This window comes from Vibrio sp. SNU_ST1 (genome assembly GCF_030563405.1).
Lineage (GTDB): Bacteria > Pseudomonadota > Gammaproteobacteria > Enterobacterales > Vibrionaceae > Vibrio.
Genome location: NZ_CP130749.1, coordinates 173,015 through 403,700 on the forward strand (window position 1 = coordinate 173,015; position 230,686 = coordinate 403,700).

196 protein-coding genes (2 of these 196 cut by a window edge) are annotated in these 230,686 nt (G+C 43.7%); 97 read left to right on the forward strand and 99 right to left on the reverse strand.

The features are described 5' to 3' along the window. The 6 genes from rsgA to malT all read right to left on the reverse strand — a co-directional run. On the reverse strand, window positions 1-699 hold the 5' portion of the coding sequence (rsgA, locus tag Q5H80_RS15125; RefSeq protein ID WP_304570252.1) for a ribosome small subunit-dependent GTPase A. It extends 366 nt beyond the left edge of the window; 699 of the gene's 1,065 nt are visible here — the first part of the coding sequence; the start codon lies at window positions 697-699; its stop codon lies beyond the left edge, outside the window. A gap of 483 nt (window positions 700-1,182) precedes the next feature. Beyond that, complete coding sequence (locus tag Q5H80_RS15130) at window positions 1,183-1,641, reverse strand: copper chaperone PCu(A)C (protein ID WP_304570253.1); 459 nt, start codon at window positions 1,639-1,641, stop codon at window positions 1,183-1,185. A gap of 113 nt (window positions 1,642-1,754) precedes the next feature. Next, on the reverse strand, window positions 1,755-2,351 hold the full coding sequence (locus Q5H80_RS15135; protein ID WP_304570254.1) for an SCO family protein: 597 nt from the start codon (window positions 2,349-2,351) through the stop codon (window positions 1,755-1,757). Next, entirely contained in the window at window positions 2,348-2,788 is a 441-nt protein-coding gene (locus tag Q5H80_RS15140; protein WP_304570255.1) for a hypothetical protein, read from the reverse strand. The genes Q5H80_RS15135 and Q5H80_RS15140 overlap by 4 nt, the downstream gene beginning before the upstream one ends. A 199-nt stretch (window positions 2,789-2,987) precedes the next feature. After that, the gene (locus Q5H80_RS15145; protein ID WP_304570256.1) at window positions 2,988-3,908 is read right to left on the reverse strand and encodes a DUF368 domain-containing protein; all 921 of its coding nucleotides are present in this window, start codon (window positions 3,906-3,908) and stop codon (window positions 2,988-2,990) included. 564 nt (window positions 3,909-4,472) lie between these two features. Beyond that, window positions 4,473-7,181 (reverse strand): HTH-type transcriptional regulator MalT, encoded by a 2,709-nt coding sequence (malT, locus tag Q5H80_RS15150; protein WP_304570754.1) that lies wholly within the window; start codon window positions 7,179-7,181, stop codon window positions 4,473-4,475. 566 nt (window positions 7,182-7,747) lie between these two features. On the opposite strand from malT, the gene Q5H80_RS15155 reads away from it, so the two are divergent. The 3 genes from Q5H80_RS15155 (at window position 7,748) to glgB (ending at window position 14,917) form a co-directional block, all read left to right on the forward strand. Beyond that, the gene (locus Q5H80_RS15155; RefSeq protein WP_009845842.1) at window positions 7,748-10,201 is read left to right on the forward strand and encodes a glycogen/starch/alpha-glucan phosphorylase; all 2,454 of its coding nucleotides are present in this window, start codon (window positions 7,748-7,750) and stop codon (window positions 10,199-10,201) included. A gap of 176 nt (window positions 10,202-10,377) precedes the next feature. After that, window positions 10,378-12,558 (forward strand): 4-alpha-glucanotransferase, encoded by a 2,181-nt coding sequence (gene malQ, locus Q5H80_RS15160; RefSeq protein WP_304570257.1) that lies wholly within the window; start codon window positions 10,378-10,380, stop codon window positions 12,556-12,558. A 175-nt stretch (window positions 12,559-12,733) separates the two neighbouring features. Then, window positions 12,734-14,917, forward strand: a complete 2,184-nt coding sequence (gene glgB / locus Q5H80_RS15165; RefSeq protein ID WP_304570258.1) for a 1,4-alpha-glucan branching protein GlgB — start codon at window positions 12,734-12,736, stop codon at window positions 14,915-14,917. 147 nt (window positions 14,918-15,064) lie between these two features. On the opposite strand, the gene Q5H80_RS15170 is transcribed toward glgB, so the two are convergent. From Q5H80_RS15170 to Q5H80_RS15190, 5 genes are all read right to left on the reverse strand, one after another. Beyond that, the gene (locus Q5H80_RS15170) at window positions 15,065-15,904 is read right to left on the reverse strand and encodes an energy-coupling factor transporter transmembrane protein EcfT (protein ID WP_304570259.1); all 840 of its coding nucleotides are present in this window, start codon (window positions 15,902-15,904) and stop codon (window positions 15,065-15,067) included. Further along, complete coding sequence (locus tag Q5H80_RS15175) at window positions 15,901-17,595, reverse strand: ABC transporter ATP-binding protein (RefSeq protein ID WP_304570260.1); 1,695 nt, start codon at window positions 17,593-17,595, stop codon at window positions 15,901-15,903. The genes Q5H80_RS15170 and Q5H80_RS15175 overlap by 4 nt, the downstream gene beginning before the upstream one ends. A 6-nt stretch (window positions 17,596-17,601) precedes the next feature. Further along, window positions 17,602-18,150: an ECF-type riboflavin transporter substrate-binding protein gene (locus tag Q5H80_RS15180; protein WP_304570261.1), complete on the reverse strand. Its 549-nt coding sequence runs from the start codon at window positions 18,148-18,150 to the stop codon at window positions 17,602-17,604. Between the two features lie 308 nt (window positions 18,151-18,458). After that, the gene (locus Q5H80_RS15185) at window positions 18,459-19,589 is read right to left on the reverse strand and encodes an HlyD family secretion protein (RefSeq protein WP_304570262.1); all 1,131 of its coding nucleotides are present in this window, start codon (window positions 19,587-19,589) and stop codon (window positions 18,459-18,461) included. Continuing rightward, entirely contained in the window at window positions 19,589-19,984 is a 396-nt protein-coding gene (locus Q5H80_RS15190; RefSeq protein ID WP_304570263.1) for a DUF3302 domain-containing protein, read from the reverse strand. Before Q5H80_RS15190 ends, Q5H80_RS15185 begins: the two co-directional genes overlap by 1 nt. Window positions 19,985-20,246: 262 nt before the next feature. Between Q5H80_RS15190 and Q5H80_RS15195 the strand changes: the two genes are divergently transcribed. After that, window positions 20,247-21,155, forward strand: coding sequence for a DMT family transporter (locus Q5H80_RS15195; protein WP_304570264.1), 909 nt, complete (start codon window positions 20,247-20,249; stop codon window positions 21,153-21,155). Between the two features lie 96 nt (window positions 21,156-21,251). Here the strand turns inward: Q5H80_RS15195 and Q5H80_RS15200 are convergent, their stop codons facing one another. The 4 genes from Q5H80_RS15200 to deoD form a co-directional block, all read right to left on the reverse strand. Beyond that, on the reverse strand, window positions 21,252-22,832 hold the full coding sequence (locus Q5H80_RS15200) for a GGDEF domain-containing protein (RefSeq protein ID WP_304570755.1): 1,581 nt from the start codon (window positions 22,830-22,832) through the stop codon (window positions 21,252-21,254). After that, a complete protein-coding gene (locus tag Q5H80_RS15205; RefSeq protein ID WP_304570265.1) occupies window positions 22,832-24,301 on the reverse strand; it encodes a hypothetical protein in 1,470 nt (489 codons plus the stop codon). The genes Q5H80_RS15200 and Q5H80_RS15205 overlap by 1 nt, the downstream gene beginning before the upstream one ends. Before the next feature lie 186 nt (window positions 24,302-24,487). After that, window positions 24,488-25,957: a transposase gene (locus tag Q5H80_RS15210; RefSeq protein ID WP_009845831.1), complete on the reverse strand. Its 1,470-nt coding sequence runs from the start codon at window positions 25,955-25,957 to the stop codon at window positions 24,488-24,490. Window positions 25,958-26,037: 80 nt separating this feature from the next. Beyond that, window positions 26,038-26,748: a purine-nucleoside phosphorylase gene (deoD, locus tag Q5H80_RS15215; RefSeq protein ID WP_004732072.1), complete on the reverse strand. Its 711-nt coding sequence runs from the start codon at window positions 26,746-26,748 to the stop codon at window positions 26,038-26,040. 346 nt (window positions 26,749-27,094) lie between these two features. Between deoD and Q5H80_RS15220 the strand changes: the two genes are divergently transcribed. Then, window positions 27,095-28,069 (forward strand): L,D-transpeptidase family protein, encoded by a 975-nt coding sequence (locus Q5H80_RS15220; RefSeq protein WP_304570266.1) that lies wholly within the window; start codon window positions 27,095-27,097, stop codon window positions 28,067-28,069. Window positions 28,070-28,243: 174 nt separating this feature from the next. Here Q5H80_RS15220 and Q5H80_RS15225 read toward each other — a convergent pair whose 3' ends face one another. Next, window positions 28,244-28,510: an Lpp/OprI family alanine-zipper lipoprotein gene (locus tag Q5H80_RS15225; protein ID WP_009845829.1), complete on the reverse strand. Its 267-nt coding sequence runs from the start codon at window positions 28,508-28,510 to the stop codon at window positions 28,244-28,246. A 360-nt stretch (window positions 28,511-28,870) separates the two neighbouring features. Between Q5H80_RS15225 and Q5H80_RS15230 the strand changes: the two genes are divergently transcribed. Further along, window positions 28,871-30,202, forward strand: a complete 1,332-nt coding sequence (locus Q5H80_RS15230; protein WP_304570267.1) for a DEAD/DEAH box helicase — start codon at window positions 28,871-28,873, stop codon at window positions 30,200-30,202. Window positions 30,203-30,354: 152 nt separating this feature from the next. Here Q5H80_RS15230 and Q5H80_RS15235 read toward each other — a convergent pair whose 3' ends face one another. After that, window positions 30,355-31,602: an SGNH/GDSL hydrolase family protein gene (locus Q5H80_RS15235; RefSeq protein WP_304570756.1), complete on the reverse strand. Its 1,248-nt coding sequence runs from the start codon at window positions 31,600-31,602 to the stop codon at window positions 30,355-30,357. Window positions 31,603-32,154: 552 nt separating this feature from the next. Between Q5H80_RS15235 and Q5H80_RS15240 the strand changes: the two genes are divergently transcribed. Continuing rightward, window positions 32,155-33,096, forward strand: a complete 942-nt coding sequence (locus tag Q5H80_RS15240; protein ID WP_304570268.1) for a triacylglycerol lipase — start codon at window positions 32,155-32,157, stop codon at window positions 33,094-33,096. 38 nt (window positions 33,097-33,134) lie between these two features. Further along, window positions 33,135-34,040 carry a lipase secretion chaperone gene (locus Q5H80_RS15245; protein WP_304570269.1) on the forward strand — a complete coding sequence of 302 codons (906 nt, stop codon included), beginning with the start codon at window positions 33,135-33,137 and terminating at the stop codon, window positions 34,038-34,040. Window positions 34,041-34,221: 181 nt separating this feature from the next. Here Q5H80_RS15245 and Q5H80_RS15250 read toward each other — a convergent pair whose 3' ends face one another. Then, window positions 34,222-35,865: a methyl-accepting chemotaxis protein gene (locus Q5H80_RS15250; RefSeq protein WP_304570270.1), complete on the reverse strand. Its 1,644-nt coding sequence runs from the start codon at window positions 35,863-35,865 to the stop codon at window positions 34,222-34,224. 464 nt (window positions 35,866-36,329) lie between these two features. Here Q5H80_RS15250 and Q5H80_RS15255 point away from each other — a divergent pair, with 464 nt between their 5' ends. The 5 genes from Q5H80_RS15255 (at window position 36,330) to Q5H80_RS15275 (ending at window position 42,422) form a co-directional block, all read left to right on the forward strand. Continuing rightward, window positions 36,330-37,151, forward strand: coding sequence for a phosphate ABC transporter substrate-binding protein (locus Q5H80_RS15255; RefSeq protein WP_139686021.1), 822 nt, complete (start codon window positions 36,330-36,332; stop codon window positions 37,149-37,151). A gap of 124 nt (window positions 37,152-37,275) precedes the next feature. Further along, entirely contained in the window at window positions 37,276-38,205 is a 930-nt protein-coding gene (gene pstC / locus Q5H80_RS15260; RefSeq protein ID WP_009845821.1) for a phosphate ABC transporter permease subunit PstC, read from the forward strand. Window positions 38,206-38,269: 64 nt separating this feature from the next. Next, the gene (gene pstA / locus Q5H80_RS15265; RefSeq protein WP_012600195.1) at window positions 38,270-39,133 is read left to right on the forward strand and encodes a phosphate ABC transporter permease PstA; all 864 of its coding nucleotides are present in this window, start codon (window positions 38,270-38,272) and stop codon (window positions 39,131-39,133) included. Between the two features lie 75 nt (window positions 39,134-39,208). Continuing rightward, window positions 39,209-39,958 carry a phosphate ABC transporter ATP-binding protein PstB gene (gene pstB, locus Q5H80_RS15270; RefSeq protein ID WP_304570271.1) on the forward strand — a complete coding sequence of 250 codons (750 nt, stop codon included), beginning with the start codon at window positions 39,209-39,211 and terminating at the stop codon, window positions 39,956-39,958. 319 nt (window positions 39,959-40,277) lie between these two features. Beyond that, window positions 40,278-42,422 (forward strand): diguanylate cyclase, encoded by a 2,145-nt coding sequence (locus Q5H80_RS15275; RefSeq protein WP_304570272.1) that lies wholly within the window; start codon window positions 40,278-40,280, stop codon window positions 42,420-42,422. A gap of 103 nt (window positions 42,423-42,525) precedes the next feature. On the opposite strand, the gene Q5H80_RS15280 is transcribed toward Q5H80_RS15275, so the two are convergent. Genes Q5H80_RS15280 through Q5H80_RS15305 form a run of 6 tightly spaced genes read right to left on the reverse strand, consistent with a single transcriptional unit; the run spans window position 42,526 to window position 49,492 of the window. Then, window positions 42,526-44,208 carry a BatD family protein gene (locus Q5H80_RS15280; protein WP_304570273.1) on the reverse strand — a complete coding sequence of 561 codons (1,683 nt, stop codon included), beginning with the start codon at window positions 44,206-44,208 and terminating at the stop codon, window positions 42,526-42,528. Window positions 44,209-44,210: 2 nt separating this feature from the next. After that, on the reverse strand, window positions 44,211-46,124 hold the full coding sequence (locus tag Q5H80_RS15285; RefSeq protein ID WP_304570274.1) for a VWA domain-containing protein: 1,914 nt from the start codon (window positions 46,122-46,124) through the stop codon (window positions 44,211-44,213). Continuing rightward, a complete protein-coding gene (locus tag Q5H80_RS15290) occupies window positions 46,117-47,124 on the reverse strand; it encodes a VWA domain-containing protein (protein ID WP_304570275.1) in 1,008 nt (335 codons plus the stop codon). Before Q5H80_RS15290 ends, Q5H80_RS15285 begins: the two co-directional genes overlap by 8 nt. Then, window positions 47,117-47,602 (reverse strand): DUF4381 domain-containing protein, encoded by a 486-nt coding sequence (locus Q5H80_RS15295; protein WP_304570276.1) that lies wholly within the window; start codon window positions 47,600-47,602, stop codon window positions 47,117-47,119. Before Q5H80_RS15295 ends, Q5H80_RS15290 begins: the two co-directional genes overlap by 8 nt. Next, window positions 47,599-48,525, reverse strand: a complete 927-nt coding sequence (locus Q5H80_RS15300) for a DUF58 domain-containing protein (RefSeq protein WP_304570277.1) — start codon at window positions 48,523-48,525, stop codon at window positions 47,599-47,601. Before Q5H80_RS15300 ends, Q5H80_RS15295 begins: the two co-directional genes overlap by 4 nt. Window positions 48,526-48,535: 10 nt before the next feature. After that, window positions 48,536-49,492, reverse strand: a complete 957-nt coding sequence (locus Q5H80_RS15305) for a MoxR family ATPase (protein WP_304570278.1) — start codon at window positions 49,490-49,492, stop codon at window positions 48,536-48,538. A gap of 461 nt (window positions 49,493-49,953) precedes the next feature. On the opposite strand from Q5H80_RS15305, the gene Q5H80_RS15310 reads away from it, so the two are divergent. Next, window positions 49,954-51,870 (forward strand): methyl-accepting chemotaxis protein, encoded by a 1,917-nt coding sequence (locus Q5H80_RS15310; protein ID WP_304570279.1) that lies wholly within the window; start codon window positions 49,954-49,956, stop codon window positions 51,868-51,870. A gap of 247 nt (window positions 51,871-52,117) precedes the next feature. Beyond that, entirely contained in the window at window positions 52,118-52,318 is a 201-nt protein-coding gene (locus tag Q5H80_RS15315) for a chromosome segregation ATPase (RefSeq protein ID WP_009845810.1), read from the forward strand. 242 nt (window positions 52,319-52,560) lie between these two features. Here Q5H80_RS15315 and malK read toward each other — a convergent pair whose 3' ends face one another. Beyond that, entirely contained in the window at window positions 52,561-53,673 is a 1,113-nt protein-coding gene (gene malK, locus Q5H80_RS15320) for a maltose/maltodextrin ABC transporter ATP-binding protein MalK (protein WP_304570280.1), read from the reverse strand. Between the two features lie 661 nt (window positions 53,674-54,334). Here malK and malE point away from each other — a divergent pair. From malE to malG, 3 genes are all read left to right on the forward strand, one after another. Further along, window positions 54,335-55,519: a maltose/maltodextrin ABC transporter substrate-binding protein MalE gene (gene malE / locus Q5H80_RS15325; protein WP_304570281.1), complete on the forward strand. Its 1,185-nt coding sequence runs from the start codon at window positions 54,335-54,337 to the stop codon at window positions 55,517-55,519. 78 nt (window positions 55,520-55,597) lie between these two features. After that, window positions 55,598-57,169, forward strand: a complete 1,572-nt coding sequence (malF, locus tag Q5H80_RS15330) for a maltose ABC transporter permease MalF (RefSeq protein ID WP_304570282.1) — start codon at window positions 55,598-55,600, stop codon at window positions 57,167-57,169. A gap of 11 nt (window positions 57,170-57,180) precedes the next feature. Then, the gene (gene malG / locus Q5H80_RS15335) at window positions 57,181-58,071 is read left to right on the forward strand and encodes a maltose ABC transporter permease MalG (protein ID WP_009845806.1); all 891 of its coding nucleotides are present in this window, start codon (window positions 57,181-57,183) and stop codon (window positions 58,069-58,071) included. A gap of 611 nt (window positions 58,072-58,682) precedes the next feature. Here the strand turns inward: malG and Q5H80_RS15340 are convergent. The 3 genes from Q5H80_RS15340 to Q5H80_RS15350 all read right to left on the reverse strand — a co-directional run bounded on the left by Q5H80_RS15340 (window position 58,683) and on the right by Q5H80_RS15350 (window position 61,460). Next, the gene (locus Q5H80_RS15340; RefSeq protein WP_304570283.1) at window positions 58,683-58,955 is read right to left on the reverse strand and encodes a hypothetical protein; all 273 of its coding nucleotides are present in this window, start codon (window positions 58,953-58,955) and stop codon (window positions 58,683-58,685) included. Between the two features lie 230 nt (window positions 58,956-59,185). Next, complete coding sequence (locus Q5H80_RS15345) at window positions 59,186-59,689, reverse strand: acyl-CoA thioesterase (RefSeq protein ID WP_012600206.1); 504 nt, start codon at window positions 59,687-59,689, stop codon at window positions 59,186-59,188. 877 nt (window positions 59,690-60,566) lie between these two features. Continuing rightward, window positions 60,567-61,460, reverse strand: a complete 894-nt coding sequence (locus Q5H80_RS15350) for a DMT family transporter (protein ID WP_304570284.1) — start codon at window positions 61,458-61,460, stop codon at window positions 60,567-60,569. Window positions 61,461-61,558: 98 nt separating this feature from the next. Between Q5H80_RS15350 and Q5H80_RS15355 the strand changes: the two genes are divergently transcribed. Next, a complete protein-coding gene (locus Q5H80_RS15355) occupies window positions 61,559-62,347 on the forward strand; it encodes a helix-turn-helix domain-containing protein (RefSeq protein ID WP_304570285.1) in 789 nt (262 codons plus the stop codon). A gap of 210 nt (window positions 62,348-62,557) precedes the next feature. Then, entirely contained in the window at window positions 62,558-63,805 is a 1,248-nt protein-coding gene (locus Q5H80_RS15360; RefSeq protein ID WP_304570286.1) for a hypothetical protein, read from the forward strand. Window positions 63,806-64,521: 716 nt separating this feature from the next. Here the strand turns inward: Q5H80_RS15360 and Q5H80_RS15365 are convergent. From Q5H80_RS15365 to Q5H80_RS15380, 4 genes are all read right to left on the reverse strand, one after another. Next, the gene (locus tag Q5H80_RS15365) at window positions 64,522-65,070 is read right to left on the reverse strand and encodes a hypothetical protein (RefSeq protein ID WP_304570287.1); all 549 of its coding nucleotides are present in this window, start codon (window positions 65,068-65,070) and stop codon (window positions 64,522-64,524) included. Between the two features lie 286 nt (window positions 65,071-65,356). Beyond that, entirely contained in the window at window positions 65,357-66,514 is a 1,158-nt protein-coding gene (locus Q5H80_RS15370) for a lipocalin-like domain-containing protein (protein WP_304570288.1), read from the reverse strand. Then, window positions 66,514-69,048, reverse strand: a complete 2,535-nt coding sequence (locus Q5H80_RS15375) for an ABC transporter permease (RefSeq protein ID WP_304570289.1) — start codon at window positions 69,046-69,048, stop codon at window positions 66,514-66,516. Before Q5H80_RS15375 ends, Q5H80_RS15370 begins: the two co-directional genes overlap by 1 nt. Window positions 69,049-69,056: 8 nt before the next feature. Next, on the reverse strand, window positions 69,057-69,755 hold the full coding sequence (locus Q5H80_RS15380; protein WP_304570290.1) for an ABC transporter ATP-binding protein: 699 nt from the start codon (window positions 69,753-69,755) through the stop codon (window positions 69,057-69,059). A gap of 548 nt (window positions 69,756-70,303) precedes the next feature. Here Q5H80_RS15380 and Q5H80_RS15385 point away from each other — a divergent pair. Both Q5H80_RS15385 and Q5H80_RS15390 read left to right on the forward strand, forming a co-directional pair. Continuing rightward, complete coding sequence (locus Q5H80_RS15385; protein ID WP_304570291.1) at window positions 70,304-71,164, forward strand: phosphate/phosphite/phosphonate ABC transporter substrate-binding protein; 861 nt, start codon at window positions 70,304-70,306, stop codon at window positions 71,162-71,164. Window positions 71,165-71,182: 18 nt separating this feature from the next. After that, window positions 71,183-73,363: a bifunctional diguanylate cyclase/phosphodiesterase gene (locus tag Q5H80_RS15390; protein WP_304570292.1), complete on the forward strand. Its 2,181-nt coding sequence runs from the start codon at window positions 71,183-71,185 to the stop codon at window positions 73,361-73,363. 144 nt (window positions 73,364-73,507) lie between these two features. Here the strand turns inward: Q5H80_RS15390 and Q5H80_RS15395 are convergent, their stop codons facing one another. The 6 genes from Q5H80_RS15395 to Q5H80_RS15420 form a co-directional block, all read right to left on the reverse strand. Further along, the gene (locus Q5H80_RS15395) at window positions 73,508-74,494 is read right to left on the reverse strand and encodes a zinc-dependent alcohol dehydrogenase family protein (RefSeq protein ID WP_304570293.1); all 987 of its coding nucleotides are present in this window, start codon (window positions 74,492-74,494) and stop codon (window positions 73,508-73,510) included. 18 nt (window positions 74,495-74,512) lie between these two features. After that, window positions 74,513-75,301, reverse strand: a complete 789-nt coding sequence (locus Q5H80_RS15400) for a phytanoyl-CoA dioxygenase family protein (protein WP_304570294.1) — start codon at window positions 75,299-75,301, stop codon at window positions 74,513-74,515. Between the two features lie 185 nt (window positions 75,302-75,486). Further along, complete coding sequence (locus Q5H80_RS15405) at window positions 75,487-76,368, reverse strand: DMT family transporter (RefSeq protein ID WP_304570295.1); 882 nt, start codon at window positions 76,366-76,368, stop codon at window positions 75,487-75,489. Window positions 76,369-76,549: 181 nt separating this feature from the next. Next, window positions 76,550-77,881 carry an MFS transporter gene (locus tag Q5H80_RS15410; RefSeq protein ID WP_304570296.1) on the reverse strand — a complete coding sequence of 444 codons (1,332 nt, stop codon included), beginning with the start codon at window positions 77,879-77,881 and terminating at the stop codon, window positions 76,550-76,552. 410 nt (window positions 77,882-78,291) lie between these two features. Continuing rightward, window positions 78,292-80,940 (reverse strand): response regulator, encoded by a 2,649-nt coding sequence (locus Q5H80_RS15415; RefSeq protein ID WP_304570758.1) that lies wholly within the window; start codon window positions 80,938-80,940, stop codon window positions 78,292-78,294. 2 nt (window positions 80,941-80,942) lie between these two features. Beyond that, the gene (locus Q5H80_RS15420; RefSeq protein ID WP_304570297.1) at window positions 80,943-82,130 is read right to left on the reverse strand and encodes an acyl-homoserine-lactone synthase; all 1,188 of its coding nucleotides are present in this window, start codon (window positions 82,128-82,130) and stop codon (window positions 80,943-80,945) included. 418 nt (window positions 82,131-82,548) lie between these two features. On the opposite strand from Q5H80_RS15420, the gene Q5H80_RS15425 reads away from it, so the two are divergent. Next, complete coding sequence (locus Q5H80_RS15425; protein ID WP_304570298.1) at window positions 82,549-82,956, forward strand: cystatin domain-containing protein; 408 nt, start codon at window positions 82,549-82,551, stop codon at window positions 82,954-82,956. Between the two features lie 101 nt (window positions 82,957-83,057). On the opposite strand, the gene Q5H80_RS15430 is transcribed toward Q5H80_RS15425, so the two are convergent. Then, window positions 83,058-83,636, reverse strand: coding sequence for a hypothetical protein (locus Q5H80_RS15430; protein WP_304570300.1), 579 nt, complete (start codon window positions 83,634-83,636; stop codon window positions 83,058-83,060). A gap of 221 nt (window positions 83,637-83,857) precedes the next feature. Further along, window positions 83,858-85,456: an isocitrate lyase gene (locus Q5H80_RS15435; RefSeq protein WP_192853511.1), complete on the reverse strand. Its 1,599-nt coding sequence runs from the start codon at window positions 85,454-85,456 to the stop codon at window positions 83,858-83,860. Window positions 85,457-85,597: 141 nt separating this feature from the next. Here Q5H80_RS15435 and Q5H80_RS15440 point away from each other — a divergent pair, with 141 nt between their 5' ends. Further along, entirely contained in the window at window positions 85,598-86,551 is a 954-nt protein-coding gene (locus Q5H80_RS15440) for a LysR family transcriptional regulator (protein ID WP_304570301.1), read from the forward strand. A gap of 117 nt (window positions 86,552-86,668) precedes the next feature. After that, complete coding sequence (locus Q5H80_RS15445) at window positions 86,669-88,855, forward strand: malate synthase G (RefSeq protein WP_304570302.1); 2,187 nt, start codon at window positions 86,669-86,671, stop codon at window positions 88,853-88,855. A 194-nt stretch (window positions 88,856-89,049) separates the two neighbouring features. Here Q5H80_RS15445 and Q5H80_RS15450 read toward each other — a convergent pair whose 3' ends face one another. After that, a complete protein-coding gene (locus Q5H80_RS15450; RefSeq protein ID WP_304570303.1) occupies window positions 89,050-90,477 on the reverse strand; it encodes an NAD-dependent succinate-semialdehyde dehydrogenase in 1,428 nt (475 codons plus the stop codon). A 148-nt stretch (window positions 90,478-90,625) separates the two neighbouring features. Beyond that, complete coding sequence (locus Q5H80_RS15455; RefSeq protein WP_304570304.1) at window positions 90,626-91,408, reverse strand: IclR family transcriptional regulator; 783 nt, start codon at window positions 91,406-91,408, stop codon at window positions 90,626-90,628. Between the two features lie 154 nt (window positions 91,409-91,562). On the opposite strand from Q5H80_RS15455, the gene pta reads away from it, so the two are divergent. Continuing rightward, window positions 91,563-92,642 (forward strand): phosphate acetyltransferase, encoded by a 1,080-nt coding sequence (gene pta / locus Q5H80_RS15460; protein ID WP_304570305.1) that lies wholly within the window; start codon window positions 91,563-91,565, stop codon window positions 92,640-92,642. A gap of 66 nt (window positions 92,643-92,708) precedes the next feature. Continuing rightward, on the forward strand, window positions 92,709-93,476 hold the full coding sequence (locus Q5H80_RS15465) for a sulfite exporter TauE/SafE family protein (RefSeq protein WP_304570306.1): 768 nt from the start codon (window positions 92,709-92,711) through the stop codon (window positions 93,474-93,476). A 50-nt stretch (window positions 93,477-93,526) separates the two neighbouring features. Here Q5H80_RS15465 and Q5H80_RS15470 read toward each other — a convergent pair whose 3' ends face one another. Both Q5H80_RS15470 and Q5H80_RS15475 read right to left on the reverse strand, forming a co-directional pair. Next, window positions 93,527-95,248, reverse strand: a complete 1,722-nt coding sequence (locus tag Q5H80_RS15470) for a cobalamin biosynthesis protein CobT (RefSeq protein ID WP_304570307.1) — start codon at window positions 95,246-95,248, stop codon at window positions 93,527-93,529. Window positions 95,249-95,251: 3 nt separating this feature from the next. Beyond that, window positions 95,252-96,235 (reverse strand): MoxR family ATPase, encoded by a 984-nt coding sequence (locus Q5H80_RS15475; protein ID WP_304570308.1) that lies wholly within the window; start codon window positions 96,233-96,235, stop codon window positions 95,252-95,254. Between the two features lie 262 nt (window positions 96,236-96,497). On the opposite strand from Q5H80_RS15475, the gene xsc reads away from it, so the two are divergent. From xsc to Q5H80_RS15525, 10 genes are all read left to right on the forward strand, one after another. Then, on the forward strand, window positions 96,498-98,309 hold the full coding sequence (xsc, locus tag Q5H80_RS15480) for a sulfoacetaldehyde acetyltransferase (protein WP_017057935.1): 1,812 nt from the start codon (window positions 96,498-96,500) through the stop codon (window positions 98,307-98,309). A 364-nt stretch (window positions 98,310-98,673) separates the two neighbouring features. Continuing rightward, window positions 98,674-99,489, forward strand: coding sequence for an FRG domain-containing protein (locus Q5H80_RS15485; RefSeq protein WP_304570310.1), 816 nt, complete (start codon window positions 98,674-98,676; stop codon window positions 99,487-99,489). 264 nt (window positions 99,490-99,753) lie between these two features. Continuing rightward, window positions 99,754-100,206: a nuclear transport factor 2 family protein gene (locus Q5H80_RS15490; protein ID WP_192891267.1), complete on the forward strand. Its 453-nt coding sequence runs from the start codon at window positions 99,754-99,756 to the stop codon at window positions 100,204-100,206. 48 nt (window positions 100,207-100,254) lie between these two features. Continuing rightward, window positions 100,255-101,721 (forward strand): FAD-binding oxidoreductase, encoded by a 1,467-nt coding sequence (locus tag Q5H80_RS15495; RefSeq protein ID WP_304570311.1) that lies wholly within the window; start codon window positions 100,255-100,257, stop codon window positions 101,719-101,721. Between the two features lie 117 nt (window positions 101,722-101,838). Next, window positions 101,839-102,840 carry a TRAP transporter substrate-binding protein gene (locus tag Q5H80_RS15500; protein ID WP_102321315.1) on the forward strand — a complete coding sequence of 334 codons (1,002 nt, stop codon included), beginning with the start codon at window positions 101,839-101,841 and terminating at the stop codon, window positions 102,838-102,840. A gap of 164 nt (window positions 102,841-103,004) precedes the next feature. Next, a complete protein-coding gene (locus tag Q5H80_RS15505) occupies window positions 103,005-103,547 on the forward strand; it encodes a TRAP transporter small permease (RefSeq protein WP_304570312.1) in 543 nt (180 codons plus the stop codon). A 37-nt stretch (window positions 103,548-103,584) separates the two neighbouring features. Beyond that, window positions 103,585-104,925, forward strand: coding sequence for a TRAP transporter large permease (locus Q5H80_RS15510; protein WP_304570313.1), 1,341 nt, complete (start codon window positions 103,585-103,587; stop codon window positions 104,923-104,925). Between the two features lie 11 nt (window positions 104,926-104,936). Next, the gene (locus Q5H80_RS15515; RefSeq protein ID WP_304570314.1) at window positions 104,937-105,857 is read left to right on the forward strand and encodes a cache domain-containing protein; all 921 of its coding nucleotides are present in this window, start codon (window positions 104,937-104,939) and stop codon (window positions 105,855-105,857) included. Window positions 105,858-106,093: 236 nt separating this feature from the next. Beyond that, window positions 106,094-106,666: a hypothetical protein gene (locus Q5H80_RS15520; RefSeq protein WP_304570315.1), complete on the forward strand. Its 573-nt coding sequence runs from the start codon at window positions 106,094-106,096 to the stop codon at window positions 106,664-106,666. A 483-nt stretch (window positions 106,667-107,149) separates the two neighbouring features. Continuing rightward, on the forward strand, window positions 107,150-108,757 hold the full coding sequence (locus Q5H80_RS15525; RefSeq protein ID WP_304570316.1) for a BCCT family transporter: 1,608 nt from the start codon (window positions 107,150-107,152) through the stop codon (window positions 108,755-108,757). 225 nt (window positions 108,758-108,982) lie between these two features. Here Q5H80_RS15525 and Q5H80_RS15530 read toward each other — a convergent pair whose 3' ends face one another. After that, window positions 108,983-109,909 (reverse strand): M14 family metallocarboxypeptidase, encoded by a 927-nt coding sequence (locus Q5H80_RS15530; RefSeq protein WP_304570317.1) that lies wholly within the window; start codon window positions 109,907-109,909, stop codon window positions 108,983-108,985. A 175-nt stretch (window positions 109,910-110,084) separates the two neighbouring features. Here Q5H80_RS15530 and Q5H80_RS15535 point away from each other — a divergent pair, with 175 nt between their 5' ends. After that, entirely contained in the window at window positions 110,085-110,990 is a 906-nt protein-coding gene (locus Q5H80_RS15535; RefSeq protein WP_304570318.1) for a DUF808 domain-containing protein, read from the forward strand. Window positions 110,991-111,144: 154 nt separating this feature from the next. Here Q5H80_RS15535 and pyrC read toward each other — a convergent pair whose 3' ends face one another. Then, window positions 111,145-112,173 (reverse strand): dihydroorotase, encoded by a 1,029-nt coding sequence (gene pyrC / locus Q5H80_RS15540; RefSeq protein WP_304570319.1) that lies wholly within the window; start codon window positions 112,171-112,173, stop codon window positions 111,145-111,147. Window positions 112,174-112,365: 192 nt separating this feature from the next. Further along, window positions 112,366-112,524 carry a YqaE/Pmp3 family membrane protein gene (locus Q5H80_RS15545; RefSeq protein WP_004731890.1) on the reverse strand — a complete coding sequence of 53 codons (159 nt, stop codon included), beginning with the start codon at window positions 112,522-112,524 and terminating at the stop codon, window positions 112,366-112,368. A gap of 211 nt (window positions 112,525-112,735) precedes the next feature. Here Q5H80_RS15545 and Q5H80_RS15550 point away from each other — a divergent pair, with 211 nt between their 5' ends. Next, window positions 112,736-114,598 carry a hybrid-cluster NAD(P)-dependent oxidoreductase gene (locus tag Q5H80_RS15550; RefSeq protein ID WP_304570320.1) on the forward strand — a complete coding sequence of 621 codons (1,863 nt, stop codon included), beginning with the start codon at window positions 112,736-112,738 and terminating at the stop codon, window positions 114,596-114,598. 140 nt (window positions 114,599-114,738) lie between these two features. Here the strand turns inward: Q5H80_RS15550 and nadE are convergent, their stop codons facing one another. Continuing rightward, complete coding sequence (gene nadE / locus Q5H80_RS15555; RefSeq protein WP_304570321.1) at window positions 114,739-115,569, reverse strand: ammonia-dependent NAD(+) synthetase; 831 nt, start codon at window positions 115,567-115,569, stop codon at window positions 114,739-114,741. Between the two features lie 109 nt (window positions 115,570-115,678). On the opposite strand from nadE, the gene Q5H80_RS15560 reads away from it, so the two are divergent. Together Q5H80_RS15560 and Q5H80_RS15565 are read left to right on the forward strand one after the other, a co-directional pair. After that, complete coding sequence (locus Q5H80_RS15560) at window positions 115,679-116,200, forward strand: nicotinate-nicotinamide nucleotide adenylyltransferase (RefSeq protein ID WP_304570322.1); 522 nt, start codon at window positions 115,679-115,681, stop codon at window positions 116,198-116,200. Between the two features lie 22 nt (window positions 116,201-116,222). Then, window positions 116,223-116,714 (forward strand): hypothetical protein, encoded by a 492-nt coding sequence (locus Q5H80_RS15565; protein ID WP_304570323.1) that lies wholly within the window; start codon window positions 116,223-116,225, stop codon window positions 116,712-116,714. 121 nt (window positions 116,715-116,835) lie between these two features. On the opposite strand, the gene Q5H80_RS15570 is transcribed toward Q5H80_RS15565, so the two are convergent. After that, the gene (locus Q5H80_RS15570) at window positions 116,836-117,462 is read right to left on the reverse strand and encodes an AraC family transcriptional regulator (protein WP_304570324.1); all 627 of its coding nucleotides are present in this window, start codon (window positions 117,460-117,462) and stop codon (window positions 116,836-116,838) included. Window positions 117,463-117,637: 175 nt separating this feature from the next. Between Q5H80_RS15570 and Q5H80_RS15575 the strand changes: the two genes are divergently transcribed. Continuing rightward, entirely contained in the window at window positions 117,638-118,744 is a 1,107-nt protein-coding gene (locus Q5H80_RS15575; protein WP_029223825.1) for a 1-acyl-sn-glycerol-3-phosphate acyltransferase, read from the forward strand. 115 nt (window positions 118,745-118,859) lie between these two features. On the opposite strand, the gene Q5H80_RS15580 is transcribed toward Q5H80_RS15575, so the two are convergent. Further along, window positions 118,860-119,459, reverse strand: coding sequence for a hypothetical protein (locus tag Q5H80_RS15580; protein WP_304570325.1), 600 nt, complete (start codon window positions 119,457-119,459; stop codon window positions 118,860-118,862). 101 nt (window positions 119,460-119,560) lie between these two features. Between Q5H80_RS15580 and Q5H80_RS15585 the strand changes: the two genes are divergently transcribed. Continuing rightward, complete coding sequence (locus Q5H80_RS15585) at window positions 119,561-119,860, forward strand: DUF1496 domain-containing protein (protein WP_304570326.1); 300 nt, start codon at window positions 119,561-119,563, stop codon at window positions 119,858-119,860. Window positions 119,861-119,896: 36 nt separating this feature from the next. Here Q5H80_RS15585 and Q5H80_RS15590 read toward each other — a convergent pair whose 3' ends face one another. After that, window positions 119,897-120,196, reverse strand: a complete 300-nt coding sequence (locus Q5H80_RS15590) for a YfcZ/YiiS family protein (RefSeq protein ID WP_009845739.1) — start codon at window positions 120,194-120,196, stop codon at window positions 119,897-119,899. Window positions 120,197-120,726: 530 nt separating this feature from the next. Here Q5H80_RS15590 and Q5H80_RS15595 point away from each other — a divergent pair. Next, the gene (locus Q5H80_RS15595) at window positions 120,727-121,188 is read left to right on the forward strand and encodes a TetR/AcrR family transcriptional regulator (RefSeq protein WP_086050649.1); all 462 of its coding nucleotides are present in this window, start codon (window positions 120,727-120,729) and stop codon (window positions 121,186-121,188) included. 390 nt (window positions 121,189-121,578) lie between these two features. Here Q5H80_RS15595 and Q5H80_RS15600 read toward each other — a convergent pair whose 3' ends face one another. The 6 genes from Q5H80_RS15600 to Q5H80_RS15625 form a co-directional block, all read right to left on the reverse strand. Further along, window positions 121,579-122,361, reverse strand: coding sequence for a heme ABC transporter ATP-binding protein (locus tag Q5H80_RS15600; RefSeq protein WP_304570329.1), 783 nt, complete (start codon window positions 122,359-122,361; stop codon window positions 121,579-121,581). Further along, window positions 122,361-123,398: an iron ABC transporter permease gene (locus Q5H80_RS15605; RefSeq protein WP_029222281.1), complete on the reverse strand. Its 1,038-nt coding sequence runs from the start codon at window positions 123,396-123,398 to the stop codon at window positions 122,361-122,363. Before Q5H80_RS15605 ends, Q5H80_RS15600 begins: the two co-directional genes overlap by 1 nt. Before the next feature lie 106 nt (window positions 123,399-123,504). Next, the gene (locus Q5H80_RS15610) at window positions 123,505-124,395 is read right to left on the reverse strand and encodes a hemin ABC transporter substrate-binding protein (RefSeq protein ID WP_304570330.1); all 891 of its coding nucleotides are present in this window, start codon (window positions 124,393-124,395) and stop codon (window positions 123,505-123,507) included. 175 nt (window positions 124,396-124,570) lie between these two features. Next, entirely contained in the window at window positions 124,571-124,984 is a 414-nt protein-coding gene (locus tag Q5H80_RS15615; RefSeq protein ID WP_304570331.1) for a biopolymer transporter ExbD, read from the reverse strand. After that, on the reverse strand, window positions 124,981-125,682 hold the full coding sequence (locus Q5H80_RS15620) for a MotA/TolQ/ExbB proton channel family protein (protein WP_304570332.1): 702 nt from the start codon (window positions 125,680-125,682) through the stop codon (window positions 124,981-124,983). Before Q5H80_RS15620 ends, Q5H80_RS15615 begins: the two co-directional genes overlap by 4 nt. Window positions 125,683-125,684: 2 nt before the next feature. Next, window positions 125,685-126,446 carry an energy transducer TonB gene (locus tag Q5H80_RS15625; protein WP_304570333.1) on the reverse strand — a complete coding sequence of 254 codons (762 nt, stop codon included), beginning with the start codon at window positions 126,444-126,446 and terminating at the stop codon, window positions 125,685-125,687. A gap of 160 nt (window positions 126,447-126,606) precedes the next feature. On the opposite strand from Q5H80_RS15625, the gene hutW reads away from it, so the two are divergent. The 3 genes from hutW to hutZ all read left to right on the forward strand — a co-directional run bounded on the left by hutW (window position 126,607) and on the right by hutZ (window position 129,267). Beyond that, entirely contained in the window at window positions 126,607-128,016 is a 1,410-nt protein-coding gene (gene hutW / locus Q5H80_RS15630) for a heme anaerobic degradation radical SAM methyltransferase ChuW/HutW (protein ID WP_304570334.1), read from the forward strand. A gap of 58 nt (window positions 128,017-128,074) precedes the next feature. Beyond that, on the forward strand, window positions 128,075-128,596 hold the full coding sequence (hutX, locus tag Q5H80_RS15635) for a heme utilization cystosolic carrier protein HutX (RefSeq protein WP_304570335.1): 522 nt from the start codon (window positions 128,075-128,077) through the stop codon (window positions 128,594-128,596). Between the two features lie 140 nt (window positions 128,597-128,736). Beyond that, window positions 128,737-129,267 (forward strand): heme utilization protein HutZ, encoded by a 531-nt coding sequence (gene hutZ, locus Q5H80_RS15640; RefSeq protein ID WP_304570336.1) that lies wholly within the window; start codon window positions 128,737-128,739, stop codon window positions 129,265-129,267. A 53-nt stretch (window positions 129,268-129,320) separates the two neighbouring features. On the opposite strand, the gene Q5H80_RS15645 is transcribed toward hutZ, so the two are convergent. Then, window positions 129,321-130,235 carry a chemotaxis protein gene (locus tag Q5H80_RS15645; RefSeq protein ID WP_304570337.1) on the reverse strand — a complete coding sequence of 305 codons (915 nt, stop codon included), beginning with the start codon at window positions 130,233-130,235 and terminating at the stop codon, window positions 129,321-129,323. A gap of 283 nt (window positions 130,236-130,518) precedes the next feature. Between Q5H80_RS15645 and ppiC the strand changes: the two genes are divergently transcribed. Further along, window positions 130,519-130,797 carry a peptidylprolyl isomerase PpiC gene (ppiC, locus tag Q5H80_RS15650; RefSeq protein WP_304570338.1) on the forward strand — a complete coding sequence of 93 codons (279 nt, stop codon included), beginning with the start codon at window positions 130,519-130,521 and terminating at the stop codon, window positions 130,795-130,797. Window positions 130,798-131,080: 283 nt separating this feature from the next. After that, window positions 131,081-132,466, forward strand: coding sequence for an alpha-amylase family glycosyl hydrolase (locus tag Q5H80_RS15655; RefSeq protein WP_304570339.1), 1,386 nt, complete (start codon window positions 131,081-131,083; stop codon window positions 132,464-132,466). 309 nt (window positions 132,467-132,775) lie between these two features. On the opposite strand, the gene Q5H80_RS15660 is transcribed toward Q5H80_RS15655, so the two are convergent. From Q5H80_RS15660 to Q5H80_RS15675, 4 genes are all read right to left on the reverse strand, one after another. After that, window positions 132,776-134,647: a methyl-accepting chemotaxis protein gene (locus tag Q5H80_RS15660; protein WP_304570340.1), complete on the reverse strand. Its 1,872-nt coding sequence runs from the start codon at window positions 134,645-134,647 to the stop codon at window positions 132,776-132,778. A gap of 430 nt (window positions 134,648-135,077) precedes the next feature. Further along, entirely contained in the window at window positions 135,078-136,448 is a 1,371-nt protein-coding gene (locus Q5H80_RS15665) for a YjiH family protein (protein WP_304570341.1), read from the reverse strand. A gap of 228 nt (window positions 136,449-136,676) precedes the next feature. Then, complete coding sequence (locus tag Q5H80_RS15670; protein WP_009845723.1) at window positions 136,677-137,351, reverse strand: YoaK family protein; 675 nt, start codon at window positions 137,349-137,351, stop codon at window positions 136,677-136,679. Between the two features lie 150 nt (window positions 137,352-137,501). Further along, the gene (locus tag Q5H80_RS15675) at window positions 137,502-137,984 is read right to left on the reverse strand and encodes a GFA family protein (RefSeq protein ID WP_304570342.1); all 483 of its coding nucleotides are present in this window, start codon (window positions 137,982-137,984) and stop codon (window positions 137,502-137,504) included. Between the two features lie 32 nt (window positions 137,985-138,016). Here Q5H80_RS15675 and Q5H80_RS15680 point away from each other — a divergent pair, with 32 nt between their 5' ends. The 3 genes from Q5H80_RS15680 (at window position 138,017) to Q5H80_RS15690 (ending at window position 140,611) form a co-directional block, all read left to right on the forward strand. Beyond that, entirely contained in the window at window positions 138,017-138,664 is a 648-nt protein-coding gene (locus Q5H80_RS15680) for a hypothetical protein (RefSeq protein WP_304570343.1), read from the forward strand. A 123-nt stretch (window positions 138,665-138,787) separates the two neighbouring features. Beyond that, window positions 138,788-139,087, forward strand: coding sequence for an isoamylase early set domain-containing protein (locus tag Q5H80_RS15685; RefSeq protein WP_009845720.1), 300 nt, complete (start codon window positions 138,788-138,790; stop codon window positions 139,085-139,087). A gap of 231 nt (window positions 139,088-139,318) precedes the next feature. Further along, on the forward strand, window positions 139,319-140,611 hold the full coding sequence (locus Q5H80_RS15690) for a peptidoglycan DD-metalloendopeptidase family protein (protein WP_304570345.1): 1,293 nt from the start codon (window positions 139,319-139,321) through the stop codon (window positions 140,609-140,611). Between the two features lie 140 nt (window positions 140,612-140,751). On the opposite strand, the gene Q5H80_RS15695 is transcribed toward Q5H80_RS15690, so the two are convergent. Both Q5H80_RS15695 and Q5H80_RS15700 read right to left on the reverse strand, forming a co-directional pair. Then, the gene (locus tag Q5H80_RS15695) at window positions 140,752-142,605 is read right to left on the reverse strand and encodes a bifunctional diguanylate cyclase/phosphodiesterase (protein ID WP_304570346.1); all 1,854 of its coding nucleotides are present in this window, start codon (window positions 142,603-142,605) and stop codon (window positions 140,752-140,754) included. Between the two features lie 179 nt (window positions 142,606-142,784). After that, window positions 142,785-143,681 carry a LysR family transcriptional regulator gene (locus Q5H80_RS15700; RefSeq protein WP_304570347.1) on the reverse strand — a complete coding sequence of 299 codons (897 nt, stop codon included), beginning with the start codon at window positions 143,679-143,681 and terminating at the stop codon, window positions 142,785-142,787. Between the two features lie 108 nt (window positions 143,682-143,789). Between Q5H80_RS15700 and Q5H80_RS15705 the strand changes: the two genes are divergently transcribed. From Q5H80_RS15705 to Q5H80_RS15715, 3 genes are all read left to right on the forward strand, one after another. Beyond that, a complete protein-coding gene (locus Q5H80_RS15705; protein WP_304570348.1) occupies window positions 143,790-144,983 on the forward strand; it encodes a multidrug effflux MFS transporter in 1,194 nt (397 codons plus the stop codon). 98 nt (window positions 144,984-145,081) lie between these two features. Continuing rightward, window positions 145,082-145,432: a hypothetical protein gene (locus tag Q5H80_RS15710; protein ID WP_304570349.1), complete on the forward strand. Its 351-nt coding sequence runs from the start codon at window positions 145,082-145,084 to the stop codon at window positions 145,430-145,432. A gap of 246 nt (window positions 145,433-145,678) precedes the next feature. Beyond that, window positions 145,679-145,813 carry a hypothetical protein gene (locus tag Q5H80_RS15715; RefSeq protein WP_012600279.1) on the forward strand — a complete coding sequence of 45 codons (135 nt, stop codon included), beginning with the start codon at window positions 145,679-145,681 and terminating at the stop codon, window positions 145,811-145,813. A 173-nt stretch (window positions 145,814-145,986) separates the two neighbouring features. Here the strand turns inward: Q5H80_RS15715 and Q5H80_RS15720 are convergent, their stop codons facing one another. The 3 genes from Q5H80_RS15720 to Q5H80_RS15730 all read right to left on the reverse strand — a co-directional run bounded on the left by Q5H80_RS15720 (window position 145,987) and on the right by Q5H80_RS15730 (window position 148,708). Beyond that, window positions 145,987-146,604, reverse strand: coding sequence for a glutaredoxin (locus Q5H80_RS15720; RefSeq protein WP_304570352.1), 618 nt, complete (start codon window positions 146,602-146,604; stop codon window positions 145,987-145,989). Between the two features lie 68 nt (window positions 146,605-146,672). After that, the gene (locus Q5H80_RS15725) at window positions 146,673-147,563 is read right to left on the reverse strand and encodes a DMT family transporter (RefSeq protein ID WP_304570353.1); all 891 of its coding nucleotides are present in this window, start codon (window positions 147,561-147,563) and stop codon (window positions 146,673-146,675) included. A 155-nt stretch (window positions 147,564-147,718) separates the two neighbouring features. After that, window positions 147,719-148,708 (reverse strand): porin, encoded by a 990-nt coding sequence (locus Q5H80_RS15730; protein WP_304570354.1) that lies wholly within the window; start codon window positions 148,706-148,708, stop codon window positions 147,719-147,721. Window positions 148,709-149,083: 375 nt separating this feature from the next. On the opposite strand from Q5H80_RS15730, the gene Q5H80_RS15735 reads away from it, so the two are divergent. After that, window positions 149,084-150,097 carry a succinylglutamate desuccinylase/aspartoacylase family protein gene (locus tag Q5H80_RS15735; protein WP_017102773.1) on the forward strand — a complete coding sequence of 338 codons (1,014 nt, stop codon included), beginning with the start codon at window positions 149,084-149,086 and terminating at the stop codon, window positions 150,095-150,097. Window positions 150,098-150,305: 208 nt separating this feature from the next. Here Q5H80_RS15735 and Q5H80_RS15740 read toward each other — a convergent pair whose 3' ends face one another. The 4 genes from Q5H80_RS15740 to Q5H80_RS15755 all read right to left on the reverse strand — a co-directional run bounded on the left by Q5H80_RS15740 (window position 150,306) and on the right by Q5H80_RS15755 (window position 153,049). After that, complete coding sequence (locus Q5H80_RS15740; RefSeq protein ID WP_304570355.1) at window positions 150,306-150,755, reverse strand: PTS sugar transporter subunit IIA; 450 nt, start codon at window positions 150,753-150,755, stop codon at window positions 150,306-150,308. Further along, the gene (locus tag Q5H80_RS15745; protein ID WP_304570357.1) at window positions 150,752-152,008 is read right to left on the reverse strand and encodes a PTS ascorbate transporter subunit IIC; all 1,257 of its coding nucleotides are present in this window, start codon (window positions 152,006-152,008) and stop codon (window positions 150,752-150,754) included. The genes Q5H80_RS15740 and Q5H80_RS15745 overlap by 4 nt, the downstream gene beginning before the upstream one ends. 10 nt (window positions 152,009-152,018) lie before the next feature. Beyond that, window positions 152,019-152,288, reverse strand: coding sequence for a PTS sugar transporter subunit IIB (locus Q5H80_RS15750; protein WP_009845707.1), 270 nt, complete (start codon window positions 152,286-152,288; stop codon window positions 152,019-152,021). 284 nt (window positions 152,289-152,572) lie between these two features. After that, window positions 152,573-153,049, reverse strand: a complete 477-nt coding sequence (locus tag Q5H80_RS15755; RefSeq protein ID WP_009845706.1) for a hypothetical protein — start codon at window positions 153,047-153,049, stop codon at window positions 152,573-152,575. Between the two features lie 612 nt (window positions 153,050-153,661). Here Q5H80_RS15755 and Q5H80_RS15760 point away from each other — a divergent pair. The 3 genes from Q5H80_RS15760 to Q5H80_RS15770 all read left to right on the forward strand — a co-directional run bounded on the left by Q5H80_RS15760 (window position 153,662) and on the right by Q5H80_RS15770 (window position 156,135). Continuing rightward, a complete protein-coding gene (locus Q5H80_RS15760) occupies window positions 153,662-154,870 on the forward strand; it encodes a NupC/NupG family nucleoside CNT transporter (protein ID WP_304570358.1) in 1,209 nt (402 codons plus the stop codon). 338 nt (window positions 154,871-155,208) lie between these two features. Continuing rightward, the gene (locus Q5H80_RS15765) at window positions 155,209-155,478 is read left to right on the forward strand and encodes a hypothetical protein (RefSeq protein WP_304570359.1); all 270 of its coding nucleotides are present in this window, start codon (window positions 155,209-155,211) and stop codon (window positions 155,476-155,478) included. A 45-nt stretch (window positions 155,479-155,523) separates the two neighbouring features. Beyond that, window positions 155,524-156,135 carry a trans-aconitate 2-methyltransferase gene (locus tag Q5H80_RS15770; protein WP_304570360.1) on the forward strand — a complete coding sequence of 204 codons (612 nt, stop codon included), beginning with the start codon at window positions 155,524-155,526 and terminating at the stop codon, window positions 156,133-156,135. A 97-nt stretch (window positions 156,136-156,232) separates the two neighbouring features. Here the strand turns inward: Q5H80_RS15770 and Q5H80_RS15775 are convergent, their stop codons facing one another. Beyond that, window positions 156,233-157,435 (reverse strand): DUF3541 domain-containing protein, encoded by a 1,203-nt coding sequence (locus Q5H80_RS15775; RefSeq protein WP_304570361.1) that lies wholly within the window; start codon window positions 157,433-157,435, stop codon window positions 156,233-156,235. A gap of 273 nt (window positions 157,436-157,708) precedes the next feature. Between Q5H80_RS15775 and Q5H80_RS15780 the strand changes: the two genes are divergently transcribed. Both Q5H80_RS15780 and Q5H80_RS15785 read left to right on the forward strand, forming a co-directional pair. Continuing rightward, window positions 157,709-159,064: a diguanylate cyclase gene (locus Q5H80_RS15780; RefSeq protein WP_304570363.1), complete on the forward strand. Its 1,356-nt coding sequence runs from the start codon at window positions 157,709-157,711 to the stop codon at window positions 159,062-159,064. A 164-nt stretch (window positions 159,065-159,228) separates the two neighbouring features. Then, a complete protein-coding gene (locus Q5H80_RS15785; protein WP_304570364.1) occupies window positions 159,229-160,782 on the forward strand; it encodes a DEAD/DEAH box helicase in 1,554 nt (517 codons plus the stop codon). 648 nt (window positions 160,783-161,430) lie between these two features. Here Q5H80_RS15785 and Q5H80_RS15790 read toward each other — a convergent pair. Continuing rightward, window positions 161,431-162,864, reverse strand: a complete 1,434-nt coding sequence (locus Q5H80_RS15790) for a DUF3612 domain-containing protein (RefSeq protein WP_304570760.1) — start codon at window positions 162,862-162,864, stop codon at window positions 161,431-161,433. 269 nt (window positions 162,865-163,133) lie between these two features. Between Q5H80_RS15790 and Q5H80_RS15795 the strand changes: the two genes are divergently transcribed. Continuing rightward, on the forward strand, window positions 163,134-163,736 hold the full coding sequence (locus Q5H80_RS15795; RefSeq protein ID WP_304570366.1) for a hypothetical protein: 603 nt from the start codon (window positions 163,134-163,136) through the stop codon (window positions 163,734-163,736). A 268-nt stretch (window positions 163,737-164,004) separates the two neighbouring features. On the opposite strand, the gene Q5H80_RS15800 is transcribed toward Q5H80_RS15795, so the two are convergent. The 6 genes from Q5H80_RS15800 to Q5H80_RS15825 form a co-directional block, all read right to left on the reverse strand. Continuing rightward, window positions 164,005-165,021 (reverse strand): GGDEF domain-containing protein, encoded by a 1,017-nt coding sequence (locus Q5H80_RS15800; protein WP_304570367.1) that lies wholly within the window; start codon window positions 165,019-165,021, stop codon window positions 164,005-164,007. 322 nt (window positions 165,022-165,343) lie between these two features. Next, window positions 165,344-165,556, reverse strand: coding sequence for a cold-shock protein (locus Q5H80_RS15805; RefSeq protein WP_004730009.1), 213 nt, complete (start codon window positions 165,554-165,556; stop codon window positions 165,344-165,346). Between the two features lie 360 nt (window positions 165,557-165,916). After that, a complete protein-coding gene (locus Q5H80_RS15810; RefSeq protein ID WP_304570369.1) occupies window positions 165,917-167,194 on the reverse strand; it encodes a cytosine deaminase in 1,278 nt (425 codons plus the stop codon). A gap of 9 nt (window positions 167,195-167,203) precedes the next feature. Further along, on the reverse strand, window positions 167,204-168,442 hold the full coding sequence (gene codB, locus Q5H80_RS15815; RefSeq protein WP_032499239.1) for a cytosine permease: 1,239 nt from the start codon (window positions 168,440-168,442) through the stop codon (window positions 167,204-167,206). Window positions 168,443-169,152: 710 nt separating this feature from the next. Continuing rightward, entirely contained in the window at window positions 169,153-170,376 is a 1,224-nt protein-coding gene (locus Q5H80_RS15820; RefSeq protein ID WP_304570372.1) for an HlyD family secretion protein, read from the reverse strand. Continuing rightward, window positions 170,370-170,720 carry an MFS transporter gene (locus Q5H80_RS15825; RefSeq protein WP_304570373.1) on the reverse strand — a complete coding sequence of 117 codons (351 nt, stop codon included), beginning with the start codon at window positions 170,718-170,720 and terminating at the stop codon, window positions 170,370-170,372. The genes Q5H80_RS15820 and Q5H80_RS15825 overlap by 7 nt, the downstream gene beginning before the upstream one ends. Before the next feature lie 134 nt (window positions 170,721-170,854). On the opposite strand from Q5H80_RS15825, the gene Q5H80_RS15830 reads away from it, so the two are divergent. Continuing rightward, window positions 170,855-171,853 carry an AraC family transcriptional regulator gene (locus Q5H80_RS15830; protein ID WP_304570374.1) on the forward strand — a complete coding sequence of 333 codons (999 nt, stop codon included), beginning with the start codon at window positions 170,855-170,857 and terminating at the stop codon, window positions 171,851-171,853. A 32-nt stretch (window positions 171,854-171,885) separates the two neighbouring features. Here Q5H80_RS15830 and Q5H80_RS15835 read toward each other — a convergent pair whose 3' ends face one another. The 4 genes from Q5H80_RS15835 to Q5H80_RS15850 all read right to left on the reverse strand — a co-directional run bounded on the left by Q5H80_RS15835 (window position 171,886) and on the right by Q5H80_RS15850 (window position 174,492). Then, complete coding sequence (locus Q5H80_RS15835) at window positions 171,886-172,170, reverse strand: hypothetical protein (RefSeq protein WP_304570375.1); 285 nt, start codon at window positions 172,168-172,170, stop codon at window positions 171,886-171,888. Window positions 172,171-172,183: 13 nt separating this feature from the next. Next, window positions 172,184-172,597: a hypothetical protein gene (locus Q5H80_RS15840; RefSeq protein ID WP_304570376.1), complete on the reverse strand. Its 414-nt coding sequence runs from the start codon at window positions 172,595-172,597 to the stop codon at window positions 172,184-172,186. A 23-nt stretch (window positions 172,598-172,620) separates the two neighbouring features. After that, entirely contained in the window at window positions 172,621-173,274 is a 654-nt protein-coding gene (locus Q5H80_RS15845) for an OmpA family protein (protein ID WP_304570378.1), read from the reverse strand. A gap of 261 nt (window positions 173,275-173,535) precedes the next feature. Next, window positions 173,536-174,492: a LysR family transcriptional regulator gene (locus Q5H80_RS15850; RefSeq protein WP_304570379.1), complete on the reverse strand. Its 957-nt coding sequence runs from the start codon at window positions 174,490-174,492 to the stop codon at window positions 173,536-173,538. A gap of 132 nt (window positions 174,493-174,624) precedes the next feature. On the opposite strand from Q5H80_RS15850, the gene Q5H80_RS15855 reads away from it, so the two are divergent. Continuing rightward, a complete protein-coding gene (locus Q5H80_RS15855; protein WP_304570380.1) occupies window positions 174,625-175,386 on the forward strand; it encodes a hypothetical protein in 762 nt (253 codons plus the stop codon). 58 nt (window positions 175,387-175,444) lie between these two features. Here Q5H80_RS15855 and Q5H80_RS15860 read toward each other — a convergent pair whose 3' ends face one another. After that, window positions 175,445-176,635 (reverse strand): OmpP1/FadL family transporter, encoded by a 1,191-nt coding sequence (locus Q5H80_RS15860; RefSeq protein ID WP_304570381.1) that lies wholly within the window; start codon window positions 176,633-176,635, stop codon window positions 175,445-175,447. Window positions 176,636-177,129: 494 nt separating this feature from the next. Here Q5H80_RS15860 and Q5H80_RS15865 point away from each other — a divergent pair, with 494 nt between their 5' ends. The 5 genes from Q5H80_RS15865 (at window position 177,130) to Q5H80_RS15885 (ending at window position 182,799) form a co-directional block, all read left to right on the forward strand. Then, complete coding sequence (locus Q5H80_RS15865) at window positions 177,130-178,713, forward strand: L-lactate permease (RefSeq protein WP_304570382.1); 1,584 nt, start codon at window positions 177,130-177,132, stop codon at window positions 178,711-178,713. Between the two features lie 130 nt (window positions 178,714-178,843). Beyond that, window positions 178,844-179,563: a (Fe-S)-binding protein gene (locus Q5H80_RS15870; RefSeq protein WP_304570383.1), complete on the forward strand. Its 720-nt coding sequence runs from the start codon at window positions 178,844-178,846 to the stop codon at window positions 179,561-179,563. Between the two features lie 10 nt (window positions 179,564-179,573). Further along, a complete protein-coding gene (locus Q5H80_RS15875) occupies window positions 179,574-180,989 on the forward strand; it encodes a LutB/LldF family L-lactate oxidation iron-sulfur protein (protein ID WP_304570384.1) in 1,416 nt (471 codons plus the stop codon). Between the two features lie 11 nt (window positions 180,990-181,000). After that, window positions 181,001-181,756, forward strand: a complete 756-nt coding sequence (locus Q5H80_RS15880) for a lactate utilization protein C (RefSeq protein WP_304570761.1) — start codon at window positions 181,001-181,003, stop codon at window positions 181,754-181,756. A 140-nt stretch (window positions 181,757-181,896) separates the two neighbouring features. Further along, entirely contained in the window at window positions 181,897-182,799 is a 903-nt protein-coding gene (locus Q5H80_RS15885; RefSeq protein ID WP_304570385.1) for a LysR family transcriptional regulator, read from the forward strand. Window positions 182,800-183,075: 276 nt separating this feature from the next. Here Q5H80_RS15885 and Q5H80_RS15890 read toward each other — a convergent pair whose 3' ends face one another. From Q5H80_RS15890 to Q5H80_RS15905, 4 genes are all read right to left on the reverse strand, one after another. Next, window positions 183,076-184,299, reverse strand: coding sequence for an HlyD family secretion protein (locus Q5H80_RS15890; RefSeq protein ID WP_304570386.1), 1,224 nt, complete (start codon window positions 184,297-184,299; stop codon window positions 183,076-183,078). 2 nt (window positions 184,300-184,301) lie between these two features. Further along, entirely contained in the window at window positions 184,302-184,625 is a 324-nt protein-coding gene (locus tag Q5H80_RS15895; protein ID WP_304570387.1) for an MFS transporter, read from the reverse strand. Window positions 184,626-184,860: 235 nt separating this feature from the next. Beyond that, window positions 184,861-185,688: an SDR family oxidoreductase gene (locus tag Q5H80_RS15900; protein WP_304570388.1), complete on the reverse strand. Its 828-nt coding sequence runs from the start codon at window positions 185,686-185,688 to the stop codon at window positions 184,861-184,863. A gap of 250 nt (window positions 185,689-185,938) precedes the next feature. After that, entirely contained in the window at window positions 185,939-186,718 is a 780-nt protein-coding gene (locus tag Q5H80_RS15905; RefSeq protein WP_304570390.1) for a response regulator transcription factor, read from the reverse strand. A 218-nt stretch (window positions 186,719-186,936) separates the two neighbouring features. Between Q5H80_RS15905 and Q5H80_RS15910 the strand changes: the two genes are divergently transcribed. From Q5H80_RS15910 to Q5H80_RS15955, 10 genes are all read left to right on the forward strand, one after another. After that, window positions 186,937-188,517 carry an arylsulfatase gene (locus Q5H80_RS15910; RefSeq protein WP_369809722.1) on the forward strand — a complete coding sequence of 527 codons (1,581 nt, stop codon included), beginning with the start codon at window positions 186,937-186,939 and terminating at the stop codon, window positions 188,515-188,517. A gap of 321 nt (window positions 188,518-188,838) precedes the next feature. After that, window positions 188,839-190,146 (forward strand): anaerobic sulfatase maturase, encoded by a 1,308-nt coding sequence (locus tag Q5H80_RS15915; protein ID WP_369809729.1) that lies wholly within the window; start codon window positions 188,839-188,841, stop codon window positions 190,144-190,146. Window positions 190,147-190,161: 15 nt separating this feature from the next. After that, window positions 190,162-190,698, forward strand: coding sequence for a hypothetical protein (locus Q5H80_RS15920; RefSeq protein ID WP_304570393.1), 537 nt, complete (start codon window positions 190,162-190,164; stop codon window positions 190,696-190,698). Further along, window positions 190,695-191,726, forward strand: coding sequence for a hypothetical protein (locus Q5H80_RS15925; protein ID WP_304570394.1), 1,032 nt, complete (start codon window positions 190,695-190,697; stop codon window positions 191,724-191,726). The genes Q5H80_RS15920 and Q5H80_RS15925 overlap by 4 nt, the downstream gene beginning before the upstream one ends. 63 nt (window positions 191,727-191,789) lie before the next feature. Beyond that, a complete protein-coding gene (locus Q5H80_RS15930) occupies window positions 191,790-192,818 on the forward strand; it encodes a MoxR family ATPase (RefSeq protein WP_304570395.1) in 1,029 nt (342 codons plus the stop codon). An 11-nt stretch (window positions 192,819-192,829) separates the two neighbouring features. Then, a complete protein-coding gene (locus tag Q5H80_RS15935) occupies window positions 192,830-193,774 on the forward strand; it encodes a DUF58 domain-containing protein (protein ID WP_304570396.1) in 945 nt (314 codons plus the stop codon). After that, window positions 193,764-194,276 (forward strand): DUF4381 domain-containing protein, encoded by a 513-nt coding sequence (locus Q5H80_RS15940; protein WP_304570397.1) that lies wholly within the window; start codon window positions 193,764-193,766, stop codon window positions 194,274-194,276. Before Q5H80_RS15935 ends, Q5H80_RS15940 begins: the two co-directional genes overlap by 11 nt. Continuing rightward, window positions 194,263-195,384, forward strand: coding sequence for a VWA domain-containing protein (locus Q5H80_RS15945; protein ID WP_304570398.1), 1,122 nt, complete (start codon window positions 194,263-194,265; stop codon window positions 195,382-195,384). Before Q5H80_RS15940 ends, Q5H80_RS15945 begins: the two co-directional genes overlap by 14 nt. Continuing rightward, window positions 195,381-196,976, forward strand: a complete 1,596-nt coding sequence (locus tag Q5H80_RS15950; protein ID WP_304570399.1) for a VWA domain-containing protein — start codon at window positions 195,381-195,383, stop codon at window positions 196,974-196,976. Before Q5H80_RS15945 ends, Q5H80_RS15950 begins: the two co-directional genes overlap by 4 nt. Before the next feature lie 34 nt (window positions 196,977-197,010). After that, the gene (locus Q5H80_RS15955; RefSeq protein WP_304570400.1) at window positions 197,011-198,279 is read left to right on the forward strand and encodes a BatD family protein; all 1,269 of its coding nucleotides are present in this window, start codon (window positions 197,011-197,013) and stop codon (window positions 198,277-198,279) included. Here Q5H80_RS15955 and Q5H80_RS15960 read toward each other — a convergent pair. Together Q5H80_RS15960 and Q5H80_RS15965 are read right to left on the reverse strand one after the other, a co-directional pair. Continuing rightward, complete coding sequence (locus tag Q5H80_RS15960) at window positions 198,276-199,214, reverse strand: urea transporter (RefSeq protein WP_304570401.1); 939 nt, start codon at window positions 199,212-199,214, stop codon at window positions 198,276-198,278. The two genes, Q5H80_RS15955 and Q5H80_RS15960, sit on opposite strands and share 4 nt — an antisense overlap. Window positions 199,215-199,296: 82 nt before the next feature. Then, on the reverse strand, window positions 199,297-199,956 hold the full coding sequence (locus Q5H80_RS15965; protein WP_304570402.1) for a pyridoxamine 5'-phosphate oxidase family protein: 660 nt from the start codon (window positions 199,954-199,956) through the stop codon (window positions 199,297-199,299). Window positions 199,957-200,046: 90 nt separating this feature from the next. Here Q5H80_RS15965 and Q5H80_RS15970 point away from each other — a divergent pair, with 90 nt between their 5' ends. Next, window positions 200,047-201,504, forward strand: a complete 1,458-nt coding sequence (locus Q5H80_RS15970; RefSeq protein ID WP_304570403.1) for a PLP-dependent aminotransferase family protein — start codon at window positions 200,047-200,049, stop codon at window positions 201,502-201,504. Window positions 201,505-201,550: 46 nt separating this feature from the next. Here the strand turns inward: Q5H80_RS15970 and yjeH are convergent, their stop codons facing one another. Beyond that, on the reverse strand, window positions 201,551-202,816 hold the full coding sequence (gene yjeH / locus Q5H80_RS15975) for an L-methionine/branched-chain amino acid transporter (protein ID WP_304570404.1): 1,266 nt from the start codon (window positions 202,814-202,816) through the stop codon (window positions 201,551-201,553). Window positions 202,817-203,059: 243 nt separating this feature from the next. Here yjeH and Q5H80_RS15980 point away from each other — a divergent pair, with 243 nt between their 5' ends. From Q5H80_RS15980 to Q5H80_RS15990, 3 genes are all read left to right on the forward strand, one after another. Continuing rightward, entirely contained in the window at window positions 203,060-203,521 is a 462-nt protein-coding gene (locus Q5H80_RS15980; RefSeq protein ID WP_304570405.1) for an Lrp/AsnC family transcriptional regulator, read from the forward strand. 93 nt (window positions 203,522-203,614) lie between these two features. Then, window positions 203,615-204,562, forward strand: a complete 948-nt coding sequence (locus Q5H80_RS15985) for a LysR family transcriptional regulator (protein WP_304570407.1) — start codon at window positions 203,615-203,617, stop codon at window positions 204,560-204,562. A 100-nt stretch (window positions 204,563-204,662) separates the two neighbouring features. Beyond that, window positions 204,663-205,277 (forward strand): LysE family translocator, encoded by a 615-nt coding sequence (locus Q5H80_RS15990; RefSeq protein ID WP_304570763.1) that lies wholly within the window; start codon window positions 204,663-204,665, stop codon window positions 205,275-205,277. A 109-nt stretch (window positions 205,278-205,386) separates the two neighbouring features. Here Q5H80_RS15990 and Q5H80_RS15995 read toward each other — a convergent pair whose 3' ends face one another. Both Q5H80_RS15995 and Q5H80_RS16000 read right to left on the reverse strand, forming a co-directional pair. Continuing rightward, the gene (locus Q5H80_RS15995; protein WP_304570408.1) at window positions 205,387-206,550 is read right to left on the reverse strand and encodes a carboxylesterase; all 1,164 of its coding nucleotides are present in this window, start codon (window positions 206,548-206,550) and stop codon (window positions 205,387-205,389) included. A 53-nt stretch (window positions 206,551-206,603) separates the two neighbouring features. Continuing rightward, window positions 206,604-206,834 (reverse strand): hypothetical protein, encoded by a 231-nt coding sequence (locus tag Q5H80_RS16000; protein ID WP_009845683.1) that lies wholly within the window; start codon window positions 206,832-206,834, stop codon window positions 206,604-206,606. Window positions 206,835-207,109: 275 nt separating this feature from the next. On the opposite strand from Q5H80_RS16000, the gene hcp reads away from it, so the two are divergent. Both hcp and Q5H80_RS16010 read left to right on the forward strand, forming a co-directional pair. Then, entirely contained in the window at window positions 207,110-208,771 is a 1,662-nt protein-coding gene (gene hcp, locus Q5H80_RS16005) for a hydroxylamine reductase (RefSeq protein WP_304570409.1), read from the forward strand. 112 nt (window positions 208,772-208,883) lie between these two features. Further along, window positions 208,884-209,963 (forward strand): hybrid-cluster NAD(P)-dependent oxidoreductase, encoded by a 1,080-nt coding sequence (locus Q5H80_RS16010; RefSeq protein WP_304570410.1) that lies wholly within the window; start codon window positions 208,884-208,886, stop codon window positions 209,961-209,963. Between the two features lie 259 nt (window positions 209,964-210,222). On the opposite strand, the gene Q5H80_RS16015 is transcribed toward Q5H80_RS16010, so the two are convergent. Next, complete coding sequence (locus tag Q5H80_RS16015) at window positions 210,223-211,659, reverse strand: glyceraldehyde-3-phosphate dehydrogenase (protein WP_304570411.1); 1,437 nt, start codon at window positions 211,657-211,659, stop codon at window positions 210,223-210,225. Between the two features lie 813 nt (window positions 211,660-212,472). Here Q5H80_RS16015 and Q5H80_RS16020 point away from each other — a divergent pair. Beyond that, window positions 212,473-215,064: an ATP-binding protein gene (locus Q5H80_RS16020; RefSeq protein ID WP_304570764.1), complete on the forward strand. Its 2,592-nt coding sequence runs from the start codon at window positions 212,473-212,475 to the stop codon at window positions 215,062-215,064. A gap of 32 nt (window positions 215,065-215,096) precedes the next feature. Here Q5H80_RS16020 and Q5H80_RS16025 read toward each other — a convergent pair whose 3' ends face one another. The 3 genes from Q5H80_RS16025 to Q5H80_RS16035 all read right to left on the reverse strand — a co-directional run bounded on the left by Q5H80_RS16025 (window position 215,097) and on the right by Q5H80_RS16035 (window position 216,620). Then, window positions 215,097-215,333 (reverse strand): hypothetical protein, encoded by a 237-nt coding sequence (locus tag Q5H80_RS16025; RefSeq protein ID WP_304570412.1) that lies wholly within the window; start codon window positions 215,331-215,333, stop codon window positions 215,097-215,099. 164 nt (window positions 215,334-215,497) lie between these two features. Beyond that, a complete protein-coding gene (locus Q5H80_RS16030) occupies window positions 215,498-216,124 on the reverse strand; it encodes a D-Ala-D-Ala carboxypeptidase family metallohydrolase (protein ID WP_304570413.1) in 627 nt (208 codons plus the stop codon). A gap of 181 nt (window positions 216,125-216,305) precedes the next feature. Beyond that, entirely contained in the window at window positions 216,306-216,620 is a 315-nt protein-coding gene (locus Q5H80_RS16035) for a DUF496 family protein (protein WP_004730049.1), read from the reverse strand. A gap of 195 nt (window positions 216,621-216,815) precedes the next feature. Between Q5H80_RS16035 and Q5H80_RS16040 the strand changes: the two genes are divergently transcribed. The 6 genes from Q5H80_RS16040 (at window position 216,816) to Q5H80_RS16065 (ending at window position 222,478) form a co-directional block, all read left to right on the forward strand. Next, window positions 216,816-217,016 (forward strand): hypothetical protein, encoded by a 201-nt coding sequence (locus tag Q5H80_RS16040; protein WP_304570415.1) that lies wholly within the window; start codon window positions 216,816-216,818, stop codon window positions 217,014-217,016. A 63-nt stretch (window positions 217,017-217,079) separates the two neighbouring features. Next, window positions 217,080-217,736, forward strand: a complete 657-nt coding sequence (locus Q5H80_RS16045) for a YceH family protein (RefSeq protein WP_304570416.1) — start codon at window positions 217,080-217,082, stop codon at window positions 217,734-217,736. Continuing rightward, complete coding sequence (locus Q5H80_RS16050) at window positions 217,737-218,051, forward strand: GIY-YIG nuclease family protein (RefSeq protein ID WP_304570417.1); 315 nt, start codon at window positions 217,737-217,739, stop codon at window positions 218,049-218,051. 305 nt (window positions 218,052-218,356) lie between these two features. Then, window positions 218,357-219,451: a substrate-binding domain-containing protein gene (locus Q5H80_RS16055; RefSeq protein WP_304570418.1), complete on the forward strand. Its 1,095-nt coding sequence runs from the start codon at window positions 218,357-218,359 to the stop codon at window positions 219,449-219,451. Further along, entirely contained in the window at window positions 219,451-222,024 is a 2,574-nt protein-coding gene (gene luxQ, locus Q5H80_RS16060) for a quorum-sensing autoinducer 2 sensor kinase/phosphatase LuxQ (protein ID WP_304570419.1), read from the forward strand. The genes Q5H80_RS16055 and luxQ overlap by 1 nt, the downstream gene beginning before the upstream one ends. A gap of 103 nt (window positions 222,025-222,127) precedes the next feature. After that, window positions 222,128-222,478: a HopJ type III effector protein gene (locus tag Q5H80_RS16065; protein ID WP_304570420.1), complete on the forward strand. Its 351-nt coding sequence runs from the start codon at window positions 222,128-222,130 to the stop codon at window positions 222,476-222,478. Window positions 222,479-222,726: 248 nt separating this feature from the next. Here the strand turns inward: Q5H80_RS16065 and Q5H80_RS16070 are convergent, their stop codons facing one another. Beyond that, window positions 222,727-223,035, reverse strand: coding sequence for a DUF1289 domain-containing protein (locus Q5H80_RS16070; RefSeq protein ID WP_304570421.1), 309 nt, complete (start codon window positions 223,033-223,035; stop codon window positions 222,727-222,729). 424 nt (window positions 223,036-223,459) lie between these two features. Between Q5H80_RS16070 and yegD the strand changes: the two genes are divergently transcribed. From yegD to Q5H80_RS16090, 4 genes are all read left to right on the forward strand, one after another. Continuing rightward, on the forward strand, window positions 223,460-224,812 hold the full coding sequence (gene yegD / locus Q5H80_RS16075) for a molecular chaperone (protein ID WP_304570423.1): 1,353 nt from the start codon (window positions 223,460-223,462) through the stop codon (window positions 224,810-224,812). Between the two features lie 508 nt (window positions 224,813-225,320). Next, window positions 225,321-226,376, forward strand: coding sequence for a porin (locus tag Q5H80_RS16080; protein ID WP_304570424.1), 1,056 nt, complete (start codon window positions 225,321-225,323; stop codon window positions 226,374-226,376). A 391-nt stretch (window positions 226,377-226,767) separates the two neighbouring features. Continuing rightward, entirely contained in the window at window positions 226,768-227,400 is a 633-nt protein-coding gene (locus Q5H80_RS16085) for a fumarylacetoacetate hydrolase family protein (protein ID WP_304570425.1), read from the forward strand. A gap of 150 nt (window positions 227,401-227,550) precedes the next feature. Continuing rightward, on the forward strand, window positions 227,551-228,183 hold the full coding sequence (locus Q5H80_RS16090; protein ID WP_304570426.1) for a LysE family translocator: 633 nt from the start codon (window positions 227,551-227,553) through the stop codon (window positions 228,181-228,183). A 127-nt stretch (window positions 228,184-228,310) separates the two neighbouring features. Here Q5H80_RS16090 and Q5H80_RS16095 read toward each other — a convergent pair whose 3' ends face one another. Continuing rightward, entirely contained in the window at window positions 228,311-230,035 is a 1,725-nt protein-coding gene (locus Q5H80_RS16095) for a phospho-sugar mutase (protein WP_304570427.1), read from the reverse strand. A 506-nt stretch (window positions 230,036-230,541) separates the two neighbouring features. On the opposite strand from Q5H80_RS16095, the gene coxB reads away from it, so the two are divergent. Further along, window positions 230,542-230,686, forward strand: partial view of a cytochrome c oxidase subunit II gene (gene coxB / locus Q5H80_RS16100; RefSeq protein ID WP_304570428.1) — the 5' end (the start) only. Its footprint extends 1,094 nt past the window's final position; 145 of the gene's 1,239 nt are visible here — the first part of the coding sequence; its start codon is at window positions 230,542-230,544; its stop codon lies beyond the right edge, outside the window.

Here is a 230,686-nt window from a genome sequence, read left to right on the forward strand (position 1 = left end):
GGTTGTGTGTCGGCCTTTGCTGTCGTCTTCACGAATGCCACCTGTGACTTGTTCAGCCTCACCAAGTAACGAGTTGACCAAGGTAGATTTACCCACACCGGATGAACCCATTAAAGCCACAGTCTTGCCCGCTCTACACCAAGGCGACAAAACTTGAGTTGAGTCTTGGTCTAGGCTATTTACGGCTTCGATCATTAGCATTGGGTCTAAGCTTTGCACTTGTTGTATTTTGTCTTCGTAGTCGTCACACAAGTCTTTCTTGGTGAGTACGATAACCGCTTCAACCTTTGCTTCATTGGCGAGCGCTAGGTAGCGTTCAATACGGCTTAGATTAAAGTCGTTATTTAACGAAACCACGACAAAAACCGTGTCGATATTAGCTGAGATATATTGTTCTGCGATACGGCTACCTGCAGCTTTACGGCTGAAGAGCGATTGACGGTCTAATAAACGGCCGAATTGCAGTTCAGAGTTCAAGATTACCCAGTCGCCAACCGTCATTGCGGGTTGTTTTTGATGGATAGGGAGAACGATTTCGCCTTGTTCTGACGCTAGTGTATAGCCGCTACGGTGGTGCGCGGTAATACGAGCAATAACGGATTGGTCATAGTCTTCGAGTGTCAGTTGTTGTTGGAATACAGGTTGCCATCCAAGTTGTCGAAGTGACATTGGATGAGAAAATGTGTTTTGTGAATTCATGTCTATTTACCCAGACGTGCGAGCTTTCTTTTTTGTGAGAGCATTAACTTCTTGTGAGATCTCTTATTGTTGATGAGATCAAAAGAGTTAATGAGACCAAAAAGAGTTGCTGAAATTAAAAGCGTCGAGACGTCAAAAATGTTTTGAGTTTGGGTCGAATTCAAATAGATAGGACCCCGGATTTAGTCATGCGCTATTGGCATGAGGGATTGATCTCTTATGGATCAATAGCAAACCGGGTAAAAGTGTGCGGTAGTCACGGGTGACGAGATGTTGGTCGATCGGTATTTAAGTTGGATTAACCAAACAAATTAACGCGTTACTTTTACTGCCAGTTTTAGTGTTTTGATTACAATCATCTTCTATTCTCCTTGGGTTATTAATGTGCTCAGGCTTCAAATATAAAGCGAACTCAGTTTAGCAAAAAGCCACGATGGCGAGAAGTCATCGTGGCTTAAATTATTTCATCGATTGTGAATTTGATTAATGATGATCGTGATTCATCTTTTTCATACCGCTCATCACTTTCTTCACTGGCGCATCAAAGGTCTGTGTTTCACCGTTTGCGAAGGTCAGTGTCATTTTGATTTGTTCACCTTCTTTTAGGCTGCTTTTTAAGTCAAACAACATGATGTGTAAGCTACCTGGTTTAAGTACAGCTTTACCATTTGCAGGGATGGTGATCGCCTGAACTTGACGCATCTTCATTACGTCGCCATCAACGATAACATCATGAAGTTCTACCTTTCCAGCAGCTGGTGTTGTTGCAGAAACAATAGCGCGATCTTTATCGCTGTGGTTCATCAGAGTCGTGAATACCGCGCTGTTCACTGCTGAAGGTGGGGTTGCACGCGCGTACGCGTCATGAACCATAATGTCGCTATTTGCTTGAGCAAGAGGAGTGAGCAATAAGCCTGCTAGAGCAAGTACTTTTAACTTCATGTTGTTGTCCTTAATTTTTTGTTTTGGTCTGGGGCCTGACTTTTTGTTCGAACTTTATTAGTTAAGTTCTTTATTTTTGTACACGTTGTTCTCGTCGCTGATGACTTGGTACGTTAGCGCGTTAATGTGTTGATAGCTTCAACAATTGGCGCTGGAGTTAACGTATGCGGCACTTTGGTAATCAGCGTGCCATCGGGTTTTAAAAAATAGAAATATGAGCTGTGGTCTAGGGTGTATTCCAATTCTGAACCTTCAAGCTTGGTCTTTCTAAAAATAACACCGTAGTTGTGTGCAAGCGTTGTTGTCACATCTAACGGACCACTTAATCCTTCCATCATTGGGTGGAAGTATTGTGCGTATTCGTATGAGGCTTCAGCGGCGTCGCGCTCAGGATCAAGAGAAACAAACATCGGGCGCATCTTGGCTTTTGCTTCATCAGAAATCTGGTTAAGTGCTCCGGCTAACATTGCTAGAGAAGTAGGGCACACATCTGGGCAACGTGTGAAACCAAAGTAAACGATACGAATTCTGTCATCGGTTTGGTCAAAGATTTCCGTTGGCTGGTTATCTTTGCCGAAAAGGGTTGTTGCGGAGAATTGTTGTTTTGCCGCGCGTTGTTTTTGAGCTTCGTTTTGCCCATCAAGGTAACTTTTAACGCCAAAGCCAAGGACAAAAGCGACAACCAATGCTAACGACCAATTTCTACTCATCTTGCCATCCTTATTGCCGGGTTTACAGTATCGACACCATCAGTGAGCTCACCGATCCATGTCATCTTGTCTAAAGTACATACAGGTAAAATTACATCACCTTCATAGGTATTATTGCCAATGCTTTTCAATTGAAAACGTGCCGAGCCCATTTCCATCTCTAAACCTGTAAGCGACAGCATTAATGTGTCAGAGGCTGCGTCTTCCCATACCACTTTGATTTTGGTGGGAGCCTGAGGTTGAGCCGTCTCGCGATCAAGTGTCATCGTAACTGTATTTTGCTCACACGATGTGGTGGAAAGCATGCAGTAATCATCTAAGTTAACGTCAGCAGAGGCTCGCTCCATCGCGGATTCAAATTGCTGAATGGCTTGCGGCCCATAAAAGCCTGCCACGAGAGCGATCCCCAGAGCAGCAACCTTTAATGCAGAGTGCATGTCGTGTTCTCATCTAATTTTATAAGAGCGGCGATGTTATCATACCCCTCAATATGTGCTTGTATCAAAAAGCAATTTTGTGCGTATGGTAGAACAAAAAAAGCGAAGCCATTGGCTTCGCTTTTGTCTGTGTCATAGGACGTGAGCTTAGTCTTTCTAAGTTCTATCCGTTCTGAACACGTTCCAGAATTACGTTTAATTAGTCAGCGTTGCGCTCTGCAAATTTCTCTAACCCCAGAACCAAGGCAATGGCAACAAACATCATCGCAATAGCCATTACTAGCTGTGAAGGCTGAGAGGTGACTGCTTCAAAATCAAACGGTGACAAGTTCTCTTGAATCAGAGGAACTTGTTCACCTTTAGAGTTTATACGCCAACTGATCGTTTCTTTCCACGGCCAAATCTTCGGCAGTGTACCGATCATCAAACCAGTCAAGAATACTAATGTGAAGTCGCGGAATGAGCGCAGTAACCAAGAAAGTACGTGAGAGAAAGTTAGCAGGCCAATCACACAGCCACCAAGGAATAGGGCAAGTACATCAACCTGAAATTCTTTAACGGCACCAAGTACCGGGCCATACATACCAATTAATAGCAGAATGAAGCTCCCTGAGATACCTGGCAAAATCATCGCACAGATCGCAATCGCACCTGCAATGAGAATATTGATACTGGTAGGTTCCATTTGCAGCGGCTTAAGCACGGTAATGCTGTAAGCGAAGGCGATACCAAGCAGCAAAAATACGAATCGAATCATATCGCGCTTTTCTACTTGTTTAAGAATATGGAAAACCGACACCAAGATAAGGCCAAAGAAGAAAGACCACAGTGGAACCGGGTGGGTGACTAATAACCAAGAAATCAGTTTCGCAAATGTCGCTATGCTCGTGAATACGCCTGCGAACAGTGAAATTAGGAAAAAACCATTGATGTGGCTAAACGCGGCTTTGAAACCTTCACGCTTCCATAATCCAAGTACGCTAGGGTTAATTCTTCGAATGCTTTCTAGTAGCGTATCGTAGATACCAGTGATGAATGCGATGGTTCCGCCCGACACGCCAGGGACAACGTCGGCTGCGCCCATTGCCATGCCTTTGAAAAAAGTACTTAAGTAGTTCATTGCTTCATAGAGTTGAGGGTGATTTTGTGCAGTATACAAACTTTAGTGTAAAAAAAGTATGAATATACCTTTGGCGAGGTGCTTTTATTACCTCTTTAATTGTAAGGCAATACGTTGATGTGAACATCTGTCTTACATTTAAAATACAACTGCTTGGTGTCTTATTATTGTCGGCTTCAGTGAAACTTGTTTTCTATCGATATTGCATCTTGGTTGCATTATGCAAATGCACTTTGCAATTCGCATCATGAATTCGAGGTTTTTATGCGATGCAGGGCTTATAAAACGGCTGAATTAAAGTTGGCACGTTAACTGCACTGTATACATTGACCCTTCTTAAGCCGAGGGTCACCTAGCCAACTGACGTTGTTAGTGAACTTATGATTTGTTCACAAATATATAGAGCCAATCGCGATTATTGCGGTTGGCTATTTTTTTGTTTGTCGTTTGGCTCTTTATGATCTGCTATCTGCTATCTGCTATTAACCCATGCTCCAAACGAAAAAAAAAGCCAGTTACCATAGGTAACTAGCTTAAGCTTTTCTCGAATCAATCTCGAATCGTTTAGTACCCCATCAACTGCAGTAAATTCTCCGCTGTGCTGATCGCTTCTTTACGGTTAGCAATGTTTAGCTTTTGGTATAGGTTACGGATGTGAGTCTTGATCGTGGTACCTGCTACATCGAGTTCTTGAGCGATCTGCTCGTTACTGAACCCTGAATAGATCAAACCAAGTACTTGCCATTCACGTTGGGTGAGTGGGCTAGTGCGCACAAGTTCAGGAATGTTTGGGTGATTTACTAAGTTTTCAACAAAGTCTTCATCAAAGTGAACCGAGCGGCTGCGTTGGGTGGTCGAGATATCTTTCATGATCTGTTGAGCGCGATGGCGTTCTAAGTCACCTAAGCCAGGCTTGTTGCTCAACTTATCCAAGATATGTCCGATGGTCCCGCCGTCTACTAAGAAGTTGCCGACCATACCGGTTTGGTTAGTCATATGAAGCGCTTCTTCAAGTAGCACGCGTGCGCTGTCTTCATCGTTAATTTGTGTACGTAACACGGCTTCAACGATCAAGTTTCGGTTGGTGTCGGTAATCAGGTGTGAACGCTGAGCTTCACTCTTAAGGAAAGTCAGCGCTTCTTCCGCTTCTTCATGCTGCTCAAGAATGATGTGAGCGCGAACGATGTTTCTCCATTGCAGTTGGCAGAAGTGGTTACTTGCCGATTCAGGTCGAACAGCCACATTCAACCAATCACGTATCGCCTCTTTATTGCCTTTTACTTGCCAAAAAAGAATCAAAGAAAGGGAAGCGTTCGCCGTCCAGTCCACGTGGTACGTTGATTGACGCAATAGGTGCTGAATTTGGTCGATAAACTTAGATGCTTTATCAATTTCACCGCGACTTAGTGAAATACGAGCCAGCATTGAATAGCTGTGAAGGTGTTTACTTGGCGAATGGTGACCAAGGATATCCAAGCCTTTGTAACAGCACTCTTCCGCTTCATCTAATCGGTTCCAACACCAGAATATTTGAGCTCTAACACGCAGTAAGAATTCATGCAGAGGCACGTATTTTAGCTGGTGCTCTTCGATCAATTTGAACGCACTGTCTTGCAGCTCGAATGCCGCTTGAACGTAACCCTGTGCAATTAAGATCTCGCTTTGTTGTAGAATCGCCCAAAGCGCTTGGTGGTAAACTTGGTACTGGCGTGCAAGTTTTTCTGTTTGCTGCATCATCGGCAGTGCACGGCTCAAGTTGCCCATTACGTGATTGACTTCACCAACAACAGACGTGGCGACAATTCGGCTACGATAGACGGTGGTGTTCAGCTGACTTAGCGAAAGCTCTGCCAATTCCAAGGCTTTTTCAGGTTCATTACTGTTAATAGCAACTTGCGCGCGTAGGGCGTTGTATTGACCTTGTTGTTGAGTATCGAGTTCAATGTTTCGAGCTTGATATTGTGTTTCAGCCTCTTCCAATAATGTCCCTACTTGTTCGTAGCGGTGCTGACTTTGTGCTAGCCAAGCTCGTAACATGGACAGTTTAGGGTCGCTGTAAAGTTGATCCGTAGTCAGTTGCTTGATCGCCATCTCTAACGAGGAAAGCTCGCCTTGGTTGAACATCGGCCAACCGTGGTCTGTCAGTATTTGAATGATCAGTTCTGGGTCTTCAGCGCGCTGTGCATGGCGCAGTGCTTGGTGTGGTGTGTCTTGTTTAATCCACGCCTTCGCGGCACTTCGGTGCAATTCTGCTTCTTGTTGAGGGATTCGAGCTTGACGCTCATGTGCCAAAAATTCACCAAACAGGTTATGGAAACGATACCAGTTCTTCTCGCCTTCAAGCGGATAGATGAATAAACCGAATCGATTTAATGATTCGATCATACCCAGTGCGTCTTCACGTTGTGTAAGCGCGCAGACTAATTCGTCATTGAAATGATCAAGCACTGAACACTGCATCAAGAACTGTCGAGTTTCTTTGTCTAACAGGTCGAAAACCTCTTCAACCAAGTAGTCCCAAAGATGGGCTTGATTAAAGTGGGAGAAGGACTCAGCAGACTGCGCAAGCGTACGTTTTTGATGTTGGGCTTGCAGCGCAATAAGTTGAAGTGCAGAAGGCCAACCCTCTACATATGTACAAATACTGTCTGCCGTTGTGTCATCAATACCATCGGCAACTCGCTGATTGAAAAAGCGCGTGGTCTCTTCGGTATCAAAAGCCAGCGAGTCATTACCTAATTCGATCATTAAATCTCGAACGCGCAGGTTTGCTGTGCCTAGTGGTGGTGTTCCGCGACTGGTTACAACCAACGTAAGATTGTCGGGCATGTGTTTGAGGAAAAAGCGCATTGCTTCTTGAATGTCATCATTGTTGACTAAATGGTAGTCGTCTAAAACAAGAAAACATTCATGATGGTAGTCCGACATTTCGGCGAATACTTCACTCAATAAAGAGTGCAGCGATGAAAACTGTCGTTTCTCTGCCAGTTTTTGGGCATTGGGACAGGCGTTTTGAGTCGCTTTATTGAGTGATTGGAGTAGGTAGTTGATAAAACGGAAGGCATCGTTGTCACTATCATCGATGCTGTACCAACCCACATTCGGCTTATCTAACAGCCACTGTGCAGCCATGGTGGTCTTGCCATAGCCCGCAGGAGAACGGAACAATACAAGCTTATAGCAATCTGCGTTCTGGAGCAGATCGAGAACCCTAGGTCGTAGGATTGCATTATGTAAGCGGCCTGGACGAGTCAGTTTCGAAGGGATCCACATGTCGAAGTTTTTCACCTATTCCGTGGCGTATGTTTTGGGGGGCCTTAAACCGTAAAGGAGTAGCCCAATCACATCTGCCTAATTACTTAAGTCTGTACTTATGTTACGTGAAGAAAAATGGCATCGACTATGATTCTCCTCAGAAACCTTGCGGTCTTGCATGTTTTTGGCTTTCTACGCCCTTAATTTGAGGCTTTGCTCACGTTTCGGGTTGGTTTGTGAATGTGACTTTGTTCGGTCTTACACTGAAATTTATGCAAAAGATGAGATGTGGGAAATAATTTCGTGATCTCAAACTCAGATTTGCTAATCAGTTTATTCCGGTTAAATAAAACTCACATCAATTGAAGTTAAGTTATCGAACGGGAGCTTGTGATCTTAGTCACTCCAACTTTTTGTTCGAAGTTAGAACATGAGAGTCAGATCACTAACCGTAATGGCGGTACGCCCCTACGCCCTCTCATCTACTCCTAGTTAGTTGCATTAACAGGAGGATGTTTAGTTAATGGTGACCATGCACGATATGTCACAGATGAATTAGAACTATTAAAAGCGAGATTTCTGAAATGAAACCAACTCAGCAAAAAACTTTCGACAAAGTGTCTTTCCAAGAAAGTGTTAAAAAGCATTTATCTGCAACTTACGCAACAACGATTGAAAACGCAGATAGCCGCGCATGGTACCTAGCGATGGGGCGTGCGTTAGCAGAATTGACAACATTTGACCTGCTAGAAACTGAAAATGATGAAAAAATCAAAAACGCGAAGAGCGTTAACTACCTTTCATTAGAGTTTTTGATTGGTCGTTTAACAGGTAACAACCTGATCAGCATGGGTCTGTACGAACAGATCACTCATGCAATGGAAGAGCTAGGTCAAAACCTAACCGACCTTCTAGAAGAAGAACGCGACCCATCACTAGGTAATGGTGGTCTTGGTCGTCTTGCTGCTTGTTTCATGGATTCTTGTGCAGCTCAAGAGTACCCAACAGTAGGCTACGGTCTTCACTACGAATACGGCCTATTCAAACAGTCTTTCCAAGATGGTCGTCAACAAGAAGCACCAGACGCATGGCGTGGTGTTGAAGGTTACCCATGGGAAGTAGCTCGTCCAGAACTAGCACAACACATTGGTTTTTACGGTCATGTAGAAGTTGAATTCATCGACGGTAAAGAAGTTCGTACTTGGGTTCCAGGTATGGAAGTAAAAGCAATGCCTTGGGATCTACCTATCGTAGGTTACGAGTCAAACACGGTTTACCCATTGCGTCTTTGGGAGTGTCAGGCAATTGCACCATTCTCACTAGCAAGCTTTAACAACGGTGATTACTTCGAAGCGCAACACTCGCTAATCGATGCAGGTAACATCACTAAAGTACTTTACCCGAACGACAACCACGAAAAAGGTAAGACACTGCGTCTAATGCAGCAGTACTTCCACTCAGCAGCGTCAGTTCGCGATATTCTACGCCGTCACGAAGCAGCAGGTTTCTCTCTAGAAGATCTGCCTAAGCAAGAAACGATTCAGCTTAACGATACGCACCCAACGATTGCGATTCCTGAGCTAATGCGCATCCTAATCGACGAGAAAGGTCTATCTTGGGATCAAGCATGGGAAATCAGTGCACATACGTTCGCGTACACGAACCACACGCTACTTCCAGAAGCACTAGAGACTTGGTCTGAATCGCTGATCAACCGTCTTCTTCCACGTCACATGGAAATCATTTTTGAAATCAACCACCGCTTCATGCAAGAAGTTCGCAAGATGTGGCCTGGTGACGGTGAGAAACAAGCGAAGCTTTCTATCATCCAAGAAGGTTTCCACCGCATGGTTCGTATGGCAAACCTATGTGTGATTGGCTCTTACAAAGTAAATGGTGTAGCTGCACTTCACTCTCAACTGGTTAAGAAAGACCTGTTCCCAGAGTTCAACGAAATCTTCCCAGGTAAACTGACTAACGTAACGAACGGCATTACGCCACGTCGTTGGTTGAAGTTCTGTAACCCAGGTCTATCTAATCTAATCACAGGTAAGATTGGCTCTGAGTGGCCAGCAAAACTTGAGCAGCTAGAAGGTATCGCTAAGTTTGCAACAGACGCGAAATTCCAAAAAGAATTCATGGCTGTTAAGAAAGAAAACAAACAGCGTCTTGCTGATTGGGTTCAAGAGAACATGGGTATCGAGCTAGATACTAACGCTATCTTCGACGTTCAAATTAAGCGTCTGCACGAATACAAGCGTCAGCACCTAGATTTGCTACACATTCTGTCTCTGTACCACCGTATTCTTAACGAACCTGGTTTCGAGTGTGAGCCACGCGTATGTTTCTTCGCAGCGAAAGCAGCACCGGGTTACCACCTAGCAAAAGAAATCATCTTCGCGGTTAACAAGATTGCAGAGAAGATCAACAACGATCCTCGTATCGGTAACAAGCTTAAAGTGGTATTCATCCCTGACTACCGTGTAAGCATGGCTGAAATCATCATCCCTGCGGCAGACGTTTCTCAGCAAATCTCATTAGCTGGTAAAGAAGCTTCAGGCACGGGCAACATGAAGATGGCTCTAAACGGCGCTCTAACTATCGGTACGATGGATGGTGCAAACGTTGAGATTCGTGAAGAAGTTGGTGATGAAAACATCTACATCTTCGGCCTAGAAGTTGACGGTGTTGTTGCACTGAAAGCTCAGGGTTACAACCCATACGATTACTACAATGCAGACCCACTATTGAAAGCATCTCTAGATCTACTGACTGGCGATGAGTTCACTCCAGGTCAACCCGGTCTTCTACGTGCAACGTTTGATAGCCTACTAGACGGTGGTGACCCATACCTATGTCTTGCTGACTTCGCTTCTTACGTGAAAGCACATGAAGACATGGGCACACAATACAAAGACCAAGCTGGTTGGGCTAAGAAAGCGATTCTTAACACGGCATTGGTTGGTAAGTTCACATCAGACCGCTCAATTCGCGACTACGTGAATAACATTTGGAAACTTGAAGCGGTTAACCGTTAATAGTTGCAAAGTAGCCAAGGCAGTTTCTGCCTTGGCTCAATTAGCTTGTGAGCAAATAGACGGCTTATTCAGATAGCAATGCTTACAAACTGATTGTCACAAGCTAATTGATTAGTAAAAATTAAATAGACAACCCTACAAAAATTGAAAGCGTCAGAACGTTTTCGGAGAGAGCGATGAAAGAACAGACCGTATTAAAACAAGTCGCAGAAATGGCAAATATTGCCGACAGTTACGTTAGTGCGTGGGGCGATGAAGCACAAGTATCAGAAGAGACGATTACGTCTCTATTGGCTTCATTGGGCTACGATACAAGCAGCGATGATGCACTGCTTAAATCTGCAGAAAGAAAGCACAGAAAAGATGTACTAGACCCGGTTCTTGTCTTGCGTGACGGTGAGCCAGTAGAAGTGACACTCAACCTGGGTGTGAGTGCTCGTGAAAGTGAGTTCAGCTGGCGCTTAGAAACAGAGCAAGGAGAGGTACTTGAAGGCTATCTTCAATCTCAAGTCGTTCGTGACGAGCGTGCCGAGGGTGGCCCTTTAGTGTTTGCATTGCCAAGTGATTTGGCATGGGGTTATCACAAGCTTATTGTGAGTCGTAAGCGCCGTAAGAAACCTTACGAGATGACGCTGATTATTACGCCAAAAGCGTGCTTCAAGCAGTCACCCATTGAGCAAGGCAAAAAGCTTTGGGGACCAAGTGTTCAACTGTACACGCTAAGAACTCAGCACAACTGGGGTATTGGTGATTTCGGTGACCTAAAACAGCTTGTTTCGGATATCGCTTCTCGCGGTGGTGATTTTGTTGGTCTAAACCCAATTCACTCTCTGTTCCCTGCGAACCCGGAAGGTGCGAGCCCATATAGCCCGTCTTCACGTCGTTGGTTGAACGTCTTATACATTGATGTGAGTTCAGTTCCTGAGTTCGCATTAAGCGCGGAAGCGCAACAAACGGTAGGCAGCGCTGAGTTCCAGCAGCGCCTACAGAAAGCTCGTGAAGCACACTGGGTGAATTACACAGAAGTTTCTGAGCTTAAGATGAGCATCTTGCCTCTGTTATTCGCAGAATTTAAGACTCGTCATCTAGACAAGAACAGCGATCGTGCACAAGCGTTCTTAGCGTTTGTTGAAGAGGGCGGTGAAAGCCTGATGCATCAAGCCGCGTTTGATGCGCTGCACGGTGAACTGCATGCTGAAGATTCAGGTATATGGGGTTGGCCTGTATTTCCGGAGAAATTCCGTACATTTGAAAGCCCTGCGACCCAGAAATACATCAAAGATAACCTAGATCAAGTGCATCTATACATGTACCTACAATGGTTAGCCGATTGCCAAATCAACGATGCACAGTCTCTTGCTGAAGAGAAAGGCATGACGGTTGGCCTTTACCGTGACTTAGCGGTAGGCGTTGCAGATTCTGGCAGCGAGACATGGGCTGATGAAGGTAACCTAGTGATGGATGCGAGCATTGGTGCTCCACCGGATATTCTTGGTCCTCTGGGTCAGAACTGGGGACTACCTCCACTTAACCCAGAAGTGCTTCAAGAAACAAGCTACGACGCTTACGTCAAATTGCTTCGTGCCAACATGAAGCACTGTGGTGCATTGCGTATTGACCATGTTTTAGGTCTGCTGCGCTTATGGTGGATTCCAAAAGGTGAAAACGCAACCAAGGGCGCGTACATCTACTACCCAGTACAAGACATGCTGTCGATTCTGGCGCTTGAATCTCATCGCTACCAATGCAGCGTGATTGGTGAAGACTTAGGTACGGTGCCGGATGAAATCGTAGACATCCTTGCTGAGGCTGGCGTGCATTCTTACAAAGTATTCTTCTTCGAAACATCAGAAAATGACGGTGGTTTTATTTCTCCGAAGCACTACGCGTCACAATCGATGGCGGCACTGTGTACTCACGATATGCCAACGCTTCGCGGCTTCTGGCACTGTGATGACTTGAAAATGGGTCAAGAGATTGGTTTATACCCAGACGCACAACAGCTAGAAACTTTGTTCGATAACCGCTTGGAGTGCAAGCAAGGTATCTTAGACTCAGTGGCATGGCACGGCTTCCTACCTGAAGGTGTGGGGCGCGATGCAAGTCAAGTGCCGATGGATTCTTATCTTGCTGAAGCGCTTCAGTTGCACGTTGCGGCTGGTGGCTCAACACTCCTGAGTGTTCAGTTGGAAGATTGGCTAGAGATGGATAAGCCCGTTAACATCCCTGGTACTGTCGATGAGTACCCTAACTGGCGCCGTAAATTATCAATGAACTTGGACGAAATCTTCGCTCATGAAGGCGTGAACCGTATCGCCTCTAAGCTAACTGACGTTCGAGAAAAAGCTGCTAAGTAATGGACTTGAGTGGCTTGAAAAGAGGTGGTTTTTTGCTTACGCCGTACGAAACTACAACCTCGGTCACTCAATATTGAATGCTCATCTGGTAGAATAAACCGTCGTTATATTGCCCGCACTAATAGCGGGCATTTTTGTATTATGTTTTTTGGATGTTTGGTTAGGGAGAAGCGTTTTGGAACTAAGTTCGATTTCAAAGCAAAAACAAATATATACCCAACTATCACAGGCTTGCTTCACAGACCCATTTGCGTTTTTAGGGCCATACTTACCTTCTGAACAAGGTTCATTACGAGTGTGGATTCCTGGGGCAGATAAAGTCGAGTTGATTGTTGGAAAGGAACCTCGTATTAAGTTAGCGCGAGAGGGTGAAAGTGGTTTCATTCTTAAGCAAGAAAGAGACTTACGTTTTACTCACTACAAGCTTGCGGTTGATTGGAATGGAGTAGAGCAGATCATCGATGATCCATACCAATACCATGATCTGTACGCGAGTTATGAGGATCTTCATACACCTAAAGATATGTATCATCACATGGGGGCTCAGTTTATTACGCTAGAGCGTGATGGACAGACGATTTCAGGCACGCGTTTCTTGGTGTACGCACCGCATGCAACAGCGGCTAGCTTGGTGGGTAACTTCAACGCTTGGGATGGTCGTCGCCACCCAATGCAGCGTCTAGATTATGGTATGTGGGGCTTATTCATTCCCGATCTGGAAGAAGGCGCACAATACAAATTTGAATTAAAAGGACCTGATGGCGAAGGCTTGCCACATAAAGCTGACCCATGGGGTTTCTACTCTGAGCAATACCCATCATTTTCATCTGTGACTTACGATCACGCTCGTTACGAGTGGCAAGATTCTCAATGGCAGAATCGCCCGGTCACGCAAAAGCGCAAAGAAGCCCTTTCATTCTATGAATTGCATGCCGGTTCTTGGAAACGCAATGCTGAAGGTGAATTCCTAAACTACCGTGAGCTAGCGGCAGAGCTAATCCCATATCTCACGGACCTGGGTTACACACACGTAGAGTTGATGCCGGTTTCAGAGCATCCGTTTTACGGTTCTTGGGGTTATCAGCCAATAGGCTTGTTTGCGCCAACAAGTCGTTTTGGCTCTCCAGATGATTTCAAATTCTTCGTCGACCAATGTCACCAAGCCGGTTTAGGTGTTGTTCTGGACTGGGTTCCTGCACACTTTCCAAGTGATGATCACGGCTTAGCTAACTTTGATGGAACGCCTTTGTTCCATGATCCAGATCCACGCCGTGGTTGGCACCAAGATTGGAACTCGTACATTTACGATTTAGGCAAAGAGCATGTTCGCCGTTTCTTGGTAGCAAACGCTCTGTACTGGTTCGAACAATTCCATATCGACGGCATTCGTGTTGATGCGGTTGCTTCGATGTTGTACCTCGATTACTCGCGTAGCCATGATCAATGGATTCCAAATGTTGATGGCGGCAATGAGAATTACGACGCAATCGCGACATTGAAATGGATGAACGAAGAGGTGTACAAACACTTCCCTAACGCGATGACAATTGCTGAAGAATCGACGGCTTTCCCGGGTGTTTCAGCGCCAACCTTTATGGGGGGGTTAGGCTTCGGTTTTAAGTGGAACATGGGTTGGATGCACGATAGCTTGTCTTATATTCAAGAAGATCCAATTAACCGTAAATATCACCACGATACGATTACCTTCCCCTTGGTTTATGCTCACAGCGAAAACTACGTATTGTCTTTGTCTCACGATGAGGTGGTTTACGGTAAAGGCTCTATCCATAACAAGATGCCGGGTGATGAGTGGCAGCAAACGGCTAACCTACGCGCTTACATGGGTTACATGTATGCACAACCGGGTAAAAAGCTGAACTTCATGGGCGCTGAATTCGGTCAAACGGCTGAATGGAACCATGATGATCAACTGCAGTGGTTCTTGTTGGAATATGAACGCCACCAAGGTGTTCAACGCTTAACGAAAGATTTGAACAATCTATACCGCTCTGAGGCAGCAATGCACGATCTTGATTTCGACCCGAAAGGTTTTGAATGGCGTCTACAAGATTCTGCTGAAGCAAGTATTTTAGCTCATGAACGTATTAGTGAGTCGGGTGAACGAGTATTGGTTGTTTCTAACTTTACGCCCGTTCCTCATGAGCGTTTCCGTTTAGGTGTTCCAGCCCAAGGCCAGTACTCGCTATTGCTGAATACTGACTCGGCTGATTACGCAGGCAGCGGTTTTGAAGTGAAGCAGGTTGCTGAGGTTGAATCAGTAGCAAGCGAAGGTTTAGACACGTCGATTGAGCTGCGTTTGCCACCACTTTCAACAGTGTTTTACAAATTAAATCAATAACAATTACAGTAAGCAATTGATCTAAAAGACAAAAAAGGGAGCCCTGAGGCTCCCTTTTTTGTTTCGATTTTCACGCTAAAACGGTTTGAATTTCGTTAAGTCGAACATTAAGCAGCACGCTCTTTAAGCGTCACTTTCAATGAAAACCTAAAATGGATACCAGAATAATTGTGGTTCTAAAATACGTTTTACGATCGCTAACACAACGATAAAGGCGATAACCATTAGCCAAACATAATCGATACGTTTCAAAGGCGCATAGCTATACCAAGTTCGTGACTTATGTCTGCCAAAACCTCGTAACGTCATTGCGTTTGAAATCTCGTCTGCACGGTCCAAGCTAGAAAAAATGAGCGGACCTAGAACCTTAGCAACGTTTTTGATGCGAGTGAGTAAAGGTGCTTTCTTAGATAGTTCAACGCCACGAGCCTGTTGCGCGTGCATGATATTGATGAAGTCTTTTTTAACTTCAGGTAAATAACGCAGTGTTAAGCTGACCGCATAGGCGATTTTGTATGGAACGCCAATACGGTTGAGGCTCGCTGCAAACTCGGTCGGGTGCGTGGTAAAGACGAAAATTAAGGCTATCGGGAACATGCTCATGTATTTGAGCGTGACAGTAACTAAGTAAAACAGAGTCTCTTGGCTCAACGAGTAGTTACCCGGCAGTGTCAGTAATAGAGTCTCGCTACCAATGAGCTCTGTACCTTGCTGTGGAGCAAGCAGATACATGAACAAAGCATTTAGGCTTAATACGCTCACCGTTCCCAATAACAAAGGCTTATAAACGCGCACAGGCACATTGGTAAGCTTTAGCAGGAATAAACCAGTCACAATAAGCAGCGTAATCAATCTCAGGTCGAACGTAGTCAAAACCACAGTGACCCAAGCGAGAAACAGTACAAATTTAGTGATGCCGTTCAGTGCGTGTAGCGGCGATTTTGTATCAATGTAATTGATACCGAATTTTACTTTTGATGCATTCATAGCGAGCTTCTCTCGTCGTCGATGAAGTACTGCATAAACGCGTTGGTATCGTCGATTTTCATCATGGTCGCAAGTTCATAAATGCTGGTGGTACAAAGGTTCGCACGTTCTAAAAGCGATGGCTGACTAAACACTTCCGTCATGGCTGCATTAGCAATCAACTTACTGTCTGCGATTACGATCGAACGTGTGGTGTATTCTAGAACCAAGTGCATGTCGTGTGAGATGATCACAACAGTAATACCCAAATCTCGGTTAAGCTTTTGGATGAATGCCAGCATCGATGTGTAGTTACGGTAGTCTTGGCCTGCTGTTGGCTCATCTAAGATGAGGAGTTCAGGTTCCAACACTAAGATAGAAGCGATCGTTACACGCTTTTTCTGACCATAGCTCAGAGCTTCAATGGGCCAGTGGCGGAACTTACTTAACCCACAAAGCTCAAGAACGTTCTCTACTTTTTCTGTGATCAGCTGTTCTGCAATACCGCGGTTACGAAGACCAAAAGCAATCTCATCAAAAATCATATGATGTGAGATCATATGATTCGGGTTCTGCATCACCACACCGACTTTCTGGCTTCTTTCAAAGATGGAAAGTTCAGATAAGTCTTGACCATTTAGATAGGAAGAACCTGAATCAGCATCTATCACACCCATGATGAGTTTGGTGATAGTGGATTTTCCTGAACCGTTCTTGCCCAAAATCGAGACAAACTCACCCTTACCAATTTTGAAACTCACATCTTCGAGTGCATTTTTTTCGCCGTCATAAGAATAAGTTAAGCCATGAACTTCGAGCAAAGGCTGGTACTGTTTCTCTGCTACCGGTGCCGGGCGCTCAGCAAACCAAGCTTGAACTGCTGGACGGAATCTTTTGTAATCCAAAGCTTTGAGGTTTGAAAGTTTATCTTCGTTAGTCAGGGGGGCTTTTGCTGCTTTAAGCGCTGATAGATAAAGAGGTTCACGAATACCGTGCGTCTCAAGTAACTTGGACGCTAAGATGTCATCCGGAGTCATATCTGCGACAATTTCCCCGCGCTCCATTAAGATCACACGATCGATATCGCGATGTAGAACATCCTCAAGGCGATGCTCGATAATCACGATAGTCTTGTTGGTTTCTTTATGAAGTTGGTCGATGATCTCAATTGTTGCTTTGCCCGTTTTAGGGTCAAGGCTTGCTAGAGGCTCATCGAACAGCAAGATATCGACATCATCGACTAAAATACCTGCTAACGATACTCGTTGTTTTTGACCACCTGAAAGGTCATGAGGAGAGCGATCAAGCATATCCGCTAGGTCGACCATTTTTGCAGTCGATTTAACTAACGGGTACATATCAATGTTCGACATCAACTGGTTTTCTAATGCGAACGCGATATCTTCACCGATACTTAACCCCACAAATTGGCTGTCAGTATCTTGTAATACTGTGCCTACTTGCTCGGTATAGTCGTGCATTGAAAACTCAGAGACATTCTTGCCGTTGATCTCTAAAGAACCTGATACCTCACCTTTAATTGCATGAGGTATCAGACCATTGAGACACTGACCTAGCGTAGATTTACCACTACCACTTGGTCCAATAATGACGATTTTCTCTCCTTTCTCTATCCTTAGATTGATATTTTTTAGCGTCGGTTTATCCAGCGACTCATATCTAAAAGAGAAGTTCGAAAATGCTATAGTCATTAGCGTTTATGCCTCGGTCAGGTTACGGCTTTGTTTGTTACGTTTAGCGACTGATTTTAGGATCAGGAAGCCTACCACTGCGATAAGAATAGTGTTGCCCGCAGCGATGATAGACAGTTGAGTGAAGACTTTAGTAAACGGTTCTGCGTATAGGATGGTGTCTAGGAACGCAGAGCTACCATAACCCACAACGTTACCCGCAAGGGCAAGTACCACAAACAGTGCAAAATCTTTCATTGGCAGTTCGCCTTGTTGAAGGCGGTTCTTAGTCATCATTGGGAATAAGCCGATAACCATACCGACAATACCTGAGCCCAATACCCAAGTTAACCATACCCCCCAACCTGCGAACAAATCCGTTACCCAGTGACCGATAAAGCCAACCAAGAAGCCAACAACAGGGCCAAACAAAACAGAAAACAGTGCTAGGACTGCCATTGCTGGTTTCAATGTCGTGTTAGCAAACACTGGGACACCAAACATAGGTAAACCACCAATGCCGTACAGTGCCGCGCCAATAGCAATAACGACGACTGTTTTAGCTGAAAAGTTCATAGATAACCTCGAATACTGAAAATAAAGCATAATATTCGCCATTATTAATATGCGTCTCAATGAGAACATTTTTTGGGCAAATATAAAAAATAAGGCGCGCATTATACAGTAGAACCCTTCCATAAGGGAAGGTAAGTGTCTAGATGTCTAAAATTCCATCTAGACGCATTAATATCATGTAAAAAGCGCAATTTTACGGTTAATCAAGCAACAAAAAAGCCAGAACGAGTCTGGCTTTTTGATTCATATTAACAATGTGTTAAGCGGGGGCGTCGTATATCTACGGCCGTTTAGTGGTCTAGCTCTAGTTAGTGGTCTAGATATAGGTAGTTTTGCCAACTCTTCATGCGAATAAGCACTTTACGCATGATAGATACGTGAGTGAAGCTGTCAGAATAAACGGCCACTTCCACGGCAGTACCCATAGGCAAATGGTACTCAGACAGATCATCAGTGATGGTCAGCTTAACAAATACACGGCCGCTAGTACGTAGTGCGTCAGTACCTAGAAGTGTGCCTCGAGCTTGAAACTGGCTTTCACCAATGGCTGGGATCACTTCATCAATGCGTCCTTTAAACACTTTTCCTGGTAGTGCTCTAAATAGAAACTCAGCTTCGTAGCCAGGTTGCAGGCGTTGTAGTGAGTTTTGTCTAAAGGCTGCGGTATAGAATTGCGCCTCAGTGTGAACAAAGGTCATCACCGGCGCTAATGGTAGTGGTACAGCCATTACACCAGGACGAAGTGCTAGTTGGGTTACGTAGCCATCGGTTGGTGCTCTTACCACCGTTTGGTCAAGATTGAATTCAGCTTTACGTAAATCAGCAAGTAAGCCTGCAACCGCTGTATTCTCACCGCCAATCTCAGAGTTAAGTGCGATCTGAGCTTGTTGTTGGTTTGCTTCGGCTACTTTTACTGCGGCTTCGGCACCCTTATAAGCTTGTCTGCGAGTATCTAATTGTTGTTCAGTGAATGCGCCACTCTCAAAACCACGCTTGTAACGAGAAAATTCGCGTTGAGCTTTATCTCTTTCGGCAATTGCTTTGATTTTGGCTGCTTCTGCTTCTCCAACTTGCGACTCTAGACCTAAGGCACCTTGACTCGCTTCTTTTACTTTGGCTTGCAGCTTAGCAACTTCAGCTTCAAAAGGAATCGGGTCTATTTTGAAAAGGATATCCCCTTGCTTGAGAGGCTTATTTGCTTCAACCGGAACCTCGATGACTTTGCCTCGAACTCCTGAAACAATCGGTGTTGTTGAGTAAACTTGATTACCGATTTGTGTGAAAGGGTGGTTGTAGTTCATCAATAGAATCAAAGTACCGATGAGGACAACACCACCCAGTACGGCAGTGGGGACAGTCCATTTGTTTAGTGGGATTTTGAATACTTTGAAAATCGTAATACAAAGCGCCGCGTAGGTCATTATCAGCAGTAAATCCATTACTTAGCCTCCTGATCTTGAACGTTGATTGTCTCTTTCTCTGTGCTGTTTTGCTCAGTATCCATTTTCTTTAGTTGTGCAATTTCGTCCTGAAGTGCACTCACTTGGTCGATGAGAGTGTCGACACGATGATGAATGTCGTGTTGTTCTTCTTCAAGCTTAGCGAAGCCCCAGCCACGATCTTTGCGCCACAACGTAGCCCAAATCCAAAGGAACGGCCAAATAGTGTGTAAGGTGAATAGGCTAACCCAGCCTGAGACATGAATAGCGTCTTGATGAGGGTGATTGCGTTCTTTCGCAATTTCATAGGGAATATCGTGAATAACGATGATGCCGTAAAAGATAACTAATGCTACGAAAATCAGTAGACCGAGTGCAAAGTAGTCTAAAAACATAACAGATCCTTGTAATGTTAGATGTTAGTTATAAATATACTACGCTATCATCCAAGTAATTGTTATAAAAATGATTTACCGAGTTGAAAATAATATGTTGCCGCTAATAATGAGAACAAAACCATCGATGGATCTTATAAAATTCAATTGAATTTGAATAGGTTATTTCGGATTTCTTGCTGACAAGATGGCAGTTCTGATTTAAACGATGCGCATAGCCATAACCATAGTCATAGCAACAAAAAATAAAGGATAAATGCGGATGTATATAGGTGAATTAGCGGCCATTGGCGCTGCGATGGTGTGGGCGTGTGCGACATGGATCTATGGGCAATTTGGACATCGCTTCTCTGCGATGCAATTGAACATTGTTAAGGGTGTGGTGGCGTCAGGGATGATGTTACTGGTAATGCCTCTTATCCCGATGCCGGAGTTTGAACTGAGTACTAACCATTTTCTGATATTGGCAATTTCAGGTGTGATTGGCATTGCGATTGGAGATAGCGCCTATTTTGCGGCATTAAAAAGAATTGGTGCCAATAAGACCTTGTTGCTGGAATCTCTGGCTCCACCTCTTTCTGGTGTTTTGGCATTAATGTTTCTTGGCGCGGCACTCACATTGCAAAGTTGGCTTGGTGTTGTGATAACAACATTAGCGGTGACCTTTGTGGTCTTTCAGCCGTCGAAATCAGCGAACGGTAATAATATTTCTAATGACAAAGCACAGTGGGTTGGCATTGGATATGGGCTTATGGCAAGTATTTGTCAGGCGTCGGGTGTGGTGATTTCCCACTACGCATTGGTGGCGGGTGACATTCCACCATTGTTAGGTGCATTGATTCGCCTGACGATTGGCGTGTTTACCGTAATGCTGATTATCCCTTTCGTTGAAAAGAAGCCGTACTCGTCGATAAAAAGAGATTTATGGGCAATGACCAAGCTCGATAAACTTTGGTTATTAGGGGCAATCTTTGTCGGGACGTTTCTCGCTCTATGGCTTCAGCAAGTGGCGTTGAAAAATGCTAACCCTGCGATTGCTCAAACATTGATAGCGACCAGCCCGGTCTTTATTTTGGTGATTTATGCGATTAGAGGAGAGAAGGTGTCAAAACAAAGTATCATCGGGACCCTGGCCGCATTAGGTGGAATCTCTTTGTTCTTTTATCAATAAGAGGCGAGCTTAGCTACAGACCTACAGACCTACAGACCTACAGACCTACAGACCTACAGACCTACAGACCTACAGACTTACAGACGGGGCGTGTTACTACTCTGTACACACTTGATTACGTCCGTTGGCTTTAGCTCTGTATAGGGCTTTGTCTGCACGATAGAAGGTACGCTGAGTATTTTCTCCCTCGCGATGCAAAGTGATACCGATACTAACGGTTAAACCGCGCTCGCCGAGTATTTCATGCCACCCAAATTGGAAGATACGCTCTCGATAATTTTCAGAGTGCATTTCTGCTTTCGCAAGGTCAGTATTCTCAAGGATGACGAGGAACTCTTCTCCGCCAAATCTGACACATGACGCGCCTCTAAACTTAAAGTATGAACGCAGTTCTTGAGAAACGCTGACGATCGCTTTATCACCCACTAAGTGGCTCAGTTCATCATTGATTGACTTAAAGTGGTCGATATCGATAACCATTAATGCGAAAGGCGTTTCGTGTAGCAGTAGATCTTTCAGTTTCACATCTAACCAGCGACGGTTGTGTAACCCGGTCAGTGGATCGGTGAAAACATCTTGTTGTAGTTGAGCAACTGTATTTTTATGCTGCTCTGTTGTCTCTTTAAGCTCTTTGTTCTCTTGTTCGGAGAGAATCAGTTTAAGTTGTAATTCAAAACGAGACAGGCGGCGTAGTTGGCTTGCTCCGAGTTCACTGATTGGGATCTGCTTCATCAGATCAGTTTCAATTCGGTAGCCTTTCTTTTCATAGCTCAGCGCTTCTTGAAAACGCCCTTGATTCATACACACATCACTTAGAGAATCGTAGAAACGCTTCGCAAGCACTGGTGATGAGTCGGGCTTCACACGCTTGTGAGTGCTCGACAAGATCATACTTGCATAGTCTTGTTTTCCGGTCGCACTCAGGCAGTGTGCTAACTCTAGACGAGTCATGGTCGCGAGCCAACTTGCTTGAGTGTTGTTGGCTGGATATTGAATTTTTGACAGACAACGTAGCGCTTCATGGTGCTTTTTCTTAGCACGGAGCACTTTTGCTTGATACAACAATATCTGAGCTGTGAGTAGCTTATCACTCACTAAAATGCTCAGTTCTTCGCATTCGTTCAGTAAGTCGCTGGCCGCCGTTATTCGGTTGAGCAGTAGTAAACTTGCTACCATATAAAGCTTGAATTTGAGACGAAGTGATCGACTGCTTATTGCGTGATCGATGCTGTTGATCTTTTGGTAGTAGCGAAGAGCTCTGCTGTGATCTCCGTAAGCGTCACACAGGTTCCCCATACCTAAGATAGCCATTACATATTCATCGATATGTCCGTACTCAACGGCGATTGTTGATGAGCTAACGAACTCATTCAGTGCCGACGTGTAATCACCAATTTCAACCAAGCGATTACTTAAGCTGGTCTTTACAGTAAGAATATCTTCTATATCTGTAGGAAGGTGGAGTAGGTCGAGTGCCAGTTTCAACTCATCAATACTAGTTTGATTTTGTTGTAACTCGGCGCGGTACTCAGAGCTGATGATGTAACAGTGTGCTTGTTCTGTTTGTGTCGTCGAAACGTGTTGGCGAATATGATTCCAGAATATGATCGCCTCTTCACCCGATACCGATGAAGGATCTAGACCTGCATCTGTAATCTTGCTTAATAGGGTTTCCATCATTCTGTTACCTCAGCATCGTCTTCTTCTAGTTGTTCAAGAGTGAACGGGAACGTCAAAATATCGTTGAGGCTGACGGTCGGTCTCGACCCCTTTAATCCTTTTCTGTGCCATGGGTAGATATCTAGCATGGTGGTCAGAGTTTTAAAGATCTGGTCTGCAGCTTCGTCTTTTTCGGAAAGCATCAGAGCAACGCGTTCTGAACTTAGCCTTGCAATGAAGTCGTTCTGATTACACAAGGTATGCGCTATCTCGGTACAGACATCTAAGTAATCGGTATCGACGTGATGGAACATGATGATGCAGTGGTTAGAGCGTTTAAGCTCCGTTTTAAATAGTACCAGTTTTTCCCACCAGAAGGTTTCGGAAACGACATAAGAGAGGTGCTTTTCCGGGTCGTGTTCGTGTTGACCTCGAATGCGGTTAATTAGCTTACGTGCTCTCTGTTCAAGCTGGCGTTTTGAACTGCGCGCTTTGTCCAAACCGACACGATTCGTTTGTTCTTTAAGCATGCCGGTAGAATATTGACGATACTTCTTAAAAGCGATCAATGCGGATTCAAAATCTTGATTTTCTTCAGCGACTAAAGACTGTTGATAACAAATTTGGCTAAGCAGTTCGCCATTATCGAATTCGTTTGCTGACTCTTCTGCCAGCCTTAGCAACTCGGCGGCTTGTTCTGGCCTCTTTCTTAAGAGCTCCAGTCTAGCTCGGCTGATGTAGGAATGCGCTTTCATCCATACCAGGTTGTGCTCTACTGCTAGTTTGTGCGCTTTGGCTGTGGCTCGTTCTGCATCATCTAAACGTTCAAGGCCAAGTAGGGCAAGGCCTCGAAAATCCCATACTTCAGCGTGCCAAGTATTATCTTTGTATTCCTTTAATGCTTCTTCTGCACCGTCGAGCACCGATAGCATTTCAACATAGTTGTTGAGCAGGTAGTAATCCCAAGCGAGCAGTATTCTTGCTTTGCCTTCTAACCAACCAATGCGGCTGTTATTAGCTACTTTTACAGCGAGCTGGTGGGTAGAGCGTGCAAGTTTATATTCGTGAGTCATTCGCCAAATGTTGCCAAGGCCAATGAGGCATTCAATTTGAATCTCCACTTCATCAACCAGTGCAGACTGTTCTAATGCATTGATCCAGAACTGTTGGGCGGAGTAATACTTGGCTTGTCCCCAGAATTGGAGAGCGTGTAAGTGGAGAATTTCAGGGAGAAAATGATCGGTATCTAATCGGCTTTGGCGTTTGTAAGCTTCCTTGATGTATTTTAAACCTTTCTGGTAATCCATAAGGTTCCAACAACATCTCGCCATTAACATTAATGACTGGATAGCGCCCTCTTCAAACAGAACTTGCTCTGATCTGACTAGGCATTGTTGTGCAATCTCTAGGATCACCAATGGCTCAGAATCAACGCGAGTTTTGAGTTGTTCTAGTTCGGTTTCAAGAAGGTACTGATTTTTGTCCAAGGCTTAGATCCATAATTATCGAACATATTGATAACACAATCATTATAGGAGTGTGATTGAGGATAAGCATCAATTATCTCTCGCTGAGCATAAAGGGGACACGTATCTTTTCCAATTTTGGGTGTTATCTCATGCTTTTGCTTTGAAATCAATGAGTTCTAGAGCGCTTGTCTAGATGGTACATCTCTATGAAAGCAATTGCTTAAGGGTTAGTGGCTGCTCTGTCACACCTAAGCGTTGTGCTGCCGTCAACCCTTGCTTATCTTGGTAGCACAGATTGTGCCAAGATCTAAATATGTCGAGTAATGGAAGAATGCCCCCAGGACGAAGTTTACGTCTGGGCTCATTGATGAAGCTATCAAATAACAACTGGAAACGTTGTTGATAGAACTTTGTTTGCTGAATTGAGGCTGTATTAAGCCACTGTTTTGGTTCTGGATTATTACCTGTTAGGTAGCAGATACCTTTTTGGCTGTCCCCTTGACTCGCGATAGCCCAACGATCGCGCCACCAACTCATATGAACGATGTCGATCTTTTCAAAATTTTGGTCATCTTGCCAACCGGAGTCTTCCTCTACATACATAAGGTCAACATTTTGACTCTGAATACGCGGCAAGCAAACGCTTAGAGCGGCAGATCTTAGTAATGGGTCTTGTGGCATATAGATCGTGACATGCTTGTTCTCATCACACATATCAAGTACGTGTAGGAAGTGAGCATAGGAAGTATAAGGCGGTCGAATCAGCGCGCCCTTCGAAGGGTAACTGAATGTCGTAAGGTTCCCCATAGGGTCCTCTACATTGCCTCTCGCAAGAATTACTTGATATTGCTGCTCAATGCGCTCTTTCAGTTTGTCAGACGGTTGAGGTAGTTCGAGGTTAGCCTCTGAAGAGTGCTCTTTGGACACAAAGCGTGCAACGTCATCGTAAGGATTGTGATCAGCACTTCCAGATGGCTCTTCATTTTGAGAATAATTGACGTGTTGGCAAAGGATATAGCCAGAGTGTGCCTCGCCGGTCGCTATCCAAACTACACCATTGTTGCTTTTCGGTTGTAGGCGTTGATAGTGAGAAGCGAATTCGTAATCTTTAGCATGGTTGACCCAACGAGCATCGATCATCGCTAACTTACGACGACAGCGACTGGCGATATGGTCAACATGATCATAGAAAGTCTTTGGATTGATCTCTAACTTTCTACAAATTTCACGTACCGAATAACCCATGAACAATAAGCCCATGAGGTTCTCTTGAAACTGAAGTTTTTTGTTGGATCCCGACCACTTATCAACGAAGGTTGATTGGCAGTCTTTGCATCTGTAACGCTGCCTATCGCCACTGTAGCCGAAGGCATGATAAAGATGTTTGTGGGTATGAACCGATAAGCCAAAGTTATCGCAATCATCATTACGACAAGCAGGGAGCCCGTCGCTGTGAAGTTGTCTTAGGCGATGAAGTTCGCTTAACACTTCACGATTGTTAAGTAAGGGGGGGAAAGCTCCACATTCACGACAAACCATCGCTGGACGCTTAGGGTTTGCGTGTTGCAAAACATACCGTTTTGCATCGCTCAAGCCAAAGTTGTCACACGCCAATGTTTTACAAAAGTTGAGTTGCAAACCATCCGCATCTTTTGGCAGCTTGTCGTTAGACACGATCTCCCCCTCGGGATTATTTGAGCAGCCAAGTGAGCTTGGCTGCGGGGTAACGCTTTTCAATGTATCTGATCAATTCGTTAGATGTTGATTGCAGTCTCTAGAGCAACTTTCATCATGTCGTTGAAAGATTTTTGACGATCTTCGGAGCTTAGTTTCTCACCACGGATGATGTGGTCAGATACTGTTAGGATAGTTAGAGCTTTAGCACCAAGATCCGCAGCAACACCGTAAATACCAGCGGCTTCCATATCAACACCAAGGATGCCTAGCTTTTCCATTTTTTCGAAAAGGTCAGCTTCTGGAGTGTAGAAAAGGTCTGCAGAGAATACGTTACCAACTTTAACTGGAACTTCTTGTGCACGTGCTTGGTTAACAGCTTCTTCTAGAAGACCGAAATCAGCGATTGCCGCGAAGTCATGGTTGTTGAAACGAATGCGGTTTACTTTTGAGTCAGTCGATGCACCCATACCGATAACAACGTCCATTAGTTTAACGTCATCACGTACCGCACCACAGCTACCTACACGAATAACGTTCTTTACGCCGTACTCAGCAATTAGCTCATGTACATAGATGCAGCATGATGGAATACCCATACCGTGGCCCATTACAGAAACTTTCTTACCTTTGTAAGTACCTGTGTAACCAAACATGTTGCGAACGTCACAAACTTGCTTCACGTCATCAAGGAATGTTTCTGCAATGTATTTTGCGCGAAGCGGGTCGCCTGGCATAAGTACAGTTTCTGCGAAATCACCAGCTTGAGCATTAATATGAGGTGTAGCCATGGTCGTTCTCCAAAGTTTTAACGGTAATTATAGGAACAGGGTTTTGTTAATTACCGATTCTGTTGAATTGAATTCGTTTTGTTGAGGCAATATTAGCGAGTTAAAACGAGGCTCCGTGAGATGTTTGTCACAAATTTGCTCTACCTTTAAAGTATTATTCATATAGATAACCAAATATGTTGAAAGTTTAGAGGCAATCGATTTTGTGTGGTTAAATTACGCTATGTCCAGAAGAAAAACGACAAATCTATGCCTGTTGCATATCAGATTAAAGAAACAATACGTTGTCGCGACGTTTGATCAGCGATAATCTAAACTTTGATAAAAAGACAAACCAAGGAATTGTATGTCGTATTGCGCTAACTCGACGCCTTTGCATTCAATGAAAACCCGACTACACAGGGCAGCATCTCTTGTTGTAAGAACTACTTTGCTTGCCAGTGGGATAGCTTCATCGTGGGTGTCTGCTGCAACCTTTGAATTGCCACCAACAGAAAGCCGCATTGTGGGCAGAATACAGCAACATGAAGTGGCGGCAGGCGAAACCTTGGCCATCATTGCCAAGCAATACGATATTGGTTTCCTCTCTTTAATGGCAGCCAACAAAGGAGTGGATCCTTTTCTTCCCGCGGAAGGCTATGTGTTAAGCATTCCAAGTCGTTTGATTCTTCCTGATACCCCAAGAAAGGGGATTGTCATCAATCTTGCTGAGTTGAGGTTGTACTACTTTGAGCCCGATCAAAATCAGGTGCATGTATTCCCTGTAGGTATCGGTCGAGTGGGGCGCGATACCCCCGAGATGATCACCAAGATAAGTCAAAAAAGACCGAATCCAACATGGACTCCACCAAATTCAATCCGCAAAGAGTATCTTGAAAAGGGCATTGAATTACCGAGAGTAGTTCCCGCCGGGCCGGAAAACCCTCTGGGCGAGTATGCTCTGAGGCTTGCCTATGGCGCAGGTGATTATTTGATACACGGCACCAATAAAGACTTTGGCATAGGTCTACGAGTCAGCTCCGGGTGTATCCGTATGGAGCCAAAAGATATTGAGTGGCTTTTTGAGCAGGTTAGTCGTGGTGAGAAAGTCACAATAATTGATGAGCCGATCAAAGTGTCTTTAGAGCCAGATAGAAGCGTGTTTGTTGAAGCTCACGAACCATTGACGCGAAGCGACGGCTCTAAGAAATTATTGCAAATCCCCGTTGAATTAAAATGGTGGCTTGAAGATGCAGACCTACCAAATTCAAAAGCGAAAGCGGTGATATTTGCTCAAAATGGCGTGCCTGTTGAGATAGCACCACCCGTGATTGAGTTCTAATTTGATTGCCTCTTTTGTAACAAGGGGCGTTTATCTTTGTCTACTTGAATTAATGCCTTCTATTCGAATTAGTACTGCCCAAAAAAGCACCACATCCGTTAAGAGGTGGTGCTGTCTATTTACTGCATTTCGCGACTGATTTAATCTACAGCTTAATCGTACTGAGCTCTCAAACTATTTAGTGTAAGACTCTGCGATGTTGTCGATACGGTCGTTAGCACGATCCGCTTCTTCTTTTGCTGCCATAGCGGCTGCAGCTGCTTCTTGAGCTTTCATTTCTGCTGCAGCTTTATCGCCTTTAAGTGCTTCTACTTCACTGGTTAGCTCAGCAACTTGGTTAGTCAATTGATCCATTTGTGACATTGCAGCTTCTTCTGGCTCAGAAGAACAACCAGCTAAAATGAAAACTGAGGCTGCAGCTGCGATTAACGTCTTATTCATAAGAACTCCTTGCTTATTTATCATCAAAAGATGCGCTATACATTCTTTATCATATAGTCGCTTCATTAATGATTGTAGCGACTAATTTTTTAACTGCAAAAACAATAACTAGAGAAATTGCTAAATTTTTGAGGTAATTAGCAGAGCGTCACGTTATGTCTCGTTTATGAGATGAAGGGGTGAGAGCCGGTTTTGATGTGTTTTGGAGAGTTATTTCTTTACGAGCAATGCATACAATGTTCTAGCAAACGAGAGATAAAGGGATAAATTTTCTGTGATCTCTATCCTTATAAAGTACTTTCGCGGTATCATGTCACGTTAAATTAATTTTATTCAATACCATCATGACTGGAGAGTCCTTTGCACTTTAAAGATTTAGGCTTAGATAACCGCTTACTGAAGAACTTAAAACATTACGACTTCAAGAAGGCGACAGAGATCCAATCAAAAGCGATCCCTGTTGCTATTGCTGGTAAGGATCTATTGGCTTCATCAAAAACGGGATCAGGAAAAACATTGGCGTTTGTGTTGCCAATGATTCATAAAGCATTAAAAACAAAAGCGTTTTCTGCTAAAGATCCTCGTGGTGTAATTTTGGCTCCTACTCGTGAGCTAGCAAAACAAGTTTATGGCGAGCTGCGTAGCATGCTTGGTGGTCTATCTTACGAAGCTACACTTATTTTGGGTGGTGAAAACTTTAACGACCAAGTTAAGGCTCTGCGTAAGTACCCTCGCTTTATTGTTGCGACTCCAGGCCGCCTTGCGGATCACCTTGAGCACCGTTCACTGTTTTTAGATGGTGTTGAAACGCTAATCCTTGATGAAGCTGACCGTATGCTAGATTTAGGTTTCGCACCTGAATTGCGTCGTATCGCGAATGCAGCTAAACACCGTCGCCGTCAAACGTTGATGTTCTCTGCGACACTTGATCACGCGGAAGTGAACGACATTGCAAATGAAATGCTAGACTCACCTAAACGCATCTCAGTGGGTGTTTCTAACGAACAGCACCTTGATATCACTCAAAAGTTTTATCTGTGTGATCATCTTGATCATAAAGAAGCAATTTTGGATCGTGTTATTGAAGAAGCTGAATACCGTCAGGTGATGATCTTCACGGCAACTCGTGCTGATACTGATCGCCTAACCGAGAAGCTAAATGAGAAGAAGCTTAAAGCGGTGGCATTGAGCGGTAACCTAAACCAAACGCAACGTAATGCAATCATGAGCCAGTTCGAGCGTGCGGTTTACAAGATCTTGGTAACAACAGACGTTGCTTCACGTGGTATTGATATTCCAAACGTAAGCCACGTTATTAACTTTGACATGCCTAAGCATACAGAAGAGTACGTGCACCGTGTTGGTCGTACTGGTCGTGCGGGTAACAAAGGTGATGCAATCTCTTTGGTTGGTCCAAAGGATTGGGATAGCTTCAAGCGTGTTGAGCTTTACCTTCAACAAGATCTTACCTTCTCTGTACTTGAAGGGCTAAAAGGTAAGTTCAAAGGCATTAAGCCGCGCAAACCTGCTTTTGCTAAAGGCGGTCCTGCGAAGAAGAAAACCAACACTCAAGTTAAGAAAACGCCGAAAAAACCGGTTAAGCGCGATAAGAGCTTCCACCAGAATGTGGCAGTGGGTGATACAGTATTTATCCCTAAGAAGAAAGTTGCGCCAAAAACTGACGACGAGTAATCAACTCGCGTGAGCTAAAAGGTTATGTTTATAAAAACAGATCTTTATACAAGCTAGCGTAAATAAAAACCGCCTATGAAGGGCGGTTTTTTTGTATCTGGTTTCTGCACCTGAGAGGTGTTGTCTCAGGTTACAGAGTCATTCGAAAGGCTTTAGAAATCAAAGGTTGAGAATGAATACGCTAAGATATGGTCGGCAATGTATTTGTGGGTGGCGGTCGTTGGGTGTGTTACCCCCCAGAAGACATAGCTGTCTGATCCGTACGCTGCGCAATCATTGGTTAAGCTGTGACTTTTTAGGTAGTCGGCTGCTGAGCTTCTATTGATATTAAGGCAGGCATCACTTGCGTTTCGAAAGCCATGTTGCTCTGGATTATCGGTAATGCTGGCGAACAACGCGCTTGCATCGAACAACACCACGTTTTTACCCATGCTTTGGTAATACTTGGCCTGCGTCTTGATAAATTGATTGAACTCTAAAATCTTACCACGAACTTTAATGATCTCTTGTTCAGTTGAGTATTTGAATTGAGGTGCTTTGGTTGCATCAGGCAAGGTGAACAGCAGGATATTGTTTGCACCAGATTCCGTTAAGCGGATCAAAGCGCTGCTGAAATCGGCCTTTACATCGGCCACTTCTCGGTTGTAGTTCATAAAGTCATTGAGGCCAAACTCTAAAGTAAACAACGAGTTTTCTGGGCGGTAGTTTTTGGCGACTTTCATATAGGTTAAGTAAGAGGTGACTTGGTCATATACTCCGGTTAATGCGACGTATTGATTGGTGCCAGCAGCCCCACCTACTGCCCAGTTATAAAGAGGAACATCTTTCGCCTTTGCTAAATACTCTGTCCAGACTAAACCGTTTGAAAAGTGCCCTAAAAACCACGAGTTAGCGTTCGGGAAAATCCATTGAGAGCCGTTAAATAGGTTACCGGTGTCAGAAAGACTATCACCGAAGGTGACGATACGGTTGATGGTGTTCGCTTGGACAACGTTGTCATTTGTCCAAATTGAGTGGTTATAAGAGAATCGGTTGTCTGCTGCAAAGTAAGTGATGTCTGCGACATCATTTTGGATGTCGAGCGTTTCTTCACAACGTTGCTTGATTTCAGGCTGGGGCGTATCACTGTAAAACATGTTTTTGAAGGATACAGAAGACCACCAGTATCCATTGATCGTGTAGTAATCACCATTTTCTTTTTTTGCCCATTTCCAGTCGGTGGCTGGGGAGTCATGTGAGGCATCGGTTCGATACCAGCATCGAACATAAGAATAGGTCTCTGAACCTTGTGTACTAAGTACTTGTGCGGATGTAATGGATTCAGGTGTCGGTATTGAATCTTCAGCAGCATAAGCGCCAAAAGGCATGGTTAACGCGAGTATAAAAGCCGTATTTTTCATCACTGTATTCTCTTTTATATTTAGTGAGCCAAACAAAACGTTGTTGCCTGTTGCCTGTTGCCTGTTGTCTATTTCTTGTTGCCTATTGTTTGTTGATAAGTGGATAAGAAAGAACTGGTACGACCTATATCTAAAATCAATAATCTTAGTCAATATATTCAGTTTGTTAGTGGCTTATAACTGGAATCAGCGTCAAAGTTTCAACTGCTTTTTGATTGAAAAAAACAATGGCTTCGAAGTGAGATAGCTAATATCTAACATTTGATTTTAACGAACTATCGCAGGCAAACACGTCGTCATTGACCGGTACGGGACGATTTGTCTATTGAATGCTTAAATGAAAATATTATTAGAAGGATGAAAGTAAAATTTAATTTAATCAGTAGCTTATTTACTCTTGATTTTGGTTTGACGTTGCATTTCTAATGTTCATCACAATTGTTTAATTCAAGTTCCAAATCACAAATATCAAGTTGTCACTTTTTGTTTTATAAAATCATCATCTACGGTTCTCTTACTCATCAGAGGTCTAATCTGTTTAAGGAAAGAGCATTGAAAAAGATATTAATTTGGACGATAGCCTGCCTATCCAGTTTTGGCGTATATGCCGGAACAAGTGCATCAGCATTAGAAACCAGCGGATACACTGCAACGAAATACCCTATTATGTTGGTACACGGCTTGTTTGGTTTCGATACATTAGCAGGCGTGGATTACTTCTATGGCGTACCGGAGTCTCTAACTAAAGATGGTGCGAGCGTATACGTTGCTCAGGTTTCTGCTACCAACAGTTCCGAAGTTCGTGGTGAACAGTTACTCGCTCAAGTAGAGACGCTGTTAGCTGCGACAGGCGCAAGTAAAGTGAATCTAGTTGGTCATAGTCACGGTGGTCCGACTGCGCGCTATGTCGCCTCGGTTCGACCTGATCTTGTTGCCTCGGTGACGAGCATTGGTGGTGTTCATAAAGGATCTAAAGTGGCAGACCTTGTTCGGGGGACGGTATCTGAAGGGTCAGTTTCAGAAGGTATCGCGGTTAAATTGGCTGGTGGATTGACGGCGCTTATCAACCTGTTATCTGGTGGAACGGATCTTGACCAAGATGGCCTTGCGTCTCTTGAAGCGTTGACCACTGAAGGTTCGCTTGCATTCAATCAGTTTTACCCTGAAGGCGTGCCGACGTCTGAGTGTGGTGATGGTGAATGGCAAGCAAAAAACGGTGTCTATTACTATTCATGGACAGGATCTTCCACTTTTACCAACCTTCTTGATCCTACCGACGGAGCGATGACAATCCTTGGTCTAGCTTTTAATGAACCTAATGACGGGTTAGTGGGAGCATGTAGCGCGCATTTGGGCAAAGTGATTGGTGATGATTACAAAATGAATCACCTAGACGAGATCAATGGACTATTGGGTATCCACCATCTTTTTGAGACCGACCCTGTGACTTTATATCGTCAGCACGCCAATCGATTGAAGCTGGCCGGTTTGTAGGTCACATAGTCATTCTTAACGAGAGCAAGGAAAGCACAATGAAAAAGACCGCTATTTTGTCGATAACCACGATAGCCCTGATGAGTACAGCGGCGGTCTTTTTATATGTAACCTTTTCGCCGGCTAATACAGAGAATCTAAATTCAAACAACAAACAACAGAACGTTTCCTCATTGAAGGTTACCTCTCAACAAGATACCGAAATTGACAATGCATCAGCCAAAGACATGATGGAATATTTCGTGTCAGGCAATACCGAATTAACTCTTGAAGATATCCGTGACAATGTGGCAAAACACCACGAGCAATCACAGGTCGCGATCGTTGATGAGGCACTGTTTGCCAAATATCTTGAGTACAAGTTGGCACTGACATCACTGGACGTGCAATTTGACACCACATCAATATCCGCAGAGGACCTACGCGCACTGAATCAAGCTCTCCTAGATCTTCAAGCGCAGTTTTTCAGTGAGAGCGAGGTGAGTATTTTGTTTACCCATGACAACAGAATGAGGGAAATCGCTTTAGAAAAGTTACTTCTGAAACAAGAAGGGCTAGACGAGTCAGAATATCAGCAAAGGCTTGAGTCTTATCTATCTGAACAGCCAGATTACGTTCAAGCCAGTCATCAAAATCAGGTGTTATTGCAGCAACTATCCAGCTCTAAGGGCTTAGATGAACAAGGCCTGTACTTGAAGAGAAACGAACTGGTTGGCGAAGAAGCGACACAGAGGCTCGAAGCGCTTGATCAACAAAGGGCGGACTTTGATGGAGCTTTAGAAATTTACTTTGTTGAACGAAATGACATTTTGAATGACCCTGCACTCTCTAAAATTGAGCAACAAGAGACTATCGCACAGCTTCGGACTACGCATTTTCAGCCAGAACAACTTCGAAGAGTCGAAGCGATTGAAAGAATCAGAGCTGCTGAGAGCGATCAGTAATCTCCAGCAATTAAAAAAGCCAACTACTGATGACTCAATAGTTGGCTTAATAATGAAGGTCGGTTACTGCAATCTATACATGGTAAGTAAGTGCTTACAGTTTAAGGCTTAAATTTTGTATCCTAGAGCCTATACCGTAAGCCGTTACTGCTGAACCTTAAAGCTTGTTCGCCCTTAACCCTTAAACCTTAAAGAAGCCCAACTGCTGCTTTTGTTGTTCAGCGAGGTTTGATAACTCGTGGCTTGCTGCTGCAGCTTGGGTAATGCCTGTTACATTTTGGCTTACTAAGCTGTAGATATTTGAGATATTACGGTTAATGTCTGAAGTCACTTGGCTTTGCTCTTCTGCTGCAGCGGCGACCTGAGTGTTGATTTCCGTGATATCCGTTACTGAGTTCGCAATGCCTGAAAGTGCAGAGCTTACCTCACCCGAAAGCGTTTGGTTATGTTCCAACATAGACAGCGAACTGCTCATACTCTCATTTGCGTTGCCAGATTGAACCTGCAAGCCTTCAATGATGGTTTGGATTTCTTTGGTCGAATCTTGTGTACGTGCTGCTAGCATTCTCACTTCATCAGCTACAACCGCAAAACCACGTCCGCTTTCACCTGCACGAGCGGCTTCAATAGCAGCGTTAAGCGCAAGAAGGTTAGTTTGCTCTGAGATGCTTTGAATAACCTCAATGACGTTACCAATCTTCTCTGAGTGCTCTTTTAGCGTGCCAACAACGTTTGCAGCTTCGCTAAGCTGAATCGCCATTTGCTCGTTTGCTTGGTTACTTTCATTAAACAAGCTCATGCTGTGTGTCGCCATTTCGTCAGCTTGCTTAGACGCTGAGTCGGCTTGTACTGCATTTTCGTTGACGTTTGCTGCTGTGCTCTCAAGTTGATTGACGGCAGAAGCAACTTGTTCTACTTCTTGCTTCTCTTGGTCTGAGTTCGCACTTGATTGTGTCATTACAGCAGCTAGTTCAGTAGATGCTGACGCAACTTCGATGCTGATTCGAGATAGTGAACTTACCGTGTCACGCAATTGCTCAACGGATTTGTTTACGTCTTGCGCAAGACGTGAGATCTCATTGTCTCCATGTTCTTCGGCTTTTACTAGCAGGTTACCTTTTGCTACTTCGCGCATGGTAGCCTGAATATTGTTGATTGGTTTAACAATGATGCCAGCCAGTGTCCAGCTAATAACAAGAGCAATAGATAGAATCACTAAAAGCCCAATAGTCGCAGTATTTAGGGTGCTAGTGTGTTGCTGACCATTGGTATGGACTTGTTGAGTAGCAAGCAAGTTTAGCTTTTTAGAAAGACTGTCGATTGCTTTTACCATTTCATTACCTGCATGGCGGTATTGGTCAATCGCCGTTTGGTAACGAGTATCAAAGTCAGAAGTTAGCCCTGAATTACCGTGTTTTGCTTTTAACAGGGGAAGCATGGTGTTGCGTGAAAAGTTAACGTAGTGGCCCATCGCCTTGCTCATTGCTGCGACTTCATCTTGCATACCTGGCACTGTGTCTAATGAGCTCAGTAGGCGTGAGTTTTGATCGCGTTTTTGATTAAGCGTTTCAACGAGTGTGTTTACATCATCAGGGTTGAACAAGCTATAGATTGCTTTGATGCGCATGCCGTAACTATTGTCGACGATTTCGCTGAGTTCTTCTTTATGTAGAATGAGTTGATCTGTTGCTGTTGATACATCTTTAAATGCGTTTTCCAGCTTGTCACCACCGATGATGACACCCGTCAAAAGTAATACGACGGAAAAGAGCACTGGAATAAGAATTTGTATTTTAATTGATAAGCCACTGAGAAGTTGGCGCATGTATTGTCCCTCTATGAATAAGTAAATGAGCAGATGCAATTGCTTTTATTATAATTATCCCGTGATTCTAACTACTGAGAATGACAATTCAATCAGTAATACATTCGATTTAGATATATGCGATAGGTAATTGAAAAATTACGGTTATTTATTGTGCGAAATGAGCGTTTTTCTTTATTTCTCTATGGCTTGTTAGTTACAGGGGTTCGTGCGGTAATTGGTAATATTAAGTGTTGGTGGAATATCAAACAATTTTGGTTAAATAGATTGAAATAAATGTTTAACGTTTATGAATTATTTAAATCTATTATTTCAAGGTTAGTTGACAGGAAAAAGACGAAAATAAATGTCAGCTGTCATATAGGCTTCAATTTAATGAAACACAACTGTCACATTCAGATTCTAAAGTGGGCACCGTTCAAGTTTAAACACAACGGCAATAACGCCACTTAAGGAAATTTGTGATGAAAAAGACAGTTATCGGTGCAATCGCTCTTTTAGGTGCACTAACAGTGACTCCAGCTTCAGCTAAAGAAACTATTTCAGCAGTTGGTTCAAGCAGCGTGACGCCACTGATGGAAGTTTTCTCTGAAACATACATGAAAACGAATTCAAACGTATTTATCGAAGTACAAGGTCCTGGCTCGTCTGCTGGTGTTAAAGCGGCGAAGAACGGCAGTGCAGATTTAGGTATGTCTTCTCGCAACCTTAAAGATAGCGAGAAAGAAACAACACTAGTAGAAGAAGTCGTTGCTCGTGACGGTATCGCAGTCGTGGTTAACCCTAAGAATGGCCTTGAAGGTCTAACGGCGGAGCAAGTAACGGCTATCTACAAAGGTGAAGTAACAAACTGGAAAGACGTTGGTGGTGCAGACAAGCCAATCGTAGCAATCACTCGTGATACAGCATCGGGTACTCGCGGTGCATTTGAAGACATCATGTCTCTTAAAATGAAGATTTCTGGCACGAAAGTATCAGCAATATCTCAACGTGCTCAAGTTGCTAACGGTAACGGTGCACTAAAAACAATGGTTGCTTCTAACCCTTACGCAATCGGCTATATCTCTTTAGGTACAGTGGACAACTCAGTAAACGCGCTTGCAATTGACGGTACTGAAGCATCTGTAGACAACGTTAAGAACGGTTCTTATAAAGTAGCTCGTCCTTTCCTAGTACTTTACAAAGAAGGTAAGCCATCTTCTGAAACTCAAAAGTTCCTAGATTGGATGCTAACTGACGAAGCGCAGTCTCTTGTTGAAAACAAAGGCTACATCTCAGTTAACTAATCTATATCTCAATTAATTAAATATTGCTCAGCCTACCTTTTCAGGCTGAGCCTTTTCTATCCCACTTCGAGTTAATCCGTACGCTTAGACAGCGTGTTAAGGATTTCGATATGTGAGACTTGTTATGACCATCGCAACGAATAGTGAACAGCTTATGAATAGCGAAGCGACTCAACTGAAACGCGGCTTACGTAAAAAGAAGCGTGTAGATTGGAAAGAGCGTATTTTTCACGGCTTATTTCTTACTAGCGCAATCATCGGCATCGTATCCCTTGCTGTTATTGCTTTTTTCATCGTTAGAGAAAGTATCCCTGCATTCCAAGAGGCGGGCCTATCGGGCATCGTGCTAGGGCAGAACTGGCTACCACCAGCACTTTACGGTGTCGCTACCATGATTGTTGCATCTGTCGTATCGACATTAGGTGCGGTAGTGGTCGGTGTGCCGATCGGTGTGTTAACGGCAATCTTTATTGCTGAAATCGCGCCAAAGCGTCTGGCGGACATCATTCGTCCTGCTGTCGAGTTGCTAGCGGGTATTCCTTCGGTAGTTTACGGCTTCTTCGGCCTCGTTATTATCGTTCCCCTTATTCAAAACGTATTTCAAGTGCCCGCGGGTAACACGATTTTGGCGGGTATTATTGTACTGGGTGTGATGATCCTTCCGACGGTAATTACGGTTTCTGAAACCTCAATCCGTGCTGTACCAAGAACGTATAAAGAAGGTTCTTTAGCGTTAGGTGCTTCAAAAATCTTTACCATCTTTAAGTTGCTCGTTCCGGCTGCTCGCTCAGGCATTATGACGGGCGTAATTTTGGGTATTGGTCGTGCTCTTGGTGAAACGATGGCAATCATTATGGTGATGGGTAATGCGCCGGCAATGCCTGAAGGTATCTTAGATTCAGCTCGTACACTAACCGCGAACATTGCGATTGAAATGTCTTACGCGAGTGGTATTCACGCAAGTGCGCTATATGCGACGGGTGTTGTTCTCCTTGTTTTCATCATGTCTCTGAATGCAATTCTCCTTTACTTGAACCGTGAGAAGGCGAGGTAACATTATGTCTTTAGAAAATAACGTAGCACCTCAAGCTAATCCTACGAACTCGCAAGGTAAGACGATGAATAAAATCGCGTTAAAGAAAGCCCGCGCACGTAAAGACGCCGTTCTGAGTGGCTTTATATGGGCTGCTGCCGCGTTAACGGTGGGCTTCTTGTTTTGGATTATGTGGTACATCCTCTCAAACGGCTTACAGCACGTTGATTGGAATTTCATCACGGATGACTACACGCGAACGGGCGATGAGCACGGTATTTTCCCGATGATCATCTCGACAATCTACATGGTTATTGCTTCGATTGCGGTTGCTGCGCCATTGGGTATCATGACGGCAATCTACCTGACTGAGTACGCAAAAGTAGGCAGTCGCTTAGTCAAGATCATTCGATTTTGCACCGAGTCATTAGCAGGTATTCCGTCAATCATCTTCGGTTTGTTTGGTATGACATTTTTCGTGGCTATTTTAGGTTTAGGTTTCTCTATCCTATCGGGCGCGTTGACACTAAGCATCTTGATTCTTCCAGTGATTATTCGTACCACTGAAGAAGCGTTAATGGCCGTTTCTCAAACCTACCGTGAAGGTTCATATGGTTTGGGTGCCTCTAAAATCTACACAATCTGGCGTTTGATTCTACCAAGTGCAATGCCAGGTATCATCACTTCAGTTATTCTGAGTATTGGTCGTGTTATTGGTGAATCAGCACCAGTATTCTTGACCGCAGGTATGGTTGCTCGTATCCCAGATTCATTATTGGATTCTGGCCGTACACTAACCGTTCACTTATATAAGTTAACGACGGAGCTGTTTACCATTGAAGAATGGAATCAAGCATACGGCACAGCAACAGTACTGATTGTTCTTGTACTGCTGATCAACACACTCACTAAGTTGATCGCAAGACGTTTTAATACTGCAACTTACTAAGCAGGGTTTTCTAGAGCCAAATGAGCTCCTAAAACAAACACAGTACAGACTTTGACGAATTACGAGATTACGAATATGAACAAATTTAATATTAAAGACCTAGACCTTTTTTACGGCGACAACCAAGCGCTTAAATCAATCAACCTACCCGTGCCAGAGCGTCAAGTGACCGCTTTAATTGGCCCGTCGGGTTGTGGTAAATCAACGCTATTACGCTGCTTGAACCGCATGAACGATCTTATTGAAGGTGTAAAAATCACCGGCCTTCTTGAGATGGATGGCGACAACATCTACGGCAATATCGATGTGGCTGATCTACGTATTAAAGTCGGCATGGTTTTTCAAAAGCCAAACCCATTCCCAATGAGCATCTATGAAAACGTGGCATACGGACTACGTGCTCAAGGTATCAAAGACAAAAAGCACATTGATGAAGTGGTTGAAAATTCACTTCGCGGTGCGGCGCTTTGGGATGAAGTGAAAGATCGTTTGAAAGCACACGCATTCGGTTTGTCTGGTGGTCAGCAGCAACGTCTGTGTATTGCTCGCACCATCGCAATGCAACCAGACGTAATTTTGATGGATGAACCTACTTCAGCACTTGATCCAATTGCGACTCATAAAATTGAAGAGTTGATGGAAGATCTGAAGAAGAACTTCACTATCGTTATCGTAACGCACTCTATGCAGCAAGCCCGCCGTATTTCAGACCGCACGGCTTTCTTCCTAATGGGAGAGCTTGTAGAGCACAACGAAACCAGCGTTATCTTCAGCGAACCAAAAGATGATCGCACTAAAGGCTATGTAAACGGCGACTTTGGTTAATTGCTTAATCGATAACGTGGTCAATACCACTAACTGAAACGCAGGTTAGATAATCGATTCGATTTACAGAATTATCACTATAACTATAAGCGATGGAAGTTTTGCCCCACTCTAGGTGGGGCTTTTTTATGCTGTTAAAAAACATCACATGTCGACGAAATTTTGGGCAGGAAATCCCATTTTTGTAGTCCTTCTCATGCTTGTGATAATGCAAAAGGTCAAATTGCGACTCACTTAACATCTCATTTTTAGTTACATTGATTGCATATCAAGGCTTCTGTATTTTTGCGTTATTCTTATTAGCCAATGGACCAACACCGTGCATGTTAAAGCCTTTGCAAAACAGATATCTGCTACGCGTGATCACCGTTTATTGGCTGAGTCTCTGTTTGACTACCTGATTAAAATGCTTGGTCCCCAAGGGATCGGAATATTTGCAGAGCCAATACCAGAAAGCGACTCGTTACCGTTGTTTTCCTACGGTGAATTAACCTCTCTTGATCATTACCCTTCAACATTTTGGCCATGGGTTTCACAGTTCGACACTGCAGACGGTGTGTTACCGATGTCTATCAATACCTGTAAGTGGGAGCACAGTAAAGCGCTTGGTGGAGAGTCGTTCATCATGATGCTCGACAACGCACCAGCCTGTAGAACTTATTTAATTATTCAAAATTGCATCGCAGAAAAAGTTAATCAAACCTTTGACCAAGGGCTGGATGGCCTTCAGTTAGCGGCAGCTCGCTGGCAGTGTATTCGCGCAGAAAAAAATGCAGCTATCGAGATTAAGCATAGGGATACACGTGAAGCGCAATATCTTGATGAAATTAAGCTTCGAGAGTTGTTTGTTGAGAATATGAAATTGGTTCATCAGGTGGCATTAGAGCTCTCGAACCCTGAATCATTGGATGCACTCTACAAAGCATCGGTAGAGGCGGTACGCGATAGACTTGGTTTTGATCGCGCCATATTTATGTTGCTTGATATGAAAAAGCGTTGCTTTAGTGGCACTTACGGCACCGATGAACTAGGAAAAACCAACAGCGAACATCACACACAATATGACCTGCATCAGCTCGAATCGGAATATATAGAGGCATTGTCTGACAACTACACTAACTTGGTCGTTATTGAACATGCTCCACTCTACACAGAAGGTAAGGTTGTAGGGCAAGGGTGGAATGGCATGCTTATCTTGCGTGAAGGGGATAAACCCGTAGGTTGGATTGCTATGGACAACTACATTCACCGCTCGCCAATTACCAATTACCAAAAGCAGATGCTTGAATCGTTTGGCTCTCTGCTGTCTCAGATATACATTCGTAAACGCCAAGAACTGAACATCCGAATGCTGCATTCGAGTATGGTTGAGTTGTCTCGCTGCGATAGCGTCAGTGCTGTGTGTAAGTCCGCCGTCAGTTTTGCTATTCAGCATTTAGGCATTGATCGACTAGCCGTTTTCCTTACCGATAAAAATTGCAGTTACATGCAAGGTACTTGGGGTACCGATATAAAAGGCGATATTGTCGATGAGTCCTATTATCGCTCCGAGCTGGTAGAGCGTGACATTGTGTCTGCAGCTCGTACTTACCCTAACCAAGTCGCTTTTGAAGAATCAGTCCCTATTTATCATGATTACAATATTGTCGGGGTTGGTTGGACGGCAATGACAATGCTCACCACAAATACAGGTGTTCCGATTGCGTTTATCGCTGCGGATAATTTGCTAACACGAAGCCCTTTAACTTCACAACTGCGTGAAGTGATACGTATCTTCGCCTCTAGCCTTGCTGAAGTATTGCAAAGAACCATGGCGCAAGAGGAGATTAAAAAGCTCAATGAAACTCTAGAGCAAGAGGTTAGCAAGCGAACTCAAGAGCTTGAAAATGCGAATGAACAGCTAGATGTGATTTCTAAACTCGACCCGCTGACTCGTCTTGGTAACCGCCGTATGTTGTCACAAGTTTTAGATGATTTGAATTGTGAGGAGCAAGGTGCATTTGCTACGCAGAATGAGGTCACTTTTGGGTTAATTCTTGTAGACCTTGACCATTTTGGCTTGTACAACAGTGTCTATGGCCATACTGAGGGGGATGTCGCTTTACGTGCTATTGGCAAGATACTGAGCACTCATGTTTATGGTGATCAAGAAACCTTCTGCCGTATCGGCGGTGAGGAGTTTATGTTGTTGATGATCGGCACCAATCACACAACAACAAAGCAGCGTGCAGAGTCGATTAGGCAAAGTATTGAAGATGCCAAAATTCTCCATTGTAAAAGCTGTACTAGCCAATATTTAACCGCATCTGTGGGTTATGCATCGATAACTTCGGATCAGCGCCAGTTCGATTTTGATTTGTTGTATGGCAAGGCTGATAAGGCTTTGTATAAGGCGAAAGATTCAGGGCGAAATCGAATTGTCTCGGCTATGAAGCGAAGAAAAATTGCGGCTACACTGACTTAGTGTGGTGTTTATTTTTCCTGTTCTTAAAAACGAATGAAGCCGTGATGCTCACAAGGTGGTCATCACGGCTTCATTTTTTCTGCCAGTTTTATTTTCTGGTTAATTAAAGCGTTTCTAGTGAACTTTTACGCGTTTTGTTAGAGACTCGCTTTGGCTTCTTAACTACTTTGATTGCCTCAGTAGGATCCCATGGCTGACTTAGTGAGTCATCTTCACCATAGAGACTTTGATTGAGCTTCGTTAGCTCGACTTCAATTGCTTCTAATGTTTCATCACTCAAATCTGGGTTTTCTGTTTTCCATTGCTCAAGCAGGGTTCTGGTCATCACACCATCTTTCGCTTTCAGCGCTTTAATAAGAGCCTCTGCCGTATCTGATTGATGTTGAACTGGGCGCTTTAGTTTTTTTGCTGCGCCGCAGCGTGACCAGAAGTAGAAAGCAATCGCAGAACTGGTTAACCACAAAACAGCAAATAGGGCGGTCAGATAAGGCCATACTCCTGGATTATCAACGCTAATAACCGTCGGGCTTACTTGTTGTGTCGACGCTTCAATCGTAGGAGGAGGCGTACTTGATGCAGCTTGCTCGCTAGCTTGTACCGACAATTCTAAGCCAAGTGCTTTAGTGGTTTGTTCCGATTGAGTATCGGTATTAAACCAAGCTTGAGACACATCAGGAAGCGAGATGTTTCCAGCCTCTTTCGGAATCAATACTTGCTTATAAACAACGACAGCATCACCAGACTGAGTTGTGCCAAATTGCGGTTTCTCTTCATAAACACGTATCGATTTCGGGTAGGTGATGTTTAGTTTCGGCAGTTGGTGCTGCGTTAAGTTGCTAGCCGTCATTGTGATGGTACGAGTTAGAGAATCGCCTGCTTCCATTTCAAAGCTCTGCTTATCTCTATCGAAACCATCGCTACCTGTTAGCTCATTACCTTGGCTGTCTGACCATTTCTGTAGCAACTTAAGGTCAGAGGTTGGTAACCACTCACCTTGATAGCCCTTTGGCACAGGATTTACAGTCACATTTAAGCTTTCGACAGGAGTATCGAGCTGGAAAAGGCGAGTTTTGCTTGAGTTGTTGGTTGAGTAAACAACCGCTCCTGTTAGCTTCGGCCCGTTCAGCTTAAATTGACCTGCTTTTTGTGAAGAGATACGGAATGACTGTTGAACCACTGTCACTTCTTGTCCGTTGATAACATCTTGGAACTGTTTCGACTCACCGATGGGTTCCACGTCCAAATTTGATGAGTTTGGTAGAGAAATTTGGGGATCTTGTAATCTTCTTGGATCCGCTTTGATGATGAGCTTTACATCAAGCTCGGCGACTTCTTGTGGATACAAGATGTTTTTGCTGAGATTTAATTGGAATTCCGCCATATCACTCTGCTTTGGAGCGGCTTTATTAATCGAAACGTTGATGGTGATAGGTTGGGTTTTGGCACCTTCAATATCAAAGCTAGGTATTTCTAATCGGCCTAATCGAAGTGGGGCAAGGGTGATATTCCATTCGCTAGATACGGTGCGACTGCCATTGACGATTCGCATCGATGAGCCAAAGTTTGGTCTACCAACATAGAAATTCTGTTGGAGAGCTGTTAGATCTAGAGCATCCGAAGAGACCTTTTCATCGGTTGCGATTCTGAGTAGGAACACTTCATCTTTAGTGACGCTGTTTTGTGAAACGCTCGCTACGGCAGTTGCTGCCAATGCCGAGAAGGACGAGAAAGCTCCCAGCAACAAAGTCAGGAGTATTGAGAAAAATGGCTTGTTTAGAGATTGCATGGTTACCACTTTTTGTTTTGGTTGTTAGGAGCACTTTTTTGGCGTGCTTGTAGAATCATTTGCGCTTTAAGCAGCAGGCTCGGGTCACGGGCGCTTTCTACTTGCTCAAGCTTTCGCATATCCGGATCGCTCGACATAGGTTGACCTGATACTTGTGCCGCAGCAGGTTGAGCGTTGTTATCACTGTCTTCCTTAGCCGTCTCTTGCGCTTGGGCAGTTTGAGATGCTGAGTCACCTTTGTCCTGTGACTGTTTATCTGCTTGATTCGCTTTGTTTTGTTGCACAGCTTGCTTGTCGTTTTCTTCATCCGTCTTGGAATCAGAGCTGCTATCAGCTTGGCTTTGGTCAGTATTCTGATCTTGGTTTTCACTTTGATCTTGTTTGTTGTTTTGATCTTGGCCGCCGCTTTGACTTTGCGACTTGCCATTGTCAGCAGAGCTCTGTTGTTGATCCTGCGAGTTTTGCGAAGAATCACTTTGCTGACCTTGCTGACCTTGCTGACCTTGCTGACCTTGCTGGTTTTGTTCGTTTTGCTCTTTGGATTCAGAATCGCCTTGCTGTTGCTGTTGCTGTTGCTGTTGCTGCTTCTGAGCCTGTTCGACAATCTCTAGGTTCTTCTTCGCATAAGCATGTTCAGGGTTGCTTTCGAGAATACGTTGGTACTCTTCAATTGCTTGGTCGTACTTGCCTTGCTTTGCTTGTGCATTGGCGAGGTTGTAGCGAGCATCTTCGCCAGAAAGACTTTGTAGCGTCTGTTCGGCCGCTTCGAAATCACCGGCTTCGTATTGCGCAATGCCTTTCCATTCTTGCTGTTCGAACTGCTCTGCTGCTTGTTGAAAGTCCTCATCTTGATACAACTGATAACCCACTTGATCATCGGTTTTCCAAGGGTTTGCAAACGCAGTATTCGGTTGGCTGAATGAGACAAGCACAGCTAGGCCACACCAAATGATCCCTTTTCGAAAGAGCCCAAGAGCAGGAAGTAACAGAAACGGCAATAGCCAGAAACCGTTAGTCACTCTGGTGTTGAGTGAGTTCTTGGTTTTAGTCACTTCTGATGTTGTCGCAACTCGGTCGAGGTAACTTGCGATGTGTTCAACGTCTGAGTTATCAAATTGCAATTCAGTGAATGTGCCGCCAGAGAGACGAGTCAGGTCGCGCATATTATCTAAGTTGGTTTTCGCAACCACGGTTTGTCCTGAGCTGGTTTGTAACATCGAACCTGTAGGTAACGAGATCGGCGCGCCGCTTTCAGTTCCTACCGCTAAAATCGACAATGTCCAATTGCTGCCAGAGAGTAGTGAATTGATCTCTTGCTTCTCTTGACCATCAATATCATCAGCAATGAGCACTAGGTCGCCTTGGTAGATATGAGCGCGAGTCATCATCTCAATCGCAAGCTTAACTGCCGATGCTGCATTGCCGCCTTGGAAGGGCATGATATCTGGCGAAAGGTTGGGTACGAGGTTCTTTATGGTGTTGATGTCAGACGTTAGCGGACTGATGGTGTAAGCATCTCCGGCGTATGCCACCATTCCCGTTAGGCCTTCTTTCCATAACGAAAGCAGATCCAGGGCCTTGTATCGTGCCTGTGTTAAACGGTTTGGTTTAATGTCAGTGGCATACATAGACATCGACATATCCATGATCACAACTCGCGCCTGTGTTTTTTCAAAGCTTGGTTGTTCGTCTTTTTCAAAGCTTGGACCGGCCAATGCGATGACACCGACCAACCACCAAACACCGAAATAAGTGCTGCGGTTTATCGATGGCTTGCTCGATTCAGGAGCCAAATAACGGGCGATGTGTGACGCCAATAACCCTTGCTTGGATGGTCTCTTGCTAAGCCACCAAATTGCGGGCAGCACGGCAAGAGCCAAGAACCAGTATGGGTAGATAAAAGTAAAGTTAGACATTGTTTCTCCTAATGGCTAACAGCATAAATGCGAAGAACATTGCCGCAGATAGCGGCCATACGAACCACTCTTGTTGTGGTCGCCATATCTTAGTGGTGTTCGTCACGGGCTCTAATTGGTTAATGGTGTCGTAAATCGTTGCCAGTTCTTTGCTGTCTCGCGCTCGGAAGTACTGACCGTCAGTGCGTTTGGCGATTTCCATTAGAGTACGCTCATCCAAGTCTTGAGCAGTATTGACCTTACGAGTCATGAAGAACTCTTTGACCATCATCTCGCCAGCCCCGACACCCACGGTGTAAATTGTGGCGTCGTATTTCTTTGCAATGTCCGCCGCTTCTAATGGATCTAATACGCCCGCAGTATTACTGCCGTCACTGAGTAGAATCATCACACGCTGAGGGGCATCGCTGTCGACAAAGGTCTTGGTGGCAAGGCCAATACCATCACCAATCGCAGTTTGAGTACCGATAAGCTTTAACACCGCTTGATTGAGCTGTTGTGAAAGCGTATCCCTATCTAGCGTAAGCGGGGTCTGCAAGTAGGCGTGATCAGCAAAGAGCACCAACCCGACTCTGTCGCCTTTGCGGCGATCAATAAAGTCACTCAATACGCGTTTCACCGCCGACAAGCGGTCGATGTATTCGCCATTGAACTGCATGTCCTCTTGGCTCATCGATCCGGAGAGGTCGACAACTAACATCAAGTCTCGGTGCTTGGGCTGAAACTCAACCGGTTCGCCGTACCAAACTGGACGTGCCATTGCCGTCAACAATAAAAGCCAGATGATGACCGACAAAGCTTTGGGTAAGCGGCTGCTCGGCGTTTTGGTATTGCTGTCTTCTGGTAGAAATGGAAGTCTTAGGGCACTGCTTGATTCTGACCTTGGCGAGAACAAGTAAACGAGCAACGGCAGTGGCGCGATGAAGAACATCCACCACCAAACGAACTCGATGTTTAGTAAGTTCTTGCTTAGAAACATAGAGTTTAGAAAATCACTCATAACGACCTCGCTTTGGAGGAAGGGCTTTACGAAGCCAGGTTTCGCAGTCATTAACCAATTGCTGTTGAGCCTTTTTCTGTTCGTCGCTCATTAAGGCTGTATCTTGATAGAGCGCTTGCTGCCAATGGGATTGTTTTGCTACAAACAGCGGCTTTTTCAATTGCGCATCTAAGAACGTCAACCAATCATCACCAGACAAGCCTGCAATTTTTTCACGAGGGAAATAGCTTAGTGCTGCTTGACGAACGATGTTTTGAGCTGCGCTCGGAGAGAGGGCATTTGAAAACTGACTATTACGGAAGCAAGTAAGGGCTTCTTGCTTCGCCTGTTGATTGATTTTTCTGCGTTTTGCCATGAAAAACATTAAGGCGATTAGAGCGGTGGCTGTAATAATTACTACCCACCAACCCCATGCCAATGGCCACCATGACGGTGCGCTTGGCGTAATAATAGGGCTCAAGTCGAGAGGTTGATTCATGACTGAACTCCTGATACTTGGCTCATTAACGATTGCGCACAAGACAATGAACTGTATGGGATAGCAAGAGAAAGGCTCATTTGCATAAGTTGTTGCTGCTTCTGAGCAAATGCGTGACTGAGCTTTTCCTTTTCCTTGCTTGATGAAAAGTTAAACCATTGCGTTTTATTGCCGTCGGTGATCTGTTTTGAACCTTTGAATGCAGTAACACCTTGCTCTAGTGGATCGTAAAAATGCACTAAGCGAACTCGATTATGTCGACGTATCTGATTGATAAGTGAGTAATTACTTTCGTTATAACGAACAAAATCACTGAGCATAATGATATCGCTGCCTTTCGGGCAAAGCTGATGAAGAGACTTCAATCCATGCTCAAAGGTTGTGTCGCTGTGATTGTCTTGGTTGGTCAACGCTGCATTATTGATTTCTATGACTTTTTGTAAAATACGCAGCGGAGCATGGTTGCTAGCACTTGGTTTAATCTCAATGATCTCTTGGCCAGTATCTATCACTGCGCCAATACGGTCTTTTTGAGCGACGGTTAGCCAGCAAAGTTGGCTGGCAAAGTGCGCGAGTTGAACCGATTTAAGCAACAAGGTAGAGCCGAAAATCATACTGCTCGATAGATCTAAGAACAAAATCACAGGCTGTTCTCTTTCTTCAGAAAACAGTTTTGTGTGCGCCTTGCCCGTTCTAGCCGTGACGCGCCAATCAATGCTGCGGATGTCGTCGCCCGCCTGGTATTGACGAACCTCAGAGAAATTCATCCCGCGACCTTTACGATTGCTCTCGTGTTGACCGTTAAGTTGCGACCAAAGGCTTTTGGCTGGAGGCAACCAGCGAACAGACTGCGCTTTGTATTGCAGCAGTTCGTCTAGATTTAACGTGACACCGTCACTATGGTTGGGTAATTGATTATTCATGCGCGTATCCCTATGCGCTACCAACCAGTGATATAAGGTGTGCGATCACTTGATTTGCCGTGATCCCTTCCGCTTGCGCGTGGTAGCTACGAAGCAGGCGGTGGCGTAATACAGGGAATGCCATCGCTTGAACATCTTGTGGAGTAACATAGTCGCGGCCAGCAAGCCAAGCGTGAGCGCGGGCACATCGGTCTAACGCAATGGTTGCACGCGGGCTGACACCCATGTCTAACCATTGATCAAGTTGGTCGCTGTATTGCTTAGGTTGGCGAGTCGCCATAACTAGTCGAATAATGTACTGCTCGATGGTGTCTGCCATGTGAATGTTGAGCACTTCTTGGCGAGCTTCGAAGATAGTTTGTTGAGATATAGGCTCTGGTTGAACAGGTTGGTTGCCTTGAGCTTCGCCTCTGTTTAGGCGCAAGATCTCCAGCTCACTTTCCATATCTGGATAAGCCACTTCTAAATGCAGCAAGAAACGGTCTAACTGAGCTTCTGGTAGAGGGTAAGTGCCTTCTTGCTCAATCGGGTTCTGTGTTGCCATGACTAAAAACAGCTCAGGCAGCGCATAGGTTTTACGACCTGCCGTGACTTGCTTCTCGGCCATCGCTTCTAACATAGCGGCTTGTACTTTCGCTGGAGCACGGTTGATCTCATCCGCTAGAATAAGCGAGTTAAAAATAGGCCCAGATTGGAAGGTGAACTCTCCCGTTTCTGGACGGAAAATATCGGTACCAGTTAGGTCGGCAGGCAATAGATCGGGGGTAAATTGAATTCGGTGAAAATCTCCCTCGACACAGTCAGCCAATGATTTTACTGCGCGAGTTTTTGCTAGCCCGGGAGGCCCTTCAACAAGGATATGACCATCTGCCAGTAAGGCGATCATCAGTTGTTTTACGAGCTCTTGCTGACCAATGATTTGAGACTCTAGGAAGTTTTGAAGGATTTCGAAGTTATTTTTATGCATTTTTGGACTCTCTGGGTACCATTTGATTCTTATTTTGAGTATTGGTCACTGATTACTAGGAAAAAGTTCCAGTACGTTTGTGGAATTTATTTTTTCAAAATTGGAATTATTTACAAGCAGTTAATGAGAAAAAACCACTAAGCCATGGTTTGTACCATATCAATCGTTTCTTATATATCAAAGCTTCAGAGGTCTGTCGTTAAGTGAGCTTCGTGGAACCTTATTGTCCAAATAATTAAAATGAATGGGCACGTTTCACTGCATTAGCCTTGCTGATAGTTTCATCTGTAGGAGGATGGTTGCTTTTTTCACCATGCTTACAAATTTTTGCGAAATATTTCTCTAGTTTGATGGGGTTTAGCCGATACATGGTGGAGAGAGTGCACTACTGGTTGAAGTGCACCAAAAAAATCCTGTTCAGGATATATAAATAACGAGCGATTCTTTTTAAAGGTCCAAATATGTTGAAAACTAACTCTCTGAGTATTAAACAAAAAGTTGTACTTGGAATTACCTTCGCGGTTCTTGCATCAACGGTGATCGTCGGTGCGATGGCACAAAAGCAAGCAAGAGAGGTTTTGAGTCATCGATTAGTCGATATTGAGCTTCCGGGAATGTTAGAGCGAATTAACGGTGAAATTGACCGTGAAGTCTCTCAGTTATTGTTAGCTGCAGAACAAATTGCTTCGAATGAATTCATTTCTGACGTTATCGGATCGACCGATCGCGATGCAGTGTTAGAGAACAAGTTGGTAAAACAATTGAACAATGTTCGTAACCAATACCAGCTAAATGATGCCTCAGTAGCGAACCGTCAAACGGCCTACTACTGGAACCAAGATGGCTTCTTGCGTCAACTCAATCAACAGCAAGATGGTTGGTTCTTTGGCTTTACGCAATCTGGCCAGCAGACAATGGTCAGCATGTTCCAAGAAGCGACAGGTGAAGTGAAAATGTTCGCTAACTACCAACAACCTTCTGGTTTAGCGATGTCTGGCTTATCGAAATCGATGGGTGACATGGTAAGTCTACTCAATAGTTTTAAGATTGAAGATACAGGTTTTGTTTTCTTAACGAATAGCCAAGGTGATGTTCAAATTCATCGCGAACGTTCGCTTAGTGATTCATCACTTCAACAACTTTACGGTCCTCAATCTAGTCAGTTGTTAAGCAAGTCAGGATTCAACCTGATTACAACGGAACATAAAGGACAAGAGTTGTTTGTCGCGAGTTTGTATGTGCCGTCAATGGATTGGTTCGTTGTTGGTGAAGTTCCGACGAGCGAAGTTTTTGCTGAGCTTGATGCAACGGCTAAACAGATGCTGATCATGACCGCTGCTGTAGCGTTAATCTTTATTCTGATGGGCGTGGTGCTAGCAAACAGTATTACTCAACCGATTAAACTTTTGGCTAAGCGATTCGGTGACCTTGGCGAAGGTGACGGTGACCTTGCTCAGCGTATCGAAGTGAAAGGCAACGATGAAATTGCACAGCTTTCAAAGGGCTTTAATGGATTCATCGAAAAGATTCACGAGTCGATGAAAGAGGTTTTTTCTACAAGCCAAGCACTTCAAGTCGCTGCTGAGAGTGTTTCTAATAAAGCGCACATCACCCACGACAATAGCCAAGAACAACGAGATCAAACTCTTCAGGTAGTTGCAGCCATTAACCAGATGGGCATGACAATCAGCGAGATTGCATCGAATGCGGCAACGGCTGCGGAAACGGCAACACAGGCTTCAGGCAATACTGAAGTAGGCCGATCTGTGGTAAATAAAGCAAAAGACGCGATCAGTCGTTTAGCGCAAGACATCGAAAGTACAGGTCAAGTGGTAGAGCAGTTAGCTTCAACAACTCAAGACATTGGTTCTATTTTGGGTGTAATTCGTGACATCTCTGAACAAACCAACCTACTTGCTCTGAACGCTGCTATTGAAGCTGCGCGTGCGGGTGAACAAGGTCGTGGTTTTGCCGTTGTAGCCGATGAGGTTCGTAACCTAGCAAGCCGTACCGCAGATTCTACGGAAGAGATTCAGAAGATGATCAACCAACTGCAAAGTGATGCTAAAGATGCCGTAACGGCTATGAGTGCCGGTAAAGTGATAACACTTGAAGGCGTATCGGCGTCGGATGAAGCGGTGGACGTACTGGGTGGCATTTCAGACCGTATCGTTGATATCACTGATCGTAACACTCAAGTGGCAACGGCAACGGAAGAACAATCAACCGTAGTTCATACCATCAACCAGAATATTGAAGAAATCAACGCGATTAACGAAGTGACGACTGGAACCGCAGAGCAGCTTGCTGAAGCGAGCCAAGAACTTCAACAGCTTTCTTCTCGTCTAGATAAGATGGTTGGCTCGTTTAAGCTTTAATAGCGGATAAACTTGCAACACTTACATTGGAGCCGGATTCATTTCACGTGAATCCGGCTTTTTTACGTCTGATGCTGCTTGTTACGTTTGGTATAGCTTTTTATGTTGAACGTCGCCATTCAGACCGCAGTTCTGCATTTAAGCTGACGTTCACTTGATCTGGTTTCGGGCTTTGCACCTAATCGCCCTAGCATCATAGAGCGTAAATGAGTAAAATCTCGCTAGGTTTAATATTTAGGTAAGTATCATGAGCGATTTTGAAAAAGAACTAGAGCAGATGACTCAAGAGATGGGCGATGAGCCTGAAGTGAAACTTCCATCACTTGAAGAGCAAAAAGCGATTGTTGCTGAATTTAAGCGACTAGAAGCTGAAGGCAAACTGACACCTGAAGTGTTAGAACAGCATTTTGGCCAGTTCAACAAAACAAGTGATACGCCAATTCACTAAGTTATTTACTACGATTGGTATTAAAGTTGAGCAAGCCTATATCTTTATCGTTTAGATAGGATGGCTTTTAGCTTGAACAGATAAAGGTCTAACATTCGCTAGGCCTTTTTGGTTTTTATACTGAACAGACAAAGCGCGATCTGTTTAATGAAAGTAAAACTAGTTGTCTTAAACGGAAAATCCCCCTTAAAAGGTAAGAGGGATTCGATATGGGCAAGTTATATCCTAAAAAGACGAACTGATTAGTCGGTGCCGTACTCTTTGTACAAGCGACGACATGCTCTACCATCGCTATGGAACAAGTGACAACGGTGTGCAGGAATACCAATCGCTAGCTTGTCACCAGACTCAATCGTCAACGTGTCTGGTTGACGATAGATGACGTCAGCATCCGCGCTTTCAAGATTTAGGTAAACTTGAGTTTCGTTACCGAGCTTCTCGACCATCATCACATCAGCTTCAATCGTCGCATCACCTGTTTCAGCAGACAACAAGTGCTCAGGACGAACACCTAGAGACATACGGTCACCAGCGTTGACAGTCGTGCCATCAACTGGGATCCAGAAAGTCATACCGTTTGAAAGTTGTACTAATACGCGTTCTGCTTCAGCTTGTTCGATGTGAACCGACATAAAGTTCATTTTTGGTGAGCCAATAAAGCCAGCAACGAAACGGTTTCGAGGATAGTGGTAAAGATCAAGAGGTTTACCCACTTGAGAAACAAAACCACCATCAAGCACAACGATTTTATCCGCCATTGTCATAGCTTCAACTTGGTCGTGTGTTACATAAATCATGGTACAGCCCAGTTGACGCTGTAGCTTAGTGATTTGTGAACGCATTTGAACACGCAGTGCTGCATCCAGGTTAGATAGAGGCTCATCAAGTAGGAATACGTTTGGTTGAGAAACCAAAGTACGGCCGATAGCAACACGTTGACGTTGACCACCAGACAATGCTTTAGGTTGACGCTCAAGAAGGTGACCAAGCTGAAGGATTTCTGCAGCATGTTCAACACGCTTGTCAATTTCAGCTTTATCGGCGTTTGCCAGTTTAAGACCAAAAGACATGTTGTCGTAGAGATTTAGGTGAGGGTAGAGCGCGTAAGATTGAAATACCATACCTACACCACGTTTTGATGGCTCAACATCGTTCATGCGTTGATCACCAATGTACAAATCACCAGACGTAATATCTTCTAGACCCGCGATACAGCGTAATAGCGTCGATTTACCACAACCTGATGGTCCAACGAATACTACGAATTCACCTTCGTTGATGTCTAAGGTTACGTCCTTAGAAATCTGTACATCACCATATGATTTATAAACGTTTTTTAACGTGACACTCGCCATCTAGCTTGTCCTCGATCGATCAAATTTTAAGTTTTACTGCTTATCATTATAAGGAATTTTTGGGTCAGCAGTAACTGTAGGAATTGGTAAGTATTGAGTGAGTAAGAAAAAAGTGGGTGGGACTTGGCTTTTTGATCAAGCCCACCCGTCATAGCCAAACTCGTGCCTAATTCCCCCACGCCGAGCTAAATCTCCCCCGTGATTCAATCACAGATTTAGCTCGATGCTCATTAAGACACCAGCGGGCAGTGAAGCCAGCTAAATGAAGAATGCGTCAACGCATACATCCACTGGTAAAGGGTTCTTACTATCCACTCTGGATGAATGCAGTTTCGGTGAATTCGCGTAATGGTACATCCTCCTAATAGAAAATTAACTAGGGGGAGTAGGAGGGGAGGAGTAGATAAAGGGGGTTATCTATAATTGGCGATCCAGTTCAAATAAATCCACCGTGTAACGGTGATGTGGATCACGATGAGTATCTACTTTGTGACTTCGCTCGCCAATCTTACCGGATGACGATCACGAAATTAGGCCATAATAGCGAGGGCGTAGTGGCTAGGATGATGAGCTGTCATTGATTTTCTCAGATCATAGCCTCCGAAAACTGGCTCGTCTTAATTGAATGCGCCCTACGTATAAATATAAAAAGGATATTGACATGAAAAACGCTCTAAGCGCTGTAGCTCTAGGCACAATCGTTGCTCTGGGTTCTTTTGGTGCAAACGCTGCTATCGAAGAAGGTCAACTAACTATTTGGGTTGGTGGCGACAAAGCTTATGAAGGAATGGCTGAAGTAGGTAAACGCTTTGAAGAAGATACTGGTGTTAAAGTAACCGTCGCTTTCCCAGACAAACTAGAAGAGAAATTCTCTCAGGTTGCAGCAGCTGGCGATGGTCCAGACATGATTTTCTACGCACACGACCGTTTTGGTGGTTTTGCAGAAGCGGGGCTTCTTGTTGATATCAAACCTTCTAAGGAAACTAAAGAAGGTATCGTAGACTTCGCATGGGATGCTGTTTCTTACGAAGGTAAAACAATCGCTTACCCAGTCGCAGTTGAGTCAGTTTCTCTTATCTACAACAAAGCACTTGTTCCTAACCCACCTAAGTCTTGGGAAGAGATCCCTGCACTTAACGCTAAGCTTCAAAAAGATGGCAAGAAAGCGATCATGTGGCCTCTACGTGGTGGCGCTTACTTCACATGGCCTCTACTTGCAGCTGACGGCGGTTACGCGTTCAAGCAAACAGCGGAAGGTTATGACATTAAAGATGCAGGCGTAGCGACTGACGGTGTTCAGAAGTCTCTGGATTTCATTGAGAAGATGGTGAAAGACAAAGTTATTTCTGCGGATATGGATTACTCAGTTGCTGAGTCTGAATTCGTCGCGGGTAACGTTGCAATGACAATTAACGGACCTTGGGGCTGGGCAAACATCGAGAAAGCGGGCCTAGATTACGGCGTAGCAACATTGCCTAAGTTCAACGGTAAAGCGTCTAAGCCATTCGTTGGTGTATGGGCTGGTGGTATCAGCACGGCTTCTCCAAACCGTGACCTAGCCGTTGAGTTTATGGAAAACTACCTACTAACTGATGAAGGTATGAAGAGCTTGAACGACGACAAGCCACTAGGTGCTGTTGCTCTTAACTCTTTCCAGCGTCAACTAGACAGCGACACTCGTATTGCAGCAACAATGGATAACGCGATGAACGGCGAAATCATGCCTAACATCCCTCAGTTCACAACATTCTGGTACAGCATGGAAGAAGCTATTGGCAACGTAGTTGATAGCCGTCAATCAGTAGAGCAAGCACTAAAAGGTGCTGAAGCTCGAATGACTAAGTAACAACCAAGCACTACCTTTTAAGGAGGGGGCAACCTCTCCTTACTTTTCTATTTTTATATCTCGTTAGCAGGTTCCTCTATGCAGTCAGTTCAAGGTTCAGATGCGATCCAAGCACCATCAAGCCTTCCAGGCAGTAAAAGCGTCTTCATCAAATGGGGGTTGCTTGGTAGTGTTGGCTTAATTAATGGCTACGCTACAATTTTAATGTATTCTCGCGGTGAGCTCGCATTTGCGCTGCTTACTGTGATTTTAACGGCTTTGGCTCTTTACATTTTTGGTAGTAAGAAAACTTACGCCCACCGTTATATTTACCCAGGTATTGCCGGAATGATCTTATTCATTCTTTTCCCATTGGCATACACCGTAGGGCTTGCGTTTACTAACTACAGCGCAAAAAACCAGCTCTCTCTAGAGCGCACTCAAACCGTTCTTTTAGACCGTTCATTCCAAAGTGGTGAAAGCTACCCATTTACTTTGTACAAAACAGATAACGGTCACCAGATCGTTGTGAAAGATGGCGACCAACTGTTAGCAACTGATGTATTTTCTCTGGAAGGCATGACATCAACAGAGATGGACCTATCTGCAATTGAGTCTGTACAAGGTGAAAAAGAGAAGATCAAAGCGATCATCCAAAATCGCTCTGTGATCAGCGGTGTCGACTTCCATCTGCCAAATGGTGATGAAATCCGTATGAGCGGCTTACGTAAATTTGCTGCCGTTGCACCGCTATACACTCTTCAAGATGACGGGGAAACGCTATACAACAATGAATCTGGCGAAATATTGAAACCAAACATGGAAGTGGGTTTCTACCAACCGGTTGACGAGAAAGGTGAGTTTATCGGTAACACTATTTCTCCAGGGTTTGTTGTAGACATTGGTACGGCTAACTTTGAACGTGTTTGGAAAGATGACGGCATCAAAGAACCGTTTATCAGTATCTTTATTTGGACGGTTGTATTCTCCATTTGTACGGTTGCCTTCACACTTGCAATTGGTTTAGTGCTGGCAAACGTTGTGCAGTGGGAAGAGCTGAAAGGCCGTGCTGTGTATCGTGTTCTACTTATTTTGCCTTACGCCGTACCAGCGTTTATCTCAATTCTTATCTTTAAGGGCCTATTCAACCAGAGCTTTGGTGAGATCAACATGGTGCTTGAGAGTATCTTTGGTTTAAGCCCAAACTGGTTCTCCGACCCGATCTTAGCGAAAACCATGGTGTTGATTGTTAACACTTGGCTAGGGTTCCCTTACATGATGATTCTATGTATGGGTCTACTAAAAGCGATTCCTGAAGATTTGTACGAAGCGTCAGCAATCGATGGTGCTAATTTCCTTGATAACTTCAAGCGAATCACTTTTCCATTGATGATAAAACCGTTAACACCGCTATTGATTGCAGCGTTTGCCTTTAACTTCAATAACTTTGTAATGATTCAACTATTGACGAACGGTGGCCCGAACATGATTGGTACTTCTGAACCAGCGGGTTATACAGACTTGCTTGTAAGCTACACGTACCGAATTGCATTCGAAGGCGGCGGCGGTCAAGACTTTGGTTTAGCAAGTGCAATCGCAACGCTTATCTTCCTGTTGGTTGGTGCACTAGCGTTACTAAACCTTCGTTTCACTAAATTGACTCAAGATTAAGGAGCACGACAATGGCTATGGTACAAGGTAAGAGCCTTAAATACCGAGTATGGGCAACGCATATTGCGCTGTGGTGCTTCTTAGCGCTAATTATTTTCCCACTACTGATGATTATTGCTATCTCATTCCGCGAAGGTAACTTTGCGACCGGTAGCTTGATTCCAGATAACCCATCTTTGGAACACTGGAAATTGGCTCTGGGTATGTCAGTGACGAATGCTGATGGCTCAGTTACTCCGCCTCCATTCCCAGTACTGACTTGGCTGTGGAACTCGATAAAAGTAGCGGGTATTACGTCAATTCTTATTGTGACACTATCGACAACATCGGCTTACGCATTTGCTCGTATGCGCTTTAAAGGTAAAGAAACTATCCTGAAAGCGATGATGATTTTTCAAATGTTCCCTGCGGTATTGGCTCTAGTGGCTATCTACGCACTGTTCGATAAATTAGGGCAATACATTCCATTCTTAGGCTTGAACACGCATGGCGGTCTGATCTTCTCGTACTTGGGCGGTATTGCATTGCACGTTTGGACGATTAAGGGCTACTTTGAGACGATTGATAACTCTTTGGAAGAAGCAGCAGCATTAGATGGCGCAACACCTTGGCAAGCGTTCAGATTGGTTCTATTACCACTGTCAGTACCAATCCTAGCGGTTGTATTCATTTTATCTTTCATTGGTGTTGTTGGTGAGGTACCAGTTGCTTCAATACTATTATCGGACGTGAACTCTTACACGCTAGCGGTAGGTATGCAGCAGTACCTATATCCTCAGAACTACTTATGGGGTGACTTTGCGGCAGCGGCGGTACTTTCAGCACTTCCGATTACTATCGTGTTCTTACTGGCTCAGCGTTGGTTAGTTGGCGGTTTGACGTCGGGTGGTGTAAAAGGATAAGCTGTCCGTATAAGAAAGATAAAAGAGCGACCGTTAGGTCGCTCTATATTGGCATTTTTATTACATCATTTGGTTTGGCCGCCGATCAGTAATAAAAATAACCCTCAGGTTACGCATAGCTGGCTACTAATCAGGTTCCTTACGCTATTAATGATTAGTGGTTTTTGTAACTCTAACCCAGGTACTTACTTGGGTTTTTTTATGCCTGCTACTTTTATCTTTATCTTTATCTTTATCTTTATCTTTATCTTTATCTTTATCTTTATCTTTATCTCTATCTCTATCTCAGTCTTTTTGGTTTCTTTCAGTCATTAAATACTGAAGCACCTCTTACCTGGATTTTCCTGGTTTCATCTCTCTAATTGAAGGCATCAACGAGTCTCACAAATCAGACACTCAGTATAAGGGGCCACAGCTCTATTGATATATGAGTAATATTTCCATGCGTGATACTTCAATAATTTGCATGCAACGGATCGGTCGATTACACAGAAAGTGCCTATAAAGGCAGGCTCGTGTGAATGTTTTGTGGTAAGTATTCCCTGTAGTTATTGATTTGGTGGAAAATATTCCTGAAAGGAAAAAAGAAAAAGAAAAGGTTGATGTTGAGACTAGAACTCTTTATTGGAAGGTGCGCAACCTAAATGTTGAAGTAAAACATAGATGCTGTCTTGATAAAGAGCTACGCGACGAAACAGATCCGCAAACGTCTGATCACCGCCAAAACAAGCTTGGATATAGTGGTTAATTTCATTAGTGTCGTAGCCTTCGACGTACAAACTTCTAACCCATTGATACTCAACTGCCTTCAAGTTCGTCAGTGTAGATTCGCAAAGGGTGGGAAATGTCGTGCTCAAAAGTGGCTCCAAGAAATTTAAATACATTCATTATGATTGGCGGTATTTAAACAGAGCAAAATGACGACTTTATTACAGTCAAAATAAATCCGTGAGCAAGTGTCGATTCCTTTTAACGTTTGACTGGGGATCACGCTCTCTAGTCCGTATTCGCTGTTTATCAGTTTATTTGTGTATGAAGAGGGGGTAGATAACAAAATGCCAAGCAAGTGCCTGGCATCGTGATAAGGTTTTGTCGGGGAGAGCTGCTGGTGGCCTTATTTCAGGTACTTTACGTGCGCTTCCATCTCTTCGCCGATCTGTTTTCGCATGTTCATAAGACGAATAGCCGAATCTCTTAATTCGATGTCTTCTGATGTTTCTGGTACCCACTCTGGCACTTTAGTTGGATTACCATTTTCGTCAACAGCGACCATAATAACGATACAGTGAGTCGTTAGACGGTTATTGAGTTCTTTTGGGTCGCTGGCCTGAACATCGATAGCGATGTGCATAGAAGATGAACCCGTATAAATGACCTTCGCACTTACTTCAACAAGGTTCCCAACATGGATTGGAGCAACGAATCGAATACCACCAGCGTAAGCGGTAATACAGTACTTACCACTCCATCCAGCAGAACAAGCGTAAGCCGCTAAATCGACCCACTTCATTACGGCACCACCATGAACTTTACCACCAAAGTTCACATCCCCGGGTTCCGCTAAAAAACGTAGAGTAACGTCTCGTTTACCATCTTGTCGGCTATTGTGACTGCTCATCTATCTTCCTTTATTATTATTCTGAATAACATGCTCGTTACTTGCTAATAACAATATACTTAAGATGACATAAATTAAAGCGGATAATCTCACGAACAAGACTATTTTTTCAAACAGATGGCGAGTTGATGAATATTGATGTTTAAAGGAGGTGGACGTGATGCTCCAACAGAGGAGTACTCTATCGAGCAAGTTGGCCGAAAGGTCGATTGAAAAAAAAACACCTAGCGGAATGCTAGGTGTTTCTAAGCCGTGTGGTACTCATATCGGTACCTTTTTGAGTTAGCCAACTAACCGTTGCTTATCCGGTTTAGTTAAAGTGATGGTATCTTAATTAATCCTAAAACGATAGTTTTGATTTTTTCTTATAAGCTCACTTTCTGTTCGAAAAGTATAGAACCTTCGCGTGGATATTTCCTTTCGTATTATTGCTAGAAAACTCTTTTAATGCATTTTGCAGTAATAATCTGTATTTTCCGGGAAATTAAGGTTTTAAAACTAAATTGCTATCGGTTTAAAGTGCTCAATTTTGTATAAACCAAAGTGACTAGACGGTTCTTTCGTTGCTATAACTTTTCTAAATGGCTCATGGTGGCCTGGGTTACATGAGCCGTGTGACCATAGGAGAGCGATTGGAGCAACAGTTACCTGCTTTCTGGAGAGCTATTCTAACGCTTTGAGCACTTAAACCGTACTTAGTGCATTAAACGGAAGTTGCTGAGATATTGCAATAGTAAATACCGTTATTAAAGTTTCGTGATCGAAAAATAAAATCAGAGAGCATGAATCGAGAAATCGACAATAAACAAAAGTACCTGCTAACGAGGCAGGTACTGAGTGGAAAATGGAATAGGGCATTGTCGCTGGTTAAGCGGGGTTAGTTTTGCTGAGGTAAGGGAGCCTCAAGCCTTGGTTTTCTTTTGATTTGAGCAAGGATGACACCGGAAATCACCATTGCACCACCAATAATGTGGAACTGGTTAATCTTTTCGCCCAGCCAGGTGGAAGCTAATACAATCGCGATAACTGGCATCAGATTCATGAACATCGCGCTTGAATCAGCACCAATAGTGTCAATCGCTTTCACCCACATCCAAGGTGCTAAAATTGAAGCTGCAACTGCGGCGTAAGCTATCAATGGGATCGCTTGTTGCGGTGGTAAAAGCTGTTCGCTGGTTAGCCAAAGTGGAGTCAACATTGCGACCGCGAACATCCCTTGGATATAAATCACAACCCAATTGCTGATTGGCATTTTCCAGCGTTTCAATAGCACACAGTAAGAAGCATAAACAAAGGCCGCAATTAGCATATAGCCATCGCCTTGAGTCAGTTCTTGATGAATGAAGAATAACGGGTCGCCTTTACCTAACATCAGAGCTAAGCCTGACAGTGACAACACACCGCCAACAATACTCAAACTAGAAATCGACTTGCGCAACAGAGGGATGCTTAAAAACACACTGATCAACGGCACTAATGAAGTGATCAATGCCATGTTCGAAGCAGTTGTGGTTAAGCCCGCGTAATAACCTAGAGATTGGTTCAACACCATGCCCAAAAAGCCGAGGAACGCTAATTTTGATAGGTTTGGTTTAATGACAGCCCACTGTTTCATTACTGGGCGAATACAGAAAGGTGTGAGAATTAACATCGCAAAAAACCAGCGGTAAAAACTCATTGCGCTAGGTTCTATAGTGCTTGCAGCAAGCTTGTTGACGATTGCATTGGCGCCCCAGATACAGACTGTAAAAAATGGTAAGAGATAATGCATGTGAATTCCGTCGCAAATGAGTTGATGTGGCTAGTTTGACAGGTCGTTACACTTACAAGTATCTTTAGAAAGACATCAGGCGCGATAGGAAGACAAGTTTGAAAAAACACTCCAGAAACCTTCATCCATCCTTATCAATTGATAAGGCACCATCCAACGTATTTATGAATTTTGAAGCGTTTCTTTCGAACACTGAAACCCGAGTTCATAGCCACTCATGGGGACAGGTTCAATTGATCAGTGGCGGTATATTAGAGATGGAAGCGGAAAGCACTCGATTTCTAGCGCCACCACATTTGGCGATTTGGGTACCGGCTGGGGTGATGCATTGTAGTTATAACCGTAAGCCTTTGGACTACTGCTCGCTAAATATCGCCCCCGAGCTAACGCAACATCTGCCAGATAAAACCAGCCTTATAAAGATTACGCCGATTGTGTCTTCGATTATCGATGACTTTCGCGATCGTGGAATAAATGTTGCGGAAACAGAACAAGATCAAAGACTCGTTCAGGTACTGCTTGACCAACTTGCGCAGCGTGAGGTTGAGCATCACTTTTTGCCTTCAACCGACAATAAGTATCTAGCACCAATATTGGCTTCTGTTGAAGAAAATCCAACCGATGAGGTGACGTTGAAAGATTGGGCTGAGCGTGTCCATACCACGGAAAGAACTCTTTCTCGCCACTGCCAGACGGAGCTTGGAATGAGTTTTACAGAGTGGCGACTGCGAGTGCGCTACCTATATTCAATGGACTTGTTGAGAAACGGTCAATCGGTCAAAGAGGTCGCTCTTACATTAGGTTATAACCAAGCAAGCCCTTTTATCACTATGTTCAAACGTTACGCGAAACAGACGCCAGAACAGTATAAGAATCGTTTGTTGTAATTGGTTTCTTTTGTCAAGCGTGTCAATAATCGCTTACTTTCCCTTTTTATGTTTAACTTTTTGTTATTAAAAGATTAAATTTGGTCTTAATAGTGGGCGCACACGTATTTTTCGTCAATGGTTTGAATTTAGTTATATAGGCATTTGTTTTTTTTTTCGTATTTGAGTGACCATTTATAGAATCATTTGCTCAAAATGCCGAGGAAAAATTTGAAGTTTATTATCCCAACGATATCAGTATTAGCTGTAACACTTTCTGCATGCGGTGGTGGTAGCGATAGCGCTGCGCCACCACCTAAAAAGACTAAAACCGTAGTTCCTCAAATGTCCATAACCCCGGCATCAGGAAGTGTTGCAGATCCAAAAGATGACGTTGCAAAAAACTCTTATAGCAGTCCTGTCATGTATTCAGCTAATGCTATAGGTAGCACTGACATCAAAGAGTGTATCAAGTCTCTAAACCTGTTTAATATTTACAGTATTGGTTGGGACGATGAATTTAATGAAGAGCTATCACCTAAGCAGCAAAAAGATCTCAAAGGTTTCTATGGTGTTTATGGCGCAAACGGAATTGTCGATTACTCTGCTCACACCACCGAAGCTATCGAAGCTAAAGATTGGATCAGTTATTTCTACTACGATGCAAATTTTCAAGATTGCGAAGCGCGTCGTTACAAGTCATATGCCAAGGTTAATAAAGTAGGCCAAGACATTACCGAGCTTAGTTACAAGTACAGTGTAGATGCCGATGTTACGACAAACACACCTCAACAAAATATAACTAACTATACGGCTTGGCAAAGTGACGCTGCGAAAAACACAGTGGTTGGTTTAGTGACCAACATTACAACAGGTAGCATTCAACACAAGCAGCAATTGAAAAGCTTCACATCCGACAGTGGGCGCTTTGTTGATAACGTCAATTTCAGCAAGATGTTTAGAAATAGCTATTTCTTTGAGTCTTATGACAATGGCGAAGTTGAGTTCCAAGTTGTTGGCGGTAAGGTGATTGATAGATATGCAAAATTAAACCAGTCAACCCCAGATACATACTATGCAGTTAACTTGATTTCGGCATACTTCCCTGGTGTTGGAACAAGAATTAACTGGTGTGTGCGAGGGAGCCAGTTCGTATTAAACAAAGAGACGCCTATCAGCGAAGCACAATACAGCAGCATTATTGAAAATGGTGACTTAGGAGCGGCTTACTGTGACCCATTTGATGCGAATATCAGCCAAGTTCGTTACTACGATACGAAAGGAAGTATAGTCTCAGACAGCTCCGCAATTGCGCTTGAGTTAAACAATAAGTTGGTACAAGGCACTATTGTTAAAGACAAGTTGGATCAACGAGTAGCAAATAAGAAGTTGTACCTAGGAAAAACACACAGTGAATATTTCCAAGATACTTCTTTGGCGAATCAAGTTGATCAGATCAAAGCCGATTTGACTAAATAGCGTTTTGACGAGCGTTATGAAGGTGTGCTTCTGCAATCTATAATCGTAAATAGCCATCCTCGTGATGGCTTTTTCATATCACTAGTGGGTTGGCAAGCAGTCGCTTGGCAAGTCCTATGAAACCTTAAATATTTGTATGGCGCTTATATCCAATCATGGGCTACCGCCATTAACGAAACAAAACTGGTCAGTACATTCGAGAGGATGGTAACCACATGAATTAGGTGCACTAATTTTTTCCCTTTAAAGGCTTTAAATGAGTAGAGTGTTGAAAGTAACGATAGGACAAAAAATAGATAAATAGGCCAATACCAATAATACAGGGGGTCAAACTGAGTAAATTCACATGCAACAACAGCATAAAAAAATCCAATTAAGGATAATAGGCCGTGAGCAGATTGAGCAATCGACCTGGAATTTAAATAGTAGAGATAAGAAACCATGGGGTAGAAGGCTAACAAAACCCAAACTTGGCTAATCACAGTCAGTTGGTACTCACTCATAATTCTCTCGATCACCTAATGCCTTGTTAATTTGTGGAAGCTATGCGACGAAGCTATATACATACGTAAATGTTACATGTGCAATAAATTACATACAAAAAGAGCTACATACACAAAAAAATATGCGAGTACTCTAACCAAAAAAGCTAACCATTACAAAGTGCTATTGGAGTCCGTTGAATCGATTGATAAGTAGTTTAATAATGAATACGATTATAAGTATTTACCTGCATTTTCATAAGCTTCGATTTCTATCGGTGCTTCAACGTAACCAAAGATGGCTAGTTGCAATAAATATTTTTTAGTAAATGCTTCAAGCCCCAAGTCTTCGACTTGTTTTACATGAATCAACTCATGAGAAAGTAGTAATTTGTCACCTTTTGCTTTGTTAGCGATCCAAATACCATAACCAAATGTTGAACCCGTAAAATAAGGAGAGTCAAGCCCCAAACGTTGCATTTGAAATAGCAACGATTCATTTTCAGGCAAAGGAATTGAATCGGCATAATGTACGCGGATTTTTTCAGGATATTTAATGCCAACCTTGTGTGCAATTTCAATGTATTGAGGGAGTAAAGGAACACCTTGGGTTAGTGCTATTTCCTCATTTCTTCTTACATACTTAATAGACAATGGGAAATATGCTTCTAGTTGCTCTAATAGATGGCTAGGTGGGTTAGCATAAACGTCGTTTTTATCTTCACATCCGAGAATTGAAATAACTAAGATCAAAAGAGTGATAAATTTAAGTGATGCTTTCATTTGTTGTGAGCTCCGTTTTATCGTTATTTGTCTTGCAAGAAAAGTAAGCGTCCATTAGTACAATAACAATATTCTCGAAATATATGACTTTGCCTTAGCGAAGGTTCTTAGGGTATTACTATTTAAACATCATTGTATTTTCAACAGGGGTTGTATTGCGATGGGTTTCACATTTGTCCTTGATAAAGCAATGAATTAAGTCGAGAGCCACAAAGTTATATCCACGATAGTAAAATTTTCGGTATAGCAAAATCTTTGGATCATAATGGTGTTCGTAAAGGTATGCTTAGTACCCAGTCAACTCCATATAGCCCGTACCAGAGTGTGTTCCTTCAATAACGATTGGCCCCTCCCAATAGGGTACTGACAGTGGCATTTTTGCTTCTGGATTGAGTGCCGAGACGGTCAGTTCGATTTGTTGAGTGGGAATCGAAACTTGCCACTCTGTTGGGTAGTCACGCCCATCGATTTCAGTTTGCCTGATGGCGGTTAAGCTGATGTCTTGCTGTGAAATCGCGATGCCAGAGCCATCTTGTTGCATTAACCTTGCGCGAGCATAACTGGCTTTGCCTGATGTTGAGTTTCGAAGCTGAAATACCACCAAACTGGTTTCATCACTCAGCCTTAGCGCAAACCAATCCCAGCCTTGTTGCGAGTCGAGCAAAAACTGCGAGCTCCACTCTCTGTCTATCCAACCTTTGCCGAAAACCTGATGAGTGACGTCATCAATGGTTACTTCGCCTGATACATTAATGAATGGTTGGCTGTAGTAATAGGAAGCCACTTTGCCATCGCTACTTTTAGTGCTGTAACCTTGTTCACATTGCTTTTGATAAGGCGCGTTGTTGGTTAACTTAAGCGAGTATCCAAATTGCTCCGAGTTAGCGACCAACGTGGCTGGAAATAGGTCATTGCTTGATGAGTTCCATTGCCAGTCATCGAGATAAACATTTAATGGCGAAGAGCTAACACCCGCAAGTTCAGCTTGGCCGCGTGACCATTTTTCATCGGCGTAGTGCTTATCTTTAGTGGTGACAGCACTGTGTGCCATGTAGATTTGCTGACTTTGCCATGCGGTTTTATTGGCGCTATTGGCACTTTCTTGTGGTGCAGTTGCGAAGCGGAATTGTGTCCACTGCACGCCTAACGCATTGCCGTCTTCATCAATTAAGTTTGCGGTTAAATACCACCACTCATGACGAAAATTAGGGTGTGCTTGATGGTCGGCAGGGAAGCTGATCTCCACGCCTTTTACTACCGGAGAAAATTTCGCTTGATCGATTGCCGTTTCATTCTCGGTTTGTGTTTCAGTACCGAGTATCGACCCCATATTTTGTGTTGATTGTTGTGTTGATTGTTGTGTTGAGTGGTGTCCCGATTCTTCGCATCCTAAAAGGAGCGAAATGCCAAGCGTGAGAACGAAAACTCTCATTGCTCGATTCATCACAATACCTCGCTTTGCAAGCTGGATACCACGGGTTTACTGACCAAACGCCACAGTGGAATCAAGGTCGCAATCACAGCCACTATAATGGTGATGGCTGTGATGCTGAGTGTGTCACTCCAATTCCATACGTAATTTAAACTCCACCCAAAAGCGCGCAGGGTAACGATGTCCGTCAACACATAACCGATCATAGCGCCGAGCGGTATGGCGACAATTAAGGTAAAGGTAACTAATATGACAATCTGCCCGACCACCATCGTCATCAACTTTCGCTGACTAACACCGAGCGCATACAACCTTGCAATGGCGGCTTTGCGTGCATCGAGCAACATGAAACACGCACAGAACAAGCCAATCACCGCCACCATTAAAGTGACGCCATTAAGTGCTCGAGTAATGGCAAAGGTTTGTGAAAAGATATCTAAAGCGAGGGATTTGATCTGTGCTTGATCGTAAAGCTGGCTAGGGTGCAGATTCAGCTGTTGGCGCAGTTGTTCGTACACCACTTGTGGGTCGCCAGAGACTTTGATTCCTAAGCTGGTTGGCAAATCCGTAAATCCGCTTTCGAGCCATAAATTAGGTGCAAGTAACACTTCGCCATTCGGTGAGCCGTAATCATGAAAAATCGCCCCGACGATGAGTGTTTTGTCTTGGATCGCGTCGAGCTTGAGTTGGCTTCCAAGGGACAAGTCGAGCTTCACCGCTGTAGGTTCGCTGATCGCCACTAATTCACCTTGGTAAAAGTGCGTCCAAAAGTCATTAAGGTAGGATTGGAACACCATAGTTTGCTCAAGTGTGTCTTTGTCTTTGGTGCCGAGCAAAGTCGGTAAGCCCTGCAAATTATCATCGACGTAGTATTGCTTATAGACGGTTTCAACATTATCAAACTGTTCTAACGCACGCTCTACATATGCGATTTCACCTTGGGCAGGGCTAACGTAAATATCGGCATGTAAGCGCTGTTCAAGCCATTGCTTTAACGTGGATTCAAAGCTGCCGACTAAGGTATTCATTCCCACATTGGCGGTGACAGCGAGAAGCAACGCCATCATGGCAAGGGAAAGAGGGGAGATAAGTTCACGCAGCTCGGCAAACAGATATTGTATTAATCCCGATTGGGTGCGCTTTTCGCTCCAGTTCGCTAGCACACTGAGCGTTTTGGGCAGATACAAGGGAATCGACACCACTAACACACCGAGCCATGCCATGGTGAAGCGGTGATGTTCGCTCAACCATAACCCTGCTAACGCGACAATGGTTAATACTGACCCGATAACAAACAGCTGATTTTCGTTAGAAGCTTCCGGCGCTTGATAGAAACCGCCATGAGAAGAGAGGGGTTGTCGCACTCGATGTTTAAAGTGCTGCCAACACGCGACAAGCGTTGCGGCCAGCGTGAGTAGCAGTGCCTGCACTAACCATTGCCACTGCCATGTACCGGGAAGCAGTGTTGCACCATAAAGTTGCTCAAGCGTTATCGCGACGGTTGGATGCAGCCAATGGCTGAGTTGAATGCCGAAAATGAAACCAAGCGACGCGCCTAGTGTGACTAAAAGAGTCAGCTCGACTAACAGAGCTGAAAACACGATGCTTGGTGCAATCCCAGCTTGTTGAATTTGCACCAACAGCCGATTACGTTTCAGCAAACTGTACTTCACGCCATTGTAAGCGATGAACAGGCCAACCAAAAACGCCAACAAACTCATAGCTGTGAGGTTGAGGTGAAAGCTATCGGTAATTGAACCGAGATCCGTGCTTTGGTTGTTGGAAATCCATTGCCCTTGCTCGCCTATGAGGCTCTGCCATTTATCCTGAGTATTGTTTTTAGTGTCGCTCTTCGTGTCAAAAATAGCGATATAGCTCAGTTGCCCTTGCTTGTTAAGCAATTGCTGAGCGAATCCAATGTCCATTAACATTCTGCTGCCCAGTTGCCATTCATCGGGCAGCACTACCACTTGGGTGAGCACCTCATCCAAAGTGAGAGTGTCTACTTCTCCCAAGTTTTGGTGTTGCGACTGGCTCATCATCACAATGGGTTCACCCGCCAAGAGTTGTGGTAAAGGCAAGGCGTTATCGAACAGGGAAATGTTTGGCTCTTTGGTTTGAGTATTGCTTTCTTCGTCGGTGCGAGAGTGGCGAGATCTTGAAGTGAGGGCTGCGATCAGCTCACTGCCTTGAACTGACCAACGTCGACCTTGCTCGTCTCTTACTCGCCCTTCTATAACAGGTAGCGCTGCGCTTAATCCACTTTGTCTTAAGCTGAAGTAGAGCGCTTCCGGCAAATAGTTTTGTCCTGCTGGTGGAATGATAAGGTTCTGCGCTTGGGCGCTAAGTTGCTCGGTCGATTCTGCATAACTGCGCTTGGCATTGAGGTTGATGGCTTGCACGGCGACAAATAAGGTGACCGCTAGCACAATGCCGATCAGAATCGCTGCGGCTTGCAATGGCGATTGGCGATAATGTGCCGCGAATAGATTCAATGTCAGTTTGGTATGAGTGAGCTGGCTCTGTGCGACTCCAGTTTGTTTCATTGAATGGCTCACAACGCTGCTGCTCTTGGGGTTAGTTCTGCGTTCCTTAAACAACCATCATCTAACACCAAACTTGTCTGCATAAAGCTGGCGCATTCTGGGCTGTGTGTAACCAAAAGCACGGCAGTGTTACCTTGCGTGGTGATTTCACTTAACAGCTTCATTACTTCTAAACCGGCTTTGTGGTCGAGGTTGCCTGTGGGTTCGTCGGCAAGCAGCAGCTTAGGTTTATGGGCTAACGCACGCGCTATTGCTACCCGTTGTTGCTGACCGCCAGAGAGTGCGGATACATGTCTTTCGAGTAGATCGCTGATACCCAATGCATCAACTAAATAATCGCACCAGTCGCCCCATTTTTGTTGATTCAAATGCAAAGGGAAGGCGATGTTTTGTTTTACGTTGAGTGGGGTTAGCAAGTTAAATTGCTGAAAGATAACGCCTAGTTTTTGATGACGGAAGCGGCTCCATTGTGGGTCTTTCCAAACCGACGTGTTGTCACCATCGAGCCACAACTCACCACCTGAAAGTGGTTCAAAGCCTGCGATGAGATTGAGTAGAGTACTCTTTCCGCTGCCACTTGCTCCTGTCAAAGCCACACTAGCTCCTGTCGCCAAAGCGAAGTCAACGCCCTCCAACACGCTATGGGTGTCTTTGCCGTCAACAAAGCTTTTGCTGGCCTGTTTCAGCGTGACAACTGGGTTTTCCATTTCCTCTCCTTGTAACCAACAATGACTATCAAACTGCGTCGATCGATGACAATCAATACGACGATAAGCTCTATCAAACTGTAGACAACAATTTGAAAAAGAAAGCGATTTACATCGAATTATTAATAACTTGTACTTCGAAAAGAGGGAAATAGATCAGTGTGAGCAGGAATGCAGATGTTAGTGGGAGTGTTTAAGCCATCAAAGATGTTTTTGAATTTGTTGTTAGATGGTTCGTGATCACGTTTATGATCTTAGAGTAAAGATTATTTGCACTAAATTTTCACGTAAGAATCCGCAATAGCAACTTGTTGTCAACGTAATGAGATTAATTTATTCGCGATTGTGTGCTTACACCACTAATCGCTAATACAAGATGGCAGATTCTATGATTTTCGAATATTATAGTTCTAATATTGGGATAAATATCACATTTCGGTGCGTGCATGTTTAGTTGTCAGTCCATTTGTAAACAGTTCGTTTTACTGCTAGCAGTAATTGTTTGTTCGCTTTTCACGGTATCCGCTAGTGCAGACACGAAAAGCACCTTGCGTGAAGAAACAATAATCATAGGGGTTATTAGCTCTAACCCAAAAAAAGCATTCAAACGTGCACAGCCTTTTGCTGATTACTTAGCTGAAAATCTATCCAACTTTGGTATCAAAACAGGCCAAGTTGTCGTCGCCCGCGACTCTCGTCAAATGGCTCGGTGGATAAAAAGTGGGCAGGTAGATCTGGTTTCTGAAACGGTGTTTGCAGCACAGGAATTAATGCAATATTCGGGTGCTGAACTTTTAGCAAGACGATGGAAAAGCGGTGTGGCGGAATATCATTCAATCTTCTTTTCCAAACGCAATAACGGGGTCGACTCCCTAGGTGACCTACGTGGCAAAACGGTTGTCTTTGAGGATGTCGGTTCTACTAGTGCGTTTCTTGTCCCTGCGGCGATACTGCTTGGGCAAGGATATAAGCTCTATGAGCTAAGCTCCCCTAGAGAGTATCCACCGAAAGACAAGGTTGGTTACTTTTTCTCCGATGAATATTCAAAGTCTGGAGGAGAATCCAACATGATGAGCTGGGTTCATCGTAATATTGTTGCGTCAGCTGCATTTAGTAATCTCGATTGGGAGAAAGAAGTTCCCGATCAGATAAAACAACAGTTACAGGTAATCCATACTTCTCAAGCCATCCCCCGCTCACTAGTACTAATACGCCCAGATCTCTCCTCCAAACTTAAGCAAAACATGCTCTTAGTATTGCTTGCGGCTCATGAAAGTGAAGAAGGTAAACAGGCTTTGAAAGCCTATAAGAAGACGAAAAAGTTTGATGCTATCACACCAGATATTGTAGAAAGCATTTCTTGGGCAGAAGCGCAAAAACTACTGGTTGATGAATACATCTCCCGTTAACTAGAGAAGTCATTGCTTATGAAGCTAAAAGGTAAATTGGTTCTCGGAAACATGCTTATGGTCGTTTTGACTATGGGCTGCCTTTCCTTGTCTCAGTGGCTGATATCTTCATACTATAGTGATGAAATTCTGGAAGAAACGGCAACTAATATTGCAGAGAACTTTACTTCCCAAGCACAGAGTCAAGCAGAACAAACGGTTGAGTACCTCTCAGATGCACTTTTTGATCCGATGTATTTTTATGATATCGATAATATTAACTCCATTTTAGAGCCTGCCTTTGAAAATAAAGATGTCATATTCATAAAGGTTTTTGATGCTAATGGCCTGATAGTTCATACAGGAGAAGATGTAGTACTCGGTTATGGCTCCAACTTGGATATGCCAAGGGTGCAAGAAAATGTCTTGAATAAGCAAGAAGCTTACACTGAAATCAATTCATCAGCACTGATTGTTGCGCGGCCAATCACGATGAATAAGACTCGGCTAGGTGGCATAGTGATGAGCTACTCCTTAAAGGCCGTGAAAGACGATATCGAGAAAAACAACAGAATTATCAAGGAGGTTACTGAGTCGAGTAGAAGCTATAGCGCGGTATTGAGCATAACCTTGACGATGTTCATGTGTCTGGTCAGCCTACTCTTTTCCATGTTATTAGCTAAGACGATGATTCGTCCGATTAATCAACTCCTACAACATTCGAAACGCATCAGTAAAGGGGTTTTCCAAGTATCAAACAATATCCAGCGCAGTGATGAACTCGGAGAGCTTGCTCAGGCATTTGATAGGATGGATTCAAGCCTCAAGCAGCGGAATGAGGAAGTTGAGTTTTTAGCTTACAACGACCCACTGACTAAGTTACCGAATCGCTCTCAGTTTATTAAATGTCTTGAAAGGTGTATTCATCGATGCAAACAGTCAAAAGAGGTGTTTGCGGTTTTCTTTATCGATTTGGACGAGTTTAAACGTGTCAATGACAACCTTGGACATCAAGCTGGAGATGAGCTGTTAAGTGAAGTGGCTCAAACATTGACTAACTCGCTAAAAAAAATGGGGCAAATGACTACAAAGGAAGAGCCTCAATGCATGATCGCAAGAGTAGGAGGGGATGAGTTTTTACTTCGCTTATCAGGAATTAAGACACAGGATACAGTATCTAAGTTTGCCTCTGATATTGTGCACTCACTAAAACAGCCTATTTACCTCAATTCTGTAGGTGAATCGGTAGTGGTCGGAGCGAGTGTTGGTGTTGCATTATTTCCTGATTCGGGAGACACCTCTGAAGACTTGGTTAAAAGTGCGGACATGGCAATGTACAGCGCCAAAGAAAACGGCAAAGGTAGGTACTGTTTCTTCAACCAAGAAATCGAACAGAAGATACTAGCAAGGGGAGTCATAGAAAAGGAACTTAGAGCCGCTATCGATGACTTCTCTCAGTTTAGGCTCTTATATCAACCAAAGTTTGACCTGAAAACAGGGCATGTCGTTGGAGTTGAAGCCCTTATACGTTGGCAGCATCCTACAAAAGGCAATATTTCTCCTATTGAGTTCATTCCTATTGCTGAAGCTACGGATATTATTCATACACTTGGTGATTGGATAGTAATGCAAGCCTGCAAAGATATTCAGGCGTGGGATTTTAGACATCACCTTCCTCCCGAATTTTATGTTGCGATAAACCTGTCTCCAAAGCAGCTCTATGGCGATAAGGCACTCCGAACATTCCAATATCAAACACAAAAACATCAAGTTGAAGTGACAAGGTTACATATAGAAGTAACCGAAACGGCCCTAATGTTTGATAAGGTAAGCGCAAAGAAAACGTTGGACGATCTTAGGAGTATGGGGATTAAAGTCTGGTTAGATGATTTTGGCACCGGATACTCTTCACTAGGCTTCTTACGAGAGTTCAACATTGATGGTTTGAAAATTGACCGAAGCTTTGTCAATGATCTTGAGTGCGACATGAATGACCGCGCTCTATGTGCGGCAGTTGTTTCAATGGCTCACCAGCTAGGTATTAAGGTCGTTGCTGAAGGAATTGAAACAACGGTCCAGTCAAGCTTCTTAGCGCAATCGTACTGTGACTACGGACAAGGTTATCTCCTAGCCAAACCTATGTGTGCAGAAACGCTGTCGAAAAAACTTGAAACTGGGTTGAGCAAACCGAAACAGACAAACGTTATTTATCTGAAGTAATTACGTCTTATTCAGAGTCGATACCGACCAATAACAGTGTATTAATGTCTTCATGGACTAGTATACATTCCAAACTTCCCCCGTTTAACGCAGTGTTAGGAGAGTTACCTAACACGAGCGCAAGTTATCGCGATCAACGATGTACTAAGGAAGCAAGATGATCTTGCCGTTTAACCGTGTGGTTTTCGATTCAATAAGATCAATAGCAGTTTGAACTTCATCGAGTGGTAGATATCTGTCGACATCGAGCTGAATGTCGTTGGTGATGAAGTGATCTAGCATGGTCGTGAACTTATCACGGCGAACATCTTTCCCCTCAGCCTCTTCCCAATAACGTAAGAAGAAGGTGTTGAAATCGATATCTTGGCTTTTCGCGTGTTCAAAGAAGCGTGGCTCGTAAAAATCCAGCGACAGCGTCCCGTAGTTGATAAAACGCCCATTGTTGCCAAGGGTGTGAATAAGGTCGGTTCCGGGTGAACCGCCAATTGCATCAAAGGCAACGGTTGGCATAGGCAAGTCTAAAGCCTTGATTTGAGAAACTAGATTAGCGTTCGAATCTAACGTCCAACTGGAAGTGGCTGGATATTGTTCCGGCTGTGATGTAACGACAATGATTTTGAAGCCGAGTGATGCTGATAACTGGGAGAAGATCTTACCGATGGCAGAGCTGCCTGCGTTGATGATCAACACATCTTCTTGGGTCAATTTGGCTATTTCCGTCGTCAGCACCCACGCGGTTAGTGCATTGATGTACAACTGACAGGCGTAGCCATTATCTAGGTGCTTAGGAATGTGGAAGAGGTTATCTGGTGACACATCGATATAGTTCTGCCATGTGCCGCTTGCTGCGACAAGCACGCGCTGATTTAACGCAAACTCAGCGTGGTCGGATTCTACGACCGTTCCTACTGCTTCAAACCCCGGCACTCTCGGCGGCTGGTGGCTGTGTTTGTATTGCCCAACACCATAAACCGACAACAGATCACTAGGGTTGATGTTGGTCGCTTCAATTTGCACTCGAACCTTATCTTTATCAAGCCCCCCTAAAGCGACATGTTCTAGCTTGAGAGATTCTTTTGGCTGACCGAAACGGAACTGGCTAATTCGGGTATTTTGCTTAGTGTCAGTCATAGTTTGGGTACCTTTGGGTTAAGAGCACTGCATCGATTTTAAGTGTAGCGTGTTCATAAACAGTCTTGGGTCGGTAATATTGTTCAACATGGCTGGCGTTGGTAAACAGTCGTCATCAACGTAGTCGACATAGTCAGCGGCTGAATCAAAGATCAAAATATCCAAGGCTAAACGATCTAGCCCGTATAGACCTCGGTGGATCATATCCGCTGAAAATACCAATAAGTCGCCTGCGGCTAACGGTATCTGCTTGCCGCCAGAGATATCATCACTGCTCATTTTACCGTTTTCTTCTTGGCGAACATTGTATTCTTCTTCATTGTCCCAGCGCTTGTGTGTGCCAGGGATAAGCTCCATGCCGGGCTCATCAAAAAGAGGGATACGCAGATGCAGCACCTGGGTTTCCATGATGACTTTCATCTGGTCATCAACGTCGTAGTCGTATTGACAGTCACGATGCCAGAAGTCTTTTTGTTGCGGATTTACTGGGTTGAAGAATAGCTGCGTATTCATGAATGCCGGTTTGTTCGGAATCACCGCATCAACCACATCCATCACTTGTTTTGAGCTGATGAAGTTGAAAAGCACGCTTCTATCGTCGGCAGGCAAATATTCGCTTCCCGTAATTAAAGACGAGTTAAATGCTTCTTCTTTATAGAATTCTTCGTTGTCTGCTTTCCATGATTCATGAAACTTTAGCACCACTTTTCTAAGCGACGCAATCTGAGCGTCATCGAAATAATTTCTGATAACAAAGTAACCATGTTCATCGTAACGGTCATTTAATTGTTGGCTGTTTTCTACCACTGACTACCTTCGTTCATTCTTTATCGTGCAATAACCACAGACTTCTTAGGCGCATAATGCCAGACAGGTGTCATTCAACCAAGTAACAAATGAACCATGACGAGGTTCGATAGAGCTAAAAAGACATATCTTTGTTAGAGATATAGGCAATGTCGAGCCCTTCAATTTACAGTCACATGACTAGCTTACTGCCACATCACCAATACTGCGGCGATAGAAAGCAAGATAAGTGCGAGAATGTCTTTGCGAGCAATGCGTTGCCCTAACCAGAAGTAAGAAATCAGCACCATGAAGATTACTTCGACTTGCCCGAGTGTCTTTACGTAAGGTACGGCTTGAAGTGACATTGCGCTAAACCAACCTAGAGAACCGATAACACTCGCTAGGCTTGTCATGACTACTAGTCTCGACTTCTTGAATATCTGACGTAACGTGTCTCGTTCTCTGAAGAATAGATACGTACAAATAATGCATGTCTGAAGAGTAATCACCAGAAACAGTACCCAAGCAGCGCTATGAGGGAAAAGAAGCCCTATGCTTAAGCTTGCTTCCCGCACCCAAAGAGACGTTAAAGCAAAAGCGGTGCTACACCCCATACCCAACAAAAATACTTTTGGAGACAAGCTTCGCCAGCCAGAAGAACTACTCATTATTAGTACGCCTAATGTACCAATAAGCACGCCGATCCAACCTGTTAGTGTCAAAGCCGTACCAAAAAACAATACGGATAGCACAGCAGATACGGGGGCTTCACACTTGGCCAATCCGGCTCCTATCGCATAGTTTTCGAGTTTAAATAACATCACCATTAAACCAGTCGCGAGGATCTGCATAACCGAAGCGGCAACAATATAGAAAACAAACTCACCGGAAAGATTAGGCGCGGAGACTGGTTGCCATTGATAGAGGGCGTAAAGGTAAATAAGGGCGATTGGGCTTGCCCAAATAAAGCGAGCTAGCGTCACACCAGCAACACTCATGGTGCCGCTTAATTTACTTTGAAAGGCATTGCGCCAAGATTGGCTGAATGCAGCAAGGAGAGTAAAGGCTATCCAACTAAATGACATGACGCTTCCGTGTGTTATGTAAAGGGATGATTATATTAACAAACTTAACCTGTAGAAGAAGAGGTTTGTTTCTTGAGCGTTTGTTTTTCATACGATAGTGTATTTTGGTAAATCAGACCTTTGTGCGAGCCTATCTTTGAATAGTCAGCTCATTGAACTTCGACACCACTAGCTAGCCACCTCAAAACATTGGCTCTTTTCGGTTCTTGAAATAGAACAAAGCGCTGATCGCAATGAACAACAGAGTGAAGTAATAGAAAAACGAAGACAGTGAGGCTAAGAAAGCGAGGTTGAGCTCTATCTCTTGTTCGGTGTAGCCCTGAGACACCAATCTATAGTAGTAAGCGTACAAAATACCGATCAGCCCATATCCGAGATTAAACATCAGGCCTTTAAAGCTGAGAACTGTGGCTCGGTTGTGTGATTCGGTTTTTTTATTCAGGTGGTAGCTAATGAAAATGTTCATCGTCATGATGATAAAGATCAGTATCAGTGCTGGAATAACCCCGTAAATCGTCCAACCTAAACTAATCCAATAGTAAGTCGCCATGCATGCTAAACCCATAACCCCAATGAAGGTTTCTGGCTCCATGCTTTCTGCTAGCCTACGGCTTTGCCCCGCTAATATGATTTTAAGTAAGCTGATACCTGCGCCAATAAAACCAAAGTAGATAATCGGAATATCGATGGCTAGATAGTACTGGCTGTTCATGGTCAGGAACATTCTAGAGGTGTGTTCGAACAGGCTGTAGTACAGTAAGATGAACAGAACGTAAGGCGTAGCAAGTACCCACTTACCTGTGTCAGCTGTTAATTTAAGGCTGGCGATGGTGGCTGCTAATTTGGTTTGATCGCTTGGCATCACCTTTTTCTCTTCGCGCATGTTAACCGCGGCATAAATGGCGATCATTGCGACAAGTAGGGTAGCGAAAACAGGAATGCGCATGAGGTTTTTGGTGCTTTCAGGCTCTGCTAGTCCGAGAGCGTGAAAGATGTTCGCCATAAAGTTTACATCGTACATCGCAGCACCAATTAAGGTGACAAAGATCCCCACACTAGAGGCGACACGAAGCTGGATTTGCAGCACTCGCGGCCACAACTCTTCATTGCCTTGTTCTTTTATGGTGTCGTAAGCCAATGCCTCGTCGGCGCCGCTGGCCAGTGCCATTGCTAAGCCACTGAGTATCCGGTTAATCAGAAATACAATGAACACCAAGTCGGGGCTTCCGATTGGTACTAAGGCGATCATCGCGATCTCAATAAACATCACAATCGAAGACAGCACCACTAGTTTCTTGCGGCCTAAGGTATCGGCGAATGCGCCCGATGGCACCTCAGCAAGCACAATCGTGGCTGCCCAAACGACATTAAGCATCGCGAACTGAGATAGGGTTAGTCCGTAATCTAAATAGAGTAGGGTGAATATAGGGTAGTAAAAACGCGCAAAGTAGCTGCTTCGAAACATTAAGAAGTAGCGGACATTGGGAATGTTAAGGATTTCTTTGAGCGTCATAATAATTTCAGCAATTTAAATAACACATTATTATGTATAAACCTTTTTGCTTTATTAATCATGGAATTGTTTCACAAGCTAAACAAGAAATAACTCATCTACTTACCTGAACGTTCAAGGTTATTGTTCTAAAAAAATCAATTAATTGGAGTCAATGCCAGTCAAGAGAGTATTAGATACTGTAGAGCTGTAGAGCTGTAGAGTTGTAGAGTTATAGAGTTATAGAGTTATAGAGTTATAGAGTTATAGAGTTATAGAGTTATAGAGTTATAGAGCCAATCACTCCAATGCTAAACTTCCTGTCAAGAAGTACTCTTGACAGGTGTTTTGATTAACTACTGAATTGCTCTGCTGATATTACTGGTTCAATTGTGATGATCGGATGATGAGTGACATTACGGTGTTTAATACTAATTCTCTGTTTCCTTAGAAGCGTTAGACGTTGTGTCTTTTATCAACCAACTATCAAGCACGCCTTGTAGCGCATCCAAAGAGGTTGGCTTCTCTAGGCGACCGTCCATCAGTTTTCTGATCATGTCTAATTCGTGTTGTCCCGATTCTCCAGACAAAGCAATGATTGGTGTTTGAGGTGAGCGCGCCTTGATGAGCTGGCTTGCATCGAAACCATTCATTATCGGCATTTGTACGTCCATTAAGACCAAATCAACCTTGTGTGTTCTGAACAACTCGACGGCATTTTCCCCGTTTTTGGCTTGCAAACTGTTAACGCCCAGTCGATTCAAATACATCTGAACAAGCGTGCGCTGTACTTCTTTGTCATCAACAATAAGTACCGTCGGTGCAAGATAGCTTGATGTTGGTTGATTTTCTGCTTGCGCGCGTTCTGTTTGCTTACTTTCTGTTAGCGTGCTTGCCGGTTCAGATTCTATATCACCGCTTGGAGTTTTGTTCTCTGGTTTTACATCCGCTTCGGCTTTATCTTCCGTCGATTGGTTGTGTTTCCAACCGTTGAAATAAGGCGTACGCAGCGTCTCCGCTTTTGGAGCATTAGGTACAATAGGGAAGTACAGGTGAAACTCAGTAAATTCACCAAGTTTGGAGTGGCATTCTACTCTGCCACCAAATGAGCGCATCACTCTTTGGCAATAACCCAGTCCTAAGCCGCTCCCACCGCTTTTTTGGTAAGAGAAAAAGTCATCGAAGATCTTATGAACAATGGCTTCGTCAATGCCGGGGCCGGAATCTCGAAATGTCAGGACGTTCTCGTAAGATCCTGTTTTGGTGCTGATCTCAACTTGGCTGTCTGGATAAGAGTCAAAGTAGTAGATCGCGTTACGTATTAGGTTGAAAATGACGAAGTTGAATAGAGTTTCATTCAGATTTGCTACAAAATCATCGTGTTGTGGTAAACGAATGCGTTCAATAATCTTTTCATTCTCAAAACCATAGTGGCTTACGGCTTGATCCACGGCTTTATGGATAGAGGTCATGGTTACTGGACCATGTTCAGGCGTGCTGTCACTGACTTCTCGTAAGATGATGTCAATCAGTTGCCGCCCGCGTTGAATTGCTGCTTGGCCATTCTCAATGTCAGTCAAGATTTGTTGAGCTGGTGCTTGATTATCAATGTGCTGCTTTAACACCTCAAAATGCAGTTGCACTTGAGCCAGTGGATTGCGCATCTCATGAGCGATTGAGTTAGCCAGTGCACGACTTTGGCGAATACGCCTATCGGCTTCAATGGTACTTTGTACTCGATTTAACAAGGTTTGCAGTGCAGAGATCTCTTCATTAGAGAACATATGATTGTTGCTTTTATGTGATGATACTAGCAAGTGTGTGACTGATTTTTTGTGTCCGAATAGTGGCATTACCAACGCAGTGTTGTTCGAACTCATCTTGTCATAAAGCGCTTTTAGCGATCGCTTAGCTGGCGCAGTATCATCGAGCTCTTCAGAAAGCTCATCGAACACTAAAACGGACTTGTTGTTAGATAGGTAATCTTCGTAGCAGGTTTCATTGTAGTTGCTGTTAACTAGTCGAAGCTTATCTTCTGGGATTTGCAATTGGCGACCTAAACGACGCATGGCATCGTCAATCGACAATTTGAAGTCCTCTTCTAATGCAAGGATTCGTTGCACTGGTGTCTTTTTGTTTCCGTAGACAAATAATGAGGAGTAAGGACTTACGCGTTTGTAGAGTAGGTTCCAAGCGACGCCGATCATCGCACTAATAGGGATGGCTAAAAGCCATTGGTTACCGTCATTTAGGGGGATAAATACCGAACCAAAAGGTAGCACCAAGATTGCACACACCAACAGCACATTAAGGCTTATGTATGTAAGGTATTTAAAACTGTAGAAGCGAGAGGTCAGCAGTGCATAGCCAAAAAATAACATCTCACTGAGCGACAAGGCTGGGGGGAGCCAAGTGAGTGAGAAATCACGTAGGAAATAGGCAATGCCAATGTGAATCGTTGCGGTAGATAGCATGAATACCAAGATGCCCGTAATCATGTAGTTCGTTTTGGCTAATGTTAGCTTGCTGCTATTGGCACGCATGGTCACTAGATTAACCAGTGTAAGGGCAATTAAGCTTATTACTCCTATAAAAAAGTACGGTGTGTGTGGACCAAACTCGATCACGAATTGGCTTGGAGCTGTAATGGTAACATCTTCTACCGTTAACCCCGGGGTCAAATTGATATAGAAGGAGTAGCTAGTGAGGATCGCGAGTATGCTTTGTTGCCACAGATGGATTTTACCACTGCGGTTTTCGGCTGCGAGTTGACATGAAAAGTAATAAGCAAAGGCAAAAGCAAGGAAAGAGCTGAGGTTGGCCAACTTTGCTGTGAATATGGCTGCTGAAGGGCCAAGTCTCGGCAATAAGTCTGTATGGAAGTAGGCATTGCTGCTGATCCACGTAATAATACAGATGGAATAGGCGATGTAAGGTACATGGTGTGTCCCCGCTATCACTCCGTTCTTTTGTTTAAGTCGGTAGCAATAATAGATCAACCACATTACAACCACGGCTACTGTTGCAAGCAGTGTGATCGCTTTTGTATAGATTATCGCCTCTAGCCCAAAATCAAACATCTTCATATTACTTGCCATTCTGTATTTTTATTTTCACGGAGGCAGCGTCTATACTCTCGAAAGTTAATGTGACTGAATGCATTGAGCATCAGTCCAATATCCCATAGCCCGCGGTAAGTCAGTAAGTTCGTTTCGTTCAAGTCACAAGACCCTAGCGGTAAATATGCCTTTGGTCCGATAGCCTTATAAAAATCGAGTATCAAAGGTTGATCTATAATAGTGAAGCCAATTTTATAGCCAGTTTGATGTAATAAACTGATCATCTCTTTTTGAGCAAGATAGAGGAAATAGAGCTTTTGTTGAGTATTTCCACTCACGGTTAGGCGTAAAATTTCACATACGGCTTGCTTTTCGGATAATTGTAATTGGAACTTATTATCGAACTCCAGGATAGAGTCACACTTTGATAGGGTAGGTGGAGTGAAAATCTGTAGCCCTGTTAGCCCGTCATAACCGTATCGGGATAAACTGTACTTCCATTTTTCATTGCTAAACGTGGGGGCGTAGCTTAGCCAAGTTTCATTTTTTGACCAATCTTGAATTAGCGCTGAAGAGACTAGGGTCGGAAAGGCTTCATCTTTTGGGTGTTTGAGCAGAACAAAGTGCTTACCTGTTTGCGATAAGTGGAGTAAAGGCAGCATCTCATACCACTTCTCACCTTTAATAAAAACCTCAAGGTTGCTTAAAGGAATAGCATCGCTGATCGGTATTCCTTGAGGATGACTTGGCGTTTGTACTATGAGTTGGCTATCTTCTATCTGGTCAATGATCATACCGTAGTAAGCACTATCTTGAATGGGTAGAACCATAGGAGAAAGCGGCTTGATGTTTAATGGTGATTTTGCTTTGATTGCGGAAATTTCACATTCACACCAAAAATCTAGCCAATGCATGTAGCACTTTCCTACAGCCTGTTCTAGAAGTGCAACCTCTGCGGATAATGTGCTTGGATAGCGCTGAATCAGATCGCGGTAGTCCATCACTTCAAACATTACTGAGTCGCTTTTTGTTTGATGTTCAGGGAAAAGCAATTCTAATTGGTTTCGACGATATTCTGTCACGGTTTTGAAAAGAGCTGTGCGCTCTTGTGGTTGATAAGTGTGGAGTACGAGTTCAACCAGTGCGTGTTGTTTTTTTTCGATAGGCAGGCTGCTAGCCAACAGTGAACCTAAAGACGACATTAATTCCATGTAGTGAACCGCCCAAGTTTATCCAATTATTTTTATGTGACTTGTACCCGTTTATGAGAGATGTATCTATGGCTGATGTTTGAGAGTAGTTACTTTATAAAGTTGCTCTAACTTTTTTTGTGCATTTGATTTCTCATAAACAAGCTGCATTTTAAGATGAAAGTCTACTACTTGTACGAATCCTAAACAACATGGTTTCGCTATTTTTTAATCAGTTCATGAACCGCTAAATTAGTTTATTCTCAAATACTTACTTGTCAGCTTATTGTTCGGCTTTGTTTTTTGACAGTGCCCTGTGTTTTGGGGATCGTTACACCATAATCTCTGATGAAGTGATGACATTCGAGGTTTAAGCTTGCCTGCATATGAAACATTATTGCGAGTAATCCCTCGTGAATGATTGAGGTAGAGAGAATTTATGAAGATAGTACGATTAACATCATTACTTGGAATAGCAACCTTGTTTAGTGTCGCGGCGTTAGCTGGGTGTAGTCAGAAATCAGAGGTACCAACCCAACCACAAGATAATGCCAACCCTATCTGCAGCACTAAAAATCTGACGGGTGGTTGGTCGCAAAGCGAGATTACACCAGAAGCCAGGCAAGCTTTAAACGCAGTTCTTGGCCAAATGAACACTTCAGCTGAGCTCAAACAGATCTTGAGCGTTCGAACTCAGGTTGTCGCGGGTTTGAACTATGCTATCGAGTTTGAAATGGATAATGGTGAAGTGTGGAACAGCATCGTTTACCGTTCTCTACAAGGTGACATCAAAATGACGCAACCTGCACAGAAAGGTCGTCTCTGTCCGTTGATCAACGAGAAATAGCCCATTGATTAACTAGCATGTAAATAACATCGCACACATAAAAATGGCTCCTACTTAGGAGCCATTTTTTATTCTGAATATTGCTTACGTCATGAACCTGATTAACTGGCCAGTTCAGGCTCTGACAGCTCTTGCACACAAGCACGGCTGATGTCTTCATCAATGTAGGCCATTCCAAGTTTATTGAGATAGTCCATACGATCCGCAGTGCGCAGTTCGATGTCTGGGCCTACGATGTTGTTCTCTTGATAGATCTCAGTTAAGTGAGCCATGAATTGCTCGCCAACACTCATCATTAATAAGCTCATTGCGCCAACATCCGGTCTTACTTTGGCACGTTGTTTGTCCGTTAAATTTACCGCTAACACGATAGGGCGCTCTTCACCCTCAAAACGAGTGCTGCGCTCGCGAATGGTTTGCTGAGCCCAGTAGTAGGCCAGTTCTTTGCTCTGAGTTAAAAATACGGGCTCAACGGATTCTGTGTAGTTATTGCCAATCGTTGCCATGGTTTTTGAAGCGGCTTCATTGAGTGCTTTGTCTCCTGAGCGTTTCAGCCCTTGGCCTTGGATTGAAGCGAGCAAGGCTGAGGATGTGCCGTGATACCAAGTATCACCAGTAGCGAAACCATTTTCTGACAGCAGCGTTTTAGCATCTTGTAGGTGTGTCGGTATTGAAGTCATAGGCACTCTCAATAAATAGGCATATCAATAAATAGGAAAATCAACAAACAGGAATATGAACAGTTTAAACAGAATTTTTCAGGGTCACAGTGGTGTGGAACACAAATCTGAGGCTTTGAGATGAAGCCGGCAGTACAAGCTTCATCCCAAAACCTCCTCCCTCCCGGCACCTAATAGGGAAAAGGGAAGGGGAGATTCTAGAGGGGAAACGCTGTTAACGATTAATCAAATTGATTAGACGTATTCGCTTCACCCGCTGCTTTTAGTGCATTTTCACCAGCAAAGTACTCTTTGTGGTCATCACCCATGTCTGAACCAGACATGTTTTGGTGTTTAACACATGCAATACCTTGGCGGATCTCTTTACGTTGAACGTTAGCAACGTAGCCCAGCATGCCTTGGTCACCGAAGTATTCTTTTGCAAGGTTGTCGGTAGACAGTGCTGCTGTGTGGTAAGTCGGTAGAGTAATCAAGTGGTGGAAGATACCCGCTTCGCGAGATGCGTCCGCTTGGAATGTACGAATCTTCTCGTCAGCACTTGCAGACAGTTCAGTTTCATCGTATTCCGCACTCATTAGGCTTGCACGGTCGTAAGCTGATACATCTTTACCTGCTGCTGCCATTGCATCGTATGCTTGCTGACGGAAGTTTAGCGTCCAGTTAAATGATGGAGAGTTGTTGTAAACCAGTTTCGCGTTAGGGTGAACTTCACGTACGCCATCCATCATCTCTTTAATTTGACCAATGTGTGGTTTTTCAGTCTCAATCCAAAGTAGATCAGCACCTGCGTTGATTGCTTCGATACAGTCGAATACACAGCGATCTTCACCCGTACCTTCGCGGAATTGGTATAGGCCTGAAGGCAGACGCTTAGGTCGAACTAGCTTGCCGTCGCGGTTAAAGCAAACATCACCTTCAGCCATGTCTGCAACATCAATCTCTTCAACATCTAGGTATGAGTTGTAGATGTCACCTTGGTCGCCTGGCTCTTTCACTACTGCGATTTCTTTTGTTAGACCAGCACCTTGTGAGTCGGTACGAGCAACAATGATGCCGTTGTCGATCCCTAGTTCAAGGAAAGCGTAACGAAGTGCGCGAAGTTTCGCGTGGAAGTCAGCATGAGGAACCGTTACTTTGCCGTCTTGGTGACCACATTGCTTCTCATCGGCTACTTGGTTTTCGATTTGTAGACAACAAGCACCCGCTTCAATCATCTGCTTAGCCATTAGGTAAGTCGCTTCTGCGTTACCGAAACCAGCATCGATATCGGCAATGATTGGTACTACGTGTGTTACGTGGTTGTCGATTTTGTCTTGGATAAGGTCTTGTTGGTTAACATCGCCCGCTTCACGTGCCGCGTCTAGCTGACGGAATAAGCCACCTAGCTCACGAGCATCCGCTTGGCGTAGGAAGGTGTATAGCTCTTCTACTAGGCCAGCAACTGACGTTTTTTCATGCATAGATTGGTCTGGAAGTGGACCGAAGTCAGAGCGAAGTGCCGCAACCATCCAACCTGAAAGGTATAGGTAACGACGGTCTGTCTTACCATCAAAATGCTTCTTAATAGAAATCAGCTTTTGTTGGCCGATGAAACCATGCCAGCAACCCAGAGACTGAGTGTATTGAGAGCTGTCTTCGTCGTAAGCCGCCATGTCTGCACGCATAATATCTGCCGTGTATTGCGCAATATCCAGACCTGTTTTGAATTTGTTTTGAGCTCGCATACGAGCTGCAGATTCAGGGTTGATTGCATCCCATGGAGCACCAGCAGCGCTTTTTGCAACTTCAATCTTTTCGATATCTTGTGTAATTTGCGACATAACTATTCCTTAGTTTCACGTGGACATGTTGGCCAATTTGGCGAGGTCATTTGATTTGGATTAAATCTAACCATGGACAAATAATAACCATGCATGTAATAATTTTGTTAATTTATAGTTATTATATTCGGTATTTTTCTTATGAATATTTCTCGTATAGACCTCAATTTACTTGTGTATTTAGACATGTTGCTACGTGAAAGAAACGTAACGCGTGCGGCAAATCAATTGGGCATTACTCAGCCAGCCATGAGTAATGGCCTACGCCGATTGCGCGATCTGTTTGAAGATCCGCTATTGGTGAGAACCAGTGAAGGGATGGTTCCAACCGAACGAGCACATAAGTTGCAACCATTGATTCGAAACATTCTGGCGAACGTCGAAAAGACGCTTCAGCCGACCACAGAGTTTAATGCTGAAGACAGTGAGCGTGTGTTTCGTATCATGGCGAGTGACTATGCTGAGTCGACCATTATTCAGCCGCTATTGAAAAAGTTGAGTGAAATAGCACCGAAAATACGATTGGATATCATGACACCAAGTGACGTGAGTTATCAGGATGTGGAGCAAGGCACTGTTGATATTATCATCAACCGTTTTGACGACATTCCACAGTCGTTCCACCAGATGAGCCTTTGGCATGACGGGTTTTCTTGCCTATTTAGTTGTGATAACCCGATAGCCGAGAACTTCGATATTTTGTCTTATCTAAAGGCGCAACACATCTGGGTAAGTAAGACGGGTATGGGCACGGGTGTTGGGATAAACCCAAGCGAAGCACAAAAACTCGGGTGGATTGATGAAGCACTAATGCGCATTGGTAAAACACGTAATATCACGGTGTTCACACGACACTACCTGTCGGCGATTCTCTTCGCTCAACAGAAGAACCTGATCCTGACCATCCCAACCAAAGCCGCGCAATTGCAGCGCAATAACCCTAGGCTGTTAATCAAACCCGCCCCATTCGCTATTGAACCCTTTGAGGTGAAAATGGCTTGGAGTCCATTGTTGCAAACCAATCCCGACCATCAGTGGATGCGCCGATTGATTAAAAGTGTCGCCAATGAAATAGAGAGTGGCGTGACGGAATAACACAGTTTGTAGGGTATTTTTTGTATGAATATCCAGTATAACTGGCATAAATTAGCTAAATTTACGCCCGTTAAGTAAATTTATTGAGTAGCCATCAGTTAGCTTGAGAGAGATTTTATGAGCAGTCGTATTCAACAGGGAAGCTTGAACATTGATAGCACCCTCTACCAATTAATTAATGATCAGGTCATTCCTGGAACAGGCATTGTCGCTGAAGACTTTTGGCAATCTTTTGCAACCATCCTTGAAGATTTGGCTCCAAAGAACCGCGCATTGCTTATCAAGCGTGACGATCTTCAACATCAAATTGACGTTTGGCACCAAGAGCGTGCTGGACAAACGCTAGATGCGGCAGAGTACAAACAATTCTTACAGCAGATTGGCTACTTAGTCGCTGAGGGCGAAGACTTTCAAGTCACCACCGCAAGCGTTGAGCCTGAAATTGCAACACAAGCGGGCCCGCAGCTTGTTGTACCTATTATGAATGCACGTTTTGCACTTAACGCGGCTAATGCGCGTTGGGGCAGTTTATACGATGCGCTTTACGGCACCGATGTCATCAGCGAAAGTGATGGTGCAGAAAAGGGTGGAAGCTTTAATCCTGTACGTGGCGCTAAAGTAGTGAGCTACGCTCGAGGTTTCCTTGATGATGCTGCACCTCTCAACGGTGTCTCTCATAAAGACGTGACCAAATACAGCATCAGCAACGTCAGCATTGGTAATACACTAACAGCGACCTTAGACAATGGCGAAGAAGTCACTCTAATCGATCGCAACCAGTTCATTGGTTACCAGGGTGATGCAAGTGCACCTTCAAGCATTCTGCTTAAGCACAATAATCTCCATATCGAAATTCAAATTGACCCGAGCGCGCCAATTGGCAGCGTTGATGTGGCTGGTATTAAAGATGTGCTGGTGGAATCGGCTCTCACCACCATTATGGATTGCGAAGACTCAGTAGCTGCGGTTGATGGTGAAGATAAAGCTCTGGCTTATCGTAACTGGTTAGGTTTGATGAAGGGTGACCTACAAGAGTCGCTAGAGAAAAACGGCAAAACCATTGTTCGTAATTTGAACCCAGATCGTCAATACACCAGTGTGACGGGAGGCGAGATCTCGCTGAAAGGTCGCAGCATGTTGTTCATCCGCAACGTGGGCCACCTGATGACCAACCCTGCTATTATTGATGCTGACGGTAACGAAGTACCTGAAGGCATTATGGATGGCATGATCACTTCGCTAATCGCGATGCATGATTTAAAAGGCAACAGCGCGTACCAAAACTCGACCGCGAACAGTATCAATATAGTTAAACCTAAGATGCATGGTCCTGAAGAAGTCGCCTTCACCAATGAACTGTTTGGTCGCATTGAAGATGCGTTAGGCCTAGAGCGATTCACGATCAAAGTCGGCATCATGGACGAAGAGCGCCGTACTTCAGTCAACCTAAAAGAATGTATTCGCGCCGCCAAAGACCGTGTCGTGTTTATCAACACCGGCTTCTTAGACCGAACCGGAGATGAAATTCACACCAGTATGGAAGCTGGGCCATTTGCGCCTAAAACACAGCTGAAAACCATGACTTGGATTGGCGCATACGAAGATCAGAATGTTGATCTTGGCTTAGCTTGTGGCCTGCAAGGTAAAGCCCAGATTGGTAAAGGTATGTGGCCAGAGCCAGACAATATGGCGAAGATGATGGACGCGAAAATCGGACACCCACAAGCAGGTGCAAATACCGCTTGGGTTCCTTCTCCAACGGCAGCAACTTTGCATGCGCTCCACTATCACAAAGTGAGTGTACCGAGCCGTCAGAAAGAGCTTCGTGAGCGTGTGAGAGCAAATGTCGACGATATTCTAACTATCCCGCTATTAGGTAATCAAAAGCTGACGGCTAAAGATATCCAAAATGAATTGGACAACAATACTCAAGGAATTCTTGGTTACGTAGTTCGTTGGATTGACCAAGGAGTCGGTTGTTCGAAAGTGCCAGATATTAACGATGTAGGGCTAATGGAAGACCGCGCGACATTGCGTATTTCGAGCCAACACATTGCCAACTGGTTACGCCACGGCATTTGCGATGAAGCCCAAGTAATGAAAACCATGAAACGTATGGCGGCAGTGGTTGATGAGCAAAATGCAAGGGATCCAAGCTACCAAAATATGGCGCCAGATTTTGAAAACAGCATTGCATTCTCAGCGGCTTGTCAGCTGGTATTTGAAGGCTGTGCTCAGCCGAGTGGTTATACCGAGCCAGTGTTGCATGCTATGCGACTGAAGCTGAAAGGAACTGCACAATAAATAATAAGAAAAGAAGTACCCCTATTTGAACCGAGCCCAAGGTGCCGCGCTAATTTAGCGCGGTTTTTTTTGGCGTTTTTTGGTGTGTGGTGGGAAGCTCAGAAGAGAGGTGTTAGTTGGGTTATTCGATGTTTAAGCTTATTGATGTCTAAGAGTTAGGCTTAATTACGACTAAACCTAATTACTTTCGAAACCTAGTTACTACCAAAACACAGATACTTGATATCCATGTACTCATCGATGCCTTCTTTTGCGCCTTCGCGGCCAATCCCTGATTGCTTAACCCCGCCGAAAGGTGCGACTTCAGTCGAGATCATACCGTCATTAATACCGACCATGCCGTATTCAAGAGCTTCTGCTACCTGCCATACGCGGTGAATATTCTGGCTGTAGAAGTAAGACGCCAAACCGTAAATGGTGTCGTTGGCCATCTCGATAAGTTCTTCATCAGTCTCGAATTTCATTACAGGCGCGACTGGGCCGAAGATCTCTTGTTGGACGATGTCCATGCTGTGTTTTACATCTTTAAGGACCACAGGCTGAATGAACAATCCATCAAGCGTTTGAGTTGGCGATACGGGGTTAGCACCTTGCTCAATGGCTCGGTCAATCAAACCTTGAATGTTTTGTTTCGCCCTTTCACTGATGACTGGGCCGATAGTGACACCTTCATCTAATCCGTTGCCAATCTTAAGCTGCTGAACGGCTTGGTCGAATTTTGCTACAAACTCGTCATGCACCTTGCTATGAACGTAGAAACGGTTCGCACAAACACAGGTTTGGCCTGCATTACGGAATTTTGAAGCCATTGCGCCTTGAACCGCAGCGTCGATATCCGCATCGTCAAACACGATAAACGGTGCGTTGCCGCCCAGTTCCATTGAAGTGCGCTTAATACCTTTCGCAGCTTGTGCCATCAAAATACTGCCGACTCGGGTAGAACCAGTAAAAGAGATCTTTTTGATCAGAGGGTGTGATGTGAAAAGCTCACCAATCTGTTCTGGGCTATCACCCAGCACGACTTGAAGTAGATCTTTAGGAATGCCTGCTTGGTAAGCCAATTCAACCACAGCAAACGCAGAAAGCGGCGTCTCGTCTGAGGGCTTCACAATAAAACTACAGCCAGCAGCTAGAGCGGGTGCTGCTTTGCGAGTGATCATCGCAATCGGAAAGTTCCATGGCGTAATAGCACACGCCACCCCAATTGGCTGCTTAATAGTCACCAAGCGTTTGCCTGCGGCGGTACTAGGAATGGAATCACCATAAGTGCGCTTCGCTTCTTCTGCAAACCATTCAATAAAGCTTGCACCATAAACCACTTCGCCCGTAGCTTCTGCTAACGGCTTACCTTGTTCAATGGTCATTAGACGAGCAAGATCCTCTTTGTTTTCAAGGATCAGTTGATGCCAACCACTTAGCAATGCAGCACGAGACTTAGCGGGAATTTTTGCCCACTCTTTCTGCGCAACATGAGCTCGCTTGATAGCGCTATCTAACTCCGCCTCCGATAAGATTGGCGCATGCCCAATAAGCTCACCCGTTGCTGGGTTTTTGACTGCAACTGCGTTGTTCGCTTCTGTCACCATAAAAGAGAGTAAGTGCTGGTTCTTAATGTTTAGCATCGTGATTCCTTTGTTGTGATTACTTTAGACGTGTTGCTTACTGTGCGGGTTGGCGAGTGTTCAAATGACTTCGACCAAATGTTCAGTGGTCGAAGGACATTGATGTTGATTCGCTAATTTTGGTCATTCTCTGGGATAAATCTTCTCACTAGCCCCAGTTATCAGACTCTATCTTCGCGAGCGCTTTAGCTGCTTTTTGAAGAGCTGGCAGAAACTTGATCGCTTCGTCTGGTTTTACTCGAATCACAGGGGCTTGTATTGCTAAGCCGAGATTGGATTGGCCAGTAGAAGACGGTATCAATACGGCGATACAGACCAACCCCGGTAAGAACTCTTCATCATCAATGGCAAAACCTTGGATCTTCGCTTCTTCGATGTCTTTCTCTAATGCCGAATAGTCGGTAATGGTTTTCACGGTGTATTGAGTGAGTGGCACGTTTTCGATCAGTCTTCTGCGCTGTGATTTCGACATGTGCGCCAAAAACAGTTTGCCTGTTGCCGAGCAATGCACGGGCACGCGAGAGCCGGGTTGCAAATGGAAGCGAAGTGGCGCTTCGGTTTCCGCTCGGTCAAGGTAGATGATCTCACCGCTCGACAGTGCTGTTAGGTTGCAGCTCTCGCCGACTTCTGCTCGAAGGTTTTCAAGAATAGTGCGTCGTGCACTGTGCATGGTGCTATTGAACAGCAGGTTTTCAGCAAGTTTTCGTAGTCGAATGCCAGAGCTGTAATGCTTTTCGTCACCATCTCTTTGAATGATGCCCGCGGCTTCCAATTGTTGCAGCATGCGGTGCAGAGTTGGTTTCGGTAGTCCGGTTTCTTCGACGAGCCCTTGAAGAGAAATAAACTCATCTTTTTGCGCTATCACCTCTAATAGTGCAAAAAGTCGGAGAGTGGGTGTATCTCCTTGAACTTGTGGTGTTTCTGTTTGCATACAGTGATTCATCCTTGCGATATGTCTATGTATAAGAGTGTACATACCAAATTAAAAATCTTCAATTATCTGAATAAAATTTGACCTTTTTTATTATTTCAATAATATAAATATAAATTATGGAACAATTAATCTCAATAAATGGAATTTTAGGATGAAGGCGATTGAACGGATTATTGACAAGGCTCACTTAGATCGTAAGCGAGTGGTTTTGAGCGAAGCAGAAGACCTTCGTGTACTCAAAGCGGCGCGATTGGCGATAGATAAACAGCTCGCTTACATCACGCTGGTCGGTGATGAAAAGGCGATTATCGAAGCAGCGCAGTTGAACCACATTAATCTCGCGGGCATTCACATTGTTTCACCTGAGGTATCTGCACTTAAAGAAGTGTTAGCCGAGCGGCTTCATCAGTTAAGGAAAGCCAAAGGCATGTCGTACGACGATGCTTTAGAAATGGTCAAAGACCCACTGATTTTTGCCAACTTGATGGTAAGAGAAGGACTAGTTGACGGCACAGTAAATGGCGCGGTTTATACAACGTCAGATGTGGTGCGAGCTGCGCTGCAGATCATCGGGCCAGCACCAGACAGTGAATTGGTATCGAGCTTCTTTCTGATGATGTTGTGCGAGCCTTTCCATAATCTTAAAGGCGGCATGATTTTCAGTGATTGTGGTTTGGTGATTAACCCTAATGAAACCGAGCTTGCATCGATTGCGGTGGCCGCATCAAACAGTGCTCAAACGCTGCTTATGGAAGAACCTAAGGTGGCAATGTTGTCATTTTCTACCAACGGTAGCGCTAAACACGAATCGGTTGATAAGGTTCGCAATGCCGCTCAGTTAGTGAAACAGCGTTGTCCCGGAATAGCCGTCGATCAGGACGTTCAACTCGATGCTGCGATTGTCACTGAAATAGCCGCGAAAAAGTTGCCCGACTCAGAAGTGAAAGGTCAATCTAACGTGTTGATATTCCCAAATTTAGAAGCGGGGAACATAGGCTATAAACTTGCAGAAAGGTTAGGTGGCGCGGTCGCGATTGGTCCTTTGCTACAAGGGCTGAATCAGCCCGCCAATGACTTGTCCAGAGGGTGTAGCGCCGAAGATATCTTTAACGTAATTGCGGTGACCGCCGTACAAGCGCAGCAAGGGAAAGTGTCTAACTCTAAGGCTGATACTGAAGCTGCTGCTGATTCTGAAAAAAGCGAAGAGCCGACATTTGATTTTAGATACTAAAATCTAGCTCGTGAAGCTGGTATTCACATTGAAACCAACCCCAAAACAATTTAATTAGGACTGCTAATGGAGTTACCTGTTTTACTCGCCATTCTTGCCATTATTGCGGTCGGCACCTACTTCCAAACTGTCACGGGTTTTGGCCTCGGTATCATCGTGATTGGTTTGACGGTCAGCCTTAATTTGGTTTCTTTACCCGTTATAGCCGCTGTGGTCAGTATTGTGACCTTGTTCAATTGCTTGGTCGCTTTGATGGGTAAACCATTACTTGGGGAGCTCAAGATTCTGGTGGTGTTAGTCATCGGTATTATCCCCGGCGTGTCACTTGGTGTGTTTTTACTGGACGAGTTGAGCGATTCGGCAACGCATATTCTCCGAGGACTATTGGGTGCGATGGTGCTATTCGCAGGTTTGAGTTTTATGTTCAAACCTAAAACCAGAAAAGAGCGCTCGGCAACTGTATCGTTTTTGTTATCTGGTTTTAGCTCTGGGCTAGCGGGAGGGTTGTTTGGCATGGCGGGTCCACCGATTGTTTACCACCTCTATCGGCAGCCTTTTACGCTCGATCTGGTGCGAAGCACACTGCTGATGGTGTTCGCTTGTACCTCTATGTCTCGTACTGTGAATGTCTACGCTGCAGGCGATATGGAACAGAGCATACTGTGGTTATCCGCTATTGCTGTTCCTTTGGTTGCACTTGTCACTATGTTTGCTCGGCGCTTCCCACCGCCGTTGTCGAATGATCAACTCAGAAAGTTGGTGTTTATTGTGTTGATGTTGATTGGTGGGTATTTAATGGCTGTCTCTGCATGGTCGTTGCTTGGCTCTTCCTAAACCATTCTCGACAAAGGAGGCTAGTGATTCACTAGCCTAAGCCTTTCTGTTTAAACACGCTTTAGCATATCAAAGATACTCCTAGACAACCCAAATAAGCAGCTCTCCTGCACATCTAAAGTGATGTTACTTCGGTAGTACGGGCTTAAATCGACGCCCATTCCCACTCCATGAATCTCAATACCGTTTTTGGTGGACTCACGCTCAATCACTTGTTTGAGGTGGTTATCCAAATAGAACTGATCATTGGCTGTGCTGGTGGCAGTATCCATCGGACAGCCGTCTGAGAACACGATTAAAACCTTTCTTTGTGCACTGTGCTGTTGCAAGCGCTGGCTAGCGAACTGCACCGCTTCGCCATCAATCCCTTCTTTAAAGATGTCTGCTTTACGAAGGCTAGCAATGCCAAGGCGAGAGCGTCTCCAATGTGTATCAAAATCTTTAAATACGATATGTCTCACTTCGTTTAAGCGGCCTGGGTGTTTTGGCTGACCTTGCTTGAGCCACTGCCGATAAACCTTACCACCGTTCCAGTTATTGGTGGTGAAGCCAATAATCTCAAAAGGAATGTTGGCGAGTCCAATGGATTTGAGAATCGTATCCATCAACAAACTTAGCTTGTGACTGTGTTTTTGCATAGAACCTGAGCAGTCCATCAAAAATGTGATGGCACATTGATGAGATACACCAATGTCAGGCTGATAAAAGACAGCACGATCCATCGGCGATGTGATGAGCTTGGTGATGGTGGTGGCGTTGACGATACCTTCTTCTAAATGATCCTGACGTCGGTTCTTTTGTGGCGTAGCAACAAAGCTAGTGAGCATAGCGGCTAAACGGCGAGTGTTTACTTGTCTCGCCATGATGTCATCGGTGAGCTTTTGTCTAAGCTCGAGTAACAGGGCGCGCCTGACGAGCTTATCTGCGGCGACCACTTGATCAAATTCTGAATTAAAGACCTGATAATTGGCGCCCGACAGTTCAAACGCCTTACTACTACCCGTAATGTCGGTATCGACCTCTTCATCTTGAATGTCGCCATCAACGATAAGGGCAAGCTGCGCGAGGATCTTGATATCTTCTTCAACCGTAGGTGTCGGCGAGTTATTACTCTCCTGTTCTTGGTTGATGAGCTCTTGTGCCAAAGAGGCCAGTTCATTGGCGCAGTGAGCAAATCGTTGTTGGTCGGCTCGATGCTCCTTCAAGCGCTTCAGGCTGCTTCCGAAAATAGGCACGATGCCCGCACGAGTTGATTCAATGGTTTCCGCAATTGGTTCCGAAACGGGAACACCGGTTAAGCGGGTGTGGATGACCTGCATCAGTGTGAACAGTAACATCCCAATTCGAGATTCAGTAAAGCCATTCTGATGATATTGGTCGCTCCAATAAACAAAGTTGAACAGAATGCTCTTAGTCACGCCTTTTAGGTAAGACGGGACTTGCGATTCAATTCGTATTTGTTCGCAGAAATCATATAACAGACGCTCAACTTCGTTTTTAGGTCGTAGTGAATAGTGAAGATTTGTGTCGGAAAGCAAGAGTCGTAATGCAGATGAATCGATCTTGCCTTGCATCGAAAGCTTGCTGTTTTTCAACTCATGGCGAGAAACAAAGGTGAGATCGTTAGTATGTGCAGACTGATAATAACAGGGGCTATTGCCTTTATAGAGACGCTCTCCACGATAATTCAGGCTCAATTCACCACTGATCGCTCTAGCGACAGACACGCCAAGATCGAGGATCTTTTTCTGCTGAGAAGAAACATTGGCCATGGTTTACGACTCCGACTGCGCATAACTTTGAGTATGCGTTTCTAGAGTCTCACCAAAGCAGCGGAAGTAATATTCGCTCACTAGCTCTTTCTCTTCATCTTCACAACGGTTTAGGAATGAAAGCCTAAATGCAGTCGCTACGTTATCGAATATACGGATGTTTTCAGCCCATGTGATCACGGTCCTCGGGGACATTACCGTCGACAGATCGCCTGCTCTAAAACCATTTCGAGTTAAACCAGCGGTTGCGATCATTTTCTCTACTAACTGCTGACCACTTTCACTGTTCAGTTCTGGGCGCTTTGATAACACGATCTTAGTTTCATGTTGTGGATCTAAATAGTTAAGCGTGGCGATGATGTTCCATCGGTCAAGCTGACTATGGTTAAGTACTTGAGTTCCGGAATATAAACCCGAGAAGTTACCCAAACCAAGCGTGTTACAGGTAGCAAATAGGCGAAAAGAATGGTGAGGAGTGATCACTCGGTTTTGCTCTAAAGAGGTGTATTTACCGTCTTGCTCTAAGAGTTGTTGAATCACAAACATCACATCTGGTCGTCCTGCATCGTATTCGTCTAAAACTAGAGCGATGGGTTGTTGGATGCTTTGCGGAAGAATGCCTTCTTTAAACTCTGTCACCTGCATTCCATCTTTAATGACGATGCTGTCTTTTCCTATGAAATCCAAGCGACTTAAGTGTCCGTCTAGGTTGATCCTCAAGCATGGCCAGTTCAATCTCGCGGCGATTTGTTCAATGTGAGAAGACTTGCCCGTTCCGTGTGTACCTTGTATCAGCGTGCGTCGATTGGAGGCGAACCCCGCCAATATAGCTAGTGTTACTTCGGGGTCAAAACAGTAATTAGGATCGACTTTAGGAACATATTCGCCCACATGTTCAAATGCCATCACGGTTAGGTTGCTGTCGATCCCAAAGCGTTCTCTCACACTTACCGGTTGCGTTGGTATCAATTCCGCCTCTTTCATCATATTTCCCTCTATATAGCTCATCACTTGTCGCTGCTATCGCGATATGTCATCGATTATTAACAGCTCCTCTTAAGTTAATGGCACTTTTTGTACGAAAAACTACCAATAATGTGATCCAGTTTTATTAATTAGAATGAATTGTTCCAATTTAATATAAAAAGTTGACGCGCAAAAATTCTACTACTAATGTGAAATTGAATTCGAAAAAGAGACAATTTATTCCGAAAAATGAAATTTTGGTTAACTCAAGGAGAATGGAAGAATGAGTGAGCAAGAAAAACGTACGGTTGTTTCCGGCACAGTAACAATGACACCATCAGAAGCGTTCGTTGAAACTATGGTTGCTAATGATGTTACCGATATGTTCGGCATCATGGGGTCAGCATTTATGGACGCAATGGATATCTTTGCTCCTGCTGGCATTCGATTGGTCCCAGTGGTACACGAGCAAGGTGCTGCTCACATGGCAGATGGTTACTCTCGTGTATCTGGTCGCCATGGTGTGGTTATCGGGCAGAATGGCCCGGGTATCAGTAACTGTGTAACAGCGATTGCAGCCGCGTTTTGGGCACACAGCCCGGTCGTGATTGTGACGCCAGAAACAGGTACCAAAACAATGGGCTTAGGTGGTTTCCAAGAGTGTAACCAGCTTCCAATGTTCCAAGAGTTTACTAAGTATCAAGGACACGTAACGCACCCAGATCGTATGGCGGAATACACAGGCCGATGCTTTGACCGCGCAATGAGCGAAATGGGTCCGACTCAGCTGAACATTCCACGTGACTACTTCTACGGCGAAACTCAAACCGAGATCCCTAAACCTGCCCGTTTAGACCGCGGTCCAGGTGGTGAAAAATCTCTGAATGAAGCGGCAGACCTGATTGCTGAAGCGAAATTCCCAGTCATCATTTCTGGTGGCGGCGTGGTAATGGCCGATGCAGTTCAAGAGTGTGCAGCGTTGGCTGAAAGATTAGGTGCACCCGTTGTGAACAGCTACCTGCACAATGACTCTTTCCCTGCTAGTCACCCATTATGGTGTGGTCCTTTAGGCTACCAAGGTTCGAAAGCTGCAATGAAGTTGATGGCTCAAGCGGATGTGGTTATCGCTTTGGGTACACGTCTTGGTCCATTTGGTACCTTGCCTCAACATGGCATGGACTACTGGCCTAAGAACGCGAAAATTATTCAGATTGATGCAGATAACAAGATGCTTGGCCTAGTTAAGAAGATCTCTGTTGGTATCTGTGGCGACGCGAAAGCCGCTGCGGTTGCTCTATCTGAAAGGTTGGAAGGCCGTGCACTGTTGTGTGATGACAACAAAGGCGCTCGCCAAGACACAGTCGCAACAGAGAAAGCACTTTGGGAAAAAGAGCTTGATGAGTGGACACACGAACGTGATTCTTTCAGCTTAGATATGATTGAAGAAAACTCTCACGAGACTCCGTTCTCTGGCGGTGAATACCTACACCCACGCCAAGTTTTGCGTGAGCTAGAAAAAGCGATGCCTGAAGACGTTATGGTCTCAACGGATATCGGTAACATCAACTCAGTAGCAAACAGCTACTTACGCTTTGAAAAACCACGTAGCTTCTTTGCTGCAATGAGTTTTGGTAACTGTGGTTACGCGTTCCCGACCATCATTGGTGCGAAAGCAGCGGCACCTCATCGTCCAGCTATTTCTTATGCTGGCGACGGTGCGTGGGGCATGAGCTTGATGGAAACCATGACATGTGTTCGTCATAACATTCCAGTGACAGCCGTGGTATTCCACAACCGTCAGTGGGGTGCAGAGAAGAAGAACCAAGTCGACTTCTACAACCGACGCTTTGTTGCTGGTGAATTGGATAATCAGAGCTTTGCGGAAATCGCACGAGCAATGGGCGCGGAAGGTATCACGGTTGATAAGCTAGAAGATGTAGGTCCAACCTTGCAAAAAGCCATCGACATGCAAATGAACGAAGGTAAAACAACCATCATTGAAATCATGTGTACTCAGGAGTTGGGCGACCCGTTCCGTCGAGATGCACTATCAACACCGGTTCGTTTCCTAGATAAATACAAAGATTACGTATAAGTCATAGGAAGTTTGTCCGGCCACCGCATTATAAAGAGCGTGGTCGGGCAATATTAACGGGCATTGGAAAAGTGCTTAAGTGAAGAACGTAAACGCTTAGTTCAATAATTTCTAGTTAAACAGTAGAACACTAATTAAATGTTCATTAGGAACATAAGTGGTTCTAGCTATATACACTTTGTCACTCGTTATTATTAATCGATCCTTAACGAATGGATCAACAAATATTACGTTTTTAAGAAGATATATACCTATTATCATTTTGGAAAGTTATAGATAACGATGTTAATTGGCTATTGTCTATTGGCTAGCCGTAAATGTTGATATTTGGATTGTTCCGGATTTAAATTAAGTGATTTATTACATGCATGCTGTGAAAAATAAATGTTATATAAGTTCAATAGAAGAACTGTATGAAATAATCGATTCGCTCATTGCTGGTTGTAGTGGGAATCGTGGTTTAATTTATAACGTGTGTGATTATGAAAATAATAACCTGATGCCAAGTTTAGGTCGATCAAATCGAAAGAATATTCGCCGTGTCGAACAAGAACTACTTTCGACCGTGAGAGTTTATGGCGGGCATTCGTTGAGTGCACACGAGATAAACGATTGGTTATTGATGTGTTTAGCCAAGAAACAGGGGTTTCCAACCCGTTTACTTGAATGGACAGATAACCTGATTAATGCGCTGTGGTCTGTATGTCATAGCCAAAGTAAAGATTGTATCAATATTATTAAACCTATTGATTATCATGAGGTTAGTGTTTTCAACTCACCATGTGATCTCAATAGGACTCAGATATTCAATGTGGCTGATTGTGATCAGCAAGAGCAACGAAAAGACAAGTGGTATTCCATTCACCCATTTAAGGAAGGTGGCAATGATGCCATTCAGCCTTTGTACGATGAGAAAGAATATTCAAACGGTCTAGTGTCCGTTCATATTCTTCCATCAGCGAAAGTAAACCTGATAAAGGAATTAATCTCCATGAATGTTTTAAATGAACCGACAGAATATATTGAAGAGAAACTGGCTGATTTAAAAAATGAAGCCCATGTAGATAGTAATCAAGCAATTAATAAAGGTGAGGGTAATATCGAATTACAAGTTAATACTCATGATCGCCAGCTTGAGCAGTATGGCCGAAAGTACCATCAAGATTTTGATTTCGACTAAAGTCTAATATTTTAACCGATTTTATTTAGATCTCATATAAATCTAGTGATTTACAGGATAAATAAATTAGAACATCAATTAAATTATAAAAAGATGAAATCTGTGAGCTTAAAGATTGTTTATAAAGTAACTCGAAGTTAGAGTGGCTAAGCTTGTTATCAAGTTGTTAAATTTATCGCAGATCTAGTTTAAACACTCTAATAAAAAGTGGCGCAAAGCTACTGAAATTTAAACCAATAACGAAAACATAAAGGATTCTGGAATATGAATATGCAAACCAATGCAGCGACATTCGTGCTGGAAAACCAAGTCGACACCGCCTTTTTACAGTCTTTTAGTGATGCATGGAATAACCATGATATTGAAGCGCTAATGTCGTTTATGACCGAAGACTGTGTCTTCCACACCGTGGCAGGAGAAGGTGTACTTGGAAACACTATCGAAGGGTACGAAGCCGTTCGCAATAGCTTTGAATTGGTTTGGCAGAACTTTCCAGATGCAGCTTGGAGCGACCCTGTCCACTTTGTGTGTGGCGACCGCGCGGTGAGTGAATCAACGTTCTCTGCGACTAACCCTGATGGCACAGTCATCGAAGCTCGTATGGTTGATGTGTTTACCCTGAAAGATGGAAAAATCAGCGTAAAAAATGCCTTCCGTAAAACAAGACCATTTCTTACTACAAATAAGGTTACTCCTAACAACACTCCCAAGAGCTAGACACGAAACCACAACCCGTTCACGTGTTATGACTAGGAGAGTCGAATTATGAGTTTAGTAATGGAACAACCGGCAGCCGATGTGCCGCCAAAGGTGAAAAGCACCCAAGCAAAAGAAAGTACCCAAGCAAAAGATAAATACGATCCAAAATACGATCCACTTAAAGACAAGAGCCCAGGTCACGGTAAGGAATATGCCCCGACTTATTGGGTAGATACCGCAGGCGCACCTCCTGAAGATGATTGTCCAATCACGTCAGACATGGATGTCGATGTGGCAATAATCGGTTCAGGCTACACAGGCCTAAGTACCGCGATACACCTTGCTGAAATGTACGGCATTAAAGCGACTGTGATTGAAGCTAACCGTATGAGTTGGGGCTGCAGTACCCGAAATGGTGGTCAGGCTCAGTGTGCGTCAGGACGTTTGAAACGCTCTCAGTGGATTGAACGCTGGGGCCTAGAAACGGCGCTCAAAATGCACCGCGAGTGTGTGGATGGCATGGAAACATTCAAGTCACTGATCAAAGACATCGATTGTGACCCGCAACCGGGTGGTCACCTATATGTGGCTCACCGTCCAAAAGTGATGGCAACACTTGAGAAAGAAGCCAAGTTGTTGCGTGACACGTTTGATTACGATGCGCAGATCTTAGATGCGGAAACCGTAAAACGTGATTACGTTGGTGACCAAGAAGCGGCAGGCGCAATGCATGAGCCAGAGGGCATTGGCATTCATGCAGGGAAATTGGCGTTTGGTTATCTAAGAAAGGCGAGAGCACTCGGCGTAAAAGTTCACCCAGCAAGCCCTGTGATGGGATGGGAAACTCGCAACGGTGTGCATTACCTGAAAACACCAGGTGGTGTTGTTAAGGCTCGATCTGTCGGTGTTTGTACCGGTGGATACACTAGCCAAGGTTTGCATTCAGAGCTTAAGAATCGCCTATTACCAGTACTTTCTAACTCGATGGTGACGCGTCCGTTAACTCAAGACGAAATCGCTGCGTGTAACTTCAAAACCAATCAAGTGATTACGGATACTCGAATTCTGCGCCACTACTACCGTTTGTTACCGGATAACCGAGTACAGATTGGTACACGCAGTGCCATCAGTGGCAAGAACGCACCCGAAAAGAAATATGAAGACATGTTGAGAGCCGATCTTACTCGAAAGTTCCCGTCTCTCGATCAGATCAAAATCGACTATTCATGGTGGGGCTGGGTGGATGTCAGTCACGACATGATGCCGAGAATTTATCAGCCGAATCCAAAACAATCCATCTTCTACGCGCTGGGTTATGGCGGCAATGGCGTGATGTATTCCGCTCAAGCAGGTAAACGCCTTGCTCAGTGGATAGCAGGTGAAGGTCACAAGCTCGACCTACCAATATTTGAATCAAAACTTCCGTTCCCCAACGTGAGGGAAGTGGTGGAATCAGAGATGTTTGCACCGTTTCGAAGAATGGGGCAGCGGTTCCTTTATCAGTGGTATTCGTTAAAGGATGAAAGGCTGTAACTACCCGAACATTGTTTCCAAAATAGGGAAATAGAACTACGACCAGGAAAGTTGTACCAGGTCACCTTGTGAGCAAAGTACAGGCAGGAAGTCTGTATGATAGGAAAGGTTAAGACTATGAAATTGATTAAAAATAAAATTATTGCTGGTGTCACTATTGTAGCAACAGCGGTGTTATCTCATACCGCGGCAGCAGCGAATTTTAAAATGGCTATCGGCGATGCTGCTGGTGGTACGCAGTGGGAACTAGCGACCTCATTCTCTGAACTGATGGAGCAAAAAACAGACGGTAAAGTGAAAATCGATCTGTTCCCCAACGGCCAATTAGGCAACGAGCAAGACACCGTAAACGATGCGGCAATCGGCTTACTCGACTTCTCCGTATTGGCGATCAATAACGTAACGCCTTTCTCTCCAACGGTTGGTCTACTGACTATGCCTTACGTCATTCAAAGTGCAGAAGAAGCGGTGTTATTAACTCAAGGGCAAGTAGGTCAAGATCTTGTCGATAACACCATTCGTGATGCCGGCGTTCGCATCGTAGGTTGGGCTTATTCTGGCTTTAGGGTTCTGACTAACTCTAAAAAATCAGTGGCATCACCTGCGGATCTAAAAGGACTAGTGATTCGTGTACCTCGTAATGAAATCATGATTGCTTCGTACCAAGCATGGGGTGTAAACCCAACACCAATGGCGTGGTCTGAGACTTTCACTGGCCTGCAACAAGGCGTGGTAGATGGACAAGATAACCCTTACATCACAGTGCACGCGATGAAGTTCAACGAAGTACAAAAGTACGTGACCAACATTCGCTACATTTTCTCTCTAGAACCTCTAATCGTGAGTGAAACGGTCTTCCAACAACAGACACCTGAAATGCAAAAGATCATCCTTGAAGCAGGTCAGGAAGCGACAGAGCACAGCTTTGCTTATCTAGAAAACACAGAAAACAAGATTCGCGAAGAGCTACAAGCGAAAGGCATGGTATTCACAGACCCAGCAGACAACGAGCAAGAGTGGATAAGCAAGGTGACTAAGTCAGTCTGGCCTAAGTTCTACTCAAGCATTGGAGGCAAAGACAAGTTAGACGACGTTCTTGAGTTACTTGGTAGAAAGTAACGATTAGATTCGCCCTATCTGCTGTTCTGCGCTACTTAATCACCTAGCGATAGAACAGTGAGATAGGGCATTTACATGGCTGTACTCGTTGATCTGTTCTGTACCTGATCTTTTTAGGACCGTGAGCGACTGGTTGTCATGTGGAAATCAACATTGGAGGTTATATGTCAGTCGCTAAAACAATAAAAAAGCATTTAAACAACATTGAGGAATATACATGTTGTCTGCTGCTCGCAAGCTTTGTCCTATTGCTGTTCACACAAATCCTTACTCGTCAGTTCTTTGATTACTCTATCCCTTGGGGGGATGAGGTCTCTACTTACATGTTCGTTTGGTTTGCTTATCTAGGGGCTGTTGTGGCTGCCAAGATGTCGGCGCATAACCGAGTGAGCTTCCACTTCAAATTCTTTCCGCCAATTGTGCAGACCGTGAGTGAAACCATCGCTGACTTCTTATGGCTCTGTTTCAACGGCTACTTCGTTTACCTCAGCTACGACTTCGTGTTCAACAAAATGAATCTGTTTTGGAAGTCTCAAACCACAGGTATCCCGATGAAGTACTTCTACATGATTTTACCTATCGCGTTTTCACTGATGATGATTCGAATTATCTGGAACAACTATGAGCGTTTATTCAAAGGCGCAACCAACGAAGATCCGGAAGTTAAAGAACTGCGCAAAATGACGGCACAAAAATCGACGCAGTAGTCGTCACAGAGAATAGTCGTAATAGAGAGATGTAATAATGGAATCCTATTTAACTCTAATTTTATTTGGTGGCTTTTTAACCCTGTTAATCCTAGGTGCACCAATCACAGTTTCACTGGCCGGCGCTTCGATGGCGGCCTATATGTTGCTCGACAAAAATCCCATCGCTTTAGTACAAATCGCGTTTACCTCGGTGGGTAACTTCCCGTTAATGGCATTACCGGCCTTTGTTCTTGCTGGCGCATTAATGGAGGCGGCGGGTATCTCCAAACGTCTGGTGGATATTGCAGAGAGCTTAGCCGGGCCCGTAACAGGCGGACTTGGCGCGGCAACGGTAATGGCATGTCTTTTCTTTGGTGCTATTTCGGGTTCAGGCCCTGCAACCACCGCCGCGGTAGGCATGTTAATGGTGCCTGCGATGGTGAAGCGTGACTACGATAAGAGCTACGCATCGGCAGTTACGGCAGCATCCGGTGGGTTGGGAATTATCATCCCGCCATCTATTCCTTTGGTTATCTTTGGTATCTCTGCAATGGGCTTAATGGCGCCACCGGAAGCCATCGCTCAACACGGCCAGTTTGCTTCTTTATCGATTCCAAAGCTGTTTGTTGCTGGGGTTGTACCGGGCTTTATCATGGCGTCGACGCTGGTGGTAACCAACTACTTCATTGCTAAGCGCGAAGGCTATAAAGGGCTAACTGAAACGTGGTCATTTGGCGATGTAAGGCATTACTTACGTCGCGGGTTATGGTCGATCTTGGCGCCGTTCTTGATTCTTGGTGGTATCTACAGCGGCATGTTCACACCAACAGAATCTGCGGTTGTAGCGATATTCTATTCGTTGTTTGTGGGTGTGTTCATTCACCGCGAATTGTCGTTCAAAAGTGTGATGAAATCTCTATCAACCACGACGTGGATCACCGGACGCGTATTGTTAATCCTCTTTGCTGCCACCGTGTTTGGACGCTTGTTGATTGAGCAAAAAATCCCAGTTGTTGTGGCGGAATCACTGCTCAGCTTCACCGACAATATGTACATGGTTTGGGCGCTGACGATTACCTTGCTGTTGTTCATAGGCATGTTTATGGAAACTTTAGCTGCGATCATGATCATTGTGCCAGTGCTGCTACCAATTATGTACATGCTGGGTGCTGATCCTACTCACGTGGGCATCGTGGTGGTGTGTACCCTATCGATAGGTTTTGCAACGCCTCCACTTGGTGAAAATATCTTTGTCGCTTCAGGAATAGGCGGGGCTACGGTCGAGCAGATCACCGCTAAGATCCATCCCTTTGTTCTTGCATCCGTAGTGGGCGTGTTCGTTATCGCTTTCTTCCCACAAATTACGCTTTGGCTACCGTCCTTAGTGGGCTATTAGGAGAGGTCACTATGAATATATCAAGAATTATCCTTATTGGTTGTGCCGTATTTGCAGTGATCAGTGGCATTGGATTACGTGCCGAACATTCAGAAACAGCGAAAGAAAACGAGCCAGTCAATGTGCTCGATATTTCAGAGCCTCATGTGGTCAGCGATGCTGAAAGAAGAGCCAAAACCCTGCTTGCGAAAGCGGTTATACATGTGCAAAAGGATGGCGATGAGAGCGTGAGTGACTTCATGAGCGATCCTGAATATATAGATGGTGAGCTTTATGTGTTTGCTTTAGGCATTGATGGCCAATTCCTCGCCAGTGGCGGCTCTTCAATGGTGCTGGTGGGGGACAGTGTTTTGGACACTCAAGATGTTTACGGCAATCCTTTTTTCAGAGAAATGATCACTAAAGCGGTGCATAACGGTTTTGGCGAAGTTCAGTACCATTGGACTAACCCTACTGACCGCATGGGTGAGCCTAAGACCACCTTCTTTGAACGTGTGGGCGATGTGATTGTGGCAGTGGGTTATTACCCAGAGCGTTCCAGTGCGGCCGAGGCTAAGAACCTACTGGCGAGAGCGATGACCGCAATTGTAGAGTCGGAGCAACAAAGCCTTGCTGAGTTTAATGACGCTGAAGGCAGCTTTGTGAAAGGGGACTTGTATGTGTTTGTGATGGATATGAACTCTGGAAAGCTGCTTGCACACGGTGTTTCTCCTGAACTTATCGGTCGTTCACACAGCGAAATCCTAAGTCCAGACGATAAACCGATTCTTACTGAGATGTTGAATCTCGCGAAAGAAAACGGCCGAGGTGTTTACACCTATCGATGGTTGAATCCGCTGTCGAGTAAAGTCGAAACCAAGCATACCTACTACCGAGTGATCGACAATAAGTTGGTTGGGGTTGGTTATTACACAAAATCAAACAACACGTAAAAGTGTTTCTAGTGAGCCCTCAGCCCAGTTAAATAAAGGGCTAGGGGCTAAAAATATGGGTGTGTGTAAAAAAGCAATTTAGTAAAATTCACAGTGTGAAATTTTTGTTGTGAAATTGTTTGAAAAATACAAGTAGTATGAAATACATGGAAGCAACACAGTAAAGAACAATTTTGAAAAGGGTCAATCAGGATTTTTGACCTTAATGAAATTTAAAGCCGTACGAGGGATAGACTATGAATATGTTGACACTAGACAAAACAGAACTTCACAGAAACCATTCAACATTTATTGCTGAAGCTGTCTTTGCCGTCGAAATGGTGAAAGCAGATAAGCAACTCGAAAAACAGAAAATGGCAAAACAGTTGCTTGATACTCTATTTCCTCTTGAGGCTGGCTCACACGAAGACGCGGTGAGCTACGAGATTGATTACCGACATGTTCAGGTTTACTTCAAAAACGGTGAGCACACAGGCCTGAAACGCGCTAAACACTTTGTGGCTTACACTGGTGATAAATCTAAGCCTTCAGCAATCCTATTCCGTGATGAAAGCGGTACACACGTTGAAGTGACAATCAGTGCTCGTAAAGGCACAGGCCGTCTGGAGTTGGTTGATATTCAAGATATCCAATTAGAGACGTGCACCACGTTTGGTCAAACAGAGGCTAGCCGCTCTTCTGGTATTCGTCACTGGGTGAGTTTAGTAAAAGGCGATGAAAGCGGCCGTCCAAACGCATCAAGTGAAGACAAAGAGTTCACGGCGAAGAATGGCGAAGACTATAACCTAGGTTTTTGCTTTGCGATCTAATGTGCTGTCTTTGAAATGTGCAGTGCTGCTCTGCTAGACGTAGCACTGATATCTGAATACTGATTTCTCTTTTACCTTTGGTAATTTCCCCGCCCCTATAGCGGGGCTTTTTTATTAGAGCTATAAATAAATCAGACTGCTGTTAATATTATCTATAGAAAGTTTAGATTAGATTTTACAGTGTGTCATTTTAATTTAACGTGTTGTATTTTAATGTTTTTGTCTATTTTTGTTATTCTCTTTTTGTTGGGTTAACTATAACAATCAAAGGTGGTCTGGGTAACTATTGAGCTAAAACTCAGTCAAAATGCTTCGACCTGTGCTATAATGCGCGCCTTGGGATTGAGCCAGTAAGTCCATTTATCACCAACCATTGTGATTTTATCGCCTCTATTTAGGTGGTGCGGCGAGCCAATCAAGTAGTAATTGGATATGGAGAGCGTCCTTATATTCGTTGATTCGGATATGCGAACATCATAATTTATGAGTTTTAAATCAAAAAAATACAGTATCGATTCTACTGACTATCAAGTTGGTCAAGATAACGTCAGTAAATGGGGCATGGATGTCCATAACACCGTCTTCGTAGCCTCAGTAGGTTTGTCTCTTCTCTTCATCATCACTCTTCTTGTTCTTCCTCCTGCAGATGCTAAAGCTGCAATTGATTCTATTAAGGGTGCTGTTTTATCTAAGTTTGACTTCCTGTTTATGTGGGGAGCTAACATCATGCTCGCTTTTGCTGTTGTTCTCGCATTTTCACCGTTGGGTAAGATTCGCCTAGGTGGCGAAGACGCGACGGCAGACTATTCAATGTCATCTTGGATTGCGATGCTATTCGCAGCAGGCATGGGCATTGGACTTATTTTCTGGGGTGTTGCAGAGCCGACCGCGTTCTTCACTAACTGGTTTGGCACGCCTTTGAATGCTGAACCTTTTACAGAAGCAGGCCGTGAACTGGCACTGGGTGCGACAGTCTTCCACTGGGGTTTTCATGCATGGGCTATCTATGGCATGACGGCACTTTGCTTGGCGTACTTTGTTTACAACAAAGGCTTACCATTATCAATGCGTTCTGTGTTCTACCCAATTTTGGGTGAGCGAGTATGGGGCAAGACCGGTGATGTAATTGATGTACTTACGGTACTGGTTACTCTGTTTGGCCTAGCGACTTCATTGGGTTTAGGTGGCACACAAGCAGCAAGTGGTATCAGCCACGTGTTCGGCTGGGAAAACAACATCTTCCTTCAGCAATCTATTATTGTTCTGATTATGGGTTTAGCGATCATCTCTGTTCTTCGTGGTATGGACGGTGGCGTTAAGTTCCTAAGTAACCTGAACATGGTGATTGCGTTTGTATTCCTTGGTTTAATTGCTGTTCTTAACTTCACAACAGTGCTTGATTCTGTGGCGACGGCTGCGACTGGCTATGTGAAAAACATTGTAGCATTGAGCCAAAGCTCAGGCCGTGAAGACACAACATGGCTGCATGGTTGGACTGTGTTTTACTGGGCTTGGTGGGTTGCGTATGCACCATTCTTCGGTATGTTTGTAGCGCGTATTTCTAAAGGCCGTACGGTTCGTGAATTCCTGCTTTGCGTACTGATTATCCCAACATTGGTCACTTCAGCTTGGATGTCTATTTTCGGTGGCGTGGCTATTGAGCAAGTGATTAATCATGTAGGGCAACTTGGCCTCGACCAAGGCATCACTGATGTCTCTCTAAGCTTGTTCTACATGCTAGATGCTTACTCGTTCGGTAGCATTCTGTCAGTTCTCGCAGTCGCACTGATCATTGTGTTCTTCGTTACAACGCTAGACTCAGGCTCAATCGTTATCGATGGCATGACGGCTGGTGGTAAGCTTGAAGTGCCAGTGAAACAGAAAGTGGTTTGGGCGGTTATCTCAGGTGCTATCGCAATGGTGATGTTGTGGATTGGTGGTACTCAATCTATCCAAGCTCTGCAATCGATCACGATTATTGCTGCACTGCCGTTTACGATCATTCTTCTGATTGGCTGTGTGAGTTTGTTGAAAGGCCTACTGACAGAAGTCGGTAAAGGGCAAGAAACCGTTACTCAAACTACAAAATAAATTGTGAATTAAGTAAGTCACTAGATAGGGATTTACTGTACTCAGCATGATTCAAAGCTCTCTTGTACTTGGTGCAAGGGAGCTTTTTTATGTCGTAGAAGAAATCAGAGACAAGATAAAAAAGAGCCACAAGTGAATCATCACTTGTGGCTCTTTTAGTTCTTAGTTCTAGGCACTAGGTTCAAAGTATTAGCTACTAGGTTCCAGTTATTAGCTGATATTCGCTTACGCGTTCAGTTCGTGCTGAATAACGTAATCCAAAGCACCGACTACCGCAGCAACTTGAGCATCGTTACACTCTTCGTCTGTTACTTTGTCGCTGTCTGGGTAAACCTCTGTGGTTGTACCGTACTTACAGTCAGTCACGCCGCCACATAAGCCAAGCTTCTTCATTGGATAGTTGATCACGCCGTGTTGAGTGACGTCTGAACCAATGATCTTGCCTTCGTCATCCGCAGGCGCAATGTGAGTGACTTGCTCTACTGACTTAATTACCGCTGCTTGGAATTCTGGCTGTGGGTTTTCAGTATCACCCACCGTGTAGAAACCGTCTGGGATCATACCTTCGATGTACTCAATACCGTCACGTGCTGCGAGTGCCGGTCGGAATTCAGTTTCATCAGAGTCTGTCGTCTCATGCAGGTCAACGTGAACCAATACTTCTGGTAGAGACGCAACTAAAGCACGTAGGTTTGCTGATTCTTCTGCTGGTGTACCTTCGTAGAAAGAGCGATTTGGATCAACAGCATTTGGGTTCCAGCGGTTGATCACTTCGTAACCCCAAGGGCTCACACATGGTGCTATAACAATGTTGAAGTGCGCCGTGTATTTTTCTGCTTGAGTTGCAGCGAATTTGATCGCGCCATGCACACCACTGGTTTCGTAACCGTGAACACCACCGGTTACCAGAATCGTCGGCTTTGACTCGTCCCAGTTTTTGCTCTTGATTGCGAAGAGTGGGAAGCGATTTTCGTCGTAGCTCAGCGCGCCATATTGTTCGATGTCAAAACGATCTGCTAGTGCTTTAATCTTTGGTACAACTTCTTGTTGGTATTTACGCTTAACCGTTCTTTGAGCTAACCATGCTTCACGTTCTGCTTGTTGCCACTTTTGTCCTGGATTACCAATCGGGTAGGTAGATTCACTTTTCATCTATACTTTTTCTTTTATGTTCGTGAAAGATTAAGACAGATTATTCCTGTCTAACAGAGACAGCAATAGAAAACACAACTTGTGACTTTATTTTTTATAGACTCATAACTTTGATGAGTGAATTGATGGTGTTACATTTTATTGATGGTTCAATTCTTTATAAAGAGACAACAAAATGGCTGGAGCAAGTTTACTAACACTGCTAGATGACATTGCAACCGTGTTGGATGATGTCGCACTGATGTCTAAGGTGGCAGCTAAAAAAACCGCAGGCGTATTGGGTGACGATTTAGCCCTTAATGCTCAGCAGGTATCCGGTGTTTCTGCTGAAAGAGAAATCCCAGTGGTATGGGCGGTCGCAAAAGGTTCATTTAAAAATAAGCTGATTTTGGTCCCGGCGGCACTATTGATTAGTGCGTTCATTCCTTGGTTGATCATGCCACTACTCGTGATTGGTGGTCTGTTTCTTTGTTTTGAAGGGGCAGAGAAAATCTTAGAAAAGCTTTTTCCTCATGCTCATCAACACGAAGAGAAAGGTGAGGAAAGCAGCTCGGGCGAATCTGTTGAAGAGTATGAGAAGAGAAAGGTAGCTGGCGCGATTCGGACCGACTTTATCTTATCTGCAGAAATCATAGTGATTGCACTGGGTACCGTAACGGGTACAAGTATCGTGACTCAGATTCTTGTGGTGAGTTTGATTGCACTTGTGATGACGATTGGTGTTTATGGCTTAGTGGCGGGTATCGTTAAGCTAGATGATTTAGGTTTCTATCTCCAGAGAACATCAAATGGGAGTGCCATTAAAACCAGATTGGGTAATGGGCTAGTCGCATTTGCACCAAAGCTAATGAAGATGCTTGCTGTGGTCGGCACAGCTGCGATGTTCTTGGTTGGCGGCGGTATTGTGGTACATAACGTCCCTGCAATTCATCACTTAATTGAACCGATCATTATGGACTTCAGTGGACATACGATTGCGACAGCGGTGGTACCAACACTGTTGAATGGTGTTGTTGGGGTTTTAGCGGGATTGATTGTTGTTGCTGTTTGGACTGCGATTGGAAAAATACGCAGTAAGTAATCGCTAATTATTGTTCTGAATAAAACCATCTCTCCGCGAAACGAAAAGGGGCACCATAATCATTATGGTGCCCCTTTTAATCTAAGGAGTTGTGTTTAATTAACACCACGCTCTTATTTTACAATATAAGCGCTTATTTTTACCGCCCAAGCGTTTACTTTACAGACCAAGCAATCGTCTCGCCGCCACGGATTGGCACAACAATGTCTGAACCGAAAGGCATGGTTTCAGCAACGTTCCACTCTTCTTTAACGAGCGTGATTGTGTCTGAGTTACGTGGCATACCGTAAAAGTCTGGGCCATTGTGGCTCGCGAATGCTTCTAGGTTTTCAATCTTGCCTTCTAAATCGAATACTTCAGCGTACAGTTCAACCGCGGCGTGTGCTGTGTAAGAACCTGCACAGCCACATGCTGACTCTTTTGCACCTTTAGCGTGTGGCGCAGAGTCTGTACCCAAGAAGAACTTCTTGCTGCCGCTTGTTGCTGCTTCGATAAGTGCTAACTGGTGCGTGTTGCGCTTAAGGATAGGTAGGCAGTAGAAATGTGGCTTAATGCCGCCAACCAACATGTGGTTGCGGTTATAAAGCAAGTGGTGAGCTGTAATGGTTGCCGCTACGTTCTCGTTAGCGTTCTTAACGAAAGTCGCTGCATCTGCAGTCGTGATGTGCTCTAGAACGATCTTCAGGTTAGGGAAGTCATTAACAATCGGCGCTAGTACAGTGTCTAGGAACTGTTTCTCACGGTCAAAGATATCAACATCGTGAGCCGTTACTTCACCGTGTACAAGCAGCAACATACCCACTTCTTGCATTGCTTCGAGTACGTGGTAAATCTTTTGAGCTGAGGTTACGCCTGAGTCAGAGTTAGTCGTCGCGCCAGCAGGGTATAGCTTCGCGGCTACAACAGCGCCAGACTCTTTCGCTTTACGAATTTCATCAGGTGTTGTGTTGTCTGTCAGGTAAAGTGCCATTAGAGGCTGGAATTGTTCACTTGGCTGCTCTGCCATGATGCGTTCACGGTAAGCAAGGGCCATTTCGGTATCAGTTACCGGTGGGATGGTATTTGGCATGATTAACGCTCGACCATTGTAACGGCTGATATCGCGAACTGTATCTTTTAATACTTCGCCATCGCGTAGATGAACGTGCCAGTCGTCAGGACGAGTAATCGTAAGTTGTGTCATTGAAGGCTCCCACCATTTGAAGTGTAATGTAGTTGGAGCCTAAACTCAGCGAAATCTGTGAAAGCAATCGCTTACGTTTAGGCGACAGGATGATAGTGGAAAAGCACTTTCATTTCATCCTATTTTTAACTCTTCAGGGTTAGGATCTTGTTTTTATGGATATTTTATTCGGTATCTATTTGTTAATAAGGGTTAGCGGGTGGCTACCCACAGACCATGGATCATTCCTGGAACCCAGAAGAAGAAAGTCAGGATGATATTAATTAATAGGTCTTTTCCGGCACCTCGAGCGAAAAATACACCAACAGGTGGAAGCAATACGCATAAAATGATAATGACAAGTTTGTTCATGATAAGTCCCTTTTATTGGTAAAAGTTCAATATAACAACTGTGTTTAAATTATAGAACGTATGGAGAGTGTTAATGCGTTATTGTCCTAAATCATGCATTAAATAAGTCAAGATATTAACTTAGTATTAGGAGCTTGATGATTGCCAATTTATTTGTGTTTTTATAACTATTTGTTAGCATTGCCGCAAACAACAAAACATTGGAATCGTTATGTCGCAGTCGCAGCTACCTTCGGATCAAGAGCATTCAGTTCAAGAGCCTTCTTTATCTCAAATTAATGTGTTTCCGGTTAAATCAGTGGGCGGGATCTCGCTCTCTTCTGCTTGGGTTGAAAAACAAGGCCTTACCTTCGATAGACGCTTTATGTTGGCGTTATCTGACGGGTCAATGGTTACGGCTCGTAAGTATCCGAAAATGGTTAAGGTATCTTCAAGCTTGCAACCAGACGGTTTGATCTTCACTTATGAAGGTAAACAACCGCTACGTTTAAAATACGCGAACTTCAAGATGCAAGAAGCGCCAGCAACGGTATGGAAAGACAGTTTCACAGCTTACACCACCAATGATGAAGCCGATGATTGGTTCAGCGATGTGCTTGGTGTTCGTGTTGAGCTACTGTTCTCTGGTGAGCAATCGAATCGTGTTCGAGAAAAGCTTGGTCATAATGTAAGCTTTGCCGACGGCTACCCAATGTTAATAATCAGCCAAGCCTCTCTTGATGAACTTAATCGCCGCAGCCCAGAAACACATTCAATGGACCAGTTCCGAACTAACTTTGTGGTTTCCAATACTGAAGCCTTTGCTGAAGACGGCTGGAAGCGTATTCGTATTGGTGAGGTTGAATTTGAAGCGGTTAAACCTTGTGAGCGCTGTATTCTAACGACAGTTGATGTTGAGTTAGGTGAGTTCCGAGCGACAAAAGAGCCACTTAATACCTTCTCTACATTCAGAGCGAATGAGCGCGGTGGTGTTTTCTTTGGTCAGAATCTTGTGGCTAAAAATGAAGGTTTAGTGAAAGCGGGTGATGTGGTTGAAGTGCTTGAAACCAAAGAGAAAGAACACTATGAAGACACTTGGGTTGAGTCACTGCATCTAACCTGTGTTGAGCGCGAAGAGATCGCTCGTGACTTCACTACGTTTTGGTTAGAGCCAGCGAAAGAGAACCACTCCCTGCCAAGTTACCAGCCTGGGCAGCACTTGCCGATTGAAATGGTTATTAATGGCGAAAAAGTTTCTCGTCGTTACACGTTATCTTCTAGCCCGTCACGCGCGGGGCGTTTAGCTATTTCTGTCAAGCGAGTAGACGATGGCCAAATCTCAAACTGGTTAAATGACCATTTCCAAGTGGGCGACACCCTTGTTGCTCAAAATCCAGATGGCGCCTTTTACCTAGAAGAAAACCCTAAGCATCCACTACTGCTTTTGTCTGCAGGCAGCGGCATAACTCCAATGCTGTCGATGCTTCGCTACCTAGCCGACCATGGTCAAATTGATGACGTGGTTTTCTATCATCAATGCAGCAGCGAAGAAGACATCCCTTATCAAGCTGAAATTGATAAGATCGCCAGTGAGCACACGGGTCTTCGTGTGATTTATTCATTAAGCCAACCAACCAAAGAGTGGGATGGTTTATCTGGGCGTCTAAGCGTGTCGCATGTTGCTAAAGTTGAAGAACTACATAAGCGCCAAGCGTTCGTGTGTGGCCCTGATGGCTTTATGGATAATGCCAAGAAGCTGTTGATTCAAATGGGATTGAACCCTCAGCAATACCATCAGGAGGCGTTTGGTGTTGCTCGGCCAACAGAAGAGGCGGTGAAGCAACTACAGTTGAGTGTTAACGGTTACTTGTTTGAAGGTAATAACCAATCAACGCTGTTGGAGCAAGCCGAGGCTGCGGGGGTATCTATTGCTTCAAGTTGTCGTGCGGGTTTCTGTGGCGCTTGTAAAGTGACGCTTGAGTCAGGACAAGTTCATCAACCTGATGTACCAGCGTTGCAAGACCATGAACGTAACATGGGGCAGATACTGGCGTGTTGCAGTGTGCCTCAAACCGATATCGAAGTTGTGGATTAACGACTCGTTAGGTTAAAAAGAAAAGCGCATTATATAGAAAAGGCCGGAAGCTCACTAAATGAACTTCCGGCCTTTTGATTCTTACTACGTCGTTATTTTTACAACCTAGTTAGCCTTACGATGTCATTGATTAACTAAAATTAATCGTAGATCGTTGGGATAGGTTGACGCTTGTGCTGTGTTGCCTTGTAGATGCTAACTAAGCGATCGGATACGTCTTGAGGGACTTCTTTGCCTTCAAGGAAATCATCGATTTGATCATAAGAAAGGTTCAAGGCTGCTTCATCGGCTTTCTGTGGTTCAAGCTCTTCTAGATCAGCTGTGGGTACTTTCTTAACAAGTTGCTCTGGAGCGCCTAACATTGCTGCAAGTTCACGAACTTGGCGTTTGTTCAAGCCAAACAGTGGTGCTAAGTCGCATGCGCCATCGCCGTGCTTAGTGTAGAAACCAGTGATGTTTTCAGCTGAGTGGTCAGTACCAATTACAAGCCCGCCAACGTAACCTGCGATTTCGTATTGCGCGATCATGCGAGCACGAGCTTTCACATTGCCTTTCACAAAATCGACTTTTGCTGAATCTGTTGGTAGTAGACCTGTGCCTGCAAGAGCAACGTGAGATGCTTCGTGAAGCCCATCAACCCCTGCTTTAATGTTGACAGAAACAGATTGAGAAGGCTGGATGAAAGAGAGAGCAAGCTGTGCTTCGTCTTCATCTTTTTGCTCACCATAAGGCAGGCGAACAGCAATGAATTGGTAGTCGTTGTTGTCAGAGTTTTCATTCAGGCTGTTGATTGCCATTTGTGCCAAACGGCCACAGGTTGTTGAGTCTACACCGCCACTGATACCAAGGATCAGTGATTTGCATCCTGACTGTTGAAGTTTCGTTTTGATAAACTCCACACGACGAGTCACTTCGAAGTGAGGGTCAATTGAAGGTAGTACGCGCATTTCGTCACGAATTAACTGTTCCATTCGTATTCCTTTCCTGCAAGCAAATTAAAAATCTAGTGTTATCATACCTAAATCATCCGATTTAAAAACCTCTTTGCACAAGCTTAGAAAGAGAAGGCAGTAATAATTAATGGAAAAAATAGCCATTTTCGGTAGTGCGTTTAATCCACCGAGTTTAGGGCATAAAAGTGTGATTGATTCATTGGCTCACTTTGACAAAATCCTGCTCGTTCCAAGTATTGCCCATGCTTGGGGAAAAGAGATGCTAGACTTTGATACGAGATGTCAGTTAGTTAACGCATTTATTAGCGATCTTTCATTGGATCAAGTGGAGCTTTCTTTGGTCGAAAAAAGCCTATTTTCTCCAGGTGAAAGCGTAACGACTTATGCGGTGCTCAGCGCACTTCAGAAGTTACATCGTGATGCGGAACTCACGTTTGTTATAGGTCCTGACAACTTCTTTAAGTTCTCATCTTTTTATAAATCAGATGAGATTACCGAGCGGTGGTCTGTAATGGCTTGCCCTGAAAAAGTGAAAATTCGTAGTACTGATATCCGCAATGCGCTGCTAAGTGGAAGCGATGTTGCAAAACTGAGTACAAAGTCAGTTACAAAGATATTGCAAGATAGTGGGCTGTATACAATAATGTAGATTCACTCACTCAAGAGGTCTGATGACTATGCTAAAGCGCGCGATACCAGCGACGATGATCATTGCAGCATACAGTTTACCTGCATATGCTGAGTGTAATTTTTTTAGCCTAGATTCGGTAATGCTGACTTCTGATGACGAAAATAGCTGTTTAGACTTTTCTACGAGCCTTGAAGCTTTCGGCCAAAGTATGTTGGAGCTTAGTGGGTTAAGCGAACCAGAACCTCAAACTAAGCCTGATTACTGGTCTGATTGGGTTATTCAAAGCAAAGATGCGCCTTTGTTAACTCAGAGCCTCGAGTCTAACTATGTTGGTCTTGGTATGTGGTTTCCAGAAGAGCTAGAAGATGATCAGTATAATATGTCGACAGAAGAGTGGTTGATGAATCATGGTCTTCAGCTGAGCATTGGTTTTGGTGATAAAGTTGAAGGGCAGCCGCGTATGCGCTTTGATTACCGCTGGCATGACGTTCGTGATGCAGACTTAATGATGCAAATTGAGCTGCCATTCTAGATAGGTGGTCATTAAGCTTTCTCTAAGTGCTAAGAATTTAAAAAGCCGCAAAAGTTGAGTTTTTGCGGCTTTTTAGTATCTGGTTTGCTGCTTTCAATATTAGCTATAATTTATTGCCAAGCTATAAATCTTCACCAAAAACAAGCATGCACAGCTGTTCGAACTCTTCTTCTTTACCTGAGAACAAATCATCAATCACAAGCGCACGCTTTTGACCTGACTGCATACGTTTCTTTGCTTCGCGCATTACCATCACCAAGGTGTGTTCTTGTGGCAGATTCGAATCATCAACATTCCATTGATTGAATCGCTGAGACAGAGCACTTTCACAAAGCAGTGGTTTAAACGACAACACTTCTTGCTTCAATACAGAAAGCATATCTTTAAACGCTTGCTCAGTATTATTCGTTTTTAGAGTACGAGACTTAGTAAGTTCTAGCTTTTCTAGTAACGCAGAAGAGAGGTTCGTTTGCGTGACGTATCCCGCTTGTCTTGGGAATGAATCCGTCAAGCGCACAGAAAAGTCGACACGATTAACCTGTGTGTTTGGAAAGTAGGTCAGTGATGTTAGGCAGCCATATGGAACCCAGACGCTTTGACCTGGCTCGACGGCATACTCTTGTTTGCCCAGCTTAATCAAAACCAAACCACTTTGAACCGATACAAGGCTATGCTTAAGTACTTTTTTGCGTGGTGTAATCACCAGGTGTGAAAAGTAAGCCGATGTATATTCAATAGCGAAGTTCATAGATAGTACCTTAGTCTTGGGGCGTCAAGATTACCGTTAATCTTAAAGAATGCCAATAATAACAGGGCATTTTCGATGTTTCTGGTCTGACCTTGTCAAAAGTATGGGCTCTGTAGCTGCGATAAGTCAAAACAACGCGTAGAATGAGCTAGCTTTTTATTATATGAATGAAAAAATGACCTCTCCAACCGATCCATATGTTGATATTCGTCCTTACGGCGATGATGAAATTCCAGCGGCACTAAACCGTCTTATCAATGATGAAGAATTTATCAGTGCGATCTTGCACTATCGTTTTTCAAACCATGCGTCTTGGTTCAAAGCGTTAATGAGCCCGATCTTGCGAGTGTACTTGAAAATGAAATGGAGCAAGCTGACTAGCGTTGAATCCATTCAGATTGAAGTGAAAAAGTATTTACGCGATACGCTCGCTAAAACCACTAAAGGGGTGACATACACGGGTTTAGAGTCATTGGATGCGAACCAAGCGTACCTGTTTGTATCAAACCATCGTGACATTGCTATGGATCCAGCGTTAGTTAATTACGCTTTGCATCTGAAAAATCATCAAACTTGCCGCATTGCCATTGGTGATAACCTACTAAAGAAGCCATGTGCGACTGAATTGATGCGTCTGAACAAAAGTTTCATCGTAAAACGTTCTCTAAAAGGGCCACGTGAAATGATGAAAGCGCTAGGGCAGTTGTCTTCGTACATTAAGCACTCTCTAGAAACAGGTAACTCTATTTGGATCGCTCAGAAAGAAGGTCGTGCAAAAGACGGCAATGACTTCACAGAGCCAGCAATTCTGAAGATGTTCCATGTTGAAGGGCGTAAGCAAAAAATCGTATTTCCTGAGTACGTGAAATCATTGAAGATCGTTCCTGTGGCTATTTCATACGAAAACGACCCATGCGACACGGCTAAAGCGATAGAGCTTTTTGAAAAAGACGTAAACGGCAGTTACGAAAAAGGTGAGTTTGAAGATATTGAAAGTATCATTCAAGGTATCATCGGTAATAAAGGGCGTGTTCATGTTGGTTTTGGTCAGGTTATTGACCAAGATTTCGATACGCCTGAAGCACTTGCTCAAGAGATTGACCGTCAGATCCACGATAACTACAAACTATTTCCTGTGAACTTACTGGCTGCGGAAAAAGAAGACGAGTCGATTACAGCTGCGGTTAAGCAGGAGTTTGAAGATAAACTATCGAGTTTGCCTCAAGGTGCTCGTCAGTACTTGATCGATAGCTATGCGAACCCAGTGAAGAATATTGGTTAACGAGCATTTGTTAGCTTGTAAGTTGATTAGCAACTTGATTGAATTGAAAAAGGAGCCTTGGGCTCCTTTTTTGTTGTTGTTGATCTGCTTTTAAGACCTGAAGTTTTAGGTTGAATTATCGAGCGACAGCACCACCAAGATCTAAGTGGGTCGGCCACGTGGTGATCGTGTTACCACCTAGGTAGATATTGCCCCTGACCGTCATGGTATCGGGAAATGCTGTAATTGCAGATCCGCCAATATATAAGTCGCCATCAACCACTATCCCGTTTGGTAGCTCGGTTAAAGGAGTACGGATCACGCTTAGGTCTCCTTTCACTCTAAAGCCGTTGGGAAGCCGTATTAGGGGGGTATCTGTGAGGTTGATGAATCCACCCACTCTCACACCTTTCGGCCAACGAGTAATCTTACTTCCTATCAAGTCGGCGTAGCCCTTTATCTTAATTCCCGATGGAACTCGGGTCAGTTGGCTGTTGCCTGCTTTCAGGCTTCCGTTAACTTCCAACCCTTTGGGGAGGCGTGTAATCGCTGTATTTTCTATATTTAAGTTGCCATCGACGATCAATCCTGTCGGTAGCGATGTATAGGGCTTATTTCGTAAATATAAGTTTCCGTAATTATCCAGATGGTTCAATATTTGATACTGATCGAGTGGTTCTGCAGTCACATTTGTTATGGTTAAAGAACCAATAATAAGTACAATTATTCGGAGCATAACAAGCTTCTTATTACGATAGACGTTAACACTATAATGAAAAATTTATTCTCGCATAGTGTTTTACTCATTTGTTGGTCGGTAAAAAAGGATAGAACACAATGAAAGGCGAATCTGTGATTGAAATAAATCGTCAAATTCTAAAAGGTTTTGTGATTGTAACTTCTGTATTTTTTTCAGTATCAGCGAGTGCTAATAAAATAATATCAACGCCCACTAAGGCTGTAGTCGTCACTCAGAACGGTTCACAGCAACGCGTTTGTTATTACAATGATAAGGCATACAGTGTCGGTGCTGTCGTTGAGGTGTCTGGCGTTGTGATTAAATGTGCGGCCGAAAACAGCTTTGAGACTAATGGTTCACTGGGTTGGGTTGAAATAATAAAAAAAGACGAGCAATAAACTCGTCTTTCAATCCTGTAAACCTAAATGCTTACATTAGCGTGCTAGCGAGCGAGTTTTCAGCTCGAAAATAATCTTCTCAGCACTGACTTCAAACTTAAAGCGAGCATTTAATTCTGTGCTTTCTTCTGTCAATTCTGATGCTTCAAATTCAACGTTGCTAGACACTTGTTTAGCAAGCTCAACGTACTTAGCAAACTCAGTTTCAATGAGTGCTTTAGAGTTACCGTAAACCGTTACTTCAGCAACATCGTCGCCTTCTTTAATGATGAAGCCGATTTCGCCTGCGCAGCCGCAAGCCTCACATACATCATTGTTACCAATATCTTGGCTCATAGATAATCCTCTTACAAAGTCTGAGGTTATTCTAACGAGCAATTTGAACCGTATCTACAAAAATCCAAAATCTTTGAATTAATTTTTACTGGTATGCTATGCTGTTTGATAGGATATTTAATGAATATGTATATTCGCGACGATAAATATGTATGTGATTAATATCACGTTTTTCTGAAGAGGTACGTTATTTATTTGTCAGAATATCATTCACTTAGTTGCGCCAGGAATGATTTTATAAGAGTATCTATCGCTTGACAGTTATTTATACAATGAATTTTTCGTTGGGTATTTCATATTCTAAGTAGTTATTTAAACTTATCGACTTAGGATTGTAAGGTGATTTTCGAAGAATAATTAAACAAAGTGCCCAAAGAGGCAACACTGTAAAATTGTTCGTACAAAGTATTTGTGGGTATTTAATGGAAATACTTGCGAAAAAATACCTTGCTCACATAATGCTGATAACGATTTTCATTCTGACTTCACTCGGTTGAGTTAGATGGATTTACAAAGAGAAGAACCTGAATATGCCAAAGCGTAGTAAAGAAGATACAGAAATCACGATCCAGAAGATCATGGATGCCGTTGTAGACCAGTTACTGAGATTGGGTTACGACAAAATGTCATACACGACGTTGAGTCAACAAACAGGCGTTTCTCGTACAGGTATAAGTCATCACTTTCCAAAGAAAACGGATTTTACTGCTGCTCTAGACGGCCGTATTTTCAAGATGTTCATGGAACACATTGACTTTGAAAATGGCCTTGATGCATTTTCGGCTAGCTGGGTTGCAGCACTTGAAGATGCTGAGTTCCTAGCGATCTTACGTTTACTTTTCCATCATATCGTTACTGCTGAGAATGCACATGAGTTCGCGGCAAACGGTATCGACCGCTTGTACAAGCTAACTGAAACTCAGTTTGGTGATACTAGTGGTAAAGAATTAGAGTGGTTGATTGGTAAATCATTGATTCATATGAGCCAATAATCAACATGCAATGAAAGAAGCTCCTGAGGGGGCTTTTTTTGTACCTGTAGTTTCACTTTTCTTCCTTTTTTCTCTAGCTCTCGCACCGTTGTCGTTATCTTGTATTTGTGCTGAGTAAGGTTATTTCTTTTCTTTTTAGATGCTTAGGGTTTCGTCTGCATTTTACTGAGTAACTAAAAGCTTACTAACATTAACTGATGGTGTTTATTTCTAGAGCCTCAAACGCTCAAGGTGAGCCGTTTTAAGGGGTATTGCTATGGTAACTAATAAAATTGATTTTAGGGTGAGAGAGGGACTGTGAGACAACAAAAGCCTCGAAGAAATCGAGGCGTTGAATGGTGTAGTTGTTAGAGAAAGCGAATGCTCAAAACGAACCTGTTCTAATCGAGCTTATTGTGCGGAATGAACCTGAGGGAAGTTCATCGTTGGGTGTTTTTCGACAATGCTTGTATAGCCGTACACATCTTCAATCATCGAAGGCTTAAGTGCTTCCCAAGGACTGCCATCGCAAACTAAGTTTCCCTCTTTCAAAACTACCAATCGATCTGAGTATTGAGCGGCTAGGTTTAAGTCATGCAAAACGACGATAACCGCTGCGTTGTGGTTGTCGGCTAACTCTCTCGCGATCTTTAACGTGTTGTGCTGATGGGCAAGATCCAGTGCTGATGTGGGTTCATCAAGCATCAAGATACATTGGTCACCAGAATAGTGAAGCTGGGTTAGTACTCGAGCCAAGTGAACACGCTGTTTTTCACCACCAGATAGAGAAGGGTAGAGTCTTTTACTCAGGTGAGACACATCGGCAACATCCATTTTCTGGTTCGCTATGCTAGTGAGCTTCTTGTTGGACTCTTGCAACGGGATACCACCAAGCTCGACAACTTCGTGTGCCAGAAAAGGGAAGGTCAACGTACTGTGCTGAGGAAGCATAGCCAAGTGCTTTGCCAGTTTTTGAGAGGGCCACTTATCTTTGGTATGTCCAAAGTACTGAATATCACCCGTGCTTGATATCTCTTGGCACAAAGCTTTAAGTAACGTGCTTTTCCCTGCGCCATTTGGCCCAAGCAGTGTGGTTACCTTTCCCGCTTCAATTTCAATAGAAACGCGGTCTAATATCACTTTACTGCCGAACTTTACTTCGATGCCGGTCGCTTTTAACGCTGAAGGAAACATTAAAGGATTCTCCCTTTCTGTTGAAATAGTAGATACAAGAAGAAGGGAGCGCCGATAATTGCGGTGACAATGCCCACTGGAAGCTCTGCCGGTGCAAGTACCACACGTGAGAACATGTCAGCAGCCGTTAGTAGTAGTGCACCTAGTACTGCAGATAGTGGCAATAGAACTCGGTGATCTGGGCCTGCCAACATACGGCCAAGATGAGGAATAACAAGCCCGATGAAGCCAATCATGCCAGACAAACTAACCGTGATTCCGACACCTGCGGCTGTCAGTAGAATGAGTTTTCGCTTGAGCTTTTGTACTGGAATACCCAGATGCTGCGCTTCTGACTCACCAAGTAGAAGCGCATTCAGTGACATCGCTTGACGGTAGAAAACAATAAATAGCGCGACGAGAGTGACAGCAGCAAGCAAAATGCCTGACCACTTCGCACCAGCTAACGATCCCATCGACCACAGTGAAAGATCACGCAGCATTTGGTCATCAGCAATGAAGTTCAAGAAGCCAATACCTGCGCCTGATAGTGCGCTAATCGCGACACCCGCTAATAACATGATGGTCACCGAGGTGCCGAATTTCCCCGTGCCTAGCTTATAAACCAACAGTGTGGTTAAGGCCCCGCCCAAAAAGGCGAATACAGGAACGGCTGCAAAATTCATGAAGGCAGGGTATTGCAGTGAAAGTTCCGAGAAAAGAACAATGGCCAACGCCGCACCTAATGCTGCTCCTGCAGATACACCTATGATGCCAGGTTCGGCAAGCGGGTTTCGAAACAGCCCCTGCATTACCGCACCACATAATGCAAGAATAGCGCCGATTAGCATACACAATATCGTTCTAGGCAAGCGGATCTCTTGAATCACCAAATTGATGTGTGGAGCTAAGTCATTGTTGGGTTGGAGAAGGCTAGCTGCGCTGTCAGCTAAACTAATGTTCATTGGCCCAACTGTAATGGAGAACAGTGCAACGAAGACTAGGGTAGCACCTAGGCCTAACATCGATGTTTTAAGTGGGACGGATCGTAGCAACATAAAGGGCCTCAATGTCTATCACTAGCTTCAATCCTCGTAACCGACTTTACGAAAGCGACGCGGTAATGAGGATTGAGCAAGTAACAGTAAAAATAGGGTAGTTGAGTTATAGTGGGTAGATAAGTGCGTTTATTCGCTTCGCTTCTGAAAGGCTTTCAAGACCAAGTCCTCCAACTAAAGCGCTGCCCTTTACGGTAATTATTTGTTTGTTCATGCCTGCTGGCGTTGCCGCTAACATAGGTAACGATTTTAGGATGGCATCAGCGCCGCCCATTTTCTGGTAGCTACGGCCGCTCACTAAGATGACATCAGGTTGCATCTCAACGAGTGATTCCATTGATAGGGGCTTGTAAGAGGTCAGACTTTGAGCCGCAGGGTTAACACCGCCAGCCAGTTCAATGATCGCGTTTGGTGATGTTTCACCGCCAGCAACGTTCGCAGGACGACCTTCATGCAGCAACAGGAATAAAACTTTCTTTGCTTCGTTGCTTGGTACTTGGTTTGCCTGTAGTGCTTCTATTTTCTGATTTACTTCAGCTTTGACCTTCTCTGAGTTAGCTTCGGTATGCGTTATCTTGGCGATTTGGTCGATACGCTTTAATAACCCTTCAACGTTCGCTTCTGTGTTGACGATCTCTACATCGATACCAACAGATTTCAATTGAGAGAGCGCGTTGTCTGGTCCCATTTCATCTGAACCAATCAGTGTGGTTGGCTGCAACGCAATCAAGCCTTCTGCAGAAAGGTTTCTGTGGTAACCAATCTTTGGCAGCTTTTTTGACTGAGGGAGGTGACTGGTCACATCAATTGCGATTAACTGTTCTTCAGCACCCAGAGCTAGAATCAATTCAGTAACCGCGCTGCCAGCACTAATGATTCGAGGCTGATCAACGTCGTCAGCATTGGCGATAGGTGCTGTCAATGCTAGGCTCATCGCAGCGATTGCGAGTAAATGTTTGTTATTCTTTAATTTGTTGAGCATTTTTAAGTCTTTCATAATAATTTATTTATACTTTCTTTTGATGGAGAGTAATCGCGAAGATGCTCTGTGATCAGCCTGTTCGCATGTTAAGTTTGAATCGATAGAGAGTTGGCTTTGGTTATTTGGTCTTATCAATAAAGAGCCCAATCTTGTAAAAGGTGCTGGGCCTCATGAAAATTTGAGAGTTGCTCTAACCGTCTTCAGTGAGTAATTGGGTCGCTGGAATGCCGTTTTCTTGTAGGAACGACAGCAATTTCACTAAGTTTTCCACGTTGGCTGCTTTATCGGCGCCAATGATGATCGGCTTCTTATCCGATGTGCCTGTTTCTTCTAACAGTGCGATCTTGAAGTTTTCCCAGTCAATGTACTCTTGGCCGTTGATCGCCCAGTAAGGTTCGTGATCTAAGATATTGACGCTAATCGAATCTTTATGAACTTCAGAAACGTTTTTAATATCAGAACTCGGAAGCTCCACTTCTAATGACTCCAACTTCACTGATGCTGTCAGCAGAAGGAAAACCATCACGATAAATATAATGTCCAGTAATGGTGTTAAATCCGGAACTAAGCTTTGTGTTTGAGATGAGTGGGGCGTTTTAATCATGCTTGGCTCACATCACCGATAGAGGCTTTACTTACAGGAGTCCCTTGAGTGTTGCCAGACTGATTGGTTTGAATTGACATGCCTTCTAGCCAAACATTCACATAATTCAGAGTGTGTTCTAACTGAGCTAGCACTCGATCGGCCCATAACCCGAGTAGTTGAGATCCTGAAATAGCAGGAAGCGCAATCATCAAACCCGCAGCAGTGGTTCTCATTGCTAATCCAAGACCGTCTGCCAAATCATTAGGCGTGATGCTGCCTGTTGTAGCGGCAACGCCTTTAAACATCTCAATAAGCCCAAGTACTGTGCCAAGCAGGCCAATTAGCGGGCTGATGACGCCGATCAAGCCAAGCAGTCTTAAACCTGCATGAAGCTGGTGGCGTTTCTCTTGTAACCAAATCCCTGCTGCATCTTCACGTAAACCTTTTGAGAAAGAGTGGTGTGCAAGTAGCATCGACACGCCCTTGTAAAGCAGCGGTCGTTTACCGGAAATAGATTGTGCTAATGCTTCGATTTCTTTGCTATTGGTTGGTGAAATCTGGTTGAGCTCATGACGAATAGCGCGTTTGCCAACCCCAATGCTTAGCATGACTTGGAAGATACGCTCTGCGATGATCATTGCTGTTAATGCTGAACAGATAAGAAGAGGCCATGTCATTAGCCCAAGTTGATCTTGTAAGTAACTGATTTGTTGCATGGTTAATCCAACTTAAAACGAACAGGTATTTGTACACGGTGAGCAATGGCTCGACCATTTACAGTATGAGGTGAGAACTTCCATTTCTTAATGGCTTTCAATGCAGCGTTGTCGAGCATTAGTGCACCTGATGAGTTGACTAATGCCTGTTTAATTTGTTTTCCTTCAGCATCTAACCAGACCTCATAAGTTGCGACACCTTCAACGCCTCGGCGCCTTGCTTGGCGTGGGTAGCTTGGTGGTGTTGGACGAGCTGAAAAAGAGGGCCTAGTGACTAACACCGGCTCTTGGTTAGACACGCCTTGGTTAACTTGTCTAGGTTGGTTGGCGGACTCGTCCATATTTTTATCGACTTTCTTGTCGGCCAGTTTTTTTGGTTGAGTCACCGGTTTTTTTTGAATCGGCTTTTTCTCGACTGTCTTCTCCACAACCTTTTTCTCTACTTTCTTGGGCTGAGGCTTATTGGTGATCGCTTTTTTCTTTGGTGCAGGTTTGGCTTGCTTTGGCTCCACTGCTTTCGGTTCGACAGGTTTAGGTTCTGGGTGTGAGACCATTTCCTTGATTGGCTCAGGCTCAACTGGCTGTGTAACGGTTTTTTGCTGAGCTTGTGAGGGAACGCTCTTTGGAGTGAAGTTGATCGATACCGTGTTCGATTGGCTACCTGCAGGCATTGCAAATACTTTGGATTCTTGAGCGACAAATAACATCGCCGCATGAATCACTAACGATGCACCGCCTGCAATAACATATCTAGGTACGTTCACATTCAATCCTTCACCAAATCTAAAATATGTATCGGATTATTGCTTAGAATCTAAATAAGATCAATTATCAATTGCATTATCATTTGCGTCTATTTATGATTCTCTCAGTTTTAGTAAACAGTCTTCCAGGCTTTGCTATATAAGTGTTTAGAGAGATTATATGAGCGTTGATATCTATAAGTTTGACGAATCAATTCTGGGCGTTTCTAGCCCAGACCCACTTCGTTTTGCATTTGCCAAAAAGCAATCTGCACATGCTGGGGGAAGCTCAATCCCGGTCGACCCGCGCAAGAAATTGGAAATCTTTGATGAGTTGATGCTGAGTGAAGGAAAGAAACAGGATAAACGTTGTTTGTATATCCATATTCCTTTTTGTCGCGTGCGTTGTACCTTCTGCAATTTCTTCCAAAATGCCGCAAGCCGTAAATTAGTGGATGAGTATTTTGATTCACTGATGGTTGAGCTAAAGCAAAAAGCTAAAACCTCTTGGGCTCAGTCTGGACTATTTCACGCCGTCTATATTGGTGGTGGAACACCCACCGATTTATCACCTCTACAAGTTGAGCAGTTAGGCAAGGCTATTCGTCAATACTTCCCATTAGCCAATGATGTTGAAATGACCTTAGAAGGGCGCATCAATCGATTTGGCGACCAGATGTTTGATAGTGCTCTGGAAGGTGGTTTCAATCGCTTCTCATTCGGTATTCAAAGTTTCAATACTCAAGTTCGGCGCAGTGCTAAGCGCTTGGATGACCGAGAAGTTGTGTTGGAACGTATCAGTTCACTAAGTCGTACTGAACAAGCACCTATCGTTCTTGATCTGCTATACGGGTTGCCACATCAGTCTATGGAAGTGTTTCAACAAGATTTAGAAGACTACATGTCGACTGGCGCACACGGTATTGACCTATACCAACTGATTGTTTCAGGCAACGCGCCTATGCTTAATCTTGTTGAGAAAGGAAAAATCCCACCACCGGCTAATACGCCAGATAAGGCGAGTATGTACTCGGCGGGCGTTGAGTTCATGGCAAAGCACAAGGTTAAGCAACTGAGCGTGAATCATTGGACTCGTGATAACCGCGAACGCAGCATTTACAACAGCTTAGCGAAAACTTATGCCGAAGTTCTACCAATCGGTTGTGGCGCTGGTGGCAACATCGGTGGTCATGGTGTGATGCAACATCGAACTTTAGACCGCTACATGGAGTCTATAAAGCAAGGTCAATTGCCAATAGCCATGATGACCAAGCAAAGCTCATTAGAGCCAACTTTCTCTTCATTGAAGGCTGGTTTTGATGCTGGCGTTGTTAGAAGAAGTACGTTGCCGAGTTTTATGGGGCAAGACACATTCGATTACCTGAAGCCTTTGTTCTCGCATTGGGAAAAGAATGGTCTAGTTGAGCTTTCAGAAGATTATTTGAGCCTCACTATTGCTGGCAGCTTCTGGTCTGTAAGTCTCGCTCAGAGTGTGATTCAAGTGCTTAACGCTGAATATCAGGCTATGTACCCAGTTCCAAATGTGCCTGGTTCGGGTGTTCACCCACACGCAAGTTTGAAACACGCTTAGTCTCGAATTTTTAATTTATAACTTACGTAAGTTACTTGTTTATACGGAAATCTATTCAATGACAGATACAACATTAGAAATGACAGAAACTCTAGAACAACGTGTTGCTCGCATTCTAGAAGAAGAACCAAAACTGCTTCCTATAGCTATTGCCGAAAAGCTCGGTGTGTCAGAAGTTGAAGTAGTGGCTGCTTTTCCATGTGATATGGCGGTAATGTTAGATGGCGGCCGTGCTCAGGAGATTCTTGAAGGTTTAGTTGGTTGGGGGCCTGTGACCACAATAATGCATTCATTTGGCTCCATCTTCGAAGTCAAGGCGCCGTTCCCTAAAGGCAAAGTAGCGCGTGGTTACTATAACCTCATGGGTAAAGAAGGCGAACTTCATGGCCACTTAAAACTGGATAACATCAAACATATCGGCTTGGTGAGCAAAGCGTTCATGGGGCGTGAAAGTCATTACTTTGGCTTCTTCAGTGAAACGGGCGAGAACATTTTTAAGATCTACCTAGGTCGCAATGAAAAGCGTGAGCTTATTGCCGACCAAGTTGAACGCTTCAAATCACTAAAAGAACGAGCTTAAGTTCAGTCAACATCAAGCTTAAATAAGATGCCAGCTAGCTTAAAGAATATATGACTGCTCGAGGTCCACTTAGTTTACTAATGAACGCTCAACCTCGGACAAAAATAATAAATAAGAGAAAGTGAAGAAAGGAATTATCGATGGAACAACAAGTAAAACAAGAACGTCTACAAGGTCGCCTAGGTCCAGAAATCAAAGAATTTCGCCAAGAGCGCCGTACCCTTCAACTTGCGACAGTTGATCAAGAAGGTCGCCCGAACGTAAGTTACGCGCCTTTCGTACAGAACCAAGAAGGTTACTTTGTTCTAATTTCTGACGTTGCTCGTCATGCTCGTAACTTAAAAGCGAACCCTCAAGTCTCTTTGATGATGATCGAAGATGAAGAGAGCTCTAAGCAGCTTTACGCACGTAAGCGTCTAACCTTTGATGCACAAGCAAGTGTTGTAGAGCGTGAAACGAAGCTTTGGACTCAAGTAATTGACCAGATGCAAGAACGTTTTGGTGAAATTATTGATGGTTTAAGCCAACTTCAAGATTTTTCTCTATTCAACCTTAAAGCAGAGAATGGCCTGTTCGTAAAAGGTTTCGGTCAGGCATACCAAGTATCTGGCGATGATCTAGTGGATTTCGTTCACCTGCAAGAAGGTCACAAAAAAGTGTCTAACGAGTAAGCTCGTTTAACTGATTACTTTAGGAGCCCTCTGATTAGAGGGCTTTATTGTGTCTAAGCAGTCATAGCCGCGTCGTTTAAGACTTTCGCTCCGCGCAACATGGCTTCGATTAATTCGCCGGCATTGAATTTCTCTAGCGCTTCATGTGCACCCACCTGATTGGCTCGGTCAACACAGATCTCACTGGATAGTGAAGTATGTAAAATACAATAGGCATGGCTGAGTGCGCTGTCGTTTTGCACTTCAAATGCAAGTTCATAGCCATCGAGCCCTGGCATCTCAATATCACTAACGAGAAGATCAATTGCTGTACCTTTTGCGGCCTCGTCTCTCATCAGGTCAATCGCATCTAAACCGTTATTACAAATGCTGTAAGGGATGTTGATGCTGTCTAAGGCATCAGACAGCTGTTTTCGTGCGATCAAAGAGTCATCAACCAGTAGAATGTTTAGCGCTTTTAGGCGTTCTCTTTCGACATCAGTCAGCATCGGAATATGTGCGTTTTCATAAGCAGGGTAAATCTTAGAAAGTAATAACTCTACGTCGAGCATCTGTACGATACGATCTTCAAAACGTGTAATGCCGGTAACAAACACATTGGTTCCTACACTCGCGGGTGGCGGCTCAATGCTCTTCCAGTCACATTCAATGATTTTATCAATCGAACGAACCAAGAATGCGACAACGGTTCTTAAGCAATCTGTCACGATGAGCACACAGTCTTGGTATTCAATCGGTGTGATCGGTCGAAACCCAATAGCTGCAGACATATCAATAACTGGAACCGTAAGATCGCGAATAGTGACGGTACCAATCACGTGGTGATGAGAGTAAGGGATTTGGGTCATTGGCTGGAAAGGAACGATTTCTCTGACCTTAAGCGTGCCTATCGCAAAACTTTGAGTGAGGGATAACTTGAACATCAGCATTCCCTGTGACTGACTCGCTTTACTTATCGGTTTGGCCATAAGTGGCTCCTACTTAATACGCGCTTAATCTATAAGGATTAATTTAAAGGGAAATGGCATCCGCAGCAAGTCACTATGCGGTTTTTAAAGATCTTTAAGGGGGTTGTTTTCGGTTATAGAGTGAAGAATGACGATTCTTGGGTTAAAATCACGCTAAACGCAGGCGTTTGATGGACTTTTGTCGACAAGTCGTTAGCCGTAAGCAGAATTACAACAGTCAGTACGTTGATGAATTCTACGTAATCATCGCAAATAAACTGACCGCAACAAACTGAGAATTATCATGGCAAGAACAGCAGCAGCGCTTCATATTTTGGTGAAGCATAAAGAATTAGCAGAAGAGATCATAACGCAGCTTAAAAAGGGCGCTAAATTTCAAACGCTAGCGAAGAAGCATTCAACCTGTCCATCTGGTAAAAAGGGCGGCGACCTAGGCGAGTTCAAAAAAGGTCAAATGGTGCCTCAGTTTGATAAGATTTGTTTCTCTGGCGAGACACTTGTACCACATCTGGTAAAAACAAAATTTGGTTGGCACGTAGTGAAGGTTCTTTACCGAACTTAGTCATTAGTATGTGTTAGATTGAATAAAGGGAGCGTAGATACGCTCCTTTTTTGTCACTTTTGGCCGCATTTAAAAACATTATGGCTGAGTGTTCATCCCGGACGCCATGCGGTAATGGGTGCTACGCCCTTAACTATCCACCTTGACTAATCGGTGGGAGGAGGAGGGGTTTTAATGAGTAACTCATATAATAAATACCATTCTTAAGGAAATTTATGCAGCTTTGCCTTTTAGCCTTTGTATTTATCTAGAAAGCTGTAAACGAGTTTGGTAGGAGAACAACATGGAGAGTTCAGCTATGTTAAGCACCCCAGCGACAGATGTTATATTGCATGCTTTTGACTGGTGCTACGCTGACGTAATGAAGAACGCCCCTCAGATCCAAGAGTTGGGTTATAAATCTGTTTTAGTATCACCGGCAATGAAGTCGTTACGCGGGCCTAAAGGTGGCGATCGTGATTCTGGCACTCAATGGTGGCAGCGCTATCAACCGCAAGATTACCGTGTAATTGATAATCAACTTGGTGACACGCAAGACTTCACTACGATGGTGAACACGTTAAAGCAACATGGGCTTCGTACCTATGTTGACGTTGTGTTTAACCACATGGCCAACGAATCGAGTATCCGCGGTGATTTGACGTATCCAAATCAACAAGACATGGCGTCTTACCAACAAGATTCTGAGTATTACGAATCCGTTCGTTTGTTTGGTGATCTTTCTAAACCTTTGTTTGATGAGAACGACTTTGTAGAAGCGTTTGGTATCAAGAACTGGAAAGACACTTGGGAAGTGCAAAACGGACGTATTACTGGTGGAGCAAGCGACCCTGGCCTGCCAACGCTTTTAGACAACGACAATGTGGTTGCGCAGCAGCGAGCTTACCTAAAAGCCTTGAAAGTGATTGGTGTGAAAGGGTTTCGCATCGATGCAGCGAAACACATGACACTGTCACACTTACGCAAAGTGTGGACTGATGATATCTGTGAAGAAATGCATATCTTTGGCGAGATCATTACTGACGGTGGTGCGACCAAAGAAGAGTACGAACTGTTCCTTGAGCCTTACCTTAAACACACTCGTTTAGGGGCGTATGATTTTCCGCTGTTCAATACCATCTTCAAAGCTTTTGAAGAGCAGGGCAGCTTTAAATCTCTGATCAACCCATATTGTTTTGGTCAAGCTCTGTCGAATATGCGAGCGATCACTTTTGCTGTCACTCATGACATTCCAAATAACGAGGTGTTTTTGGAGCATGTGATGGATGAAGTCGACGAGCAATTAGCTCATGCCTTTATTCTTGGACGAGATGGCGGTGTGCCGCTTGTTTATAGTGAACTCAGCACCAGCGGTATTCTGGACAAGAGCGGCCAACCTCGTTGGCTTAACGACTGGCAAGCGCCCTACATGAAAAACATGATTCAATTCCATAATCACGTTCATGGTGAGGCGATGCGGGTGGTTGAAGCGAATGATGACTTGTTGGTGTTTGTTCGTGGCGATAAAGGCATTGTGGTGATTAACAAGTCGAAACGAAGCAAGACGGCTTCATTAAGTTGGACAGGCGCTGTGACGGATCTGTTGTCTGGTAAAGTGTTCGAATGTGTTGGTAAGGACTTAACTATTAAGGTTGAATCCAATCAGTGCATGATGCTGACGACTAATTAGATCGAGCCTTTTATGATACCAATCGTAGTAAATAACTGGTCATCCTAGCTTGTTAAAACGCTCGATAACTTCGTTATAAATTTTGATTGTAGAATAACTACTTATCGGAACTCTTTGTCAAATAGAGCCGCCTTGTTCTCAAGCCTTTTTCCTGCGCTATTTATGATCACTTACTTACTGTGATTGGCATGAGTTACGTCTAATCGGTTAGAAAGAAAATATTGAAAAGAAAGCCCCGCTTACTGGCAATCAGTAAGCGGGGCTTTTATTTTGTTTACTAAACAGGGTGTTCGTTAAACGGTAAGGCGGTTAAACCGTAAACTTGTTCAATAGCTCGTCTTGTTGGCGAACATTGTCAGTTTGAACCTGCATTGCTGTGTTTGCGTCTTGAGCTGCGTTTGATACCTGTGTTGAAAGGTCCTTGATCTTAACAGTGTTGTTGTTGATCTCTTCTGCTACTAAACTCTGTTCTTCAGCTGCTGAAGCAATCTGAATATTCATATCAGAGATACGCTGAATCGCGTCGCGGATACGGTCAAGTGAAGAGTTCGCTTGCTGAGCGCGTTCAACGGCGTCAGTCGCTGTGTCTTTACTTTGATTCATCGCGTTAGATACAGAGCTTGCACCCGCTTGGAGCTGCTCAATCATGTTGCGGATTTCAGTGGTCGATTCTTGAGTACGTTGCGCCAAAGTACGGACTTCGTCGGCAACGACAGCGAAACCACGACCCGATTCACCAGCACGCGCTGCTTCGATCGCTGCGTTCAATGCCAGTAGGTTAGTTTGGTCTGCAATATCGTTGATTACTTTAAGAATCGTCTCGATATTTGCGGTTGCTGATTCAAGTACTTGTACTTCTGCAACTGCCTGGTCGATACGCGCTGAAAGGTTATCAATCGCTTGAGTCGTGTCACTTACTACAGAAGTGCCGTCTAGTGTCGCATCGTCAGCTTCACGAGCTGCAGCTGCTGCGCCTTGAGCATTGTTTGCTACTTCCGTTGCGGTAACCGCCATCTCGTTCATTGCGGTGGCTAACTGTTCAAGCTCTTGCAGCTGGGTATTCATCGCATTCGCTGACTCACCCGCGCCTTTCACTGTGATTTCAGTACCACGTTTAATCTCAACACCAATCGCTTTGGATTGAATGATTTGATTTTGCAGGTTTTCGGTAAAGGTGTTAAAGCCTTTCGCAAGGTCAGAGAACTCTTTATCTGTATTGGTATCTAGACGTTTAGTTAAGTCACCCTGTCCGCTCGCAACATCTTGAATTGCTTCGTTAAGCGTTTCAAGCGGGCGCATTAACACACGGATAAGAACGGTTAATGCAATGATGCTGAGAATAACCGCAACTAAAGAGTAGATGATCGAGCTGTTTTTCAGATCTTCAATGGTTTGGAAAGCGATCTCTTCATCAAGTATTGCGCCAATGTACCAATCTTCACTTGGGATGTGGGTGAAGTTAACTAAGAACATTTTGCCGTCGACTTCAATTTCTTGAGAGCCTTCACGAATAGTCGCTTGAGGCATGTAGCTTGAAAGCGTTTCGCCGTTGTTCTTAGCATTTGGGTGAGCAATCGTGGTGCCGTCGGCTGTTACTAGGAATAGGTAACCCGCATCAAACAAGTTCACTTGGTTTACCAGGGTAGCAAGGTTCGTCAATTCTAGGTCGTAGAACATACCCGCAGTGAAACGACCGTTGTCTTTAACGGGTGTACCCACTGATATGATGACTTTCTTACTTGATGCATCCACATAAGGAGCGGTCACAACTAAACTGTTTTTGGATTTAGCATCAATGTACCAAGGACGGATTCGTGGGTCGTAATCTGGACCTGCATCCCAACCGTCGTCATTTTCAATGACATAACCGTTGGCTTCATAACCAAAACCAACCGCTAGGAAGCTGTTTTTAAGCTTTGGTTTTTCTAAGATTTCTTTTACGTAAGTGCGATCTTCAGGGTTGATCTCGATGACTTCAGTCGTCGATTGAGCCAGCGCCTTCTTGGCGTTCATTTCTGATTCGACGGTATTTTTAACGCCAGAGACCATTTCTTTCAGGCTCGCATTGACGTGGTTTTCTACAGCACTTCTTACGGTGTAAAGTTGTTGTATTGAAAGCAATGATACTGTCACTAGCAGCAAGGCTGATGATGCAGCAACCACCTTATGGCTAAATTTCATTGAGTTTTCCCCTTCTCACAGGCTTTGCGAAGACTAAAGTTAATCGTGTTTTTGTAATTATATATATCGACTAGATTGAAAATTACTTGAATGTAAATTCACAAAATAGACTACAAAAATACAACAACCCGCACAACGTAAAATTCAGTTAATTACATACTTGCTACTTTTGTTATTTGGTTCAATGAGTTGAAGAGTTAGGTTAATCAAAGGTAAAGAAAGTGATGAGGGTATTAATTTGTCGATTATGCGCATGGTTTACTATCAGGGGGAGAGGTGTAAGGGAATTAATATGAAATTAAATGATGTGCTCAATTTATATATTGGCGGTATTTTAAATCGGGAGGTGAATATATTAGGCAAAAAAGCCCCACAAAAGTGAGGCTATTATTAAACAGGTTATTTATTACACTGTATCAGTGCGTCCAATTTAAAATATTAGATGCGCTACACCAGCGATAACGGGCAGCGTAATTAAAGTACGTAGAATAAAAATAACAAACAGTTCAAGGATATTCACTGGAATCTTACTGCCTAGAAGCAGAGCGCCCACTTCAGACATGTAGATCAACTGAGTTACCGACATTGCTGCAATAACAAAGCGAGTCATCTCGTTGTCGATAGAAGCGGCAAGGATCGCTGGGATGAACATATCCGCAAAACCAACAACAATGGTTTCAGATGCTGCAACCGCTTCAGGTACTCCAAGTAGCTCAAGGAATGGAATGAAAGGCTGACCTAGGAATGAGAACACTGAGGTGTATTCTGCAATCACCAATGCCATCGTACCCAGACCCATTACAACAGGCAGAACGCCAAATACCATGTCGACTGCGTTACGAATGCCTTCACCAAATACAGACTTAGCAGACTTCACTTGAGAAGCCTTATTTACCGCGAGTTCAAGACCCCAAGAGAAAGTCGAGTGACCCGCTGGGATTGCATCAGCATCTTTGTGAGGCTTTGTACCATCAATGAAGGTGTCTTTCTTCATGCTTAGTGGCGGAAGGCGAGGGATGATTACCGCAGCCACAATACCGGCTAAGCAGATTGCTGCGTAGAAAGGCAGGAATAGGTGCTCTAGTTCCACTTGAGCAATAACCACAAGACTGAACGTGATAGATACAGCTGAGAAAGTGGTACCAACAACCGCGGCTTCACGCTGAGTGTAGAACTTCTTCTCGTACTGTTTACTTGTGAGAAGGATACCAACGCTGCCGTCACCTAGCCAAGAAGCCATACAATCGATAGCACTACGACCCGGCAGGTTGAAGATTGGGCGCATCACTTTACTTAGTAAGGTGCCAAACAGTTCTAACAAACCGAAGTTAAGTAGAAGTGGTAATAGTAAACCGGCAAAGATGAATACTGAAAATAGAGTCGGTAATAGGCCCTCTAACACGAGACCACCGGTGTTTTCTTCCCAGATAAACTCAGGACCTACCTGGAAGAAAGCCATAAATGCTGCGGCACCACCGATAATACGAACCAACAACCACAGTGGAGATGGATTGAAAAGGCCGTTTAGAAATGAATTCGATGTAATGAATGCAGGCTTGAAAATAGTGCTTAACACGGAAGCTACAGACATGAAGGCAACGATTGCAGTGATAATAGCAACTAGGGAGTCACCGAAAACCGCTTGAATTGATTTGGCTAGAATAGCGACAGGGATCGTGAGATCACCTTGGTAGCTAATTGGCGCCATGAATAGGAATAAACCAATCAGAGATGGGATTAAGAAAACCCAGAAACTGCCTTTAGATTTCTCTGGTTGAGCAGTATTCGTGTTGTTAGACATGTTAATTATTCTCGTATTTCCACATGTAAAAAAGCCACATCCTTGGCATTTTTATTCTCTAAACATCCGTATTTTCTCATTGGGTGCAAGATTACCGAGTATTAATATCACTTGCAATACTATTCATCAAATATCGCTAAATATTCACACGGGTTATTCTGCAACACATTATGAGTTTAGAATAAAGTGTTGCAGATGTTACATATTCTGATGGTTATTACTAGGCGTTTATAAATTTACTGAGGCTTCAGTTCGATAAGTTAGGTAGAGCCAGTAGCTAAACGCGACAATGAACGCGAAAGAGGCAGGGAAAGCCAGTGCCAAAATTTCAAAGCGCTGGAACAGGCAAGCACCACTTAAACCACCAAACAGAAAGCCAACAACGATGAACATAAGAAGTTTGGCTTTACGGCGGTCAAAAGGCATGCCCTTTAAGCGTGCGCCAATCATGATCCCAAGGTCTGTGATGATCCCGCTCATGTGTGTGGTACGAATGATCGCCCCGCTATAGGTGGTGATCATTGCGTTCTGCAAACCACATGCGGCTGAAGCGAAATACTGGCCTGAAGTGTAGCCTTGTAAAAGTGCCCAAAGCGCCAAAAACAGCAATCCACCCTCAATACACAGCGCAACACCGTAACGGCGTCCTAACTTCAATGCTTGATTTTCGATAAAGAATCCGCTGAACGCGGCACCTAGCATAAAGCTCATAATGATTAGCAGGAGGTGCATAGAAGTTGAAGTCGGCGTGAGTAGGCTGCTGCCAAGTAAAGACATGGTGCCTGAAATATGGGAGATAGCTTGATGTTGGAAGCCGAGTAAACCAATAGCATTAACGCTGCCAGCAAGGCCCGCTAACAATAGGGCGCCGTATTCAACCCAGCGAGGTAGCTTAGAAATCATGTGGTTCACCCTGGGTTAAAAAGAGGAGCAGATTATAACGCTAGCGAAAAGATACGCTAGCGTTGTAGAACGTTGATATTTGATCTTAGGCAACAGTCTTGCAGTTTGTCCCAATACTGTTGCTTTATAGAGGTAATGGTCAGTAACAAGCTAGTTGTAATGACTCATCTGGTGGTCAAATTTGACCCATCCGTGTTTGCGTTCTTCGTAGACTGAAAAGCTTGGTAGCGGAAAGTCTTGCTCTTTAAATAGTCCGAGCGGGACGACATAAAAATCGGCGGCGGCCACCGACTGCAATAGCATGGTGGTGCCACATTTAGGGCAAAACTGGTAGGTGACTTCATTGCCCGTGTCACTGATACGTGAAAAGGAGGTGACCTCTCCGTTGAGTGTCACTTGTTCTATCGGGAATCGAGCCTGAACCCCGAACACACTTCCGGTGCGCTTCTGACATTCATAACAATGGCATACGGAGGTGCGTTGAGGCTCGCCTCTGCAGACTAGATTGACGGCTCCACAGCGGCATTCGCAACTTCTGATATTTCTATCTTTAATATGATTGATATCCATCCATGCTCCACTTCTGGTTAACCCTGTATTGATAATTATACTAAAGCCCTTTATGGTCTGCACAACTGGATGAAAACAAAAGAATATAATTGCTCATGAAAAAGAAAATCTTACCTATACCTCTGATTTTACTGATTCCTATTGTCATGCTGGTTGTGGTGATACTGGCGGGTATTTATCGCTTTAGCTTAAGTGACGAAGAGATCTTGGCGAAGTTTCCTTCTTCTCATGTCAGTTATGACCCTGTTGTTGAAACCGTTTTTGATTTGAAGACGACTAATCCATGGACAATCAAAGTTCCTGAAACTAACGCGTACGCCTTTATTAATGAAGTCGATGGACCAAGATCAATCGCGTTTGGGCGGTATGACTCCGGTGTTGAGCGTGGTGTGGTCACCGTAGACACCAACAACCTTTCAAGAGTCATACTCGGCGAGGCAAGTTTCTTTGTTGCACCTATGTGGGTATCTAACCAAGGCAGTGGCGTTTTCTATTATCTTGGCCTGTTTAAACATGACCAGCATCGAAGCCGTGTCGTGTTAGTTGACCAATTCTTTCTGGGTGACCGTGTGAGAATCCAAACTTTAGAGATTACTCAACTGCTCGATTCACAAAGCAAACTCTCTGGGGAAGGTTTTATCGGCTTTACTCGACATTCGGCGGAACAATCTTTTCCAGAATTGCAAACTGAAAAGGTGTTAATGAGTTTTTCTTTCAATGCGCAATCAATTGATGAGCAATGACGTTTTTGTTAGGCAAGGAACTGTTGTTTATGTGAGCTAAATTACATATTATCTTAAGTAGATGAATGAAATTTAGACACACTTAGCTTTGTGTCTGCTTACTTTTACAAATGGAGCTTGCGAATGATTAATAAACGTTTTTTTAAAACGAAAGATGAAGTTGAAGTGACCTTCGAGCTAGAAGCTCAAGAAGCTAACTCCGTATCAATCGTTGCCGACTTTCTGGACTGGAAAGCGACGCCAATGAAAAAACTGGCGAAAGGGAAGGTTTACAAGTTTAAAACCCGTCTGCCTAAAGATGGCGAGTTTCAATTTCGCTACCTAGTTGATGATCAACAATGGGTGAACGATGCGAATGCTGATCGTTATATCCCGAATGAATTTGGTGAAGATAATTGCTTGGTATCGACAGTTAACGCTTAATTGAAATGAAGTAGTGTGAATCAATCGAAAGCAGAAACTCACCGTTTCTGCTTTTTTATTTTTAAATTTGGCGGTTAATATTATTAATCGTGAAGCGGGTTTCCACTTACGGTAACTCAATGACTTAGCCGAAATTGCGCAGATTCACATCATATTATGACAATGCAATGATGATTTATGCGTTTGAAAAGCATATCCTGTGCTTTTATATCGTAGAAAGACCTGTTTACCGTGTATTCAAAAATATTTTCCTCTCCGTTTGCTGAGCTTTCATCTGTAAAAAAAGCAGCAATTTTAGGACTGCCACTTATTGCAGCGATTAGTGTTGCTCTGCAATATTCACAATCGAACCTGACGAAAACGATTGATCTCGATTTACCAGACTCCACCGTGATTGAGTCAATTCTGTCACCTTCTTCCGTTACCGTTATTGAGCCACCGACGTTTGAATATCAAATTCAATCTGGCGATAACTTAAGTAGCATCTTCACTCAGCTTGGGTTTTCTTATAACTCGATGATGAGCGTGATGGAAACCGATTTGAACTTCCTTGCGTTAGACACGCTTCGTCCGGGTAATACATTACGTTTTTGGCGTGATGAAGCGACGGGCAACCTTTCAAAAATGGAACTTCAATTTAGTGTCGCAGACAAAGTGGTTTATCGACTGCTTGATGATGGCAGCTATGAATTCGAAGACATCTCTATTCCGGGTGAATGGAAGCAAAAGCCTTTAGTGGGTGATATTCAAGGCAGTTTCTCTATGTCAGCGAACAAAGTTGGCCTGAACAGTATTGAGATTGACCATATTGTGACGCTTCTTAAAGATAAGCTGAATTTCAGCCGAGACTTACGCGCGGGTGATCAGTTTGAAGTGCTTCAAAAAGCGCAATTCGTTGATGGTGTCGCAACCGGGAAACGTGAAATCGAAGCGATCAAGATCATGAACCGTAACCGTGTTGTGTCTGCGTACTTACACACTGACGGACAATATTACGATGCCAATGGTGATAGCTTACAACGCGCTTTCCAACGTTATCCAGTGAGCAGTGGCTGGCGTCAAAGCTCTCAGTTTAACCCTAAGCGCTTGCACCCTGTGACAGGGCGAGTATCTCCGCATAACGGTACAGATTTCGCTACGCCAATTGGCACGCCGGTTCAAGCAACGGGTGATGGTAAAGTGATCATGACTCGTAAGCACCCATATGCCGGTAACTACGTGGTGATTCAGCACGGCAGCACATACAAAACGCGCTACCTACACTTGAGTAAAATCCTCGTTCGTAAAGGACAAACAGTATCTCGTGGTCAGCGTATTGGCTTATCTGGTAAAACGGGCCGCGTAACGGGGGCACACTTACATTATGAACTGATTGAACGTGGTCGTCCTGTTAATGCAATGAAAGCGAATATTCCGATGGCCGATTCCGTACCTAAAAAGGAAAAAGCGACGTTCGTGGCCGCTAGAGATGAAGCTGATAAGCTATTAAAGAAAGCTTTAGAAAAACAATCGAATAACAGCTAACGGACTGCTAACTGGTTTATTCAAATTAGGTCGTTCATTAAGCCGTGAGTGCTTTGCTAAAAATTTAAATGTTTTTAGTGATGTCTCATGGCTTTTTAGATCTTGGTCTGGTTACTTGTTTTGACTTCTATTTTCACCATTTATGTGCTTTGAATGCTCTGTTCTGAGTGAGTAACCAAACTCACGATAGCCTCAGGTCGCATCGGTGGAGAGTAGAGGTATCCTTGAATTTTGTCACACCCCATTGCGTGCAGCTTTTCTAATTGCTCACGCTTCTCTACGCCTTCCGCAACCAATGACACATTGAGTCTGTGTGCCAGTTGAACAATCAACCACACAACACTTTCGGATGTTGAGTTTGTCAGCAAGTTTCGAATAAAGGTGGCATCAATTTTAATACAATCGATAGGGTAGCTATGAATGTAATTTAAGCTTGAGTAACCAGTACCGAAATCATCTAGTGCAATCGTGAACCCTTGTCCCCTTAGAAAGTCGAGTGCTGACTTTGTTTCTTGAGTTGGAGATAACAGCACGGTTTCGGTTAGCTCAATGACAAACTCGTTTGCTTTAAAGTGATGCTGTTCAATCGTTCGAGTGAGATAGGAAATATAACGCTTAGAATCGGTAAGCTCGTGAGCGGAGCAGTTTATCCCAAGCTTAACTTTGTAGCCTAAGCCGCGCTCCAATATTGTTTTAGCGCGGCATACCAGTTCGATAATCCGTTCACCTAGTTCTACAATCAACCCTGACTCTTCTGCCACTTGAATGAACTCTACCGGTGAGATATCGCCATGTTTCTTGGTTTTCCAACGAGTGAGCACCTCAAAGTAACCCCATCGTGTGTCACCTTGATCAACGATCGGCTGCACAACCACGTACATTCCATTGTCATTAGGTGCATGACTGTCTGATATGGAGCTGTCAAGCTCACTTCGTAAGGCGGCGATTAACTCGGTTTTCCTTTGGTAACGAACCCTTAGGTGAGTGTCGTAACATTGAATGCATGTATCTTGACTATGCTGGCACTCTTTTAGTGCCAAACTGGTGTTGAAGATGATTTGTTCTACGTCTTTATTATCTCCATCTGACCGGGCAATGCCGATGCTGACGTTGAAGTCGATTTTGATATCAACATTAGTGTAACCTTGCTTTATCTTATCCAGTATTTGTTCGCAAACAGCTATTGGGTCTGAATGATAGGTAATGAAAGCAAACTCATTGCCAGCTGTCCGGAAAGTCAGGTTGCTTTCAGGTAAGGTTCGACGCAACGTCTCTGCTACATATTGGAGAACCTTATCGCCAACATAATTACCGTGCATATCATTAATGGCCTTGAAGCTATTGATGTCGAGCAGAGCGAGCGTGAAGGGAGTGACACTCTGCTGAGTGATCGATTCCAAGGTGTCTGATAAACAGCTACGGTTTAATAGCCCAGTTAGACTATCGTGTGATACTTCGTAGCTGAGTTGATTAACCAGTTGCTTAGAACGGTCGTTGAACCACATTTCACGCAAGGTGTGAATGACGATATCTGCGAACAACTGGTGGTGTTTTATCACGTCTTGTTGCTGATCTGTACTCAGAGGCGAACTAAAGGTTGAGAAAAGCACACCCATGACTTCGCCACTTTGACTGCGTGCTGGGATAGCGATTGAGTTTTGTGAGGTGATTTCCTGCCTAAATGCTGATGTTGGGAGTGACTGAACTATATACTGAGCAAATGAGCAATCTGGGTGTTTTTGATTGACGGCTTGTTGATATATGTGACCATGGCGTGCGTTTATTTTGTCATGCAGTACATGGTCAGAATGGGCAATTACCAAAGGAACCATTTGATCGGGGAAGTGCTTTTTCTCAATGATACTAGTGTATTGAGTGCCGAAGGTTTGATGCAAAGTAAGCACGGCAGACTCTAAAAGGTCGATACCTTCCAATTTGAGTAAGCGCCCAATGTGCTCTGTGTCTATCATGCTATTGCGTGTATGTTGAGTCATAGTCACCATCCGTAGCCAACCAGAATCGTGTGTAAGCTGTATGTGTATGATCTTGTGTATATGTTCTTGTATCTGCACTGTCTTAAATATTAACAATGCAACTGCATTAATAACCTTGATGTGCATCTAGTTTATTATTGTTCGTGTTGTGTGATTTTTCAAATTTAGTGCGATATATTTCACAAAACTTGACTATTTCTTTCTTTGTCTAGCCTATCTTTTAGGTGGTCTAAAAATAGCTTGGTTCGTGTATGTGAGTAGTCAAGCTTAGGGTAGTACGCGTAAACCATCACTTCGTCGGCTGTTATATTTGGTAATACTGGAACCAGTGTCCCTTGTTTAAGCTCCTCTTTGATCATTGCTTTAATGGTTAATAGTACGCCCATTCCTCGCTTCGCGGCATGAAACAAAGCCTCAGGGTTGGTGGTCGCAAAGTTACCGTTCAAAGTGATGCGCTGTCCTTTCGTTAGCGTGACTTCACGAATAGGACGCTCTCCCCATATTAAGGAGTTGTGTTGTTCTAAGTCTTGCTCGTTGATGGGATAACCATGTTTAGCCAAGTAACTGGGTGCGGCATAAAAGCTGGCTTTGTGTTCAAACAGTGGTGTTTTCTTGAAGCTTAACGAGTTGAGTTGTTCCAGTTCACGACTGATCACCAGGTCCAAGCCAAGCTCAGGTAATTGACCTGGCGTGGTGGTGATAAGCTGTACTTTAATGTCTGGATACTTTTCTAAGAAGTCGTCCATGTATTGCACGAGAAACTTAGAACCAACAGCAATGGTTGCCCCAATCTTTAGCAGACCCGCAGGAGTTTGGTTAACCGATCGGGTTTCATCAATAATCGATTGCCAATTATCGAGCTGATCCTTGGCTCGCAGATAAAAGAGAGCCCCCGCTTCGGTTTGGCTGATCGAGCGCGTGGTACGCTTTAATAGTTGAGTGCCGATACGTTCTTCTAGCCAGTTCACTCTTTTGCTGATCGCTGAGCTGGTGGTATTGAGTTTACGCGCTGCGCCATTGAAGCTGCCTTCTTCAACCACTTTTACATAACTTTTTACGTTAAGAATCCAATCCATATTATTTCCTGTTGGGACTTAATAAAATTCCAATTTAGCTAATTATCAATTATTGGTTTTGAATGTAAACTTATCTGATGAACAAATAACAAACGAATAGGGAATTTTTTGAGCCAATCGACCTTTAAAAAAACACCGCTACTCTTAGCCATGATGATCATTGCTACAGGACAGGTGGGGGTGAGTATCTATTTACCATCATTGCCGCTGATTGCTTCAGACTTAAGTGTAACTCAGATAGATGTACAGCTACTCGTCACGCTGTTTCTTGTGGGTTTTGGCTTGTCTCAGCTATTTTACGGGCCGATGTCCGATGCCGTGGGGAGAAGGCCTATCTTCTTGTTAGGCCAGGGCGTTTATTTGATTGGTACTGCCGTGTGTGTTGCTTTTTCTGACAACCTAACGGCGTTAGAGGTTGGCCGTTTGTTGCAAGGTTTAGGTGCGGGTAGTGCCTCGGTTCTTGGACGCAGTGTGCTTCGTGACAGCTATGATGGGCCTCAACTGACCAAGGCGTTGTCTTATATTTCGGTTACCGCTTCAATTATGCCGATCATTGCGCCAGTGTTTGGCGGTTGGATCTCATTTCACCTTGGTTGGCAGGCGGTATTCCTGTTTGTTTTATTGTACATATTTGCGATATTCACTCTAGGCTATTTTGTGTTGTCTGAGACTTTGCCATATGGAAAGAGTCGTTTTGACGCCTGTCAAGTGGTGAAGAACTACGGACGCTTGTTGACTAACCGCCAAGTGTTGACCAGCGCCAGTTATAATTGGATGAGCTATATGGCGAGTTTGGTGTCTTTATCGCTGTTTCCATTCTTAATGCAAGAACAATTGGGGCTGACATCCGCTGAATATGGATCTTTGATGATTGTCCCTTCTGCTGGACTATTGATCGGTAGTGTGGCGCTGAACTTACTCAATCGAAGGTTTAGTACACCACAATTGATGAGTCTTGCAATTTTGATAATTATGGCTTCAGGTGCGTGGTTGCTTACTCATGAGCTATCCATTCTTAACTTGGTCTGGGCACTTACTTGGCTGGCTGTCGCACAGGGTATATCGTTTCCGCTATCCATCAGTATGTTGCTGGAACCTCATAAGAAGCAAGCCGGTGCAGTATCGGCATTGTCAGGTTCAATTCAGATGTGTTTGGCGGGTTTACTTGGTGGATATCTAGTCGAGAGTTGGGTGACGACTCACCTACAGCTCGGCGTGTTTTATCTGATTATTGGTGCTTGCATGGCTACAGTACTTTGGTCTTCAACGAGAATGAAAACTACTGCCGTAGAATACAGTTAAACAGCTAGCCCGCTATAGTTAAGCGTACAGTCGTTAATACGTTGTATTTGTATGGATGGTTTTCTACAATACCTGCGTCCATTTAACAGGTAATAAACATGCAGCAAAATGAATTTGAAGTACTGGTAAAAGCTATCTGCGCACTAGATGGCCTGCCTCAAGCACTTGAGCTATTGAAATCCAATGAGGATACAGAAGTCGCTGAGGCTGCTGGATCACTGACCGGTCAATTTGCGCTAGCTGAAGTAGAAGGCGAAAAGCGTATTTACCACGTGACGCTTCAAGAAAATGAACAAGGCGAAGAGCAAGAGTACATCGAACATGTGATGAATGAAGGCGATGACTTAATCAAATTTGCAGCTTGGTTCTTTGAAACTATGTTCGAATTAAAGCAAAAAGATACATATCAAATTGCGGGTAAAACTTACAAACAGCCAAAGCGCAGCTAGGTTTCTTAGCTATTTATTTTTTTTAAGCTATTTTTTCATGTAAGTTGATTTCTAAGCAATTAGTTTTCTAAAAAAACTATTTTTAAAGCAGCTCTCTTGAGCTGCTTTTTTTATGGGTGTTTAAATGAAGATATTCATTGTAACGACATGGTAGTGTTACATTTAAAGTGTGATTCAGATCTTGTTTTTGAGCGCTTTAAGTGTAGAATCCGCGCATAAGAAAATCGATTATGTGCGGAGATAAGCATGAATTACGAACTAGGCCACGCATACCTTGGTCAAATGGTAGCAAAAAACATGATGCACGAAGCATTGTATGGCAAGCCAAAGCCCAAAAAAGCATCATTCATTAAGCGAATGATGAAGAAAATGGCGAAATAAGCATTTTCAAAAACGGATTTTAAAAAGGCCTTAAACTTACTAGTGTCCAACTATTGGGGTTAGTTCAGTTTAAGGCCTTTTGCGTTTTAGCGATTAATGAAGGTCATCGCTCGTTTTGTTGTGGATGGACACAAAACACTGATAAAGCTTCTAGCTAATGAATGTTACTGAATTCAGCCTGTCGATTGGTTGGATAGGTCGACTACATTATTCGGAATGGTATCTAAACCGTTCTCTTTCATCCACGCTTCTAAGTTGTCAGCTCCACCAATGTATTTACCATCAAGCCAAATCTGAGGAACAGTTACTGGGGTTTTCTCACCAATGTGTGCTTTTACCTCTGGAATCATACGATACAAAGCTGCGCTGTCTTTTACGACATCGTGGTATTGGTATTCGACCCCCGCTTCATCAAGCATTTTCTTGGCCTTAACGCAGAATGGGCAGGTCGCTTTTCCGTAAACAATGTTGCCTTTTAGGCTGTCTCGTTTAGTCCATTCTTTAATCACAGATTGAACCAAAACACCGCGATTAAGCGCTTCACCTTGGCTGACTACCTTGCCTTCAACAACAAGAATAGGAGCATGCCAAGACCCCAGTTTTAGCGGCTCCCACCAGTGAGATAACCAATCTTTCACTTCCAGTTCAACATCGACATCGGCCAACTCATTCTCAAAAGTATCCTTAAGAATGTCTTTGGTTAGGGTGCATTCTCCACATGGGATGTTAACTTTAAATGGACCCCAGCTGCCTGCCCAACGGTATAGTGTAATCTTGACTGGTTTCTTCATGGTTACGGCCTCGTTTAAATTCTCTTATCCATATAGAACGGACAGTCGAACTATTTATTTCATCGATCCTAAACTTTCTTTATTTTCGCCGGTTTTTTCGTTTCCCAATGGGTAATAAATGCAACTGACGCAATAATAATAGCAGCCCCTAGCCATAAACGACCCGGTGGAACCCAACTAAATACAATCCAACCCGCTAGAACATTTAACGGTAATTTAGCGTGGTCAAAAGGTTGCACAAACGAAGCATCAGCGACTGAGTAGGCTTTTACAATTGCCCATTGAGCGAGTGCCGTCATAACACCGATAACAATCAAGATAGACCAAATTGTACCGCCGCTTGGAGTCTGCCAATCTGGCGCGGCAAGCAGGATGTTAAATGGTGTGATTAATAGCAGCAAGTACACCACCATGGTTGAAGGACTGTCTTGCGAAGAGAGTTTTTTCACCATGAGTGAGTAGCATGCCCAAAAGAAAGCCGCGCCAACTGGTAACAGTGTTGCCCAGTTAAAGTCTTCTGCCCACGGCTCTAGAATCACCATCGCACCAGCGAAACCGGCTAAGGTCGCACCCCAGCGAGCTGCCCCAACTTTCTCTTTGAGGAAAAGTCCTGACCCTATGGTTGCAAACAATGGCGACGTCATGAGAAGGGCAATGCCTTGCCAAATAGGAACAGGATAAGCCAGCGCCCATATCCAAAGTTGAATACCAATAACCGATAAGAAGACGCGGAATACGTGCAACTTTAAGTTGTCGGTTTTTAGAGCGCGGCGAATGCCCAGCGTTTTCAGATAAGGAAGAATAGCGAACAACGCGATGGCGTATTGAATGACGGCAACGGTGGTAGAAGTAAGTCCGAAATGAATGCTAGCAATTTGAGTTAGGCTGTTAATTACGGCAAAGGCTAAGCCTGCGGTTAGCATCCAGCTAGCGCCTTGGATCGGATGGTGTTGTGACATGATGCTTCTAATTATTTGATGTGGTTCACCTATGATACGGATTTAGCACGACTTAACCAGAAAAAGCATTGATGAAGTTGGTCAGAATATTTGAATATGAAAAAAGGTTGAGCAACCGCCCAACCTTTCTTGTTTCTATCTAAAGTCGATTTAGATTAGAAATCGTAGCGTACACCTAGGCGAAGTGTGTCTTCACCAGCTGTCACGATACCTTTTGCATTTTTAACTTCGTCTAAACCATTAACGTAGTAAGAAAGGTATGTGCGGAAATTGCTGTTTAGTTTGTAGTAACCGGCTAATTCAATACCGTCGACAGCGTCTACTTTTGCTCCGCTGTTGATTTCATCTTCTTGGTAAGTATATACGACTGCAGCAGATACTTGATTGGTGAATTTGTATTGCGCTGCAAACTCCATAGCAGTGAATGACTTAGCATCGGTACCTGTCGCTTTATCATCTAGGTCGCCTGTTGAATAAGTCGCTGCTAAGTACAGGTTGTCTAGAGAATACGCTAGGCCGGCAAGGATTTGGTCTGCGCTACCTTTATTTTCCCCTAGGTCTTCACCTGAGTAGGCTAGGCCAAGATCTAAGCCCATTGGCAGTGAGTAAACACCAGAAATGCCGTAGCCGTCAGAGTCTTTTTTGCTGTTGGTTTGGTAAGTGGCTTCTAGTTGCAGGGCATCAAAACCGCCACGGTATGCAAATACGCCATCTTCTTTATCAGAAGCTGCACCGAATGCTTGCTGCACACCAGAAAACTCAGTGATATCCGTAAAGTCAGATACTATGACTGAAGCCATATCTTGGCGACCGACAGAAATGGCTTGGCCGTCAAAATCAACACCTGCGTACATGTAACGGTTTTCAAACTTATCAGAACCTGTGTCTTGCTCAGCTTCATAGAAACCGAATGCCGTTGCAGTATCTGTAAGTTCTGTTTTACCACCAAGATTTAAACGGAAACGAGTTTTATCTTTCATTGAACCTTCAACTTCAGCACCACCGGAACCAATGAAATCACCACGGAATTCTGCACGACCGCCAATTTTAAGTTCTGTACCATCTGAGCTGTAAATCGTTGCTGCTAACGATGAACCTGAAACTAGTGCCGCTACCACTGTAGAAGCTAGAACTGCCTTTTTCATAATCACTTACCTTGTATTTTAAATTCCGTGAGCAATGCGCTCTCCGTTTCAATATGAAACTAATCTAGAGCAGCTAAATTAAGCTTTCATTTCTGTAAAATTACATTTTCGTGAATAGGGAACTTTTTAAGTGTTGATTTTATTGCACTTTTATTTCAGAGAACTGAGTTGTTTGTGAATGGCCATACAACTCGTATGTTTTTATTTGGTTACTTTTTCAAGTTGCTATTTGGGCGAGATGATAATGATATGGTGACGCTTTTGGTGAGGTTAGAGCTTCTTCATCTTATTAACTGTTTGTACTGATTAAGATATCCTCTATGATGCCAAAACTTAGAAAAGAATAAATTTTGCTCAACAAGATGGAGACGTTGGATGAAAACAGAGTACTTAGGCGATGTTTTACAAGGTAGGCAGGTTATTGGCGCCTTGAATGTTGAAGACTTACCGATTGGAGAGCATCAGTTTTGGTTTCAAGTAACCAGTGATGGGTTAGGGCAACCTAAAAACATGCCTGTTTCTGTTTTCAAAGGCAGTCAAGACGGCCCGAAGTTGATGATCACTGCCGGGATTCACGGTGATGAGCTAAACGGTGTGTTGGCTGCTCAGCAAATTATCCGAGATTTAGTAGGCAAAACATTAAAAGGCACGGTGACAGTTGTACCAACTGTGAATTTGTCTGGCTTGCTTAACCACAGTCGCGATTTTATCTCTTCGGATCCGGGCTCTTGCCCTGCCAACCTTAATCGACTCTTTCCTGGTGATGCACACGGCTTAGCCGCGGAGCGATTCGTCGCATCTCTGTGGGATCGCTTACTCAAACACAACGCGACATTTGCTGTTGATCTGCATACCCAAACTCGTGGTGCGGTGTATCCACTTTATGTGTTTGCTGATTACCGAGTAGAGCAATGTTTGGAGATGGCGAGGTTAATGCAGCCCGATTGTGTTCTTAATGATCCCGGCGATCCGGGTATTCTTGAAACGGTCTGGAATCGAAGTGGAATTCCGAGCATTACAGTGGAAGTAGGGATGGGGAAATTTACTCAACCTGACATGATTCAACGAGCCGTAGATGGTGTTTTTAATATTCTTTCTTACTACGAGATGCTTGATGCTGAAGGTTTACGAGACAAAAAGCCACTGCCGAGTATAGATTGGATAGAGGGCAATAATGTGGTATCTATCCGCGCTGATATTGGTGGCTTTGTGTTGCCTCAGGTCGAGCTTTTACAAAGCGTAGAGCAAGATGATCTTTTGGCGATTCAATACGACGCTTTTGGGAATGAATGTCGTCGTTATCATGCGCCGTCTGCCGGACGTGTACTTAGCTATAACGTGGATGCATTAAGGGAGCCAGGGGCTCTTGTCTGTCGACTATTGAGTTGAGATGCTTTTAGGTGAGAAGCTCTTAATTGGTAAGCTCTTAATTAGTAAGGATTTAATTGGTAAGTGCTGAGTTGAAAAGCTCTTCGGCGGGCGTCTCTTTGTTAATCTGGTGCATCATTATTTGAAACGCGTAAAAAAAAGACCGAGCAGGGCTCGGTCTGATAGCTTTTATCTCGAACAAAAGTTAACCACGAAAGGTCAACACGCCCTAGTATCGCTTTAAGATCTCGATGATCTCTTGCTCTGTTTCCGCTGCGATAATGGCATCAATGTCATCATCATTTTGGAACAACTCTGATAGCGCCATAATAGTATGGATATGGCTATCTGAGTCCATCGCTGCCAGAGTGATTGAAAGGTAAACGGCACCGTTGTCTTCCGACTCTAAATCAACACCCTTTTTGAATACTGTCACCTGCAGTGATGCTTCGTTCACACCATCTTCAGGACGAGCATGAGGCATCGCAATCTTTGGTGCTAGAACATAGTACGCGCCGATGTCTTTGTGCTTTTGCTTGATAGCTTCAACATAGCTTGCTTCAACTTTCTTGCTTGCTAACAGTGTTGAACAGGTTAAATCAATCGCATCATCAACCGTTAGGTTCTCTTCAGAGTTGATGATAACGCCTTGGTTACCGATTAAATCGAATAGGCTCATGAAACAATCCACCCTAGAATCAGACCAACAACACCGAAGTCGAAGTCAGCAAATGTTGTCGCTTCAAGACCAAGACCACCCAGTACTGGAAGTAGTAGCATTGGTAGGAAGGAGATACACAGACCTTGTGTAAACGAACCTAGAATTGCACCACGTAGACCGCCAGTAGCGTTACCGTAAACACCTGCCGCACCACCTACGAAGAAGTGTGGAACCACACCCGCTACAATGATTGTCCAACCAAGTGCACCTTGAACTGCCATTGCTAGTAGGCCAGCCGCGAAAGAACAAAGGAAACCGATTAATACCGCGTTTGGTGCTACTGGGAATACCATAGGGCAGTCTAGAGCAGGTTTTGCTCCTGGTACTAGTTTGTCAGAGATACCTTTAAATGCAGGAACGATTTCAGCAATTAGCATCTTCACACCTTGCAATACGATGTAAACACCACCAGCAAAGATTAGAGATTGCATGAAGGTAAATACAACCCAGTTTTGACCGCTTGATACTGTTTCTACAAACTCGCCGCCCGCAATAATAGACGCAAGCATGAAGAAGATAGCCATTGTTGTTGCTACGGCTACTGGCGTATCACGCAGGAACATTAAGCTTTTAGGAACTTGGATGTCTTCTGTTGATTTTGATGTGTCACCGAATTTGCTACCAATGAAGCCAGACACGATGTAAGACAGTGTCGAGAAGTGACCGATAGCCAGCTGATCTGTGCCCATCACTTTTTCTGTGTACTTCTGACCCAGTGCTGGCATAACAACCATCAATGTGCCCACAATGAGCGAGCCGATTGCGACTAGAGCGGTGCCTTCAATGTTTGCTGTAGACAGAATTACTGCTACTAGCATAGACATGAACATTGTGTGGTGACCCGTTAAGAAAATATATTTTAAAGGAGTAATACGAGCCAGTAAAATATTCACAACGAATGCGAAGAACATAATTAGAGCCATCTCATAACCGAATGCTTCTTGTGCTAATGCAACAATTGCTTCGTTATTTGGAATAACACCACTTACGCCGAATGCTTCAGTAAATACAACGGAGAAATTATTTAGTGCGCCAACAAGAGCGCCAGCACCAAAACCTAAAATCAGGAAACCCATTACGGTTTTAATTGTGCCTTTTAGAATGGTGGAAATATCAGCTTTCTGTGCAACAAGGCCAATGAAAGCAATTAAGCCTACCATGATTGCTGGCTCTTTTAATAAGCCGAGCATGAATTCGAAAAAGTTCTGCATAATTTTGACCTTACATGAAAGTTTTTAGTTGTTCTTCGATTGATGCTTTGTCAAAAATATTTTTGAGGCTGATGATGTTCTCTTTGCCGCCTTCTTTTAGTTGGTTTGCAACGTCTGTTGCTGCTACCCAAATATCAGCATTGCTTGATGCTGCAGATGATAGATCTTCGTGATCAACTTCTGCTTCGAAACCGATTTTTTTAGCCACTTCTTTCACTGCCATTTCCATCATTAGCGAAGTACCAAGGCCGTTACCGCAAACTACAAGAATCTTCTTCATAATATTTGTCTCAATTGGATTTTAAGGGTTGAGAAACTTCGTTCTCTTATTGTGTGAGAGCATAGTAATGGAAATATTGAGATTTCAATAAGATCTCCATCACAAAGCTAAAATGAGATTGTGACGGGGATCTCGCTTGTGTGTGGTAAAGATCCAGAGTGAGACTTTGATCAAATTTAACTTTTCACACGAATATGCAATGTATCTATTGAGAAAGGTGGCGGGGAATGTATTTGTCTATTGGAATGTAAATATATAGTGGGTCTGTTGGAGAAAATAGAGAATTAATCGTATCGACCGTAGTCGGTAAGCATTTTCTTAAGCATGCTATTAACGTCTTTGGTCTTTTTATTTCTTTTAGTTAGTTGGCTAAGAGAAGTTGGTTTTGGCGAGGTAACATTTTCACCATCTATTTCTTCGGTTTTATCTTTCATTTTCTGTACGGCAGGCAATAACATTCTAATTTCTTCATTATTGATATTGGTCAGAACCACAATATTTTCAGATTCAACTTGGGTAATAGTTAATATTCCATGCTTAACGGATTCAACCTTTTCACCAATCATAATTGATTCAGGTGCAACAGAGCGATCGGTTAACTGACCTGTACGTAATTTCGCCGCACTGATAGCGCGGATATTTCCGGTGTTTTCAAACGCGACAATAACAGTATAGGTATTATAATACTCAACTACTGTCACATAGCCGTGTCTATTTGTTTTGAATCTAGCTCCATTGTTCATGTCGTGCGGAGCTTCCATTTTCTTCACGTGTTTCCTCTCTTAGTCTCAATGGCTGTTATATCTAATCAGCTCTTCTCGTTTTATAGATAATGAATGGGTGAGATAAAGCAAAGTATATACGCATCTAAACTTAAGATGAATCTTGAAGTCATAGTAAATGAGGGAGAACACAGAAAAGTGGTAATAATCACACAGAATTAACCGAGAGGTTACGCTCATACGCTTAAGGACTTAACATTCCAAATTCAACCTTATACAGATTGTTTACAGTTTTTGAAGAACAAAAACGGCGGCAAACACTGCGTTTTGTTTAATCCTTGACCGCGCGATCGTTTGCGTTAAAAAATGTGATGAAAGTCTCACTTAACTGTTTATACTTCTTTTCCGGTTTTAAGCCGGTGCTTAGCCAATACAAGCCGTCACATGGATATGTGAATGACCCCACGGACCGGACCAGCTACGTCCCACTGCTTGTATAAGGTGATTATTTACATGAACAACTCGTTGTTACATTCGCTAACGTTGTTAGCCCCTTCATCGCGTAGCGTTTTGCTTGCGGTTCTTTGTCCTATTCCTTTGATGTCATTCGTTTGGCTCATGTTCACTCTTTAAGGATTACTAGGACACATTATGAATATTCTATTTGGTTTTGTCGGTGTTCTTGCACTGATTGCTTGTGCGTACCTGCTATCTGAAAGTCGTTCTTCGATTAACTGGAAAACAGTCTCTCGTGCACTATTACTTCAAATCGGCTTCGCTGCTTTGGTGTTGTATTTCCCTTGGGGACAATTGGCGCTAACAAGCCTAAGTAATGGCGTTTCTAGCCTGCTTGGTTTTGCAGACGCTGGTATCGCATTCCTTTTCGGCGACCTTGCAACTGAAGGTTTCATTTTCGCGATACGCGTACTTCCAATCATTATCTTCTTCAGTGCTCTGATTTCTGCACTTTACTACCTCGGCATCATGCAAAAAGTGATTCAAATCTTGGGCGGAGCGGTGCAAAAACTGCTGGGCACCAGTAAAGCTGAATCCTTGGTAGCGACAGGTAATATCTTCCTTTCTCAGGGTGAGTCTCCTCTTCTTATTCGTCCATTTTTAAAGTCTATGACTCGTTCGGAACTGTTTGCTGTAATGGCAGGTGGTATGGCGTCGGTAGCGGGCAGTGTGCTTGGTGGTTATGCTGGTTTAGGTGTTGAACTTAAATACCTTATCGCAGCAAGCTTCATGGCAGCTCCGGGTAGTCTGTTAATGGCGAAGATCATCGTTCCTGAACGCAGTACACCAAGTGATTACGACCATATCGAACTAGATAAAGCTGACCAAAGCAACGTGATCGATGCACTGGCAAGCGGCGCGATGAACGGTATGAAAGTCGCAGTGGCTGTCGGTACTATGTTGATTGCATTCGTGAGTGTGATTGCGATGGTCAACACTGGCCTAGAAAGCCTAGGCGAAACGTTCGGTTTTACGGGCATTACGTTGCAAGCTATCTTCGGTTACCTGTTCTCACCATTAGCATGGTTGATTGGTATCCCGAGTGATGAAGTATTAATGGCGGGTTCTTACATCGGTCAGAAGATCGTAATGAACGAGTTTGTTGCTTTCATCGACTTCGTTGAGAACAAAGCTCTGCTGTCTGAACATAGCCAAGTCATCGTGACTTTTGCTCTATGTGGTTTTGCTAACATTGGTTCTATTGCAATTCAGCTAGGTTCAATCGGTGTTATGGCACCAGAGCGTCGTGCTGAAGTGGCAAACTTAGGCTTGAAAGCAGTCGCTGCAGGTACGCTTGCAAACCTAATGAGTGCATGTTTAGCGGGTATCTTTATCCTGCTTTAAGCGAGATTCAGTTAAAGCGCCTAAATTCAGTTAAAGCGGGCACCTTTCTTGCGGACTCAACGTGAGAAGGGTGTCCGCTTTTTTGTGCCTGCTCGTTAAGCTAAATCAGGCTTTTTGGTCGATATTCACTTATCAGTAGTATGTAATAGCTCACTCGGAAGAGTAATAGAGCTAGTCCTTGTTATCCGATATACTTGAATATCATCAGGTTGCGATTAACTACATTCGGCTTCAATTAAGAAAATCCGGTTTCTATTAAGAACACTCGTTCCGATTCAGAATATTCCGTTCCGACTAAGAATACGGCAACCAAGCTCAAATTTATCAAGGGTCTCTCTATGAACATGCGCGTTCTCATCGGTCTTATTGCTACCTTAATTGGCTTGTTTGCGATGGTTTATCTTATTGCTGGTGGTATTCAGTTTCCTATCTATCAGTGGCCGCAAGAAGCGTATCTTGGTTTGGTGTTTAGCGTAGTATGGGGCACTGGCGTCGCAGCATCGGTGGCTTATGTCTTCTCAGCTTTGGTGTTTGTGACTGTCGCGGTGGTTTGCTATGCGGTCGGTTATAAGATTGGTGGACTCTTTTCTTCAAATTCTGACGTCTAAGTTTATTGAGGCGTACTAATGTTCATTGAAGTGAGATTTGTTTGAATGCACTGGCTCGATCGTTGGAAAGTGTATCGCTATCATCGAAAACAGGCTAACCGCTCGAATGGCGACAAGGCTAAAGCTTTAGGGTGGACCAGCGAAGATAGCCAATTATGTCGCTTTGAAGTGATTGCCCGCTCAGCCGACTTTGAGAAAAAAAGTGTTTTGGATTTAGGGTGTGGCTACGGAGAGTTGTTTGAACTGCTCGACAGTATCTATCGCATTCAATCTTACACCGGCGTTGACCAACACGCAGGCTTTTTAAAGAAGGCGAAGCAGAGCTATACAGAAGATCGTTGTCGGTTTTTGTCGGGTGATATGAGCCAAATGAGCCTTGAGGTACACGATGTAGTTATCGCCAGTGGCTCATTGAATTATATCTCTCGCGACTCGGATTATCTGACTAACATGATTACTCGTATGTTTGGACTAGCGAATCAGACGGTGATTTTTAACCTGCTCAATTCAAGCCAGTATCCTTCACGTAATACCTTGATGAGTTATCACCCTCAGGGCGTATATAGATTCTGTAAAACACTCTGTGACGATGTTTCCTTGGTAGAAGGATACGCAGAAGGGGATTTCACGATAGTGATGAATAAAGCCGTATCCTGAGTCTGAATGAAGTGTTGGTGTGGTAAGAGTTAAAAAAGCCGCAGACCTTGAGAGGTTTGCGGCTTTTTGGGTTCTAAAATCAACTTAAGTATTACTGCTAGTGCTTCAGCGGTTGATTTTCAACTAGCCCGTAAGGGATGTTAGTAAATACTTTTGGGTTACCTTCATAAGTCGGTGCTTCGTTCACTTGCTGCCAATCGAGTAGCATGATAGCGAGTACGTTGCGGTGCTCCCCATACTTGAGATCAAAATCACCGGTGACCGAAGGGATCATGCCTTTTTTCTTATCGATAGATGCTTGGATTGCGAGCCTAGTTTTCTCTACTACCGGGTCATTCTCTAGACCGGCTAATAAGAAAGTCAACCCAACCTCAGCAATCACATCCTCTTTAGCTCGTAGCAGGATCGTATCGATGTTTTCTCTGAAGTAATCGTAGATCCATTGGTGTTCTTGCTCGCTTACTTGGTGCTGGTAATACTCAGAATCTCCAAAGATCACATGTGTCATACCATAGATCTTATTGCCGTACTGCTGGCTTGAGAGCTTCTTGTCTTTATCGTCTGGGTAGGCTTTTTTGAAGGTGTCGACGAACTCATCAACGACATCTTGCTCACCCAGTTGGCGCAGCCAGTAAACCTGATTAGCTAATTGTGCCGCCCAGGCTTTTATCATGTCTTCATTGGTTACATAACGAGAGAAGTCATAGCGACGAATGATTTCGCGTAGCTTGGTATCGTTCTTGTGTTCTAAACCGTACTCATTGGCACGCGCCATAGAACCAAGAAGGTCAACGCCAAGGTATAGATATTCTGGCATGTGCTTGGTGATGTTGTAGCGTCGAACACTACGTTCATCGTCATCACCCACATACGAAGCCACGCGCTTTTCTGAGTACAGTACTATTTGTTCCATGGTTTGAACATCATTAGACAGGCGGCTAAGCTTGCTTGATACACGCGCCATGTCACTCCATACCGCGGCAGAATATTTATCGTCTAATGTTTGTCGATACATACGTAAACCATAGTGACCTTCTTTGAAGGCGGGCAGGGTATAAAGTTGGCTTTCGTAGGTAGTGCGAATGAGGTCAGCAGACTGTTTGAAAGACTGTTCTTGAGAGGGAATAATATCAGCTTGTGATTGAATATTTGGTATGTTTGTTGCTTGTATGTTAACTGGCTCCTGTGTGTTAACAGTCTGTTGTGTGTCAAAAGCCGTTAGCATATCTGAAGTAGCGTGTGCGTGAACCGCAACTGAGATTGATAACAATGTGCACAGAGTTAGCGTTTTTAGCTTCATGTTCGTAAGGTACCAAGCTGATTAATTGTGAATATAAAATAACACTCATGAATCTTTCAATGTAAGGTTTTGGTCAATACATTGTAAGCTTTAATAAGATTGATTAGATGTTTGGCTCAATAATCAATGTGTCTAATGAGTTTTAAGTGACAAATGACTCAGTAATGAAAAGAGTACTAGGCTAAGTGTATGTATTTAAATAGTTTGGCGGCATACTTGAAGAGTCAGTCTGAAATGAGCAAATTTAAGAATACGAAGTATTAGGGGGTCGTAATGCCAAGTGGTTCTAGTAAGCAATGGCCTGTCAAATTATTATCTTTACTGTTTTTTCTAATGGTAATGAGTGCTATTGAGTTTTTTCACTCAAAAGAATTATCCTATCTTAAAGATGAATCCTACTCTGAGGCAAAAAAGCAGCTATCGACCATTCGATCTCGTATTGAAGCAATGATTGTCTCAGACATGTATGTCCTCAATAGCCTATCTACTCTTGTGACCATCGACCCAAATGGTGATAAAAAAGGGTGGGAGCAGATTGCTCAAAACATTATCCATGATGGCTTCCATATTCAATTGATTGGCTTAGCTGAAGACGATGTGCTTAATTTCGTTTATCCAATGGAAGGAAACGAGCAGGTTCTTGGTATTGACTATCGAGACTACCCAAATCAATGGGAATCTATTCAGATTGCCCGCGAGATCGGTAACACTGTTATTTCAGGGCCCTTTGATCTATTTCAAGGTGGACATGCACTCATTGCGCGGACTCCGATCTTTCGAGACCCACCTTTCAACAGAGATTATTGGGGGGTCTCCAGTGCCGTTATTGATTTAGCGGCCCTGTTTGAAGACGTTGGAATTGGGAAAATAGAGAATAAGTATGAACTCGCCATTCGTGGTGCAAATAGTTCGGGTAAGGACGGTGCTATCTTTTATGGTACCCAGGATGTGTTTGATAATGCGTTTGCTACCGAACAGGTGAGCTTCCCTTACGGTGGTTGGTACCTTGCTCTCGCTGGTAATGATCATGTATTAATGGATGTGCCTTGGTATCGAATTCAAGCGGTAAGGTTAGTCGGTTACACCCTCATGTTATTGCTAGCGTTTGCCTTCTTTACTATTTATCGTCTGTACCGAATTGCAGACAGCCGCTCTATGCATGATGAACTCACCATGTTACCTAATCGCCGATACTTTATGTTCAGCCTAAAGCAGGCGTTTAAAGTCATCCAAAAGCAGAGATCAAGAACCTTTGCTGTGGTAAATATCGATCTGGATGGCTTTAAAGCGATCAATGACACTTTTGGGCATGCGGCTGGCGATCAAGTGCTTATTGAGTGTGCTAATCGCATTAAGAGCGAGTTACGTGGTTCAGATATCGTTGCGAGAATCGGTGGTGATGAGTTCTTAGTTTTGTTACCACGCATCATTGATGATCAACATGTCTCTTCGATTGTAGCTAAACTTCGAAGAGCGATATGTAGCACACCTGTTGTTTATGATACGCACTCGATTTATCTTCGAATTAGCGTTGGTTGGGTAATTCATAACAATAACTACAGTGATGTCGATGCACTACTCAAAGCAGCTGATGAAAAAATGTACGAACAGAAACGACAAATTTTATAGGTTGGATTGGATCTGTTATTAGAATTTAGTTGCTGAATGTGGGGAAAAGCCTCAGAATACCGCGCTTTGCTCTTTATCAATCCTATTGATGAGCGAAAGCTGTAGCAACGACTTCTTTCTGCGCGTTGCTCATACTAAATGTTATTCAACTGAGAAAATAATCTATGAGTTTTACCTCCCTTGGCCTTTCTGAACCGATCCTTAAAGCTATTGAAGCACAAGGTTACGATAAGCCATCACCAATCCAAGAGAAAGCCGTACCAGCTGTCCTAACGGGCAAAGATGTAATGGCCGCTGCTCAAACAGGTACAGGTAAAACTGCTGGCTTCACGCTACCTATTCTTGAAATGTTATCAAAAGGCTCTCGCGTACGTCAGAACCAAGTTCGTGCATTAGTGCTAACCCCGACCCGTGAACTTGCTGCGCAAGTGAATGGCAGCGTAGTTAAATACGGTATTAACTTACCGCTTACTTCCACGGTCGTGTTTGGTGGCGTGAAAATTAATCCTCAGATGCAAAAACTTCGTAAAGGCAGTGATGTGTTGGTGGCAACACCGGGTCGTCTACTTGACCTATACAACCAAAATGCAGTGCGTTTTGATCAGCTAGAGATTCTAGTATTAGATGAAGCTGATCGCATGTTAGACATGGGTTTCATCCGCGACATCCGTAAGATCTTGGCTTTCCTACCTAAGAAGCGTCAGAACTTACTATTCTCTGCAACGTTCTCTGATGAGATTCGTAGCTTGGCTAAAGGCTTAGTAAATAACCCAGTTGAAATCTCGGTAAGCCCTGCAAACTCAACAGCACCCACTGTTGAACAAAGTATTTATCCAGTAGATAAAAAGAAAAAAGCGCCAATGCTAGCTAAGCTGATCAAAGATAATGATTGGCGACAAGTGTTGGTGTTCAGCAAAACAAAACACGGTGCAAACAAGCTTGCTCGTTTCCTTGAAGAGCAAGACATCACTTCTGCACCTATCCATGGTAACAAGAGCCAAGGCGCGCGTACTAAAGCCTTAGAGAACTTTAAAACAGGTAAGGTACGAGTACTAGTAGCGACCGATATCGCTGCTCGTGGTATTGATATCCCACAACTTCCTCAAGTGGTTAACTTCGACCTTCCAAACGTATCAGAAGATTACGTTCACCGTATTGGTCGTACTGGCCGTGCTGGTGAAGTGGGTAAAGCAATTTCATTGGTTTGTGCAGATGAAGTGGGTGAATTATTTGGTATTGAACGCCTTATTCAACAAGTACTGGAGCGTCGTGAACTGGAAGGTTTTGCACCCGTAAACAAGTTACCAGAATCTCGCTTGGATTCGCGTCCGATTAAGCCTAAGAAACCGAAAAAGACACGTGAACACTCGGATGGTCAACGTTCTGGTGAGAATGCTCGCGGGCATAAGCCAGCAGGCAAGAACAAGCGTCATGTAGCAGGTAATGGATCTGCACCAAAGCGTAAGCCTAACTCAGGCAACAAAGCATCTGACAGCAACTCTTCAGCTGCTGGTGATGATAAGTCTTTAAGAAATAATGGCAGCAACTATAAACGCGGTAATACGGCTAACAAGCCTTCTACCAATAGCTCTGGCAAGCCAGCCGGTGCAGGTAAACCTAAGAAGTCTGGTTTCGGTGGAGGCAATGGTTCGAACAAGCCTACAGGTAACAAACCTTCACCATCTAGAAGCCGTTCTAAGCCTGCATCTCAGAAATAGAAGATCTTTGGTAGACAGAATGTTGCTCAGATAGCTTTGCAAAGATTATGTAACGAGATCGCTTCGTAGGAGGGTTCTCGTCCATTGACGACTTCCTGCTATCGAACTCGAATAAGCGCGAATATTGAATTTCAATGTTCGCGTTTTTTTATGGGTGTAATTAAGCAAACAAGAAGAGGTTTCTTCAGAGTTGAAGCTATCGAATTTATTGAAAAGTAGGTATTTATAGGAAGAGAAATTAATCTTTAATGATCTATTAATAACAACATAATCACTAGCGATTTGTTGGGTTTTGCAATTTGCAATTTCAGTTTGCAAAACAAACAAGCATTTATGGCTAATACGTGTTCAGATGCGTAGTAAATACGTATATTTAAAGTTGGCACGTATAGTGCATTAGTAATAGTGACCCTTCTTAAGCCGAGGGTCACCTAGCCAACTGACGTTGTTAGTGAACCCATATTGTTCACACAAAATATATGACCAATCACCCTTTTGTGATTGGTTTTTTTTTGTCTGAATTTTGAGTTCTACTTGTTGGTCTTACTTTTTATTAATTGTTATTACTACTTATTATTAAGTGCAGTTAACTCAAGCAAAACAAGCAGAGTACGACAATTTACTCATCATGCTCATACCATTCCTGCTCTAACACTCACCACATTTTGAGTAACAGCTTGGTTGGCGCGGGCATTCTCCACCTCGGGAGCAGATAAGCCTAGCCTCTGTCTCAATTCCACGTTCAATCCAATTTATATTTAGAATCTTGGCTATTGTCGTGAGATCTTTCTTGATGTTACGCGGGATTACCACCGAGCCACCATTGTTAACGCATGATGCTTTAAGTTGCTCTGCAATGTCTCTTGAATTACCGCCTTGTGCATCAATCGCAGGGTTAAGGTCTATGCCAGCACACAATACGCGATTGTTACCTGCAGGATCCGTCATATTGATGGATTCACAGCAGTAGATTCTTGGTTCATCACCCACATTTAAAATAGATATTTGAGCCGAACTCCCTGCGCGAGGTTCTGACAATCGACGGAACACAGCCCAATGTTGACATGGGTCGGCAACAGTTCTCATATTTCCCCAAGGCAGTGGAATCCCGTTCCCGCGGTACACCGCTTTGAGTTTCCCTGGCCCATAAGCATCAAAGTAGTGCCAGTGAGGGTAGGGCGATACTACCGTCATTCGACGCATAGCAACAGAGGGGGAAACCCCCGCTCTTTTGTGAACGTCGATTTCGTAACCAGTGCGGTCAAGCAACTGTCTAAATGGCACTTTCGGGCAAAGAAGGGCGCCAGCAAAGAAGCTAGATTCAAAGTCTCGCCATGCTTGAAGAATATCTTGAGAGTTAAGTTGCGAAGAGCCTGAAACCTGGTTGTCGTCCCATGTGTTATTGTTGCCGACCGACAACACACTCTTTAGGCCTTCTTTGCTATGCAGAATACAATGGCCAATATAGACCGACAAATCGTATTTTAGACGAGTGGGGTACTCTTTCAGAATTTCGTTTAAGAAGATTGTGCTGGGAGGTTCAAAGAACGAAGTGACTAGCTGTTTGGCATTAACCCCGAGTTCATCAACAACGTCTTTTGGTGTGCGTGTTACCCAACGGATGTTAATTCCTAGGCTTCTAGCGATGTCTATAAGGTCTTCTACGCTGAGGTTAAGACGTTTTAAGCCAACTTCTTCCGCTGCGCGCTCAAGGTCAGGGAAGTGGTTCTGATTGCTTTCTTGGTGTGCTCGAATCAAGAGGTGTGCGAACTGGCGGCCTGAGATCCCCGTTTGCGACAGCATCTCTGGAATTGCAATTTGCAGGATGTCGTTGGAGAAAAGAAAGCTAGGCTCGAGTGCCATGCCACTTATCCCACCACGATTCCCTTTATCAGGAGCAATGGCTTGTTGTTCAGATTCGTCGTCAAGGAACCAGGTTGGATTCTTCTGAAAGACCTGCGCGATGACTTCTAGCATATCGATGCTTGGAACGCGCTTTCCACGTTCAATCATTGAAAGGTAAGAAACGGAAGGTGCGTATTCTGGGTTGATTCTAATACAACGCGCAGACAGATCTTCCATCGTTAAATGGTTGCGTTTTCTTAGGTTACGTATTTTCGTACCTAGGAAATGAGACTGACGAACTAAACTTTTTGACAAGGCCATATTTGTAAAATTCACATTGTAAAATTTTTGTTGTGAAATTGTAGGTAAAAAAGCGCTAATCTACAAACTAAGCAATTCACAAAATGACAAATAAGTTAAACGTTAGTTTGGAATAATTGCTCTAGGACACGTTTTTGCTATAAAAATCGGTGAATGTTCACCGGGTTAGTCAAGAGGGAAAGACTATGAATATGCTTACATTCGATAAAACAGAAATCCAAAAACAAACAAAACCATTTATCGCTGAAGCTATCTTTGCCGTGGAGACTATCAGTGCCAAACAGCAAACTGAGAAGCAACTCAAAGCGAAGCAACTGCTAGACAGATTGTTCCCGTTAGAGAACGGCTCACATCAAGATGTAACGAGCTACGTAGTTGATTACCGCCATATCATGGCTTATTTCAAAGATGGCCAACACAGCGGTCTAAAGCATCCTAAGCAGTTTGTAGCTTACATGGGTGAGAAGTGTGACCCAGACTCAATCTTGTTCCGTGATAGCAGTGGAAGCCATTTAGAAGTGATGTTTGGTTGTCATAAAGGGACAGGTTGCATTGAATTGGTCGACATCGATGATATTCAGTTGGAATCATGCACCACGTTTGGCCAGTCGCCAATGGAAGCGGTACAAACGAATACAGAGCGTGAAGGAATCACGACAGCAATACGTCACTGGATCAGCCTAGTTCAAGGTGATGAGAAGGGTAAACCAAAAGCATGCAGTGAAGACAAAGAGTTTAGAGCTAAGAGCGGTGAGGATTACTGTCTTAACTATTGCTACGCCCTTTAATGTCACAGCTACACCTTTGGTATTTATGAAAGATGTAGAGCTAGACACTCTGATTATATTTAGCATTGAACACTGACGACTATGGCATAAACGACAAAGCCCCAACGATTAACCTACTGGTTATTGATTGGGGCTTTTTGCTTTCGATGTTAATTGCGAGTCTATTTTAAAGCCTAATGCCTAATGCCTAATGCCTAATGCCTAATGCCTAGTTCTCAGGGCTTAGTAAGCAGACCGTTTAACGGTAATTTGTTTCGATGATTGCAGACTACAGCGGCATCACTCTATTTCGACCAAGTGACTTCGCTTCGTAAAGTAGCTTATCAGCGCGTTCGATCAGTGATTGTGCCGATTCACCAGGTTCAAGTTCAGCAACACCAAACGATGCGGTGATGCTACCTACCTGTTGCCCGCTACGACGATCTTTAATCGATAGCTTTTCTAGAGAGCGGCGGTTGGTGTCTGCAAGTTGGCGTGCAATGCGTAATGATTTGTTTGGCACGATTATCGCGAACTCTTCACCACCAAATCGGTAAGCAGAAATACCTTCACGGCACATTTGCTTCAATTTGCGCGCAATGCCTTTAAGAACCATGTCACCAAATAGGTGGCCATAAGTGTCGTTGAAGTTTTTAAAATGATCGATATCGAGAAGAATTAAACACAGAGGCTGTTTCGCTTCACACAAGGTGTCTATATCACGGTCGAAAGAGCGACGGTTATAGAGTGTCGTTGTGCTGTCAAAGAGTGCATCTTTCTGCACTTCTACCAACTGAGATTTTAACTTAGTGATTTCTGATGTTGCAGAATTCAACTGAGAATTTAAAAATTGAGTAGAGTGACGAATATGACGAGATTCAGAAACTAACTGACGAACTAAAGACATTACTTCATCGATCGATAAACTTTCATTGTCAACGCGGGCCAAATCCTCGAAGCTTTTATCAATCATTTCAGAAAAAGCAGAGGTATCGGTCAGTGTGTCATTCATCGAATTCGAAACTTCCGAGACCAACAATTCTAAATTTGCGCGGAGGTCATTGATATTCGTTTCAGACTTGCTAGCAACATAATTATTGTAAAGTTGCTCACCAACGGCTGGAGGACAAATGCCATAGTATTCCAAAATACCATCCATGTCTTTAGTCAGCTGTGGGATAGCATTGTCAACATAGGTGTACCAAAGTGCGTAATTTGCAGGTGTAGTAGACACCCGGTTCTTCATCATAAGAGGCACCGCTTTTTTTAGGTTTGCGGTGGATTTTTGAAATTCGTCTTTTTTCATGATTTTTGCTGCAGATACCAAACTAACTAAGCCACTGTGACCAAGATTAGCGGATTTTACCGATCTTTGCTTTAAAAATTATATAATTAATGGATGAGGATTGGGTAAACAACTCATTTTCATTATGGAAATCGATTGCATATTTATATCGAATAATAAATAGGGTGTTATTTGACCAAAGAGGAGAGGTCCGGTTTTTTTGGGGGGGATACGGCTGTTGGTGAGTGTGGAAGAGGTAGTAACTCAGTGGAAGTTTTATTTCAGGCACAAAAAAGCGCCGATAAAAATCAGCGCTTTAAAATTCTTTTTAGCTAAAAGCTAATTATTGAGCAACAACGTTTGCTGCTTGTAGGCCTTTTTGACCGTTTTCAACTTCGAAAGAAACCTTTTGGCCTTCTTTCAGAGTTTTGAAACCTTCTGAAGCGATAGCACGGAAGTGTACGAATACGTCAGCACCGCCGTTGTCTTGAGAAATGAAACCGAAACCTTTCTCTTCGTTAAACCATTTTACAGTGCCAGTATTTGTGTTAGACATAATTTGTCCCTTATTCATAAATTTTCTAAATTGTTGATTGCATTACTGCAATGCGCTGATAATTGAATTATTTAATATTACTAAGAAATAAGGAAAAACTACTTACAAAAACGGGTAACGATTTTACATGTCATTTTTTACTATTCATCTAACTTAAATAACTCCGGCTAACAGAGCGAGTGCATGTTAACACAGTCTTTCCGGTTGTACACTCATTGATTGAGAAATCAGCGAGTTTTTTTGTCATGTTGTGTTCGTTAACAAAACCAGCAGCAATAGCTGATAGTTTTATAAAGTTACACGCCACGGCAAAGTGAAAAGGAAGCCTAAGCCTCCTTTTCTTCATCAGTATAGACGATATTACCGTTTGAAGTTGATATCTTCAGTCTTATCTAAATTAATTTTTGTTCTAGCTGGTTGAGTCTCTGCAATCACCTTACCGTGACGTACTGAGTACTGCACCGGGACTTGGCGACGAACAGCATCAAAACCATTGTCAGCAGGAAGAATTAGTAGGCTTCCTGGCTTACCCACCTCAATACCGTAGTTGTCTTGGATATGTAGCGTGCGTGCTGAATTTTTGCTGATCAAATCAAGCGAAGTGTTGATTTGGTCGTAGCCCATAACCTGTGTCACATGCAGTCCCATGTGCAGAACTTGAAGCATGTTCGCTGTACCCAGTGGGTACCATGGGTCAAACACATCATCGTGGCCGAAACACACATTAATGTTAGCCGCTAGCATCTCTTTAACACGTGTTACGCCACGACGTTTTGGGTAATCGTCGAAGCGACCCTGTAAGTGAATGTTCACTAACGGGTTTGCCACGAAGTTAATGCCAGACATTTTTAATAGACGGAATAGGCGAGATGCGTAAGCACCGTTATAAGACCCCATCGCTGTGGTATGGCTTGCCGTTACCTTCTCACCCATTTCGAATTTGTGCGCAAGGGCTGCCAGCGTTTCAACAAAACGAGATTGCTCGTCGTCAATTTCATCACAGTGAACGTCGATCAAGCAGTCGTACTTGCGTGCAAGATCGAACACGTAATGCAGAGATTCAACGCCGTATTCACGAGTGAATTCAAAGTGAGGGATAGCACCGATAACGTCAGCACCGATCTTCACTGCTTCTTCAAGCAACTCTTTGCCGTTAGGGTATGAAAGAATGCCTTCTTGAGGGAATGCAACGATTTGAATGTTGACCCACTCTTTCATCTCTTCGCGGACTTCAACCATCGCTCTTAACGCCACTAACGTTGGGTCTGACACATCAACGTGTGTACGCACGTGTTGAACCCCGTTAGCTATCTGCCATTTCAGTGTTTGCTTGGCACGAGACTTTACGTCTTCGATTGATAACAATTCTTTACGCTCAGCCCAACGCTCAATACCTTCAAACAAAGTACCAGATATGTTCCAGTTAGGTTCTCCAGCCGTTTGCGTAGTATCTAGGTGGATGTGCGGTTCACAGAAAGGAGAAACTGCAATGCCACCTTCAGCATCAAGGATGTCACCTTGATGAGTGATTTGAGCGTCATTATCGAGAATGCGAGAAAATTGACCATTTTCAATCAGAATCTGTTTCAAGCCCTCTTGGTCTTGAAGTTTCGCGTTCTTGATTAATAAGGTTGTCATAGTGTGTCCTTAAGCGGCCTGAGATTTCAGAGCTTTTTTGTTCAATAGAGGATTTAGCACGAGGTAACTGATTGCACCACCAAACACGGCATTCAAAGGAACGATGCCAGGTAGGAAGTGACCAGCGGCTACGCCTGTTGCTACCGCGATAATGCCAGCCCAGTTAACGGTTTGGAACTCTGCATTTGCAAAATCTTTGTAACGTTTACGGTTCGCGAAGAAGTCGGCGATGATTACGCCACCAATGGGTGGAATCGCCAGCGAAAGGAAGGTTAACCAACCAACGAAGTTGTTGTATAACCAAAGCGCGAAAATCGTACCGATAATACCGTTAATGATAGACATTGTAGTACTTGAGCGACCTGTGATGTTAGATAAACCCAGACCTGACGCATAAAGTGCATTTTCATTGGTTGTCCAGATATTCAAGCCAAGCACGATGATGGCTGGAAGCAGTAGACCTTGCGCGATCATCACATCTGAAATATCAGCCTGGCCGGTTGCTGCTGCGCCTGCTGCGCCGAAGATAAACATCAGCGAGTTACCGATGAAGAACGCGACCATTGTAATTAACACGGCGCTTGCTGGCTTTTTACCGAAGCGAACGAAATCGGCAGTCAACGTACCTGCACTTACAAACGAACCTACAACCATTGCTAGTGCCATTGAGAAGTCCATTGGCGTCTCTGGCTTAATCAGCTGCAGTTGCTCTAGTCCACCAACACTGTCTACGGCTGTTAGTACTGAGTAACCACCCAGAATCGCAATCGCGGGTACCGCAATCGCTGAAAGCACCATGAGCGCTTTAATACCGAAGTACACCGTACCTGTCATCAACAAGCCAGATACGATAATTAAGGTGTTGGTATCAATGCCTGTGGCTTTTTGCACCGGAATCGCAAACATGGCAACGCCTACACCAAACCAGCCGACTTGTGTACCACCAAGTAGAGCAGAAGGAAGCCATGAGCCTTTAGTACCAAAAGAGAAACGAGCAAGGAGGTGAGTAGAGAGGCCTGTTGATGAGCCGATGTAGCCAAGAAAAGAAGTGTAAATACCAAGAATTAGGTTACCGATGAGAACGGCGAGGAAGAAATCGTTGAAAGAAAGACCTGTCCCGAGTGAACCACCAGTCCACATACTTGCAGAGAAGAAAGTGAGTCCAAGCATTACCATGGTGAGTGAAGCGACTCCTTTCCTAGCCGATGTAGGAACCGGCCCGAGACTGTAGTTATTATCAGCAGCCATTTTTACCTCCGCAATTGTTCAAAATTAAAAATAACGGTCGCCGTATTGCAGGCAAACGAGCGCATTATGGTGATATAAATCACGTAGTCAATGCTAGTTTTGTCAATAAGTCAGTTATTAAGGTGGTTATGTTAAAAATAAGCATTTAAAACATGAGGTTACTTTTTATGTTTGTTCTTAAAAAATAATTAGAAAACGTTTTCTATGGCGTGGGTGATGAGTCAGAGTTGAACTTCACTATGAATGTTAGCGATTATGACTGTGAATGGATGTCTGTATATTGGATGGACGATGTTTCTTAAATTGCAGGCAAAAAAATGGCCAATCGCAATACTCGCAATTGGCCTATATATATCGTGAACAAGAAAGGTTCACTAACAACGTCAGTTGGCTAGGTGACCCTCGGCTTAAGAAGGGTCAATATGTACATTGCAGTTAGTGTGCCAACTTTGAAAGCAACGTGAAATGGTAGTTTTATAGCAATTTAGTGCGTATTTAAACGGTTTGTTCGCATTTTGGAAGTTAACGGTTGCGTTTTGCAATTGCATTTTGCGATTCATGGTGTTGTCATTAAGGAATAAACGATGAAAGTGAATACTGCTTAGTTTCTTGATTTTTGCTGCTCTGTCTGCAACTAACGGTAAAATAGATAAAAAGCCCGTGCGATCTCAGATCTCACGGGCTTTGTATCGTTTTATCTAAAACAAGTATTAGATTGAGTAGAAGAAGTACAACTGGGACTTCATTCTAATGATGATCCCGCGTATTACGTCTAGGAACGCCATAAAGCTGATAGGCTTCTCACCGCTTACCCAAGCTAACCCTACAGAGCCGACTGGAATATCGTAACCTTCCGCCTCGTCAATTTTTAAGCGGACAAAGTGGTGCTTGTTCTGAAGGTTTCGACCTGTGGTGACACGAACTTGTTCATCAATACCTAATAGGCTAGCTTGTGCTTCACCCGTCGCTTCAACAATGCCTTCTACGGTTGCGGAGAATATCTTGCCTGGGTATACCGCCGTTGCAAACTCAGCAGGCTGGCCCACTTTTACGTTACGAATAGCTTGGTGATTCACTCGCATTAACACGTATTTCTCTTCAGTGTACATTTGGATACGAGGCATCATTGATACTCGTTGTCCTTCACGAAGAATGAAGTTAGTTACAAAGCCGTCAGTCGGCGCCGTTACTTTGGTACTGTTCAAATCCCATTGAGCTTGAGCCAATGTTGCTTTTGCCGAATCTACCTCAGTTTGTTTCTTACTGACGTTGGTTTCTGCCTTGTGGATGTTTAACTTCGCGTTCTCTGCATCAACTTCCTTCTTACTCAGTTGAGATTCCAATGTGGTGACGTTAAACGTTGCTAAGTCTACCTTTGCCGTTTGCTGGTCGATGTCACTCTCAGTAATCGTATGTTCTACAACTTTGTTTTGCTTTTGGTAACGGTCAAGTGTTTTAGATTGCAGAACAAGATCTGTTTTTGCTGATTCTATCTGAGCGACAGAGGCTTTGATATCTTCAAGCGCTGACTGATAGCTTACTTTAGCGATGCTCACTTCTTGGTGAGCGGTATCTAAAGCAACGTTCGCCGATTCAAGTTGCACGCTAGCCTTATCTCTTGCAATAACATATTTGGTGTCATCAATTTCGTAAATGAGTTGACCTTCAATCACGTCTTGGTTCGGTCTAATGTGAACCTTAGTTGTTTTGCCTGACACATTGGTTGAATCTGGACGTAACTGAATGTGTGGTGATTGAACGACTGAACCTCCAGAGAGATCCATCGGCGTGTAGTTAATGAGTCCAACCCAAACAAACAATAACCATGATGTACCACCTAGATAAGAAAATGCTTTGGTGCCCTTATTCCACGGCATACCAATAAGCCTAAGTAGATAGATGAACAGTGCCCACAGAGCTAAGCCTTCTAACATGTTTGGCTCTCCCCATCTTGATCATTCTTAACTTGTTGTTCTGTTGGTTCCGCAGGTGCTTTCCATGTGTCTCTCAGGTTTATGATGGCTTTATCCATATCAACAAACGCCAAAATGACGGCAAGTACCCATACCCAGTGCCATATGAAGCCAATCCAAGTTAAAGCGGTGATTAAACCGAGTTGTTGGTGCTCTTTGCTGTGAGCTTTATTGATTGGTAATTCATGCACACGCCAAAAGCCGTAACATGCAGCAGCGATAGTTGCGATTAACACAACACCTGCAACTACATGTAATACGGTGTCTGCGCCAGTTCCGACAAATGGGACACTCACTAAACTCATTGATCAACCCTAAGTAATATTTGAACGCCGAGTGTGATTGAAGTTGGATTTACAGGTTGTAAATTTACTAATTACTTCGATAATGGCAATTATATGATTTGATCTATGATCTTCTTTCTAAGGGTTAGCGACGAATGAACAATTGTAACTTCTTAAGAGCATTAGGGATTTTGGGTATTTATCAACACGCTGGTACAAACCCTGTGGTTAATACGGAGCGTTTAGGTATTCCGAAGTCTGTATTTACTAACTCAATGAATCTTATTCCGGTCAATGAAGTCGATAAATGGTATGGGTTTCTTGAACAGCAAACTAATGATCCAGATATTATTCTGAAACTGTCTGACCGAGTGGATATTGAAAGATTAGGCCCGTTAAGCAACTGGTTTTTTTCTGGACATGATCTTGCTTCTACGATCCGCCGAGTGAACATCGGCCTGCACTGTTTACAGTCTGGTGCGTTCTTATACGGTGCGCAGGTAGGGACAATGATTAAATGGTGCTACGACAATCCTGCCTACTCAGAAACGGGTAAAGTGCATGACTCAATAAGAGTCGCGGTTTTCATTATGAAGATTTTACGTCGATATTTGGGGAATGACTTTAAACCCGTCGCGGTTTCAATAGCAGGTCGTCGAGAGAATGTTGACCTCTACCATGAATATTTCGGCTGTACGATTCAATGGGGACAGCCTCGCACAGAGGTTTGGATCCCGAGTGAATCGAGGTTATCCATCAATCAGTCACTATCGAACAGTAAAGCAAATCTGGCGATGAACTTTCATGACTTGGATAACTATCTAAACATGCCAGATGCTGGTGATGAACATAAGGTCACCTATGAGATGATCAACTACAGTCGCCACTTTGGTTTACCAACCCTTCACAAGGTTTCCAGTTTATTAGGACTCTCTGAACAGCAGTTTCAACGCCGTTTACATAAATCGGGCATCAATTTTTCTACCATTATGGGGTATGCGTTAAGCAACGTGGCGGTAGAACTACTGATGTATTCAGTGCCAGTGGAAGAGGTCTCAAAGAGGTTAGGTTATACCAACGTCGCGAGCTTTAATCGGATGTTTAAGAAACATCGAGGTTTAACGCCCAAACAATATATTGAGCGCCTAGGTTGAGTTTGTTAGTGATTGCACTATAGGTTAAGCCTTTAATGCGTGATAGATCGTGTTAAGGTATAGAATTCGTCACCAACTTTGGGCTTTATTTTAACGTACCGCTTGTTGCTCACGTTTTCGAAGTTACCCTTACGTTCAAACTCAAGCAGACGACAACTCCCCGGTAAATTACGTATTTTTTTGAGTTCTTTCATCGCGACCACCGCCAAGATGCCACTCTCTTTATCGCAGACAACACTATTTTTTTTGACAGTGATATCTGCAAGAGACTGGAATGAAATAAAGGTTAAACTTAGTAATAGAATTTTAACTTTCATACTATCGTTACTCTCATACTAAGAGCTTAGTGTTTCTGATTTTATAGTTTTCGTACCAGTAGCCAAGGGTATAGGTACAGATGGTGATGTCTGTAATGGCGAACGGGATAAAACTGGCGTTTAAGTGTGCTGTTTCGGGGTTGAACATGTTTGAAACGAACAGGTATACCATAAAAAGTTTTTCAAGAAATGAATATAGGATGATCGATTCTCTCCAGCGAGGTACGTAAGCTGAAGCGGCAATAAAGAAGCCCATTAACCCGACCATGATTCCCCAATGTCTGAACAAGAAGACATAATTAGAATCGTAGGGAAGATTGTTCATATCGAGTAGTGCGGTTTTTGGGTTAATCGCATAAATACCCGCATACATGGTGACTAAACCACCAATGACCAGAAATGGTTTGAGAAAACGGTTAAAAAACATATCAAGATTCCTACAGGTAGCTATCAGTTCAAAGCCAAAATGTTGATTTCAACGCGACGGTTACAGGCTCTGCCTTGTTTTGTGCTGTTCTCACAAACTGGGTAACGCTCACCATAGCCTTGTGTAACAACTCGACCTGAAGCAATCTTTTGATCAATAAGGTAACGGCCAACAGATTGAGCGCGCTGTTCTGACAGAGTTTGGTTACTTGAATCATCACCTGAGCTATCGGTATGTCCTTTAATGTCTAAGCGTGTATCTGGGTACTCACTAAGGATAAGTGCGACACTGTTTAAGGTAGAGTAGATGCCGGATGACAAATGATAAGATCCAGAGTCAAAGCCAATGCCATTCTCCATCACTAACTTCAGTTCTTTGTCGTTGATACGTTTAACTTGTACACCGGAACTCACCAACTGTTCACGCAGCGCTTGTTCTTGTTTATCCATGTAATAGCCCGCACTACCTCCTACAACGCCACCAATAGCAGCTCCGCGTAGGGCGTCAGAGCTATTTCCTGTCGCTGCACCAATTGCCGCGCCCGCTAACATGCCGGCTAAAGCGCCTTTCGTTGCTGAGTTAGTTTCGGTTTCACCCGTAGTTGCATTGTGTCGTTGAGTCGCTTGGCAGCCTGAAAGTAAAGCTGCGATAGATAGGGTGACGATTACACGTTTCATAGAATCTTTACTCAATAATTATGGGTGTCTAATTTTATTTATTTCCAGATATACACCTTACTGTAGCGGCTGAATTTATACTCACTACACCTATATCGGGAAGTGCTATCTTAATGGCATTAAATTAAACATTGTGCAGAAAAAATACTGCATTGAAGAGGATTTGATGAAAACTAAAGAGTTTTTATAAATAGATAACGTTTAATACATAATGACTTGTCGTTTCATAAGCTGAATGTAAGCAGTAAATATACCTAATCGCTATATATTGTACTTAGTACGTGCTTCCAATATATCTAATTTTTCTTGCAGAGAGTTTCGTACAATATTAATACAGAATCGGTATAAAGGGTGGCTGTGGTTTCGTTCTAGATAGTAAATGGCATGGCTCATTTGAGCGGGAGCAAGTTCAGTCAGCCAAGTAGGTTGGACACAATCAATCGTGTTAGGGCACATTGAAGCGGAGAGCGTTTCGGTAATCGCTAAAATGTCTGAGTGCTCAGCGAGGCATGTTAAAACAGACATACTGGCAGAGCGGTATTTGAAATTAAAAAACTCAGGGGCTCGACGCTCCAGTATTGCATTAAAGTCAGTGAGCCCCGGAACGAGAATTCCTCCCGTCAGATATTTGTTGAAATCTTCTAATTTAAACTTCTCATCAGACCATGGATGGTTTTTTCTCATGATAACAATGGGTTTGCTTGAGGTCAGGTCAACGGAACGGATAGATTTCGGTGTGTCAATTGGGCCGAAATTCAACCCAATATGGACATCACCATTTTGTATGTCGGTGAGTGTTCTATCTGTCCAGGTAGTGACATTCAGTTTTGCTTTTGGAAATGAGTTAAACACAACCGAGCTCGTTAATTCTGTAGCCATCGCTTCTAGGAATACACTTGAAACAGCGATCGTGAGCTCGCCATCGAATTCACTTGGGTCTTCAAAAAGATCTGAAAAAATCCGATTGTCTAGCGCGTCGAGTTGCTCATTTAGGCCTAGACCAATAGCATCAGCTCTATGGGTTGACTGTAACTTACCATTGGCTGAATAAAATAATTTGTCGCCAGTGTAGTCACGTAATTTTGCTAATGTTTGGCTAACCGCCGATTGGCTAATACCCAATGCCGATGCAGCTAACTTGGTGCTTCTATGAATGTAAATAGCATCAAACACGCGTAGATAATTTAGGTTCACCTGTTCATTATATTTTTTGTACATAATATTCCTAGCCTCTGCTTAACATTATTAATCGATGGAATAAGTGATGCTTATTTTTCGTATAAGTAGCGTGGAAATAGTCATCTACATATAGTGGCACCATCTTCTTAAGTGTCAGTTTTGGTGTATACAATGAAAAATATTAAAATCGCTTCTCTTTCTCTAATTAGTACAGCATTAGTTTTGGCTTCAACTTCGGTATTTGCAGAGCAAAATAGTGAAGCAGACAATCATGAGTATCATGATGCTGACCCTCGAAACAGCAGCATGAGAGCGGCGGTATTTTCAGATGATGAAGGCGAACTTAAACTCCTTGCTGGTGGTGGAGCTTCAGGCCTCACCAGTGATATATCTCAGACGGTTGGTTTCGCTGAATATTACACTCAGTCAGAGAATGCGCGATTGAGAGCTGCTCACTTTGATTCTTTTGGTGGTGTTTATGTAGATGTTTACCAACTAAAAGATGCCGCTAACATGTACACCACAGGCTATATGCTGCCTCTAAGTAGTGAAGATGGCACTTTGTTCTTCCCTTCGTTGAACTATACCTATGTCGACGGTGGTGATGCATACTCAACATTGAATGGACTAGGCGTGCCTCTACAGGGTAATGAAGAAGCTCACTTAGGCTCAGTTAACATGTACGCGCTACACCCTTGGAACGATACCCACTTCTCTGTGTTTAATATCAATCTTGGTTCGTCGTACGGTGGCGCTGAAATGCAGGTTGCTAACCTAATGTGGCTGCAAGGTATTAAAACCAAAGTAAAAGGTAAAGATTTCAACATCATGTTTGAATTTAAATACGATGTAATTTCTGTGCAAAATGAGCGAGGTATTAATGAAACTTCCGAAGAAGTGACCGCCTCGATTGGTATTGATTACCGCTTCTAGCACCGAGAGTAAAACGCTGAACTCGAGAGTTCAGCGTTTGAAGTTACTGTGAGCAACATTAGAAAGTGAAGTTTGCACCAACGAAGTGGATGCTTCCTTCAAATTCACCTTGAATCTGAGTATATGGCTTGCTAGAACGGTCAATTTCCATCGTGCCAAAGTCTGCGTATTCATAGAAAATATCGACACGAGTTGAGTGCCAATATGTACTCGCACCTAGTGAATAACGGTATTGTTCACCTACAGGTAAGTCGACCCATTGCTTCGTTGGGTCATCCTGCGGGGAAGTCTCGTAAGAGAATCCAGCTTTAAGATCCCAGGCAGAGTTAAGTTGATAATCGACGCCTACTGCGAATTTCCAGACATCTTCCCAGTCTCGATCTATTGCTTGTGGAAGAGTTGGTGCTGAATTTAGTGTGTCGTTGTAAACTGGGGTCTCTGAGAACTCACTCCACTGATGGAATTGAATGGAAGATAATAGAGTTACTTGAGCATTAAGGTCGTAGCTTGCACTGATGTCAGTTATTGCTGGAACAACAAGTTCAGTACCCACAATCGCATTGCTACCATTGACCAGAGAGGCAGAGATGTCATCAAAGTCATGAATCAATTTCGAACGGTAACTAAGACCTAAAGCCCACTGTTCTGCTTTGTACATTGCTCCTGCATTGTACCCAAATGCCCAATCGGTACCCATATCGGACTCAAAGCCAGTCGTACTAACTTCAATTAAACCGTAGTTTATTTGCACGCCAGCTGCGATCGACCAGTTGTCATCCAGTTGGTAGCTGATATTTGGGTTTAACTGTAGTGCCGACATGAACGCTTTATCTAAATGGTTAGCGCCGTCCCAGTTATTACCATACTCAATAGAAGAGCCGCCAATCGCACCAAAATTGATTCCGACGTGTGTACTTTCAGTTACTTGACGTACATGGAAAACACCAATCGATGGCATCAAAGTATCTGCACTTGCGTCGCCATCCGGTGTATTTAGGAAGCTGCTATCTTTAGATGCATCGGTATAGTCCATCTGTAGATACAGTGCCATCGTGTTGATGGTTGTTTTTCGCTCGCCCATGTGGCTCATGGTTGCTGGGTTAGTGTAGCCCGCAGTAGCCGTTTCAGTATATACACCGTCGCCAGCCCCAGCAGTACCAGCATTAGCTGTGACAGCCTCTTGGAGCAGTAGACCACTAGCATTGGCTAAATTTGAAAAGATTAGTAAAGCGAGAGCAGTTTTTTTCATGTTGTTTTCCAGCAGGTTAGCCTTGAGGGCATGGATTAATTAACTGCAGATAGTGTAAGGAAGGAGAGGTGGGATATATTCAGTATTTTTTCTGTATTGAAACAAATTGCTGACTCGGTTCTGTAGCCATGTCTTCTCACTGAATTAAACAATAAAGCTGATATAGGCGAGAATAATTATCATATCGGTTTTTTCTAATCTTATTTATTAGATGCCAAGTTGAATTTTACTGTTTCCAAAATGCGTCTAATTAGACTGTTCACTATCGTTTGTTGTTATTTAAGCTGTTGATAATAAGTGAATGTGGACAAGCAGCTTATTCACTGGCTAGTAGTAAGTCACAGATTCCTTCCCTCGTAAAATTGGTTAATTTAAATATCAATAGCCAATTTGAATTCTCTCTCTAAAATAACCACAAAAATTATAAGCCTTACCTTAAGCAACAAAAATAAAAATAAAAATAACGATTCTAATAACGAAAACATGGAGGCCAAATGGCCAACTTATTGATATCTATTGCCCCTATTATTTTACTTATATGGATGATGACCAAAAAGAAGGCCATCCCTTCAAACATTGCTCTGCCGTTAACCGCATTGTTAGTCGGTATCATTCAACTCTTTTATTTTGATGCGGACATCATGCCTGTGGTGGCTAGTGCCATTGCAGGTGCGCTATCAGCTATCACACCAATTTCGATTATTGCTGGAGCCATACTTTTAAATCGGACCATTTCATTATCCGGTGCCGAAGCGGTGATTAAACGTTGGCTCGAAGGAGTCAGCCGCAATCAAATTGCACAGCTTATGATCATCGGTTGGGCGTTTGCGTTTATGATTGAAGGCGCCTCAGGTTTTGGTACACCGGCGGCAATTGCTGCGCCAATTCTGGTTGGACTCGGTTTTCCTGCGCTTCGTGTTGCGATGCTGGCGCTTATTATGAACTCAGTGCCGGTTTCATTTGGTGCGGTGGGCACGCCGACTTGGTTTGGCTTTAGTGGCCTGGGTCTGAGTGAGCACGATCTCCTGGAAATTGGTCGCACCTCTGCATTGTTACATACAGTCGCCGCTGTTTTTATTCCAGTGATTGCGCTGAGTTTTGTCGTAAGTTGGAAATCCATCTTACGTAATATCATTTTTATTCAGCTCAGCATTTTTTCCTGCACTCTGCCATACCTCGCTTTCGCGCAGTGGAACTATGAGTTTCCAGCGTTGATTGGTGGTGCGATTGGCCTCACTATCTCGATTATATTGGCGCGATTAAATATCGGTATGGAGCCGAAACCGTTAAAGGAAAAAGAACAACAAGAGCGCATCCCAACGGCAGAAATTTTCAAAGCGATGAGCCCGACGTTACTGTTGATTGCGATTCTTATCATTACTCGTATCCAGCAGTTAGGGATAAAACAGTTGTTAACGGATTCGACTCAGCTGTTCACCATTCAACTCGGTCACTTTGCAGAGTTTAGTGTTTCGAATGCGTTGATTTTAAAACTTAGTCATATTCTGGGAACAGAGACTTCATGGGCGTACAAAACCTTGTATGTCCCAGCATTAATTCCTTTCTTATTGGTGGTGTTGGTTAGTGCGCTCGTCTTCAAGATGAGTAAGCAGCAGCTAGGCCAAGCATTTACGGAAACAGGGCAACGAATCAAAACGCCATTCATCGCACTTGTCGGCGCTTTGATCATGGTGAAGTTCATGATGATGGGAGATGCAAACTCTCCAATTATGACAACAGGTCTAGCTCTATCTGAACTGTTGGGAACAAGTTGGCAGTACTTTGCTTCATACCTTGGCGCGTTAGGTGCGTTCTTTTCGGGCTCAGCGACAGTTTCTAACCTCACATTCGGTGGTATTCAACAAACCATCGCGCAGACAGTCGGCTTGCCGCAAAACCTTATCTTAGCGCTGCAATCTGTCGGTGGTTCGATGGGCAACATGGTCTGTATCAATAACATCATTGCAGTTTCAACCATTTTGGGTCTTACCAATAAAGAGGGTTACATCATCAAGCGAACGGTGATCCCAATGGTTCTGTATGGCGTGTTCGTCGCCTTAGTGAGCAGTGTTATTTAATCCTATTATGCCTACCTGCGCTGTAGTAGGGGCTTTGGTAACAGAGTCATGCAGGTGGGCAAGTCATAAAAAATCACTGGATTTAAGGCGCATGCCGAGTAATCAAAGTCAGTGAATACTGGAGCATAAAATGAAGGTTAACTTTTTTGTCACTTGTTTATGTGACTCTGTGAAATCGGAAGTCGCCCAAAAAACGGTTCTACTTCTAGAGCAGTTAGGTTGTGATGTTCTATTTCCAACTCAGCAAGGGTGTTGCGGCCAACCGTCTTTAAATAGCGGCTATATTGAGCAAAGTAAACCGGCCATGAAAAAGTTGATTGAGAGCTTTGAAGGTAATGACTTCCCGATCGTGACACCAGCAGGCTCTTGTGCCGCCTCTATCAAGAAGTATCCAGAATATCTAGCCTCTGAACCAGAGTGGGCAAAAAGAGCGCAAAAGGTCGCGGATCGCTTGTTCGAGCTGACTCAATTCATTGTGAACAATTTAGGTGTCGTTGATATTGGTGCTCGCCTTAATGGTCGTGCGGTTTACCACCCATCTTGCAGCTTGATTCGTAAATTGGGTGTACGTGAAGAGCCTCTCAAGCTACTAGAAAACGTAGAAGGGTTGGAAATGCTGCCGATCAAAAACCAAGAAACGTGCTGTGGTTTTGGCGGGACGTTCTCGGTCAAAATGTCAGAAATCTCCGGCGAAATGGTTAAGGAAAAAGTCCGTCATATCAGTGATGTCAGCCCAGATTATTTAATTGGTGCTGATATTAGCTGTTTGATCAACATTGGTGGTCGTATTAGTCGTGAAGGCAAGCCCGTTAAAGTGATGCATATCGTTGATGTGTTGTTGAGCCGTTAAGGAGAAGAGTATGTCGATGAAAACCAGCGATGTGAACTTTAAACAGCGCATCAAAGTTAAAATGCAAGATGAGTTTATGCGTCATTCTGTGGCGAACGCTCAGGAGCGCATGTTCAACAATCGTCAAATAGCGGCTGACAAGCTTGGTCACTGGGAAGAGTGGCGCGATATGGGCATGGATATCCGTAATCATGTGTTAGAGAACCTAGATTACTACCTGCACCAACTGAGTGATAACGTCGTCAAAAACGGTGGGAGCGTGTTTTTTGCTTCGACCGCTGAAGATGCTACGGATTACATAGAGAGTATCATTCAGCAGAAAGAGGCCAAAAAAGTCGTCAAATCCAAATCTATGGTGACGGAAGAGATTGGTCTTAACAAAGTGATTGAACGGAATGGCTGCGAAGTCGTTGAAACCGATTTAGGTGAATACATTTTGCAAGTGGACGATTGCGACGCGCCTTCGCATATTGTGGTGCCTGCTTTACACAAAAACCGTACGCAAATTAAAGCGATATTTAAAGATAAGCTCAACTATCAAGGTTCGGAAGATCCTGAAGAGATGACTCGCTTTGTTCGTGATTATATTCGCCATGATTTTCTGGAAGCGGATATTGGCATCACAGGTTGTAACTTTGCCGTAGCGGAATCGGGGACGGTCACTTTAGTCACGAATGAAGGTAATGCTCGTTTGGCTACGAGTCTGCCCAAAACGCATATTGCGGTGATGGGTATGGAGCGTATTGTCCCAACTTTTGAAGAACTTGATATCGTGATCAGCTTGCTCTGTCGCAGTGCGGTCGGTTTACCGTTAACCGGATATGTCACAGCCTTAACTGGCCCACGTGAATCGGATCATTGTGACGGCCCGGAAGAGTTCCACCTAGTGATTGTCGATAATGGCCGCTCTGATATTTTGGGTTCAGAGTTTAAAGACATTTTGCGTTGTGTTCGTTGCGCTGCTTGTGTCAATACTTGCCCGGCTTATCGTCATATTGGCGGGCAATCATACGGTTCTATCTATTCGGGGCCAATTGGTGCGGTGCTTTCACCATTACTTGGTGGATACGACGATTTTAAAGATCTGCCATACGCTTGCAGTTTATGCAAATCTTGTCACGATGTTTGCCCAGTTAAGATTCCACTTTCTGACCTATTGATGAAACACCGTGAAAAAATGGCCAGTGACAAGATCACGCCTTTCAGTGAGAGGGTTATCGTTTCTGGTTTCAACCTAATCAACGCTAAGCCGCTGTTGTGGGATATGAGCATCAAAGTTGGTGCAACGGTCGCCAGTGGTCTAATCCGAGATGGAAAAATGCCACTCAGTATCGGCGCAATTAAACAGTGGAATGAATCGCGAGATCTTCCTACACCAGGTGGCCAGTCGTTCCGTAGCTGGTTTGCCAACCGAAAACAGAAATAAGGATCTCTATGATGTCTACGCCAGAAAATAATAGCCAGACAGCGGTTCATAATCGCGATCAGTTTCTGCTTAACATTGCCAACAAACTTGGTCGGAGTGCTCCGTTAACTCAAGTAACAAGACCTTTGCTTCGTCATACTTGTCACCAAGATGTTATGAAGGGCTTTAGTGCTGATCAGTTAAAGCAAGTATTTCAAGATTACGCGCACTCCTCGTTAGGAGCTGAAGTGATTGAAACGACAAAGAGCCAGTTTCGAGAGGTTTTAGGTCAGATCTGTCACCGCGCTTGTGCCGGCGAGCAAGAGGCAAAGCCAGTTGATACGATTTTCTCAGCTTCTCCAGCTTTATTGGAACTTGTTACACCTTCAGATTTTGTCAATGAACAGCATCAAGTGCACGTTTGGGATAACGCTTTAGGTTATGAAGCGAATATCATCATTGCTGAGCGCGCTAAGATTGGTGTCGTGATGGCCGAACAAGCACTCGCAGAATCAGGGACTGTTGTGCTTTACAGCGACCCCAAACAAGGGCGTGCAATCAGCTTGTTGCCTGAAAGTTCAATCTTTGTCATTGCAAAAAGTACGTTGTTACCTCGTTTAACGCAGGCAACGATGACACTGCACAGCAAATCTCAAAATGGTGAACGTATACCTTCCTGCGTTAACTTTATCTCGGGGCCAAGCTCCACGGCTGATATTGAGCTGATCAAAGTGGTGGGTGTGCATGGCCCAGTCGCGGCAACCTACATCATTGTTGACGATATGTAATTAGAATTCAATTTGCTCTATGGGAACAGGGCATCAAGGCACATCTCATGTGGATGTGCCTTTCTTCTATTAATGGGTCGTCTCCGATTAGGGGAACCGCTATAATCCTTTCATACTTTTGCTCTCTTTAAGGGGCTCCTATGCCGCAAGTTGATGATCTTATTCTGTTTACTCAAGTCGTTGAACACGGCTCGTTCAGTAAAGCTGCGGAGCATAATCACTCCACTAAATCGATGATCAGCAAAAGAGTGAGTAAGCTTGAAAGTGATCTTGGTACCCAGCTGCTTTATCGCACGACTCGTAAGCTAACCTTAACCGAGGCTGGAGAGATGCTTTACCATCGCTCTAAAGATATCTACTCAACAGCCAATGCTGCGTTCAAGTCGATAACGGGTTACAACGAATCGTTAGCGGGCCACATTCGAATGTCGGTGCCAACGATTTCTGGCGAGTTATTACTCGCTGAATCCATTTCTGAATTTTGTAATAATAATCCTGGCTTAACCGTTGATATGTCGATGGACAATCACTTCGTTGACTTGATTGAAGATAACTATGATTTGGTGATTCGCACCGGCTATTTAGAGGATTCAAGTCTCATCGCACGTTATATATTTAGCTCTCGATGGATGATTTGTGCGTCTCCTCAGTACCTTGAAAAACACGGTGAGCCGAAAACGCCAAAAGCCCTCCAAAGGCACAATTGCTTGGGTTACACCCATGAAACGGGTGGAACCTTTAATTGGCAATTCAAATGCAATAGTGACAATTATACCTTCAAAGTTTCGGGTAATTTTTCTTCGGATAATGCAGGTGCGCTTCGAAAAAGTGCGATTTCCGGCAATGGGCTCGCTTACTTACCGACATGTTTGATCTATCAAGATCTTCAACAAGGTAAATTGGTTGAGGTACTTTCAGAGCACACCAGTAAAGAGGTCGGAATTTACGCGGTTTACCCATACACTCGCAATCCTGCAAAACGGATCCAAGCATTGATTGAACATATCAGAGAAAGTTACTTAACGATTCAAGAGCGTTTTTAAACAGGTAAGAGCATAAACGTAGAGACTTGCCTCTCCAGCTTACTAAGCTGCTCAATTGTTGGGTGACAACTTCTAAATAGTGGAAACCCAGCAGCCTATAGGGGGGCACATCATTCCTGATGTTGCTGAGTTTCCTGTATGGTTATGTAGCAGTTAGGACATTAATTAGCGCAATGTAAAGCGAGGAAAATGAACGCTGTAAGTAGAATCAATTGACTCTTTTTCCTATGCGTTATATCGACAAAATCGCAAATCTTATGGAATTTATTCATAGTCTTACATGCTATATATGAAGTAAATCTGAGCTTTCATTCGGATAATGATGCCGCGAATGACGTTCAAGAAATTTAAGAATGGAATTGGCTTTTCTGCATTAACCCACGCAAGTCCAACCGCACCGACTGGAATGTCATAGCCTTCAGGCTCTGATATACGTAAACGTACAAAGTGGTGCTTGTTCATCACGTTTTTGCCTGTTGTCGCGCGCACATTCGTTTCACGAGCAAGCAAAGAGCCTTGAGATTCACCGGTCGCTTCAACAATGCCTTCTACGCGAGCATTAAATACTTTACCTGGGTAAATGGCGGTAGCAAACTCAGCTTCTTGACCTACTTTGATATTTCTAAATGCTTGATGGTTAATTCTCATCAAGACAAACTTCTCATCGCTGTACATTTTTAGTCGAGGCATAGCACCAACAAATTGACCTTCACGAGCCATAAAGTTGGTGACATAGCCATTGCTGGGTGCGTAGATCTTTGTTTGTGCCAAATCCCACTCAGATTGTGAGAGAGCGGCTTTCTTGTTTTGAAGATCTGCCTGTTTACTGGTCACGGAAATCTGTGACTTCTCAATTAGGTTTAGATTTTTCTTCGCAGTAATTTCTGACTTCTGATATTGCGGCTCAATGATCGTGAGTTGGTTCTTGGCAACTTCAACGGCAGTTCGTTGTTGATCTAGAACGCTTTCTGTAATCGTACTCTTTACTTTTGCATTCTGGTCGACATAGCGCTTCAACGTACGCTGTTTTAGTGTCAGGTCTTGTTTTGCTGCTGCAATTTGGCTCTGGATGATCTCAATATCTTCGAGCGAAGCTTGGTAGTTTGTGTTTGCGATATTGATGTCTTGAACCGCTGCCTTGTGAGCCATTACAGCAATCGCGAGTTGCGCTTTTGCTTTTTTAACGGCGATAACGTACGAGTCATCGTCGAGCTCGTAAATTAACTGACCCTTTTTAATTTCACTGTTTGGTGAGATGTAAAGTGTTTCAATATTACCGGTTACTCGTGTTGACCCTGGTCGTAATTGAATGTGTGGTGATTGCACAACAGAACCACCGGATAGATCCATTGGAGCCCACGTAATAAGACCAACCCATACGAATACTAGCCAGATAGAACCGCCGCCATAAGCAAACATTTTAAATGGTTTTGTCCAAGGCACTCCAACAAGACGAAGTAGATAAATAAACAAAGCCCAAACAGCTAAACCTTCTAACATCGTTATTCTCCTGCTTCTGTAGTTTTAGTCGGTGTGGAATCATGCCAAATATGACGAATGCGGCGTATGCTCTTTTCTGTATCGACAAAAGCAATAATGACAGCCAGCACCCAAACCCAGTGCCAGATAAAGCCTATCCAGGTGAGAATGGTGACTAACCCCATTTGGCCATGTTTCTTCTTGTCTGCGTGATGAATAGGGAGTTCATGGAACTTCCAAAATGCATATAAAGCGCCTAAAACAGTACCGACAAGTACCAGTCCTGCTACTACGTGTAAGCCAGTGTCGAATGCAGTGTCGACAAAAGGCATGCTGATTAAACTCATAAAGCTTCCTAAAATGGGTATTAAAAATTTGAGCTAGAGCGGGTTCACTTAAGGGGTGTGAACGAGTAGATAAATGGTACGGAGCTACTACACAGAGTGAATCAGTAAAAATACGGGTCATGATGTTTTGTCGAGGAAAACATAATCTAGAGCGAATCTAAAAGGGGGGCATGTAGAGGGGGAGTGGAGAGTTGGAAGCTCAATACCTTCAATGAGCTACCAACACGCTTTTAAACTACACTGAAGTACGTTTTATTAGCTTAGAAAATAGAGAGCCTAGAGCCTTTTCACCGATGACCTTTTGCACAACAGTCATGAGCTTTGCATCTAACGTCGTTTGATAACTCAGTTTAGGCTTAGTATCAAATCCAGCTTTTAGCATGTGGTTTACGGTTGATTCTGGCGTTGCCCCTTTTCTATACGCGTCGTGTAAGAACTGATGAGATTTGTCGACGATTACTTTATAAGACGAAAGCTGATTAGTTTCTTTCATATCCTGCAGTTGAATAGCATCAAGCTCAGTTTGTACGCAACCTGGTTCGATCGTTGAAATTTGAATGTTAAAGTCAGAAATCTCTTGAGATAACCCTTTTGCCATACCGTTTAGAGCATGCTTTGTCGCGGAGTACCAAGAGTTCATGCTGGTAGAGACACGCGCTGCAATGGAGGTAGTAAAAATGATACGACCTTGGTTTCGTTCTCGCATGTGAGGCAATACCGCTCGTACCACACGCGCAGCTCCGTAGACATTAGTGTCGAATAGAGCGTGTACTTTTTCTATCGGGGTTTCTTCAACAGGCCCGGCAATTGGGTAGCCAGCGTTGGAGTAAACAATATCAATATGACCGACTTCTTCAATCATCTTGGCAACGGCTGTATTGACCTGTTCTTCATCTCTAACATCAATTTTTAGAATCGTGGCGCCTAATACTTTTAGATCGAGCATATTATCAAAGCGTCTTGCTCCGCAGTAAACGGTGTGGCCTTCCTTTAGAAGTTTAATCACCAGATCTTTACCAATGCCAGAGGAAGCACCAGTGACCAATATATTTTTGACGAACATAGACAAACTCCAGACAAATAATCAAGAAGCAAACCAGAACGAAATAATACATGTGGATACTTGATGGCTTTTATAAATTAGCGAGCCAATAGCGATAGACATATATTGAAGAGGTTGGTTTGCTGATGTACTAAATTAAATCCTGTCGTTGAAGTTGTAAGCAGTAGTATTACGGCAATAATGCATACAATGGTATGCATTATTTTCAAAAAATAGGGGTAAAGCGTATGCGTTTTTTTTTGGGGGGGGGTTATTGATCAATTCCAAGCCCGTTGCGCAGTGCGAACTGGATAAGCTCAGTATTGTTTTCAAGTTCCAGTATATCGATCATTCGGTACTTGTGTGATTCAATGGTTCGAGGACTTAAAAACAACTTTTCAGCACATTGCTTTGCCGTAAAGCCTTGAGCAAGTAGAGTCAGAACTGAGCACTGTTTAGGCGATAACAAAAGAAGCTTCTCACCTTCATTGGCATTGGTTGTCTGATCTTGTTTTAAATTTCGAGACATTGTCGAATGTTGCCAATAACAAAGCCAAATATCGCAAATAAGCTTAAGACGTTTCATATCTTGGTCTGATAGAGGCTCTAACGTACTGTTGAATCGAGAAAATGATAGAGCGCCCCAATCCTGACCAAACAGTTTGAGCGGGATGATACCATGCCAACGCCCACCTTCCGTATACAGTGTTCTGAGGACCGATATCTTGTGGTCACTCATCTCTTGTTCGCTAAATGTCAGCCAACGTTTTTTGGTTCTGAGCTGTTTTAGATAGTCTAGGTAGTTGCCACTGATAAAACTTTGAGGGTTGAGCTCAGGCACTCCATCACGAGCGATAGTGACTGTTTTCCCATCGTTAAGCATAATCATTGAGTTGGGAAACAGCGTCACTCGGTCTATTCCAAACCAATCTAATACTGTGTGCGCGATTTTTTGCCAGGTAGCATCAAAGTCTTTTGGCAGAGAGCCAATCAATGCGTTGGACTGTTCTGTCACCAGATCTTCGAAAGACATTTCAGCAGTATTTTTCATCGTACAGAATCAACCTTATCAACAATAATCACTATGAGTAAGCTAGCTTTTTATTATGCTATAAGTCAAATATTTGCCTATATAATGGATGAATATCGCCTACTTAGATATCTCACTATTCTTTAAATCAGTAATACTACTGATTACCCAATTTCATGTTTCTTAAATAATAGCTCACGAAAAGAAATTACTTTTAAAATTACAAAAGGTCTTGAGCTATGTTCAAAAAGAAAACCTTCCTACAACTTGCGATGGGTGCAGCACTTGCATCTACTGCAATGGCAAGTTACGCGACGACGGATACAAGCCGCCCTAACATCCTAGCTATCTGGGGGGATGACATTGGTATCGATAATATTTCAGCATACACACGAGGCCAAGCGGGTCACTGGACTCCAAATATTGATCGTATTGCAAATGAAGGCGTGCTATTTACTGACTTTTATGGTGACCAATCTTGTACTGCTGGCCGTTCTTCTTTCATTACTGGTCAACACCCTATTCGTACTGGTTTAACCAAAGTCGGCATGCCAGGTGCTAAGCAAGGCATGAAACCTGAAGATCCATCACTTGCGACCATGCTTAAAGAAAAAGGTTACACGACAGGTCAATTTGGTAAGAACCATCTTGGTGACTTAGACTCACAATTGCCGACTGAACATGGTTTTGATGAGTTCTTTGGTAACTTATATCACTTGAATGCAGAGGAAGAGCCTGAGCATCCAGATTATCCGCAAGCGCCAGGCTTTAAGAAAAAATTTGGCCCACGCGGCGTAATTCACTCATACGCGGATGGCCGTATTGAAGATACGGGGGCACTAACCATCAAGCGTATGGAGACCGTGGATGAAGAAACGTTGGAAGCAGCGCTAGACTTTATCGACCGTGCACACAAAGAGCAAAAGCCATTCTTCTTGTGGTACAACTCAACGCGTATGCACATATGGACTCACTTAAAAGAAGAGTCTAAGGGGATCTCGAAGCGTGGTGGTCTATACGGTGATGGTATGGTCGAGCACGATAATATGGTCGGCCAACTGCTTGATAAATTAGATGAACTTAAAATTGCAGACAACACCATTGTTTCTTACACCACGGATAACGGTGTAGAGAAATGGGGTTGGCCTGATGGTGGTACATCCCGTTTCTACGGTGAGAAAAACTCGACGTGGGAAGGTGGTTTCCGTGTTCCAGCTATGATGCGTTGGCCAAACAAGATTCCTGAGGGAAGTGTGGCAAATGAAATTGCATCTCACCTAGACTGGGCACCGACTTTCGTTGCAGCTGCGGGTGAGCCTGAGCTTGTTGAAAAGCTTAAGAAAGGCACCAAGTTAAACGGTAAGGAATACAAGGTGCATCTGGATGGGTATAACCTGATGCCTGCACTGAAAGAAGGTAAGAACACAACCGCTGACAATAACCCTAACTGGCCGCGTAAGAACTTTATCTATGCGACAGATAACGGTGATATTTCAGCAATTCGTTTCGGCGATTGGAAAGTAATGTACACGGTGAATAATTGTCATGGTATTGAAACTTGGACATGTTCTTTTGAAGAGCTGCGTTTCCCATACATTTTCAACTTACGTCAAGACCCATACGAATCGGCACTGCATGAAAGTACAGGTTATCAAAACTGGCGTGTAGAACATCTGCCGTACATGTACATGGGTGCTGCTCAAACGTTCCAATTCTTACAAACGTTCCAAGAGTTCCCTCCTCGTCAAGTACCGGGTTCGTTCTCAATAGACAAGATAGTTGAGAAGATGAATATTTGGCAGCGAGCTCAATATCAATAGTATTGAGTAACAAGCTAATAATATTGAGTAATAAACTCATATTACAGAGTAAATTGGCGAGTCAAACCAGCCCCCGCTGAAAAACTGATGAGCTACCCCAAAGAGCGATCCTTGTGATCGCTCTTTTTGTTTTCGCTTTTTTTGATTTCAAGAGCTCTTTTGTTTGCAGCCACTCTTTGGTTCCCATGAACAATGAATAGAATCCGTAATTCTACTGATTACGCCTGACAAGTGCTGCTGAATAATGGTCATAGATAACCGTTACAGGTCTTCATCTTAGGGAAATAACTGCACAGTGAATGTGAGTGAACGAGAAGAGGAATAACAATGACCCAATCAGCTCAACACAACACCATTATGTTGCCCAAAGCAGCCCCCGCGCAACGAATGAACATTATGACTAAGCCCATTGGCTCGGCGTGTAATATTGATTGCACGTACTGTTACTACCTAAGTAAAGAAGAATTGTTAGGCCATGAGCGTGGTTGCGCGACTCATATGAGCGAAGAGATGCTCGACACCTATATTAAAGCCTATATTGAGCAGCAAAATTTCCCTGAGATTATTTTCCATTGGCAAGGCGGAGAACCGACGTTATTAGGCGTGAACTTCTTTCGTGATGTAGTCCGCTTGCAAAAGAAATACTGCCCAAAAGGCGTGAAAATCGAGAACAACCTGCAGACTAATGGGACGTTACTTAATGATGATTGGGGCAAGTTCTTAAGTAAAAACAATTTCATGATTGGCTTAAGCATTGATGGACCTGAAATGATCCACAATGCTTATCGTACCAACAGATCGGGACGAGGCACGTTTAAACAAACCATGAGAGGTGTCGACATTCTTCATAAACACAAGGTCAACTTTGCGACGTTGACTTGTGTAAACAACCTTACGGGTTCAAATCCACTCGAAGTATACCGCTTTCTACGTGATGAAATTCGCTCACCACAGATGCAGTTCATCCCTATCGTTGAACCGAAATCATTCCGAGAGACAGCACCGCAGAAGTGGTCAGAAGAGGAGATTCTTTTCCAAGGGATGCCTGAAACTGAGCCTAGTCATCCAAATTCAATTGTAGAGTCTTGGTGTGTTTCTGCTCATCAATGGGGTGACTTCCTGTGCTCCATTTTTGATGAGTGGTTAGAGAATGACATCGGTAACGTGAATGTACCGTACTTTGAATCTTGTGTTGAAACCTGGATGGGGCGAGTGAACCCACTTTGCACGCTTGCTCCTATGTGTGGAAAGGGCTTAGCCATTGAACATAACGGTGATGTTTTTGCTTGTGACCATTACGTTTACCCCGATTACAAACTCGGCAATATCAAGGATGCCAAACTCGAAGATCTACAGTTTTCACAAGGCCAAGAAGAGTTTGGCCGAGCAAAAGAATCAACGTTACCTAAACAGTGCCGCGAGTGTACTTATCAGTTTGCCTGTTTTGGTGAGTGCCCAAAAAATCGCTTTATCAAAACCCTCGATGGTGAAACTGGGCTGAACTATTTGTGCGCAGGCTGGAAACAATTCTTCTCACATATTGATCCTTATATCTCAATGGTTGTTGCGACGATGGGCTACCCAGTGAACAAAGGCATTAATAGCGATGCAATGAAGATCAAATTTTAATAGAGGCGTTATCTGATGAAACTCAAAACTGTTGTGCTGCTTTTTTCTGCACTGATTAGCCAAACTGTTACCGCTCAGGTTGAAGAGGTTTCACCGACAGATACTCGATTTAATCAAGCATCGGTAAAAGCGGTGATTGATATGGCTTTTCATACCCAAAGTGAACGGTATACTGAATTTGCTACGCTTTTTAACTTGTGTCAAAAGCTGCCTGATAATCAACAATGCGGCGAGAAATACGAGAAGAAACGCTCAAACTACGAGTTAGCTAAAGCGAATTACAATGTGCTTTTGATGGCCAACGAACCTCAATGGAGCACCTTAAGGATGCCTCCTGCTAACTATGAAGAGTTGGTCTCTGGCTTAAAAACGTTGGGTTACTTAAGCGATGAGCAAGAAAAGGTCGAGCAAGCTCAAACACTTGAAGGGCTAAACCAATGGCTTGAATTTCATAATTTCGCGAAAACGGATGAGATTTACTTTATGCATGCGCTGTTGGTGAGGGCTGAAGAGTTATCGAAACAATTGTCTGTAGAGCGTCACCCAATATGAAACATCGGTTAGTTAATTGGCCTGCAGTGGTGCTCATTTTTGTTGGAATGCTACTTAGCTTTTATTCTTGTGTCACTCTGGCGACTAGTGTTCAACCTTCAGGTAGTGAAAGCGCAAGCCAAGTGGCCACTGTTGTTGAACAGCGTGAGCAATTGCTCGCGGAGTACTCTCAAAATGAAGCTCTACCCATAGAACAACGTGCCGCAGCGACCGTGAATTTAGGGATGTATTATGGCCCGAATGCGGTTATTGCCGTTGCTAGAGCGTCGCGTTCTGAACATCCACAAATGCGCTTGGCAGCAATACAAGCCGCAGAACAGTGGCAGGGTAAAGCTAAGTGGGATGTAGTCTCCCCGTTACTCGATGATGTCGACCGTGATATAGAGGCTCAAGCAGTTCGTACGCTGATCGTTCTTTGGCCGCAGTTGTCTGGGGAATATCTCGATCGTTTAGAACCAGCCATTGATAGACACTTAACCTTACTATCCAATGATCTTAATGGCGACTTAGAGCGAGCTTGGCTTTATACCTTACAAGGCAAATTTCCAGAGGCTGAGCTGATCTACTCAGATCAATTTAAAAATCATAAAGAACCTAGGGTTGCCATAGCTTACGCAGAGTATTTGAAAGGCATTGATGACGATGAACAAGCTCAGCATGTTTTAACGCAGACGTTGGTTGAGTTTCCTGAATCGGCGGCACTGCACTATAGCCTTGGTTTGTCTTACTTGCGAACTGGGGAAAGCGTGAAGGCGCTACGTCGCCTGAGAAATGCATATGAACTTGAATCGATGAACGGTTCTTATGGATACACTTATGCGACTTTAGCGCGAGAGCATGATGCTGAGACTGCGATTACTGTCTATCGAGCTATCTATCAAAATCATGCTCAACTAGCCTATCTCTATGCTTTGTGCGACACCTTATTAGTTGCAGGACAAGACGCGAACCTGTGTCTTGCTGAACTTGAATCTGTCGCACCTCTAGATGTTGTGTCAAAACTTAAACAACTCTATCTGCCAAATTAAATCAACGCTGATATCCCTATTCAGGTACTACAGCTTATTTAGGTAGCTTTACAAGGTAACGTTATGTCTACAGATACTCGTGCAGCCATTTGTCAGTTAATTGAACAGACGAACCAATCCATTATAGGTCAAGCTCATGTTACACAATCAATGATGATCGCGTTGTTGTCGGGTGGGCATATTTTATTGGAAGGGCTTCCTGGAACGGCGAAAACTCGTGCTGCAAAAATATTGGCGGAACAATTGAATATGGCTTTTAGCCGTGTGCAATTCACGCCCGATCTACTTCCTTCAGATGTCACTGGCACGCAGATTTATCATCAAGAGCAGTCGAAGCTGACATTTCAGCCGGGCCCTATTTTTAGTTCTATGGTATTGGCCGATGAAATAAACCGAGCACCAGCCAAAGTTCAAGCAGCACTATTAGAAGCGATGGCTGAAGGTACAGTGACGGTTGCGGGTGAAACCATGTCATTGCCAGAACCTTTCTTAGTGATAGCAACGCAAAATCCCGTTGAACAAGAGGGCACCTATCCGCTACCAGAAGCGCAGATGGATCGCTTCATGATGAAAGTGAATGTTGACTATCCAGACCGAGACTCTGAAATGTTGATTATTGATTTAGTGCGTCAGGAAGAACTCGCAGTAATGGATGAGGAAGTGAGCAAGAGTATGGGTACAGGAACGTTACAACAGGAACAAAATGAATTGCTAGCTGCGGCATTTGAAGGCGGTGTTGAGCACATTGCAGCTGGTAAGGAGGCGGTAAAGCGTATCCATACCTCGCAGCCCATTAAGCAATATATTGTGGATCTTGTTATGGCAACGCGCTTCCCACATTTGTACCCGGATTCAAATTTAGATAAGTGGATTGAAGTTGGCGTAAGTCCTCGCGCATCGATCGCACTAGACAAATGCAGCCGTGCTCATGCTTGGTTAGCGGGGCGTGATTATGTGACTCCAGATGACGTGAGAACGGTCGTGGTTTCGGTATTAGGTCATCGTATTACTCCAAGCTTCGATGCTTTGTCGAATTCGGTGAGCGCAGAAAAAATTGTTGATGAGCTGCTGCTCAATGTGCCTCTCTCTTAGGGAACCTTGTTATGAATGTGTCCGATGACGTAAGGGTTGTTAGTTCATTTGAATCTCTGATGGCGACAAAGTTGAAGTCGACAGGTTTCTCGTTGCCACCCATTGCCAAAAGTCGTTCTCGACAAGCCGGTAACCACTTGTCTCGTTACCGTGGCAGAGGGCTTAACTTTGAAGAGTTTCGACACTATCAAATGGGTGATGATATTCGCAGTATTGACTGGAATGTCACACAGAGAATGCTTGAACCTTATGTCAGGGTTCAAAGTGAAGAAAAAGATCTGCCGGTGGTGTTGCTCGTCGATCAACGCAGTAGCATGTTCTTTTCATCGGTCGATACCATGAAATCGGTGGCGGCAGCTCAAGTTGCTGCTTGCTGTGCTTGGAAAGTATTAAAAGACAGTGATCGCATTGGAGCGTTAATCTTTTCAAATGAGCAGCTGTACTGGCATAAACCACAACGTCATTCAGCACATGTAGCACGAATTCTTCAGTCTCTGGCACTAGCTAATCAAGATTTGTCTCGTGCAGAACAGAAAAGTAAAGAAGTCGCAGGTTCAGGGTTATCTGATGCTTTGACTAAGCTAACGCAGCAAAAGTTAAAAGGTTGTTTGATCGTGATGATCAGCGACTTCAATGATGCGACAGAACAAGATGTTCAACGAATTAAATGGTTAAAGCAGCACAATGATTTGATGGGCATTGCGGTCAACGATCCTATGGAACTTGAACTTCAATTTTCTCAACCGATTCATATCAGTGATGGTGAGTGGCAGCTATTGGCTGATACATCATTGAACGAGAAACTTCATCGATACAACCAAGTAACCAAGCAGGGCTACCAAGATATCCATCAGTTATTGAGTGCTGATAGGGTTGATGTGGTTAGATTAGACACGTCTGGGAATCACATCTCTGATTTTATTCAAAAGATGAGTGGGGGCTACCGTGTCCGATAATCGAATTTTACTTAAAGGTTTTATCGATCCGGCCTCTACTGTTGATGTCAGCTGGTTACCAACAACAATTGGTTGGAAAGTCACCTTTATTCTGATCTTAGTGCTGGGGGCTTGGAAATCGTTCCACCTTTTTCAATCCTACAAAGCGAACAAATATCGTCGTATAGCAATAAAAGCGATCAGTAGAAATAAACAAGACACCATTAATGATCAGTTCTTGCAGCAAGAGTTGCAAAGAATAAACAGCGTGTTGAAACAAGTGGCTTGTTGCTCGTTCCCTGGAAGTAAGGTTGCGATGCTCAGTGGCAATGAGTGGAGTGAGTTCCTAACTGTTTCTTCACCGAACCCCATTTTTGACCGACCGATTTTGTTGCAATGGCAGCAAGATATCTACAAGCCCGCATCAGATTATGGTTGGACCGAAGGTGAATTAAGTCAGGTTCGTTTAAGTGCTATTGCGTGGGTAAAAGGCCATGTGAGAGGTTCTGATGGTCGAGTTTGAATACCTTTGGGTCTTTGCTTTATTGCCCTTGCCGATTCTTATCTACTGTTTTGTACCGAGTCATCAAACCCCTCAAATTGCCTTGAAAGTCCCTTTTTTTGATGCGCTGGCATCAAGTTTAGGTCTGAGTGCAGAGAAAGGATCAAACCAGATTAAGGCGGGTATTTGGCAACGTTCTTCCCTGATTTTAGGTTGGCTTTTAGTCGTGTTGGCAGCAGCGAAGCCTGTTTGGCTAGGGCCTGAGGAGACCAGAGAGCTCGCTGGACGTGATGTGATGATTGTTCTGGATTTGTCGGACTCTATGGCAACGGACGATTTCTCTAATCGTGCAGGTAATCAAGTGACTCGTTTGGTGGCCTCAAAAGAGGTGTTGGACACGTTCAGTCAAAAGCGAAGTGGCGACCGACTCGGCCTGATAGTCTTCGGTGATTCTGCTTTTTTACAATCGCCCTTTACGGCTGATCACACCGCATGGTTAGCGCTGTTAAATGAAACCGAGCCTGCAATGGCAGGGCAAAGTACCCATTTAGGTGATGCAATTGGACTCGGTATTAAGACATTTCTTTCCGAGAATCAGATAGACAAGCAAGAGCAGTCATCCGACTTACATAGCACTCAACCTGATCAGCTTTCTTCTGAAAACCTTGCTCCTGAAAAACATGAGCACGACAGCCTTACTCACGAACACCTTAATCGAGAGCACTTGATGATTGTGCTTACCGATGGCAATGATACCGACAGCTTAGTGCCGCCGATTGATGCCGCGAAAGTGGCTGCTGCGCACAATATTAAAATTCATCTTGTGGCAGTGGGGAACCCTAACACTTCAGGTGAGCAAGCGGTTGATATGGAAGTCATTGATACTGTAGCCAAGTTAACGGGAGGACAGAGCTTTCTAGCGATGTCACCTACTGAACTGGATAACGTATACGACACAATCAATGAACTCGAGCCTAGTGTGTTTGAAAGCTACCGTTACCAGCCGAAACAAAGCCTTCACTATGTGCCTTTGCTGATCGCCTTCATTTATCACTTAGTGTTTATGGTAGTTCGCTCTATTTTGCGATTTCGTATCAAGCCTGAGATTCTAAAATCGAGGGCTTCATGATGGGAAACTTTCACTTTATTCGCCCTGAATGGCTATTGTTAATCGTGCCACTTGCCGGGGTGCTGCTCATGAACTGGCGCCGAAGCCAAAAGCAGCATTCGTGGGTAACCCATTTGCCCAAGCACTTGTCTGATGCTTTACGTGTCGGTGAGTCGTCTCGTGTTAAACACCTTCCGATCTTTTTGCTCAGTGTCATCTGCTTGATCGCGATAGTGATTGCTTCTGGGCCAAGTTGGTATCGTCAGTCCTCGCCTTTTGCAGAAGACACTACGCCATTGGTGATTGTGCTCGATGTCTCTGAGTCGATGCTACAAAAGGATGTTGCGCCAAGTCGTCTGTTTAGAGCAAAGCAAAAAATAGCCGAGCTTATTGATCTGCAAGGTAAAGGGAAAACAGCGTTAGTCGTCTACTCGGGTACCGCCCATTTAGCTATGCCTTTAACGCAAGACGTTGCGGTGTTTAAGCCTTTACTAGAGGCCATTCATCCCGAAGTAATGCCAAGAGAGGGGAAGTTTGCGGAATATACCCTGCCTATCATCAACAAATTGGTATCTGAAACGGACAATGCAACGGTATTGCTGGTGACCGATGCCGTTAATCAACTGGCTTACCGTGAGTATCAAGGTTATTTCAAGGAAAAAGGCTATCAACTGCTGGTTTATGGTGTTGGCAATCAAGACGTTCCATCTCCGTTACCTATGGAAATTGAAACTCTATCGAAATTAGCCAGCTCGGTGCATGGTGATTTCGTTGCTTTTACTCAAGATGACCAAGATATACAAAACCTTAATGGGAAAATAACGTCTTTTGCTGAACTATCAGCAGACCAAGCTGAACCTTGGTTTGATGCCAGTTACCCTCTGGTGTGGCTGGTGCTAGTGCCGTATTTATTATGGTTTAGAAAAGGTTGGTTGGTTCAGTGGTGCGTTGTGGTTTCTCTGTTTTATAGCGCGACTTACAGCCCTAATTTATACGCAGCAGAGTTTTCGTTGGTCGATATTTGGCTGACTAAAGATCAGCAGAGCGCTCTGTATTATCAAGATCAAGAATACCAACAAGCCGCGCAAATCTTTGAAAATGAGTACTGGAAAGCAACGGCCTATTACCAAGCTGGCGAATACGAAGTGGCACAACAATTCTACATGCGCAGTGATACCTTACAGGGGCAATTAGGTGCGGCGGCTTCATTGGCGAATCAAAAAGAGTTTGTTGCGGCAAGGTCTTTGTATCGAGAGATCTTGAATCAATACCCTGACAATCAAGAAGCTCTTCATAACTTAAAGATTGTTGAAGATGTGATTGCTTATATTGATAGTTTTACCAAGGAACAATCGAAAAGCAATGAACGTCAGGTGAGCCGAGAAAATGGGGATAAGCCAAAACGCTCTGATGGTGTAAAGCAGCAAGTAGAACAAGATCAAGTGATTCAAGAAGTCTTATCCGCTGAACAAGTCTTGAGTGATCCTGGCGCCAACGAAAAATGGATGAAGCGAGTTCAGAGTGATCTATCGAGCTTTATCTCAACCAAGTTTGCATTGCAGTATCAACAAGGGGCGGCTAATCAAACGGAGTGGAAAGATGAAGCTAAGTAGGCTATTTCGGCTTTTGTGTTTGGTTATTAGCTTAATGAGTCATTTTGCTTATAGTCAGCTCTCAGCTTACAGTCAAACTACTGTTCATAGCTCAGATCCTGTTTATAACCAGCAGCTAGCTTCGCTCTATGATCAAGGCAGTGTGAGGCTTAACGTGTGGTTGAGTCACGTCAGTTCGGATATTGCCGTGCATGAGCAGGTCGTTCTCAATATCGAAGTGATGACAGACACATGGTTCACCAAAGGCACCAAGGTGCATCGTGTCGAGGTTGCTAATGCGGTCGTATTGCCAATGAGTTCTTTTGCTGTGAACTCCACAGAACGTATTGAAGCGAAAGTGTTCTCCAAACAACTCTGGGAAATTGTGCTTTACCCATTACAGAGTGGAGAGTATCAAGTCCCCCCCGTTACGCTTGAGATTGGCGTAAAGCAGGGCAGTAATAATGTTGTTGGGGTGGTGATGACGAAGGCTCTGTCTTTCAATGCTCATAAGCCTTCCGCCAATATGACGTCTGATCAGAGATGGTTAACAGGTACTGAAGCTAATCTAAAAGAAAAATGGATGCTTGTCTCTCAAAATAGGAGTTCACAGGGCTTAGAAGAACAGCTCAGGGTGGGTGACGCCATTACCCGTGAAATAACATTATCTGCACACGACACTATCAGCGCACTTTTGCCGGAAATCACGACACTCCCTGAAACCTTAACGAGTCAATTTTTGGTATATCCTGAGTCAACTCAGTATCGAGATGATGAGCAAAGGGGTGTGCGTCAGGCTCAAAGATTAGAGAGGGTGACTTATATAGTAAACAAGGCTGGTCGGGTTACGCTTCCTGCAGCCAGTGTGTTTTGGTGGGATTCTGAGTCTCAGCAGCAAAGCACTCTTTTCTTGCCAGAGCGAAGTTGGCAAGTGTCGCACACTTTCGCTTCCTTTGTGGAACAGTACAAGGTGTTACTGGGCGGGTTCGCTGTCATTGTTGTTGTGATATTGAGTACTGCACTGTTGTTCCGCTATGTTAAAACAAAGCCTAAAAGCAAATGGCTTTGTATAGCTCAAGCTATCTATAAGAAAGATATACCTTTGTTCGAGAGTTCGATTTATCTGGTTTTACTTGAGCATTTTCAGTCTAGAGTGCTAACGCCAAGAGTAGAAACGGTCGAAGGTATTGAGATGATATGGCAAAGATATAAGGAAAGCCCTGAGCATAAAAAATTACGAGAGTATGAATGTTCTCGATTAGCTTTGCTAAAAGTACTGATAGCCTTCCTTTTGTCTGCTCAATCGGGTGGATTAAACCGTTAGCTGGTAACACGACTGTTTCTCATCAACTCAGACAGATAGACAACCCCCCAAGTACTCAAAATAAAAGGAGCCGTCAGCGGCAGTAGTGACAGCTCGTGAAAACCAAGTGTGACAAGGCAGCTCAACAGTATGCCTAATAGGATTAACGGCCAAGGGATTCGCGGATAGAGCACAAGTCCTAGAGTGGCAAGAATGGCGTTGTACCCGTAAAGACCTTGGGCTATCAGTTCATCAGGAGCACCAATAAAATTGCTAAATAGGGTGCTGATTACCACAGCAAGCGAAACCCAAATGGCATGCTTAATATTGTTGAGTGCGATGGCAACCAAGATGACTAGACCCGATAGTGCATTATCGATAAAGCTGACTTGGCTGATCCCTTTCAATAATGGGAGCACCGCTGTTGGTAAGCTAAACCACGAATCTGCCTCAAGACTGATTAGTGGCATAAGCGGGGAGTCAGGTGCCGAAAATGCCGATAGATCCAAGGCTGATTGGATAGCATAAATCAGCCAACTGGTGAGGATAAAGGCACTAGTGTAACCGCGATATTTCTTAAAACTGAATACGATGCGGGCAATAGGTACTGTGAGTAATGCGCCTAACATTGTCACTATAACCAAAAATGGGGTGACACCAAAAAAGTTACCGATAAATAAACCAACTAAAGCGCCATTTAACGCATACATACCGCTATCAATATTGTCATCTGACTTGTTGGTGTTGGTGTTGGTGTTGGTGTTGTACATATATCTATAGAAGGCCAATGCATAGCTGCAACAGGTGCCAAGCAAGGTAAGAAAAGCCAGTGCAAGTGACTCAATAGAAATGGCAAGCAATAGTAGAAGCGACGTCATGACCGACGGAGTGAAATAGACTTGCCCAATGCCATTGAGCAAGCCTTGAAATGGTGGGATATCCTTATTCGTTCTCATCGTCTGACTACATTATTTTGCTATGTTGAATCTTTGTAGCTCAGATTGTATGCAATTTTATTAAGTTGACCATCTTTGTGTATCAATTCTGATACCAGCGCTCACCATAGGCTCGTTGGTAATCTGGTGTTTCAATGATGCCTTCTTGCTCTGGAACGGTTTCTAATGGCCCAACGACCGTTCGATAAGGTAATACGCCAGCCCATACTGGGATATCCATATCAGCTTTATCATCATTCACTCCATGTTTACCAATCTTCACGGATGCTTCTGTTAAAGGGATCGCCAATAGCTCGGTGGCGGTGAGCTCTTTCTCATTACTGAGCCTGACTTCGTCGGTTCTTCCCGGCGCGATTTGCTCAATGAAGATGTTCAATAAACGATCTTTTTCTTGGTTGTCCTCGATGACTGAAAATGACCCCAATACCACAGCAGAACGATAATGCGCACTGTGATGAAATGCAGAACGAGCCAACACCCAACCATCGAACAAAGTGAACGTTAAACAGGTTGGGTCCCCCTTCTTCAGGCCTCTCAATAAGCGACTGTTTTTGGCCCCATGAATGTAGACCATGTTATCCACTCGCCATGCGAGCATCGGGATAACCATTGGGCCTTGTTCGCCTTGCAGTGCAATGTGTGCGATTAAGCTTTCGTCGATGATTTGATGCAGTTTCTCTTGTTCAAATACGGCTTTGTGAGCCCCTTTTTTAATCGTGGTTCTTTTCGTGTTAGATAACATAATCGCTCCTTAATCATTGCCTTTTGATTAATGTAGCGATTAACTGGTCTATTAAATAGAGCCACTTTTAAACACTATTTGGATCCAGTTATGCAGCCTATTGATGTCGGTGACTTACAGTTAGACGAGCAACATGACACACGTCAAACCGCCTTGTTCCACGCAATCAGAGAGAAGATCGTTCAAGATTTATGGAGCAAGGGCAGCAAGTTACCTTCAACACGTAAGCTAGCCGTCGAGTTATCGGTGAGTCGAAATACGGTGATTTATGCGTACGAACAACTGGTTACTGAAGGTTATATTGAGAGTAAGCAAGGCTCAGGGTTTTATGTCTCGGTTGAACAACCTGAACACTTTCTAAGTTTGTCTCAACCGAAGTGTGTTCAGGATGCGAAGATTCAACAAACCGTCAGTAAACCGAGTGTAAACATAGCGAAACCTAACGACATTAACCGCAGCTTTGCCCCCGGAGTCCCTGACTTAGATGCGTTCCCTTTTGCTAAATGGCAGAGGCTGCTGCAACGCCACTCTACGCGTCAGAACATTGCGGGCAATCAAGAGGTTCAGGGAAGCTTAGCCTTGAGGGAAGCGTTGAGCAGATATCTTGCAAGCAGTCGCTCGGTTCACTGTAGTGCAGGCCGAATCATCATAACCGCAGGTGCTCAGCAAGCTATCTCAATTGGTTTGATGGCAACGTTAGCGATCGGCGAAAAAATCCTTGTGGAAGAGCCCGGCTACCGACAAGTGCATAAAATCATCGACCTGTTGAGGCTAGAGCTAGACGGTGTGAGTGTGCGTGAAAAGGTTGGATTAGATATTGAAAAAGTGTTGTCCAGTAATGCTAAGGCTCTGTATGTCACGCCGAGTAACCAATACCCAATGGGTACGACCTTAAATACTGAACAACGCCTTAAGCTGATCGATTGGGCTAACAAACATCAGTCATGGATCATTGAAGATGACTACGACAGTGAGTTCCAGTTTGCTCATCGTCCTTATACCAGCATGCAAGGTTTGGCGGGTAAGTTGGGATTCGATGATCGCATCATCTATGTCGGATCCCTGAGTAAGGTGATGTTCAATGGCCTGCGACTAGGTTATTTGGTGGTGCCAGAAAGTCTGGTGGCGAAGTGTCTTGAGATTAAAGATGCGCTCACCGGAGACACGGCGTCCCATACACAAGAAGCATTGGCGGATTTTGTTCGAGAAGGCGATTTATTGCGTCATATTAGAAAGATGCGTCGGTCATACAAACTCAAGCATGAAGCGATGATAGAAGCGATTGAAAGTGAATTTCCTGGCGATCTTGAAGTGATTAGCCAAGCGGCGGGGTTACATGTGACTGTGAAGTGGTATCAAGGTATATCTGAACATGAGTGGAGCCGACGAGCTGAGTTTGAAAATATCATCATTCGCCCTTTTGACTTTTATGAATATGGAGCAAGTGATGCTCGTGATTGGAGTGGTGCAGTACTTGGGTTTGGAAATATCCGACTGGCTGACATAAAGCCGAAGATCAAACAGATCGCTCGGCTTTTTTATCCGTAATATTGGTAGGGCTTGTTTGCAATTTTCTGATTCATCACTAATCGAATTACAACTTGTGGATAGATACTGTGGGTTTACCCAACCATTTACGCCAAGGTAGTGACAATGTCACAAAAATAGTTACTGCATAGAGCATCGACCAACTTAGGCAGATAAACACCAAGGTACAGATGACCAGTGAAATCATGGCTGTGTATCTCGATGTGCCAGTCAGTAATCGGCAGGCCGCTAACATCGCGAGCAAATAAACCAGTACAAAAATACCATTGGCGAGTTTAAGAAAGAATTCGAGATCCAAATTAGACAGCTCGCCGATTACACACGAGATAAGCGCAATAAAGCCAATTGCTAAGGTTGGATAAAGTGGTACGCCACGGCTGTTGAGCTGCGCCATTTTACTGGTAGGAGTGTGTTGGCGAGCTTGAGCCCAAATCATGCGAGACAAGCTTTGGGTGTAAAGGTTTAGGCTAGCAAAACAAGCAAAGAAGCCAAGTATACTGATGACGGTTTTAAAGCCATTGCCAAACAGTTGTTCTGTCACCCACGGGATAGAGGCAGCATCAAATTCGGTTGAACCATAAGCGCCTAGCTTGATAATAACCACAGAACAAGCCCAGTACACCAAGCCTGCGACGAAACACCCGGCAATGATGGCGATTGGGAAGTCACGCTGTGGATTTTTAAACTCCTCTCCCATGTGAGCAAAGGCTTCGATTCCTACAAAGCACCAAAACATAACCGCCAATGCAGCACCAATCGACCACATTGAATCGGACGTCATGGTCGGAACTGCGATGTCGGCTGCAGTGATATCGGCTTTCCAGACAAAGGCACTAACCAAGGCAAAAATCGACAAGGCAATCACGGTTTGTAAACGGCCAGAAGACTTACTGCCCATCAAATTGACGGCAATAAGCAGAGCGACGGTAAAGGACTGAGCGCCAAGTGGTGTGTCGAGTGGCGCTGGTAATAGTTGCTGAGCGAAACCACCTGCCAATGCAATTGCGGCTGGGATTCCGACTGGAATGACGCTGACGAATAGCCATGCCACACTGGTTTCTAATCGCTCACTGAACGCCTGACGAACAAAATAGGCAGTACCCCCTGCATTCGGGTAGCGTTTTCCTAATGCGGCGAAGGTAAGGGCGATGGGGCAAATAGCGATAAACAGGATTAACCATGCTAGTAGCGATAACTGCCCTGCAATGCCTGCCGCGATAGCTGGGATCATAAACAATCCTGTGCCAAGCAAGGTTGTAGAGAGTTGTCCTATTCCTGAAATAAGCGTGATTTCTTGTTTGAGTTGCGTCATTCGCTGTCCTTGCTATTGGCTTTGATATCGGTTTTATGGTGCTGTCTTGTGAGGCTGAGATTGAAAGCATACATTGTCGACATCAATAATACAGCTAGCGAAACGTCTTAAGACACCGTCAATTTAACGGTATTAATTTGATTAAGCGTGAAAGTGTCGGCTGTCATAATGGCTGTTATAAGTAGGAAAGTTGTGTCAAATTAGGCGTTATAAATAGAACAATAAATGGGAAGAATCAGAAGCATGGATAAATTTGATCGCCAAATTTTAGATATTCTAAAAACTAACGCTCGATGTTCAGTGAGCGATATCGCCAGAGACGTCAGCCTGTCTCGTTCTGCGGTGAACGCCAGAATCAAGAAGCTGGAAAGCGATAAGATCATTACTGGATATTGTGCACAGGTGACCGAGCCTGATTTACCGAAGAACGTTGGCGCTTATATCTCTTTGAAGTTTGACATGTCGAGCAGTAACCATAACTGTGAGTCTTACGCTAAAAATATCTACGCCATTGATGGTGTGCAGTGGTGTCACTCTATCAGTGGTGAGACCGACATGATGCTTTATGTTGAAGTTGAAAGCATGGAGCGTTTGAACCAAATTCGCGACCAGCTGCAAGGCTATCCTGAACTTCGACATCTTATGACTCATACTGTCTTAACGGAATTCTTCAACAAGCAAACTTCGTCTTTTAATATGTCTTGAGTTAATGCCGCTTACCTTCACCGTGTCGTCATTTGTCCGAACTTATTCTACTTATTCGTACTCACTCTATTTTTATTCACTCTAAGGTTGCTGATGTTAGGTAATATCAATTTAAATTTGCTGCGGTCGCTGCATGTGCTTCTTGAAGAGTGCCATGTCAGTCGAGCCGCTCAGCGTCTGCACATCACGCAGTCGGCGGTTAGCCGTCAACTGGCTCAGCTTAGAGAGCTATGTGGTGATCCTCTTCTGGTTCGTGATGGGAACAAACTGGTTCCAACCAACCGTGCTTTGTTGCTTAAAGGCAAGCTTGACGACTTGCTGGGCGAGTTTGACCACTTATTAGATGATAAGCCATTTGATCCACAAGATTGGCAAGGTGAATTGGTGTTGGCTTCGAGTGATTATGTTGCCCAGTATATCTTGCCCATTATTGTGTCCGAGGTGTCGAAGGACGCGCCCCATATCAACTTGGCTTATCGTCTATGGCAGCCTAACTTCCTTGAAACGCTCAATGAATCAGGTATTCACTTGGCGTCGAGTATGTTCCCCAAAAAGCCGGGTCATGTCTCAAGTATCAAGCTCGGAGAGGATAAGTCCGTGTGTTTGATGAGAGCCTCTCATCCGTTGGCTAAGCAATCAGCCATAAGCTCGGAAGACATCGTGAGTTACTCACATATCAAAGTCACGGGTGGGGGAGACAAAGACAGTTATTCGGATATTGCGTTAAAGAAACAGGGACATAAACGCAGAATCGCATTGCAGGTACCGTTCTTTTCATCGGCGGGAAACGTGTTAATGCAAGACGATTACTTGATGATTGTGCCGGAGCATATTGCTTATAACTTGGGTCGACATCTCGATGTCGCTTACTTTTCGCTGCCGTTTGAGACAGAAATGCATACCTATTGGCTGATATGGCATCCTAAGTATGACAACGACTCTGCCCATAAATGGGCTCGAGAGAAAGCGTTTAAAGCCATCCAAAAGTCGAGTTACAATATAAGTATGATTTCAAATCATACTAGTAATGATAATCTTTGATTTCAAATAATACCTGCTACGGCTTATTGTAAGCGCTAAGTATTGAGTATTAATTGTAGAGTGTTCAGCTGGAACGCTTTGTTTTACTAGGAATGGAATGATGACAGTAACAATTTGGTTTTCTTTATTAGCTATCTGCTTGTTGGGTGCAATGTCTCCGGGCCCAAGCTTGGCGATGATCGCTAAACATAGTTTGGCTGGTGGCCGTATGAACGGACTTATCGCAGCTTGGTCACACGCTGCGGGTATAGGTATTTACGCGTTCGCAACCATTGTCGGTTTAGCGGTGTTACTTGAGCAATCGCCAATGTTGTTCAAAGGGATCAGTTTAGCGGGTGCAGCGTATCTGCTCTATCTCGGTGTAAACGCGTTGCGTTCGAAAGGTGGTGTTGCCGCGAAACTGGACGCGGGTGAACAGATGAGCTACATGCAGTCTGCTCGCGAAGCTTTCTTGATCTCTATCTTGAGCCCTAAGATCGCTCTGTTCTTTATCGCTCTATTTAGCCAGTTTGTTGCGTTAGGTAATGAACTTAGCAATCAAGTGATTATTGTCTCAACGCCACTGATTGTTGATGGCCTTTGGTATACCTTTATTACTTTGGTGCTCTCTAGCCCGTTGATCGTAGAGCGCATTCGAGCAAAAGCGCAGTTGATCGATCGATTGTCAGGCGTGGTGTTGATTCTGCTTGCTGTGCGTGTGGTGTGGACGATATAGCGATAGTCCATATACTGGAAAGAAACGATATCCATTAAAAAGGCTCACTAGACGTTATCTAGTGAGCCTTTTTGACTTCTATGGATTGGCTTCGACAGGTTTGAGCTTGTTAGCCTTCTGAATTCAGTACAGCATCGAGCTTTTTCATAGAGTCGGAAAAATATGGATTGTAGGTCAAACGAGCATGGTTTTTACCTTCTTCACGATATCCCCATGCTGAGTACCAAACCTTACTTGTCGCGTTGCACTGTGCTTCAAAACCTTCCTCTTGACCATTGGAGCAGATCTTCTCGCTACCATTGATCCCGTAGTAAGGATTGCTTGGCGAGAACAGTAAACCCATATGAGAACCGTTCGAAATGCGTTGCTCCGGGAGTTTCATGCTGTACTCAACAGCCCGAGGATCTTCGAGTGTCGTCTCCCCTTGCCAAATCAATACATTGTTTGGGTTTGGCATAGATTCAGTAAACGCCTGCTGAACGAAGCTGGTGTCAATCACACTGTCGCCTTCACTCATCATAATAAATACGGGCTTATCGAAGTGTTTATCTTGTAAGTCATCACGAACCACTTCTGAGGTTTGGTAGTAAACAGAAGCACCATTCATTGGCAGTGAGTTATAGCGAAGTACATTGTCTTCAGGATCTTGGTCAGCCCAAGTGACAAAATAGCTTGCTAGCTCTGCATATTGAACCGCAGAAGAACTCGGTTGAAACGCAGGAGAGAACAGCAGTAGCCCTGAGATATTAGGATCGTTCATCGCCTGTGAAGTCACGAGGTTTGCGCCTGTCGAATAACCGCCAAGCCACACAGAATCATACTCTTGCTCTAGTAACTTCGTATGATGAGCTACAACACCTTGCCAATCTTCTAAGCTTGGCTGCATTAAGTCACCGACTCGGCTGCCGTGGCCCGGTAGCAATACCGTTCTCACTAGGTAGCTTTGTTCTGCTAAGTGCGTTGCGATGTCTTTAAACGAGTAGGGTGAATCACCTAACCCATGAACCAATAAAACTGCCTTACCATTCGGTGTCGCAGGTTGATATTCGGTAGGTGAATTGAGTTGAATCTCTAGCCGCTTGTCTTTGGTCATGAATACACGGTTTTTCAATAACCAATCTTGAGTTTCATTGACGTAGTCATCAAAGCTGTCTTGCTGATATTCAGGCAAGTTTGGAGATGTTTCGTAAGCAGGTATCGATGTCTCGTTGGAACAACCAACGAGACTTAAAGTCGTTAAGGCGAGCAGCGTTAGAATGGTATTTCTATGCATTTTTTGATGTTGTCTCTGTTGTTCTTTTACTATGTCTGAAACTGAAGTTTAGATTACTTTCTGCTTGAAAGGTCTTCGTATTCACCTTCAATAACACCGGCATCACTGGTAGATGATTGACGTGTGTTCATGTGAGCTGCGAACCCCTGTTTTTTCATTTGATTCTGAATGCGCTTGCCAGTGATTAAAGCTGCAATAGCTAAAGGAATAGCAAGAATCAAGCTCGTGAATAACGCCAATAGGCCAGTAAACAACGCAACAATCGTAACTAATATATTTTTCATATTCATTCCTCTTTTTCTATGTTGTCACTATATCGCTTCTATTCTGAACGAAACATGAACACCGTTAATAAATATCAGAGAGTCACTATGACACAGGCGTGTGTTGATTGAGAGTTTATATGTAGTCATATTCACGCACTAAAAATATGGAGTTTATTTAAGTTTATAAAAATCAACAACTTAAAAGTTGGCACGCTTGATGCTCTATAGGGTTTGGAATAAGTCACTGTAAGCAAAGTACTTACAGCTAATAAAAAATTACTGGAGCCCCTTATATGTTCTGTATTCAATGTGAACAAACAATTCAAACCCCAACCGTAAAAGGCTGTTCTTTCGCACAAGGCATGTGTGGGAAAACGTCAGAAGTATCTGACCTTCAAGACGTGTTGGTGCATTCTCTTCAAGGTGTTTCTTTTTGGGCAAGCCTAGGTCGCGCTTGCGATGTTATTGATACAGAAGTTGATGAGTGGGCACCAAAAGCGTTCTTCGCAACGCTGACTAACGTTAACTTCGACCCTGCTCGTATTATCGAATTCGCACAACAGTCTCATGAATTCAAGCAGCGTTTGGAGCAAAAAGTTCGTGCAGCAGCAACATTGATTGGTTTTGAAATTCCAGAACTTTCTGCAGCAGCACAGTTCGATCTCCCAACAGATTCTTCAGAGCTATTGGCACTTGCGCCTCAAGCTGCGGTAAACCGTGGTCACGACTCTCAACACGAAGATGTGATTGGTCTTCGTCTTCTTTGCCTATACGGCTTAAAAGGTGCGGCAGCCTACATGGAGCACGCGCGTGTTCTTGGTCAAACTGACAATGCTATTTTTGCTGAGTACCACGAAATCATGGCGTTCTTAGGTACCGATCCATCTGACCTAAAACAACTGCTAGATACGTCTATGCAAATTGGCTTGATGAACTACAAAGTAATGGAAATGCTGGATAAAGGTGAGACAGATACATTTGGTCACCCTCAACCAACAACCGTGAATGTTAAGACTAAGAAAGGCCACTGTATTCTTGTTTCTGGTCACGACTTGCATGATCTAGAAAAGATCCTTCAACAGACTGAAGGCAAGGGTATCAACGTTTACACTAACGGTGAGATGCTACCTGCACACGGTTACCCAGAGCTAAACAAGTACCCACATCTTGCGGGTAACTACGGCAGCGCTTGGCAGAACCAGCAAAAAGAATTCGCTAACTTCCCTGGCGCAATTGTAATGACGTCTAACTGCCTACTTAACCCTGATGTAGGTTCTTACGCAGACCGTCTATTTACACGCAGCATCGTGGGCTGGCCGGGTGTTGATCACCTTGAAGGCGACGATTTCAGCGCAGTGATTGATTGTGCTCTTGCGCAAGAAGGCTTCAAACATGATGAGATCGAGCAGATGATCACTGTTGGCTTCGGTCGTAACGCACTGATGGAAGCGGCACCTGCGGTTATTGAGCAAGTGAAAGAAGGTAACATCAAACACTTCTTCCTAGTCGGTGGTTGTGACGGTGACAAATCTGAACGTAGCTACTACACAGACTTCACAGCTCAAGCGCCAGAAGATTCAGTAATCCTGACACTTGCATGTGGTAAATTCCGTTTCAACAAAAACCAATTCGGCGACATTAACGGTATCCCACGTCTGCTAGATGTTGGCCAATGTAACGATGCTTATTCAGCGATTCAGCTTGCTATCGCACTGTCTCAAGAGTTTGATTGTGGTATCAACGAACTTCCGTTAACGCTAGTTCTATCTTGGTTCGAGCAAAAAGCGATCGTTATCTTGCTTACTCTGTTCGCTCTAGGTGTGAAAGGTATCTACACAGGCCCTACAGCACCTGCGTTCCTAACTGAAAACCTACTTAAGATTATGCAAGACGAGTTCGATATGCGTTCTATTTCAACGCCAGAACAAGATCTTAAAACAATCTTAGCGGCTTAATCTAAGCCAACCTGAAGCCTCGTTGTTGTGACGTTTTTAATAAAACAAACAGCTGCGGGGCTTTTTAGATTTAAATCTTTAGTCATTTAATCATCAGTAAGGTGCGTGAACTATGTATGCATGGTCGGATAGCGATTCAATCAATTTAGTGTGTTTAAAGAAATGGCACGAGACGCCAGATACGGTCAGCTTTGAGCTTGGCAGTATTCCACAAGACTTACATTTCAACTTTAAGCCTGGCCAGTTCATCACGTTGGGTTTGGATATGCCGACGAAAACAGATTATCGCGCCTATTCTGTGGCTTCTTGTCCGGAAGATAATCGTTTGAAGCTTACGGTAAAGCGTGTGGAAGGTGGCTTGGTTTCGAACTTTATTGTTGATGAACTTGATGAAGGTGATGAGGTTTCCGTATTGAAGCCGGCAGGTGCGTTTAACTGTATTGATTGCATGCCAACGGAAACAAAGAAAGTAACACTAGTGAGTGCAGGTTGTGGTATCACACCAGTAATGGCGATGGCAAAATATTGGCTGGCTCAAGGCAGTGATATTGAGATCGACTTCGTCCACATGGCACGCAATAAGCGTGAGACCATTTACTTTCAAGAACTGCATCAATTAGATGAGGCGCACAGTAACTTCAATCTTAAATTGCTGCTAAAAGACAGTGAAGGAACATTAGCTCCTCAAGGTCGATTAGATAAGAATTGGTTAGTAAAACTGAGCCCAGATATTTTAGACCGAACTGTTTATCTGTGTGGCCCAGTTGGCTTTATGCAAAACATAGAAAGCTACCTGAAAGAACTAGAATTCAACATGGACAATTTCTATCAAGAAAGTTTCACGCCAGCGAACCAAAACATTGATTCACCAGCCAATAGCAATACTTCATCAGAAGAATCACAGGCGGAAGCGTCTGCAGATACAAATGGTGTCGTTAAAGTGTTTGTACCTGCCTTTGGTGCCGAAGTTGAAGCTGAAGCCGGTACACCATTAGCTGATTCATTAGAGAAAGCCGGTGTTCCGATTATTATTGCTTGTCGTAGCGGTATTTGTGGTTCTTGCAAATGCAAAGTAACCAAGGGTTCTGTGGAATCAAGCAGCCAAGAAACATTGACGCCAGAACAGATTGAGCAAGGTTATGTCCTTGCGTGTTCAAGTACGATTCAGTCAGATGTTGAAGTTGAATTGTAGCCATCTTATACAAGCAAGAATGAAGCACGTGAGAACGGAGCTTTGTTCGTTTGGAAGACAAAGTGTTTAGAAGACATAGCGTATAGCAGATATAAAAAGGCCACTTAGATCGTTAGAGAGAGCAGATCTAAGTGGCAACCCTATTGTTTATACGGGGGAGCAAAACAAAAGGGGTTACGAAGCCCATAACAGACTTCGCAGATATAGTTATTATGTTGTGGAGCTGGTTGCGCTGAGTTAGTTACGAGATCGAAGTCGTTTAAACTTCAGGGTATGTCTTGTAACGAACGCCCATCATCTGTTCCATACAGTGAACAACTTGGCAGCTGTAGCCAAACTCGTTGTCGTACCAAATATAGAGAACAGCGCGGTTGTCTTGCGCGATAGTTGCAACACCGTCAACCACACCTGGGTGACGAGAACCCACTAAGTCTGTAGATACAATCTCAGTTGAGTCGGTGTAATCAATCTGTGCAGATAAAGTTGAAGATAGCGCCATTTCACGCAGGTATTCGTTCAACTCTTCTTTGTTTGTGCCTTTCTCAAGGTTTAGGTTTGCTACTGCCATTGAAACGTTTGGCGTAGGTACGCGAATCGCATTACCTGTTAACTTACCTTCCATTTCTGGCATCGCTTTTGATACTGCTTTTGCAGCACCTGTTGATGTCAGTACCATGTTCAATGAAGCAGCACGGCCACGACGATCACCAGAGTGGAAGTTGTCGATCAAGTTTTGGTCATTGGTAAATGAATGAACCGTTTCGATGTGACCCGATAGGACACCAAACTTGTCGTGAACCGCTTTCAATACTGGCGTAATCGCGTTGGTTGTACAGCTTGCAGCAGAGATGATAGTGTCTTCTGGTTGAATGTCATTTTGGTTTACACCAAATACTACGTTCTTGATCTCACCTTTGCCTGGCGCAGTCAGTAGAACCTTCTTCGCACCATTACACGCAACGTGTTGGCTTAGGCCTTCAGCGTCACGCCACACACCTGTGTTATCAACGACAAGTGCATTCTCGATACCGTAAGATGTGTAATCCACTTCTGCTGGCTTGTTTGCGTAGATAACTTGGATGAAGTTACCGTTAACGATGATCGCTTTACGTTCTTGGTCTACAACGATGCTGCCGTTGAATTGGCCATGAACCGAGTCTCGACGTAGCAAGCTTGCACGTTTTTCTAAGTCACCATCTTTGCCGCCACGAACAACAATTGCACGTAAACGTAGTGGGTAACCTGGGCCACTTTTCTCGATTAATAGACGAGTGAGCAAGCGGCCGATACGACCAAAACCGTACAATACAACATCGCGAGGTTCTGTCATCGCGTCGCCTTCAAGCGATTCTAAAAGTGCAGTTTGTAGGAAATCATCCAACCCGATTGTGCCTTCGCGATCTTGCCAGAATGTATGAGCAAGGCGACCAACATCGATACGACATGGAGACAAGTCCATAGAGAGAAGGTGTTGAATGATTGGTTGAGTCTGTTCAGCGGTAAGCGGAGAACCTGTGTAACGTTTTGCGATGCGGTGAGCTTTGATGATGTCGATAGTTGTTGCGTTAACCAGTGTTTTACCGAAGAGGATAACTTCAACGCCTTTTTGGCGGTACAACTGACCTAAAGTAGGAGCGATTGATTCAGCAATAGTTTGACTAGTTTGCCAGTCTAGGAGGTGCTTTTCGGGACTCATCTTTACTCGGGACCTTTCACGTTAATTTCTGCAATCATAGCGAATGTAGGGTAGCCATGAGTGCATGGGGGAGTTGAGCTATCTAAGCTTTTGTGGTCTTTAACGCCACTTAAATTTGCTTGATATGCCTTGTGTGTAATTTGTAATTTTTATGTGGCAGGATTGTAAGGCACGACGAGTTATTCTGCTAGGAAAAATAAATGCAGATTAATTGTCTGAAAATTGGCTTTTAGTTGGTCATAAATTAAGGTTTTAGCGTCAAGAAAGGCTATTGACTTTAACAGTCTGTAGTACTTAATTTTCGCCAAAAAATACTCAGATCAAAACATAATGTGTAATAAGGGAGTTGCGATCATTAAAGATGTGATCATTAGCACTGGTTACACTTAAAAAGTAAACGACAGATAAGGTATTCAGCGAGTTTTCTAGTTCGACCTTTGAATAAGCTGAGTTTGAGTACAGAAAGTTCGTGACGCAAACGATTAGATCTCACAAATTTGACTTAACTTTGGTGTTTATTGGTTTCTAGAGCAGTGATTTGCTGTCATCTAGAGGCATAACCTTATCCTTTCACTTGTTTAAAACAGACCTTCCTCTTTAAATCCTGTATGTGGGTAACGACTGACGCCAATTTCCTATGATTAGCTCATAATGTCATTTGTTCATATTCAATTTGATCAATAACTCCTGTTAATGTCCTATTCTTATATTGGGCTAGGTAAAAATACTATCGGGAAAGGAGTCGTTATAAAAATGATAAATATGTCAATTAGATGGCGTCTTATTTTTCTTTCAACAGTTTCTGTATTCATCATGTTTGGGTTTACAGTCAATGAAGTGCTCAAGAACGATAAGAAGATGAATCACCTTGAAGCAACGCGAATTAAGGTGGAAGCACTTCAATCTTTTAATGCTGTTTCAAGTGGTGCTTATCAATGGTTAGTGCTGTCTATAGACTCCCCAGAGAAAGGTCCGTTATTTTTAAAGCTACAAGCGGAAGTGGATAGGCTTGCTCATTACGAAATACAACTTCAACAGTTCGACAACAGTTGGACTGTCGAGCCGCAGTTGATTGAGTTAAAGAGTGTGTTAGAGAAGATCGCGCGGGTAAACACTAGTATTGATAGCGACGCATCACAGATTACTGTCAGCAACGCACAGCAAACGGAACGTGCCTTTGACCTGTTGAAAGGCGTGTTAATGGATCTGTCTGAATATCGTGCCAATATAGTGGACGAAAAGATCAGCCAAACAGATGCGATGTTCATCAATCTTACTCACTACGTGTTCTGGACTCAGCGAGAAGCGTGGTTGAGTTACCGCTTGTATCGTTCTCCAGAGCTGATTGATCAATATTTATTGAGCTATGTTGGAGCTTTAGAAAGGCAACAACAGCTGTTAGAGACGTTTTTACGATCAGACAGCCACTCGCTAGAAATTAGCAAACTGTTAAACATGTTCTCCCAAGATGAATTTCAAGACCGTTTTACTGCTCGGCTTCTCAAAGGTGACTTCTCGATACCTGAAATATATGAACATGTGGAAAATTTAGAGCGAAAGAAGCTGGCGATCTCAAAGGCGGTTGGTGCTTATACCGATCAATTAAAGTTTGATTTGACAAAAAATATAGCGCTACAGAAAAGGCAAACGGCGGTTATGACATTGCTTATCCTTGTTGTTTCAGGTGCTTTGTTATGGCTTGGTGTCGCGACATCTTTGCGCTTAAATAGAAACTTATCGATTATTTTGAAAGGGGTGTCTGAATGCGCGGATAGTTACGGCAAGCCTAAGGTGATTCATATTCAAGGTAACGATGAACTTGCCGAGTTCACTGAAACCCTCAATCGAGTGATGGAACGTAACCATCATCACAACAAAGAGCTGATAATAGCAAAAGAAGATGCGATTTCTGCGAATAAAGCCAAGAGTGCATTTTTAGCGAACATGTCCCATGAAATACGTACGCCGCTTAACGGAATTATCGGTATGGCGGAAATTTTATCTCAGAGCCAACTGAGCGCTAACCAACAAGAGGTACTTGAGGATATCGAGTCGTCTTCACATTCGCTGTTGGTGTTGCTCAATGACATTCTCGATCTTTCTAAGATAGAGTCGGGTAACTTAATGTTGTCGCCGCATAATGCCGATTTGCGAGAAGCGGTTTACGACTCTGTGAGTGTAATTTTGTCGAAAGCGATCAGTAAAGACATTGAACTTGATATCAACATTGATGCTCAAACCCCAACACAGTTGTTTTTCGATGAGTATCGTGTTCGACAAGTGCTAACCAATTTGCTGTCTAATGCCATTAAATTTACCTCAAAAGGCACGATTACAACGGATATTGCTTATACACCGATGTCTTTGGGGCGAGGTAAGCTTGAATGCAGTGTGTCTGATACCGGGGTTGGGATTGAGCCAGAGAAGCTAGAGTCCATTTTTGAACCTTTCACTCAAGAAGATGGCAGTATTACACGCCAATTCGGCGGTACAGGGCTAGGGCTTGCGATTTGTCGGCAGCTTGTTGACTTGATGGGCGGCTATATTACCGCGCGCTCAGTGAAAGGAGGAGGCTCTACATTTACCTTTTGTTTGTACGTAGACACGGTCGAGGCTCACGCTCAAACGTTCGATAACCTAAGCCGTGCGACTATTATCTCGAATTCTTTCAATTACCTCGATCAATTGGTCAAAGAGTGCGAGCGCTTAAATGTTCGACCTAATGTTGTGTCATCCATTTCGGAGCTTGGTGAGAGCCTGAAAGAAAGTGACTTGGTACTTTATTGTCACACGCTGCATCACTCCATGGATAAAGATCTTGCGACGCTGAAGGCGTTGTATCCGCTGACTCGCGTTATCGTGTGTCAGCATCACCTATTTAAAACCAATCTAATCACAGAAACGGTTCACTCGACTCATACATTACCATTTTTGGGCAGACGCTTTTTAAACAGCCTACGATCGCTTGATGACGGTGAAGTACAAGCACCGACTGTGGAAGTAAAAGATGAAGAAGTTCGTTCTCTGAATCGACGTATTCTTATTGTTGAAGATAACCTGATGAATCAGAAGATAGCTAGCTTTTTCCTTGAGCAAGCGGGCTATGAATATTTGATTGCCAGCAATGGCCAAGAAGCGGTAGATGTCATCACTCAGGGTGCTCAGTTTGATGCCATTTTAATGGACTGCATGATGCCAGTTATGGATGGTATAACGGCGACTCGTGTGATTCGAGAGTGGGAGACAGATCAACAAGCCCCACCACTCCCCATTATTGCTTTAACTGCTAGTGTCTTAGAAGAGGACATCAAAAATTGCTTTGAAGCAGGCATGAACGCCTACTTGCCGAAACCTTATAAATCCCACCAACTGTATGATCTTTTCAGTAGCCTTGATATTGTCTAATGGTTCCAGTATCAAGGCTAGCGCAGTGTGATTTAGCGTACTTCTTGCCCAAGGCTGTATTGTGCAACACAGCGGCCTACGTAGCTGACTTTTAGTAACCCGGCCACTAATATGGTGCTGATGTGTGCGAAAATTTGAATGGGTAGTGAGAAGTAATCGGCCATCGGATAAGCAACAATAATACTGAGTAGCATAAGCAAGGCGGTGATCGCTAAACTGAAGTTTGAAACAGAAAGTAGAGTTTGAAAGCGTTGAGTCATCGTCTTCATATTGAATTCCTAATTGCTATTAATAATTATGATACTTGTTATCAATAGCAATTAGCGTTCCAATTGTGTTTTTATTATTAAATCAATGGTTTAATTTTTTGGTCTTATTTTTTGTGTCATAATGACCTCGTTGATCTATATGTCTTTATGACTCGGTTGGGTGTTTACCACTGTCTGAATCCACAAGTATCGATGTGGAATCGAACACCAGAATACAAACCCAGTCCAACGTTATTCTTTTGCCCAAATTCCGCATGAATCTTTTTAAGCTTCACGTGTAGGTTTTCGCGAGTAATATCATTAGCAGGCACTAAGTCTAAAGCGCAGAACTCTAAGTGTTTACTTCGCAGTGCGCCACCCGCTTGCTGATTGTAGATATCGGTTCTTTCTCCAGACACAGGAATAACAACGCCAATCTCAGGCTCAATATATTGTTGAATATACTTAAGGGTATTAATCATTTTTGGCACATGCTTTTTATTGGGTAGGGTAAACAGAGTGGTGTTGCTCATAGCCCAGTCGGTCCCTTGCAACAAGACTAAGTGCAGAGGCATGCTTCGGGTGATGCCGTTATCTTTGAGTTGCTGTCCGATCGCCTTGACTTGATCTTGGGCGTGGTTAAGGAGCATCCAACCTCGAAATGCTGATCTCGTGGGAACCTTGTAGCCATGAACATCGACCACGAGGTCGTCATAAGTGATTTCGGTTTCTTCGGTATAAAGTTTCTCAAATTTTTCAGGGTAAGGTTGCGTTGTTGATAGTGCCAAGGTAATCAGAATACTTCCGTACATAAAGTCTCTCCATCGCTTAGGTTCGCCTCGTTATTAACGTTCACCTAGTTACTAACGTTTACTCAGTTACTTACGTACACTAAGGATATTACGTTCGATTAAGTATAGACGCTGGAATTTAGGCACAAAAAAACCCACTACAAAGAGTGGGTTACTATACAAGTAAACTCGCTAGGTTAGATTATTTCTTACCTTGAGTTTGCTTGTCTTCTTCTGTTAGCTCACGAATGCGGCGGCTGATGTCGCGACGAGCTTTAGAGATCTCTGCACTCTTGATGATGTGATCATCAACGCGGTCTTCGTAGTCAGCTTTCATGTTTTTGATAATGCCTAGGATCTCGTCGTGAGTCATCTCTGGCTTGATGTAATCAAGTAGGTTATCAAGAAGGTCGACACGCTTGCGGTTGTCGCGAACTTTCTTTTCGTTGTCTAAAAGTTCACGCTTAAGTTTGTTCTTACGTCGTGCTTGGTTAACAATTTCAAATACGCTGCTCATAGATTCCTTTTCCTAATCGTCAAATACGTTGTCTGGTTCTGATTAAAGCACATCAGTTGGTGTTGTAACAGTCTTTAGATCAAAGCAAAAGTAAGGTTGTATAATTATTCGACACTCTCGCTTAAGTGCGATTGTTTTTATCTAAGAGTTCAAGTTAGTATCCAGTATAGATACTTCATTGATACGAAATGTGGAATGAATCAACAACAATTAGAAACAGACGATCTGGTTGAGGGTGTTACCGAATCTTCAGCAGAACAAAGCAAGCTTCGAGAGGCGTATGTACAAGAGCGCACTAATTTGGAAGTCGTGGAAATAGAGCTAAATCGTTCTAAGATCATAATGATTGATGAACAAGGCAGAAAGAAACGAGTACCGATTTTGTCTGAGCATTAGCCATTACTGGCTGCATTGTTAAATGTTGAGTTGGAATTATCAAAATAATAAAAAGGAAAAACGATGAACACAGTACTTTCCCCAATTGAAGCGAGAATTATCGGTTGTTTGATCGAGAAAGAAGTGACTACTCCAGATCATTACCCACTGACACTGAATAGCTTAACAACGGCTTGTAATCAAAAGAGTAACCGTGAGCCTGTGCTCTCTCTGTCTGAGTCAGACGTTTTAGATGCGGTTGATGGTCTGATAGCTCGTCGTATGGTGAGTGATGAGAGCAGCTTTAATAGCCGTGTTAATAAGTATCAGCATCGTTTCTGCAATACTGAATTTGGTGATTTGCAATTTACAGAGCAAGAGCGTGCAATCATCTGCTGCATGCTGCTTCGTGGGGCTCAAACCCCGGGTGAGCTTCGTACTCGAACGGGTCGTCTTGCAAACTTTAGTGATGTGAAAGAGGTTGAATCAATACTCGAAAAACTCGCAGCAAGAGAAGCGGGTGCATTAGTCGTGAAGTTACCACGAGAAGCGGGTAAACGAGAATCACGCTACCAACACTTACTGAGCGGCGAAGTAGACATTGAAGCGTTTGCGACGGCATCGGTAAGCGCTGTTTCATCATCTGCAACTAGTGAAAAGTTTGAAGAACTTGAATCAGAAGTCGCGAGCCTACGTGAAGAGGTGGCAGAGCTTAAGGCTCTGGTTGAATCACTGCTTTAAATGTCGGAATCTGATAAAAGTGCGGATTGGGTCGTGTATTTGATCCGCAATCGACACAATGCCCTTTATTGTGGAGTGACGAATAACTTAGAACGTCGATTCGAACAACATCAAACGGGCAAAGGTGCAAAAGCCTTAAAAGGTAAAGGCCCACTTAAGCTGGTTTGGAGTATTGGTGTTGGGTCAAAAAGTGAGGCGTTAAAGACCGAATACGCGATCAAACAATTACCTAAATCTCGTAAGGAAAAATTAGTATCACTCAAACTGATCATTGAGTGGAAACAGGACAAAATTCAGTATATTCCAGTATCGTAACTCATCGTTAGAATTCTTATTCTCGCTCAATATTAGTCACGTTAATTGTTGCAAGTTTGCCATTTAAGTTATTGATTAAATGGTAATGTTTTTATTTTTGATTGAGTTGGCTTTATCTTAGGACTCATTAATCTTAATCTCTATTCCAAATTTACACACTGCACATTTAGAATGACATTCCAATTAGTATTAGACGCTATCATTTATCCTCGTTGTCCTACATAATATCTTTCAGCCATACAAAGAGATGGTGTCATGCTAGGTTAAAAAATGAGCCAAAGTAGCTCATATAAAACGAGAAAAATATGAAACGTTTACTTATATTATTAGGAGTTGCCGTGTTTTCTGCGTCTGCTCTCTCCCACGGTACTCACGTCTTGAATGGCTATTGGGAATATCAGGATTACCTCACTAAATTTCCAGAGCAAAAAGCATTGACCGATAAAATGGTTGAAGCTGTGCAAAATCCCCCTGTGCCATTGAGGCAAGTTCAGGATGAACCTATCACGATTTCAGTTGTGTACCCGGGGCAACAGATCTCTGATTATTGGGTTCGTAATATCCAAGCCTTTGAGAAACGCCTAGATAAATTGAGGATTAATTATCAAATAAATCAGGTTTTTACTCGTGATAATGCCAACCCCTCTCAGCAGAGTATCTCTTTGCAAGAAGCGATTGAAAATAAAACGGATTATTTGATTTTTACGTTAGAGACGACGCGACACCGTAAGTTTATTGAGCATGTGTTGAGCTCAACGGACACCAAATTGATTTTGCAAAATATTACCACGCCAGTACGCGCATGGGCAGATAGGCAGCCGTTCATGTACGTGGGTTTCGACCATATGACAGGTAGCTTAAAGCTGGCGGATTATTTCAAACAAGTGAGTGAACCGGACAGCAAGTATTCTGTGTTATATCGTTCTGAAGGTTATATTAGTGATGCTCGTGGAGATACCTTTATCCATGATGTGAATTCTGATACCAACTTTGCTCTTAAGTCGTCGTTTTACACTAAATCAAGTAAAGAGAGCGGTTACCAAGCAGCTAAAATCAGCCTAGCTAACGATAAGGATCTAAACTTTATTTATGCATGCTCAACGGATGTTGCTCTGGGCGCAGCAGAAGCTATTCGAGAATCTGGTCGAGATGTCTTAGTTAATGGCTGGGGAGGCGGCTCTGCAGAGTTGGAAGCTATAGCAAGGGGCGACTTAGATGTTACGGTCATGCGCATGAATGATGATACGGGTATTGCGATGGCAGAGGCAATTAAATGGGATCTTACAGGGTTGGAAGTTCCTACCGTTTATTCAGGTGAGTTTGAAATTGTGACTAAAGATGATTCTCCAGACCGTATTTTAGAACTTAAGCAGCGAGCATTTAGGTACTCAGACCAATAATGAAAAAAAGCTACGCCATTACACCAAAGAACACTTTAGCCAAATTAATTACGCGTATCATTATTTTAGTGATTGGCGTGATGGCGCTTGGCGTGCTTATTCATAACTACGAAACAAGCAGTAGGATTGTTAAGCAAGAGACGAATAGAACGGTTAAGCAAACTTCTAGCTTGATCCAAAACATGTTCGATTATCGATTGTCAGTGCTACAAATCCATCAAGACAGTAGCTCACACAGTGAAACTTTAAGGGAGTATTTTGATACCAACAATGAAGAGGCTCTGAGCTACTTTTTTTATGGTGTTGACCAACGTGAGCCTGATCATGCTCCTGATTTGCGTTTTGTTTCTACTTATAACGGTTTAGCTTGGGAAGATGGCAATGGGCAGTTTTATGGTTTGGATGAATCTAGTTTAAAACATATATCTGATCAGGTCGCTTTTAGCAGTAACTGGCACTTCATTCAGCTGACTACGGATATCGGTAAGCGTCATTTGTTGGCTCGGCGAACCCCTATTGTTGATAACAAAACCGGTGAAGTTCTAGGGCAGCTTTATGTTGCTATTGTGCTCGACAACAATTTTTCATTGGCTGAATCTATCCAGCAAGGCAGCAATTGCGAAAATATCGTCATTGAAGCGCATGGTACTCCGGTGACATCGACATTCAGTGGCGATGAAAGTTATACAATAAAAGACGTCCTCAGCTATGAAATGTACGAGCAGCTACCTCGTCATTTCGTCACCATTGCAACCATTAAGATCAATGCTGTTGAAACTCCTCTAACCATTCGCGCGATCCAGAAAAACACTAATCTCATTGCACTCGAAGACAATTATGAACGTACCATCATTGTTATGATTGTGGTGATCATCATCATGTCTTTCCTTGCGCGAGCTTGGATTCAAAGAAGAGTCGCGGCAGAACTTGATAAGTTAATGGAATTCACTCGCTCTGCAAGTGGCAATGAAGAGTTCAGCAAGTTTGATGGTTCAAATATTTTCGAATTTCACCACATTGGCTGCACGTTGGAAGATACTTTTGAGCTCTTATCTGAGCAACACCAAAAATTTCAAGATCTGTTTAATTTTGCGCATTCGCCAATTTTGGTTTGGTCCGAAAAAGGTGACTTAATTCAGATGAACCCAGCGGCTCGTATGGCGCTATTTGATGAAGATGATAACTATGGTGCAATGGCTCGAGAGTTTGAGCTCCGTATGTTGCCGAATATCCAGATGGTGGTTCAAGGCTCTAAACTAACGGGCATTAACGTGCCAATCGGCGAGAAGGTTTTTCGTTGGAACATGTCTGCAATCCGTGTTGAACACGGCATTAGCGGTGTGGTGGTGCAAGGTCAAGATATTACTAAACTTATAGAAGCAGAAAGACAGGCAGATCGAGCGCGTGAAGAGGCAGAGCATCTTGCCAGTGTGCGTGCAGACTTCCTCGCTAAAATGAGTCACGAAATTCGTACGCCACTGAATGGTATTCTCGGTGTCTCTCAGTTGCTTAAACGTTCAATACACAGTGAAGATAACCGTGATCAGGTTGATGTACTTTGTCATAGTGCAGAACATCTACTGGCGGTACTAAACGATATTTTGGACTTTTCTAAGATAGAGCAGGGACAATTCAATATTCAGAAGAAAGATTTCCTTCTAGGAGAGTTGGTTAATACCTTAGATAGCATCTATCGCCCACTTTGTGAGGATAAATCCGTCGAGTTTACCATTGTGAATCACTTGGTTGATGACATCAAAATAAACACCGACCAGGTTCGCTTGAACCAGATCATGTTTAATTTACTGAGCAACGCCCTTAAGTTCACTCATCAAGGCAGTATTTCCGTCAGTTTTGAAATCGAAAGTATCTTGAATACTGATTACGCTAGCTTGATTGTTCGAGTAAAAGACAGTGGCATAGGTATTGATGAGAGTAAGATCGATGCTATTTTTGAACCTTTTGTTCAAGCAGAAGAAACGACGACTCGGGAGTATGGCGGTTCAGGACTTGGGCTTACGATTGTAAAGAATCTTGTCGATATGCTGGAGGGAGACATTCAAGTCCGAAGCGTTAAAGATCAGGGGTCTGAGTTCATTATAGAAATTCCAGTGGAGTTACACACCAAGCCTCTGTTTGTCGACGTTAAGAAACAAGCCCACATCGAGCCTGAGGCGTTGTTTAGTCGTTCGTTGAAAGTGCTGCTAGTGGAAGATAATCACACCAACGCCTTTATCGCACAGGCATTTTGCAAAAAGTATGGGATGGTGGTTACTTGGGCAAAAGGTGGCTTGGAAGCGATAGAGCTAGCAAAAAACACGGTTTACGATCTTATCTTAATGGATAATCAACTCCCTAATCTTGGTGGGATTGAAACCACTCAGCAACTAAGAGAGCAAATTGGCGTAACAGCTCCGATTTATGCGTGTACTGCTGATGCTCAAGAGTCAACAAGAGACAAATTCATGGCCGCTGGAGCAAATTACGTGATCGTAAAACCGATTAAGGAAGCGTCGTTGCACAAAGCTTTTATCCATTTCAAACAACTGTACTGGAATGATAGTGAGCACTAAGTCAAAGCCAAAAGTGAGTCGCTGACTCAAGCAAACAACGGCTTACTCTTGCTGAAAAACAAGATACACTGCTTCAGATATGTACTTGATGGAGAAATATTAAATGGAACTGCAAACCTTATTGAATACTCTGGCTGATTCCCCAGAAAGCGTGCAATTTGAAGACACAATACAAGTGATAGAAGCTCATTATGATTTTGCTGAGAGTGAATTTCGTAATGGCGATGTAGTGAATGCCGCTGGGCAGAATAATGGTTCGTGTAAGATTTTTGCTTTTGGTTTAGAGCAAGGTCTATCTCCCGAGCAAACACTCGCTTGTTTTGGCCAATTTTATCGTAATGACGTATTAGGTTTTCCAGAGAACACTGACCATCAAAATATTCGTAACTTCATGACTCATGGTTGGAGCGGTATACAGTTCTCTCAGCCTGCGCTGATTGCAAAATCGAAGTAACCACTAACTAGATAACTATTAGTAAGTAGTAAGTCGAAACTTAATGTCGTATCTTGAAGCGAGAGAACAACCTCTCGCTTTTTTGTATATGCTGAACAGGCTTATAACCTGCTGACTAGCTTTGCAAGCTGTTGGTTATGTTTACAAGCTATTTGTTATGTTTGCAAGTTGTTGATTATGTATGCAAGCTATTGGTTATGTATGAAAGGTATTGATTAGGCTCGCAAACTATTGACTAGGTTCGTAAGCTACTGAATAGGCAAGGCAGACAGGCATTTACGGCACATACAAGCACCAGCCTTTGGAATATTGCTAGTATCACGCTTCTCTAACTCAAAGCACCAACACGTCTCTTTACCCACACTAATATCGCATTGAGCTGGCTCATGACACTGTGGACATTGGTGAGTTGAACTGACCCCACTAAGATTATCCATTACCGACGTTCGTTCGTCTTCAGATAAGCCTTTCCAACCTATAATTTCATCTATAGTTCGAAAGCAGCCACTGCACATTCCGCCATTATTTTTACAAGCCGCTCGGCAAGGTGTTTTCATCTATCTAACCCATGATTCATTTGGGCTGAAATGTAGCATATTTGCTTCCTTTTTAAGAGTCATCAAACCAAAAACACAAGGGTCTGTTGATCTTTCGAGCTGATTTTTGCAGCACTTTGTGGGAAATTTCTACAAGGCAGAGGCTTTGAAGTGTAGCTAGCCTACATGAGAAGCCGATAACACAGTAGAAATGAACCACAAAGGCTGCCCGAAGGGTTCGGTTAGAATCGTTTTATACTTTGTTAAGATGTATTTACTTAGAATGACTAGGCTACATACATCTTGCCGCGCCTAAAACGATTCTATCTCGAACAAAAATTTAACCACGAAAGGTCAACAGACCCTAAGTAAAATCGACAAATGACCTCGTAATTTAAAGGCTTTTCATGTAGCATTTCGCCCCTTTTGTTGAGTGGGGGATATTATGTTTATTGGGTTTGATTATGGAACAGCGAACTGTTCTGTCGCGGCGATGGTTGATGGAGAACCAAGCCTGTTACCATTAGAAGGTAGCAACCATTATATTCCCTCAACGGTATTTGCACCTACTCGTGAGAGCGTTTCTGAGCACCTATTTCGCCATTTGAATATCAAACCGAGTGATGCGATTGGTGAGCAGGTGTTGCGACGTGCTATCGCTCTGAACCGGGAAGAGAGTATCGACCTAGTGCCAGAAGACATGGCATTTGGTCAGGCTGCATTGGACCTTTATTTGGAAGACCCGCGTGACGTTTATTACGTTAAGTCCCCTAAGTCTTTCCTTGGTGCCAGTGGATTGCATGATGTTCAGGTGAGTTTCTTCGAAGATTTAGTGTGTGCCATGATGGCGAATATCAAGCATCAAGCTGAAATCACGACTCAAGAGCCGATCAAACAAGCTGTTATTGGCCGACCAATTAACTTCCACGGTCGTGGTGGTGAAGAAGCAAACCGACAAGCCGAAGATATACTCTCACGTGCAGCCAAACGTGCAGGTTTCCTTGATATCGCTTTTCAGTTTGAACCTGTAGCAGCAGGCCTTGATTACGAAAGTACTCTGACTGAGAACCAAACGGTATTGGTTGTCGATATTGGTGGTGGTACCACCGATTGCTCATTGTTAGAAATGGGGCCAAGTTGGTCTGGTAAAGCGAACCGTACCCAAAGCTTGTTAGCACACAGTGGACAAAGGGTAGGGGGTAATGATCTTGATATTTACCTTGCCTTCAAACAATTGATGTCACCTTTCGGTATGGGTAGTAAAGGTATTTCGGGTATCGATATGCCGTTGACTCAATTCTGGAATCCAATAGCGATAAACAATGTTGAAGCTCAAAAAAACTTCTATTCAAGGGAAAACCTAGCGGCGTTAAAGTTACTTCGTAAAGAAGCTTCAGAGCCTCAAAAGTTAGACCGTTTAATGAAGGTCTATCAGGATACTTTAGGTTACAGCATTGTACGTCGGGCGGAAGAAACCAAGATTGCATTGGCAGAATCTTCCCAATATCGAACAGCAATCAATGTTGCATCAGAGCTGATTGAAGTGGATATCTCCGTTGAGCAGATGATTGAAGCGATTGAAACGCCAAAATCTAAGATGATTGAATTGGTCAAAGAAGCGATTCAACAAGGTCAGAAAAAGCCAGATGTCATCTACATGACGGGTGGTTCAGCCCGTTCTCCTATTCTTCGAGAAGCAGTACAACAAGCCGTACCGAATGTGCCAATTGTGAGTGGTAACTATTTTGGTTCCGTAACCTCAGGCCTAGCACGTTGGGCTGAGATTTGCTTCAAATAAGAATGTACTAACTTGTATTAGGGCAACCAGTCACGGATTGGTTGCCCTTTTTTGTATTTTCTCTAGTGAACTTCCAGTAAAGCAATAACCAATAATTAATAAAGCGACTTTTCCTAGTTCAAATTGGGAATTGTTTCACAAGGCTAAATATTTCAGTACGGCTCATTATGTTACAGAATGTTTCTAGGTTAATGGTATGTCGCAGAATGGTCTGGAAAGTCGTTTGTAGCTTAAGTGTCTAATGTTGTTTTTGCGATTGGAAAATCAAAAAACGGAAGGTTTTTTATGTAAAAACATACCAAAAATTAGCTTGAGGTTTGTTTTTAATTGGTTGTTTTTAAGGGTGTTTTTTGTTTTTATAGCGCGATTTTTTTTATTTTATATATTTTAATGCAACTTTTTTGTCGGTCGTATATTAGTGTTTTCCTACTTGTTAAATACAGGTAACAACTTCTCCAAGCACGAGGTTGTTATTGAATCACTCTCCCAGTTACAAATGGATATGACAATGAATAAGAAACTTTTAGCGCTAGCAATTTCTGGTGCAGTATTTGGTACACAGGCAGTTGCGGTAGAGCTTTATAACGAAGACGGTACAGCCTTCTCTGTTGGTGGTCACGTTTCTGTAAACCTTAATGGTTCAGAGAAAGGCGATACGGATGTTGGTACAAACTCACCACGTATCAACTTTAATGCTACGCAAGAATTAGGCAATGGCTTCACAGCTGACGCTAAAGGCGAATGGGCGCTTAATTACCTAAACGGTGGTGATGAGTCGTTTACTACTCGTCTTGGTTACGTAGGTTTAACTCATGATGAGTTAGGTCGTGCTGTTGCAGGTACGCAGTGGGCGCCATACTACGATGTAGCTTCAGCTACTGATATGCCGATCGCTTTCGCGAATGATTTCTTATACGACAACCACGGTGCGCTAGGTACTGGTCGTGCAGACAAAATGGCAAGTTACCGTAATGGGTTTGATTTTGGTGAAGCGGGTGAACTTAGCTTTGGTCTAGGTTGGCAGGGCAGCAATGATGTAACAACTGACACTGAAAATGTTGTTGGCGGTGTTGTAATTACTCGTCGTTCAACTGTGTCTTACGACGATCGTATTCAAGCGACTCTTGGTTACTCAATCGCTGGTGTTAAATTGGGTTATGCCTTTAATACTGGTGACTTCAAAGAGGGTGGTGTTTCTAAGACGGCTGAATCTCACCTAGTTTCTGCTGCATACGGTTCTTACGGTTCAGGTTTATACCTAGCAGGTATCTATGCTTCAAACGAAAACATGAACGTAGGCCTTGAAGAAAGTGATGCATATGAATTGCTAGCGGCTTACGCTTTAGCGAACAGCTTAAACTTAAGCGTTAACTACGAAGTTGTTGAAGGCGAAGCGACGAAAGGCGCGGCAACACAAACTGACCGTGAAGAGCTAGCTCTTCAAGCTGAATACAACTTTACTAGTAATTTTGTTGGCTACACTGGCTATCAGTTTGATCTAAACGATGCAGATAACAGAAAAACTGACGACAAGTGGACTATTGGTGCTCGTTTCTACCTATAAGTCGCGACTCATTTAGTTTGACCACTATTATGCATAGTGTTTACTCCTTAAATTTACCTTTTCGGATACTGTCCTAGACACCATGCTAAGCCCTCTCAAACCTTTTGGTTTGAGAGGGCTGCTTTCGTTCTATACGCATCTGTTTTAGCTTTTCCTTCATGTTACCCAGCCATTCATTTCATCTACGTAGCTATGATCTACAAAGCTATGATCTATGCAGCTATGGCTCTTGTCATCAGTTCTTATACGTCGCGATCTTCGAATAAAAGTATTTAAATCATTTAATTGAGCTAAAGATCAGAATTTAGATATTGGTAACCATCTTGTCGAAGATTCTCTTTTAATGATGCGGTAAACTCTGCGCTCCAAAAAAACAGTTTAGGGAAAAACTATGAGCAGCGTTGTAGATCAGGAGCAATTGATGAATTCGAAACGAACAGCAACACCCAGCAAAGTACTGTGTATTGGGCGCAATTATGTTGATCACATCGAAGAGCTTAATAATGTTATCCCTGACTCTATGGTGGTGTTTAATAAGCCGAGCACTAGCGTTACGTCTTCTCTCTCATCTTTCCATCAAGAAACGTTACATTATGAAGCTGAAATCTGCTTCATTGTTGAAAACGGTGAATACTCTGCCGTTGGGCTAGGTTTAGACCTTACCAAACGCCAGTTACAAAGTAGTTTGAAAGCGAAAGGCCTGCCTTGGGAGCGTGCTAAAGCTTTTGATGGCTCTGCTGTTTTTAGCCGCTTTGTTCCCATAGGTAACTTGGACCTCTCTGACTTAAACTTAGAGTTATTTATTAACTGTGTCCGTGTTCAAAAAGGGCATGTTGAACAGATGCTTTATTCCCCACAGACCATCCTCGAAGAGTTATCTTCGTATACGACTTTGCTAGACGGTGATGTTGTGATGACGGGCACTCCGAAAGGTGTTGGAGAGGTACATCAAGGCGATATTTTCCTTGGTCGTCTAAAGTGTGGCGAAACCACTGTGATTGAGATCGAGTGGGTAGCACGTTAATTAGTCTGTTGTATTTAGTTAATAAATTGGTTTTACTGTTCATTGGTGGTGTTTAATTCGATTGATTTAGCATATAGCAACTGATTGCATCTGGAAGGGTGTTGGTAATTGATATAAAATTCGCCTCCATTTTTATCAATACTGAAACCCATGATCGATTTAACCATCCTACCTGTTTACCTGACGGCCGTTGTTGCACTTCTCCTTTTACCTGGCCCTGATATGTTACTCATCGCAAGCTCAAGCATGAGCTATGGCCGTAAGGTCGGTGTGTTTGCGAGCTTAGGTAATGCGACTTCTGGAATTATCCTGACAGTATTGGCAGCAATGGGCGTTTCAGCGTTGATTGCGATGAGTCCAGTGGCTTTAAAAGCCCTTCATCTATTAGGCGGTGCATACTTATTAAAGATGGGGTGGGATTGTCTTCGAACAGAACAGGGCAATGCGCCTGAGTTAAGCGACAACCGTGCTGCAAAAGCGTACTACCAACGAGCACTTATTAGTAACCTGCTTAATCCTAAAGCGTTGGTTTTTTTCGTGATGTTCTTACCGCAGTTTGTGTCAACGAGTATTGAAGCGACTTCGGGCGAGCAGATGCTCGTTCTGGGTTTATTACTGAATGTGCTAGGTTTAACGTTCAACTTTTTACTTGTGGCGTTAGTGGGTACTATTGGTAAATCTCTGGTAGAAAATGCTAAGTTTCGCACCTATCAGCAACAAGTGATGGGCGGAGTTTTTATCGTGCTAGCGGTGTGGATGTTGTCTTCCTTTTTTACGTCGTAGACTGCAACTCAAACAGTTTGTCGCGGTTAGCCGCCGATACAAAAATGGACGCTTAGAGCGTCCATTTTTTATGTCTATCAGTTACATATTGCACTTCATGGAACTGATGTTTTGAAAGAATGATGAGCTAAGAGTTCAACTCTTTCTGGTGTTGTTCGATGAGCTTATCCATGTACTCTTCACCGCGCTTGCGAGTATCGTCATAGGTTTCTGTCCCTTCGAACTTTGTTACCGTCTCATAATAAACCTTAACTTTTGGTTCTGTTCCTGAAGGGCGGACGATAATGCGTGAACCGTCTTCGAGATGATAGATGAGTACGTCACTTGCTGGCAGGTTAATTGCCTCGGTAGCCCCACCGACAATAAAGCGCAAAGAAGACTGCAGATCTTCAATCACAGAGATAGCGATACCGTTTATAGCTTTAGGTTGTGCCGCTCTGAGTTTAGAACCAATCGATGGTGAATCTGGGTCTAGGGCAATACTTCGTTGCGCGTTGGTATGAACCCCATGTTCAAATGAAATTTGAGCGAGAAGATCCCAAACGGTTCGACCTTGAGATTTTAACTCTTCAACCAGTTGAGCAAACACGACGATAGCAGACAGCCCATCTTTGTCTCGTACCTGAGTACCAATTGTGTAGCCTAACGCTTCTTCATAGGCGAACAAGAACTCGTTTTTCTCATCTTCTAATTGCATGCCAATATTCGCTAACCATTTAAACCCGGTCAGCGTTTGGAAGTAAGTTGCACCATGGGATTGAGCCACTTTTTCAAGCAGAGTTGAAGATACGATACTGTTACCAACTAACTGGTTTTTAGTGTGTGGCTTTGATAGCAAGTAGTGCGCGAATAACACACCCACTTGGTCACCTGTGAGCATTTTATATGAAGCATCTTCAGTTCTAACTTTATCATCGGTTCGAACGGCAACGGCAAATCGGTCTGCATCTGGGTCATTAGCGCAAGCGATGTCGGCATCGACACTTTTTGCTAAGTTAACCACAAGATCCATCGCGCCTTTTTCTTCCGGGTTGGGGAAGTTCACGGTTGGGAAGTGACCATCTGGTTCTCTCTGTTCGGCAACACTGAATACTTTATGGAAACCTGAATCATGAAGTAGGTCTTCCGCCATTTGTGCGCCGACACCATGCATAGCGGTATAGGTGATGGTGGTATTCGCCGATTCGATCTCTTTACTCACGTGTGGACTCTGGTTGATAGCAGCACGATAGGTTTGATAGTAACCTTCAGTTAACCATACCAACTTACCTTGTGTTTCAGCGTCACTAAGGCTCATCAATGGGATGGGCTTGGTCGATGCGATGTCTATTTCAGCAGCAATGCCTGCATCATGAGGAGGAATGATTTGAGCGCCATTCTCCCAGTACACTTTGAAGCCATTGTACTCCGGTGGGTTGTGGCTGGCCGTCACTACAACCGCCGCCGCTGCGTTGAAGTGCTCAATACCAAAGGCTACGATAGGTGTCGCTGCAACATTCGAAGTTAGGTAAACCTTGATACCTAAAGCGGTGAGTACAGAAGCCGTATCAATCGCGAATTGCTTTGAATCTAAACGACCGTCGTAGCCAACCACTACACCACGCATAGAGGCATTTGTGACATGCTCAATTAAATAGTGGCCAAGACCTGTAGCCGTTTCTTGTATGACCAAGCGGTTCATTCTATTTGGGCCGCATCCGACTTTGCCGCGCAGTCCCGCTGTTCCGAATTCTAATCGTTGAATAAAGCGGTCTTCAAGTTCGTCGTGCATTCCCTCATCGATAAGGTATTGAAGCTCTTCACGAGTTCTTGGGTCTGGGTCTCTCGCTAACCAGTTCATTGCATCTTGCATAATCACTAAACCTTTTAATATCGGGGTGTCTTTCTGTTGATTTAATTTAAATGATACTGATTATCATTTCCATGAAGGCAATCGTAAAACTCGATTTAAAATAAATTCCAACAGTAAGGGAAAGGCATATGGGTAAAGCCACTTCAAATAATTGACTGTTTAATAAGTAAACTTACCTTGAACAATTGGATATCACTAACTAGCCTTTCACATAAATATAACAAAATTTAACAAACTCGTCGTTTTTGAATCTTTAGTGGAAACTTCCAATGCTTATGACCCGTATTGGTTCTTAGGTTGAGATGAGGTCAGCAGCCCGTTTACAGGCTAGTTCCATGTGAGTTGTAGATTGAGATTCAGCCTTTCATGTGCAGCTGGAATAACAATGAATGTTGTCTGGCTCGGAATGACATGTAGTTCGTAATGAAACATAGCTCGCAACGAAATAGAGCTCGCACGACATTTAGGTCGCAAGTATCCAATTAGGAAGGATAAGGAGAGATCTTTTGAAAAGATTACTGGTTAGGCTAGCGTGGCTTTTGAAAAGTTTTGTTGTAGTTTTGGTGTCGCCTTTGGTGCATGCAAGCAGTGAATACAACATGACTCAAGGTGTCACTGAGATCAGCGGTAAGGTATACGAGCTTCATATGC

Coding starts and splice junctions, on each gene's coding strand:
- Q5H80_RS15130 (WP_304570253.1), bottom strand. CDS start 1,641: ATGAAGTTAAAAGTACTTGCTCTAGCAGGCTTATTGCTCACTCCTCTT.
- Q5H80_RS15135 (WP_304570254.1), bottom strand. CDS start 2,351: ATGAGTAGAAATTGGTCGTTAGCATTGGTTGTCGCTTTTGTCCTTGGC.
- Q5H80_RS15140 (WP_304570255.1), bottom strand. CDS start 2,788: ATGCACTCTGCATTAAAGGTTGCTGCTCTGGGGATCGCTCTCGTGGCA.
- Q5H80_RS15145 (WP_304570256.1), bottom strand. CDS start 3,908: ATGAACTACTTAAGTACTTTTTTCAAAGGCATGGCAATGGGCGCAGCC.
- malT (WP_304570754.1), bottom strand. CDS start 7,181: ATGTGGATCCCTTCGAAACTGACTCGTCCAGGCCGCTTACATAATGCA.
- Q5H80_RS15155 (WP_009845842.1), top strand. CDS start 7,748: ATGAAACCAACTCAGCAAAAAACTTTCGACAAAGTGTCTTTCCAAGAA.
- malQ (WP_304570257.1), top strand. CDS start 10,378: ATGAAAGAACAGACCGTATTAAAACAAGTCGCAGAAATGGCAAATATT.
- Q5H80_RS15170 (WP_304570259.1), bottom strand. CDS start 15,904: ATGAATGCATCAAAAGTAAAATTCGGTATCAATTACATTGATACAAAA.
- Q5H80_RS15175 (WP_304570260.1), bottom strand. CDS start 17,595: ATGACTATAGCATTTTCGAACTTCTCTTTTAGATATGAGTCGCTGGAT.
- Q5H80_RS15180 (WP_304570261.1), bottom strand. CDS start 18,150: ATGAACTTTTCAGCTAAAACAGTCGTCGTTATTGCTATTGGCGCGGCA.
- Q5H80_RS15185 (WP_304570262.1), bottom strand. CDS start 19,589: ATGGATTTACTGCTGATAATGACCTACGCGGCGCTTTGTATTACGATT.
- Q5H80_RS15190 (WP_304570263.1), bottom strand. CDS start 19,984: ATGTTTTTAGACTACTTTGCACTCGGTCTACTGATTTTCGTAGCATTA.
- Q5H80_RS15195 (WP_304570264.1), top strand. CDS start 20,247: ATGTATATAGGTGAATTAGCGGCCATTGGCGCTGCGATGGTGTGGGCG.
- Q5H80_RS15200 (WP_304570755.1), bottom strand. CDS start 22,832: ATGGAAACCCTATTAAGCAAGATTACAGATGCAGGTCTAGATCCTTCA.
- deoD (WP_004732072.1), bottom strand. CDS start 26,748: ATGGCTACACCTCATATTAATGCTCAAGCTGGTGATTTCGCAGAAACT.
- Q5H80_RS15220 (WP_304570266.1), top strand. CDS start 27,095: ATGTCGTATTGCGCTAACTCGACGCCTTTGCATTCAATGAAAACCCGA.
- Q5H80_RS15225 (WP_009845829.1), bottom strand. CDS start 28,510: ATGAATAAGACGTTAATCGCAGCTGCAGCCTCAGTTTTCATTTTAGCT.
- Q5H80_RS15235 (WP_304570756.1), bottom strand. CDS start 31,602: ATGAAAAATACGGCTTTTATACTCGCGTTAACCATGCCTTTTGGCGCT.
- Q5H80_RS15245 (WP_304570269.1), top strand. CDS start 33,135: ATGAAAAAGACCGCTATTTTGTCGATAACCACGATAGCCCTGATGAGT.
- Q5H80_RS15250 (WP_304570270.1), bottom strand. CDS start 35,865: ATGCGCCAACTTCTCAGTGGCTTATCAATTAAAATACAAATTCTTATT.
- Q5H80_RS15255 (WP_139686021.1), top strand. CDS start 36,330: ATGAAAAAGACAGTTATCGGTGCAATCGCTCTTTTAGGTGCACTAACA.
- pstC (WP_009845821.1), top strand. CDS start 37,276: ATGACCATCGCAACGAATAGTGAACAGCTTATGAATAGCGAAGCGACT.
- pstA (WP_012600195.1), top strand. CDS start 38,270: ATGAATAAAATCGCGTTAAAGAAAGCCCGCGCACGTAAAGACGCCGTT.
- pstB (WP_304570271.1), top strand. CDS start 39,209: ATGAACAAATTTAATATTAAAGACCTAGACCTTTTTTACGGCGACAAC.
- Q5H80_RS15280 (WP_304570273.1), bottom strand. CDS start 44,208: ATGCAATCTCTAAACAAGCCATTTTTCTCAATACTCCTGACTTTGTTG.
- Q5H80_RS15285 (WP_304570274.1), bottom strand. CDS start 46,124: ATGTCTAACTTTACTTTTATCTACCCATACTGGTTCTTGGCTCTTGCC.
- Q5H80_RS15290 (WP_304570275.1), bottom strand. CDS start 47,124: ATGAGTGATTTTCTAAACTCTATGTTTCTAAGCAAGAACTTACTAAAC.
- Q5H80_RS15295 (WP_304570276.1), bottom strand. CDS start 47,602: ATGAATCAACCTCTCGACTTGAGCCCTATTATTACGCCAAGCGCACCG.
- Q5H80_RS15300 (WP_304570277.1), bottom strand. CDS start 48,525: ATGAATAATCAATTACCCAACCATAGTGACGGTGTCACGTTAAATCTA.
- Q5H80_RS15305 (WP_304570278.1), bottom strand. CDS start 49,492: ATGCATAAAAATAACTTCGAAATCCTTCAAAACTTCCTAGAGTCTCAA.
- Q5H80_RS15310 (WP_304570279.1), top strand. CDS start 49,954: ATGTTGAAAACTAACTCTCTGAGTATTAAACAAAAAGTTGTACTTGGA.
- Q5H80_RS15315 (WP_009845810.1), top strand. CDS start 52,118: ATGAGCGATTTTGAAAAAGAACTAGAGCAGATGACTCAAGAGATGGGC.
- malK (WP_304570280.1), bottom strand. CDS start 53,673: ATGGCGAGTGTCACGTTAAAAAACGTTTATAAATCATATGGTGATGTA.
- malE (WP_304570281.1), top strand. CDS start 54,335: ATGAAAAACGCTCTAAGCGCTGTAGCTCTAGGCACAATCGTTGCTCTG.
- malF (WP_304570282.1), top strand. CDS start 55,598: ATGCAGTCAGTTCAAGGTTCAGATGCGATCCAAGCACCATCAAGCCTT.
- malG (WP_009845806.1), top strand. CDS start 57,181: ATGGCTATGGTACAAGGTAAGAGCCTTAAATACCGAGTATGGGCAACG.
- Q5H80_RS15340 (WP_304570283.1), bottom strand. CDS start 58,955: ATGTATTTAAATTTCTTGGAGCCACTTTTGAGCACGACATTTCCCACC.
- Q5H80_RS15345 (WP_012600206.1), bottom strand. CDS start 59,689: ATGAGCAGTCACAATAGCCGACAAGATGGTAAACGAGACGTTACTCTA.
- Q5H80_RS15350 (WP_304570284.1), bottom strand. CDS start 61,460: ATGCATTATCTCTTACCATTTTTTACAGTCTGTATCTGGGGCGCCAAT.
- Q5H80_RS15365 (WP_304570287.1), bottom strand. CDS start 65,070: ATGAAAGCATCACTTAAATTTATCACTCTTTTGATCTTAGTTATTTCA.
- Q5H80_RS15370 (WP_304570288.1), bottom strand. CDS start 66,514: ATGAATCGAGCAATGAGAGTTTTCGTTCTCACGCTTGGCATTTCGCTC.
- Q5H80_RS15375 (WP_304570289.1), bottom strand. CDS start 69,048: ATGAAACAAACTGGAGTCGCACAGAGCCAGCTCACTCATACCAAACTG.
- Q5H80_RS15380 (WP_304570290.1), bottom strand. CDS start 69,755: ATGGAAAACCCAGTTGTCACGCTGAAACAGGCCAGCAAAAGCTTTGTT.
- Q5H80_RS15390 (WP_304570292.1), top strand. CDS start 71,183: ATGAAGCTAAAAGGTAAATTGGTTCTCGGAAACATGCTTATGGTCGTT.
- Q5H80_RS15395 (WP_304570293.1), bottom strand. CDS start 74,494: ATGACTGACACTAAGCAAAATACCCGAATTAGCCAGTTCCGTTTCGGT.
- Q5H80_RS15405 (WP_304570295.1), bottom strand. CDS start 76,368: ATGTCATTTAGTTGGATAGCCTTTACTCTCCTTGCTGCATTCAGCCAA.
- Q5H80_RS15410 (WP_304570296.1), bottom strand. CDS start 77,881: ATGACGCTCAAAGAAATCCTTAACATTCCCAATGTCCGCTACTTCTTA.
- Q5H80_RS15415 (WP_304570758.1), bottom strand. CDS start 80,940: ATGTTTGATTTTGGGCTAGAGGCGATAATCTATACAAAAGCGATCACA.
- Q5H80_RS15420 (WP_304570297.1), bottom strand. CDS start 82,130: ATGGAATTAATGTCGTCTTTAGGTTCACTGTTGGCTAGCAGCCTGCCT.
- Q5H80_RS15425 (WP_304570298.1), top strand. CDS start 82,549: ATGAAGATAGTACGATTAACATCATTACTTGGAATAGCAACCTTGTTT.
- Q5H80_RS15430 (WP_304570300.1), bottom strand. CDS start 83,636: ATGACTTCAATACCGACACACCTACAAGATGCTAAAACGCTGCTGTCA.
- Q5H80_RS15435 (WP_192853511.1), bottom strand. CDS start 85,456: ATGTCGCAAATTACACAAGATATCGAAAAGATTGAAGTTGCAAAAAGC.
- Q5H80_RS15440 (WP_304570301.1), top strand. CDS start 85,598: ATGAATATTTCTCGTATAGACCTCAATTTACTTGTGTATTTAGACATG.
- Q5H80_RS15445 (WP_304570302.1), top strand. CDS start 86,669: ATGAGCAGTCGTATTCAACAGGGAAGCTTGAACATTGATAGCACCCTC.
- Q5H80_RS15450 (WP_304570303.1), bottom strand. CDS start 90,477: ATGCTAAACATTAAGAACCAGCACTTACTCTCTTTTATGGTGACAGAA.
- Q5H80_RS15455 (WP_304570304.1), bottom strand. CDS start 91,408: ATGCAAACAGAAACACCACAAGTTCAAGGAGATACACCCACTCTCCGA.
- pta (WP_304570305.1), top strand. CDS start 91,563: ATGAAGGCGATTGAACGGATTATTGACAAGGCTCACTTAGATCGTAAG.
- Q5H80_RS15465 (WP_304570306.1), top strand. CDS start 92,709: ATGGAGTTACCTGTTTTACTCGCCATTCTTGCCATTATTGCGGTCGGC.
- Q5H80_RS15470 (WP_304570307.1), bottom strand. CDS start 95,248: ATGGCCAATGTTTCTTCTCAGCAGAAAAAGATCCTCGATCTTGGCGTG.
- Q5H80_RS15475 (WP_304570308.1), bottom strand. CDS start 96,235: ATGATGAAAGAGGCGGAATTGATACCAACGCAACCGGTAAGTGTGAGA.
- xsc (WP_017057935.1), top strand. CDS start 96,498: ATGAGTGAGCAAGAAAAACGTACGGTTGTTTCCGGCACAGTAACAATG.
- Q5H80_RS15485 (WP_304570310.1), top strand. CDS start 98,674: ATGCATGCTGTGAAAAATAAATGTTATATAAGTTCAATAGAAGAACTG.
- Q5H80_RS15490 (WP_192891267.1), top strand. CDS start 99,754: ATGAATATGCAAACCAATGCAGCGACATTCGTGCTGGAAAACCAAGTC.
- Q5H80_RS15495 (WP_304570311.1), top strand. CDS start 100,255: ATGAGTTTAGTAATGGAACAACCGGCAGCCGATGTGCCGCCAAAGGTG.
- Q5H80_RS15500 (WP_102321315.1), top strand. CDS start 101,839: ATGAAATTGATTAAAAATAAAATTATTGCTGGTGTCACTATTGTAGCA.
- Q5H80_RS15505 (WP_304570312.1), top strand. CDS start 103,005: ATGTCAGTCGCTAAAACAATAAAAAAGCATTTAAACAACATTGAGGAA.
- Q5H80_RS15510 (WP_304570313.1), top strand. CDS start 103,585: ATGGAATCCTATTTAACTCTAATTTTATTTGGTGGCTTTTTAACCCTG.
- Q5H80_RS15515 (WP_304570314.1), top strand. CDS start 104,937: ATGAATATATCAAGAATTATCCTTATTGGTTGTGCCGTATTTGCAGTG.
- Q5H80_RS15520 (WP_304570315.1), top strand. CDS start 106,094: ATGAATATGTTGACACTAGACAAAACAGAACTTCACAGAAACCATTCA.
- Q5H80_RS15525 (WP_304570316.1), top strand. CDS start 107,150: ATGAGTTTTAAATCAAAAAAATACAGTATCGATTCTACTGACTATCAA.
- Q5H80_RS15530 (WP_304570317.1), bottom strand. CDS start 109,909: ATGAAAAGTGAATCTACCTACCCGATTGGTAATCCAGGACAAAAGTGG.
- Q5H80_RS15535 (WP_304570318.1), top strand. CDS start 110,085: ATGGCTGGAGCAAGTTTACTAACACTGCTAGATGACATTGCAACCGTG.
- pyrC (WP_304570319.1), bottom strand. CDS start 112,173: ATGACACAACTTACGATTACTCGTCCTGACGACTGGCACGTTCATCTA.
- Q5H80_RS15545 (WP_004731890.1), bottom strand. CDS start 112,524: ATGAACAAACTTGTCATTATCATTTTATGCGTATTGCTTCCACCTGTT.
- Q5H80_RS15550 (WP_304570320.1), top strand. CDS start 112,736: ATGTCGCAGTCGCAGCTACCTTCGGATCAAGAGCATTCAGTTCAAGAG.
- nadE (WP_304570321.1), bottom strand. CDS start 115,569: ATGGAACAGTTAATTCGTGACGAAATGCGCGTACTACCTTCAATTGAC.
- Q5H80_RS15560 (WP_304570322.1), top strand. CDS start 115,679: ATGGAAAAAATAGCCATTTTCGGTAGTGCGTTTAATCCACCGAGTTTA.
- Q5H80_RS15565 (WP_304570323.1), top strand. CDS start 116,223: ATGACTATGCTAAAGCGCGCGATACCAGCGACGATGATCATTGCAGCA.
- Q5H80_RS15570 (WP_304570324.1), bottom strand. CDS start 117,462: ATGAACTTCGCTATTGAATATACATCGGCTTACTTTTCACACCTGGTG.
- Q5H80_RS15575 (WP_029223825.1), top strand. CDS start 117,638: ATGACCTCTCCAACCGATCCATATGTTGATATTCGTCCTTACGGCGAT.
- Q5H80_RS15580 (WP_304570325.1), bottom strand. CDS start 119,459: ATGCTCCGAATAATTGTACTTATTATTGGTTCTTTAACCATAACAAAT.
- Q5H80_RS15585 (WP_304570326.1), top strand. CDS start 119,561: ATGAAAGGCGAATCTGTGATTGAAATAAATCGTCAAATTCTAAAAGGT.
- Q5H80_RS15590 (WP_009845739.1), bottom strand. CDS start 120,196: ATGAGCCAAGATATTGGTAACAATGATGTATGTGAGGCTTGCGGCTGC.
- Q5H80_RS15595 (WP_086050649.1), top strand. CDS start 120,727: ATGCCAAAGCGTAGTAAAGAAGATACAGAAATCACGATCCAGAAGATC.
- Q5H80_RS15600 (WP_304570329.1), bottom strand. CDS start 122,361: ATGTTTCCTTCAGCGTTAAAAGCGACCGGCATCGAAGTAAAGTTCGGC.
- Q5H80_RS15605 (WP_029222281.1), bottom strand. CDS start 123,398: ATGTTGCTACGATCCGTCCCACTTAAAACATCGATGTTAGGCCTAGGT.
- Q5H80_RS15610 (WP_304570330.1), bottom strand. CDS start 124,395: ATGAAAGACTTAAAAATGCTCAACAAATTAAAGAATAACAAACATTTA.
- Q5H80_RS15615 (WP_304570331.1), bottom strand. CDS start 124,984: ATGATTAAAACGCCCCACTCATCTCAAACACAAAGCTTAGTTCCGGAT.
- Q5H80_RS15620 (WP_304570332.1), bottom strand. CDS start 125,682: ATGCAACAAATCAGTTACTTACAAGATCAACTTGGGCTAATGACATGG.
- hutW (WP_304570334.1), top strand. CDS start 126,607: ATGAGCGTTGATATCTATAAGTTTGACGAATCAATTCTGGGCGTTTCT.
- hutX (WP_304570335.1), top strand. CDS start 128,075: ATGACAGATACAACATTAGAAATGACAGAAACTCTAGAACAACGTGTT.
- hutZ (WP_304570336.1), top strand. CDS start 128,737: ATGGAACAACAAGTAAAACAAGAACGTCTACAAGGTCGCCTAGGTCCA.
- Q5H80_RS15645 (WP_304570337.1), bottom strand. CDS start 130,235: ATGGCCAAACCGATAAGTAAAGCGAGTCAGTCACAGGGAATGCTGATG.
- ppiC (WP_304570338.1), top strand. CDS start 130,519: ATGGCAAGAACAGCAGCAGCGCTTCATATTTTGGTGAAGCATAAAGAA.
- Q5H80_RS15655 (WP_304570339.1), top strand. CDS start 131,081: ATGGAGAGTTCAGCTATGTTAAGCACCCCAGCGACAGATGTTATATTG.
- Q5H80_RS15660 (WP_304570340.1), bottom strand. CDS start 134,647: ATGAAATTTAGCCATAAGGTGGTTGCTGCATCATCAGCCTTGCTGCTA.
- Q5H80_RS15665 (WP_304570341.1), bottom strand. CDS start 136,448: ATGTCTAACAACACGAATACTGCTCAACCAGAGAAATCTAAAGGCAGT.
- Q5H80_RS15670 (WP_009845723.1), bottom strand. CDS start 137,351: ATGATTTCTAAGCTACCTCGCTGGGTTGAATACGGCGCCCTATTGTTA.
- Q5H80_RS15680 (WP_304570343.1), top strand. CDS start 138,017: ATGAAAAAGAAAATCTTACCTATACCTCTGATTTTACTGATTCCTATT.
- Q5H80_RS15685 (WP_009845720.1), top strand. CDS start 138,788: ATGATTAATAAACGTTTTTTTAAAACGAAAGATGAAGTTGAAGTGACC.
- Q5H80_RS15695 (WP_304570346.1), bottom strand. CDS start 142,605: ATGACTCAACATACACGCAATAGCATGATAGACACAGAGCACATTGGG.
- Q5H80_RS15700 (WP_304570347.1), bottom strand. CDS start 143,681: ATGGATTGGATTCTTAACGTAAAAAGTTATGTAAAAGTGGTTGAAGAA.
- Q5H80_RS15710 (WP_304570349.1), top strand. CDS start 145,082: ATGCAGCAAAATGAATTTGAAGTACTGGTAAAAGCTATCTGCGCACTA.
- Q5H80_RS15715 (WP_012600279.1), top strand. CDS start 145,679: ATGAATTACGAACTAGGCCACGCATACCTTGGTCAAATGGTAGCAAAA.
- Q5H80_RS15720 (WP_304570352.1), bottom strand. CDS start 146,604: ATGAAGAAACCAGTCAAGATTACACTATACCGTTGGGCAGGCAGCTGG.
- Q5H80_RS15725 (WP_304570353.1), bottom strand. CDS start 147,563: ATGTCACAACACCATCCGATCCAAGGCGCTAGCTGGATGCTAACCGCA.
- Q5H80_RS15730 (WP_304570354.1), bottom strand. CDS start 148,708: ATGAAAAAGGCAGTTCTAGCTTCTACAGTGGTAGCGGCACTAGTTTCA.
- Q5H80_RS15735 (WP_017102773.1), top strand. CDS start 149,084: ATGAAAACAGAGTACTTAGGCGATGTTTTACAAGGTAGGCAGGTTATT.
- Q5H80_RS15740 (WP_304570355.1), bottom strand. CDS start 150,755: ATGAGCCTATTCGATTTAATCGGTAACCAAGGCGTTATCATCAACTCT.
- Q5H80_RS15745 (WP_304570357.1), bottom strand. CDS start 152,008: ATGCAGAACTTTTTCGAATTCATGCTCGGCTTATTAAAAGAGCCAGCA.
- Q5H80_RS15750 (WP_009845707.1), bottom strand. CDS start 152,288: ATGAAGAAGATTCTTGTAGTTTGCGGTAACGGCCTTGGTACTTCGCTA.
- Q5H80_RS15755 (WP_009845706.1), bottom strand. CDS start 153,049: ATGGAAGCTCCGCACGACATGAACAATGGAGCTAGATTCAAAACAAAT.
- Q5H80_RS15760 (WP_304570358.1), top strand. CDS start 153,662: ATGAATATTCTATTTGGTTTTGTCGGTGTTCTTGCACTGATTGCTTGT.
- Q5H80_RS15765 (WP_304570359.1), top strand. CDS start 155,209: ATGAACATGCGCGTTCTCATCGGTCTTATTGCTACCTTAATTGGCTTG.
- Q5H80_RS15770 (WP_304570360.1), top strand. CDS start 155,524: ATGCACTGGCTCGATCGTTGGAAAGTGTATCGCTATCATCGAAAACAG.
- Q5H80_RS15775 (WP_304570361.1), bottom strand. CDS start 157,435: ATGAAGCTAAAAACGCTAACTCTGTGCACATTGTTATCAATCTCAGTT.
- Q5H80_RS15780 (WP_304570363.1), top strand. CDS start 157,709: ATGCCAAGTGGTTCTAGTAAGCAATGGCCTGTCAAATTATTATCTTTA.
- Q5H80_RS15785 (WP_304570364.1), top strand. CDS start 159,229: ATGAGTTTTACCTCCCTTGGCCTTTCTGAACCGATCCTTAAAGCTATT.
- Q5H80_RS15790 (WP_304570760.1), bottom strand. CDS start 162,864: ATGGAAGATCTGTCTGCGCGTTGTATTAGAATCAACCCAGAATACGCA.
- Q5H80_RS15795 (WP_304570366.1), top strand. CDS start 163,134: ATGAATATGCTTACATTCGATAAAACAGAAATCCAAAAACAAACAAAA.
- Q5H80_RS15800 (WP_304570367.1), bottom strand. CDS start 165,021: ATGAAAAAAGACGAATTTCAAAAATCCACCGCAAACCTAAAAAAAGCG.
- Q5H80_RS15805 (WP_004730009.1), bottom strand. CDS start 165,556: ATGTCTAACACAAATACTGGCACTGTAAAATGGTTTAACGAAGAGAAA.
- Q5H80_RS15810 (WP_304570369.1), bottom strand. CDS start 167,194: ATGACAACCTTATTAATCAAGAACGCGAAACTTCAAGACCAAGAGGGC.
- codB (WP_032499239.1), bottom strand. CDS start 168,442: ATGGCTGCTGATAATAACTACAGTCTCGGGCCGGTTCCTACATCGGCT.
- Q5H80_RS15820 (WP_304570372.1), bottom strand. CDS start 170,376: ATGTTAGAAGGCTTAGCTCTGTGGGCACTGTTCATCTATCTACTTAGG.
- Q5H80_RS15825 (WP_304570373.1), bottom strand. CDS start 170,720: ATGAGTTTAGTGAGTGTCCCATTTGTCGGAACTGGCGCAGACACCGTA.
- Q5H80_RS15830 (WP_304570374.1), top strand. CDS start 170,855: ATGAACAATTGTAACTTCTTAAGAGCATTAGGGATTTTGGGTATTTAT.
- Q5H80_RS15835 (WP_304570375.1), bottom strand. CDS start 172,170: ATGAAAGTTAAAATTCTATTACTAAGTTTAACCTTTATTTCATTCCAG.
- Q5H80_RS15840 (WP_304570376.1), bottom strand. CDS start 172,597: ATGTTTTTTAACCGTTTTCTCAAACCATTTCTGGTCATTGGTGGTTTA.
- Q5H80_RS15845 (WP_304570378.1), bottom strand. CDS start 173,274: ATGAAACGTGTAATCGTCACCCTATCTATCGCAGCTTTACTTTCAGGC.
- Q5H80_RS15850 (WP_304570379.1), bottom strand. CDS start 174,492: ATGTACAAAAAATATAATGAACAGGTGAACCTAAATTATCTACGCGTG.
- Q5H80_RS15855 (WP_304570380.1), top strand. CDS start 174,625: ATGAAAAATATTAAAATCGCTTCTCTTTCTCTAATTAGTACAGCATTA.
- Q5H80_RS15860 (WP_304570381.1), bottom strand. CDS start 176,635: ATGAAAAAAACTGCTCTCGCTTTACTAATCTTTTCAAATTTAGCCAAT.
- Q5H80_RS15865 (WP_304570382.1), top strand. CDS start 177,130: ATGGCCAACTTATTGATATCTATTGCCCCTATTATTTTACTTATATGG.
- Q5H80_RS15870 (WP_304570383.1), top strand. CDS start 178,844: ATGAAGGTTAACTTTTTTGTCACTTGTTTATGTGACTCTGTGAAATCG.
- Q5H80_RS15875 (WP_304570384.1), top strand. CDS start 179,574: ATGTCGATGAAAACCAGCGATGTGAACTTTAAACAGCGCATCAAAGTT.
- Q5H80_RS15880 (WP_304570761.1), top strand. CDS start 181,001: ATGTCTACGCCAGAAAATAATAGCCAGACAGCGGTTCATAATCGCGAT.
- Q5H80_RS15885 (WP_304570385.1), top strand. CDS start 181,897: ATGCCGCAAGTTGATGATCTTATTCTGTTTACTCAAGTCGTTGAACAC.
- Q5H80_RS15890 (WP_304570386.1), bottom strand. CDS start 184,299: ATGTTAGAAGGTTTAGCTGTTTGGGCTTTGTTTATTTATCTACTTCGT.
- Q5H80_RS15895 (WP_304570387.1), bottom strand. CDS start 184,625: ATGAGTTTAATCAGCATGCCTTTTGTCGACACTGCATTCGACACTGGC.
- Q5H80_RS15900 (WP_304570388.1), bottom strand. CDS start 185,688: ATGTTCGTCAAAAATATATTGGTCACTGGTGCTTCCTCTGGCATTGGT.
- Q5H80_RS15905 (WP_304570390.1), bottom strand. CDS start 186,718: ATGAAAAATACTGCTGAAATGTCTTTCGAAGATCTGGTGACAGAACAG.
- Q5H80_RS15910 (WP_369809722.1), top strand. CDS start 186,937: ATGTTCAAAAAGAAAACCTTCCTACAACTTGCGATGGGTGCAGCACTT.
- Q5H80_RS15920 (WP_304570393.1), top strand. CDS start 190,162: ATGAAACTCAAAACTGTTGTGCTGCTTTTTTCTGCACTGATTAGCCAA.
- Q5H80_RS15925 (WP_304570394.1), top strand. CDS start 190,695: ATGAAACATCGGTTAGTTAATTGGCCTGCAGTGGTGCTCATTTTTGTT.
- Q5H80_RS15930 (WP_304570395.1), top strand. CDS start 191,790: ATGTCTACAGATACTCGTGCAGCCATTTGTCAGTTAATTGAACAGACG.
- Q5H80_RS15935 (WP_304570396.1), top strand. CDS start 192,830: ATGAATGTGTCCGATGACGTAAGGGTTGTTAGTTCATTTGAATCTCTG.
- Q5H80_RS15945 (WP_304570398.1), top strand. CDS start 194,263: ATGGTCGAGTTTGAATACCTTTGGGTCTTTGCTTTATTGCCCTTGCCG.
- Q5H80_RS15950 (WP_304570399.1), top strand. CDS start 195,381: ATGATGGGAAACTTTCACTTTATTCGCCCTGAATGGCTATTGTTAATC.
- Q5H80_RS15955 (WP_304570400.1), top strand. CDS start 197,011: ATGAGTCATTTTGCTTATAGTCAGCTCTCAGCTTACAGTCAAACTACT.
- Q5H80_RS15960 (WP_304570401.1), bottom strand. CDS start 199,214: ATGAGAACGAATAAGGATATCCCACCATTTCAAGGCTTGCTCAATGGC.
- Q5H80_RS15965 (WP_304570402.1), bottom strand. CDS start 199,956: ATGTTATCTAACACGAAAAGAACCACGATTAAAAAAGGGGCTCACAAA.
- Q5H80_RS15970 (WP_304570403.1), top strand. CDS start 200,047: ATGCAGCCTATTGATGTCGGTGACTTACAGTTAGACGAGCAACATGAC.
- yjeH (WP_304570404.1), bottom strand. CDS start 202,816: ATGACGCAACTCAAACAAGAAATCACGCTTATTTCAGGAATAGGACAA.
- Q5H80_RS15980 (WP_304570405.1), top strand. CDS start 203,060: ATGGATAAATTTGATCGCCAAATTTTAGATATTCTAAAAACTAACGCT.
- Q5H80_RS15985 (WP_304570407.1), top strand. CDS start 203,615: ATGTTAGGTAATATCAATTTAAATTTGCTGCGGTCGCTGCATGTGCTT.
- Q5H80_RS15990 (WP_304570763.1), top strand. CDS start 204,663: ATGACAGTAACAATTTGGTTTTCTTTATTAGCTATCTGCTTGTTGGGT.
- Q5H80_RS15995 (WP_304570408.1), bottom strand. CDS start 206,550: ATGCATAGAAATACCATTCTAACGCTGCTCGCCTTAACGACTTTAAGT.
- Q5H80_RS16000 (WP_009845683.1), bottom strand. CDS start 206,834: ATGAAAAATATATTAGTTACGATTGTTGCGTTGTTTACTGGCCTATTG.
- hcp (WP_304570409.1), top strand. CDS start 207,110: ATGTTCTGTATTCAATGTGAACAAACAATTCAAACCCCAACCGTAAAA.
- Q5H80_RS16010 (WP_304570410.1), top strand. CDS start 208,884: ATGTATGCATGGTCGGATAGCGATTCAATCAATTTAGTGTGTTTAAAG.
- Q5H80_RS16015 (WP_304570411.1), bottom strand. CDS start 211,659: ATGAGTCCCGAAAAGCACCTCCTAGACTGGCAAACTAGTCAAACTATT.
- Q5H80_RS16020 (WP_304570764.1), top strand. CDS start 212,473: ATGTTTGGGTTTACAGTCAATGAAGTGCTCAAGAACGATAAGAAGATG.
- Q5H80_RS16025 (WP_304570412.1), bottom strand. CDS start 215,333: ATGAAGACGATGACTCAACGCTTTCAAACTCTACTTTCTGTTTCAAAC.
- Q5H80_RS16030 (WP_304570413.1), bottom strand. CDS start 216,124: ATGTACGGAAGTATTCTGATTACCTTGGCACTATCAACAACGCAACCT.
- Q5H80_RS16035 (WP_004730049.1), bottom strand. CDS start 216,620: ATGAGCAGCGTATTTGAAATTGTTAACCAAGCACGACGTAAGAACAAA.
- Q5H80_RS16040 (WP_304570415.1), top strand. CDS start 216,816: ATGAATCAACAACAATTAGAAACAGACGATCTGGTTGAGGGTGTTACC.
- Q5H80_RS16045 (WP_304570416.1), top strand. CDS start 217,080: ATGAACACAGTACTTTCCCCAATTGAAGCGAGAATTATCGGTTGTTTG.
- Q5H80_RS16050 (WP_304570417.1), top strand. CDS start 217,737: ATGTCGGAATCTGATAAAAGTGCGGATTGGGTCGTGTATTTGATCCGC.
- Q5H80_RS16055 (WP_304570418.1), top strand. CDS start 218,357: ATGAAACGTTTACTTATATTATTAGGAGTTGCCGTGTTTTCTGCGTCT.
- luxQ (WP_304570419.1), top strand. CDS start 219,451: ATGAAAAAAAGCTACGCCATTACACCAAAGAACACTTTAGCCAAATTA.
- Q5H80_RS16065 (WP_304570420.1), top strand. CDS start 222,128: ATGGAACTGCAAACCTTATTGAATACTCTGGCTGATTCCCCAGAAAGC.
- Q5H80_RS16070 (WP_304570421.1), bottom strand. CDS start 223,035: ATGAAAACACCTTGCCGAGCGGCTTGTAAAAATAATGGCGGAATGTGC.
- yegD (WP_304570423.1), top strand. CDS start 223,460: ATGTTTATTGGGTTTGATTATGGAACAGCGAACTGTTCTGTCGCGGCG.
- Q5H80_RS16080 (WP_304570424.1), top strand. CDS start 225,321: ATGAATAAGAAACTTTTAGCGCTAGCAATTTCTGGTGCAGTATTTGGT.
- Q5H80_RS16085 (WP_304570425.1), top strand. CDS start 226,768: ATGAGCAGCGTTGTAGATCAGGAGCAATTGATGAATTCGAAACGAACA.
- Q5H80_RS16090 (WP_304570426.1), top strand. CDS start 227,551: ATGATCGATTTAACCATCCTACCTGTTTACCTGACGGCCGTTGTTGCA.
- Q5H80_RS16095 (WP_304570427.1), bottom strand. CDS start 230,035: ATGCAAGATGCAATGAACTGGTTAGCGAGAGACCCAGACCCAAGAACT.